Source organism: Alistipes intestinihominis, assembly GCF_040095975.1.
Taxonomy (GTDB): Bacteria; Bacteroidota; Bacteroidia; order Bacteroidales; family Rikenellaceae; genus Alistipes; species Alistipes senegalensis.
Genome location: NZ_JBBMFL010000001.1, coordinates 1 through 230,686, shown reverse-complemented (window position 1 = coordinate 230,686; position 230,686 = coordinate 1). Strand labels below are relative to the sequence as shown.

At 60.9% G+C, this 230,686-nt stretch carries 200 protein-coding genes, 3 tRNA genes and 1 other RNA gene (1 of these 204 cut by a window edge); 114 read left to right on the top strand and 90 right to left on the bottom strand.

Annotated elements, in window-relative coordinates; translation table 11 throughout:
* The 4 genes from WMO46_RS01020 to WMO46_RS01005 all read left to right on the top strand — a co-directional run.
* Positions 1 to 3,052: the 3' portion of a translocation/assembly module TamB domain-containing protein gene (locus WMO46_RS01020; protein WP_349093602.1), read on the top strand. Its footprint begins 1,664 nt before the window's first position; only the last 3,052 of its 4,716 coding nucleotides appear in the window; its start codon lies off the left edge, out of view; the stop codon is at positions 3,050 to 3,052.
* Positions 3,027 to 5,339, top strand: coding sequence for a translocation and assembly module lipoprotein TamL (tamL, locus tag WMO46_RS01015; RefSeq protein WP_302588117.1), 2,313 nt, complete (start codon positions 3,027 to 3,029; stop codon positions 5,337 to 5,339). The genes WMO46_RS01020 and tamL overlap by 26 nt, the downstream gene beginning before the upstream one ends.
* 355 nt (positions 5,340 to 5,694) lie before the next feature.
* Positions 5,695 to 6,069: a hypothetical protein gene (locus WMO46_RS01010; protein WP_129650835.1), complete on the top strand. Its 375-nt coding sequence runs from the start codon at positions 5,695 to 5,697 to the stop codon at positions 6,067 to 6,069.
* Between the two features lie 132 nt (positions 6,070 to 6,201).
* Positions 6,202 to 6,289, top strand: a tRNA-Ser gene (locus WMO46_RS01005).
* 286 nt (positions 6,290 to 6,575) lie between these two features.
* On the opposite strand, the gene WMO46_RS01000 is transcribed toward WMO46_RS01005, so the two are convergent.
* The 6 genes from WMO46_RS01000 to WMO46_RS00975 all read right to left on the bottom strand — a co-directional run bounded on the left by WMO46_RS01000 (position 6,576) and on the right by WMO46_RS00975 (position 10,569).
* Positions 6,576 to 7,190: a flavodoxin family protein gene (locus tag WMO46_RS01000; protein WP_276715747.1), complete on the bottom strand. Its 615-nt coding sequence runs from the start codon at positions 7,188 to 7,190 to the stop codon at positions 6,576 to 6,578.
* Between the two features lie 120 nt (positions 7,191 to 7,310).
* A complete protein-coding gene (locus WMO46_RS00995; RefSeq protein WP_026076800.1) occupies positions 7,311 to 7,541 on the bottom strand; it encodes a hypothetical protein in 231 nt (76 codons plus the stop codon).
* A gap of 103 nt (positions 7,542 to 7,644) precedes the next feature.
* Entirely contained in the window at positions 7,645 to 8,109 is a 465-nt protein-coding gene (locus WMO46_RS00990) for a hypothetical protein (protein WP_129652220.1), read from the bottom strand.
* Positions 8,109 to 8,615, bottom strand: a complete 507-nt coding sequence (locus WMO46_RS00985) for a hypothetical protein (RefSeq protein WP_129650838.1) — start codon at positions 8,613 to 8,615, stop codon at positions 8,109 to 8,111. Before WMO46_RS00985 ends, WMO46_RS00990 begins: the two co-directional genes overlap by 1 nt.
* Positions 8,612 to 9,328 carry a bifunctional demethylmenaquinone methyltransferase/2-methoxy-6-polyprenyl-1,4-benzoquinol methylase UbiE gene (gene ubiE / locus WMO46_RS00980; protein WP_129650839.1) on the bottom strand — a complete coding sequence of 239 codons (717 nt, stop codon included), beginning with the start codon at positions 9,326 to 9,328 and terminating at the stop codon, positions 8,612 to 8,614. The genes WMO46_RS00985 and ubiE overlap by 4 nt, the downstream gene beginning before the upstream one ends.
* Positions 9,325 to 10,569 (bottom strand): ABC transporter permease, encoded by a 1,245-nt coding sequence (locus WMO46_RS00975; RefSeq protein ID WP_019152166.1) that lies wholly within the window; start codon positions 10,567 to 10,569, stop codon positions 9,325 to 9,327. Before WMO46_RS00975 ends, ubiE begins: the two co-directional genes overlap by 4 nt.
* Positions 10,570 to 10,784: 215 nt before the next feature.
* Between WMO46_RS00975 and WMO46_RS00970 the strand changes: the two genes are divergently transcribed.
* The 5 genes from WMO46_RS00970 to WMO46_RS00950 are packed head-to-tail and all read left to right on the top strand — an operon-like array spanning position 10,785 to position 16,070.
* Entirely contained in the window at positions 10,785 to 11,534 is a 750-nt protein-coding gene (locus tag WMO46_RS00970; protein WP_349093601.1) for an SDR family NAD(P)-dependent oxidoreductase, read from the top strand.
* Between the two features lie 20 nt (positions 11,535 to 11,554).
* The gene (locus WMO46_RS00965) at positions 11,555 to 12,304 is read left to right on the top strand and encodes a zinc metallopeptidase (RefSeq protein WP_278817764.1); all 750 of its coding nucleotides are present in this window, start codon (positions 11,555 to 11,557) and stop codon (positions 12,302 to 12,304) included.
* Between the two features lie 7 nt (positions 12,305 to 12,311).
* On the top strand, positions 12,312 to 13,913 hold the full coding sequence (locus tag WMO46_RS00960) for an SGNH/GDSL hydrolase family protein (RefSeq protein ID WP_349093600.1): 1,602 nt from the start codon (positions 12,312 to 12,314) through the stop codon (positions 13,911 to 13,913).
* A complete protein-coding gene (locus WMO46_RS00955; protein WP_195497033.1) occupies positions 13,910 to 15,415 on the top strand; it encodes an MBOAT family O-acyltransferase in 1,506 nt (501 codons plus the stop codon). Before WMO46_RS00960 ends, WMO46_RS00955 begins: the two co-directional genes overlap by 4 nt.
* Before the next feature lie 7 nt (positions 15,416 to 15,422).
* The gene (locus WMO46_RS00950; protein ID WP_278965293.1) at positions 15,423 to 16,070 is read left to right on the top strand and encodes a phosphatase PAP2 family protein; all 648 of its coding nucleotides are present in this window, start codon (positions 15,423 to 15,425) and stop codon (positions 16,068 to 16,070) included.
* Positions 16,071 to 16,095: 25 nt separating this feature from the next.
* On the opposite strand, the gene WMO46_RS00945 is transcribed toward WMO46_RS00950, so the two are convergent.
* Positions 16,096 to 17,658: a DNA/RNA non-specific endonuclease gene (locus tag WMO46_RS00945; protein ID WP_349093599.1), complete on the bottom strand. Its 1,563-nt coding sequence runs from the start codon at positions 17,656 to 17,658 to the stop codon at positions 16,096 to 16,098.
* Between the two features lie 241 nt (positions 17,659 to 17,899).
* Between WMO46_RS00945 and lysS the strand changes: the two genes are divergently transcribed.
* The 4 genes from lysS to WMO46_RS00925 all read left to right on the top strand — a co-directional run bounded on the left by lysS (position 17,900) and on the right by WMO46_RS00925 (position 21,776).
* Positions 17,900 to 19,621 (top strand): lysine--tRNA ligase, encoded by a 1,722-nt coding sequence (lysS, locus tag WMO46_RS00940; RefSeq protein ID WP_129650845.1) that lies wholly within the window; start codon positions 17,900 to 17,902, stop codon positions 19,619 to 19,621.
* Positions 19,622 to 19,650: 29 nt separating this feature from the next.
* A complete protein-coding gene (gene tpiA, locus WMO46_RS00935) occupies positions 19,651 to 20,409 on the top strand; it encodes a triose-phosphate isomerase (RefSeq protein ID WP_129650846.1) in 759 nt (252 codons plus the stop codon).
* Between the two features lie 271 nt (positions 20,410 to 20,680).
* Positions 20,681 to 21,214 (top strand): hypothetical protein, encoded by a 534-nt coding sequence (locus WMO46_RS00930; protein WP_227901007.1) that lies wholly within the window; start codon positions 20,681 to 20,683, stop codon positions 21,212 to 21,214.
* Positions 21,186 to 21,776 carry a PepSY-associated TM helix domain-containing protein gene (locus tag WMO46_RS00925; protein ID WP_129650847.1) on the top strand — a complete coding sequence of 197 codons (591 nt, stop codon included), beginning with the start codon at positions 21,186 to 21,188 and terminating at the stop codon, positions 21,774 to 21,776. The genes WMO46_RS00930 and WMO46_RS00925 overlap by 29 nt, the downstream gene beginning before the upstream one ends.
* A gap of 74 nt (positions 21,777 to 21,850) precedes the next feature.
* Here WMO46_RS00925 and WMO46_RS00920 read toward each other — a convergent pair whose 3' ends face one another.
* The 39 genes from WMO46_RS00920 to rpsL form a co-directional block, all read right to left on the bottom strand.
* On the bottom strand, positions 21,851 to 22,912 hold the full coding sequence (locus WMO46_RS00920) for a BACON domain-containing protein (RefSeq protein ID WP_349093598.1): 1,062 nt from the start codon (positions 22,910 to 22,912) through the stop codon (positions 21,851 to 21,853).
* Between the two features lie 24 nt (positions 22,913 to 22,936).
* Positions 22,937 to 25,543 carry a zinc-dependent metalloprotease gene (locus tag WMO46_RS00915; protein WP_196016931.1) on the bottom strand — a complete coding sequence of 869 codons (2,607 nt, stop codon included), beginning with the start codon at positions 25,541 to 25,543 and terminating at the stop codon, positions 22,937 to 22,939.
* 15 nt (positions 25,544 to 25,558) lie between these two features.
* Positions 25,559 to 27,088 carry a PKD-like family lipoprotein gene (locus WMO46_RS00910; RefSeq protein WP_019152153.1) on the bottom strand — a complete coding sequence of 510 codons (1,530 nt, stop codon included), beginning with the start codon at positions 27,086 to 27,088 and terminating at the stop codon, positions 25,559 to 25,561.
* 13 nt (positions 27,089 to 27,101) lie between these two features.
* Entirely contained in the window at positions 27,102 to 27,908 is an 807-nt protein-coding gene (locus tag WMO46_RS00905; RefSeq protein WP_019152152.1) for a DUF4843 domain-containing protein, read from the bottom strand.
* A gap of 8 nt (positions 27,909 to 27,916) precedes the next feature.
* Positions 27,917 to 29,374, bottom strand: coding sequence for a RagB/SusD family nutrient uptake outer membrane protein (locus tag WMO46_RS00900; protein ID WP_019152151.1), 1,458 nt, complete (start codon positions 29,372 to 29,374; stop codon positions 27,917 to 27,919).
* 18 nt (positions 29,375 to 29,392) lie between these two features.
* Positions 29,393 to 32,404: a SusC/RagA family TonB-linked outer membrane protein gene (locus tag WMO46_RS00895; RefSeq protein ID WP_349093597.1), complete on the bottom strand. Its 3,012-nt coding sequence runs from the start codon at positions 32,402 to 32,404 to the stop codon at positions 29,393 to 29,395.
* Positions 32,405 to 32,749: 345 nt separating this feature from the next.
* The gene (rplQ, locus tag WMO46_RS00890; protein WP_019152149.1) at positions 32,750 to 33,361 is read right to left on the bottom strand and encodes a 50S ribosomal protein L17; all 612 of its coding nucleotides are present in this window, start codon (positions 33,359 to 33,361) and stop codon (positions 32,750 to 32,752) included.
* 4 nt (positions 33,362 to 33,365) lie between these two features.
* Positions 33,366 to 34,358, bottom strand: coding sequence for a DNA-directed RNA polymerase subunit alpha (locus WMO46_RS00885; RefSeq protein ID WP_196016936.1), 993 nt, complete (start codon positions 34,356 to 34,358; stop codon positions 33,366 to 33,368).
* Positions 34,359 to 34,379: 21 nt separating this feature from the next.
* Positions 34,380 to 34,988, bottom strand: a complete 609-nt coding sequence (rpsD, locus tag WMO46_RS00880; protein WP_019152147.1) for a 30S ribosomal protein S4 — start codon at positions 34,986 to 34,988, stop codon at positions 34,380 to 34,382.
* 51 nt (positions 34,989 to 35,039) lie between these two features.
* Entirely contained in the window at positions 35,040 to 35,429 is a 390-nt protein-coding gene (gene rpsK, locus WMO46_RS00875) for a 30S ribosomal protein S11 (RefSeq protein WP_019152146.1), read from the bottom strand.
* A gap of 13 nt (positions 35,430 to 35,442) precedes the next feature.
* Complete coding sequence (gene rpsM, locus WMO46_RS00870) at positions 35,443 to 35,823, bottom strand: 30S ribosomal protein S13 (RefSeq protein ID WP_019152145.1); 381 nt, start codon at positions 35,821 to 35,823, stop codon at positions 35,443 to 35,445.
* Positions 35,824 to 35,860: 37 nt separating this feature from the next.
* Positions 35,861 to 35,977 carry a type B 50S ribosomal protein L36 gene (ykgO, locus tag WMO46_RS00865; protein ID WP_010262443.1) on the bottom strand — a complete coding sequence of 39 codons (117 nt, stop codon included), beginning with the start codon at positions 35,975 to 35,977 and terminating at the stop codon, positions 35,861 to 35,863.
* 18 nt (positions 35,978 to 35,995) lie between these two features.
* Positions 35,996 to 36,214 carry a translation initiation factor IF-1 gene (gene infA / locus WMO46_RS00860; RefSeq protein ID WP_009597667.1) on the bottom strand — a complete coding sequence of 73 codons (219 nt, stop codon included), beginning with the start codon at positions 36,212 to 36,214 and terminating at the stop codon, positions 35,996 to 35,998.
* A gap of 6 nt (positions 36,215 to 36,220) precedes the next feature.
* The gene (map, locus tag WMO46_RS00855) at positions 36,221 to 36,997 is read right to left on the bottom strand and encodes a type I methionyl aminopeptidase (protein ID WP_196016937.1); all 777 of its coding nucleotides are present in this window, start codon (positions 36,995 to 36,997) and stop codon (positions 36,221 to 36,223) included.
* A gap of 31 nt (positions 36,998 to 37,028) precedes the next feature.
* On the bottom strand, positions 37,029 to 38,405 hold the full coding sequence (gene secY / locus WMO46_RS00850; RefSeq protein WP_044118788.1) for a preprotein translocase subunit SecY: 1,377 nt from the start codon (positions 38,403 to 38,405) through the stop codon (positions 37,029 to 37,031).
* Between the two features lie 22 nt (positions 38,406 to 38,427).
* Positions 38,428 to 38,874 carry a 50S ribosomal protein L15 gene (rplO, locus tag WMO46_RS00845; protein ID WP_019152142.1) on the bottom strand — a complete coding sequence of 149 codons (447 nt, stop codon included), beginning with the start codon at positions 38,872 to 38,874 and terminating at the stop codon, positions 38,428 to 38,430.
* 28 nt (positions 38,875 to 38,902) lie between these two features.
* Positions 38,903 to 39,157, bottom strand: a complete 255-nt coding sequence (gene rpmD, locus WMO46_RS00840; RefSeq protein ID WP_026076794.1) for a 50S ribosomal protein L30 — start codon at positions 39,155 to 39,157, stop codon at positions 38,903 to 38,905.
* 11 nt (positions 39,158 to 39,168) lie between these two features.
* Positions 39,169 to 39,687 (bottom strand): 30S ribosomal protein S5, encoded by a 519-nt coding sequence (rpsE, locus tag WMO46_RS00835; RefSeq protein WP_019152140.1) that lies wholly within the window; start codon positions 39,685 to 39,687, stop codon positions 39,169 to 39,171.
* Positions 39,688 to 39,693: 6 nt separating this feature from the next.
* Positions 39,694 to 40,056: a 50S ribosomal protein L18 gene (gene rplR / locus WMO46_RS00830; protein WP_026020723.1), complete on the bottom strand. Its 363-nt coding sequence runs from the start codon at positions 40,054 to 40,056 to the stop codon at positions 39,694 to 39,696.
* Between the two features lie 16 nt (positions 40,057 to 40,072).
* Positions 40,073 to 40,660, bottom strand: coding sequence for a 50S ribosomal protein L6 (gene rplF / locus WMO46_RS00825; RefSeq protein ID WP_026076793.1), 588 nt, complete (start codon positions 40,658 to 40,660; stop codon positions 40,073 to 40,075).
* Positions 40,661 to 40,685: 25 nt separating this feature from the next.
* The gene (gene rpsH, locus WMO46_RS00820; protein WP_026076792.1) at positions 40,686 to 41,084 is read right to left on the bottom strand and encodes a 30S ribosomal protein S8; all 399 of its coding nucleotides are present in this window, start codon (positions 41,082 to 41,084) and stop codon (positions 40,686 to 40,688) included.
* Between the two features lie 643 nt (positions 41,085 to 41,727).
* Positions 41,728 to 42,024, bottom strand: coding sequence for a 30S ribosomal protein S14 (gene rpsN / locus WMO46_RS00815; RefSeq protein WP_010262412.1), 297 nt, complete (start codon positions 42,022 to 42,024; stop codon positions 41,728 to 41,730).
* A gap of 3 nt (positions 42,025 to 42,027) precedes the next feature.
* Positions 42,028 to 42,588: a 50S ribosomal protein L5 gene (gene rplE, locus WMO46_RS00810; protein ID WP_129650854.1), complete on the bottom strand. Its 561-nt coding sequence runs from the start codon at positions 42,586 to 42,588 to the stop codon at positions 42,028 to 42,030.
* The gene (rplX, locus tag WMO46_RS00805) at positions 42,588 to 42,911 is read right to left on the bottom strand and encodes a 50S ribosomal protein L24 (RefSeq protein WP_010262408.1); all 324 of its coding nucleotides are present in this window, start codon (positions 42,909 to 42,911) and stop codon (positions 42,588 to 42,590) included. Before rplX ends, rplE begins: the two co-directional genes overlap by 1 nt.
* 20 nt (positions 42,912 to 42,931) lie before the next feature.
* Positions 42,932 to 43,297, bottom strand: a complete 366-nt coding sequence (rplN, locus tag WMO46_RS00800) for a 50S ribosomal protein L14 (RefSeq protein WP_018696462.1) — start codon at positions 43,295 to 43,297, stop codon at positions 42,932 to 42,934.
* A 2-nt stretch (positions 43,298 to 43,299) separates the two neighbouring features.
* Positions 43,300 to 43,554, bottom strand: a complete 255-nt coding sequence (gene rpsQ, locus WMO46_RS00795; protein WP_009597655.1) for a 30S ribosomal protein S17 — start codon at positions 43,552 to 43,554, stop codon at positions 43,300 to 43,302.
* A 9-nt stretch (positions 43,555 to 43,563) separates the two neighbouring features.
* A complete protein-coding gene (gene rpmC / locus WMO46_RS00790) occupies positions 43,564 to 43,755 on the bottom strand; it encodes a 50S ribosomal protein L29 (RefSeq protein WP_010262400.1) in 192 nt (63 codons plus the stop codon).
* 11 nt (positions 43,756 to 43,766) lie between these two features.
* Positions 43,767 to 44,195, bottom strand: a complete 429-nt coding sequence (gene rplP / locus WMO46_RS00785) for a 50S ribosomal protein L16 (protein WP_019152134.1) — start codon at positions 44,193 to 44,195, stop codon at positions 43,767 to 43,769.
* Positions 44,196 to 44,225: 30 nt separating this feature from the next.
* Complete coding sequence (gene rpsC, locus WMO46_RS00780) at positions 44,226 to 45,023, bottom strand: 30S ribosomal protein S3 (RefSeq protein WP_195497046.1); 798 nt, start codon at positions 45,021 to 45,023, stop codon at positions 44,226 to 44,228.
* Between the two features lie 4 nt (positions 45,024 to 45,027).
* Positions 45,028 to 45,438, bottom strand: coding sequence for a 50S ribosomal protein L22 (gene rplV / locus WMO46_RS00775; RefSeq protein ID WP_026076791.1), 411 nt, complete (start codon positions 45,436 to 45,438; stop codon positions 45,028 to 45,030).
* A 7-nt stretch (positions 45,439 to 45,445) separates the two neighbouring features.
* Positions 45,446 to 45,715, bottom strand: coding sequence for a 30S ribosomal protein S19 (gene rpsS, locus WMO46_RS00770; protein WP_010262388.1), 270 nt, complete (start codon positions 45,713 to 45,715; stop codon positions 45,446 to 45,448).
* 17 nt (positions 45,716 to 45,732) lie between these two features.
* A complete protein-coding gene (gene rplB, locus WMO46_RS00765) occupies positions 45,733 to 46,557 on the bottom strand; it encodes a 50S ribosomal protein L2 (RefSeq protein WP_129650856.1) in 825 nt (274 codons plus the stop codon).
* Between the two features lie 5 nt (positions 46,558 to 46,562).
* Complete coding sequence (gene rplW, locus WMO46_RS00760; protein ID WP_019152130.1) at positions 46,563 to 46,853, bottom strand: 50S ribosomal protein L23; 291 nt, start codon at positions 46,851 to 46,853, stop codon at positions 46,563 to 46,565.
* A 14-nt stretch (positions 46,854 to 46,867) separates the two neighbouring features.
* Positions 46,868 to 47,494 (bottom strand): 50S ribosomal protein L4, encoded by a 627-nt coding sequence (rplD, locus tag WMO46_RS00755; protein WP_026076790.1) that lies wholly within the window; start codon positions 47,492 to 47,494, stop codon positions 46,868 to 46,870.
* A gap of 1 nt (position 47,495) precedes the next feature.
* Positions 47,496 to 48,110: a 50S ribosomal protein L3 gene (gene rplC / locus WMO46_RS00750; RefSeq protein ID WP_026076789.1), complete on the bottom strand. Its 615-nt coding sequence runs from the start codon at positions 48,108 to 48,110 to the stop codon at positions 47,496 to 47,498.
* A gap of 120 nt (positions 48,111 to 48,230) precedes the next feature.
* On the bottom strand, positions 48,231 to 48,536 hold the full coding sequence (rpsJ, locus tag WMO46_RS00745) for a 30S ribosomal protein S10 (RefSeq protein WP_004329464.1): 306 nt from the start codon (positions 48,534 to 48,536) through the stop codon (positions 48,231 to 48,233).
* Between the two features lie 9 nt (positions 48,537 to 48,545).
* A complete protein-coding gene (gene fusA / locus WMO46_RS00740; protein WP_019152126.1) occupies positions 48,546 to 50,660 on the bottom strand; it encodes an elongation factor G in 2,115 nt (704 codons plus the stop codon).
* A 16-nt stretch (positions 50,661 to 50,676) separates the two neighbouring features.
* On the bottom strand, positions 50,677 to 51,153 hold the full coding sequence (gene rpsG / locus WMO46_RS00735; RefSeq protein WP_019152125.1) for a 30S ribosomal protein S7: 477 nt from the start codon (positions 51,151 to 51,153) through the stop codon (positions 50,677 to 50,679).
* 38 nt (positions 51,154 to 51,191) lie between these two features.
* Positions 51,192 to 51,572 carry a 30S ribosomal protein S12 gene (gene rpsL / locus WMO46_RS00730; RefSeq protein ID WP_019152124.1) on the bottom strand — a complete coding sequence of 127 codons (381 nt, stop codon included), beginning with the start codon at positions 51,570 to 51,572 and terminating at the stop codon, positions 51,192 to 51,194.
* Positions 51,573 to 51,945: 373 nt separating this feature from the next.
* On the opposite strand from rpsL, the gene WMO46_RS00725 reads away from it, so the two are divergent.
* From WMO46_RS00725 to WMO46_RS00670, 12 genes are all read left to right on the top strand, one after another.
* Positions 51,946 to 52,611: a leucine-rich repeat domain-containing protein gene (locus WMO46_RS00725; RefSeq protein ID WP_349093596.1), complete on the top strand. Its 666-nt coding sequence runs from the start codon at positions 51,946 to 51,948 to the stop codon at positions 52,609 to 52,611.
* 134 nt (positions 52,612 to 52,745) lie between these two features.
* The gene (locus WMO46_RS00720) at positions 52,746 to 53,798 is read left to right on the top strand and encodes a hypothetical protein (protein ID WP_278817808.1); all 1,053 of its coding nucleotides are present in this window, start codon (positions 52,746 to 52,748) and stop codon (positions 53,796 to 53,798) included.
* 193 nt (positions 53,799 to 53,991) lie between these two features.
* Positions 53,992 to 56,748, top strand: a complete 2,757-nt coding sequence (leuS, locus tag WMO46_RS00715; RefSeq protein WP_129650858.1) for a leucine--tRNA ligase — start codon at positions 53,992 to 53,994, stop codon at positions 56,746 to 56,748.
* A gap of 134 nt (positions 56,749 to 56,882) precedes the next feature.
* Complete coding sequence (locus tag WMO46_RS00710) at positions 56,883 to 57,752, top strand: alpha/beta hydrolase (protein ID WP_052308462.1); 870 nt, start codon at positions 56,883 to 56,885, stop codon at positions 57,750 to 57,752.
* A gap of 12 nt (positions 57,753 to 57,764) precedes the next feature.
* Positions 57,765 to 58,637, top strand: a complete 873-nt coding sequence (locus tag WMO46_RS00705) for an alpha/beta hydrolase (RefSeq protein ID WP_019152119.1) — start codon at positions 57,765 to 57,767, stop codon at positions 58,635 to 58,637.
* 170 nt (positions 58,638 to 58,807) lie between these two features.
* A complete protein-coding gene (gene prfA / locus WMO46_RS00700) occupies positions 58,808 to 59,893 on the top strand; it encodes a peptide chain release factor 1 (protein WP_019152118.1) in 1,086 nt (361 codons plus the stop codon).
* Positions 59,893 to 60,189 carry an MGMT family protein gene (locus WMO46_RS00695; RefSeq protein WP_349093595.1) on the top strand — a complete coding sequence of 99 codons (297 nt, stop codon included), beginning with the start codon at positions 59,893 to 59,895 and terminating at the stop codon, positions 60,187 to 60,189. Before prfA ends, WMO46_RS00695 begins: the two co-directional genes overlap by 1 nt.
* 244 nt (positions 60,190 to 60,433) lie before the next feature.
* Positions 60,434 to 60,982 (top strand): energy transducer TonB, encoded by a 549-nt coding sequence (locus WMO46_RS00690; protein ID WP_026076788.1) that lies wholly within the window; start codon positions 60,434 to 60,436, stop codon positions 60,980 to 60,982.
* 31 nt (positions 60,983 to 61,013) lie between these two features.
* Entirely contained in the window at positions 61,014 to 61,925 is a 912-nt protein-coding gene (menA, locus tag WMO46_RS00685) for a 1,4-dihydroxy-2-naphthoate octaprenyltransferase (protein WP_129650860.1), read from the top strand.
* Positions 61,925 to 63,184, top strand: a complete 1,260-nt coding sequence (xseA, locus tag WMO46_RS00680; protein ID WP_349093594.1) for an exodeoxyribonuclease VII large subunit — start codon at positions 61,925 to 61,927, stop codon at positions 63,182 to 63,184. Before menA ends, xseA begins: the two co-directional genes overlap by 1 nt.
* The gene (gene xseB / locus WMO46_RS00675; protein ID WP_019152113.1) at positions 63,166 to 63,354 is read left to right on the top strand and encodes an exodeoxyribonuclease VII small subunit; all 189 of its coding nucleotides are present in this window, start codon (positions 63,166 to 63,168) and stop codon (positions 63,352 to 63,354) included. Before xseA ends, xseB begins: the two co-directional genes overlap by 19 nt.
* A 1-nt stretch (position 63,355) precedes the next feature.
* Positions 63,356 to 64,129, top strand: a complete 774-nt coding sequence (locus WMO46_RS00670) for a class I SAM-dependent methyltransferase (RefSeq protein ID WP_195497052.1) — start codon at positions 63,356 to 63,358, stop codon at positions 64,127 to 64,129.
* Here the strand turns inward: WMO46_RS00670 and WMO46_RS00665 are convergent.
* Positions 64,082 to 64,984, bottom strand: a complete 903-nt coding sequence (locus WMO46_RS00665; protein WP_278964872.1) for a PHP domain-containing protein — start codon at positions 64,982 to 64,984, stop codon at positions 64,082 to 64,084. The genes WMO46_RS00670 and WMO46_RS00665 overlap by 48 nt on opposite strands.
* 1 nt (position 64,985) lies before the next feature.
* Positions 64,986 to 65,642, bottom strand: a complete 657-nt coding sequence (gene trhA / locus WMO46_RS00660) for a PAQR family membrane homeostasis protein TrhA (protein ID WP_278964874.1) — start codon at positions 65,640 to 65,642, stop codon at positions 64,986 to 64,988.
* A gap of 81 nt (positions 65,643 to 65,723) precedes the next feature.
* Between trhA and WMO46_RS00655 the strand changes: the two genes are divergently transcribed.
* The 10 genes from WMO46_RS00655 to WMO46_RS00610 all read left to right on the top strand — a co-directional run bounded on the left by WMO46_RS00655 (position 65,724) and on the right by WMO46_RS00610 (position 78,052).
* The gene (locus WMO46_RS00655; RefSeq protein ID WP_349093593.1) at positions 65,724 to 67,925 is read left to right on the top strand and encodes a RelA/SpoT family protein; all 2,202 of its coding nucleotides are present in this window, start codon (positions 65,724 to 65,726) and stop codon (positions 67,923 to 67,925) included.
* 34 nt (positions 67,926 to 67,959) lie between these two features.
* A complete protein-coding gene (locus WMO46_RS00650; protein WP_019152108.1) occupies positions 67,960 to 68,580 on the top strand; it encodes a GNAT family N-acetyltransferase in 621 nt (206 codons plus the stop codon).
* Between the two features lie 16 nt (positions 68,581 to 68,596).
* Entirely contained in the window at positions 68,597 to 69,799 is a 1,203-nt protein-coding gene (gene argG / locus WMO46_RS00645) for an argininosuccinate synthase (RefSeq protein WP_129650867.1), read from the top strand.
* Positions 69,796 to 70,758 (top strand): N-acetyl-gamma-glutamyl-phosphate reductase, encoded by a 963-nt coding sequence (argC, locus tag WMO46_RS00640; RefSeq protein WP_129650868.1) that lies wholly within the window; start codon positions 69,796 to 69,798, stop codon positions 70,756 to 70,758. The genes argG and argC overlap by 4 nt, the downstream gene beginning before the upstream one ends.
* Before the next feature lies 1 nt (position 70,759).
* Complete coding sequence (locus tag WMO46_RS00635; protein ID WP_349093592.1) at positions 70,760 to 71,884, top strand: aspartate aminotransferase family protein; 1,125 nt, start codon at positions 70,760 to 70,762, stop codon at positions 71,882 to 71,884.
* Between the two features lie 133 nt (positions 71,885 to 72,017).
* Positions 72,018 to 72,974, top strand: a complete 957-nt coding sequence (locus WMO46_RS00630) for a Rossmann-fold NAD(P)-binding domain-containing protein (protein WP_019152104.1) — start codon at positions 72,018 to 72,020, stop codon at positions 72,972 to 72,974.
* On the top strand, positions 72,974 to 73,747 hold the full coding sequence (gene argB, locus WMO46_RS00625; RefSeq protein ID WP_349093591.1) for an acetylglutamate kinase: 774 nt from the start codon (positions 72,974 to 72,976) through the stop codon (positions 73,745 to 73,747). The genes WMO46_RS00630 and argB overlap by 1 nt, the downstream gene beginning before the upstream one ends.
* Positions 73,748 to 73,768: 21 nt before the next feature.
* A complete protein-coding gene (locus WMO46_RS00620) occupies positions 73,769 to 74,845 on the top strand; it encodes a M20 family metallo-hydrolase (protein WP_349093590.1) in 1,077 nt (358 codons plus the stop codon).
* Positions 74,826 to 76,121 (top strand): argininosuccinate lyase, encoded by a 1,296-nt coding sequence (gene argH, locus WMO46_RS00615; RefSeq protein ID WP_019152101.1) that lies wholly within the window; start codon positions 74,826 to 74,828, stop codon positions 76,119 to 76,121. Before WMO46_RS00620 ends, argH begins: the two co-directional genes overlap by 20 nt.
* Positions 76,122 to 76,144: 23 nt before the next feature.
* Complete coding sequence (locus WMO46_RS00610) at positions 76,145 to 78,052, top strand: DUF4139 domain-containing protein (protein ID WP_349093589.1); 1,908 nt, start codon at positions 76,145 to 76,147, stop codon at positions 78,050 to 78,052.
* Positions 78,053 to 78,118: 66 nt separating this feature from the next.
* Here WMO46_RS00610 and efp read toward each other — a convergent pair whose 3' ends face one another.
* A complete protein-coding gene (gene efp / locus WMO46_RS00605) occupies positions 78,119 to 78,706 on the bottom strand; it encodes an elongation factor P (RefSeq protein ID WP_019152099.1) in 588 nt (195 codons plus the stop codon).
* A 181-nt stretch (positions 78,707 to 78,887) separates the two neighbouring features.
* Positions 78,888 to 79,460, bottom strand: coding sequence for a polysaccharide deacetylase family protein (locus WMO46_RS00600; RefSeq protein ID WP_044118858.1), 573 nt, complete (start codon positions 79,458 to 79,460; stop codon positions 78,888 to 78,890).
* A gap of 118 nt (positions 79,461 to 79,578) precedes the next feature.
* Here WMO46_RS00600 and WMO46_RS00595 point away from each other — a divergent pair, with 118 nt between their 5' ends.
* Positions 79,579 to 80,589 (top strand): DUF4837 family protein, encoded by a 1,011-nt coding sequence (locus WMO46_RS00595; RefSeq protein ID WP_129650874.1) that lies wholly within the window; start codon positions 79,579 to 79,581, stop codon positions 80,587 to 80,589.
* A 49-nt stretch (positions 80,590 to 80,638) separates the two neighbouring features.
* Positions 80,639 to 82,054, top strand: coding sequence for a cardiolipin synthase (cls, locus tag WMO46_RS00590; protein ID WP_019152096.1), 1,416 nt, complete (start codon positions 80,639 to 80,641; stop codon positions 82,052 to 82,054).
* 135 nt (positions 82,055 to 82,189) lie between these two features.
* Here cls and WMO46_RS00585 read toward each other — a convergent pair whose 3' ends face one another.
* The 3 genes from WMO46_RS00585 to surE form a co-directional block, all read right to left on the bottom strand.
* Complete coding sequence (locus WMO46_RS00585; protein WP_019152095.1) at positions 82,190 to 82,825, bottom strand: response regulator; 636 nt, start codon at positions 82,823 to 82,825, stop codon at positions 82,190 to 82,192.
* 1 nt (position 82,826) lies between these two features.
* Positions 82,827 to 83,804: a sensor histidine kinase gene (locus WMO46_RS00580; RefSeq protein WP_019152094.1), complete on the bottom strand. Its 978-nt coding sequence runs from the start codon at positions 83,802 to 83,804 to the stop codon at positions 82,827 to 82,829.
* 105 nt (positions 83,805 to 83,909) lie between these two features.
* Positions 83,910 to 84,680, bottom strand: a complete 771-nt coding sequence (surE, locus tag WMO46_RS00575; protein ID WP_349093588.1) for a 5'/3'-nucleotidase SurE — start codon at positions 84,678 to 84,680, stop codon at positions 83,910 to 83,912.
* Positions 84,681 to 85,026: 346 nt separating this feature from the next.
* On the opposite strand from surE, the gene rplS reads away from it, so the two are divergent.
* Positions 85,027 to 85,404: a 50S ribosomal protein L19 gene (gene rplS / locus WMO46_RS00570; RefSeq protein ID WP_019152092.1), complete on the top strand. Its 378-nt coding sequence runs from the start codon at positions 85,027 to 85,029 to the stop codon at positions 85,402 to 85,404.
* Positions 85,405 to 85,536: 132 nt separating this feature from the next.
* Here rplS and WMO46_RS00565 read toward each other — a convergent pair whose 3' ends face one another.
* Positions 85,537 to 86,841 (bottom strand): MFS transporter, encoded by a 1,305-nt coding sequence (locus WMO46_RS00565; RefSeq protein WP_019152091.1) that lies wholly within the window; start codon positions 86,839 to 86,841, stop codon positions 85,537 to 85,539.
* Positions 86,842 to 86,874: 33 nt separating this feature from the next.
* The gene (locus WMO46_RS00560; protein ID WP_129650876.1) at positions 86,875 to 87,864 is read right to left on the bottom strand and encodes a polyprenyl synthetase family protein; all 990 of its coding nucleotides are present in this window, start codon (positions 87,862 to 87,864) and stop codon (positions 86,875 to 86,877) included.
* A gap of 187 nt (positions 87,865 to 88,051) precedes the next feature.
* Between WMO46_RS00560 and WMO46_RS00555 the strand changes: the two genes are divergently transcribed.
* The 10 genes from WMO46_RS00555 (at position 88,052) to WMO46_RS00510 (ending at position 100,521) form a co-directional block, all read left to right on the top strand.
* On the top strand, positions 88,052 to 90,535 hold the full coding sequence (locus WMO46_RS00555; protein WP_349093587.1) for a YfhO family protein: 2,484 nt from the start codon (positions 88,052 to 88,054) through the stop codon (positions 90,533 to 90,535).
* Positions 90,536 to 90,539: 4 nt separating this feature from the next.
* The gene (locus WMO46_RS00550) at positions 90,540 to 91,421 is read left to right on the top strand and encodes a cell division protein FtsX (RefSeq protein WP_349093586.1); all 882 of its coding nucleotides are present in this window, start codon (positions 90,540 to 90,542) and stop codon (positions 91,419 to 91,421) included.
* On the top strand, positions 91,422 to 91,679 hold the full coding sequence (locus tag WMO46_RS00545) for a DUF3098 domain-containing protein (RefSeq protein ID WP_129650879.1): 258 nt from the start codon (positions 91,422 to 91,424) through the stop codon (positions 91,677 to 91,679).
* A gap of 3 nt (positions 91,680 to 91,682) precedes the next feature.
* The gene (locus WMO46_RS00540) at positions 91,683 to 92,468 is read left to right on the top strand and encodes an undecaprenyl-diphosphate phosphatase (RefSeq protein ID WP_019152086.1); all 786 of its coding nucleotides are present in this window, start codon (positions 91,683 to 91,685) and stop codon (positions 92,466 to 92,468) included.
* Between the two features lie 7 nt (positions 92,469 to 92,475).
* Positions 92,476 to 93,201, top strand: a complete 726-nt coding sequence (gene truB, locus WMO46_RS00535) for a tRNA pseudouridine(55) synthase TruB (RefSeq protein WP_349093585.1) — start codon at positions 92,476 to 92,478, stop codon at positions 93,199 to 93,201.
* A gap of 60 nt (positions 93,202 to 93,261) precedes the next feature.
* Positions 93,262 to 94,311 (top strand): tRNA preQ1(34) S-adenosylmethionine ribosyltransferase-isomerase QueA, encoded by a 1,050-nt coding sequence (queA, locus tag WMO46_RS00530; RefSeq protein ID WP_019152084.1) that lies wholly within the window; start codon positions 93,262 to 93,264, stop codon positions 94,309 to 94,311.
* 130 nt (positions 94,312 to 94,441) lie between these two features.
* Positions 94,442 to 95,248: a glycogen/starch synthase gene (locus WMO46_RS00525; protein ID WP_019152083.1), complete on the top strand. Its 807-nt coding sequence runs from the start codon at positions 94,442 to 94,444 to the stop codon at positions 95,246 to 95,248.
* Positions 95,232 to 96,908, top strand: coding sequence for a DUF4270 family protein (locus WMO46_RS00520; RefSeq protein ID WP_349093584.1), 1,677 nt, complete (start codon positions 95,232 to 95,234; stop codon positions 96,906 to 96,908). Before WMO46_RS00525 ends, WMO46_RS00520 begins: the two co-directional genes overlap by 17 nt.
* A gap of 80 nt (positions 96,909 to 96,988) precedes the next feature.
* On the top strand, positions 96,989 to 99,286 hold the full coding sequence (topA, locus tag WMO46_RS00515) for a type I DNA topoisomerase (RefSeq protein WP_349093583.1): 2,298 nt from the start codon (positions 96,989 to 96,991) through the stop codon (positions 99,284 to 99,286).
* 23 nt (positions 99,287 to 99,309) lie between these two features.
* Positions 99,310 to 100,521, top strand: coding sequence for a C1 family peptidase (locus WMO46_RS00510; protein WP_019152080.1), 1,212 nt, complete (start codon positions 99,310 to 99,312; stop codon positions 100,519 to 100,521).
* Positions 100,522 to 100,594: 73 nt separating this feature from the next.
* Here WMO46_RS00510 and WMO46_RS00505 read toward each other — a convergent pair whose 3' ends face one another.
* Positions 100,595 to 101,236, bottom strand: a complete 642-nt coding sequence (locus tag WMO46_RS00505; protein WP_278963746.1) for a pentapeptide repeat-containing protein — start codon at positions 101,234 to 101,236, stop codon at positions 100,595 to 100,597.
* A 136-nt stretch (positions 101,237 to 101,372) separates the two neighbouring features.
* Here WMO46_RS00505 and WMO46_RS00500 point away from each other — a divergent pair, with 136 nt between their 5' ends.
* Positions 101,373 to 102,794: a BamA/TamA family outer membrane protein gene (locus WMO46_RS00500; RefSeq protein WP_349093582.1), complete on the top strand. Its 1,422-nt coding sequence runs from the start codon at positions 101,373 to 101,375 to the stop codon at positions 102,792 to 102,794.
* On the opposite strand, the gene WMO46_RS00495 is transcribed toward WMO46_RS00500, so the two are convergent.
* From WMO46_RS00495 to WMO46_RS00395, 21 genes are all read right to left on the bottom strand, one after another.
* Positions 102,791 to 103,357, bottom strand: coding sequence for a 4'-phosphopantetheinyl transferase family protein (locus WMO46_RS00495; protein WP_349093581.1), 567 nt, complete (start codon positions 103,355 to 103,357; stop codon positions 102,791 to 102,793). The genes WMO46_RS00500 and WMO46_RS00495 overlap by 4 nt on opposite strands.
* A complete protein-coding gene (gene gldE / locus WMO46_RS00490) occupies positions 103,354 to 104,634 on the bottom strand; it encodes a gliding motility-associated protein GldE (RefSeq protein ID WP_195497823.1) in 1,281 nt (426 codons plus the stop codon). Before gldE ends, WMO46_RS00495 begins: the two co-directional genes overlap by 4 nt.
* Before the next feature lie 16 nt (positions 104,635 to 104,650).
* A complete protein-coding gene (gene ftsZ, locus WMO46_RS00485) occupies positions 104,651 to 105,976 on the bottom strand; it encodes a cell division protein FtsZ (RefSeq protein WP_349093580.1) in 1,326 nt (441 codons plus the stop codon).
* 224 nt (positions 105,977 to 106,200) lie between these two features.
* Entirely contained in the window at positions 106,201 to 107,661 is a 1,461-nt protein-coding gene (ftsA, locus tag WMO46_RS00480) for a cell division protein FtsA (RefSeq protein WP_278818828.1), read from the bottom strand.
* A gap of 12 nt (positions 107,662 to 107,673) precedes the next feature.
* Positions 107,674 to 108,774, bottom strand: coding sequence for a hypothetical protein (locus tag WMO46_RS00475; RefSeq protein ID WP_129650890.1), 1,101 nt, complete (start codon positions 108,772 to 108,774; stop codon positions 107,674 to 107,676).
* Between the two features lie 3 nt (positions 108,775 to 108,777).
* Positions 108,778 to 110,226 (bottom strand): UDP-N-acetylmuramate--L-alanine ligase, encoded by a 1,449-nt coding sequence (locus WMO46_RS00470; protein ID WP_349093579.1) that lies wholly within the window; start codon positions 110,224 to 110,226, stop codon positions 108,778 to 108,780.
* The gene (gene murG / locus WMO46_RS00465; protein ID WP_129650893.1) at positions 110,226 to 111,326 is read right to left on the bottom strand and encodes an undecaprenyldiphospho-muramoylpentapeptide beta-N-acetylglucosaminyltransferase; all 1,101 of its coding nucleotides are present in this window, start codon (positions 111,324 to 111,326) and stop codon (positions 110,226 to 110,228) included. The genes WMO46_RS00470 and murG overlap by 1 nt, the downstream gene beginning before the upstream one ends.
* A gap of 64 nt (positions 111,327 to 111,390) precedes the next feature.
* Positions 111,391 to 112,932, bottom strand: a complete 1,542-nt coding sequence (locus tag WMO46_RS00460) for a YifB family Mg chelatase-like AAA ATPase (protein ID WP_349093578.1) — start codon at positions 112,930 to 112,932, stop codon at positions 111,391 to 111,393.
* 156 nt (positions 112,933 to 113,088) lie between these two features.
* On the bottom strand, positions 113,089 to 114,642 hold the full coding sequence (gene dnaB / locus WMO46_RS00455) for a replicative DNA helicase (RefSeq protein ID WP_019152068.1): 1,554 nt from the start codon (positions 114,640 to 114,642) through the stop codon (positions 113,089 to 113,091).
* Positions 114,643 to 114,816: 174 nt separating this feature from the next.
* A complete protein-coding gene (locus WMO46_RS00450; RefSeq protein ID WP_019152067.1) occupies positions 114,817 to 115,539 on the bottom strand; it encodes a ComF family protein in 723 nt (240 codons plus the stop codon).
* Positions 115,523 to 117,781 (bottom strand): replication restart helicase PriA, encoded by a 2,259-nt coding sequence (priA, locus tag WMO46_RS00445; RefSeq protein WP_349093577.1) that lies wholly within the window; start codon positions 117,779 to 117,781, stop codon positions 115,523 to 115,525. Before priA ends, WMO46_RS00450 begins: the two co-directional genes overlap by 17 nt.
* Entirely contained in the window at positions 117,781 to 118,674 is an 894-nt protein-coding gene (locus WMO46_RS00440; protein ID WP_019152065.1) for a YitT family protein, read from the bottom strand. Before WMO46_RS00440 ends, priA begins: the two co-directional genes overlap by 1 nt.
* Positions 118,675 to 118,686: 12 nt before the next feature.
* Positions 118,687 to 119,652 (bottom strand): TIGR01212 family radical SAM protein, encoded by a 966-nt coding sequence (locus tag WMO46_RS00435; protein ID WP_276759987.1) that lies wholly within the window; start codon positions 119,650 to 119,652, stop codon positions 118,687 to 118,689.
* A gap of 2 nt (positions 119,653 to 119,654) precedes the next feature.
* Positions 119,655 to 120,902 carry a DNA/RNA non-specific endonuclease gene (locus WMO46_RS00430; protein ID WP_349093576.1) on the bottom strand — a complete coding sequence of 416 codons (1,248 nt, stop codon included), beginning with the start codon at positions 120,900 to 120,902 and terminating at the stop codon, positions 119,655 to 119,657.
* Between the two features lie 11 nt (positions 120,903 to 120,913).
* The gene (dtd, locus tag WMO46_RS00425) at positions 120,914 to 121,366 is read right to left on the bottom strand and encodes a D-aminoacyl-tRNA deacylase (RefSeq protein WP_019152062.1); all 453 of its coding nucleotides are present in this window, start codon (positions 121,364 to 121,366) and stop codon (positions 120,914 to 120,916) included.
* A gap of 12 nt (positions 121,367 to 121,378) precedes the next feature.
* On the bottom strand, positions 121,379 to 122,065 hold the full coding sequence (locus WMO46_RS00420; protein ID WP_026076785.1) for an RluA family pseudouridine synthase: 687 nt from the start codon (positions 122,063 to 122,065) through the stop codon (positions 121,379 to 121,381).
* Between the two features lie 8 nt (positions 122,066 to 122,073).
* Complete coding sequence (locus WMO46_RS00415; protein WP_129650907.1) at positions 122,074 to 122,529, bottom strand: cytidine deaminase; 456 nt, start codon at positions 122,527 to 122,529, stop codon at positions 122,074 to 122,076.
* A 366-nt stretch (positions 122,530 to 122,895) separates the two neighbouring features.
* Positions 122,896 to 123,585 carry an SIMPL domain-containing protein gene (locus WMO46_RS00410; RefSeq protein WP_019152059.1) on the bottom strand — a complete coding sequence of 230 codons (690 nt, stop codon included), beginning with the start codon at positions 123,583 to 123,585 and terminating at the stop codon, positions 122,896 to 122,898.
* 68 nt (positions 123,586 to 123,653) lie between these two features.
* Positions 123,654 to 125,063, bottom strand: coding sequence for a 23S rRNA (uracil(1939)-C(5))-methyltransferase RlmD (gene rlmD, locus WMO46_RS00405; RefSeq protein ID WP_349093575.1), 1,410 nt, complete (start codon positions 125,061 to 125,063; stop codon positions 123,654 to 123,656).
* A gap of 111 nt (positions 125,064 to 125,174) precedes the next feature.
* On the bottom strand, positions 125,175 to 126,323 hold the full coding sequence (locus WMO46_RS00400; protein WP_129650911.1) for a hypothetical protein: 1,149 nt from the start codon (positions 126,321 to 126,323) through the stop codon (positions 125,175 to 125,177).
* Between the two features lie 29 nt (positions 126,324 to 126,352).
* A complete protein-coding gene (locus WMO46_RS00395) occupies positions 126,353 to 127,177 on the bottom strand; it encodes an alpha/beta hydrolase (RefSeq protein ID WP_278964962.1) in 825 nt (274 codons plus the stop codon).
* A 91-nt stretch (positions 127,178 to 127,268) separates the two neighbouring features.
* Between WMO46_RS00395 and WMO46_RS00390 the strand changes: the two genes are divergently transcribed.
* From WMO46_RS00390 to WMO46_RS00315, 16 genes are all read left to right on the top strand, one after another.
* A complete protein-coding gene (locus WMO46_RS00390; RefSeq protein ID WP_129650915.1) occupies positions 127,269 to 127,940 on the top strand; it encodes an MBL fold metallo-hydrolase in 672 nt (223 codons plus the stop codon).
* On the top strand, positions 127,937 to 128,668 hold the full coding sequence (locus tag WMO46_RS00385; RefSeq protein ID WP_349093574.1) for an FkbM family methyltransferase: 732 nt from the start codon (positions 127,937 to 127,939) through the stop codon (positions 128,666 to 128,668). Before WMO46_RS00390 ends, WMO46_RS00385 begins: the two co-directional genes overlap by 4 nt.
* 33 nt (positions 128,669 to 128,701) lie before the next feature.
* Complete coding sequence (gene trmD, locus WMO46_RS00380; protein ID WP_019152053.1) at positions 128,702 to 129,379, top strand: tRNA (guanosine(37)-N1)-methyltransferase TrmD; 678 nt, start codon at positions 128,702 to 128,704, stop codon at positions 129,377 to 129,379.
* 3 nt (positions 129,380 to 129,382) lie between these two features.
* Positions 129,383 to 130,012 (top strand): hypothetical protein, encoded by a 630-nt coding sequence (locus WMO46_RS00375; RefSeq protein WP_349093573.1) that lies wholly within the window; start codon positions 129,383 to 129,385, stop codon positions 130,010 to 130,012.
* The gene (gene lpxB / locus WMO46_RS00370; protein ID WP_349093572.1) at positions 130,009 to 131,145 is read left to right on the top strand and encodes a lipid-A-disaccharide synthase; all 1,137 of its coding nucleotides are present in this window, start codon (positions 130,009 to 130,011) and stop codon (positions 131,143 to 131,145) included. The genes WMO46_RS00375 and lpxB overlap by 4 nt, the downstream gene beginning before the upstream one ends.
* A complete protein-coding gene (locus WMO46_RS00365; protein ID WP_349093571.1) occupies positions 131,142 to 131,777 on the top strand; it encodes a fumarylacetoacetate hydrolase family protein in 636 nt (211 codons plus the stop codon). Before lpxB ends, WMO46_RS00365 begins: the two co-directional genes overlap by 4 nt.
* Position 131,778: 1 nt before the next feature.
* A complete protein-coding gene (locus WMO46_RS00360; RefSeq protein ID WP_349093570.1) occupies positions 131,779 to 132,375 on the top strand; it encodes a Maf family nucleotide pyrophosphatase in 597 nt (198 codons plus the stop codon).
* Entirely contained in the window at positions 132,372 to 134,351 is a 1,980-nt protein-coding gene (locus WMO46_RS00355) for a S46 family peptidase (protein WP_196017826.1), read from the top strand. The genes WMO46_RS00360 and WMO46_RS00355 overlap by 4 nt, the downstream gene beginning before the upstream one ends.
* Positions 134,352 to 134,491: 140 nt before the next feature.
* A tRNA-Leu gene (locus WMO46_RS00350) sits at positions 134,492 to 134,577 on the top strand.
* Between the two features lie 574 nt (positions 134,578 to 135,151).
* Positions 135,152 to 136,120 carry a BACON domain-containing protein gene (locus tag WMO46_RS00345; RefSeq protein WP_349093569.1) on the top strand — a complete coding sequence of 323 codons (969 nt, stop codon included), beginning with the start codon at positions 135,152 to 135,154 and terminating at the stop codon, positions 136,118 to 136,120.
* A 28-nt stretch (positions 136,121 to 136,148) separates the two neighbouring features.
* Positions 136,149 to 137,690: a BACON domain-containing protein gene (locus tag WMO46_RS00340; RefSeq protein WP_349093568.1), complete on the top strand. Its 1,542-nt coding sequence runs from the start codon at positions 136,149 to 136,151 to the stop codon at positions 137,688 to 137,690.
* A gap of 39 nt (positions 137,691 to 137,729) precedes the next feature.
* Positions 137,730 to 140,717 carry a SusC/RagA family TonB-linked outer membrane protein gene (locus WMO46_RS00335; RefSeq protein WP_349093567.1) on the top strand — a complete coding sequence of 996 codons (2,988 nt, stop codon included), beginning with the start codon at positions 137,730 to 137,732 and terminating at the stop codon, positions 140,715 to 140,717.
* 12 nt (positions 140,718 to 140,729) lie between these two features.
* Positions 140,730 to 142,439 (top strand): RagB/SusD family nutrient uptake outer membrane protein, encoded by a 1,710-nt coding sequence (locus WMO46_RS00330; RefSeq protein ID WP_410520071.1) that lies wholly within the window; start codon positions 140,730 to 140,732, stop codon positions 142,437 to 142,439.
* Between the two features lie 80 nt (positions 142,440 to 142,519).
* On the top strand, positions 142,520 to 144,025 hold the full coding sequence (locus WMO46_RS00325; protein ID WP_019152022.1) for a calcineurin-like phosphoesterase C-terminal domain-containing protein: 1,506 nt from the start codon (positions 142,520 to 142,522) through the stop codon (positions 144,023 to 144,025).
* 81 nt (positions 144,026 to 144,106) lie between these two features.
* Positions 144,107 to 146,347 carry a glycoside hydrolase family 31 protein gene (locus WMO46_RS00320; RefSeq protein ID WP_278964809.1) on the top strand — a complete coding sequence of 747 codons (2,241 nt, stop codon included), beginning with the start codon at positions 144,107 to 144,109 and terminating at the stop codon, positions 146,345 to 146,347.
* A 94-nt stretch (positions 146,348 to 146,441) separates the two neighbouring features.
* The gene (locus WMO46_RS00315) at positions 146,442 to 148,064 is read left to right on the top strand and encodes a DUF6377 domain-containing protein (RefSeq protein WP_288660380.1); all 1,623 of its coding nucleotides are present in this window, start codon (positions 146,442 to 146,444) and stop codon (positions 148,062 to 148,064) included.
* 211 nt (positions 148,065 to 148,275) lie between these two features.
* On the opposite strand, the gene WMO46_RS00310 is transcribed toward WMO46_RS00315, so the two are convergent.
* The gene (locus WMO46_RS00310; protein ID WP_276759938.1) at positions 148,276 to 152,361 is read right to left on the bottom strand and encodes a hybrid sensor histidine kinase/response regulator transcription factor; all 4,086 of its coding nucleotides are present in this window, start codon (positions 152,359 to 152,361) and stop codon (positions 148,276 to 148,278) included.
* A gap of 240 nt (positions 152,362 to 152,601) precedes the next feature.
* Between WMO46_RS00310 and WMO46_RS00305 the strand changes: the two genes are divergently transcribed.
* The 9 genes from WMO46_RS00305 to WMO46_RS00265 all read left to right on the top strand — a co-directional run bounded on the left by WMO46_RS00305 (position 152,602) and on the right by WMO46_RS00265 (position 169,400).
* Positions 152,602 to 155,880: a SusC/RagA family TonB-linked outer membrane protein gene (locus WMO46_RS00305; RefSeq protein ID WP_288660384.1), complete on the top strand. Its 3,279-nt coding sequence runs from the start codon at positions 152,602 to 152,604 to the stop codon at positions 155,878 to 155,880.
* A 28-nt stretch (positions 155,881 to 155,908) separates the two neighbouring features.
* Complete coding sequence (locus WMO46_RS00300) at positions 155,909 to 157,765, top strand: RagB/SusD family nutrient uptake outer membrane protein (protein WP_349093565.1); 1,857 nt, start codon at positions 155,909 to 155,911, stop codon at positions 157,763 to 157,765.
* A 26-nt stretch (positions 157,766 to 157,791) separates the two neighbouring features.
* Positions 157,792 to 159,498 (top strand): hypothetical protein, encoded by a 1,707-nt coding sequence (locus WMO46_RS00295; RefSeq protein WP_349093564.1) that lies wholly within the window; start codon positions 157,792 to 157,794, stop codon positions 159,496 to 159,498.
* A 51-nt stretch (positions 159,499 to 159,549) separates the two neighbouring features.
* Positions 159,550 to 160,998, top strand: a complete 1,449-nt coding sequence (locus WMO46_RS00290) for a right-handed parallel beta-helix repeat-containing protein (RefSeq protein ID WP_349093562.1) — start codon at positions 159,550 to 159,552, stop codon at positions 160,996 to 160,998.
* Between the two features lie 8 nt (positions 160,999 to 161,006).
* Positions 161,007 to 162,374, top strand: a complete 1,368-nt coding sequence (locus WMO46_RS00285; RefSeq protein ID WP_276759926.1) for a glycoside hydrolase family 88/105 protein — start codon at positions 161,007 to 161,009, stop codon at positions 162,372 to 162,374.
* Between the two features lie 12 nt (positions 162,375 to 162,386).
* Positions 162,387 to 164,408, top strand: coding sequence for a glycoside hydrolase family 97 protein (locus WMO46_RS00280; RefSeq protein WP_349093560.1), 2,022 nt, complete (start codon positions 162,387 to 162,389; stop codon positions 164,406 to 164,408).
* Positions 164,396 to 167,389: a glycoside hydrolase family 2 protein gene (locus WMO46_RS00275; RefSeq protein ID WP_349093558.1), complete on the top strand. Its 2,994-nt coding sequence runs from the start codon at positions 164,396 to 164,398 to the stop codon at positions 167,387 to 167,389. Before WMO46_RS00280 ends, WMO46_RS00275 begins: the two co-directional genes overlap by 13 nt.
* On the top strand, positions 167,386 to 168,717 hold the full coding sequence (locus WMO46_RS00270) for a hypothetical protein (RefSeq protein ID WP_349093557.1): 1,332 nt from the start codon (positions 167,386 to 167,388) through the stop codon (positions 168,715 to 168,717). The genes WMO46_RS00275 and WMO46_RS00270 overlap by 4 nt, the downstream gene beginning before the upstream one ends.
* Positions 168,718 to 168,833: 116 nt before the next feature.
* Positions 168,834 to 169,400, top strand: coding sequence for a GNAT family N-acetyltransferase (locus tag WMO46_RS00265; RefSeq protein ID WP_019152009.1), 567 nt, complete (start codon positions 168,834 to 168,836; stop codon positions 169,398 to 169,400).
* A gap of 8 nt (positions 169,401 to 169,408) precedes the next feature.
* Here the strand turns inward: WMO46_RS00265 and WMO46_RS00260 are convergent, their stop codons facing one another.
* The 7 genes from WMO46_RS00260 to WMO46_RS00230 form a co-directional block, all read right to left on the bottom strand.
* A complete protein-coding gene (locus WMO46_RS00260; RefSeq protein ID WP_019152008.1) occupies positions 169,409 to 170,479 on the bottom strand; it encodes a YeiH family protein in 1,071 nt (356 codons plus the stop codon).
* A gap of 129 nt (positions 170,480 to 170,608) precedes the next feature.
* Positions 170,609 to 171,496 carry a LysR substrate-binding domain-containing protein gene (locus WMO46_RS00255; RefSeq protein WP_349093555.1) on the bottom strand — a complete coding sequence of 296 codons (888 nt, stop codon included), beginning with the start codon at positions 171,494 to 171,496 and terminating at the stop codon, positions 170,609 to 170,611.
* Positions 171,497 to 171,500: 4 nt separating this feature from the next.
* Positions 171,501 to 172,532 (bottom strand): DHH family phosphoesterase, encoded by a 1,032-nt coding sequence (locus tag WMO46_RS00250; protein WP_129650963.1) that lies wholly within the window; start codon positions 172,530 to 172,532, stop codon positions 171,501 to 171,503.
* 229 nt (positions 172,533 to 172,761) lie between these two features.
* Positions 172,762 to 173,538 carry a DUF4886 domain-containing protein gene (locus WMO46_RS00245; protein WP_019152005.1) on the bottom strand — a complete coding sequence of 259 codons (777 nt, stop codon included), beginning with the start codon at positions 173,536 to 173,538 and terminating at the stop codon, positions 172,762 to 172,764.
* Positions 173,535 to 174,197: an endonuclease III gene (gene nth, locus WMO46_RS00240; protein ID WP_019152004.1), complete on the bottom strand. Its 663-nt coding sequence runs from the start codon at positions 174,195 to 174,197 to the stop codon at positions 173,535 to 173,537. Before nth ends, WMO46_RS00245 begins: the two co-directional genes overlap by 4 nt.
* Entirely contained in the window at positions 174,194 to 175,126 is a 933-nt protein-coding gene (locus WMO46_RS00235) for a glycosyltransferase family 2 protein (RefSeq protein WP_288660413.1), read from the bottom strand. Before WMO46_RS00235 ends, nth begins: the two co-directional genes overlap by 4 nt.
* A gap of 4 nt (positions 175,127 to 175,130) precedes the next feature.
* Positions 175,131 to 177,683: an ATP-dependent helicase gene (locus WMO46_RS00230; RefSeq protein WP_349093552.1), complete on the bottom strand. Its 2,553-nt coding sequence runs from the start codon at positions 177,681 to 177,683 to the stop codon at positions 175,131 to 175,133.
* Between the two features lie 109 nt (positions 177,684 to 177,792).
* Here WMO46_RS00230 and WMO46_RS00225 point away from each other — a divergent pair, with 109 nt between their 5' ends.
* The 8 genes from WMO46_RS00225 (at position 177,793) to rnpB (ending at position 184,341) form a co-directional block, all read left to right on the top strand.
* Positions 177,793 to 178,791, top strand: coding sequence for an AAA family ATPase (locus WMO46_RS00225; RefSeq protein WP_129650969.1), 999 nt, complete (start codon positions 177,793 to 177,795; stop codon positions 178,789 to 178,791).
* 2 nt (positions 178,792 to 178,793) lie between these two features.
* Positions 178,794 to 179,678 (top strand): DUF58 domain-containing protein, encoded by an 885-nt coding sequence (locus WMO46_RS00220; protein ID WP_349093551.1) that lies wholly within the window; start codon positions 178,794 to 178,796, stop codon positions 179,676 to 179,678.
* Positions 179,675 to 180,652: a hypothetical protein gene (locus WMO46_RS00215; protein ID WP_349093549.1), complete on the top strand. Its 978-nt coding sequence runs from the start codon at positions 179,675 to 179,677 to the stop codon at positions 180,650 to 180,652. The genes WMO46_RS00220 and WMO46_RS00215 overlap by 4 nt, the downstream gene beginning before the upstream one ends.
* 10 nt (positions 180,653 to 180,662) lie before the next feature.
* Positions 180,663 to 181,451 carry a tetratricopeptide repeat protein gene (locus WMO46_RS00210; RefSeq protein ID WP_349093548.1) on the top strand — a complete coding sequence of 263 codons (789 nt, stop codon included), beginning with the start codon at positions 180,663 to 180,665 and terminating at the stop codon, positions 181,449 to 181,451.
* Positions 181,452 to 181,490: 39 nt separating this feature from the next.
* Complete coding sequence (locus tag WMO46_RS00205; protein ID WP_349093546.1) at positions 181,491 to 181,847, top strand: four helix bundle protein; 357 nt, start codon at positions 181,491 to 181,493, stop codon at positions 181,845 to 181,847.
* Positions 181,848 to 181,883: 36 nt separating this feature from the next.
* Positions 181,884 to 182,870 carry a vWA domain-containing protein gene (locus WMO46_RS00200; protein ID WP_026076776.1) on the top strand — a complete coding sequence of 329 codons (987 nt, stop codon included), beginning with the start codon at positions 181,884 to 181,886 and terminating at the stop codon, positions 182,868 to 182,870.
* 13 nt (positions 182,871 to 182,883) lie between these two features.
* Positions 182,884 to 183,909: a VWA domain-containing protein gene (locus WMO46_RS00195; RefSeq protein ID WP_129650977.1), complete on the top strand. Its 1,026-nt coding sequence runs from the start codon at positions 182,884 to 182,886 to the stop codon at positions 183,907 to 183,909.
* Between the two features lie 66 nt (positions 183,910 to 183,975).
* Positions 183,976 to 184,341: RNase P RNA component class A (gene rnpB / locus WMO46_RS00190), an RNA gene on the top strand.
* 45 nt (positions 184,342 to 184,386) lie between these two features.
* On the opposite strand, the gene WMO46_RS00185 is transcribed toward rnpB, so the two are convergent.
* Positions 184,387 to 185,649, bottom strand: coding sequence for an anaerobic sulfatase-maturation protein (locus tag WMO46_RS00185; protein WP_129650979.1), 1,263 nt, complete (start codon positions 185,647 to 185,649; stop codon positions 184,387 to 184,389).
* A gap of 240 nt (positions 185,650 to 185,889) precedes the next feature.
* On the opposite strand from WMO46_RS00185, the gene WMO46_RS00180 reads away from it, so the two are divergent.
* The 12 genes from WMO46_RS00180 to WMO46_RS00125 all read left to right on the top strand — a co-directional run bounded on the left by WMO46_RS00180 (position 185,890) and on the right by WMO46_RS00125 (position 205,160).
* Positions 185,890 to 188,724: an outer membrane beta-barrel protein gene (locus WMO46_RS00180; protein WP_349093545.1), complete on the top strand. Its 2,835-nt coding sequence runs from the start codon at positions 185,890 to 185,892 to the stop codon at positions 188,722 to 188,724.
* A gap of 114 nt (positions 188,725 to 188,838) precedes the next feature.
* Positions 188,839 to 191,559: a hypothetical protein gene (locus WMO46_RS00175; protein ID WP_349093543.1), complete on the top strand. Its 2,721-nt coding sequence runs from the start codon at positions 188,839 to 188,841 to the stop codon at positions 191,557 to 191,559.
* Between the two features lie 101 nt (positions 191,560 to 191,660).
* Positions 191,661 to 193,862, top strand: coding sequence for an alpha-galactosidase (locus WMO46_RS00170; protein ID WP_410520070.1), 2,202 nt, complete (start codon positions 191,661 to 191,663; stop codon positions 193,860 to 193,862).
* Positions 193,863 to 193,869: 7 nt separating this feature from the next.
* Positions 193,870 to 195,480 carry a DUF6377 domain-containing protein gene (locus WMO46_RS00165; RefSeq protein ID WP_019151991.1) on the top strand — a complete coding sequence of 537 codons (1,611 nt, stop codon included), beginning with the start codon at positions 193,870 to 193,872 and terminating at the stop codon, positions 195,478 to 195,480.
* 202 nt (positions 195,481 to 195,682) lie between these two features.
* The gene (locus tag WMO46_RS00160; protein ID WP_019151990.1) at positions 195,683 to 196,756 is read left to right on the top strand and encodes a Gfo/Idh/MocA family protein; all 1,074 of its coding nucleotides are present in this window, start codon (positions 195,683 to 195,685) and stop codon (positions 196,754 to 196,756) included.
* A 46-nt stretch (positions 196,757 to 196,802) separates the two neighbouring features.
* Complete coding sequence (locus WMO46_RS00155) at positions 196,803 to 197,012, top strand: Sec-independent protein translocase subunit TatA/TatB (RefSeq protein WP_019151989.1); 210 nt, start codon at positions 196,803 to 196,805, stop codon at positions 197,010 to 197,012.
* 24 nt (positions 197,013 to 197,036) lie between these two features.
* A complete protein-coding gene (locus WMO46_RS00150; protein WP_026076774.1) occupies positions 197,037 to 198,509 on the top strand; it encodes a Gfo/Idh/MocA family protein in 1,473 nt (490 codons plus the stop codon).
* 34 nt (positions 198,510 to 198,543) lie between these two features.
* Entirely contained in the window at positions 198,544 to 199,425 is an 882-nt protein-coding gene (locus WMO46_RS00145) for a 3-keto-disaccharide hydrolase (protein ID WP_019151987.1), read from the top strand.
* Positions 199,426 to 199,437: 12 nt separating this feature from the next.
* Positions 199,438 to 200,343, top strand: a complete 906-nt coding sequence (locus WMO46_RS00140) for a sugar phosphate isomerase/epimerase family protein (RefSeq protein WP_349093538.1) — start codon at positions 199,438 to 199,440, stop codon at positions 200,341 to 200,343.
* Positions 200,344 to 200,355: 12 nt separating this feature from the next.
* Entirely contained in the window at positions 200,356 to 201,138 is a 783-nt protein-coding gene (gene tatC, locus WMO46_RS00135; protein WP_019151985.1) for a twin-arginine translocase subunit TatC, read from the top strand.
* A gap of 231 nt (positions 201,139 to 201,369) precedes the next feature.
* Entirely contained in the window at positions 201,370 to 203,487 is a 2,118-nt protein-coding gene (locus WMO46_RS00130) for a Tex family protein (protein ID WP_129650988.1), read from the top strand.
* 131 nt (positions 203,488 to 203,618) lie between these two features.
* Positions 203,619 to 205,160 carry a sulfatase family protein gene (locus tag WMO46_RS00125; RefSeq protein ID WP_129650990.1) on the top strand — a complete coding sequence of 514 codons (1,542 nt, stop codon included), beginning with the start codon at positions 203,619 to 203,621 and terminating at the stop codon, positions 205,158 to 205,160.
* Here WMO46_RS00125 and WMO46_RS00120 read toward each other — a convergent pair.
* Positions 205,120 to 205,509 carry a nucleotidyltransferase family protein gene (locus tag WMO46_RS00120; RefSeq protein ID WP_242493135.1) on the bottom strand — a complete coding sequence of 130 codons (390 nt, stop codon included), beginning with the start codon at positions 205,507 to 205,509 and terminating at the stop codon, positions 205,120 to 205,122. The two genes, WMO46_RS00125 and WMO46_RS00120, sit on opposite strands and share 41 nt — an antisense overlap.
* Before the next feature lie 364 nt (positions 205,510 to 205,873).
* Positions 205,874 to 205,944: transfer RNA gene (locus WMO46_RS00115), tRNA-Cys, on the bottom strand.
* Positions 205,945 to 206,164: 220 nt separating this feature from the next.
* Between WMO46_RS00115 and dprA the strand changes: the two genes are divergently transcribed.
* The 7 genes from dprA (at position 206,165) to WMO46_RS00080 (ending at position 211,752) form a co-directional block, all read left to right on the top strand.
* On the top strand, positions 206,165 to 207,265 hold the full coding sequence (gene dprA, locus WMO46_RS00110) for a DNA-processing protein DprA (RefSeq protein WP_349093536.1): 1,101 nt from the start codon (positions 206,165 to 206,167) through the stop codon (positions 207,263 to 207,265).
* Positions 207,262 to 208,056, top strand: coding sequence for a TatD family hydrolase (locus WMO46_RS00105; RefSeq protein ID WP_349093535.1), 795 nt, complete (start codon positions 207,262 to 207,264; stop codon positions 208,054 to 208,056). The genes dprA and WMO46_RS00105 overlap by 4 nt, the downstream gene beginning before the upstream one ends.
* Before the next feature lie 6 nt (positions 208,057 to 208,062).
* The gene (locus tag WMO46_RS00100; RefSeq protein WP_129650996.1) at positions 208,063 to 209,091 is read left to right on the top strand and encodes an asparaginase; all 1,029 of its coding nucleotides are present in this window, start codon (positions 208,063 to 208,065) and stop codon (positions 209,089 to 209,091) included.
* 359 nt (positions 209,092 to 209,450) lie between these two features.
* Entirely contained in the window at positions 209,451 to 210,203 is a 753-nt protein-coding gene (locus tag WMO46_RS00095) for a MotA/TolQ/ExbB proton channel family protein (protein WP_129650998.1), read from the top strand.
* 36 nt (positions 210,204 to 210,239) lie between these two features.
* Positions 210,240 to 210,659, top strand: a complete 420-nt coding sequence (locus WMO46_RS00090) for a hypothetical protein (protein WP_026076772.1) — start codon at positions 210,240 to 210,242, stop codon at positions 210,657 to 210,659.
* A 13-nt stretch (positions 210,660 to 210,672) separates the two neighbouring features.
* A complete protein-coding gene (locus WMO46_RS00085) occupies positions 210,673 to 211,278 on the top strand; it encodes an ExbD/TolR family protein (RefSeq protein ID WP_019151975.1) in 606 nt (201 codons plus the stop codon).
* A gap of 3 nt (positions 211,279 to 211,281) precedes the next feature.
* Positions 211,282 to 211,752 (top strand): ExbD/TolR family protein, encoded by a 471-nt coding sequence (locus WMO46_RS00080; RefSeq protein ID WP_026076771.1) that lies wholly within the window; start codon positions 211,282 to 211,284, stop codon positions 211,750 to 211,752.
* Between the two features lie 51 nt (positions 211,753 to 211,803).
* On the opposite strand, the gene WMO46_RS00075 is transcribed toward WMO46_RS00080, so the two are convergent.
* Positions 211,804 to 212,403 carry a ribonuclease HII gene (locus tag WMO46_RS00075; protein WP_019151973.1) on the bottom strand — a complete coding sequence of 200 codons (600 nt, stop codon included), beginning with the start codon at positions 212,401 to 212,403 and terminating at the stop codon, positions 211,804 to 211,806.
* A gap of 64 nt (positions 212,404 to 212,467) precedes the next feature.
* Between WMO46_RS00075 and WMO46_RS00070 the strand changes: the two genes are divergently transcribed.
* The 5 genes from WMO46_RS00070 to recJ all read left to right on the top strand — a co-directional run bounded on the left by WMO46_RS00070 (position 212,468) and on the right by recJ (position 218,498).
* Positions 212,468 to 213,481: a hypothetical protein gene (locus WMO46_RS00070; protein ID WP_349093532.1), complete on the top strand. Its 1,014-nt coding sequence runs from the start codon at positions 212,468 to 212,470 to the stop codon at positions 213,479 to 213,481.
* Between the two features lie 148 nt (positions 213,482 to 213,629).
* Positions 213,630 to 214,556, top strand: a complete 927-nt coding sequence (locus WMO46_RS00065; RefSeq protein ID WP_026076770.1) for an AraC family transcriptional regulator — start codon at positions 213,630 to 213,632, stop codon at positions 214,554 to 214,556.
* A gap of 417 nt (positions 214,557 to 214,973) precedes the next feature.
* Positions 214,974 to 215,855, top strand: coding sequence for a lipoyl synthase (lipA, locus tag WMO46_RS00060; protein ID WP_019151970.1), 882 nt, complete (start codon positions 214,974 to 214,976; stop codon positions 215,853 to 215,855).
* A gap of 2 nt (positions 215,856 to 215,857) precedes the next feature.
* Positions 215,858 to 216,568 (top strand): lipoyl(octanoyl) transferase LipB, encoded by a 711-nt coding sequence (lipB, locus tag WMO46_RS00055; RefSeq protein WP_349093529.1) that lies wholly within the window; start codon positions 215,858 to 215,860, stop codon positions 216,566 to 216,568.
* Positions 216,569 to 216,731: 163 nt separating this feature from the next.
* Positions 216,732 to 218,498 (top strand): single-stranded-DNA-specific exonuclease RecJ, encoded by a 1,767-nt coding sequence (gene recJ, locus WMO46_RS00050; RefSeq protein ID WP_195498164.1) that lies wholly within the window; start codon positions 216,732 to 216,734, stop codon positions 218,496 to 218,498.
* A gap of 63 nt (positions 218,499 to 218,561) precedes the next feature.
* Here recJ and WMO46_RS00045 read toward each other — a convergent pair whose 3' ends face one another.
* Positions 218,562 to 219,113: an RNA polymerase sigma-70 factor gene (locus WMO46_RS00045; RefSeq protein WP_019151960.1), complete on the bottom strand. Its 552-nt coding sequence runs from the start codon at positions 219,111 to 219,113 to the stop codon at positions 218,562 to 218,564.
* A gap of 187 nt (positions 219,114 to 219,300) precedes the next feature.
* Here WMO46_RS00045 and WMO46_RS00040 point away from each other — a divergent pair, with 187 nt between their 5' ends.
* From WMO46_RS00040 to WMO46_RS00005, 8 genes are all read left to right on the top strand, one after another.
* Positions 219,301 to 219,648, top strand: coding sequence for a BACON domain-containing protein (locus tag WMO46_RS00040; protein ID WP_019151959.1), 348 nt, complete (start codon positions 219,301 to 219,303; stop codon positions 219,646 to 219,648).
* Between the two features lie 28 nt (positions 219,649 to 219,676).
* Positions 219,677 to 220,654 (top strand): FecR family protein, encoded by a 978-nt coding sequence (locus WMO46_RS00035; RefSeq protein ID WP_019151958.1) that lies wholly within the window; start codon positions 219,677 to 219,679, stop codon positions 220,652 to 220,654.
* A gap of 101 nt (positions 220,655 to 220,755) precedes the next feature.
* A complete protein-coding gene (locus WMO46_RS00030; protein ID WP_349093526.1) occupies positions 220,756 to 224,175 on the top strand; it encodes a SusC/RagA family TonB-linked outer membrane protein in 3,420 nt (1,139 codons plus the stop codon).
* Between the two features lie 18 nt (positions 224,176 to 224,193).
* Positions 224,194 to 225,582: a RagB/SusD family nutrient uptake outer membrane protein gene (locus tag WMO46_RS00025; protein ID WP_242493136.1), complete on the top strand. Its 1,389-nt coding sequence runs from the start codon at positions 224,194 to 224,196 to the stop codon at positions 225,580 to 225,582.
* 24 nt (positions 225,583 to 225,606) lie between these two features.
* The gene (locus tag WMO46_RS00020) at positions 225,607 to 227,628 is read left to right on the top strand and encodes an outer membrane protein assembly factor BamB family protein (protein WP_349093524.1); all 2,022 of its coding nucleotides are present in this window, start codon (positions 225,607 to 225,609) and stop codon (positions 227,626 to 227,628) included.
* A 9-nt stretch (positions 227,629 to 227,637) separates the two neighbouring features.
* Positions 227,638 to 228,534 (top strand): sugar phosphate isomerase/epimerase family protein, encoded by an 897-nt coding sequence (locus tag WMO46_RS00015; RefSeq protein WP_019151953.1) that lies wholly within the window; start codon positions 227,638 to 227,640, stop codon positions 228,532 to 228,534.
* Positions 228,527 to 230,215, top strand: coding sequence for a DUF6528 family protein (locus WMO46_RS00010; RefSeq protein ID WP_349093522.1), 1,689 nt, complete (start codon positions 228,527 to 228,529; stop codon positions 230,213 to 230,215). The genes WMO46_RS00015 and WMO46_RS00010 overlap by 8 nt, the downstream gene beginning before the upstream one ends.
* A gap of 97 nt (positions 230,216 to 230,312) precedes the next feature.
* Positions 230,313 to 230,686: glycerophosphodiester phosphodiesterase family protein (locus tag WMO46_RS00005; RefSeq protein WP_349093520.1), on the top strand; the 374-nt coding region annotated here is incomplete at its 3' end.

Here is a 230,686-nt window from a genome sequence, read left to right as displayed (position 1 = left end):
ATTCGACCCGTTCGAAGCCCGGACCCGGGCGAGCCTCCGGGCGCAGATCGACCATGCGGAGTACCGCGGTCACGACTTCGGCGGTATCGGGCTGGAGGCGGATTTGGAAGACCACCGTCTTTCGGGCGCCCTCTCCGACCGGGATTCGACCCTGCGGATGTCGCTGACGCTCTCCGGTGCGCTGACCGAGGAGCGGCAGGAGGTGCGCCTCGCAGGCAGAATCGCCGATTTCGACCTCGCACAGATGGGCTTTGCCCCGGAGCGGCTCGGCGGTTCGTTCCTGCTCGACGCCGAGGCATCGGCGACCCGCTCCGGCAGCTATGCCGCCCGCGTGGGGCTGGACAGCATCGTGATCCGAAGCGGCTACCGCACCGACCGCATCCGCGCCACCAGCCTCTCGTTCGCAGCCGACACGGCCTCGACGCGGGTCGAGGCGTCGTCCGGCGACCTGTCGCTGCGGTTCTCGTCGCGCAGTCCGCTGGACTCGCTGATCGCGGCCCTGACCCGGAGCGCCGACACGCTGGCGCGCCAAATCCGCCTCCAGAAGGTCGATATGGAGCAGCTGCAACCCGTGCTTCCCGACTTCGACCTGCAAGCCGCAGCCGGACGGAACAATATCCTGAACAACCTGCTGAAAACCCGGAAAGCCTCGTTCAAAGCGCTGGAAATCCGGGGCGGCAACCACGATTCGCAGCCCGTCTCGCTCCGGATGCGCGTCGAAGGACTCGCCTCGGGAGGCATCGTGCTGGACACCGTGAAGCTCGGCATCGCGCAGGAGGCGGAACGGCTGGCCTACTACCTCCGCGCGGCGAACACCCCCGGCAATCTCGACCATGTGGCGCAAGCCGCCCTGTACGGCAGTCTGGCGGGCAACACCGGCACGGTGAACCTCTGGCAGAAAAACTGTGCGGGCCGCGAAGGGTTCCGCTTCGGGTTCGACGTGGCGTGGACCGACAGCCTGATCCGCGCGAGCGTCACGCCCCGCAACCCGCTCTTCGGCTTCGAACCCTGGGAGGTCAATCCCGGCAACTACCTCGTCTACCGCTTCGACAAACGGCTGGAAGCCGACCTCGACCTGACCCACGGCACCCAGCGGTTCGCACTGCGGAGCGTCTCCGCCCCCGGCGCGCCCGACGGCATCCGGCTCGACATCGCCGGACTGAACATCGGCTCGATGCTGGAACTGCTCCCCTCGGCGCCGCCCATCGACGGCGTGCTGGGCGCCGACGTGACGCTGCACCTCGCGCCGGACAGCCTGTGCCTCCGGGGCGACGTGTCGGTGTCGGAGCTCTCCTACGCAAAACAGCGTTTCGGGAATCTCGATTTCGGGCTCTTCTACGGTCAGGGCCGGGGACACCGGGCCGATGCACGGCTTCTGCTGGACGGCGCCGAGGCGCTGACCGTCGCGGGCGACTACCGCCCCGACCGCGAAAGCCCGCTCGACCTGACGGTCTCGGTTCCGGGGCTTCCCCTGCGTCCGGTCAACATCTTTCTGCCCGAAGATCTGCTCCGCCTCTCGGGCGACCTCGGGGCGAAAGTGCACGTGCGGGGCACCTCCGACCGGCTGACACTCGACGGCGGCGTGCGGTTCGCGCAGACCGAAGTCCGCGTGCCGATGATCGGCACCTCGTTCCGGCTCTCGTCCGACACCATCCGCATCGCCGACAGCCGCGTGCGGTTCGACGACTACGCGATCACGGCCCCGAACAAAAATCCGCTGACGATCCGGGGCAGCGTCGATCTCTCGGACTTCGCCCGGATGAAGGCCGACCTCGCGCTGCGTGCCTCCGACTTCCAATTCGTGAACGTCGCCCGCAAGGAGGGAGCCCCGGTCTACGGAAAAGCCTACCTCGATCTCGACGCCACGGCCCGGGGGCCGCTCGACGAACTCGTCGTCCGCGGCAGCCTCGCCCTGCTGGGCGGCACGGACATCAGCTACGTCATGCAGGACTCGCCGATGGAGGTGAAAGAGCGGCCGCAGAACGTCGTGTCGTTCGTGTCGTTCCGCGACCTCGACGCGCAGGAGCCCTCCGAAGCGGCCCCGGCGGTCCGGATCGGCGGTATGGACGTGCTGCTGAACGTCGATATCAACAGCGACGTGAAGGCCGGCGTGGACCTCTCGGCCAGCGGCGATAACCGCATCGACCTCCAGGGCGGCGGCAACCTGACCTACACGATGAATCCGCTGGGCGACGTGAGCCTCTCGGGCAAATACGTCCTCTCGGGCGGCACCGTGCGCTACAACCCGCCGGTCATCTCGCAAAAGATCTTCAAGATCACCCCCGACGGCTACGTCGAGTGGGTGGGGAACATCGCCGACCCGGCCTTCAACATCACGGCCGTCGAGACCGTCCGGACCAACGTCTCCTCGAACGACCAGGATGCGCGCCCGGTGAACTTCGACATCTCGATCAACATCCGCAACACGCTCAACGACCTCGCGGTGAGCTTCGACCTCGCGGCCCCCGAGGACCTCACGCTGCAAAACGAACTGAACTCGCTCACGGCCGAACAGCGCGCCACGCAGGCGATGAACCTCCTGATATACAACACCTACACGGGTCCCGGATCGACGGGCAAAGCCTCCTCGGAGAACCCGCTCAACTCGTTCATCCAGAAGGAGCTCAACCAGTGGGCGCAGAACAATCTGAAAGGCGTCGATCTCTCGTTCGGCATCAACTCCTACGGCGAGGACGACCCCAACGGCCAGCGCACCGACTACTCCTACCGCCTTTCGAAGAGCCTGTTCAGCAACCGCGTGCGGGCGGTCATCGGAGGCAAGATCAGCACCGACGCCGATCCGTCGCAGAACCTCAAGGAGAACCTGATCGACGACATCTCGCTGGAATACATGCTCACCAAACGGGACAACATGTACCTGCGCCTGTTCCGCCACACGGGCTACGAGAGCATCCTCGAAGGCGAGATCACCGAGACGGGCGTGGGCTTCGTCATCCGCAAGAAACTGCTGCGCCTGGGCGACCTGTTCCGGCTGACGAAGCGCAGCACCGAAAAACGACAACGCAATGAGTCCGAAGAGCTTCCGAAATAGCGTCCTCCTGCTTGCGGCCGCCGCGCTGCTCGCAGCCTGCTCCACCACCCGGCGTCTGGGGGCGGGCGAGGTTCTGTACACGGGCGTGAAGAAAATCCGCATCGAACCCGACTCGGGCGTCGTGCTCTCCTCGGCCGCCGAATCGGCCGTGAAGGAGCCCCTCTCCGTGGCCCCGAACAACCCGCTTTACAGCCCCTATCTGCGCACGCCGCTGCCGATCGGCCTCTGGGCGTGGAACTATTTCTACACGCCGAAAGAAAAGGGATTCAAATACTGGTTCTACAAGCGGCTGGCCAAACAGCCCGTGCTGATCTCCAAGGTGCAGCCCGAACTGCGCACCCGGGTCGCCGAGCTGGTTCTCGAAAACTACGGCTATTTCGGCTCCCGGGCCTCGGACTCCCTGCTCCACCGCAAGCACGGCCGCAAGGCCAAGGTGAACTATACGCTCCGGATCGCGCCGCCGTTCCGCTACTCGGAGATCACCTACCCGGCGGTCGAAGGCGGGCTGAAACCCCTGATCGACAGTCTGCACGCCACCTCGCTGCTCCGCACGGGCGCGCAATACAACCTCGACACCCTCACGCTCGAACGGCAGCGCATCGCGCGGCTCCTGCGCAACCGGGGCTACTACTATTTCCGTCCGGAGTATCTGGAATACCTCGCCGACACAACGATCTCGCCGCAACGGGTCGCCGTGCGGCTGAACCTCAAACCGAACACCCCCGAGGTGGCCCTCAAACCCTATCGCGTGGGCGACATCACCGTCCGTCTGACCAACATCCGCCCCGGTCCGGCCGACACCCTCCGGCTGCGCAACGCCACGGTCATCGCCCAGCGTCCGATGAAGATACGGCCCGGAGTCCTCGCCCGGGCGCTCGCCCTCGAACCCGGCCAGCTCTTCACCGTCGATGCCCAGAGCCGCACGCAAACCAGCCTCAACAAACTGGGGATTTTCCGCTCGGTCAACCTGGGCGTCACGCCGCTCGACTCCCTGCGGGGCGCCGACACGCTCGACGTCACGCTCGACGCGCAGTTCGACTACCCGCTCGAAGCGGCCCTCGAAACCGACGTGACCACCAAGTCGAACAGCTTCATCGGCCCGGGCATCACCTTCAAGGTCAGCAACAACAACCTCTTCCGGGGCGGCGAGGTCCTCGCCCTGAAACTCAACGGCTCCTACGAATGGCAGACGGGCAACCGGAACTCCGGAGGCCGCTCCTCGCGGCTGAACTCCTACGAACTGGGGCTGAACGCCAATCTCAACATCCCGCGACTGCTGCTGCCGCACTCCATGACGCGGCGCATGCGCTATCCGGGAAGCACCTCGTTCCAGCTGGGCGTGGACCTGATGAACCGTCCCAGCTTCTTCCGGCTGATCGCCTTCAGCGGCTCGGCGGGCTACAATTTCCAGACCTCGCCTTACAGCCGCCACGCGCTGACGGTCTTCAAGCTCACCTATAACAAACTGCTGCACACGACCGAATCCTTCGATCAGACGATGGACGAGAACCCGGCCATCGCCATGAGCTTCCGCAACCAGTTCGTGCCGTCGATCGGCTATACCTACACCTTCGACAAGAGCTACGGCGCCACGGGCAACCGCCGTCTCTATTGGCAGAACAGCGTCACTTCGGCGGGCAATCTCCTCTCGGGCATTCTGCGGGCCTTCGGCGAACGCCAGCGCCAGCACCTCTTCGGCAACCGATTCTCGCAGTTCGCCAAGGAGGTGAGCGAATTGAAGTTCTACCACCGCATCGGCCGCCGCAACAACTGGCTGGCAACGCGCCTGCTCGTCGGCGTGGGCTACGCCTACGGCAACTCGGAGGTGATGCCTTACAGCGAACAGTTCTACATCGGCGGCGCCAACAGCATCCGGGCCTTCACGGTGCGTTCGCTGGGCCCCGGCAGCTACCGCCCGCCCCGCGACGACCGCAACGGATACCTCGACCAGACGGGCGATTTCAAACTGGAAGCCAACGTCGAATACCGCTTCGGGCTCCTCGGGAAGCTCGGCGGAGCCGTATTCCTCGACGCCGGCAACATCTGGCTGCTGAAGAACGACCCCAAACGCCCCGGCGCGGAGCTGAAATGGAAGGGCTTCCTGAACGAGATCGCCTTGGGCACGGGCTTCGGACTGCGTTATGACATCAGCGTTCTGGTCATCCGCGCCGACCTCGGCATCGGCCTGCACACGCCCTATCCGAATCCGGACAAAAAGGGTTATTACAACATCTCCAGCTTCAAGGACGGCCTGGGCTTCCACCTGGCCATCGGCTATCCTTTCTGACCCGCCCCCGCCCCGCCCAAGGCCGGGATTCCACCCGGACCGGACGCCCGCCAGCGCCCGGTCCGGGCTCTTTTTCACAGGGCCGGAGCATCGCATTTTGCAATATTCCATCTCAATTTACAATTAAATTTTATAAATTAATACCAAGCCTTGGGATTAGAATTGCCCATACAGTATCTAAACCGGATTTTTGTTTTATGAACATGAACACAACAGGACCAGCACAACCACGGCATCCGTCGGGGGCTCCGACCGTGCCGATCCGAACCTAACCGACCCATAGTCGCTGCCGCCCTCTTCGTACATACGTGGTTTTTGCCGGCCAAGAATTTCAAACCCTAAAAAACGGAGAACCATGTACGTACCCGATCACCTGAAACTGCGCATCGCACTCGCACGACAGCTCAAAGCCTTCTATTACGAAGACGGAAACTCCAGCCGCAACCGCAAACGGATTTACAGGGCATACGGCAAATACCTCGGAACGACCTACGACACCTTTCTCAACTACCTCAAGGAAGGGAAATACGACCTTTCGGGGATAAAACTCGCACCGCATATCGTGGCGACGACGGCGCTGCTCGAACCGATCAGGACGGCCTGCGAACGGCTCTACGCCCGACGCCCGAACGCCTTATGGACGCTTCCCGAGATCGCCGCCGAGGTTCTCGCCGTCCTGCACAAGGAGGCCGAAGAGGGGAAGCCGGTCCGGAAGCTCCGCATCTACTGATCCCGACAGGCCGACGGCCGCTCCGCCCCTGCCCGTTCCGATGCAAAACCGGTCCGGCACAGGGCTTTCCGCAGAAAATCGGGTCTCCATTTGCAGAATCAGGAAATATTGCGTATTTTTGGGGCACCTTTCGGAAAGATGCAGGAGTGGTTGAACTGGCCCGCCTGGAAAGCGAGTAAACCCCTAAAGGGTTTCAGGGGTTCGAATCCCCTTCTTTCCGCAAAATTGATTTCCAAACAAAAGGTTGCATAAAGTGCAACCTTTTTTGTTTTAGGAGCGGCGCAAATTCATTTGCAGACGTGTCCAAAAACAAAAAAAGAACCTCCCCAAAAGGGAGGCTTTCGTTTGGAAATCAGTTTTGCAGGGACGCCTCCGGCAGGACCGGGGAGAGGCGAAGCGGCACGCAGCGCCAGCGGAGTGAAGCGAGCCAATCCCCCGACCACCAATCAGCAGAACCAAAGATCGACGAGCGCAGCAAAGTCAATTTCCCAAGACTTCGCTCTTTCCTACCGGATAAAACTCGTCGCCACCCGCTCTTCGGGCTCCGGACGCCCCTCCCCGGCCAGCAGCCCCGCGCGAAGCACGCGCGCCATGTTGCGCGCCAGCACCCGCATCGTCTGCAATCCTTCGGCATCCTGCGCCGCCTCGCCGGGCAGCCGTCCGTGGACGCTGTTCCAATACTGCGACGAGACGACAAGCATGTTCGAGATCGTGAAATACTTGTTCAGCCGGTCGAACGTCGCACTCGCCCCGCCCCGGCGGCAGACGGCGACCGCAGCCGCAGGCTTGTAGGCCAGCAGGCTCCCGCAGGAGTAAAACAGCCGGTCGAGCAGCGCGCACAGCGATCCGTTCGGCCCGGCGTAGTAGACCGGCGACCCGACCACGAGGGCGTCGGCCCCGGCGAGTTTTTCACGCACTTCGTTATAAAGCGCGTCGTTGAAGACGCAGCGGCCCAGCTCCGTGCATTTCCCGCAGGCGATGCACCCCTGCACGGCCCGCGTGCCGATCGACACGATCTCGGCCCCGATGCCCTCGTCGCGGAGCGTGCGGGCCACTTCCGAAAGCGCGATGAAGGTGTTCCCCTCGCGCCGGGGGCTTCCGTTAATAAGCAGTACTTTCATGACAGCTATTTTTAATAAAGACACTCCCTGCACTTACCGCGCCGGAGACACGGCATTTCATCTATTAATGAAAAAGGGGGATTCTTTCGAACCTCCCTCACTCTCAAACCTAACCGGAAATTACTCGGCCTTCTCGCAGCAGGGTTTCTCGGCGCAGGTTTTCGTCGAATCGCACTTCTCGGCGCAGCAAGCCTTCGTCGAGTCGCATTTCTCGGCGCAGCAGGCAGCAGCTTCGGTCGTGGCGGCAGCCTCGGCGGCGGCATTGTCAGCGGCCTTCTTGTTCGAATTGCCACAGCAGCTTACCATAGCGACGGCAGCCATGACGACAACAAAAGAGAAAATCTTTTTCATAGCGCTAAATGTTTAGAAATTAGTTGTTCTGTAACGCCGCAAAGATAGATATTCGCCCGAAATAAGCAAAGAAAAAACGCATATTTTTCAAAAACGGGCTTTTTCAGTCCAAAAGGTTCGAAATCGGGAACTCCTCGTTTTTCAGGAACGCCTTCGGAAAAGTCCCCGTCACGCGGCCTTTCAGGATCACGGCCTCCTCGTTGCTCAGGCAGTCCCCGACCGAAACGACGAAATAGGGGATCTTGTAATCCATGTAGACCTTCACGCCCGGATAGGTCTCTTCGAAGAGTTTCTGGGCGGCGAAAGCCCCGTTGCGGGCCTCGGGTCCGTTGTCCGAGAAGATGCAGACGCGGAAGCCGCGCACCCGCAGCTGCTGTCCGGCGCGCACGGCCTCGGCCACGGCGCGCGCGGCGTCGCCGTGCTCCGCGACGGTCACCTGCGCCCGGCCGAAAAAGGCGGTGCCGGCGACGGGTTCGGCCAGACGCTGTTTGAAAGCGTCGAGCGACTGCGCGCGGAGCGAAACGGCCGCACACAGGAGCATCAGGATAAGGATCGACAATCTGCGCATCACTTCAATTTGTTTTTAACGTCCTGCAACGTCAGGCCAAAGGTATTCAAAAAATCCGACAACGGCATCCTGTCGCGCGAAATTTTTACGGGCGCCGGGCCTCCGCGCCCCTCCAGGGCATAGGCGATGCCGACCTGCGAAAGGTCTCCCGCCTCGACTTTCCGGAGCAGCACGTAGAGCGCCAGCGGATCGGAGATTTTCACCCGCCACAGCGTCCGGAAGCTGCCCGTCGTGCGCCGGGGCACCTCGACCGGCTCGCGCAGCACGACCGTCCCCACACGCCCGTCGGCGTAGTAAACATCGATTTCGGCCGTTTCGAGCTGCAACTTGTAGCCCGTGTTGTTCATCACCCGCACGACGATCTCGGCGCCGGTCAGCCCCTGGCGTTCGATCTTCTCGATCCCCTCGAAGCGGATGTTGCGCTGCGCCTTCTCGACGGCCTTGCGGCACGAAGCCGCCGACACAGCAACAGCCAGCAGCAACAGGTATAACAGAAACTTTCTCATCGCTCTCCTATATATATCTGCGCAATCCCGCAACTCTGGCTCTTCGCCCGGCAGTTCCGGAACCCCGCCTTTTCCATCATCCCCAGAAACTCCGCCGGAGCGGGGAACTCCCCCACCGAAGCCGGCAGATACTCGTAGGCCCTTTTGTCGCGCGACACCAGTCCGCCGATGCGGGGCAGTATCTTGTAGGAGTAGAACTCGTACAGCGCCCGGAACACCCGGTTGCGGGGCCGCGAGAACTCCAGGATAACGACTTTGCCCCCGGGCCTTATCGTGCGGGCCAGTTCACGGAGCCCGGCCGCGAGGTCGCCGAAATTGCGCACCCCGAATGCGACGGTCGCCGCATCGACCGAGGCGTCGGCCACCTCCAGATGTTCGGCATCGCCCCGTTCGAGGACGATGCGGCTGTCCAGCCCCCGGGCCTCGACCTTGCGGCGCGCCACGGCGAGCATCTCCTCCGAAAGGTCCACGCCCATCACCTGCACGTCGCGGATGCGCCGCGCCAGGGCGATCGCCAGGTCGCCCGTGCCGGTCGCCACGTCGAGTATGCGGCGGGGATTCGCACGCCGCACCTCGTTCACCGCACGGCGGCGCCAGATGCGGTCGATGTTCACCGAAAGCGTATGGTTCAGCAGGTCGTACCGCGGCGCGATGTTGTCGAACATCTCGCGGACCTCCTCCTTCTTGGTCTGATCTGTGTTGTAGGGTTTCATTCGTATCTTATCGTTTCTTCGGGTTTCACGCCGGACACCACGGCCGTCGGGATCACCAGCAGGGCGACGATCGCGGCGACGAACCCGGCGTTCAGCGCCAGCCACCATCCCCATCCCAGCGACACGGGCACCTCCGAGAGCAAGTAGCCCTCCGAACTGAGTTTTATCAAATGGGTCCACTTCTGCACCAGACACAGCCCCAGCCCGACGGCGTTGCCCCACGCCAGTCCCCGCAGCGTGACGAAGCCCGCCCGCCAGAGGAAGATGCGCCGCAGTTCGCCGCTGCGCATCCCGAGAGCCTTCAGCAGACCGATCATGCGCGTGCGTTCGAGCACCAGAATCAGCAGCGCCGAGGCCATGTTGAAGAAGGCCACGACCAGCATGATGACGATGATCACCGCGGCGTTCACGTCGTGGGCTTTCAGCCAGTCGAAGATATTGGCGTAACGCTCCGTGACGCTCGTCACCGCGAGGTTCTCCGTTCCCTCCGCCTCGTCGTAGAGCAGCGTGCGGCCCAACGTGCGGGCGAAGGCGCCGGCGTCGCGCAGGTCGCGGGTCCGGATCTCGTAACCGGAGATCTCGTCCGGCCCCCAGTCCGAAAGCCGCTGCACGTTGCGGATGTCCGTGACGACCACCATGCCGTCCATCTCCTCCATCCCCGAGGCGTAGACGCCCGCCACCTTGAACCGGTCGCGGCGGGGCATCTCGCCCGGCTCGACGAAGAGCATCTCGACCTTGTCGCCCACCCCTAACAGCAGCCTGTCGGCCAGCGAACGCGACAGCAGGATGTCTTTCGTGCGCACCGAATCGCCCACGCGGGGCAGCTCGCCTTCGACGAGCCACTCGCGGAAATAAGACCAGTCGTAATCCCCCTCGACGCCTTTGAGCATCACCTCGCCCACGGCGTCGGCCGTGCGCACGATGCCGCCCTTCACGGCGTAGGGGGCCATCGCCTCGAACCCTTCGGTCGCGCGGATCAGCTCCTCGAGGTGTGCGCTGCGGTGCACGGGTTCCGAATCGAGGGCGTTGACACCCCGCACGTCGGTCACCGAGACGTGGGCGGCGAAGCCCGTCATCTTGTGCGCCACCTCGCGTTTGAACCCCATGATGACGGCCATCGCAAGGATCATCACAGCCGCGCCCACAGCCACCGACACCACGGCGATACGCTCCATCACCCCGGGTTTGTTCTCCGGGGAGGGCTTCGCCATGCGGCGTGCGATGAAAAAAGCGAGATTCATGGCAGCGGTTTTGCAGAAAATTTATGCAAAGAAACACATAAATTTCGTATTTCGGGTGTCGTAACGACACTTTTGTTTTACAAAGCCCCCGCAATCCGGTTTTGGAACAGCCCGGCTTTTTTGTACCGATTAACATCGTAACGACACTTATCATCCGGGAAGTATTTCGAAACCGCTCGTTTTTTCCTATCTTTGCGGCAAACAAAGGGTTCGATATGAAAAAGGAAGCTCTTATTACGGGTGCGACATCGGGCATCGGACGCGCCACGGCGCTGCGGCTTGCGAAAGAGGGGTATGCCGTCACGGCCACCGGACGGCGTGCCGAACGCCTCGCGGCGCTGAAAGCCGAGATCGAAGCCGCGGGAGGCCGCTGCACGACGCTCGCGTTCGACGTGCGCTCCGAAGAGGAGGTGCGCCGGAATCTCGAACCGCTCGAGAGGGTCGATCTGCTGGTCAACAACGCGGGACTGGCCGCCGGGCTGGAACACATCGACCTGGGAGACACCAGCGACTGGGACGCCATGATCGACACCAATGTCAAGGGGCTGCTCTACGTCACGCGCGTCATCGCCCCGAAGATGGTCGCCGCGGGCGGCGGCCACATCTTCAACATCGGCTCGATCGCCGGAACCGAAGCCTACGAGAACGGTGCGGTCTACTGCGCCTCGAAGCACGCCGTGCACGCCATTTCGCAGTCGATGCGCGCCGACCTGCTGTCGGCCGGGATCAAGGTTACGGAGATCCGCCCGGGGATGGTCGAGACGGAGTTTTCCGAAGTCCGCTTCCACGGCGACAAGGAGCGCGCCGATGCGGTCTACGCGGGCGTCGAACCCCTCACCGGCGACGACATCGCCGAAGCGATCGCATGGGCCGCACAATTACCCGCGCATATGAACGTTAATGATATGGTACTGATGCCCGCCCGACAGGCCGGAGCCTATTACACGTACCGCAAAACAAAATAGAGAACGCTATGACATTTCCTATGATTACACTGCTCCAGGCAGGTTATTACGCAGAGCCCCACGCCGCGCGCTACGACGCCGCGACGATGGGCATGTTCGTGCTGATCATCGCCATCGGCATCGTCGGCTTCATCGTGCAGGCGCGCCTGCAATCGGTGTTCAAGAAATATTCGAAGGTGCAGTTCCCGGGCGGCCTGACCGGCGCCGAGGTCGCCGAAAAGATGCTGCGCGACAACAACATCCACAACGTGAAAGTGACGCACGTGAGCGGCCACCTCACCGACCATTTCAATCCGCAGACGATGACCGTCAACCTGAGCGACTCGGTCTACTCTTCGACGAGCGTCGCAGCGGCGGCCGTCGCAGCCCACGAGTGCGGCCACGCCGTGCAGCACGCGCAGGGCTATGCGCCGCTGGTGCTGCGTTCGCAGCTGGTTCCCGTCGTGCAGTTCGCCTCGTCGGCCGCCACGTGGGTCATCATCCTGGGCCTCGTGATCCTGGCCTCGACGCAGAACGAACTCCTCTGCTGGATCGGCGTGGGCATGATCGCCATGTCGGCGGTCTTCTCGCTCGTCACGCTGCCCGTGGAGTACAACGCCTCGGCCCGCGCCCTGGAGTGGCTCCAGGTCAGCCGCACGATGCAGGGCGCACAGCTCGCACAGGCCAAGGAGGCCCTCTCGTGGGCGGCCCGCACCTACCTCGTGGCAGCGCTGAGCGCCATCGCCTCGGTCCTCTACTACGTCTTCCTGATCCTCGGACGGCGCGACTGACCCGGCGATGAACTCCCCCGAAAAAGACTTCACCCACCGCAGCTGGCTGGCGACCGCGGCGCTTATCGCAGTGCTCGCAGCCGTCAGCTTCATTCCCCCGCAGAGCATCGGGAGCGTCAAACTGCGCCGCGCCAACATCCTCTCGGATGTCCTCGTCTTCAACGATGCAGCGGCGGCCGAACCCGCCGCCGAACCCGTACTCTTCGACGAGGAGGATTTCCACATCGACCTCGAAGCCGTCGCCGAACGCATCGAGGCCGACACCGCCCCGCGTGAAACGCAGGCCACCTATCGGTGGATCATCCCGCGGGACAGCCTCCGCGGCCCGCGGCCCGAACCCGACCCGGCGCGCCTCACCGCGACGCCCGTTCCGATCGAGGATTACAGCGACAGCGGCCGCATCCGCGCCTTCTGCGACACGCTGCTCAACGCCCGGCGTCCGGTGCGCATCGCCTTCCTCGGCGACTCGTTCGTCGAGGGCGACATCCTCACCGCGGACCTGCGCGAACAACTCCAGACGGCCTTCGGGGAGCGGCCCGGCGGCGGTGCGGGATTCGCCCCGATGGCCTCGCCGCTGACGGCCTTCCGGCGCACGATCAAAACCCAGTCGAAAGGCTGGACGACCTACAACATCATGCAGCGCAAAGCCGCCCCGGAGAACCTGCGCAACCATTTCTACATCTCGGGATGGGTCAGCCAGCCCGCGGCGGGGGCATCGACCCGCTGGGAGAACACCGACTACCGCAAACTGCTCGACTCGTGCGACGGAGCGCGCATCTTCTTCCTCTCGCCCCACGACAGCCGCGTCGAGGTGACGCTCAACGACACCCTGCGCCGCGCGTTCGACATCACGGGCGACGCCGCCGTGCGTCAGATCGAGGTTTCGGCCCCGCACGTCCGCTCGCTCGCCTTCAAGGTGCTCTCCGGCACGGAGGGCTTCATCGGCTACGGCGCGATCTTCGAAGGCGGCGGCGTGGTGGTCGATAACTACTCGGTGCGCAGCAACAACGGTCAGGCGATGTTCTGGACCAACCCCTCGGTCAACGCCCGGATCAACGCCCTCACGGGCTACGATCTGGTGATCCTCCAATACGGGCTCAACATCATGCAGTCGGGCGTGAAGAGCTACACCAACTACGCGGCGCAGATCGAGAAGATGGTGGCCTTCGTCCGGAGCTGTTTCCCCCGCGCCGCGGTGCTGGTGCTGGGCGTCAGCGACCGTTCGACGAAGACCGACGCGGGCTTCGAACCGATGGACGCCATCCCCTACATGCTCGACGTTCAGCGCCAGGCGGCCCGGAACACGGGCGCGGCCTTCTGGCCCACGTGCGACGCCATGCGCGCACAAGGGGGCATGGAGCAGTTCGTGAAGAACGGCTGGGCCGGCAAGGACTACACCCATATCAACTACGCCGGCGGACGCCGCGTGGCGTGGGCACTGTTCGACGCCCTCAACGCCGAAGCCTGCGCGCTCCATGCCGAACAACGGGCCGCCGAACTGCGCCGGCAGACCGAAGCCGCCGTGCTCGACTCCCTGCAAAAGGCGCGCATCGAACGCAGCCTGCTGCCCGCCGCAGCCCCCGAACCGCTTAAACCGCCGATACGATGACGCTTCCCGCGACAGACGGATTCTGGGACAAAGTGCTGGCTCTGCTGACCTACGACGCCTCGTCGCCGCTGATCTTCAGCAGCGGGCTGTTTCTCTTCCTATTCGCGGGGTTCCTGCTCGTTTACAGCGCCTTCCGCCGCGCACCGATGGCCCGCATCGTCTATGTCATCGCCTTCTCGCTCTACTTCTACTACAAGTCGAGCGGCATCTATTTCCTGCTGCTGGTCTTCGCCGCGGCGAGCGATTTCCTGATCGCGCGCGGCATCTTCCGCACCCGCTCCAAAAGTCTGAAACGCTGGCTGATGGTGCTGAGCGTAGCCGTCAACCTCGGCATGCTCGGCTACTTCAAGTACACCAACTTCTTCATCGACATCTCCAACCAGCTGTTCGGGCAGGGATTCCTGCAATTCCGGAACATCTTCCTGCCGGTCGGCATCTCGTTCTTCGTCTTCCAGTCGATGAGCTACACCATAGACATCTACCGCGGCCAGCTGAAACCCCTGTCGAACTGGCTCGACTATCTCTTCTATCTGTCGTTCTTTCCGCAGTTAGTGGCCGGCCCGATCGTCCGGGCCCGGGACTTCATTCCCCAGATCCGGCAGAATCCGATCGTCGTCACCCGCGAGATGTTCGGCACGGGCGTCTTTCTGATCCTCACGGGTCTGTTCAAGAAGGCGATCATCTCGGACTACATCTCGCTCAATTTCGTTGACCGCATCTTCGACGAACCCCTGCTCTACTCCGGATTCGAGTGCCTGATGGGCATTTACGGCTACGCGCTGCAAATCTACTGCGACTTCTCGGGCTATTCGGACATGGCCATCGGCATCGCCCTGCTGCTGGGATTCCGCTTCCCGAAGAATTTCGACGCCCCCTACAAGTCGGCGACGATCACCGAATTCTGGCGGCGGTGGCACATCTCGCTCTCGTCGTGGCTGCGCGACTACCTCTACATCTCGCTGGGCGGCAACCGCAAGGGCCGCATCCGGACCTACGGCAACCTGCTGCTGACGATGCTGTTAGGCGGACTGTGGCACGGCGCGGCCGTGCGCTTCATCCTCTGGGGCGGGCTTCACGGCGCGGCGCTGGCCCTGCACAAACTGTGGATGTCGGTCGTTCCGGGCGCCAAGGCCACCGGGGCCCAGATGCACTGGTGGAGCCGTGCGGCGGGCATCTTCCTCACGTTCAACATCGTCTGCTTCGGGTGGCTGATGTTCCGCGCCGAGTCGATGCAGACCGTTCAGCTGATGCTGCACCAGATTTTCGAGAACTTCAACGCCCCGATGATTCCGCAGGTGCTGGCGGGCTATGCCGCCGTCTTCGCGCTGATCGCCGCTGGCTACGTCCTCCACCTGCTTCCGGGCCGGGTGGACGCCCTGGCGCAGCGGATCGTGGTCCACGCGCCGCTGGTGCTGCAAGTGGTGATGGCCGCGGCGATGATCTGGTGCGTCATGCAGATCAAATCCAGCGACATACAGCCGTTTATCTATTTCCAATTCTAAGTGACCGATGTACGACTTCGACCATCAACTGTTTCTCGACCTGAATTTCGACGGCGGCCCCTGCATGGACCACCTGATGCTGACCGTCTCGGGTACGGCGATGTGGCTTCCGCTCTATGCGCTGATTCTGTGGCTCGTCTGGCGGCGCAGCGGATGGCGCGGCGTCATCGTCTTCACGGTGCTGATGATCGCGGCGCTGGCCCTCGCGGACATGGTTTCGGGCATGTTCAAGAGCAACGGAGTGCTGGGCGGCCTGCTGCCGGGCTTCGAGCCGCGCTGGCGGCCGATGTTCACCCCCTCGCTCGAAGGGCTGGAGATCGCTCCCGACTCGCTGCGGGCGCTGCGCATGGCCGGCACGCCCGGCGACTGGACGGTCCACGTTCCGGTCGAAGCCGTGAGCGGCCGCTACGGAACAGTCTCGGCCCATGCGGCGACGATCGTCGCGCTGACCGTGCTGTCGGCGGCGGCGATTCGCCGGCGGTGGTTCACGGCGCTGATGCTCTTCTGCACCGTACTGATCTGCTATTCGCGCATCTACCTGGGCAAACACTTCCCGATGGACCTCGTGTGGGGCACGCTCGTCGGGGCGGCACTCGGATGGGCCGCATACCTGGCCTACCGGACACTGTCCTGCCCAAAAAAGGAGCTGCGATAGCAGCTCCTTTCCGTTTCCGCCGGGATCAGAATCCCCAATCGGCAGGAACCGGCGTCCGGCTCTTCACTTCGTCCGGAACGTCCGGGAAGAACTTCATGTCCATCTTCTCCTCGATAAAGGAGACCGGAACGGCAATCGCCCGCAGCTGCGCTTTCGTACCCGCTCCCGTTTCGGAATCGGCCAAATCGCTGTGCGTAAAGGTCTCGACCCAGAAACCCACGGCCTGCAATTCGTCGGCCGTGCAGTCGGCGATCCGCTTTTTCGTGTTGCCGGCCTTCGTGCGCAGCATGATCTTCCACTGATGCGTCGGCATGATGCACTCTTTCTGCTTCGGATCGGTCGTCGCCTCGCTGTAATTCGAAGAGTCGAAATCCTTCCAGTTGTCGTGCTCATAATAACATCCCGCCACCACGAAGAGCGTATCGGCCACGCGGTTGATATTCGTCGAGTTATCATCGGCTGTGATGTCGTTATTCCGATTGCTGCTGCCCGAAATCACGGCCTCGATACAGCTCCAAACCGTTCCGAAGGTCGATGCCGTTTTATTGGGCTGCGGGGCGATATTGGTCGGATAGAAGGTCTGCCTGTTGATTTCGGAGTCCCTGCCTCCGCGCTCGCGCGACATGCAGAGATGGCCTTTCGTCCAACTGCCGCTCAGACCGAGCGTCGTCCGGATGGTATTGTTCGACCAATACTGATACGGGTCCGTCCCGCCCGCTCCGTCGCTCTGGTAGATTTTCGACTGATACGCCGCATCGAGCCGGGGATCGGGAGCCCAGGGATCGGGGGTCGTCCGTCCGTAACCGCCCTCGCCGTAGCAGTCGGCCAGCGGATAGGCCACCCAAATCGGATTGTGGCGCCGCGTGTCGTAACAATAGGAGTAGTTGCGCACGGTTTTGCGCGAACTGACCGTCGTGGTCCAATGCGTATAGAACGCATAGTCGCCCGAAACGGCCGCCGCGTCCTTCGAAGGCTGCACCCAGTTGGAGGCCAACTCCGGGAAACGGTAGGCCGTGTAGAGTATCTCCACGCTCTGCGTCTTGGCCCCGGGGCCTTCGCCGGCCGTGACGGTCAGCGTGCAGCGCACCCCTTCGGGAGCGGCCGTAACGGTGATCGTGCCGTCGCCCGTACCCGAAGCGGGCGAAAACACGAGCGCCGGATCGGAACATGACGCGCTCCACGAAGCGTTGGAGGTCACCGTGATGCGGTTGGTGCCCGCAGGGTCGAAGCGCAGGTCGGCGGGAGCGAGCGAAAGCGTCACTTCGGCAGAAGCCGCGGCGCGGGTCACGGTGATGGTTTTGCCGGAGGCCTTGCCCGCAGCGGTGCGCACCCCGACTTCGACGGACGTTCCCCGGGGCATGTCCAGCACCCGGAAGGTCCCGTTGCCGACGCCCGCCGAAGGATCGACCGTCACGGCCGCCGAGGCAGGCTCCCAATAGACCTGCCACGCGCCGTTGGCCATCACGCGGACGGCATTGTTGGCGGCGTCGGTTTCGTCGAAGGTGAAAGATTCGGATTCGACGGCGGCATAGGAGTCGTCCGAAGAGTCGTCACCGCCGCAGGAGGCGAAAAACAGCAGACAGCCCAAAAGAATCCCTATAACCCGCGGGGGGGGGTAATTCAGCCGATTGCGAAAAAAGGAGTCGAGTTGTTTCATAGACTGGCATTTAATTAGACACAACGGACAAATTTAATCATTCCGGGAAAATAAACAAACAAAAAAACGGTTTCGGGACAGGGAGGGCAGAGGAATGGCGAAACAGTTGCTATTTTGCCCATTTTTCACTAATTTTGCGGGGTTGCACGAGAAAACATCAAAAACATACGATATGGCACTCGAACTCAGCGAACAGGAACAGCTTCGCAGACAGTCGCTCACGGCGCTCCGTGAATTGGGCATCGAGCCCTACCCCGCCGCCCGCTACGAGGTGACGGCCACGGCGCGCGAGATCGCCGACAACTACGACGACACCGAAAAGAATTTCCAGGAGGTGCGCATCGCCGGCCGCATCATGTCGCGCCGCATCATGGGCAGCGCCTCGTTCTTCGAACTGCAAGACCACACGGGCCGCATTCAGGTCTACATCCGCCGCGACGACGTATGCCCCGAAGGCGATCCGACGCTCTACAACACGGTCTTCAAGAAACTGCTCGACATCGGCGACTTCGTGGGCATCGAGGGCTTCGCGTTCCGCACCAACACCGGCGAACTGTCGGTGCACTGCCGCCGGTTCACCGTGCTGTCGAAGTCGATCCGCCCGCTGCCCGTCGTCAAGGAGAAGGACGGCAAGACGTTCGACGCCTTCACCGACCCGGAGGTGCGCTACCGCCAGCGGTATCTGGACCTGATCGTCAACCCGCAGGTGAAGGAAACCTTCGTCCGCCGCGCCAAGATCATGGCCACGATGCGCGAATTCTTCAATTCGAAGGGCTACATCGAAGTCGAGACCCCGATCCTGCAACCCATTCCGGGCGGCGCATCGGCGCGTCCGTTCATCACGCACCACAACTCGCTCGACATAGACCTCTACCTGCGCATCGCCACGGAGCTCTACCTCAAAAAGCTGATCGTCGGCGGATTCGACGGCGTGTACGAGTTCGGCAAGAACTTCCGTAACGAGGGCATGGACCGCACGCACAACCCCGAGTTCACGTGCATGGAGATCTACGTGGCCTACAAGGACTACCTCTGGATGATGGAGTTCACCGAGCAGATGCTCGAACGGGTGGCCGTGGCCGTGAACGGCACCACGGAGCTGACGATCGACGGCAAGGCGATCTCGTTCAAGGCCCCGTTCCGCCGCCTGACGATGACCGACGCCATCCGCGAAAAGACCGGCTACGACATCACGGGCCGCACGGAAGAGGAGCTGCGCGAAGCCTGCAAGCGACTCAACGTCGAGGTGGACGAAACCTACGGCAAAGGCAAGCTGATCGACGCCATCTTCGGACAGTACTGCGAGGAGGAGCTCATCCAGCCCACCTTCATCACGGACTATCCGCGCGAGATGTCGCCGCTGTGCAAGCGCCACCGCTCGAATCCCGACCTGACGGAGCGTTTCGAACTGTTCGTCAACGGCAAGGAGCTCTGCAACGCCTACTCCGAGCTGAACGACCCGATCGACCAGCTGGAGCGTTTCCAGGAGCAGCTGCGGCTCTCGGAGAAGGGCGACGACGAAGCCATGTTCATCGACATGGATTTCGTGCGCGCGCTGGAATACGGCATGCCGACCTGCTCGGGAATGGGCATCGGCATCGACCGTCTGACGATGTTCATGACGAACCAGCCGTCGATTCAGGACGTGCTGTTCTTCCCCCAGATGCGCCCCGAAAAGAAGGTCGTGAGCGATCCCGCAGAGGCTTACACCGCCGTCGGAGTGCCTGAAGAGTGGATTCCGGTGATTCAGAAGATGGGTTACCTCACCGTCGAGTCGCTGAAAAAACTCGCCCCCGGGAAGTTCTTCAACGACCTGTGCGGATTCAACAAGAAGAACAAACTCGGGCTGAAAGCCCCCTCGATCGACGAGGTCAAGAAATGGTGCGCGGAATAGAACTGATTCACTATAAAACATTTAGGAAAATGAGAAAGAAAATTGTTGCCGGCAACTGGAAGATGAACACGCTTCCCGCCGAAGGTGTCGAACTGGCCAAAGGCGTCGCAGCAGGCCGCGGAGAGGTTTGCTCGTGCGTGAATTTCATCGTATGCCCGCCGTTCACCCACCTGTCGATGGTCGCCGAAGCCCTGAAGGGTTCGGATATCGCTCTCGGAGCGCAGAACTGCGCCGCGGAGGCCAAAGGCGCCTATACGGGCGAAGTCGCCGCGTCGATGATCGCCGCGCTGGGCTGCAAGTACGTGATCCTCGGCCACTCGGAGCGCCGCCAGTACTACGGCGAGACCTCCGAGACGCTCAACAAGAAGATGGCGCAGGCTTATGCCAACGGACTGGTTCCCATCTACTGCGTAGGCGAGAACCTCGAAGAGCGCGAGGCCGGCAAGCACTTCGACGTGGTGAAAGCCCAGATCGAGGAGGTGGTTTACAACCTCACCGCAGAGCAGTACAAGGAGCTGGTGATCGCTTACGAGCCCGTGTGGGCCATCGGCACCGGCAAGACCGCAACGGCCGAGCAGGCACAGGAGATCCACGCCTACATCCGCGAGGTACTGGCTACCAAATTCGGCGCCGCAGCCCAGGAGACGGCGATTCTTTACGGCGGTTCGTGCAAGCCTTCGAACGCAGCCGAGATCTTCGCCAAAGAGGATGTTGACGGCGGTCTGATCGGCGGCGCAGCCCTCAAAGCCGAGGATTTCCTCGCCATCGGCAAGGGATTCTCGAAGTAATCCGCACGCCCTGCAAGGCAAATCCCCGATCCTTTTCGGATTGGGGATTTTTCATGGCGCCCGTCCCGAAGCGGATGCGGCGAGACAGCCCCACGGTTCCGACGCCGCGCACAGAAAGCCGACGCCCCGGGCACAGATGTTCAGCCACGGCACCGGAGAACTGCGTTTCCGGCTTGTGCATTCGGCCGCAAATCGCTATCTTTGTATCATAAACCCGCGCTCGGGCAGACGGTCTCCGGACCCCGGACCTGCCCGGCCGAAAACCGATTCCATGAAAATGAAACACATCTTCATCCTCCTGCTGGCCGCGATCTCCATAACGGCCTGCAACCGCACCGCCAACGCCGGCGGCGAAACCCTGACGGTCGATGAACTGCTCGCAGACGCCGACGCTCTGGTGGGCGACACCGTACGTGTGGAAGGGCTCTGCGTCAGCACCTGCGGCCACGGCAGCACCCACATCACCCTTATGGGCAGCGACACGACGCAAGTGATCGAAGCGCTGGCCGACGAACGCATGCAGTCATTCGATCCGCTGATCTCCAACCGCACGGTAGCCGTCGAAGGTGTTGTGGCGGAACAGCGTGTCGAACTGCCGTTCCTCGACGACTGGGAGATGCGCCTCGACGCCAGCATCGAGGGCGGTAAAGGCAATCCCGAAGCCGTAGCGGTGCTCAAAGGGCAGATCCGCGAACTCCGCGACTCGATCGCCGCCCGCCGTGCACGCGAAGGCAAGGAGTATTGGAGCATTTACCGCATCGAAACGTTCGCCTGCCATGCAATCGACGACGAAGCCGGGCGCTAAACGAGGCTCGCAGATTCGCCGGTGGGCGCGGATCATCCACCGCGACCTTTCCTACTTTTTCGCAGGCGTGGTGGTGGTTTACGCCGTATCGGGCATCGTGCTGAACCACAAACGCGACTTCAACAGCAACTATTCGGTCCGCCGCACGGAATTGCAGATGCCGGGCACCTATCCCTCCCCGGCCGAAACCAGCCGAGAGCAGGCCGAAGAGCTGCTCCGCGCAGCCGATCCCGAAGCGCGCTACGTGAAGCACTACGCCAGCGGCGAACAGCGGGTAAAGGTTTTCGTCGCAGGGGGCTCCGTACTCGAAGTGGACATGCAGAACGGCCGGGCGGTCTACGAAAAGCTGACCAAAAGGCCCGTCATCAGTTCGATGAACCGTCTGCACTACAACCCCAACCGGTGGTGGACCCGTTTTTCCGACATTTTCGCCGCATCGCTGCTCGTCATCACGCTCACGGGGCTGGTGATGGTTCCGGGGCGCAACGGACTGCGGGGCCGGGGAGGCATCGAACTCGCGGCGGGCATCGCCGTGCCGATCCTCTTCCTGCTCTTCCTGTAAAGCACGCCGGGACAAGACACGAAACGGGGCGGTCGTTCGATACGACCGCCCCGCTGTTTTCAGGACCGAACCGCTTACGCTCCGGCCTGCGTTACTTTCATGCGGAAAAGTTCGACACCCTCCGCACCCGTCACGATGATGTCCAGCTTACGCTCGGCACCTGTTTCGTTCTTATCCGCAGAGATCGGCCAGTTGGCGCCTGATTCCGTGCCGTGCAACCAGCTCGTCTCGGGATTGGCAATTTCCGTCATAGTGCCGGGTTCGACGATCTTCAGATCGAACTTACCCTCGGCTTTGATATAAAAAACCTCGCGCGATGCCATGCCGCCGGCCGCTGCCAGATTGACTGCATAAGGCGATTCGACAGGAATAGGTTCCCAATCGGAACTCTCATCACCCTCACGGCTGACAACGACGCTCGTAGCATAATCCTTGCTCTCAGGAACCTGCTGCATGACATAAATCTGAACAGGATCGGCATTACCGGCCGTGAGTTCGATCACCCACCCCGACTGCATTTCACCCATAGTATTGGGATAAAACGTAATGGTCAGTTCCTCGCCACTCTTGCCCTCCTCGGGAAAAATGCCGAAATAAGTACAATAAGCCTCGTCGTCTCCCATCATGGAGGTCAGCGTTGCAGTCCACTTCTCGGCCGTCGTGGTCACCGGAATCTGAATCTGTTCGAAATCGCCCGATCCCATCACACCCATAGCGTACTCTTCGGGAATCGACAATTTATCCTGTTCAGGGACGTTAGCCTCTTGAGTCACGGTGAACTCCACGGGAGTTACCGTTCCGGCCGAAATACGGTATTTGGCCGTACGCTCCTCGGTGGTCAGGTTGCTTGCAGGAGCCACCTTGATCTGAGTGGCGCTCTGGACCGTCACCACGCACCACTCGGCTTTCTCCTCGCCTTCGGCCAACACCTGCTCGACCGTGACCGCCGAAGCATCGGTGTCGAGCGCAATGACCTGCGCCTCGGGAGAGGTCGCCACGAACGTCAGCGCAGCCTGCGCCGGATCGGCCAGCGCGAGTTTGGTCACGACGGGCTGATCGTCGCCGTCGTCGGAACACCCGGCGAATGTCAACGCAACCAAAGCGAACGCCGGAATCAGAAATTTCATCTTTTTCATAACCTAACGAATATTAAAATTGGACTATAATTTTGCATTCTTGAACGCCGATTCGATCTTCAGGATCTGGAATTCGTAGAAATCCCGCGTGCGGGCGTCGCCCGAACCCCGGCGCTGTTTGTAGAGGCTCAGCACCCGGCGAAGCGTCGCCGCGTAGAGCGGCTGTCCCACCTGCGCCGAAAGCGACGGACCTTTCATGTCGTGACGATAGTAGGAGATCTCCCCGGCCGAGGCGTGGTCGTGGCGGCATTCGGGATGGTTGCAGACGAACGGAGGCAGCGCCTCGTCGGCCAGCTGCGCCAGCAGGGCGCTTCCGTCGTCGGCCAGTCCCTTGCCCAGTTGGAGCGCCGTACCCGAAGGGCCTGTCAATCCGCTGTTTTTGAGCAGCGCGGCCACGGCGGCACCTTGCAAATTCATCTCCTCGACAGTCAGCGAACCGCCCCTGACGGCCGAAGCGAAGACCGTATTGTAGGCGTCGTTCAGATAGGTGTCCACGCGGTAGATCCCCTTCTGGCCCGAACGCTCGCCCTGATAGATGCTGCCCAGGGTCGCAGGGCTGAAAATCTTGCCGGCGACACCCGAAGCCGCGTTGTCGAGGATCGTGGAGGGCTGGCCCAGTTTGTCCATCAGCTCCTGGGGCAGCAGCCACGCACGCGCCGTAAGCACCTGATCGACCAGCCATTTCATAGCCTGCTTCTGCCGTTCGGCGGGAATGTAGCTCAGGGCGCGCAGCGGGCGTCCGTCCTGCACGAGATCCTTGTACTCCACACCGCCCAGATAGGGCATCACGTGCATCAGATAACGCGTGTACTGGCCGATCACGGCGGCATACATCGACTGGATATTCTTATAGTCGCGGTTCTCCTCGGCGAACCAGTCGCAGAGGTTGGCGATCATGTACTTGCAGTTCTCGATACCGTAATTGCCCGCCTTGATATGGTCGTTGCCCAGGTCCTCCGACTGGTCGGTGGGATCGAGCGTCAGGAAAATCTGCTGTGCGCCGAACTCGTACATGGGGTCGTCGCGCTTGGCGGCCAGCAGCTCGTTGAGCAGCGGCAGCTCCTCTTCGGCGTCGCGCGTCTTCTCGAAGATGCGGTATCCCCAGTTGATGGCGTGGATGTCGTAGACGCCGACCAGGGGCGGCACCATCCGCACGCCGCGCTCGAAATCGCCGCGCTGGGCGATATAGTTGTTGCGCGCGTAATCCATGATCGAAGGAGTCGTACCGTATTTCTGCGTGAACGACGGACTGCGCAGCGAATCCACCGGGAAGGAGTAGCTCGCACCCATGTTGTGCATCAGTCCCAGCGTGTGGCCCACCTCGTGAGCGGCCACGTAGCGCAGCGACTCGCGCATCACGTCGTCGTCGAAGACCTGCTTGCGCACGCGCGGATCGACGGCTCCCGTCTGGGCGAAACGCCAGTTGTGCACCAGCGAAATGACATTGTGGTACCAGATGACGTCGGCCACCAGAATCTCGCCCGTGCGGGGGTCGGTGTAGCTCGGGCCCATGGCGTTGGCCACGTCGGTAACGGCGTAGCGGATGCAGTTGTAGCGGATGTCGTCGGGGTCGAACGACGGATCGTCGGGATAGTCGCGGGCCTCCATCACGTTCTTGAAACCGGCGGCCTCGAAAGCCTTGTTCCAGTCCTCGATGCCCAGCTTCACCACCTCGCGCCACTTGTCGGGGAAAGCGTCGTCAACGTAGAAGACAATTTTGCGCTCGGGCTCGACCAGTTCGCCGCGGAAGTATTTCTCCCATTCGCCCTCCTTCGGCTCGATGCGCCAGCGGTGGATCATCTCATGCGTCAGCAGCTTGTCCTTCGACGAGGTGTAGGTGTAATATTTCGAGCTGAAATAACCCACGCGGTTGTCCTGCCAGCGGACCTTCATCGGCTCCTCGGGCAGTTCGAGAATCGACCGCCGCACGGTCACCGTGTAGCCGTCCGGTTCGGAGTTGTAATTGAGGATGCTGGTGATTTCGAGGTTCTTTTCGAAGACCTTGACCTCCTTGAGCTTCGATCCGGCGGCATCGTACGTCGCACTCATCTCGCCCGGAACCAGCGGGCTCTGGCGGATCGGCGTGAGCAGCTTGTCGTTCGACACGAAGAACGAGGTCACGTCGATCAGCAGCGTGTCGTTGCGCGAAGCCTTGATCTTGAAGGTCCGGGTGATGGGGTCCTGCACGTTGCGGCGGAACGACTTCTCGATGGGGTCGTTCGGCGCCACGCGCTCCCAATGGTTGACCTTGTGGAGATAGACGTTGGAGGTATCGGCCGAGAAGCGGATCATGAACGGATCGCCCAGCATCTGCCCGGCCACGAAATTGGAATTCTGGCTGATCTCCGAAATCCGGTTGGCCAGCAGATAGCTGGCTTTGAGGTTGCGGGGCGTGACGGCCAGCAGCAGTTCACCCGTCTTCGTCAGATAGTAGTCGAACAGGCCGCTGCCTTTCCGGGCGCCCTTGACGGCCTTGTCGAATTTGTCCTCTTTCTTCACGGAGTCCGTCTTCTCGACCTTCGCGGCCTTCTTTTTCTTACTGGAGAAGGGCCACATCTGCTCCGCGTGCAACGGGCTGCAAGCCAAGAGCACGGCGGTTGCAGCCAGAATCAGTTGTTTATTCATATTCATCGGATGTTGTGTGTGTTACAGTTCCTTGAACCACAGCGAACGGATGCGCTGGAATCCCGTCCAATCGGTATTTTCGTCGGCCTGGAGTTCGATCCGGTCGGCGGTGTCCGCCACCGCATACTTGCGGATGCGGCCGCTGTCCGGAGTACCCGCCTCGTAGGTGCAGACATAAACGCAATCGCTGTTGCCTTCGGCCACGGTGTGGATGTCGCCGTGGATCTGCGTGATCTCCGCGGGCGAGAAATCCAGCAGCTGCACGGGCTTCCGGCCATTGCGGAAATCGTAGCCGTAGAGCACGCCGCCCACCGAGTAGAGCATATAGCCGTGCTGCGAGGTCATGCACCAGTTCGCGGCCTCCGCCACGGGAACCGAAGCGTCGATCTCGTAACGCGCCCCCTTACTGGGACCCGACCGCAGGCAGGCGTAGGTGTAGATCCAGTATTTCCCCGCCGGGGCGTCGTGCAGGATCGTAGCCGACTGCCCCGAAAGGAAGCGCGAATTGACGGTCGTCACATAATCCAGCCCCGTCCGCCAGGGAAACAGGGCAAGGTCCGATTCGGTGTCGGCGGCATTCCGCAGGGTTTCGTCGTTGCGCATCAGGTAGCAGAAGCGCTTGTCGTCGTCGTTGTAGAGCATGACGGTGGTGATGGACCCGGCGCCGCTTCCGCCGCTTAGGTTGTAGGCGATCCTGTCGCCGATGCGCACGTAGTCGTAGCTCTCGGCATAACGGTTGACCGGATTGCCGAAATAGCCCGTGTTGACCGAAGAAATGCTGTATACGTACGCGTAGCCGTCCACCAGAAAGATGCGGAACTTGTCGTCGATCTGGATCATGTCCGAAGCGGCGGTCTCCGTCAGGTACTGCGGATTGGCGAAGTAGTTGCGCATGACGGTATAGTCGTCCGTTCCGAAAGATTCGCGGTCGTAGAGGAAACTCCCCTCTCCGGTCGAAAGGTAGATGCGCCCGTGCACCAGCGAAGTGTACTCGTTGTTGTCGCACCAGATGCGCAGGGGATTGCGGTGGCGGGTGTCGTCCCTGACCACGTCGCGTTGAAGCAGCGTATCGCGGCTGATCGACACCATGTCCACGACGGCGGCGCCCTCCTCGTCCTCGGCGGCGACCAGCCAGCCGCGCGTATAGGCCGTGCTGACCGAGATCGTGGTGCTGCGGCTGAACATCAGTCCCGTCGCGGGGTCGGTGATGCGCAGCAGCAGCGAATAGTCGTCGCTGGGCAGGTTCACGGCGTAGTCCAGATCGCGCGTCCGGGCGATCGTGGTGCGCTCGCCCGGATTGCGGACCTGACCGACGACCACCCATTCGTATTCGTAACTCCCGGTCAGCCCGGGGTCCTGCGACGCGGTGATGTAGGGGCTGATTTTCAGTTCGTCGATGCCCGAACGCAATTTGTATTCCACGCCCTCGAAGCCCCGGGCCCCGATGACGATTTCATTGATCTCGCGGTAATCGTAATTCCCCTTGTCGCCGTAGCAGCCGCCCAGCAGCAGAAGGAGTGCGGAAACCGCGAACAAACAGCTCTTTTTCATAGGCTCTGAATCATTATTCGGCCGAATCCGGTCCGGATTCCATTTTGACGGGATTGCCCTCCCCGTCGAGATAGTCCTCATAGACGGTCCGCCCGGCGCGCTCCTCCCCGTCGAGGTAGCGGCGGAAATTCTGTCCCAGCACCTTGCGTTCGACGTACGACAGGGCGTCCGGCTGGAAATCGGCGAGCGTCAGGTCGAAGACGCTGCACATGAGTTTGATCTTCTTGTCCGAATAGGGTCCGTAGAACTGGTCCGACCACCCGTCGAGCCGCACGTACTTGTCGCTCACCGTGACGGTGTGGCGCAGCACGTCCGTACCCACGGTCTCGGTCCCGTTCACCGGGAGCCAGGCGCTCAGCGGCAGGTCGAACTGCTCGTTGGGAAGCAGTTCGAGCGTGAGCGTCAGCTCCTTCCCGTCGAGCGAGGCCCGGCGGAAAAACCGGATCGGAATGTAACCGTAAACCTCGCCCGCCGCGACGACGCAGTCGCCCTCGGGCAGTTCGTAGTCGTGTCCCTCCTGCGCCGTGGTCCGGTCGGCGACGGTGCGGAAGGCAAAGGCGCGCGGATAGTCGGCCACCGAACCGATGACCTTGACCCGCAGTTGCAGGGTCTGTTCGTCGGTTCCGCTGGGCAGCAGCGCGAACGGGAGGCTCGAATCGGCGGTGTAGCGCGGGTTCTCCTCGTCGCTGCCCGATTGCAGCATGGCGAAATAGATTCCCGTCTGCCCGTCGTAGGTCCGGATGGATTCGTTGCAGGCCCCCAACGCGAGGGCCGCGGCAGCGAGCGCCGGAATCAGTCCGTATCGGTTGTAATTTTTCATGTCGAACGCTATTTATGGTGCTCCTGTTCCTTCTCGGGCAGCGCGAAGAGGTAATTCGCCGGGTCGAACTCCAAATAGCCGCCGTTGTTGCTGTACACTTTCCGGATCGAGGTCTTGCGCAGACGCTTGTAGTACCAGAAGAGCTGCCCCTCGCCGACGAATTCGCGGATGTACTCCTCCGTGAGATCGTTGCTCAGCGTTCCCGTCGCGGGCAGCGAGGTCGCCTTGCGGGCCGAGCGCAGCGCGTTGAGCCACCCGTAGGCCGTCGCCTTGGAGTCCTCGCACTCGGCGGCGATCAGGTACATCTCCGCCATCCGGACGACGGGGACCATCGAGGCGTAACCCAGGTCCATGTCCTGCACCTGCCCGTATTTGACGAAGAAACGCTGGTCCACGCCCTCGGTATTCTTGAGCGTCTGCCACTGGTAGGTGCGCAGGTCGCTTTCCGAATCGTAGAGGTTGTGCACGGCCAGTTCACCCATCGTGAGCAGGTTGACCTGTTCGAGTTTGTTGGAAAAGAATTTGTCGTGGATGTCGCTCGTGCGTTTCGAGTTGACCGCCGAGAAGAGCGCCTCCGACGAGAAGATGCGGTCTTCGGAGTTCTGCGTGGCCACGCCGACGGCGGTCTGCCCGGTCACATCCTCGCGCGACGCGAAGGGAAAGAACGGCCCGGCCTCGTCGATCACCTCCCCGGCCAGCCGCCCTGCCAGCGTCCGGTCGCCGGTATAGATGGCCAGCCGCGCCTGCAACGCTTTCACCGCAAAGTAATTGAGCCGCAGGTGACGGCTCCGGTAACGCACCGAACCGGTCGTTTCGCCGTTCAACCGCCCCTCGGTGCGCACGGGGTCCCACTCAGCGAGTTCGGAGAGCGCGTCGGTGAAGTCCCCGGCGATCTTTTCGGCCACCTCGTTCGCGGGCAGCAGCGGCGTGACGGTCAGTTCGCTGCTCGTGCGGTAGGGAATCGAAACCCGGGCGGGAGCCTCCGCGAAGACGGGCCCGAAGATGCGCAGCATCTCGAAGTGCAGCAACGCCCGCATGCCCAGCATCTCGCCGCGGATGATGTGGTAGGCGCGGTCGGAGAGCACATCGCGGTCGCTCTCGCAATGTTCGAGAATCTTGTTGACGTTGGCGATGACGAAATAGGCTTTGTCCCACGTATCGGCGACGGCCGTCTTGCGGGCCTCCGCGGAGTAGGCGCCCAGCGTGTTGAAGGTATGGGTCGAAGGCTGCGTGGTATCGAAATACTGGGCCTGCACATCGAACGTGACGGCCGCGAGCGACTTGCCGTATAAGCTCGCCTGCGGCAACTCGGCATAGACGCCGTTGAGCGCCGTGAAGAACCCCTCCTCGGTCTCGAACAGGGTGTTCTCCATGATACGGTCCGACGAGTCGATCGTCAGCCAGCCCTTGCAGCCGCCCGACAACAGCGCCAGCGCCATCAGGAAATATAGTTTGATGATTTTCATAAGCATACGGTTTTCGGATCAGAAACGCAGGCTGATCGACAGCGAGAAACTTTTCGAAAAAGGATAGTCCGTACCGCGCTCCTCCTTGAAGGATGCCAGGCGGAAGATGTCGTTCATATAGAAGCGGAACGAAGCGCCCTGGACGCCGACGACATGCAGCCAGCGGGCCGAGGTTTCGTAACCGACGGAGATCGACTCCCCGGCGATGTAGTTCTCCCGGAGCACGAAGCGCGAGGACATGGGCGTAGTGTCGTCGATGCTGATGGCCTTGAAACGAGCCTTGTCGCCGGGTTTCTGCCAGCGGTCGTGCAGCGCGCGCCGGTCGAGGTTGTAGTAGAGCGCCGTTTCGGAGATGTTCTCCACCTTGTTGTAGAGCGCCGAAGCGAATACGTCGGCCCCGAAGCTGTAACGCAGGTTGACGCTGGCCGAAAAGCCCTTGTAGAAGATCGAGGTTCCGATGATGCCCTCCAGAGCGGGAGCCGAGGAGCCCACCACCACCTCGTCGTTGGCGTCGTACTTGAACGTATAGCTGCCGTCCTTGCGGATGAAGACCTCGCGTCCCGAGGAGGGGTCGATGCCGTGCGACCGCACGGCCCAGATGTCGTCGGGGCTGGCTCCGTCGTAATAACGCTTGAAGGTCGTGGCGCTGCCCTTCTGGTTCATGAAGTCGAGTTTGTCGCCGATGTTGCGGTACTCCGAGTTGTTCTGGCTGAAAGAGGCGTTCACGCTCCAGCGCAGGTACTGCCGTTTCATGACCACCACGTTGAGACTGCCCGAAAAGCCCTTCGATATCTGACCGCCGAAATTGGTGTAGATGCGCGTCGTGCCCAGCGACGGGGGCACGGGAATCTGGGCCAGCAGCGGGTCGGTGTTCTTGTGGTAGAAATCCACCGAGAACTTCACGCGGTCGAAGATGTCGATGTCGAGACCGAGGTTCTTGTCGATGGTTTTCTGCCATTTGAGATTCGGGTTGCCGAACTTTTCGAGGATTGCGCTGGTCCCGAAAAGATTCTGGTAGGTGGAGTTGTAGATGTAGGTTCCCGAAGCCGTGTAGGCGTCGAAATTCTGGTTTCCGGGGTTACCGATCGAGAAGCGCAGCTTCAGCAGATCGAGCCATTCGGCCTTGCACCACGCCTCGTTGTGGATGTTCCATCCCACGCCCACGGCCCACGTCGTCGTGAAGAGGTTCTCCGAACCGAAAACCGACGATCCGTCCATACGCAGGCTGGCGTCGAACAGATAACGGTTGCGGTAGGAGTAGTTGCCGTTGAGATAGAAGCTCGTGCTGCGGCTGATCCGGTCCGTGTAGCTCGGCTTGTCGCCCTGCTGGAAACCTTCGGAGAACGAGGGATTCTGGTGCAGGTCGCTCGTGAATCCGAAGATCTCGTAGCCGGTGTTCTTCTGCGTGCGCGAACTGAAATTCCAGCCGCCGACGGCATTGATCTGATGATGGCCGAAAAGCCGGCCGTAGGTGACGGTGACATCGCCGTTGTAGCTCATCAGGTCGGTCTTTTCCGTCGTGTAGGAGCCCTTGGAGGTCGAACCGTTGAAATCGGAGTGCGCGGGCGACTTGAACGCCTCGCGCTCGGAGATGCTCTTATTCAGGGCGAGACGCCCGCGGACCTGCAACGAGGTCACGGGACGCCAGATGACCGTGAAATTGTTGCGCAGTCCGAGGTCCTTCGTCACGTCGGTGTTGACCACGCGGCGGAGCTGGTAGAGCGGGTTGTAAATGAACTCCTGCGCCACGGAATAAGGCTCCAGAAACTCCGGAATCTCCCCGTCCTCGCTGTATTTGCGGTAATAGGGATTGGCCTGGGCGAAAGTCGAGAAGGAGACCGGCTCGCGCTCGCTCTTCACGGAATCGAAACTGAAATCGTTCGAAAAGATCAGCTTGTCGGTGCGGTAGACGAGGTTGATATTACCGCCCGTAATCCCCTTTTCGGAGCCCTTCATGATGCCCTTCTGATTGCTGTAATTCAACCCCACGCCGTAGAGCATGGCCTCGCTGCCGCCGTCGATATAAACGCTGTGCGTGTGGTTCAGCACCGAACGCAGGGGAACCGACAACCAATAGGTGTCCACGCCGCGCATCACCTCGGCCAGCCGCGAATTGTAGAGCGCATCCAACTGATCCTGATCCTCGCCGACATAGCGTCCGGCCAGCACCTCGTAGCGGAGCTTCTCTTCGGCATTCATCAGGTTGTAGTCGGAGAGGTCGGGGAACTCGAACCGCAGGTCGGCCGAATAGGAGACCCTCAGCTGCCCCGGCTCGGGCTTGACCGTCTCGACGACGATCACACCGTTGGAAGCCTTCGAACCATAGATGGCCGCCGAAGCGGCATCTTTGAGCACCGTGACGCTGGCGATACGGTCCATGCTCAGGTTCTGAATCTGGGCGATCTCCACCTCGATGCCGTCGAGGATGAAGAGCGGCTGATTGGCCGTATTGTCGTATTCGGTGGTGAGGTCGCCCACCAAACTGGTCTTGCCGCGAATCTCCAGATCGGGCAGCCGGTTGGGGTCGGAACCGAAAGCGCGGTTCTCGACGAGCGTCAAGGCCGGTTCGAGCGTTTTGAGACTCTGAAAGACGTTCTTCGTGCCGATGGCCCGCAACTCCTTGCCCGTGTAGGTCGTCGCCGAACCGGCGAAGCTGTTCTTGTCGCGGCTGTAAATACCCGTCACCACCACCTCGTTGACCTGCGTGGCGTCCTCTTTGAGCACGACTTCCAGATCGCGCTGGTTGGCATACTCCACCTCGAAGGGGACCATGCCTATGAAGGTGAAAACGATGGTCTGCTTGCCCGACGGAATGCCTTGCAGGCGGAATTCGCCCTTGGCGTCGGTCGCGGTGCCGATACGGGGCGTCGATTTCACATAAACCGAGGCACCGACAATGAATTCGCCTTTCTCGTTTTTGACATTGCCGGTTATCGTCCGGCTGGGTTTGGAAGCGCTACTCTGTGCATGAACGAGCAGGGGGGGGGAGATCAATGCAGACAACAGAAGCAGCAGAAATCGCAGTTTCATAGATTCGGAGTATTTCCGCCTGCCGGAAAAAGCGACTCCGGCCGATCGGAATTCATTTGACTTTTCGCACGCTCCGGGGGCAGATCATCCGACACCGGAGAGATTTTGCAAAGGTATAATATTAATTCGGAATAGCAAAACAGGACGCATCCCTAAAAAAGGGGATTTTTTCATTTCGCCGTTGCCGTCCGGAAAGCGGAAAGAACGGCAAGGACGGGCGAAAGCCCCCTGCGAAACAGCGAAGCGATCTTCCGGCCATGATACAATCCGAAAAATCCGCGAATGGGGCGTCAGTCCCATCCGCGGATTTCAACGGAAACGGTGCAAATGCACCGCTGTCACGAATTACATTTTCTTGCCCACGTTGGTCTTCTTGGCAACCTTCGGAGCGGCAGCCTTGGCCGAAGCGGCCTTCGGGGCTGCGGGCTTCTTCGGGGCGGCAGCCTTCTTGGGTGCTGCGGCCTTCTTGGCCTCGCCGCCCTCGACGACGGTGGCCTCCTCCACGGCGTCGGTCTTCTTCGCTGCGGGCTTGCGCGAACGGCGCGTCTTGGGTTTCGCCTCCGAAGCGGCAGCCGGAGCGATGCCCAGCGTGTAAGCCTCGTTGAAATCGACGAACTCGATGATGCACATGTCGGCAGCGTCGCCCAGACGGAAACCGGTCTTCAGAATGCGGGTGTAACCGCCCGGACGCTCGGCGATCTTCGGAGCGATCGTGCGGAACAGTTCCGTGACGGCCTCCTTCTGTTTCAGGTACGAGAATACTACACGGCGCGAGTGGGTCGTGTCCTCCTTCGACTTGGTTACCAGGGGCTCCACGAACTGCCGTACGGCCTTTGCCTTCGCAACGGTGGTCTCGATGCGCTTGTGCATGATCAGCGACGATGCCATGTTCGAAAGCATCGCCTTGCGGTGTCCCGCCTGACGGCCGAGGTGGTTGAAATTCTTATTGTGTCTCATTTAATTAATCTTTGTCAAGTTTGTAGATTGATACGTCCATACCGAACTTCAAGTTGAGCGAGGTCAGCAGCTCGTCGAGCTCCGTCAGCGACTTCTTGCCGAAGTTGCGGAACTTCAGCAGGTCGTTGCGGTTCAGCTTCACGAGATCCCCCACGGTATCCACGTCGGCGGCTTTCAGACAGTTCAGGGCGCGGACCGAAAGATCCTGGTCCGAGAGCTTCGTCTTCAACAGCTGACGCATGTGGAGAACATCCTCATCGAACTCCTCGGCACCGTTCGTATCTTCCATGTTGACGGTGATCTTCTCGTCGGAGAAGAGCATGAAGTGCTGGATGAGAATCTTGGCGGCCTCTTTCAGAGCCTCTTTGGGGTGAATCGACCCGTCGGTAGTAATTTCCAAATTCAACTTCTCGTAGTCGGTCCTCTGCTCGACGCGGTAGTCCTCGATCGAGTACTTCACGTTCTTGATGGGCGTGAAGATCGAGTCGATCGGAAGCGTTCCGAACTCGCTTTCGGCGGGGGTGTTCTCCTCCGCGGGCACGTAGCCGCGGCCCTTGCCGATCGTGAGCGTCATCTGCATCTTGGTGCCCGGGGCCAGGTGGCAGATCACCAGGTCGGGGTTGAGCACCTTGAAGAACGACAGGTAATTCGAGATATATCCGGCAGTCAGCTCCGTCACACCCGCAACGTTAATGGATACTTTTTCTGCATCCTGATTATCGACTGTGCGGATAAAACGAACCTGCTTCAGATTGAGGATGATGTTCAACATATCCTCCATCACACCGGGGATAGCGGCAAACTCGTGATCGACACCGGCTACCTTGACAGTCGTGATCGCATAACCCTCGAGCGAGGAGAGCAGAATACGACGTAAAGCGTTACCGACAGTCCGGCCGAATCCGGGCTCCAACGGCCGGAACTCGAACTTTCCGAACGATGAAGTGGATTCAAGCATAATAACCTTCTCAGGTTTCTGGAATGCTAATATTGCCATAATAGTGAATTTGTTTGATTACTACTTCGAGTACAACTCGACGATGAGCTGCTCCTTGATGTTCTCGGGAATCTCCTCACGCTCCGGGCGCTGGAGGAACTTTCCGCTCATCGAAGCGTTGTCCCACTCCAACCAGGCGTAGCGGCTCTTCGACGAGCCGGACAGAGATACCGTGATCACTTCCAGGCTCTTCGACTTCTCGCGAACCGACACCACGTCACCCGCACGCAGCGAGTACGAGGGAATGTTCACGACGTTGCCGTTCACACAGATATGGCAGTGCGAAACGAGCTGGCGGGCAGCGGCACGCGTCGGGGCGATACCCAAGCGGTAAACGACGTTGTCCAGACGGCATTCCAGCAGCTTCAACAGGTTCTCGCCCGTGATGCCGCCCATGCGGGCAGCCTGCTCGTAGGTGCGCGAGAACTGCTTCTCCAGCAGACCGTAGGTATATTTGGCCTTCTGCTTCTCGCTCAACTGCGTGCCGTACTCCGACACCTTTTTGCGCTTGCGCGCCAGACCGTGCTGTCCGGGAGGATAATTGCGCTTTTCGAGCACCTTATCCGCACCATAGATAGCTTCGCCGAACTTGCGGGCGATTTTCGATTTAGGTCCTATGTATTTTCCCATTGTCTTAACTTATTAAAAAAACGTTGAATATTCCTTACCTCGCACCGAAAATTAGACGCGGCGGCGGTTAGGAGCACGGCAACCGTTGTGCGGCAGCGGAGTAACGTCGATGATCTCCATCACCTCGATACCTGCGCCGTGGATGGTGCGCACCGCCGACTCGCGGCCGGCGCCCGGACCCTTGACATAGACTTTCACCTTGCGCAGGCCCATGTCGTAAGCCACCTTCGCGCAATCCTGCGAAGCGGTCTGTGCTGCATACGGAGTATTCTTCTTCGAACCACGGAAACCCATCTTACCGGCCGACGACCAGCTGATAACGTCACCCACCTCGTTGGTGATGGTGATGATCACGTTGTTGAAAGTGGAGTGCACATAAGCGTTACCCACGGCTCCGACCTTGACAACCTTTTTCTTAACTGTTCCAGTTTTCTTTGCCATAATTCTCTAAAGATTACTTCGTTGCCTTTTTCTTGTTTGCGACGGTCTTCTTGCGGCCCTTGCGGGTGCGCGCATTGTTCTTGGTTGACTGACCGCGGACCGGAAGACCCAGACGGTGACGGATGCCGCGGTAGCAGCCGATATCCATCAGGCGCTTGATGTTCATCTGGACCATCGAGCGGCATTCGCCCTCGACCTTGATGCCCATGTCGGCGATCGTCGAACGGATCGCTCCGACCTGGTCGTCCGACCAGTCCTGTACTTTGAGATCGTAGCTGATGCCAGCCGTCTCGAGAATTTTGCGAGCCGTCGAGCGACCGATGCCGTAGATATAGGTCAGGCCGATCTCGCCTCTTTTGTTTTTCGGTAAATCTACACCGACTATACGTGCCATATAAATACTTTTTCTTTTTTGACTTGTCTAAAAAACATTAACCCTGGCGCATTTTGAACTTGGGATTCTTCTTGCAAATGACGTAAAGTTTGCCTTTGCGCTTCACAATCTTGCAATCCTCGCTTCTCTTCTTGATGGATGCTTTTACTTTCATGATTTTCAAGCAATCTAATTATTTGTACCGGAAAGATATACGTCCCTTCGTAAGATCGTAGGGCGTCATCTCCACTTTTACTTTATCTCCGGGAAGGATCTTGATGTAGTGCATACGCATCTTCCCCGAGATATGGGCCGTGAGCACGTGGCCGTTGTCCAGCTCGACGCGGAACATCGCGTTGGACAGTGCCTCGATGATCGTCCCGTCCCGTTCGATAGCAGCTTGTTTTGCCATAGAGTCTCAGTTGTTTATTGCCTGTTCGATGATACTGAAATCCGTCAATACGTCGGGACCCGATTTGCGAACCGCAACGGCGAACTCATAGTGCGCCGCCGGTTTGCGGTCCCGCGTGCGGACCGTCCAGCCATCCTGTTCGAAAACCACCGCTTTGGTCCCCATGTTGATCATGGGTTCGATGCAGATGACCATGCCCTCCCTGAGCAATGGTCCCCTGCCGCGTGCGCCGTAATTGGGAACGCCGGGGTCTTCGTGCATTCTGCGACCCAATCCGTGTCCCTCCAATTCGCGCACCACGCCGTAGCCGAAGCTCTCGGCGTGTTCCTGCACGGCCGCCGACACGTCGCCTACGCGGTTGCCGGCCTTGGCCTGCGCCGTACCTTTATAAAGAGCCTCTTTGGTGACCTCCATCAGCTGCCTTACTTCCGCGGCAACCTCTCCCACGGCAAACGTATATGCCGAATCACCAACAAACCCCTTCATAAACGTACCGCAATCGACCGAAACGATGTCGCCCTCTTTGAGGACGCATTTCGAAGATGGGATACCGTGAACTACCTGTTCGTTTACCGATATGCACAACGAAGCGGGAAATCCCTGATACCCGAGGAAGGCAGGAACTGCTCCGTGCGCGCGGATGAAATCCTCGGCAATCGAATCCAACTCCTTGGTGGTGACACCCGGACGGATGTGGCGACCCACCTCCGCCAGTGTCTTCGACACCAGGATGTTGTTCTCGCGGAGCAGCTCTATCTCCTCGTCTGTCTTCAGATATATCATTCTCTTCGCTTAAAACTCTTCGGAAAAACTCCTAATGACGACCTTGGATACGTCCGGTCTTCATCAGACCGTCATAATGGCGCATCAGCAGGTAGCTCTCGATCTGCTTCAGAGTGTCGAGCACCACGCCGACCATGATCAGCAGCGACGTACCTCCGTAGAAGTAGGCGAACGCCTGCTGAATGCCCAGGAACTTCATCGCCAGCGCGGGCAGAATCGCCACGATCGCCAGGAAGATCGAACCCGGAAGCGTGATGCGCGTCATGATGGTGTCGATGTAGTTCACGGTCTGCTTACCCGGTTTCACTCCCGGGATGAAGCCGCCGTTTCGCTTCATGTCATCGGCCATCATTTGAGGATTGATGATAATCGCCGTGTAGAAGTAGGTGAAAGCGATTACCAGCACTGCAAGCGTGAAGTTGTACCAGAAACCGGTCATCGAGCTGAAGGCAGCCGCGAAGGCCGTTCCGGAGAACAACGCCGGAATGAACATCAGAGCCTGCGCGAAGATGATGGGCATCACATTCGCGGCATTCATCTTCAACGGGATGTACTGACGCACGCCCCCGTACTGTTTGTTTCCGACGATACGCTTTGCATACTGCACAGGCACCTTGCGGACTGCCTGTACCAGGGCGATCGTTGCCATGAAGACAAGGAACAGCAGGATCAGCTCGAGGATCAGCATGATGGCGCTGCCGGTGGCCGTCTGGAAACGGGCGTTGACCTCGGCCAACAGCGCGTGGGGAAGACGTGCCACGATACCGATCATGATGATCAGCGAGATACCGTTACCGATACCCTTGTCGGTGATCTTCTCGCCCAGCCACATGATGAACATGGTGCCGGCGATCAGAATCGTCGTCGCATAGGCAATGAAGCCGAACGAATTGCCGTAGACGAAAGCGGAAGGCACCTGATGGTACAGGTTGGCCATGTACGCCGGGCCCTGCAGGAGCAGGACGCCGATCGTCAGGAACCGCGTCCACTGATTCATCTTGCGGCGGCCGCTCTCACCCTCCTTCTGCATTTTCTGGAAATACGGAATCATCATACCCATCAGCTGGATGATGATCGAGGCGGTGATATACGGCATGACTCCGAGCGCCAGGATCGAGGCGTTGCCGAAGGCGCCGCCCGAGAAGACGTTCAACAGACCCAGAAGTCCGTTGCCCTCCAGCTGGCTGGCATACGCCGACCCCTCGCCCAGGGCGTTGGGGTTGATGCCCGGAATCACGACGAAACTGCCCAAGCGGAAGACCAGCAGCAGCCCGATCGTGTAGATCACACGTTTGCGCAACTCCTCGATCTTGTAGATGTTCTTGAGCGTTTCTACCAATTTCTTGTTGGTCGCCAAAAGAGCGATTACCACCAAAAAGACGATACCAACAACGAGATACTGATTCATAATTTTTGGGTTCTAAGGTTGCTTACAGTTTTTCGACGCTGCCGCCGGCTGCCGTGATGGCCGCCTCGGCGCTCTTCGAGAACGCGTGAGCCTTGACAGCGAGCGCCTTCGAGATCGTGCCGTTGCCCAGAATCTTCACCTTGTCGTTCGACGAGATGAAACCTGCGGCCACGAGCGTATCCACCGTAACCTCCGTGAGCGACTTCTTGGCGGCCAGCTCCTCGAGCGTCGAGAGGTTGATCGCCTTGAATTCCACTCGCTTCAAGTTGGTGAACCCGAACTTGGGAACGCGACGCTGCAACGGCATCTGGCCACCCTCGAAGCCGAGCTTGCGCGAGTAACCCGAACGCGACTGTGCACCCTTGTGTCCACGGGTGGCGGTGCCACCGTGACCCGAACCTGCACCGCGGCCGATTCGTTTGTCGTGGTGCGTTGAACCCTTTGCGGGTTTGAGATTATTGAGTTCCATGCTTAAAATAATCCGTTAGCAGTTAAACTTATTCTGCGGGCTGAGCGGCCTCCTCCTTCACCTCGGCCTTCTTGGCCTTGGGGGCTGCCTTCTTCGCGGGCGCAGCGACCTCCTCGACCTTGACGAGGTGTTTCACGCGCTCGATCATACCCTTGATGATAGCCGAGTCGTCGTGCTCGACGCTCGCATTGATCCGCTTCAAACCCAGCGCATCGAGATTCCGGCACTGGCGCGTCGTGGAGCCGATGCGGCTTTTGACCTGGGTGATTTTCAATCTTGCCATGTTCTTCTGAATTAACCGTTAAACACCTTGTCCATCGAGATGCCGCGCAGGCGGGCGACGCTGTGGGCGTCGCGCAGCTCGCAAAGCGCCTTGATGGTCGCCTTCACCAGGTTGTGGGGGTTCGACGAACCCTTGCTCTTGGCAAGCACGTTCTTCACGCCCACCGACTCCAGCACGGCACGCATGGCGCCGCCGGCGATGACGCCCGTACCGGGAGCGGCCGGACGAATCATCACGAGCGAACCGCTGAAACGCGACTCCTGCTTGTGGGGGATCGTGCCGTTGATCACCGGGATCTTGACAAGGTTCTTCTTGGCATCCTCCACGCCCTTGGCGATGGCCGACTGCACCTCCGAAGCCTTGCCCAGGCCGTAGCCTACCACGCCGTCCTCGTTACCTACGACGACGATGGCCGAAAAACTGAACGTGCGACCACCCTTCGTAACCTTGGTAACACGCTGGATGCTGACGAGACGGTCCTTGAGTTCGAGGTCGCTCGTGCGTACTTTCTTTATGTTGGTATTTGACATAATCGCTTAGAATTTAAGTCCGCCTTCGCGTGCTGCTTCGGCCAGCTGTTTAACTCTTCCGTGATACAGGTAACCGTTACGGTCGAAAGCGACGGCCGAGATGCCTTTGGCGACGGCGCGCTCGGCGGCCAGCTTGCCCACCAGGGCGGCTACTTCGCACTTGTTCTTTCCGGCGGCGGCTTCGGCGACCTCCTTGTCCAGCGAGGAAGCCGTAGCGAGGGTTACACCGGCGAGATCATCAATGAACTGCACGTAGATCTGCTTGTTGCTACGATATACAGTCATGCGAGGCTGTGCGGGCGTTCCGCTCACGATCTTGCGGATACGCATCTTGATCCTCTCTCTTCTTTCTATCTTGTTCAGTGACATAACTTCAGACTATTTACTATTTAGCACCTGCCGATTTACCGGCCTTGCGACGGATCTGCTCGCCTACGAACTTGATACCCTTGCCCTTGTACGGCTCCGGCTTGCGCAGCGAACGGAGCTTGGCGGCGACCTGGCCGATAAGCTGCTTGTCGATCGACTTGAACGTTACGATGGGGTTGCCCTTCTTCTCGGTAACGGCCGTAGCGGTCACCTCCTTGGGCAGCAGGAAATGCGTATCGTGCGAATAGCCGAGGCTCATCTCGAGCACCTGGCCTTTGACTTCGGCCTTGAAGCCGACGCCCACGAGCTCCTGTTTGATCTCATAACCCTTCGACACGCCGATGACCATGTTGTTGATCAGCGCACGGTACAGACCGTGCATCGAGCGGTGGCGGGGCTGGTTGGTGGGACGGCTCACCAGAACGGCGGGGATCTCCTTGCCCGTGTGAACGTCCGTGTGCGTGCCGACCTCTACCTTGATGTCCGAGTCAACTTTCTGGCTCAGCGTCCCGAGTGGCCCTTTCACGCTTACCGTATTGTCGGCCGATACCTCTACGGTAACGCCGGCAGGCAGGTTTACAGGTAATTTACCAATTCTTGACATTGTGTTGTTCTTTAATGATTTGCGATTAGTAGATGTAGCACAGCACCTCGCCGCCCACGTTCTCCTTGCGGGCCTGGGCGTCGGTCATGATGCCTTTCGAGGTCGAAACGATGGCGATACCCAGACCGTTCAGCACGCGGGGCATGTCCGAAACCGACGCATAGCGGCGCAGACCCGGGCGGCTGACGCGCTTGAGGTCCTTGATGGCGTTGGTCTTGGTGGCGGCATCCCACTTCAGAGCGATTTTGATCGACGGGTGTCCCTTCTCGTCCTTGTCGAATTTGTAAGCGAGAATGTAACCCTGCTCGTAGAGGATCTTGGTTATCTCCTGCTTAATTTTTGAACCGGGAGCTTCAACCACTTTGTGGTTGGCTTTCACCGCGTTTCTAATTCTGGTCAGAAAGTCCGCAATAGGATCAGTCATAACGAATAGAAATTAAAAATTAAAAAATTGGTTAAACTAATATTCTGGCTTTCAGCCGGTTGACTATTGTCCGCCGCTTTACAGCCCCTTATCTTCCGCCCCCGCTCGCATACGCACGCGAGGGCCCAAAGCGCGCAAATATACGCATTATTTCCCAAACGGCCAAGATTACCGCCTGATTTTTAGCGATTTTACCGCTGCTCCCGGAATACGGACAATGTTAGCACCCACTATGTTGCTAACATATATCCGCACAAAACTCCCGTTCAGCAACCGGCAGCGCCTCCGGAAATCACCCGGACGCCCCGCTTCCGCAGTTCGCCCCGGTCACCTCCTCCGGCCCCTCGGTCCGAGAAATTCGTAACCAAATGTCCAACCCCTCGCTACGCCCCACATATCGGGAAGTTACCGCTTGCAGCGGCACTTTCCCCGATACTGTGACGTATCTACACGGGCTGCACACCCCTATCTGCCTCAGTTCCTTCGGCAATGAAAAATGAAAAATTCAGCATTAAAAATTTCACTTTACTGCCACGAGCTATGCACTCTCGGACGCAGAGACCTCTCTGAAGAATGGAAAATAATTCTTAATTCTCCATTCCCGGTTTTTAATTGATTTTCCGGGGATAAACTCCCCGGAAAATTACCAGCTGGCCTTCGTAACGCCCGGGATCAGTCCCTTCGAGGCCATCTCGCGGAACTGGATACGGCTGATGCCGAACAGGCGGATGTAGCCTTTGGGACGGCCGGTGATCTTGCAGCGGTTGTGCTGACGGATCGGATTCGAGTTGCGGGGCAGCTTCGACAGTGCCTGCCATGCCTCCTCGTGGTCCATCTCACCGCTCTTCACCTTGGCAGCGATCTCCTCGCGTTTGTGAGCATAGCGGTTTGCAAGTTTCGCACGCTTCACCTCGCGGGCCTTCATAGATTCTTTTGCCATAGCTTAGTTGTTCTTTTTAGCGTTTTTGAAAGGAAGGCCGAACTCGCGGAGCAGGGCATAAGCCTCTTCGTCGGTCTTGGCCGTCGTTACGAACGTGATCTCCATGCCGAAGATCTTGGTGATCTTGTCGATGTCGATCTCCGGGAAGATGATCTGCTCGGTGATGCCCAGGGTGTAGTTGCCCTGGCCGTCGAACTTCTCGTTGATTCCCTTGAAGTCGCGGATTCGGGGAAGCGCCACGGCGATCAGACGCTCCAGGAACTCGTACATCTTCGTATCGCGCAGCGTCACGCGCACGCCGATAGGCATACCCTTGCGCAGCTTGAAGTTGGAGATGTCCTTGCGCGAACGGGTCTGAACGGCCTTCTGGCCGGTGATCGTCGTCAGTTCGGCTTCGGCCACGTCGATCAGTTTCTTGTCGGCGACAGCCTGGCCCATACCCTGGTTGATGACGATCTTTTCGAGCTTCGGGCACTGCATTACGCTCGAGTATCCGAACTCCTTCATAAGGGCAGGCTTGATCTGCTCCTTATAGCGTGTTTTGAGTGTAGGTACGTATCCCATTATTTGATCTCCTCCCCTGACTTTTTAGCGAAACGAACTAATTTACCTTTTGCATTGAGCTTGCGGCCGACCTTGGTGGGTTTTCCCGACTTGGGGTCGATGAGCATCAGGTTCGAGACGTGGATCGGAGCCTCTTTCTCGATGATGCCGCCCTGGGGGTTCTGAGCATTGGGCTTGGTGGCCTTCTTGCAGAGGTTCACGCCCTCGACGATGGCACGCTGCTTCGAAACCTCGACCTTCAGGACTTTGCCCGTCTGGCCCTTGCCGTCGCCGGCGATGACCTGAACCTGGTCCCCTTTCTTAATATGTAATTTCACTGACATATCCGAAATCGTTTTTATGATTACAATACTTCGGGTGCGAGGGAGATAATCTTCATATACTGGTCGCGCAGCTCGCGAGCTACGGGGCCGAATATACGAGTACCGCGCATTTCACCCTGGTTGTTAAGCAGCACCACGGCGTTGTCGTCGAAACGAATGTACGAACCGTTTGCACGCCTGATTTCCTTCGTGGTTCTCACGACGACCGCCTTCGATACGGCGCCCTTCTTGACATCGCCCGAGGGGGTCGCGCTCTTCACGGCCACCACGATCTTGTCGCCGATGGATGCGTAGCGACGCTTCGTGCCGCCGAGCACCCGGATGCAGAGGACCTCCTTAGCACCGCTGTTATCAGCTACTACGAGTCTACTTTCCTGTTGTATCATAACTACTTAGCTCTTTCAATGATTTGTACTAATCTCCAACGCTTGGTCTTGCTCAGCGGGCGGGTTTCCATGATGCGCACGGTATCGCCCTCCTTGCAGGTCTCGTCGAGCGACTCGGCGACGAATTTCGTCGTCTTGTTCACGAACTTGCCGTAGATAGGATGCTTCACCTTACGTGCTACTGCAACCACAATGGTCTTCTCCATCTTGTTGCTGACAACCACACCGATACGCTCTTTTCTAAGATTTCTTTCCATAGTTGTTGCTTATTTGGCGTTTTTTTGACGCAGAATGGTCAGCATGCGAGCTATATCTCTGCGGTTCTTCTTGATGATCGACGGGTTCTCGACAGGGGACACTGCGTGCTGCACCTTCAACTTCCCGAGCTGGGCCTTTTCGGTCTCGATGCGTTCCTGCAGGTCCTTGATCGAAATATCCTTGATTTCTGCACTTTTCATTTTGCGTTCCCTTAAATTGTGGTTTCGACGTAGTCACGTCTTACGATAAACTTGGTGGTGATGGGCAGCTTCTGGGCTCCCAGGCGCAGCGCCTCCTGAGCCACTTCCAGGGGCACGCCTTCGGCCTCGAAGAGAATGCGTCCGGGGGTAACGGGCGCCACGAAGCCTTCGGGATTACCCTTACCCTTACCCATACGCACCTCGGCGGGCTTCTTCGTGATGGGTTTGTCGGGGAAGATGCGGATCCACAGCTGACCTTCACGCTTCATGTAACGCGTAATGGCCTGACGGGCCGCCTCTATCTGACGACCCGTGATCCAGGTCGATTCAAGTGCCTTGATTGCGAACGATCCGTATGCAAGCTGGTTTCCTCTCTGAGCGATACCTTTCATACGGCCTTTCTGCATTCTTCTAAATTTGGTCTTTTTCGGCTGTAACATGTTAGTTCTGCTATAAAAAGGTCCTACTTACTACTGATTGTTGTTGCGACGGTCTCCGCGTCCTCCGCGACGGTCGCCACGATCGCCGCGTCCCCCGCGACGGTCGCCACGGTCACCGCGTCCTCCGCGACGGTCTCCGCGCTCACCGCGGTCGCCCGAAGGAGCCTGTGCCGAAGCGCCTGCGATTTCGAACAGATCGCGCTGGCCGTAGACGATACCCTGGCAGATCCAGACCTTCACGCCCAGGATGCCCACCTTGGTAAGCGCCTCCGTCAGGCAGTAGTCGATGTCTGCGCGGAACGTATGCAGCGGAATGCGTCCTTCCTTGACCGTTTCGGTGCGGGCCATCTCGGCGCCGCCCACACGGCCGGCGACCTGGATCTTGATACCCTCGGCGCCCATGCGCATGGTCGAAGCCACGGCGGTCTTCACCGCACGGCGGAACGACACGCGGCCTTCCAGCTGACGGGCGATGTTCTGACCGACGATCACGGCATCCACCTCGGGACGCTTCACCTCGAAGATATTGATCTGGATCTCCTTGCCGGTGAGCTTCTTCAGCTCCTCTTTCAGCTTATCGACCTCCTGGCCGCCCTTGCCGATGATGATGCCCGGACGGGCCGTCGAAATCGTAACGGTCACGAGTTTCAGCGTGCGCTCGATGATGATCTTCGAGATGCTCGCCTTGGCCAGACGGACATTCAGATACTTGCGGATCTTGGCGTCCTCGACGAGTTTGTCGGAGAAATCCTTGCCGCCGAACCAGTTGGAGTCCCAACCGCGGATGATGCCAAGACGATTTGCTATCGGATTAACTTTCTGTCCCATCTGATTACTTGTTTTCTACGGTTACCATTTTGTCAACTACGATCGTTACGTGGTTCGAACGCTTGCGGATACGGTGTGCGCGGCCCTGGGGCGCAGCCTGAATACGCTTCAGCATGCGGCCGCAGTCTACGAACACCTCTTTCACGCAGAGCTTCGTGTCTTCCAGACGCTCCGATTCGTTCTTGGCCTCCCAGTTGGCGATCGCCGATTTGAGGAGCTTCTCCATACGGATCGACGCCTCCTTCTTCGAGTAACGGAGGATGCCCAGTGCCTTGTTGATCTCCACGCCGCGGATGATGTCGGCCACCAGGCGCATCTTGCGGGGAGAGGTCGGGCAATCACGCATGATGGCGATTGCCTTCTGCTTCTTTTCGGCCTTCATCTTCTCGGCCATATTTGCTTTTCTTGCACCCATTTTCTACCTATTTTTTCTTGTTACCTGCGTGACCGCGGAAGTTGCGGGTAGGGGCGAACTCGCCGAGTTTGTGTCCTACCATGTTCTCAGTTACGTACACCGGAATGAATTTGTTTCCGTTGTGTACGGCGACCGTCTGACCTACGAAGTCAGGCGAGATCATACTTGCACGCGACCATGTTTTGATTACCGACTTTTTATTCCCTTCGGCCTGGGCGATGACTTTCGCTTCGAGCTTGGGGTCGATAAACGGTCCTTTTTTTAATGAACGGCTCATTATGTACTCTTATTTAATTATTTTTTCTTCTTGGAAATAATAAACTTCGAGGTCGTCTTCTTCGGGTTGCGAGTCTTATAACCCTTGGCAAGCAGACCCTTGCGCGAACGCGGGTGACCACCCGACGCACGTCCTTCGCCACCACCCATCGGGTGATCCACCGGGTTCATGACGACACCGCGGTTGCGGGGACGACGGCCGAGCCAGCGCTCGCGTCCTGCCTTGCCGGACTGTTCGAGGCTGTGGTCGATGTTCGACACGACGCCCACCGTAGCGCGGCAAGTTACGAGTACCATACGAGTCTCGCCCGAAGGCAGCTTGATGATGGCGAATTTGCCCTCACGAGCCAGCAGCTGGGCGTAGGAACCGGCCGAACGTGCCATGGCGGCACCCTGACCGGGGTAGAGTTCAATGTTGTGCACGACCGTACCCAGGGGGATTTCGCTCAGGAAGAGCGTGTTTCCGACCTCGGGAGCGACGCCTGCGCCGCTCATGACGGTCTGGCCGACCTGGAGTCCGTTGGGTGCGATGATGTAGCTCTTCTCACCGTCGGCGTAAACCAGCAGTGCGATGCGGGCGGTACGATTGGGGTCGTACTCGATCGTTTTTACGGTTGCAGCGATGCCGTCTTTCGTACGTTTGAAATCGACATTACGATACATCTGCTTGTGACCGCCGCCGATATAGCGAACCGTCATCTTACCGGCGTTGTTGCGGCCGCCCGAGCTCTTCTTGGGGCTCAGCAACGACTTCTCCGGCTTGTTCGTCGTGATCTCGTCGAACGTGCCGATAATCTTATGTCTCGTACCTGCGGTTACAGGCTTAAATTTTCTTACTGCCATCTTCGTTAGATATTACTGTAAAAATCGATCTTGTCTCCATCCTTCAAGGTGACGATAGCCTTCTTGAAGTTATTGGCGCGACCCTCCAAAAGACCCGCTTTGGTGTAGCGGCTTTTGAGTTTGCCCATGTAGTTCACGGTGTTCACGTCCGTAACGACGACGTTGTACATCTGCTCTACGGCATTGCGAATTTGCAGCTTGTTAGCCCTTACGTCAACGATAAAACCGTAGCGATTCAACTTATCGCCCTGAATCGTCATTTTCTCGGTCAAAACCGGCTTAATAATAATGTTCATTGTAACTTGCGTTTTTAAGCTAACATCGTATTCAATACATTCTCGGCGCCCTCCACCATCACGATGGCCGATGCGTTCATCACGTCGTAGGTGCAGACGTTCTGAGCCAGCACGGGCTTCACGTAGGTGAGGTTGCGGCACGACAACTGCAGGTTCACGTTCGATTCCGGAAGAACGAGCAGGACCTTCTTGTCATCGACTTTCAGCGCCTCGGCCAGAGCCGCAACCGACTTGGTCTTGGGAGCCTCCATCGAGATGGCCTCGACGATGCTGATGGCACCGGCCTGAGCCTTGTAGGTCAGGGCGCTGCGGCGGGCCAGCTGCTTGAGCTTCTTGTTGAGCTTGAAACTGTAATCGCGGGGCTGGGGACCGAATACGCGGCCGCCGCCCGGGAACAGGGGCGACTTGATGCTGCCCGCACGTGCACCTCCGGTGCCTTTCTGACGTTTGAGCTTGCGGGTCGAGCCGGCGACTTCGTTGCGCTGCTTCGACTTGTGCGTGCCCTGACGCTGGTCGGCGAGGTACTGCTTCACGTCGAGGTAGATAGCGTGGTCATTAGCCTCTACTCCGAAAACGGCATCCGAAAGGACTACCTTGCGACCCGTCTCTTTTCCTTGTGTGTTCAATACAGCTAATTCCATACTACTTTTCAATCGTTAAATAAGCACCTTTGGCTCCCGGAATCGAACCCTTCACGAGGATGAGGTTGTTCTCGGGAATTACTTTCAATACACGCAGGTTCAGAACCTTGACCTGCTCGCCGCCCATCCGGCCGGGCAGACGCTTGCCCTTGAAGACGCGCGAGGGATAGGACGACGCACCCAGCGAACCCGGCTTGCGCGCACGGTTGTGCTGGCCGTGGGTCTGGCCGCCTACGCCGCCGAAGCCGTGGCGTTTCACGACGCCCTGGAAGCCTTTTCCTTTCGAGATCCCGGTCACGTCAACCCAGTCCTCCTCCGAGAAGAGCTCTACGGTCAGCGTGTCGCCGAGTGCCACTTCGGGCATCCCCTTGAACTCCGCCATCTTGCGTTTGGGGGTGGTGCCGGCTTTCTTGAAGTGACCTAACAAGCTGCTGCTGGTGTGCTTTTCACTTTTTTCGTCATAGGCAACCTGAACCGCCTCGTAAGCATCCTTCTCGACGGTTTTGATTTGCGTAACAACGCACGGACCAGCCTCAATGACAGTGCATGGTATGTTCTTACCCTCGGCACTGTAAACGGAAGTCATTCCGATTTTCTTTCCAATAAGTCCTGACATTTGTTGTCAATTGTTCGTTATAAAATAGTGTAAAGTGATGTTGCGTTCATCTCCCGCCGGTTCCCGGTCCGAAACGCCGTAAACGGCATTTCGGGAGCCGGCGGAACGTCGTTCGGTCTATCACACCTTGATCTCGACCTCGACTCCCGAAGGAAGTTCGAGCTTCATCAGCGCGTCGATCGTCTTGGGCGTCGATGAGTAGATGTCGAGGATGCGCTTGAAGGTGCAGAGCTGGAACTGCTCGCGGGCTTTCTTGTTGACGAAAGTCGAGCGGTTGACCGTAAAAATCTGCTTGTGCGTGGGAAGGGGCACCGGGCCGCTCACGACGGCGCCCGTGCTCTTCACGGTCTTCACAATCTTCTCGGCCGACTTGTCCACGAGATTGTGATCGAATGACTTTAACTTGATTCTAATCTTCTGGTTCATATTGTTTGCTTATTCTATTTCCTTACGTTTACCACTCGACTTCTCGATGATCTCCTTGGCCAGGTTGGCAGGAACCTCCTCGAAGTGCGAGAACTCCATGGACGAAGTGGCGCGGCCCGACGAGATCGTACGCAGCACGGTCACATAACCGAACATCTCCGACAGGGGGACCTTGGCCTTCACCACGCGGGCGGTGCCTTTCGTCTCCATGCCGGTGATCTGGCCGCGGCGCTTGTTCAGGTCGCCGATGATGTCGCCCATGTTCTCCTCGGGGGTAACGACCTCCACGGACATCACGGGCTCCAGGATCACCGAACCGGCCTTGGGAGCGGCATTGCGGTAACCGTTGCGGGCTGCGATCTCGAACGACAGCTGGTCGGAGTCCACCGGGTGGAACGAACCGTCGATCAGCGTGATCTTCATCGAGTCCATCGGATAACCGGCCAGCGCACCGTTGGCCATAGCCGACTCGAAGCCCTTCTGAACCGAAGGAATGAACTCCTTGGGAATGTTGCCGCCCTTCACCTGATCGACGAACGTAAGGCCCATCTTGCCGTCCTCGGCGGGACCGATCTCGAAGATGATGTCGGCGAACTTACCGCGGCCGCCGGTCTGCTTCTTGAAGACCTCGCGGTGCTGAACCGTCTTGGTGAGCGACTCCTTGTAGTTCACCTGCGGGGCACCCTGGTTGATCTCCACGCCGAACTCGCGGCGCAGACGGTCTACGATGATGTCGAGGTGGAGCTCACCCATACCGCTGATGACCGTCTGACCCGAATCCTCGTCGGTGTGAACCGTGAAGGTGGGGTCCTCCTCAGCCAGCTTGCCCAGGGCGATGCCGAGCTTGTCGAGGTCCTTCTGGGTCTTGGGCTCTACGGCCAGACCGATCACCGGCTCGGGGAAGGTCATCTGCTCCAGCATGATAGGTGCGTTCTCGGCGCAGAGCGTGTCGCCCGTGCGGATCTCCTTGAAACCTACAGCTGCGCAGATGTCGCCGGCGCCGACGGTCTCCATCGGGTTCTGCTTGTTGGCGTGCATCTGGTAGATACGGCTGATACGCTCGCGTTTGCCGCTGCGCGAATCGAGGACGTAGGAACCTGCATCGAGTTTGCCCGAGTAGACGCGCACGAAAGCCAGACGGCCTACGAACGGGTCGGTAGCGATCTTGAAGGCCAGTCCGCAGAAGGGCTCGTCCTCCGAAGCGTGGCGCACCTCTTCCTGCTCGGTCTTGGGGTTCAGGCCCTTGACGGGGGGCAGATCCAGCGGCGAGGGGAGAAATGCCATCACGTAGTCGAGCAGTTTCTGCACGCCCTTGTTGTGGAAGGACGAACCGCAGAGCATCGGCACGATCTGCATCGAGATCGTGGCCTTGCGGATTGCGGCGAGCAGCTCGTCGGCCGTGATCGAATCGGGGTCCTCGAAGAACTTCTCCATCAGCGCATCGTCGGTGGAGGCCACCTCCTCGATGAGCTTGGCGCGCCATTCGGCAGCCTCGGCCTTCATCGACTCGGGAATCTCCTTCAACTCGAAGTTGTCGCGGACGGTCTTGTCGTCGTAGTAATAGATAGCATTATTATATATAAGGTCTACCAGACCTTCGAACTTGTCCTCGGCACCGATGGGCAGGACTACCGGCAGAGCCGTAGCCCCGAAGTGCTCCTTGATCTGTGCGCACACCGACAGGAAGTCGGCGCCCGTGCGGTCCATCTTGTTGACGTAACCGAGGCGGGGAACGTTGTATTTGTCGGCCTGACGCCATACCGTCTCCGACTGGGGCTCGACGCCGCCCACGGCGCAGAACGTGGCGATAGCGCCGTCCAGCACGCGCAGCGAACGCTCCACCTCGACCGTGAAGTCAACGTGTCCCGGGGTGTCGATCAGGTTGATCTGGTACTGGTTGCCCTTGTAGTTCCAGAATGCGGTCGTAGCGGCCGAGGTGATCGTGATGCCGCGCTCCTGCTCCTGAACCATCCAGTCCATCGTGGCGCCGCCGTCGTGCACCTCGCCGATCTTGTGGGTCTTGCCCGTGTAGAAAAGGATTCGCTCGGATGTAGTGGTCTTACCGGCGTCGATGTGGGCCATGATGCCGATGTTGCGAGTATACTTTAAGTCTCTGGTTGCCATCTGTCAATCCTCTCTTTTAGAATCTGAAGTGTGCGAATGCCTTGTTTGCCTCGGCCATGCGGTGCATCTCCTCCTTGCGTTTGAAGGCGGCACCCTGCTGGTTGAAGGCATCCAGTATCTCTGCCGAAAGCTTGTCTGCCATCGTCTTGCCGGCGCGCTTGCGGGAATAGAGGACAAGGTTTTTCATGGAAATAGAAATCTTGCGCTCCGGACGAACCTCCATAGGAACCTGGAACGTCGCACCGCCGATACGCTTCGATTTCACTTCGACTTGGGGTGTGATGTTCTCCAGGGCCTGTTTCCAGATTTCCAGGGGAGATTTATCAGCATCCTTCATCTTCTTGCCGACGATATCCAACGCATCGTAGAAAATCGTGTAGGCAATACTCTTCTTACCATCCAGCATAAGGTTGTTCACGAAACGGGTCACAGCCACGTCTCCGAACTTCGGATCCGGAAGTAGAATTCGCTTCTTTGGCTTAGCTTTTCTCATTGCTATTAAAAATGTTCTTCGTTAAAAATTTCTCTTGACTACTTGCCTGCCTTGGGGCGTTTGGCACCGTACTTCGAACGACGCTGACGACGCCCATCGACGCCTGCCGAGTCGAGCGCACCGCGCACCAGGTGATAACGTACACCGGGGAGGTCCTTCACACGACCGCCGCGGACGAGCACGATGGAGTGCTCCTGCAAGTTGTGGCCTTCTCCGGGGATGTAGGCGTTGACCTCCTTGCCGTTGGTCAATCTCACACGCGCCACCTTACGCATGGCCGAGTTCGGCTTTTTCGGGGTCGTGGTGTACACACGCGTACATACGCCCCGGCGCTGCGGACACGCGGCCAGTGCGGGAGACTTCGACTTGTCCTCCAGCGTCACGCGGCCGTTTCTCACTAACTGTTGAATAGTTGGCATTGCTTAAACTGTCCTTTAATTGTTAAAAAAATCTATCTCCATTGTCCAAAATGGATTGCAAAGGTACGCATTTTTTCGGAAATACAATATATAAGGGCATCTTTTTTCGTGATTTTACGGGATTTCGCGCCGTTTTTCATTCTTTTTACTTATAGTTTTTGCAGCGATATATCATATCATTTATATATAAAATTACAAACCGCTGCCTTTCATGGTCTTATGCGAACTTTTCGGAAGGCTTGAAATTCGCGAAAAAATCACTAAATTTGTCTGTGCATTCCGGGGCAACCTCCTGAATGACAAAAATCAATCATCAAAAATTTTCAGACCATGAACAAATTTCTTTTTTCGACTGCATGCCTGACCCTGCTGGTTGCGTGCAACGACAACGAGGGGGGGGAATTCCACGCCCGTAACCTTTGACGACCCAACGTTCGCAACCTACAGCCTCGCGCATTTCGATGCCAACGGCGACGGCATCCTAACCGAAAGCGAAGCCCAAAAAGTCAAAAAGCTGACACTCGACGCCAATACCGATGCTTCGCTCGCCGGAATCGAATCGCTCGCCGGAATCGAGTATTTCACCGAGTTGGAAGAGCTTGCCTGCACCAAATGCAATTTCGCGTCGGTGGACCTGAGCCGCAACCGGAAACTGAAATCGTTGGCACTGATGTACGGAAAACTCACGGCGTTAGACCTCGGAGCCCTTTCCGAACTGGAAACCCTGAACTGCAACTCCAACGCGCTGACGGCACTCGACCTAACGAAAAATCCGAAACTCAAATACCTCTACGTGCAGGCCAACAAGCTCACCGCGCTCGATGTCAGCCGCAATCCGGAGCTGGAACATCTCTATGTGAGCATTATGAGCTTCATGTCGAATCAGATCGAAACGCTCGACATCACCCAATGCCCGAAAATCACACAGTTGTATGCCGTTGACATGACCTCGCTCAAACAGCTCCGTATGCTGCGAGCCCACAAGGAAGCGAATATCCTGATGAGCGTCCCCGCCACTACCGAAATCATCTACGAATAGGCCATTTTTCGGCGGCAGGCAGACAGGCAGGTAGGCGCGGCACGGACTTTGCCCCCGGAACGGCGGTACGGGCCGCCGGAGCGCCGAACGCCCCGGCGACGAACGAACCCGCACCGAAAACAACGCATACCGCCATGAAACAACTCTTACACAACCTCTTCCTGCCGCTGTTCGCAGCGGCCCTCTGCTCGGGAGCATGCAGCGACGACGACAACGACAGCCGGCCGAAACCCTCGGGCTACGACATCTACACGGCCGGCTACAAAACCCCGTCCGGAAAGTCCGTGGCGACGGTCTGGAAAAACGGCAGCGAGCTCTACGCCCTGACCGACGGCACGAACGACGCCTGGGCCTACTCCGTCTTCGTGGACAACGGCACGGTCTACGCCGCGGGCTACGAGCAGCAGGGCGACGCGATCGTCGGCAAAATCTGGGTGAACGGCGCCTTGAAATACACCGTCGCACCGGCTTCGGGCAGCGCCTATCTCTATTCGATTTCGGCCGCGGACGGCAGTCTCTACGTCGCCGGCAGCGAGGACGTGAACGGCGCCCTGACGGCCAAAATCTGGAAGGACGGCGCGGAGGCTTACGCCTATTCGGTGAGCCCCGCCGTGTCGCAGGCCAAAGCCGTGGCCGTCTCGGGGAGCGATGTTTACGCCGCAGGCAGCCTTCGAAGCGGACTCGGGAAGCAGCTCGCCGTGGTCTGGAAGAACGACAAGGCGCACTTCACGCTCTCCGACGGACAGACCGACGCCGGCGCGACGGCCCTCTGCCTCGACGGCCGCACGCTCTACACGGCGGGCTACGCCGGCACACAGGCCGTCGTCTGGAAGGACGGCAGCGTGCTCTACACGCTGACCGACGGCAGCTCCTCGGCCCAGGCCACCGCCGTCTGCCGCTCCGGGAGCGCGCTCTACGCCGCGGGATACGTCATCGACGGCTTCGAGAACGAGGGTGTCGTCTGGAAGAACGGCCGGGAGCTTTACGACCTTTCGGACGGTTCGGGCGAAGGCTCGATGCCCTATGCCATAGCCGTTTACGGCGACGACGTTTTCAGCGCCGGGACCCTCTTCGGAACGTCGCGCACCGCCGCGGTGTGGCACGGCGAGAAGATCCTCCACACGCTCACCGACGGCACGGGACACGGCGAGGTCTACTCGATGTTCGTCGTACCGCTCTACGACTGACGCGCCGCATCGGAAACGGAAAGGGACACGGTCTTTCGGGGCCGTGTCCCTTTTTATGCGCCATTCCGCGACCCGAAGAATGACAAATCGGAAAACTTTTGTTATTTTTGCAAGCCCGCCCAAGAGCCGGGTTTAGAAAGAGACAGAACCAAAAACGGTCAAACAACGACAAAACAAAATCCTTAGAGGAGATATGGAGTACAATTTCAAGGAGATCGAGGCCAAATGGCAAAGCCGCTGGCGGACGGACAAGACCTACAAGGTGGAAACGGACCCCTCGCGGCCCAAATTCTATGTGCTGGACATGTTCCCCTATCCGTCGGGAGCGGGCCTGCACGTCGGGCACCCGCTGGGCTACATCGCCTCGGACATCTACTCGCGCTACAAGCGGCTCAAGGGCTTCAACGTCCTGCACCCGATGGGATACGACGCCTTCGGCCTGCCCGCCGAGCAATACGCCATCCAGACGGGCCAGCACCCGGCCGTGACGACCGAGCAAAACATCGCCCGCTACCGCGAGCAGCTGGACAAGATCGGCTTCTCGTTCGACTGGGACCGCGAGGTGCGCACGTGCGACCCCGGCTACTACAAGTGGACGCAGTGGGCGTTCCTCGAAATGTTCTCCCATTGGTACGACCGTTCGAAGCAGCAGGCGCGACCCGTCGCGGAGCTCGTCGCGGCGTTCGAGAAGAGCGGCACCGAGGGCGTCGATGCGGCCTGCACGACCGAAATGCGCTTCACGGCCGCCGAATGGAAGGCCAAGAGCGAACCCGAAAAGGAGCAGATTCTCCAAAACTACCGGCTGGCGTTCCGCGCCGACACGATGGTCAACTGGTGTCCGAAGCTGGGGACCGTGCTGGCCAACGACGAAGTGCACGACGGACTTTCGGTCCGCGGCGGCTATCCGGTCGAGCAGAAGCGCATGAAGCAGTGGCTCCTGCGCGTGACGGCCTACGCCCAGCGGATGCTCGACGGACTGGACAAACTCGAATGGAGCGACTCGCTCAAGGAGATCCAGCGCAACTGGATCGGACGTTCCGAGGGCGCTCAGGTCTTCTTCGACATCGAGGGTTCGGCGAAGAAACTCGAAATCTTTACCACCCGTCCCGACACGATCTTCGGCGTGACGTTCATGGTCATCGCCCCCGAACACGAGTGGGTCGGCGAGCTGACGACGCCCGAGAACAAGGCCGCCGTCGAGGAGTACATCCGCCAGACCCGGAAGCGTTCGGAACGCGAGCGCATCGCCGACACGAAGCGCGTAAGCGGCGTGGCGACAGGCTCGTACGCCATCAATCCCTTCACGAAAAAAGCCATTCCGATCTATATCTCCGACTACGTGCTGGCGGGCTACGGAACGGGCGCCATCATGGCCGTTCCGGCGCACGACTCGCGCGACTGGGCCTTTGCCCGCCACTTCGGGCTGGAGGTCGTTCCGGTGGTCGAGGGCGGCGACATCGAGAAGGAGTCGTACGACGCCAAGTCGGGCAAACTGATCAACTCGGATTTCCTCGACGGGATGGATGTAAAGGAGGCGATTCGGGTGATGTTCGCCGAAGTCGAGCGGCGCGGACTGGGCAAGAAGCTCGTCAACTACCGCCTGCGCGACGCCATCTTCTCGCGCCAGCGCTACTGGGGCGAGCCCTTCCCAATCTACTACAAGGACGACACGGCTTACCCGCTGTCGGAAGACAAACTGCCGCTGGAGCTGCCGCCGATCGAGAATTTCGGCCCCACGGAACAGGGCGAACCGCCGCTGGCCCGCGTGAAAGGCTGGGCGACGCCCGAGGGGTATCCCTACGAATACTCGACGATGCCCGGATTCGCCGGCTCGTCGGCCTACTACCTCCGCTACATGGACCCGCACAACGACAAGGCGCTCGTGAGCCGCGAAGCCGACGAGTACTGGCGCAACGTGGACCTCTACGTGGGCGGCATCGAACACGCCACGGGACACCTGATGTACTCGCGCTTCTGGAATATGTTCCTTTACGATCTGGGAGTCGTGTGCGAGGAGGAGCCCTTCAAGAAACTCGTCAACCAGGGCATGATCCAGGGCCGTTCGAACTTCGTCTACCGCATCGTCGGTACGAACAAGTTCGTGTCGCTGGGCCTCAAGGAGCAATACGACACGCAGGCGCTCTACGTCGATGTGAACATCGTCCGCAACGACATCCTCGACCTCGACGCCTTCCGCGCGTGGAGGCCCGAGTACAACGATGCGGAGTTCATCCTCGAAGACGGCAAATACGTCTGCGGCTGGGCCATCGAGAAGATGTCCAAGTCGTTCTACAACGTCGTGAACCCCGACTACATCGTCGATAACTACGGCGCCGACACGCTGCGCATGTACGAGATGTTCCTCGGCCCGCTGGAGCAGTCGAAGCCCTGGGACACGAACGGCATCGACGGCGTGCACAAGTTCCTGCGCCGCTTCTGGCGGCTCTTCTTCGACCGTGACGGCCAGTTGTGCGTCACCGACGAGAAAGCCACCGAAAAGGAGCTCCGCACCCTGCACAAGACCATCAAAAAGGTCTCGGAGGACATCGAGAACTTCTCGTTCAACACCTCCGTGGCGGCTTTCATGATCTGCCTCAACGAGCTGGGCGAGTGTTCGAAGCGCGAAGTGCTCGAACCGCTGACCGTGCTGCTCGCCCCCTTCGCCCCGCACATCGCCGAGGAGCTGTGGGCCGCGCTCGGACACGCCGAATCGGTCTGCACGGCCGCTTACCCGACCTTCGACGAGAAGCACCTCGCGCTCGACGCCTTCGAATACCCCGTGTCGGTCAACGGCAAGCTCCGCTTCAAGAAGGAGTACGCCATGTCGATGACGCCCGCCGAGATCCAGGCCGCAGTCGTCGGGGAACCCGAAGCGCAAAAGTGGCTCGACGGCAAGACCCCGAAAAAGATCATCGTCGTGCCGGGCAAGATCATCAACATCGTAATCTGAGCGCCGGCCGGCTAAGAGCCGGGATTTAGGGGGGGGGCACGGCGCCGGGTCTCGTCCGGTTCCGTGCCTCCACCTCTGAAAAACGGTTTCTCAAACGTCCCCCTCAGTGGGCGCTTACAAACATACAATCCAAAATGAAACGAACCTTCCGACTTTTACTGGCACTTTTGCTTATGAGCGCATCCGCTTCCGCCAAAGACTACGGACAGGCCCTGACGGTCCGCATCTGGGACAACGCCTCGGCACCCCACAGCAACGGCATCGACACCCCCGAACAGGAGCCCGAACCCAACCGGCTGGCCAACACCTCCGACGCCGAACTCTACATCTTCCCGGCCGACACGTCGAAAGCCACCGGACAAGCCGTCGTGATCTGTCCCGGAGGCGGTTACGGACGGCTGGCCATCGACCACGAAGGCTACGAGGTGGCGCAATGGCTCGCCGCGAACGGCATCACCGGCGCGGTGCTGAAATACCGCATGCCCAACCACCACCCCGAAGTGCCGCTGGAAGATGCCGAACAGGCCCTGCGCATCATGCGCGGCGACGCGCCGGGCGCCGAAGGCTTCACCTGCCCGAAGGTCGGCATCGCCGGATTCTCGGCCGGAGGCCATCTCGCGGCGATGGCCTCGACGATCGGCAGCGTCCGTCCGGATTTCTCGATCCTCTTTTACCCGGTCATCTCGGCCGTGCGGGGCAAGCGCCATCAGGGGTCGTTCATCAACCTGCTGAGCGCGGAGCGCACCCCCGAACAGGATGCGGCCTATTCGCTGGAGAGCCGCGTGACCGAAGCCACGCCCCCGGCGCTGCTGCTGCTCTCGGACGACGACAAGACGGTGCCGCCGGTCAACAGCACCTGCTATTACACGGCCCTGAAGGAGCACGGCATCGAAGCCTCGATGCACATCTATCCCACGGGCGGCCACGGCTGGGGCATCCGCGAATCGTTCCGCTACAAGGCAGCCTGGCAGGACGCCGTGCTGGACTGGCTCCGCAAACGTTAAACCGCAACCGCAATGAAACTGAAAACGACGCTCGCGGCCGCAGCCGCGATCCTCACGGCGTTCGCCGCAACGGCACAGAAGCCCGTGGCGACGCTGAAAATCTGGGACAACGCGACCGCGCCCCACAGCAACGGCATCGTCCCCGTCCCCGGAGAGGACGACCCGGCCCGCACGACCCGCACGACCGAAACCGAACTCTATATCTACCCGGCCGACACGGCCCGAGCCACGGGACAGGCCGTGGTGATCTGCCCCGGAGGCAGTTACCTGGGGCTGGCCATCGGTCACGAGGGGCACGACGTGGCCCGCTGGCTGTCGCAGAACGGCGTCACGGCCGCGGTGCTGAAATACCGCATGCCCAACGGGCATCCCGAAGTTCCGCTGGAGGATGTTCAGCAAGCACTGCGCATCATGGCGGGCCTCGAAGCGGGCGCCACGGGATTCTCCGCCGACAAGGTGGGCGTCATGGGCTTCTCGGCCGGCGGCCATCTGGCAGCCACGGCCTCGACGATCGGGGCGTTCAAACCCGCCTTCTCGATCCTCTTCTATCCGGTCATCACGGCCGAACCCGGAAAGGGGCACCAGCTGTCGTTCGACAGCCTGCTGGGAACGGACCGCACGGCCGAACAGTCGGAATACTACTCGCTCCAAAACCGCGTGACGGAGGCCACGCCCCCGACCCTGCTGCTCCATTCGGACGACGACACGGGCGTACCCGCGGTCAACAGCGCGCTCTACTACGAAGCGCTCAAAGCCCACGGCGTGAAGGCTTCGATGCACATTTACCCGACGGGCGAGCACGGCTGGGGCTTCCACACGAACTTCCCCTACCACGAAGTCTGGAAAGCCGCCGTGCTGGAGTGGCTGCGGGAGGTCAACCGATAACGAGAGGGGCGCATGCTCCTCTTTCGTTTTTTCGGGAGGCGCATTGCCGTTTGCCGATTATTAGTGTCGTAACGACACTTTTATGAGTCAGAAAGTTTTACCGAATCTCCTGCGATTCGGTTTTGAACTCCTCCGCCTTTTTCGTATCTTTGCACCCAAAATAAACACTTATGGCAGACAACAGCATACTGAACCGTCTGGACGGTCTGAAACTCAAATACGAGGAGACGGGGCAGAAACTCACCGACCCCGAAGTCATCGCCGATGTCAAGCAGTTCATCCAGCTCACCAAGGAGTACAAGGAGCTGGAACCGATCATCGAGACCTCGGAGCGCTACCGCACGGCCATCGCCAACCTCGCCGAAGCCAAGGACACGCTGGCCACGGACAAGGACGAGGAGATGCGCGAAATGGCCCGCGAGATGATCGCCGAACTGGAACCCCAGCTGGAGCAGATGGAGGAGGAGATCAAGCTGCTGCTGATTCCCAAGGACCCGCAGGACTCGAAGAACGCCATCATGGAGATCCGCGGCGGCACGGGCGGCGACGAAGCGGCGATCTTCGCCGGCGATCTGCTGCGCATGTACACCAAATACATCGAGTCGAAAGGCTGGCGTTACGAAATCACCTCGTCGTCGGAGGGCGCCGCGGGCGGCTTCAAGGAAGTGGTGCTGAAAGTCACGGGCCAGAACGTCTACGGAACGCTCAAATACGAATCGGGCGTGCACCGCGTGCAGCGTGTGCCGCAGACCGAAACGCAGGGCCGCGTGCACACCTCGGCGGCGTCGGTGGCGGTGCTTCCCGAAGCCGAGGAGTTCGACGTGGAGATCTCGATGAACGACATCCGCAAGGACATCTTCTGCGCCAGCGGCCCCGGCGGCCAGTCGGTCAACACGACCTATTCGGCCATCCGCCTGACGCACATCCCGACGGGCATCGTCGTGCAATGCCAGGATCAGAAATCGCAGCTGAAGAACTTCGACAAGGCGTTCGAGGAGCTGCGCACGCGCGTCTTCAACCTCGAATACTCGAAATACCTCGACGAAATCGCCTCGAAGCGCAAGACGATGGTCTCGACGGGCGACCGCTCGGCCAAGATCCGCACCTACAACTACCCGCAGGGGCGCATCACGGACCACCGCATCAACTATACGATCTACAACCTCGCGGCCTTCATGGACGGCGACATCCAGGACTGCATCGACCACCTGATCGTGGCCGAGAACGCCGAACGTCTGAAAGAAAGCGAGCTCTGATGCACCTTCCCGCCGACTTCGACGCCGAGATTTACGACATCGTCGCGCAGATTCCCGCGGGACGGGTCGTAACTTACGGACAGCTGGCCCGGCTGGCAGGCATGCCCGGTTACGCGCGCCGCGTGGGACGGGCGATGGCCGCGGCTCCGGCGGGGATTCCCAGCCACCGGGTCGTCAGCGCCGCAGGCCGCACGGTCCCCGGATGGACCGCCCAGCGGGAGCTGCTCGAAGCGGAGGGCATCCGTTTCCGGCGCAACGGGTGTGTGGACCTCGCCCACCTAAGAGATGAGTTCTAAGGGGCGGCGGCAGGCCGCAGCGCTCTTCATTCCTATCACGCCCCGGCTGCAAACGGGTTTCGGCGGACAATATCCGGCCCCCGGCGACCGTTTTGCCAATAAACAATGCGCCGACAGTCCGAAAAGCACGCCATCTCCCTCCCTGAGGGAGGGAAGGGGTGGGGCGAATTTGCAACTGACGCCGCAGGCGGCAAAAACGGGGGTCGGGAACTACATTATATCGAAAAACAGGAATCGTTCAGCTATGAAAAGATACGTCATACTTCTCTTTCTCCTGAGTTTCGCCGCAACCGTCCGGGCCGCGTCGCCGAAACCTACGCCGATGTATATCGTCAACGGCAAGGAGACGACGGAAATCCGCTCGATACCGCCCGAGGACATCGAGAACGTCGAGATGCTCCCCGCCGACGAAGAGACCATCGCCCGCTACGGCCAGCGCGCCGTGCACGGCGTCATGCTCATCACCCTGCGCTACGACCAGCCCGCGACTTTCCCCGCCGACTCCACGTTCGGCCACTATATCGCCAGCCGGGTGCGGTGGGACGCGAGCGAACCCGCCGCCCGCGTGGTGCTGCGCTACAAGGTCACGCCCGAAGGCGACACCGTCGTCCATCAGGAGCTCGAATCGACCGACAAACGCCTCAAACGGCGCGTGCTGAAAGCCGTGGCCGAGGCCCCGCGCTGGACCCCGGCCCAAAAGAACGGCCGCCCGATCGAGAGCGAAGGCGTGCTGCGCATCCAGCTCCCCGAGGGCAAGCGCATGCCGCGTCCCGTGGAGCTCGTCATCCGCTGAAAACCATCCCCGCAGAAATGAATCCCCGTCTATGAAAACCAACTCCCTTTCCGCCTGGATACTGGCCGTGAGGCCGTATAGTCTGGGCAACTCCGTGATCCTCGTCCTCGTCGGCTCGGCTCTGGCCCGCACCGACGGCTCGTTCCACTGGCTGCCGGCCCTGCTGTGCCTGCTGTTCGCCGTGCTGATGCAGTGCACGGCCAATCTGGTGAACGACCTCTGGGACTTTATGAAAGGAGCCGACAAACCCGACCGGCTGGGACCCGACCGCGCCTTCGCCAAGGGCTACATCACCCTTCCGGCCATGAAGGCCGGCATCGTTGCGTTCACCCTCGCGGCCTGCGCCGCGGGAATCGGACTGCTCGTCTGGGCCCTGCATGCCGGCGTTCTCCGCTACGGCGGCTGGGAGCTCGTCGCCGTGGGCGCCGCCTGCGTCGTCTTCGCCTGGTTCTACACCGCCGGCCCGTGGCCGCTGGCCTATCACGGCATGGGGGACATAGCGGTCATCCTCTTCTTCGGACTGATCCCCGTGGGATTCACCTACTACATCCAGACCGGAGCGTGGACCTGGGAAGTCTCGGTCGCAGCGCTGGCCTGCGGACTGGTGATCGACACGATGCTGATGGTCAACAATTTCCGCGACCGCGACGAGGACGCGCGCTGCGACAAGCGCACGGTCGTCGTCTGCCTCGGGGCCGGAGTCGGCCGCTGGGGCTATTTCGCCCTCGGGGCCGCCGCCGTCGCGCTCTGTCTCACGCTGCTGGCCGGAGGCCGCCCGTGGGCCGCGCTGCTGCCCCTCGCCTACCTCGCGGCGCACACCGCCACGTGGCGCAAGATGGTGCGCATCGACCACGGCGAAGAACTGAACGTCTGTCTGGGCGAAACGGCCCGCAACATCCTGCTGTTCGGAGCCCTGTTCACCGCCGGAATCCTGCTGGGCTGATGGCTGAGACGCAACATATCACCCTGCGCGAATTGCAGCGCCGCGTGAAAGCGGCGCTCGAGGGGCAGTTCGCCCTGCCCGTGTGGGTGAGCGCCGAAATTTCCGAAATAAAGGTCAACTACTCGGGTCACTGCTACCTCGAACTGGTCGAGAAGGGCGGCGACAACGGCGTGCCGACGGCGCAGGCCCGGGCCGTCGTATGGCGTTCGCACTACCCGCGCATCTCGGGTTACTTCGAGGCCGAAACGGGGCAGCCGCTGGCCGCGGGCATCAAGATACTGGCCAAGGTGCTGGTCTCCTACCACGAACTCTACGGCTTCTCGCTGCAAATCACCGACATCGACCCTTCGTACACGCTGGGCGACATGGAGCGGCAGCGGCAGCAGACCATCGCGCAGTTGCAGCAGGACGGAGTCTGGGAGATGAACCGCGAGGCGCCGATGCCGGCCGTCGTGCAGCGCATAGCCATCGTGTCGAGCGTCAACGCCGCGGGCTATCAGGACTTCTGTAAAGAGCTGGACAAAAGCCCCTACCGGTTTCATCTGACGCTGTTCGACGCCTTCATGCAGGGCGAAGCGGCCGAGGAATCCATCGTCGAAGCCTTGTGCGCCGTGGCCGACCGTGCGGAGGATTTCGACGCCGTGGTGCTGATCCGCGGCGGCGGGTCGAGGAGCGACCTCAACTGTTTCAACGCCTACCGCCTCTGCGCCCACGTGGCGCAGTTCCCGCTGCCCATTCTGACGGGCATCGGGCACGACAAGGACACCAGCGTCGCCGACATGGTGGCTCACACGGCGCTCAAAACTCCGACGGCGGTGGCCGGATGGCTCGTCGAACGGATGGCCGGAATCGAAGGATGGCTCGACAGCGCCGCCCTGCAACTCCACGACACGACGGCGGCGGCGATGCACGCCTCGGAGGTGCGTCTCGAACGCCTTTCGGGCGAGCTGCGACGGCTGAGCGGCGAACTTCTCACCCGGCAGTCGCTGCGGCTGGAACACCTCGCAGGGGTGCTTCCCGAAGCGGCGCGGAATTTCCTCGCGCGGCAGACGACGCGGCTGGAAAACGCTGCGGAACTGATCGCCGGGCGTTCGCCCGAACGCATCCTCCGGCTGGGATTCGCCGTGGTGCGGAGCGGCGGCAGGGCGGTGACCTCGGTCCGGGCGGTCGCGGCGGGCGAACCCATCGAGGTCGAAGTCGCCGACGGCAAGATAAGTGCAACCGTAAACGCTGAAAAGATATGGCAAAAAAAGAGCTGACCTACGCCGAGGCGATGGCCGAGATCGAAAAGATTCTCGGACGCCTGCGCAGCGAGGAGATGAACGTGGACGGCCTCGCGGCGGAGGTGAAACGCGCCACGGAGCTGATAGCCTCGTGCAAGGCGCGCCTGCGCAAGGCCGAAGCCGACGTGAACAAAGTGCTGGAATAGGATGAAAAAGCTGATCCGCTGGTCGCTGAACCACATTCCGCGCCCCGTACTGCAACGCATCGCCGGATGGGCCGTGCCCGCGGCGGGACTCCTCTACAAGGGCCGCGGGGTCGAATGCCCCGTATGCGGCGCGAAATACCGGAAATTCATGCCCTACGGCTATGTGCAGTCGCGGCCCAACGCGCTGTGCCCCAAGTGTCTGTCGCTGGAGCGCCACCGTCTGCTGTGGCTCTACCTGACGCGCGAGACCGACCTCCTGACCGCCTTTCCGCGCACGCTGCACATCGCCCCCGAGGTCTGCATCATGCGCCACCTCAAACCCCACTTCCGCCCGCATCCGGGACAATACGTCACGGCCGACCTCGAAAGCCCGCTGGCGGACATCCATTTCGACGTGCAGCAAATCCCGCTGGCCGACGATTCGGTGGACGTGGTGATCTGCAATCACATTCTGGAACACGTCGCCGACGACCGGAAGGCGCTGCGCGAACTGCACCGCATCCTCAAACCCGGCGGCTGGGGCATCGTCCTCTCGCCCGTGGACCGGGATTACGAACGGACCTACGAGGACGATTCGATCACCGACCCCGACGAGCGCACGCGCATCTTCGGGCAGTACGACCACCGGCGCATCTACGGCGCCGATTATGCCGACCGCCTGCGCGAAGCGGGCTTCGAGGCCGCGGACATCGACTACGCCGCGACCTTCACCGACGAGGAGCGCAGGCTATACGCCCTGCCCGCCGATCACATCTACGTGGTTTACAAAGTCTGACAGACGGCCGTCGAAACGGCTGTCCGACGGGAAGCGTCCGACGGCGATGCGGGGTTTGGTCTTGCCGTGGAAATCGCTCCCGCAGGTCATCAGGGCCCCTTCGGACCGGACCAGCGAGGCGAAATAAGCGGCCTGTTCGGGAGTGTGGTAGTTGTTGAAGACCTCCAGTCCCGCGGCCCCGCGGCCCAAAAGCTGTTCGGCGATCTCCTCGCGGCCCCGGAAATTCAGCCCCGGATGGGCCACGACCGGCACCCCGCCGTTGTCGCGGACCAGTTCGACGGCCCGGCGGAAATCCATATACTCCACGGGCACGAACGCCGGACGCCCCTGGGCGAAATAATCGAGATAAAAGTTGATGTAAGGCATATCGCTCCGTGCGCCGCCCTCCATATAGGGCCGCAGCGGGGGCGTATGGTATTTCGCGTCGGAAAGCATCACCTCGGCGATCAGTTCGCCCGTCGGGAGTCCTCCTCCGGCGGCCGCCAGCACCGCTTCGGCATCCACGGAGAAACCCAGTTTCAGCAGGTTATCGACCATGCCGCCGAACGACGCCATGACCTTGGCGGCGATCTCCTCCTCCAAACGCGCGAAATCCGCCGACCGCCAGTCGATGCCGTACCCCAGCAGGTGGAGGTCCGTACCCCGGTAGTTGCAGTCAATCTCGATGCCCGGAACGAATCCGATGCCCCGTTCGCAGGCCAGCCGGGCGGCTTCGCCGACGCCCCGCACCGAATTGTGATCCGTCAGCGAAAAGAGCGTCAGCTGCGCCCCGAGGCACTTGCCGACGAGTTCGGCGACGGAAAATTCCCCGTCGCTGCTGTATTCGGAATGGATGTGCAAATCGAAAGCGGCCATATCAGCAGAGGTAAAAGACGATCCCGACGAAGTGCGCCGCGACCGCGAGGTTTATCAGCAAGTGCCAGACCATGTGGTGATAGCGGAATCCCTTTTTGGCGTAGAACCAGGCCCCGAGGGTGTAGAGCAGGCCGCCCAGCGCGATCAGCACCAGCAGCGGCGTCGAGGCCCGGCGCACGAACAGCGGCAGGAAGAAGACGATCGTCCAGCCCATGACCAGATAGATGGTCAGGCTGACGGCCGGTATCGACTTGCGGGACAGCGATTTGTAGAAGATGCCGAAAAGGACCATCGCCCATTGGAGGACGGTGATGAAAACGCCCTGCCAGCCGCCGATGACCACCAGCGCGATGGGTGTGTAGCTGCCCGCGATGGCGACGTAGATGAAGATATGGTCGAGGATGTGGAAAACGTCCTTGTGCTTCGACTGCGGATTCATCGAGTGGTAGAGCGTCGAGGCGAGGAACATCAGAAAAATCGAGATCACGAAAACCGACACCGAGGCCGCCGCCAGAACCCCGTCGGGATCATGCACATAGGCCCACACGGCGGCAAAAGGAAGCACCGCGAGCGCCAAAAACGACATCACGCCGTGGGACACGGCATTGGCGACCTCCTCGCCGACGGTCGGCACGTAAATCTCCTTTTTCTTTGCCATAGCAGAACGTATCGGTTCAATGTTACAAATTTATAATTTTTTTTCATATCTTTGCGAGCATAGGCATTCGGTCAGGTAAAAATGGACTTTTCACGGTACGAAAAACTCCGCACGCTCGTTCGCGCGAACTTCTCGGAGCAAACTCAGCGCCTCGTTGACGAAGCGTTGGAGTATGCCGACGGGAAACTCGCCGGGCTGGTGCGCTACGACGGCTCGCCCCTGCTGGACCACGCCGTCGCGGTGGCTTCGATCGTGATCTCGGAAGTGGGCCTCGGCCGCAACTCCTCCGTGGCGTCCATCTTGCACGACGTTGTGCGTCTGGCCCACAAGCAGCTTCCGGCCGAGGAGTTCCTCGCCCTGAACGCCGACATCCGCAAGCGTTTCGGCGATCAGGTCATGGGCATCACCCTCGGGCTGGCCAACATCTCGGAGCTCAAACTCAAAGTGGCCAAGGAGCAGGCCGACAACTTCCGCGACCTGATCGTCAGCTACTCCGAAGACCCGCGCGTGATCCTCATCAAACTGGCCGACCGCCTCGAAGTGATGCGCTCGCTGGAGATGTTCCCGCGCGAAAAGTGGCGCAAGAAGAGCTGGGAGTCGATGAACCTCTATGCCCAGATCGCCCACAAACTGGGCCTCTACTCGATCAAGAGCGAGCTGGAAGACATCGCCCTGAAATACCTCGAACCGAAGGATTACGAACACATCGTCACGAAGCTCGAAGAGAGCGCCGAAGAGCGCCGTGCGTTCATCGCCCGCTTTCTCGTGCCGATCGAACAGCGGTTGCACCGCCTCGGCATCAAATACCATGTCAAAAGCCGCACCAAGTCGATCTTTTCGATCTGGAGCAAGATGCACAAACAGCACGTCCCGTTCGAAGGTGTCTACGACATCTTCGCCATCCGCATCATCATCGACTGCGACAAGGAGGCCGAAAAACAGCTGTGCTGGACGGCCTATTCGGTGGTGACGGACTTCTACACCCCCAATCCCAACCGCATGCGCGACTGGATCTCGATCCCCAAGTCGAACGGCTACGAGTCGCTGCACACCACCGTGTCGGCCGAAGGGCGCTGGGTCGAGGTGCAGATCCGCACCGAACGCATGGACGCCGTGGCCGAGCGCGGCATCGCAGCGCACTGGCGCTACAAGGGGGTCAACCAGGGGGCGCAGACCAGCGAAATGTGGCTGGGACACCTGCGCGAACTGATCGAGGATACGACGCACGCGCTGGCGCAGCGTTTCGACGCCAAACCCGCCTCGGGCGAAATCTTCGTCTTCACGCCCAACGGCGACCTGCGGAAACTCCCCGAGGGAGCCACGGTGCTGGATTTCGCCTTCGACATCCACACCTCGCTGGGCTCGACGTGCGTGGGCGGCAAGGTCAACAACCGTTCGGTGCCGATCCGCGAGCAGCTGCGCAACGGCGACATCGTCGAGATCCTCACCCAGAAGAACCAGACTCCGAAGTCGGACTGGCAGACCTTCGTGGTGACCTCGAAGGCCCGCAACAAGATCAAATCCTACCTCCGCGAGGAGCAGGCCAAGCATACGCGCATGGGGCGCGAGGAGCTGGAACGCAAGCTCAAGAACTGGAAATTCGCCATCACGATCGACGAGGCGGTGGCCTACCTGGCCAAATATTTCAAGCTGCGCCTCGGGACGGAGGTCTACGCCCTGATCGCCACCCAGAAGCTCGATTTCGGGTCGATCAAGGAGATTCTGGCCCGCCACCTCTCGGGGGAGGCCGAGGAGGAGCGCCGCGCGGCGGCCGCCGAGGTCGAACGCCAGAAGGCCGCGCTGCACAGCGCGCGGGAGAGCACCGCGCCGCAGGATGCGCTGGTGATCGACGACGACATTTCGAAAATACAATATAAACTGGCCAAGTGCTGCAACCCGATCAAGGGCGACGACGTGTTCGGATTCGTGACGATCAATGCGGGCATCACGATCCACCGCTGCGACTGTCCCAATGCCAAGCGCATGCGCGAAAACTATCCCTACCGGGTGATCGACGCCCGCTGGCGGCAGAACGCCGAGGGGGCTTTCCGCGTGACGATCCGCATCGTGGCGGCGGACACGACGGGCATGGCCAACCACATCACCGAGGTCATCGTCCGCGACCTCAAACTGGGCATCCGCTCGATGAACTTCGCCCCGGCCGGCAACGGCTGTCTGGCGGGAGAAGTCGCGGTCGAGGTGCCCGGCGCGGGCGTCGTGGATACGCTGATCCATCAGATCATGCGCATCAAGGGCGTGCAGAGGGCCTACCGCATCAACTAATCCGTACACAACTTTTTACCCACATAAACGATAAATGAATAACAACACAATCAGCGTCGTATTCGCCGACTCGTCACACGCACACTACGCACCGCGTATCTGCGAACTGATCTATGAGTCGGCCCTGCAGCGGGGCACGGGCATCGCCAAGCGTTCGCCCGAGTACATCGCAGCGAAAATGACCGGTGGCAAGGCCGTCGTGGCGCTGGACGGTGAAAAACTGGTCGGGTTCAGCTACATCGAGTGCTGGGGTCACGGCGACTTCGTCGCCACCTCGGGACTGATCGTCGATCCGGAGTACCGGCACATGGGACTCGCGGAACAGATCAAACGACGAACGTTCGAGCTTGCCCGACGACGATTCCCGTTTGCCAAGTTATTCAGTATCACCACGTCGCTGCCCGTCATGAAGCTCAATTCGCGGATGGGCTACGTTCCCGTGACCTTCTCGGAACTCACCGAGGACGAGGAGTTCTGGCGCGGCTGCGAAGGCTGCTGCAACTACGACATCCTGCAACGCAACAACCGCCGCATGTGTCTCTGCACGGGAATGCTCTACGACCCGGCCAAGGAGCCGCCCGCGAAGCAGTCGCGCCTGGCGCCCTACCGGATGTTCCTGAGGAACAAAGTAAAGAAGTTGTTTCACCTGAAATAGTAAAAACCGAAATAAAATGGAAAAGAAGAAAGTGGTTCTGGCGTTCAGCGGAGGTCTGGACACCTCGTTTTGCGTAAAATACCTCTCCGAGGAGAAGGGGTACGACGTTTACACGGCGATCGCCAACACGGGCGGATTCTCGAAGCCCGAACTCGAAAAGATCGAACGGCGCGCCGTGGAGCTCGGCGCCGCGGCCCACGCCACGCTCGACATCGAACAGGAGTACTACGAGAAGAGCATCCGCTACATGGTCTTCGGCAACATCCTGCGCAACGGAACCTATCCCATTTCGGTGAGCTCGGAGCGAATCTTCCAGGCCATCGCCATCATCGAATACGCCAAGAAGATCGGCGCCGACGCCGTTGCCCACGGTTCGACGGGCGCGGGCAACGACCAGGTGCGCTTCGACCTGACGTTCCAGATCCTCGCCCCCGAGATCGAGATCATCACCCCGACGCGCGACATGACCCTGACGCGCGAATACGAGATCGACTACCTGCGCAAGCACGGCATCACGGCCGACTACAAGAAGATGGAGTACTCGATCAACAAGGGGCTGTGGGGCACCTCGATCGGCGGCAAGGAGACCCTCCACTCGGAGCAGACGCTTCCCGAAGAGGCTTATCCCAGCCAGATCACGGCCGAGGGCGAAGAGCGGCTGAAACTCACCTTCGAACAGGGCGAGCTGGCGGCGGTCAACGGCAAACCCTATGCGGATAAAGTCGAGGCCATCCGCGCCGTGGAGGCCATCGGTTCGAAATTCGGCATCGGCCGCGACATGCACATCGGCGACACGATCATCGGCATCAAGGGCCGCGTAGGGTTCGAAGCCGCAGCGCCGATGCTCATCATCGCCGCACACAAGATGCTCGAAAAACATACGCTGACCAAGTGGCAGATCTACTGGAAAGAGCAGGTGGCGACGTGGTACGGCATGTTCCTCCACGAGGCGCAGTACCTCGAACCCGTGATGCGCGACATCGAGGCGATGCTCCTTTCGTCGCAGCGCAACGTGACGGGCACCGTGGAACTGATCCTGCGTCCGCGCAACTACACGCTGGTGGGCGTCGATTCGACGTACGACCTGATGAAGACCGATTTCGGCGAATACGGCGAGGTCAACAAGGCGTGGACGGCCGACGACGTGAAGGGATTCACGAAGATCCTCGGCAACCAGATCAAAATCTTCTATAACGTCCAGAAACGCAACGGGAAATGATCCGGGCCGGCATCATCGGGGGCGCCGGGTACACCGCCGGCGAACTGATCCGCCTGCTGACGAACCATCCGCAGACGGAGATCGTATTCGTCCACAGCACGTCGAACGCAGGCAACCGCCTCGCGGACGTACACGGAGGACTGGAGGGCGACACCGACATGCGGTTCTGCGACTCGTACGACCTGGCGGCGGCCGATGTCGTGTTCCTCTGCTCGGCGCACGGGCAGAGCAAGGTATGGATGGCGGAGAATGCCGTTCCGGCAGGCGTGAAGATCATCGACCTGGCGCAGGATTTCCGCGACGAATCGGAAGGGTTCGTCTACGGACTTCCGGAACTGAACCGCGAACGCATCCGCCGCGCGGAGCGCGTGGCCAACCCGGGCTGTTTCGCCACGGCGATCCAGCTGGCGCTGCTGCCGCTGGCCGCAGCGGGACTGTTGCAGGACGAGGTGCACGTGACGGCGGTCACCGGATCGACGGGCGCGGGCGTAAAGCCCTCGGCCACGACCCATTTCAGCTGGCGGGCGTCGAACATTTCGGTCTACAAGGCTTTCACGCACCAGCACCTGATCGAGATCGGGCGCAACCTGCGGCTGCTGGAGCCGTCGTTCGACCGCGCGGTGAACTTCGTGCCGATGCGCGGGGACTTCACGCGGGGCATTCTGGCGAGCGTCTACACGGCGTGTCCGCTCGACGGCGAGGCCGTACGGAAGCTCTACGCCGGTTTCTACGCCCCGGCGGCGTTCACTCGTGTCACGGACTGCGGCGTGGACCTGAAACAGGTGGTGAACACCAACAAGGCGTTGCTGCACACGGCCGTCTACGACGGTAAAGTGCACGTCGTCTCGGCGATCGACAACCTGCTGAAAGGTGCCTCGGGGCAGGCCGTGCAGAACATGAACCTGATGTTCGGGCTCGACGAGAAGGAGGGCCTGCGACTCAAAGCAAGTGCATTTTAAGATGGAATTATTCAACGTATATTCGCTATATCCGATCGAACCCGTCCGGGGCCGGGGCTGCTTCGTCTACGACGAGGCGGGCACCGAGTACCTCGACCTCTACGGCGGCCACGCCGTGATCTCGATCGGGCATGCGCAGCCCGACTACGTACGGGCCGTGCAGGAGCAGGTCGCACGCCTCGGGTTCTATTCGAACTCGGTGGAGAACACGCTCCAACGGACACTCGCCGAAAAACTCGGGCGCATCTCGGGTTACGACGACTACCGCCTCTTCCTCTGCAACTCGGGGGCCGAGACCAATGAAAACGCCCTGAAACTGGCGTCGTTCCACACGGGCCGCAGCAAGGTGCTGGCCATCTCGAAGGCTTTCCACGGCCGCACGTCGGGAGCCGTCGCCGTGACGGACAACCCCGCGATTCAGTCGCCCTTCAACCGCACCCCCAACGTGGAGTTCACGCCGCTGAACGACCTCGAAGCCGCCCGGCAGAAACTTGCGACGCGGGAGTTCGCGGCGGTGATCGTCGAGGGCATCCAGGGCGTGTCGGGCATCCACTGCCCCACGGACGAATTTCTACGCGGGCTGCGCGAAGCGGCCACCGAAACCGGGACGCAGCTGGTGCTGGACGAAATCCAGTCGGGATACGGCCGCACGGGGCGGTTCTTCGCCCATCAGGCGGCGGGCATCCGTCCCGACCTCATCACCACGGCCAAAGGCATGGCCAACGGATTCCCGATCGGCGGCGTGCTGATCGCGCCCCATTTCGAGGCGCGTCCGGGACTGCTGGGAACCACCTTCGGAGGCAGCCACCTGGCCTGCGCGGCGGCAATCGCCGTGCTGGAGGTGATCGAACGCGACGGACTCGTGAAGAACGCCGCCGAAGTCGGCGAACACCTGCTGTCCGAACTGCACAAGATCGACGGGCTGAAAGAGGTGCGCGGACGCGGCCTGATGATCGGCATCGAGATCGACGGTTCGGGTTCGGAGCTCCGCAAGCGGCTGCTCTTCGAAAAACACATCTTCACCGGCGGGGCGGGAGCCTCGACCGTGCGGCTGCTGCCGGCGCTGTGCCTCACGCACGAAATGGCGGAGCGCTTTTTGGCGGCATTCAAAGAGGTACTCGCATAGGCGACAGCCGAAAGCCCCCGCCGAGGCGGGGATTTGGGGGTGGGTCAGATTTGCGAACGCGGCTGCAAGCCGCGACAACGACCGACCGGAACGAGACCCGGACAGAAAAACAAATTGAAACGACCGTATTATTATGGATAAATTTACCTGCGTACAAGACATAGGCGACCTGCGTCAGGCCGTCGCCGAAGCGGAGGAGATCAAGCGCGACCGCTTCCAGTTCACGGGGCTGGGGCGCAACAAGACGCTGCTGATGCTCTTCTTCAATTCGAGCCTCCGCACGCGGCTCTCGACCCAGAAGGCCGCCATGAACCTCGGGATGAACGTCATGGTCCTCGATGTCAACCAGGGGGCCTGGAAGCTCGAGACCGAACGGGGCGTGGTGATGGACGGCGACAAAGCCGAACACCTGCTGGAGGCGATTCCCGTGATGGGGTCCTACTGCGACGTGATCGGCGTGCGCTCGTTCGCGCGCTTCGCGGACAAGGCCGAGGATTACGAAGAACGCGTGCTGGAGCAGTTCATCCGCTACTCGGGACGCCCGGTCTTCTCGATGGAGGCCGCGACGCGCCATCCGCTGCAAAGTTTCGCCGACCTGATCACCATCGAGGAATACAAGACCGTGGAGCGCCCGAAGGTCGTAATGACCTGGGCCCCGCACCCCAACGCCCTGCCGCAGGCCGTGCCCAACTCGTTCGCCGAGTGGATGAACGCCGCGGACTACGATTTCGTCATCACCCACCCCGAGGGGTACGAGCTCGACCCGAAATTCGTCGGCACGGCCCGGGTGGAATACGACCAGCGCAAGGCCCTCGAAGGCGCCGACTTCGTCTATGCGAAGAACTGGGCCGCCTATGCGGACCCCAACTACGGCAAGGTGCTGTCGCGCGACCGGGCGTGGACGGTGGACACCGAGAAAATGGCGCTCACGAACAACGCTTACTTCATGCACTGCCTGCCCGTCCGGCGCAACATGATCGTCACGGACGAGGTGATCGAATCGCCCCGTTCGCTGGTGATTCCCGAGGCCGCGAACCGCGAAATATCGGCCCAAGTGGTGCTCAAACGACTGTTGGAGGGGCTGAAATGATGGAACGGATCACGGTCGTAAAGATCGGCGGCAACGTCATCGACAACCCCGCGGCGCTGAAACGCTTTCTGAAAGAGTTCGCCGCGCTGGAAGGTCCGAAAATCCTGGTCCACGGCGGCGGGAAGCTGGCCACGCGGCTGGCCGAACGGCTGGAACTGAAAGTGCAGATGGTTGACGGACGCCGCATCACCGACAAAGGAACGCTGGATGTGGTGACGATGGTCTACGCGGGGCTTATCAACAAGCAGGTCGTCGCGGGGCTTCAGGCCGCAGGATGCAACGCCCTCGGACTGTCGGGAGCCGACGGAAACGCCGTCACGGCCCACCGCCGCAATCCGCATCCGGTGGACTACGGATTCGTGGGCGACATCGAGCGGGTGGATTCGGAACTGCTGCGCCGGCTGCTGGAAGGAGGCATCACGCCCGTCTTCTCGGCCATCATGCACGACGGGAAAGGGACGCTGCTCAACTGCAACGCCGACAGCGTGGCTTCGGCCGTGGCGCTGGGAGCGGCGCAGATCGCCCCGACGGACTTGGTATTCTGCTTCGAGAAAGCCGGGGTCCTGCGCGACCCGGAGGACGACACGACGCTGATCCGCGAAATCACGGCAGCGACGTACGCCCCGCTCAAGGAGGACGGAACGGTGAGCAAGGGGATGATCCCCAAGATCGAAAACGCCCTGAAAGCCATCGAGAAAGGCGTGCGGAGCGTCACGATCAAGCATTCGGACAATTTACTGAACGATACGGGAACGGTGATCCGGAATTCATAATTCAAAATTCACAATTCAGAATTGGATAAAGCTGTCACAGATGCCGTCGAGCTGCTGAAAAGGCTGATCGCAACGCCCTCGCTCTCGCGCGACGAAGCACGCACCGCGGAGCTGATCGCGGGATACCTCACGGAACACGGCGCCGTGCCCGAACGGCTTGCGAACAACGTCTGGGTGCGTTCGGAGGGATTCGATCCGGCGCGTCCGACGCTGCTTCTGAACTCGCACCACGACACGGTACGTCCGGCGGCTTCGTACACCCGCGATCCGTTCGTGCCGACGGTCGAGGGCGACCGCCTCTACGGCCTCGGAAGCAACGACGCGGGGGCTTCGGCGGTATGTCTGATACAGACGTTCCTGACCTTCCGGAAGAGGAAGCTGCCCTTCAACCTCGTGCTGGCCGTCTCGGCCGAGGAGGAGTGCATGGGCGAGCACGGCATGCGGGCCCTGCTGCCCGCGCTGGGCAGGATCGACATGGCGCTGGTCGGCGAACCGACCGGCATGCAGGCCGCCGCAGGAGAACGGGGGCTGGTGGTGCTGGACTGCACGGCGCACGGCAAAAGCGGCCATGCGGCCCGCGGCGAGGGGGTCAACGCCCTCTACATCGCGCTGGAAGACATCGCGCGGCTGCGTTCGTTCCGCTTCGAGCGGGAATCGGAGTTGCTGGGTCCGGTCGGAATCGCGGTAACGCAGATCGAGGCCGGGACGCAGCACAATGTGGTGCCCGACACCTGCCGTTTCGTCGCGGACATCCGCACGACGGACGCCTACACCAACGAGGAGACGGTCGAAATCCTGCGGGCGGCCATCCGGTCGGACGCCGTGCCCCGTTCGACGCGCATCCGGGCCTCGGCGCTCGGAGCGGAACATCCGCTGATGCGGGCGGCCCGGGCCGCAGGGCGCACCTCCTACGTGTCGCCCACGACATCGGACATGGCGCTGATGCCCTTTCCGTCGCTCAAAATGGGCCCCGGACAGTCGTCGCGCTCGCACACGGCGGACGAATTCGTGCTTCTGACGGAGATCGCGGAGGGAATCGCCGTCTACGAAAACTACATCGAAAAATTAGCTTTGGAATATGGCAAAACTTTGGGATAAGGGGTTCGAACCCGACAAGATGATCGAGGAATACACCGTGGGCGACGACCGCGAACTGGACATGCGGCTGGCGCGATACGACGTAGAAGGGTCGCTGGCCCATATCGCCATGCTGGAGAAGATCGGCCTGCTGACCGCCGAAGAGCTTTCGACGCTGACGGCGGGGCTCCGGGAGATCGCCGCGGAGATCGAAGCCGGGCGCTTCGAGATCGAACCCGGCACGGAGGACGTGCATTCGCAGGTCGAACTGATGCTCACCCGCCGGCTGGGCGACGCGGGCAAGAAGATCCATTCGGGCCGTTCGCGCAACGATCAGGTGCTGGTGGACCTCAAACTGTTCCTGCGCGACGAGCTGCGGCAGACGGCCGACGCCGTGAAGGTAGTCTTCGACCGGCTGCAAGAGCTCAGCGAACGCTACAAAGCGGTGCTGATGCCGGGCTACACCCACCTGCAAATCGCCATGCCCTCGTCGTTCGGACTGTGGTTCGGGGCCTATGCCGAGACGCTCATCGACGACATGCGCCTGTTGGCCGCGGCGTGGCACATCGCCAATCAGAACCCGCTGGGATCGGCCGCCGGATACGGCTCGTCGTTCCCGCTCGACCGCACGATGACCACCCGCCTGCTGGGATTCGAGGCCCTGCACTACAACGTCGTGGCGGCGCAGATGAGCCGCGGCAAGAGCGAACGCGCCGCAGCGGCCGCCATCGCCGCCGTAGCCGCGACGATCGGCCGGCTGGCGATGGACGCCTGCCTGTTCATGAGCCAGAACTTCGGTTTCATCTCGCTGCCCGACGAGCTGACCACCGGGTCGAGCATCATGCCCCACAAGAAGAATCCCGACGTTTTCGAGATCATGCGCGGACGCTGCAACCGCCTGCAATCGGTGCCCAACGAAATCGCGCTGCTGACGACCAACCTCCCGGTGGGCTACCACCGCGATCTGCAACTGATGAAGGACATCCTCTTCCCGGCGACGACCGAGATCAAACGGACGCTCCGGATGTGCGACTTCATGCTGGCGCACCTGCGCGTCAACGAGCACATCCTCGACGACCGGAAATACGACTACCTCTTCACGGTGGAGGATGTCAACCGGCTGGTGTTGCAGGGCACGCCCTTCCGCGAAGCCTACAAGGAGGTGGGCATGGCCGTGCAAAAGGGCGCATACACCCCCACCCGCGAGGTGCACCACACCCACGAAGGCAGCATCGGCAACCTCTGCACCGCCGAAATCCGGCAGAAGATGGAACGCGTGCTGGAAGAATTCGTCTGAAACCAATCCAAACGGACCATGTTATGACACGTCTGAATTGCATCGCATGGCTGCTGCTGAGCATCTGCGCGGCGGCCGTCGCTCCGGCATCGGGGCAGACGAAGGTGAAGACCTCCGTCGAAAAGGTCACCCTCTTCATCGACGGGGCGCAGGTGACGCGCACCAAGCAGATCGACCTGCCGGCCGGCAACTCGACGCTCGTATTCACGGGGCTCTCGCCCTACCTCGACGACAAGAGCATGCAGGTCGCCGCCAAGGGGCGATTCACCGTGACGGCCGTCAACCGGCTCTTCAACCATACGGACAGCCTCGAACGCTCGGCCCGGCAAAAGGCGTTGGAGCAGGAACTCGGCCGAATCCGGTTCGAACAGCAGCAGCAGAAAGCCGCACGCGAGGTGATCGACGCCGAAACCGATCTGCTGAAGGTCAACTGTTCGGTGGGCAACCGCAATGCGGCGACGCCGCTGGCGGCCATCAAGGAGCTCAACGAATATTACGCCTCCCGGATGCAGGAGCTCAAACGCCGGACGCTCGAACTGGACGGGCGGACGAAAGCGCTGGGCGAACGCGAACGGCAGGTGCTCGCCGATCTGGCCCAGCTGGGCGGCAGACAGTCGGCGCCGATGAGCGAGGTGGAGGTGCGGATCGAGGCTCCAGCGGCCTGCAAGGGAGCCTTCACGCTGACCTACTATGTCCGCAACGCCGGGTGGTTCCCCTCCTACGACATCCGCTCGGGCGGATTGTCGGAGCCCGTGGAGATCTCCTACAAGGCCAATATTTTCCAGAACACCCGGGAGGAGTGGAAGAACGTCGTGCTGACGCTCTCTTCGTCGAACCCCACGACGGGAAACATCGCCCCGCAGCTGAAAACCTGGTGGCTCGACTACGGAACGACGCCGCCCCGCTACGACTCCGATCTGACGGGCAACACCGTGTCGGGAACGGTATTCGACGAACAGCGCGAACCGCTCATAGGCGCCAGCGTCCTCGTTCCGGGCACCACCGTCGGGACCTCGACCGACGCGCAGGGACGTTATTCGGTCACCGTGCCCGACGGAGCTTCGAGCCTGCAATTCAACTACATCGGCTACAAGTCCCAGACCCGCGCCATCGCGGGCAGCACGATGAACGTCGTGATGCAGGAAGATAACGCACGGTTGGACGAAGTCGTCGTCACGGCATACGGAAGCGCGCCGTCCGCGGCTCTCAGCGGTAGGGCGGCAGGAGTGCGGGTGCGCGGCAAAGCGGCCCCGGCGATGGAAGCGGAGTTCATAGAGCTCGCCGAAGAGAGCGAAGCGATGGAGGTGGAGCAGACCCAGACTCAGCTGGGCTACGAATTCGAGATCAGACAGCCCTACACCATCCCCTCCGACGGCAAGAGCGTGGCGGCCGAGATCGGACGCTACCGGCTCCCGGCGACATACACCTACCGATCGACGCCGAAGATCGACAAGGACGCCTTCCTCGTAGCGGAGGCCACCGACTGGGCGAAAATCAACCTGCTGGAGGGCGAGGCCAATGTCTATTTCGAGAACACGTTCGTGGGCAAGAGCATCCTCAGCCCCCGGGAGGCCGGCGACACGCTCCGCTTCTCGATGGGCCGCGACCGGGGCATCCGCATCGAGCGCACGAAGGAGAGCGACTACTCGGCGCGCCGGGCCATCGGATCGAACCAGACTCAGAGCATGGGGTGGAAACTCGCCGTCCGCAACACCCGCACGGAGCCCGTGACGCTGATACTCACGGACCAGCTGCCCGTGTCGCGCAACAGCTCGATCACCGTCGCCGAAGAGGAGTTGAGCGGCGGAACGCCGGACAAAAACACCGGAACGGTCACCTGGCGGCTGGAGCTGAAACCCGGCGAACAGCGCGAACTGCGGCTGCGCTACGCGGTGAAATACCCCAAGGGCCGGAGCCTGACGATCGAATGACCCGGAGAGAGGGAAACGAAAAGGGAGGACTGCACAGTCCTCCCTTTTTTCGAAGCCGCGATTCGCTTATTTGATGCGCTCGTAATACTCGCGGGTGCGGGTGTCAACGCGGATCTTGTCGCCCGTGTTGATGAACAGCGGCACGCGGATCGTGGCGCCGTCCTTCGCCGTCGCGGAATTCACCGTCGCGGGTTTCAGCGAGTTGGTCGAAGCCGTGTCGCCCTTGATGCCCGGCTCGGTGTAGATCACCTCCATATCGACGATCGGAGGAAGCTCGGCCGAAAGAACGGCCTCCTTCTCGGTGTGGAACATCACCTCGACGATCTGTCCGTCGGTGATCAGGTCGTAGTTGTTGATCAGGTTCCGGTCGATGTTGATCTCCTCGAAGGTTTCGGTGTGCATGAAATGAGCGCCCAGGTCGTCCTCGTAGGTGAACTGATAGGGACGGCGCTCGACGCGCACCTGCTCGATCTTCTGGCTCACCGACGAAAAGGTGTTTTCCAGCACGCGGCCGTTTTCCAGGTTTTTGAGTTTCGAACGGACGAAGGCAGGGCCCTTGCCCGGTTTGCAGTGCTGGAAATCGACCACAAGGAACGTCTTGCCGTCCATTTCGATACACATGCCGATCTTGATGTCAGCTGCTGTAATTGTCATAGGAAATATGGTTTATAATTGTTCATTTTCATGCACCATTTCTCGCCTCGGCAATTCGTGCAAGCCCGATTGCCCCCGGCTTATCGAAATCGTTGCTTTTCCGCGGCGCGAAGTTACGAAAAAAATCCGGAAATTCCTATTCCCGGGGCCACGGCCCGACGCAAACGCCCGCAGAACGTGTTCAAAGCTCTATCGCCTTGCATTTGAGGCCCATCTGCCGGATCTTCTCCAGCGTGCGGGGCAGCGCGTAGCGCATGTTGCGGAAAGCCTTTTCGCTGTCGTGGAACACCACGATGGCGCCCGGCGCGAGGTACTTCGTGACGTTCTTCAAACAGGTGCGGGGCGAAAGGCGGCGGTTGTAGTCGCGCGAGATGATGTCCCACATCACCAGCTTGTAGCGCTGGCCCAGAAAACGCGCCTGCGCCGGCGTGATGCGCGCATAGGGCGGGCGGAACAGCTCGCTGTGGATCAGATCGTTGGCGAAATCCACATCTTCCGTATAGCGTTCGAGGCTCATGCCCCAGCCCTTCTGGTGCGAGTAGGTGTGGTTGCCCACCTTGTGCCCGGCGTCGAGGATGCGCTTGTAGAGGTCGGGGTACATCTCGACGTTCTTGCCCAGCACGAAGAAGGTAGCTTTGGCACCGTACTTGTCCAGCGTGGAGAGTATCCACTCGGTGACGCCCGGCGTGGGGCCGTCGTCGAAGGTGAGGAACACCCCGTCTTCATCGTCGATCTCCCAGATCAGGTCCGGCATCAGGCGCCGGATTATTTTCGGTGGTTTGAAACGCATGCCGGCGCAAAAATAGTGAAAATCCGGGCCATTTGGAAAAAATATATCTATATTTGTAGTAGATTCAATTTCAGACCGCAGCATGAAAACTATCCTCCGTATCGCATTGGTTGCCGCCGTCATCGTCTCGGTGACGGGCTGCGACGCCTTCAAGACCCTGAACAAATCGAAAAAAAGCGCGCAGGGAAAGCCCTACGAACTGATCGTGGTATGCCCCCAAGCCGAGTGGACGGGCGAGGTAGGAGATTCGCTGCGCGCGATCTTCACGGCCCCGGTGCCCTACCTGAACCAGACCGAACCGCTCTTCGACGTGCTGCGCGTCACCGAACGCGGTTTCACGGGCATGGTCGCCGACCACCGCAACATCCTCAAAGTGATCGTCGATCCCTCGCTGCAAGCGGCCTCGACGGCCGTGCAATACGATGTCACCGCCGACCCGCAGATCGTGCTGACGCTTCAGGGACCCGACGACAAGGCCGTGGTGGATTACCTCTCGCAGCACCGCGGGGAACTCGTCCACGTCCTCGAACAGGCCGAGCGCGACCGCGCCGTCAAGGCCAACGAAACCTACAACAACCCCGGTATCGAAGCGGCCGTCCGCAAGACGTTCGGCGTCGAAATGCGCGTTCCGAAGGGATACCTGCTGGCCGCCGAGAAGGAGAACTTCGTCTGGGCCCGCAACGAATACCCCACCGCCAGCCAGGGATTCTTCGTCTACTCCTATCCCTACGAAGGTCCGGAGTCGCTCTCGGCCGAGGCCCTGACCGCCGCGCGCAACAAGTTCGCGGCGCTGATTCCCGGTCCGTCGGAGGGCTCCTACATGACCACTTCGGACGCCTTCGAACCCGACTACCGCATGTTCCGCCTCGAAGGACGCCTGTGGTGCGAGCTGCGCGGGTTCTGGGACGTGCACGGCGACTTCATGGGCGGTCCGTTCGTGAGCTACTCGACCGTGGACACGGCCACCAACCGCGTCTTCACGCTCGACTGCTACGTCTACGCCCCCGACCTGAACAAGCCCCGCAAACGCAACTACATGCGCGGCGTCGAACACCTGCTCTACTCGGTGCGCTTCCCCAAGCAGGCGGAGTGATCCGGGAGTCCGCGGCGCACGCGCCGCATGAAACGAAGAAACCGAAAATATGCAGCAGATCCTGACATATACGTTCCTCGTTTTCTATACGGTCACGATCCTCAGCATCGTCCTGGTCATCATCACCGACAACCGGAATCCGCTGAAGACCCTGCCGTGGATCATCGTACTCGTATTCGCCCCCGTCGTGGGGCTGGTGTTCTATTTCTTCTTCGGGCAGAACCTCTCCAAACGGCGCATCATCTCGCGCCGCACGCGCAGACGCATCACCATGCAGCTCGAAGAGGCCCGCGACACCGGGCGGCCCGAAATTCCGGAGGAGCACCGCCGGCTGGCCGCGCTGCTGTACAGCACGACCCATTCCGTCGCGCTCTACGGCAGCCGCATCACCCCCTACACCGACGGCCGCTCGAAGATGGAAGCCCTGCTGGCGGAGATCGCCCGGGCGAAACACCACATCCACATCCAATACTACATCTTCTGCGACGATGAAACGGGACGTCGCCTGCGCGACGCGCTGGTGGAGAAGGTCCGGCAGGGGGTCGAGGTGCGCATCCTCTACGACGACGTGGGGTGCAGCGGCGTGAAAAAGGACTTTTTCGAGGGGATGCGCCGCGAAGGAATCGAGGTGTTCTCATTCCTGCACGTCAAATTCCCGCTCTTCACCAGCAAGGTCAACTACCGCAACCACCGCAAGATCGCCGTCATCGACGGCCGCGTGGGATTCATCGGCGGCATGAACGTCGCCGACCGCTATGTCCGCGGCACGGGGTGGGGTTCGTGGCGCGACACCCATTTCCGGATCGAGGGCAGCGGCGCGGCGGGACTCCAGGTGTCGTTCCTGAGCGACTGGTCGGCGACCACCAAACAGCACATAACGGGCGCGGCCTATTTCCCCCAGTCGGAACGCCATGCGGAGAACATCCTCCAAATCGTTCCCAGCGGCCCCTTCGGCCAATGGCGGGCGCTGTTGCAGGCCGACAGCTATGCCGTTTCGAACGCCCGGCGGCGAATCTGGATACAAACCCCCTACTACCTCCCCTCGGACGTGCTGAACACGGCGCTGCAAGTGGCGGCGCTGGCCGGCGTGGACGTGCGGCTGATGCTCCCGGCCCGCTCCGACTCGAAGATCGTGGACCTGGCGTCGCACTCCTACCTCGACGACATGATGAAAGCCGGCGTGAAGATTCTCTTCTACAAACCCGGATTCCTGCACTCCAAACTGCTGATTATCGACGACACGCTGACCGTGATCGGCTCGGCGAACATGGATTTCCGCAGCTTCGAACACAACTTCGAGATCAACGCCTTCGTCTACGACACGGAATTCACGGCCCGGATGGACGCCGTGTTCCGCGACGACGCCACGCGCTGCCACGCCCTGACACCCGGAGAATGGTTCAACCGTCCGCGGCCGCGCCGCTGGGCGGAGTCGCTCATGCGGGTCTTCTCCCCGCTGCTGTAACCCGCCTGAGAGGCGGGGTTTTGATTGTCACGGCGCAGGTTTCGGGCTTCGTGAAGCGGGCAGGAGCATAACCGAAGCATGCGGCTGCCCCGGCCCCGCAAGAGATGTGCAAAAAATGCCCGTGAGAATCGAAATCTAAATATCGACGATGCCGTTGCGGATGGCGTAGACCACCAGCGAAGCGGTATTCTTACAGCCGGTCTTTTCGAGGATATTGGCGCGGTGCTTGTCCACCGTGCGCTTCGAGATGAAGAGTTCGTCGGCGATCTCCTGATTCGACAGCCCCCGGCAGACCGCCACCAGAATCTCGCGCTCGCGCGACGAAAGCTGTTCGTCGGCGGCATCCTCGCGCGTGCGCATGCGCCCCGTCAGCGAAGTCAGCAACTGCGGCGAAAAGTAACTGCCGCCGCCCGTCACCGTCTCGATGGCGTCGATCACGTCGCCGATGTCGGAATCCTTCAGCAGGAACCCCCGGGCCCCGGCCTCGACCATCCGCGAATAGTAACTCTCCTCGCCGAACATCGAAAGGGTGATGATCCGCAGGTCGGGACGCCGCGCCAGCGCCCGTTCGGTCGTCTGCGCGCCGTCGAGCCCCGGCATGGAGAAATCCATGAATACGATGTCGGCGTCGATGTCGTCCAGCATGGCCAGAAACTCCTCGCCGCTGGCGGCCTCGCCCACCACGCGGCACTCCGCACAGCGTTCGAGCAGTCCCCGCAGTCCGTTGCGGAACAGCGAGTGGTCGTCTACGAGTATGATTCGGCGTTCCATGTTACCGGCGGCGGCGTTTGCGGTGTTTGGCAGGCGCGGGGTCCTGCTGCGTATTGACGCGGATGGCGGCGCGCATGCCTTTGCCCTTGGACGAGGAGATGTCGAAGGTCCCGCCCAGCGAATTGATGCGCGAAGCGATGTTCGAAAGCCCCATGCCGCAGTCCATCATCGCCTGCGGATTGAATCCCCGGCCGTTGTCCGTGTAGTCGAGCGTCAGCTCGGAGCCGTTCTGCGCCAGCGAGAGGTTGACGGCCGTGCAGGCGGCGTGTTTGAGCGAGTTGTTGATCAGCTCGCAGATCACGCGGTAGAGGATGACCTCGATGTCGGTGTCGTAACGCTCCGAACGCAGGTTGGTCGTGAAGCGGATCTTCACGTCGTGCATCGCCACGCTCTTGTCGATGAAGTTCTGCACGCCGCGCGCCAGTCCGAAATCGTTGAGCACGTGCGGCGAAAGGTTGTTCGAGATTTCGCGCAACGAGCGGATCGCCTCGTCGATCACATAGGTCGTGTTGTCGATGATTTCGCGCTGGTCGGCATCGTGCTCTTCACGCGAAAGGGCCGTGAGCGACATCCGGGCCGACGAAAGCAGCGGCCCGAGGCCGTCGTGGAGCTCCTTCGAGAAACGCGACCGGGCCTTCTCCTCGGTGCGGAGCACGGCCGTCAGGATGCGCTTGTTGAGCAGCGACCGCTGACGGTTGAGCCGGTCGATGTATTTGAAGAGCTTGTGGGCGTACATCACGCCGATCGACAGGCAGATCGAGATCACGATGCCCAGGTAGCCGAACCACCAGCGCGGAATGACCTCGAACCCGGAGGCGAGGAGCAGCTGCACGAGGCGTTCGACCGAGAGCAGCGAGAAACCTACGATGAAAAGAATCCACACCGAATTGTATTTGGTGGTGCGCACCAGCCGCAGGGCGTAGCCCGTGGCGACGCATTGGATGACGATGGCGATGACGAGCAGGATCTTGATCAACATAGGCGGCTATTTTTCACAAAAATAATGAAAAATTAAGAATTATAAATTAAAAATGCTCCGGTGACCGGATGTCCCGACGAACTTTTCGAAAAAAGACCGCTTCGGTCACTTCAAGACATTCCGGAGGCCCGACAATTGCCGGTAATCGGTCAGGTCCGTCTGCACGGGGACCACCGCCACGTAGTTGTTCGCCAGGGCCCATTCGTCGGTGTCCTCGGCGCCGGGCTCGCCGTTGACGAACTCGCCCGTGAGCCAGAAATACTCGCGGCCCCGGGGGTCTTCGTGGCGGTAGAACTCCTCGCGCCAGAAGCCGCGGTTCTGGCGGCAGAGTTTTATCCCCTTTATCGTCTCGGGGCGTCCGACCGGGACATTCACATTGAGGCACAGAGGCAATTCGATCTTCGCGGCGAGGATGTCGCCGACGATCCGTTTGCCATAGGCCGACGCCGCGTCGAAATCGGCGTCGCCGCGGTGGTCGTCGAGCGACAGCCCGACCGAAGGGCAGCCGTAGAAACTGCCCTCGATGGCCGCACCCATCGTTCCGGAATAGAGCACGTTGACGGCCGAGTTGGAGCCGTGGTTAATGCCCGAGATCACCAGATCGACGCGCTCGTCGCGCAGCAGGTAGTCGAAGGCCATCTTCACGCAATCGACCGGAGTTCCCGAAAAGGCGTATATTTCGAGCCCCTCCTCCTCGCGGACGCGCCGCAGGTAGAGGGGATTGTACATCGTGATCGCCTGGCTCATGCCGCTCTGCGTCGTCTCGGGAGCCACGACCACCACACGGCCGAAGCTCCGGGCCACCTCGACGGCGGCGGCCAGGCCCTTGGAATCGTAGCCGTCGTCGTTGGTGACAAGTATCAGTCTTTCGTTCATCTTTTTCAAATCGTTTCCCTGCAAAGATACAAAAAAGCCGGGCGGATTCAAAACCAGATCGCGTGCGGTCCGGTAAAGCCTCCCGACAAACAAAAGGGTCGTTACGACACCGAAGATACGAATAATCCCGCGCTTTTTTCATGCAATAGTTGCACCGTTCCGAAAATTCTTCCTATATTTGCACTCCCTATCGGGCGTATATCGACCTCTTTCATTGGGCGGTACGGCGGATGCGGGCGCGGCCGGCGACGGACGCGGCTCCCGCGGGATTACGGGCAAAGGGCCCGTATGGTAGCCGGAACGCAGCGGGAACGTCGAATGCGAAACACAAAAATTCGTTGCAACAATGAACAAAGACGCAATCATCAAGCTCGTCAACGAGCAGATGTGGCCGAAGACGGACGCCGACGTGCCGTCGTTCAAGGCCGGTGACACGATCACCGTCTCCTACAAGATCGTCGAGGGTAACAAGGAGCGTATCCAGAGTTTCCGCGGCGTAGTGATCCAGATCAAGGGCTCGGGCAAGACCAAGATGTTCACTATCCGCAAGATTTCGGGCGGCGTGGGTGTCGAGCGCATCTTCCCCCTCTACTCGCCCCACATCGAGAAGATCGAGGTCAACAAGGTCGGTGTCGTACGCCGTGCACGTATCTACTACCTGCGCGACCTGACCGGCAAGAAGGCCCGCATCAAGGAGAAGCGTGTCGCCCGCACGGACAAATAGTCCGCAGCGGTTGCAGAAAAACAGGACGGTCCGTAGAGGACCGTCCTGTTTTTTTGCACCGGCATGAAAAAATCCGGTCCGGAGGGATTCTCCTCCGGGCCGGACGAAGCCGAGCAAGACGCCCGCTGAAAATTATTCCGTTACGGGGATGTCCTTGTTGACGTTCTTCGAGCCCACGAGTGCGTAGTAGAGCAGGTAGGCCAGAGCGATCACGATCACCCAGTAGCTGGTCAGATAGCCCATGCCGCCGTCGGTAACGTCAACGATCGCATTCTGGAGCAGGGGCAGGATACCGCCGCCGCAAACCAGCGCCATGAAGATACCCGAAGCCTTCTCGGTGTATTTGCCCAGCCCTTCGACGGCGAGGTTGAAGATGCCGCCCCACATGACCGAAGTGCAGAGACCGATCAGCACCAGCAGCGCCGCGTTGACGGGAACGTTCACCAGTCCGAAGCCTGCGGAACCGTTGAAGACGGGCAGGTTGACAGCCACCTCGGGGGCGAACATCGCACCCAGCGTAAGCAACAGACCTACGGAGGAAACGACCGTCAGCATACTCTTGGCGGACACCTTGCTGCCGATGGCGGCGCCCAGCAGACGGCCGATCAGCATCAGGAACCAGTAGGTCGCGGCAACCGATCCGGCGACGGCCTCGGCATTCACGCCGCTGCCCAGCACGTTCAGGTCGGGATTCTGCAACCACTTCTGCAACACGTTGGGGATACCCACCTCGATACCTACGTACACGAAGATGGCGATTGCGCCCAGCATGAAGTGACGGAACGACAGCGGGCCGTATTTCGAAGCCTCGGCCGTCTTCACGCCGGCCTCCTTGTTGGTTTCCGGAATCTTCGTCAGGCTGATCACGATGAACGCGAACGCGAAGATGGCCAGCGCGGCGTACATCAGCGGGAACACATTGCTGATCTGCGCGTTCTTGATGCCCTCCGGAATCAGCAGGCCCGTCAGGATGATCACGGCCGTACCGCACAGCGAGTTGAACGAACCGCCGGCCTGGATCAGCTGGTTGCCCTTGTTGCCGCCGCCGCCGAGCTTGTTCAGCATGGGGTTGACGACCGTGTTGAGCAGACACATGGAGAAACCTGCGATGAATGCGCCCAGCAGGTAGACGCCGAAGCTCTGGGCGCTGCCGGACAACGTCTGAATGCCGACACCGATGAAACCGACGGCGATGGCGACCAGCGCGGTCTTCTTGTAGCCGTACTTCTGAAGCATGTTGCCGGCGGGATAACCCATGATGGCATAGGCGATGAAGTTGGCAAATACGCCCAGCGTACCCATCCAGTTCGGGACGTTGAACTGATACTTCAGAATGTCACCCATCGGCGAAGCCAGATTCGTCACGAACGAAATCATACCGAAGAGGAAGATCATCACGACGATCGGCAAAACATAGTTTTGTTTTTTTGTCTCCATTTTTATCAATTTAGGTTAATAAGTTTCATCGTATCAGCGGTCCCGTTCGGCGATGTAGGCGCAGAGGTTGACCAGCGCCGAGCGGTATTCGGAATCCTCGTAGTCGGCGAGCATCTCCACGGCCCGCGTGATGTAGCCCTGCATCACCTCGGCGGCGAAAGTCAAGCCGCCTTCGTTCTCGACCGTCGAGCGCAGGTATTCCACCGCCTCGTCGTCCTCGTGGCAGCGCGCCAGCCGGGCCAGCAGGTCGGCGCGGCGCTCCTCCGAAGCCCGGTCGAGCACCGAGAGCAGCGGCAAGGTGATCTTGCCTTCGCGCAGGTCGTTGTTGGCGGGTTTGCCCGTATGCGCAGAGGGGGTGTAGTCGAGAATGTCGTCCTGAATCTGGAAAGCCATGCCCACGGCCTCGCCGAAACGGCGCATCGTGGCGACCTTGTCGCGCGTGGTCCCCACGGCCAACGCTCCGGCCGAGGCGCTGACGCCCAACAGGCTGGCGGTCTTCTTATATATGATGTCGAGATAAGCCTGACGGGTCATCGTGCGGTTCCGGGCGCAGTCGTCCTGCAAAACCTCGCCTTCGCACAGCGCCGCCATCGAGCCGCAGACGTGGGTCACCAGATCGAACTGGCCGCTCTGCAAGCCGATGTTCATGTTCTTGGCGAGGATGTAGTCGCCCAGGATCACGGCCTTGTGCGACTGCCAACGGGCGTTGGCCGAGGGTTTCCCGCGGCGCATGTCGGATTCGTCGATCACATCGTCGTGGATCAGCGACGCCACATGGATCATTTCGACCAGCATGGCGGCCAGACAGGCCCGGCGTCCCATCGAAGCCCCTTTCACCGGTGCATTCATCGCCGCCGAAAGCATTACCAGCATGGGGCGGATGCCTTTTCCGCGCGTGGAAAGGGCGTAGCGCAGCATATCGGAAAGCAACTCCCCCTCGGCCGTGAACTGGCGTTCGACGAAATCGTCGAAGGCTTCCAGCTCGGCAGTCACGGGTTTGTGAATGTCTTCGAGTGTAATCATATCCGCAAAGATAGTGATTTTTCGGAATCCCGGCTCGGGGAGTAACTATTTTTTCGTACCTTTGAGGCCGGTGCCATAACGGCACTTTCAGAAAAAGAGCGGAAAATTTCGTCGAGCCATACGCGATCCGGCTTTGGCCCCATTCGATATTTTCGTACTCTTTGTTAATTGGTTAAGACTGGCTGAAATGGAACTTTCGAACCCGATACGCTCAAAACTGCTGCCGGCAGCGACGGCCCTCGTGCTCTTCCTCGCGGTGAGCACCCTCTATTTCGCGCCGCAGTTCCGCGGCGAAGTGCTCCCCCAACACGATGTCATCCAGTACGAAGGCATGGCCAAGGACATCACCGACATGCGTATCGCAACGGGCGAAGACCCCCAATGGACGGGCGGCATGTTCGGCGGAATGCCCGCATACCTGATCAACGTCGCCTACCCGGCCCAGCTCGTGAAGCGCACCGTCGGGCAGGTCGTGAAGATCATGGACACCCCGGCGGCGTTCCTCTTCTTCGCCATGATCTCGATGTGGCTGATGCTGATGATCGTCGGCGTCGATCCCTGGGTGGGGATCGTCGCGGCGCTGGCCTACGGGCTCTCGACCTACTTCCTGCTGATCATCGGCGCGGGACACATCACGAAGATGTGGGCGCTGGTCTACGCCCCGCTGATGATGGGCGGCGCGTGGATGACGCTGAGGGGCAACATTTGGTGCGGCGCGGCGCTCACGGCGCTCACGGCGTCGCTCGAAATCGGTGCCAATCACCCGCAGATCACCTACTACTTCCTCGTGGCGATGGCCGCCTTCTGGATCAGCGAAGGCATCGTCTCCTTCCGGGAAAAACGGATGAAAAACTTCGCCCTGCGCACGGCGGCGCTGGCCGCGGCGGGCCTGCTGGCCGTGGCGTCGAACTTCTCGCCCCTGTGGTACACGGCCAAACACTCGAAAGAGACCATCCGCGGCGGCTCGGAGCTCGCAACGACGGCCGAGACCTCGGCGGGCGGCCTCGCACTCGACTACGCTACGGCGTGGAGCTACGGCAAGGCGGAGACCTTCAACCTGCTGATCCCCGATTTCATGGGCCGCGAATCGGCCACGACTTTCCCGGCGGACGGAGAGACGGCCGCCGTGCTGAACGGATACGGACTGCGCGGCGCGGCGCAGCAGCTGCCCGCCTACTGGGGCACGCAGCCCTACACGGGCGGTCCGACCTACCTCGGAGCGGCGGCGGTGTTCCTCGCGGCGCTGGGCATCGCGCTGGCCCGGGGGCGCAACAAGTGGTGGATCGTCGCCGCATGCGTCGTGATGATCCTGCTGGCCTGGGGCCGCAACCTGATGGGATTCACCGAATTCGCCTTCAAATACCTCCCCGGCTACAACAAGTTCCGCACGGTGTCGATGACGCTCGTCGTCGTCCAATGGGCCGTGCCGCTGCTGGGCGCGCTGGCCCTGATGCGGCTCTGGAAGGAGGAGATCCCGCGGGAACGGCTGATGAAGGCGCTGGCCTGGGCCGCGGGCGTCACGGGCGGACTGTGCCTGCTGTTCGCCGTGGCCGGAGAAGCCCTCTTCGACTTCGGACGCGGGGAGAGCGCCGCGATGATGACCGACACGTTCCGCCGCATCTTCGAGAACAACGACATGCAGTCGTACATCGACCGCGGCCTGGATGTCGAGTGGGCCGAAGCGACGGCCGACGCCATGACCGCCGACCGCGCGGCGATGATGCGGGCCGATGCATGGCGTTCGCTGCTGATGATCCTGCTGGCGGCGGGCGGCGTGGCGCTGTTCGCCCTGCGGAAGATCGGCAAATACGTGCTGACGGGACTGCTGGCGGGCGTGATGCTGCTGGACCTCGTGCCGGTGGACCTGCGGTTCCTCGGGCACGACAAATTCGAATCGGCACGCCGCCGGCAGGTGGTGCCCACGGCGGCCGACAAGGCGATCATGCAGGACAAAGATCCGGGCTACCGGGTGCTGAACCTCACGGTGAGTCCGTTCAACGACGCCACGACCAGCTATTTCCACCGCTCGGTGGGCGGGTATCACGGCGCCAAGCTGGCCCGCTATCAGGATTTGATCGACCGCTATCTATCGAACGTCGATGACGGGGTGCTGGACATGCTCAACACGCGCTACCTGATCGTTCCGGGCGCCGACGGACAACCCGAACCGCGCCTGCGGACGACGGCCAACGGTGCGGCGTGGTTCGTGGACAGCGTCGTCTACGCCTCCACGGCCCGGGAGGAGATCGACCTGCTGGGCACGACCGACCTCAAAACGACGGCGGTGGTGGCGGCGCAAGACCCGGTGGAAATCGTACCTCGACCGATGCCCCTCGGCATCTATGCCTCGGCCCGGATCGACCTCACGGAATACCGCCCGAACTACCTCAAATACGAATACACGACGCCCGAAGAGGCCGTGGCGGTCTTCTCGGAGATCTTCTACGACCACGGCTGGAAAGCCTATGTGGACGGCGAGGAGATGCCCTACTTCCGGGCCGACTACGTTCTGCGGGCGATGAAGCTCCCCGCCGGGAAGCACACCGTCGAATGGCGGTTCCGCGCGCCGGGCTGGACGGCGGTCGAAGGGGTGACGCTCGCGGCGTCGCTCGCAATCCTGCTGGGAGCCGTCGCGGCGCTGATCTATTGTTTCAGGAAGAAAAAAGCGTAAGGTTATGAAAGATGACAAGCGGTTGAAACGAAAGGTCCGCAACTCCTACATCGTATCGACGGTGAGCATCACGCTCGTACTGTTCCTGCTGGGGTCGGTGGGCTACCTGATGGTGGCGGCGCTGAAAGTCGCCGACACGTTGCAGGAGAGCATCGCCATCTCCGTGGAGCTGAAAAACGGGCTCTCCGACGAACAGCGGGAGGCGATCGAAAAACGGCTGACGGACGAAGAGATGGTTGCGACGATCGCCTACTCGTCCAAGGAGGAGAAGATCGACGATCAGGAGTTCCGCAAAATGTTCAACAGCTCGTTCGAGGAGATCTTGCAGGAAAATCCCCTGCTGGATTCATTCGAACTCACGCTGACCTCGGCGTCGGCGGACAAGGAGCTGCTCGACTCGTTCATCGCCGCCGTCGGACGCATCGACGGGGTCGATCGGGTGTCGTACCCCGCGCAGATGGCCGAGCGGCTGCACGCCACGGTGAACAAGATCCGCCTCGTGCTGCTGATGTTCGGCGGGGCGCTGCTGGTCATCTCGCTGATCCTGCTGAGCAACACCATCCGGCTGGCGATCTTCTCGAAACGCTACCTCATCAACACGATGAAGCTCGTCGGGGCCACCAAGTGGTTCATCATGAAGCCCTTCCTCGGGAGCAGCATCACGCAGGGCATACTGGCCGGCGTGGCGGCCTCGGTGCTGTTCGTCCTCGCGGTCTACGGGCTCAACGAAGCCGTGCCCGAACTGATGACCATCGCCGAAGCAGGCAAGATCGCCATCATCCTCGGGTCGATGGTTGTCGGCGGCATCGTCATATCGGGGCTCTTCACCTTCGCGGCCCTCAACAAATTCGTCAACATGAAGTCGAACAAGATATACCTATATTAAATGAAAAAGGAGCAGAAAAAAACGCAGGACCCCGCGCAGGAGGATACCCGCATGCCGCTGACCCGGCGCAACTACGTCCTGCTGGCAATCGGATTCGCCGTCATCCTCCTGGGATTCGTCCTGATGGCCGGCGGCGGCAGCGATTCGCCCGATGAATTCAACTATGCGATGTTCTCGTGGCGCCGCATCACGCTGGCCCCGATTCTGGTGATCGGCGGATTCGTCGTCGAGATCTATGCCATCATGAAGCGGTACTGATACATGGACACACTGCAAGCCATCCTGCTCGGCATCGTGCAGGGCATCACCGAATTTCTCCCCGTATCGAGCAGCGGACACCTCCAGATCGCCAAGGAAGTGCTGGGCGTCGAGCTGGAGAACAACATCACCTTCGATGTCATGCTGCACGCCGCCACGGTGCTCAGCACCGTCGTCGTGCTGTGGCGCGAACTGCTGCAACTGTTGCAGGGGCTCTTTTCGAGGCATTTCAACGAACAGCAGGCTTACATCCTCAAAATCGTCGTCTCGATGATCCCGGCCGGCGTCGTCGGCGTGCTCTTCGCCGAACAGATCGAGGCGTTCTTCGCGTCGCTGACCTTCGTGGGCGCCATGCTGATGCTCACGGCGCAGCTGCTGACCTTCGCCTATTTCGCCAAGCCCCGCGCGAAAAAGGGAATCACCTACGGCAACGCCTTCGTCATCGGCCTCGCGCAGGCCGCGGCCACGCTCCCCGGCCTTTCGCGGTCGGGATCGACTATCGCCGCGGGACTGCTGCTCGGCAAAAGCAAGGAGGAGGTCGCCAACTTCTCGTTCATCATGGTCATCCCGGTCATCCTGGGCAAGATGCTGCTGGACATCTGTTCGGGCGAGGTCACGGCCCTCGACATCCCGGCGGGAGCCCTCGCCGGCGGATTCCTCGCGGCTTTCGTCTCGGGAACGCTGGCCTGCAAATTCATGATCGAAGTGGTCAAGCGCGGCAAGCTGATCTGGTTCGCCCTCTACTGCTGTTTCGCAGGACTCGTCTCGATCCTCTTCTCCATCTTCTGACACGCATATGCCCATGACCCGAGAACCGCTGGATTTCCGCGGCATCAACTTCGAAGACGGCTACATCGCCGTTCTGGACAAGCCCCTCCGCTGGACCTCGACCGACGTGGTCCGCAAAGTCAAATTCACCCTGCGCAAGCTCGGCTACCGCAAGATCAAGGTCGGACACGCCGGGACGCTCGACCCGCTGGCGACGGGCATCCTCGTGGTCTGCATCGGCCGCGCCACGAAGCTGGTGGACGCCCTGCAAGCCGAGGAGAAAGAGTACATAGCCGACGTGATGCTGGGCGCCACGACCCCGAGCTACGACCTCGAACACGAGATCGACCGGACCTATCCCTACGAACACATCACGCGCGAAGCGGTCGAAGAGGCGCTCGCCTCGCTCACCGGCGAACGGCTGCAAACCCCGCCCGTCTACTCGGCCAAGAAGATCGACGGGACGCGCGCCTATGAACTGGCCCGAGCCGGCGAGGAGGTCGCCGTACGCCAGGCGCTGATCAACATCTACGAGATGGAGATCGTGGAATACGACCTTCCGCGGGTGCGCATCCGCGTCCGTTGCAGCAAGGGCACCTACATCCGGTCGCTGGCCCACGAGATCGGGCAGGCGTTGCACAGCGGAGCCCATCTCTCGTCGCTGCGCCGCACGCGCAGCGGCGGATTCACGCTCGAAAAAGCGTACGAACTGGATGATTTTCTGGAAAATTTGCAAAAACTCGAAACAAAATAGCCTTTTTTGCGTATAGAAAATAATCTGTGTTATTTTTCGACGTAAAAAAAGCGTTTATCTATGAAGTTATCGCAATACGGGTACGACTTTTCGCCCGAAATGCTGGCCAAATACCCGGCCGACAACCGCGACGAATCCCGGCTGATGGTCATCGACCGCGCCAAAGGGACCATCGAACACCGCATTTTCAAGGACATCATCGAGTACTTCGACGAAAAGGATCTGTTCGTCTTCAACGATACCAAGGTCTTCCCGGCGCGCCTCTACGGCAACAAGGAGAAGACCGGCGCCGAGATCGAGATCTTCCTGCTGCGCGAACTGAACCGCGAACTGCGGCTGTGGGACGTGCTGGTGGACCCGGCGCGCAAGATCCGCATCGGCAACAAACTCTATTTCGGCGACGACGACCTGCTGGTGGCCGAGGTGATCGACAACACCACCTCGCGCGGCCGCACGCTGCGCTTCCTGTTCGACGGCTCCTACGAGGAGTTCAAGCAGACGCTCTTCGCGCTGGGCGAAACGCCCCTGCCGAAATGGGTGCGCGAGAAGGTCGAACCCGAGGACGCCGAACGCTACCAGACGATCTTCGCCGAGAAGGAGGGCGCCGTGGCGGCCCCGACGGCCGGCATGCACTTCTCGAAGCACCTGATGAAGCGCATGGAGATCAAGGGCGTCGATCGGGCTTTCGTGACGCTCCACGTGGGGCTGGGCAACTTCCGCACGGTGGATGTCGAGGACCTCTCGAAGCACAAGATGGATTCCGAGCAGTTCTTCGTCACCGACGAAGCCGCCGAGGCGGTCAACGCCGCCAAAACCTCCGGCCACAAGGTCGTGGCCATCGGCACGACGGTCATGCGCACGATCGAAACCGCCGTCTCGACCAACGGCCTGATCAAACCCATGGAGGGGTGGACCAACAAGTTCATCTTCGCACCCTACGAGTTCACGGTGGCCGACGCCATGGTGACCAATCTCCACCTGCCCTACTCCACGCAGCTGATGATGGTGGCGGCGTTCGGCGGGTACGAAACCGTGATGAACGCTTACAAGATAGCCAAGGAAGAAGGGTACCGCTTCGGCACGTACGGCGACGCGATGCTGATTCTTTGAAAAATTTTCACTACCTTTACGGAGCGAAAGCGACCCCGTGAAGATAGGACGCACCTCGGCGGAATCCAAATAAATTTGGTTCTGCGCTCGGTTTTCACTATCTTTGTCAAGCATAAACCCCCTTTCAAACATGGCAAGCAAGATTCTGTACGTCTGTCAGGAAATCACCCCCTATCTTCCCGAAACGGAGGGTTCCCGGCTTTGCCGTGCGCTGACGCAGGCAATGCAGGAACACGGAAACGAAATCCGCACCTTCATGCCCCGCTACGGCTGCATCAACGAGCGCAGGCACCAGCTGCACGAGGTCATCCGCCTCTCGGGCATGAACCTCATCATCGACGACAACGACCACCAGCTGATTATCAAGGTGGCCTCGATCCCGGCAGCCCGCGTACAGATCTACTTCATCGACAACGACGACTATTTCTCGCGCAAGGCCGTGCTGGCCGACGCCGAGGGCAATTATTTCCCGGACAACGACGAACGGGCCATCTTCTTCGCCCGCGGCGTGCTGGAGACGGTCAAGAAACTGCGCTGGACCCCCACCGTCGTGCATTGCCACGGATGGTTCTCGGCCGTGGTCCCCGTCTATCTGAAGCGGGTCTTCGCCGACGACCCGATCTTCCGCGATGTCAAGGTCGTGGTGTCGCTCTACGGCGACGGATTCCCCGGGGAGCTCCATCCGGAATTCGGCGCGAAGATCGCCGGCGAGGGAGTCAAAGATAAAAATCTCTCGATTCTCGACACCCCGTCATACGAAAATCTCTGCCGCTTCGTTATGGAATATGCCGACGGCGTGGTGGCGGCCTCTGCGGATGTCGCCCCCGAGGTGCTCGAAATGGCCCGCACGAGCGGAAAACCGATGCTCGAATACCAGTCGCCCGAGGCGGAGGACTTTTTCGATAATTACAACCGATTCTATGAAGCCATTCAATAATTTCCGCCGCAGGCTGCTCCCGGCCGCAGCAATGGCCGCCGCAATCGCAGCGGCTTTCGCGGGCTGCACCAAGGTAGACGACACGCTGGGCGGAAACCTCATTCCGGAAAATCAGCAGATGAAAGCCGGATACGTCGAAATCAAGGGGCTGAATCCCCGGAAATACGTCGAAACGCGGCTGTTCCAGAGCGATTCGCTGATCGGTTCGAACATCTCCTACGGTTATTTCGGCACCTGCATCAACGACACGCTCGGCGAGCGCAAGGCCGGATTCCTCTCGCAGATGATCAACTACTACAAGGTCGATGAGGGGTATTTCGGATATATGCCGATCTTCGACTCGGCGCAAATCATGCTCAAAATCGCCAGCATAGGCCGCGACAGTCTGACCAAGCAAAAATTCGCCGTGTACGAAATCCTCAGCAACGACTACATCGACAAAAAGCCGATTGCCGCCGGCAAGTCGCAGGCCGACACGACGTTCTACATCAATTTCGACCCGCAGAACCCCAACGGAGACGGTTCCGCAGCGCCGGTCTATAATCCCGAAAAGCCGCTCTTTTGGTTCTATTTGGGCGGCAAGGGCACGACCCCTTCGACGGCCACGAACATCACGCTGGAGCCTACCGAGGAGGGAAAGAATTACATCAAGCGGCTGATGCTGCAAGAGGGCAAATACAAGGACAAATACTCGATTTACAGTCCCGACAGTCTGGAATACTGGGTCGAGGAGTTCAAGGGGCTCTATATCTGCCCCGATCCGAATGAGCCCGTCCAGAAGAACGGCATCAAGGAGACCGGCACGATCTTCTCCACGTCGCTCGACTATTCGGGTCTGGCGGTCTTCGGCCGTAACCGGGTGGAGGGCGACCCGACGCTGATCAAGGACACGATCGGCATGGTCTACTATTTCTACGAATCCGGCACCGAGTTCGGCAATGTCTCGGTGAACTCCATCCGCCACAACTACGATGCGGCCACTTCGGACGCCAAGATCGACATCTCCCAGGCCCGCGAGGTCAATCCCGACGGAACCATCAATGAAAACCGGGGGCTGAATTCCCGCGTCTATGCCGAAGGCATGGGCGGCGTGGTGACCGAGATGACCTTTACGCCGGAGTTTTTCGCCCGGATGGAAGAGGAGATCGCCGAAGCGAACGAAAAGGACGGCAAGGATTTCAAGACGCTGGCGTTCGGCCAGACGAAAATGTCGGTCTATTTCACCGACAGCAAATACGACTGGGAGGAGCTGACCTTCGGCAGCAAGCTGATCGACGAAATGAACGCCTTCCCGAGCCGTCTGGGCATGTACACCAATTTCAAGGCGCTGACGCCGATTTCGGACTACGCCTATTCCTACGAGCAGAACTACAACACGTCGCTCGCTTACGGAGGCTACATCAACCGCAGCCGCGGGTGTTACGTGATGGACATCACGGGCTACATGCAGCAGCTGTGGAACAGCTATATCAAGGCCAAAGAGGCGGCGGGCGGCGTAATCGGCGACATCGACTGGGACAAGGTCGCAAACCGCACGGTCTACATCGGCCCCGATGCGTACAGCCTTTATTCCACGTCGTTCGGCGTATTGCAGGGCATGGCCGCCGACGGCAACGAAGCCCCGATCCGTTTCGAGATATTTTATAACCTGATCAAATAAACGCCAGAGAAACCCTCATGCGGAACCTAAGTGTAATGCTTAGGTTTTCGCATTTCTGAAAAAGCCATCAAAAAAACGCAATGCAGGAAAACTTAGTTATCGTCGAGTCCCCCGCCAAGGCCAAGACCATCGAGAAATTCCTCGGCAAGGACTTCATCGTCAAATCGAGCTTCGGCCATATCCGGGACCTTGCGAAAAAGGACCTCGGCATCAATATCACGGAGGGATTCAAACCGGTCTACGAAATCCCGAGCGACAAGAAGAAGGTGGTGGACGAACTGACCAAGCTGGCCAAAACGAAAACCGTCTGGCTGGCGTCCGATGAAGACCGCGAAGGAGAAGCCATCGCATGGCACCTCACCGAAGTGTTGGGGCTCCCCGTAGACCGGACCAAGCGCATCGTCTTCCACGAGATCACCAAGCGGGCGATTCTGGAAGCCATCGAGAAACCGCGCACGGTCAATATGGACCTGGTAAACGCCCAGCAGGCGCGCCGCATCCTCGACCGGCTGGTCGGTTTCGAGCTCTCGCCCGTGCTGTGGAAAAAGGTGCGTCCGTCGCTCTCGGCAGGGCGCGTGCAGTCGGTGGCCGTGAGGCTGATCGTCGAGCGCGAGCGTGAGATCATCGCTTTCCGCTCGGCCGCCTATTTCCGCGTCGTGGCGCAGTTCCACGCCGCCGGCGACCCCGAAAAGGCGCTCTTCAAGGCCGAACTCGGATCGCGTTTCGAAACCGCGGCGCAGGCCGAGGAGTTTTTGAAAAGCTGCATCGGCGCGACCTTCACGGTGGCGAAGTCCGAAGAGAAACCCGCCCAGCGCTACCCCGCACCGCCGTTCACCACCTCGACGCTCCAGCAGGAGGCCGGGCGCAAACTGGGCATGTCCGTATCGCAGACGATGTCCGTGGCGCAGCACCTCTACGAGCAGGGTCTTATCACCTACATGCGTACCGACTCGGTGAACCTCTCGCAACAGGCGCTGGCCCAGTGCAAGGAGGAGATCACGAAGCTCTTCGGCGAGAAATACTCCCGCTGGTTCAACTACAAGACCAAGACCAAAGGCGCCCAAGAGGCTCACGAGGCCATCCGCCCGTCGTACATCGACCGGCAGTCGATCGAGGGCACGCCCGCCGAGAAGAAGCTCTACGACCTGATCTGGAAGCGCACGGTCGCTTCGCAGATGGTCTGCGCGGAGCTGGACCGCACGACGATCACGATCGACATGTCGGGTTCGTCGAATCAGTTCGTGGCGCAGGGCGAGGTGGTCCGTTTCGACGGCTTCCTGCGCCTCTACTCCGAATCCACGGACGACGACCAGGCCGCCGAGAGCGGCGAAGGGCTGCTGCCGAAGCTGACGGCCGGCGACCGGGTGCTCCCGGTACAGATCACCGCCACGGAGCGTTTCACGTCGGCCCCGGCGCGTTACAACGAGGCGTCGCTCGTGAAGCGGCTGGAGGAGCTGGGCATCGGACGGCCTTCGACCTACGCCCCGACCATCACCACGATCATCAACCGCGGCTACGTCGTCAAGCAGAACAAAGACGGCCAGAAGCGCAACTACGTGCAATTCACACTCACCGGCGACAAGATCGCCGAAAAGAGCCTTTCGGAGAACTACGGCAAGGAGAAGAACCGCCTCTCGCCGACCGACATCGGTATGGTGGTGAACGACTATCTGGAGGAGCAGTTCGGACCGATCATCGACTACAACTTCACGGCCAACGTCGAAAAGGAGTTCGACCGCATCGCCGAGGGCGACATCACGTGGGAGAAGATGATCGACGGTTTCTACGGCCCCTTCCACAAGATGGTCGATTCGGCCATCGCCACGCAGAATCCCAAGACGCGCGAGGTGCGCATCCTGGGCAACGATCCCAAGACGGGTCACGTCGTGAAGGCCCGCATCGGCCGCTACGGACCGATGGTCGAGATCGAGGGGAACGAAGGCGAAAAGAGCCGCTTCGCGTCGCTCAAAAAGGGCCAGCTGATCGAATCCATCACGCTGGAAGAGGCGCTGGAGCTCTTCGCGCTGCCCCGCGGCCTGGGACAGCTGGACGGCGAGGAGCTGACCGTCGGCATCGGCAAATACGGCCCCTACGTCCGCTACGGCAAGTCGTTCGCCTCGCTGGCGAAGACCGACGACCCCTACACGATCACCTACGACCGGGCCGTGGAGATCGTGCACGCGCACAAGGCGGCCGCTGCGGCGGCCAATACGCCGCTCAAGAGCTTCCCCGAAGACCCCGACATGCTGGTCAAGAACGGCCGTTACGGCGCCTACATCGCCTACAAAGGCAAGAACTACCGCCTGCCGAAGGGCGCCAAACCCGAAGAGCTGACCCTCGACGAATGTCTGAAGATCGTCGCCGGATCGAAGAAATAACGACAACGAAAACCCGTCATACCATGAAAAACCTCATTTTCGCCGCATTCGCACTCTGTCTCGCAGGAGGAGCCGCGGCACAAACGCCCGAAACGGCCGCTCCGGAGGGCTACCGTTTCACCGACGTTAAGATCATGCCCGTCACCTCCGTGAAGGACCAGAGCCGCAGCGGCACCTGCTGGTGCTACTCGACCCTGTCGTTCCTCGAAAGCGAGATCCTCCGCGCCGGAGGTCCCGAACTGGACCTCTCGGAGATGTGGATCGTGCGCAACATCTACTTCGAAAAAGCGGTGAAATACGTCCGGCTGCACGGTTCGCTGAACCTCGCCGTCGGCGGCCAGGCCCACGACGTGACCGGCGGCATCCAACGCTACGGCATCGTCCCCGAGGAGGTCTATCCGGGACTGAACTACGGCTACGACAAACCCAACTTCGACGAGATCGACGCCGTGATCAAAGCCTATGCCGACGCGGTGATCGCCGCCGCCTCGAAACGCCGCGACGGAAGCAAACTCACGACCGCCTGGCAGGCCGGGCTGAACGGCATCCTCGACGCCTATTTCGGCGCCATGCCCGAGAAATTCACCTATGAGGGCAAGGAGTACACCCCCGCATCGTTCGCCGCGTCGCTGCCGATCGACATGAACGACTACATCGAATTCTCGTCGTTCACCCACCACCCCTTCTACACGGAGTTCGCTATGGAGGTTCCCGACAACTGGAACTGGGACAAGGTGTGGAACGTGCCTCTGGACGAGTTCATGCGGATCATCGACAGCTCGCTGGAAAAGGGCTACACCATCGCCTGGGGCACCGATGTCAGCGAAAAGGGATTCAGCCGCACCAAGGGGCTGGGCATCATCCCCGAGGCCGACCTCGAAGGCATGGAGGGCACCGAAGCCGAGAAGTGGGGCAAGCTCACCCAGAAGGAGAAGGAAGCCGCGCTCTACAACTTCGAAAAGCCCGGCAAGGAGCGCACCATCACGCAGGAACTCCGTCAGGAGGGATACGACAACTACGAGACCACCGACGACCACGGCATGCAGATCGTGGGCACGGCCGTCGATCAGAACGGCACGCCCTACTACAAGGTCAAGAACTCGTGGGCTCAGGTCGGCCCCTACGACGGCTACTGGTATTTCTCGCGTCCGTTCGTCGCCTACAAGACGATGACGGTGCTGGTCAACAAGAACGGCGTGCCCAAGGAGATCCTCAAAAAGATCGGCCTCAAATAAGCGCACGCGCCGCACGAAACGACAGCCCGGGCTTCCATCGAAGTCCGGGCTGCGCATTTTGCGGAACTGCGGTTCACTCCTCGATCTCGACGCCCAGCAGACGGGCCAGTTCGGCGGCTTGCAGAACGTTTATCTTCACGCCTTTCAGTTCGAAGGAGTCGATCTCGCGGACCCGTATCCCGCGGATGTCCGAATCGGCGAACGACACGCCCCGCAGGCGGGTTCCGAAAAACTCGGCCGCCGCCAGTTCGCACTGCGCGAACTCCACGCGCTCGAAACGGCAGTCGCCGAACGCCGCGCTGCGCATCCGGCACCCGGCGAAGCGCACCGTGCGCAGCCTCGAAAAGGCGAAATTGGCGAATTCGCCCTTGCAGCGGTCGAACAGCAGATGGTTCAGGGTCGTCTCGGCGAGGCCAGTCCCCGTCAGCTTGCAGTCGGCGAACTCCACGCGGTGAAAGCTGCACCCTTGCAGATCGGCGTTCGAGAAATCGCAGTTGCGGAAGAGGACATCCGAGAACTGCGAGTGCCCGAGCACGCTCCCGGCGAAGCTACAACCGGTAAAGCGGCACCCCTGCACAGAGAGGTGCTCGCGGACGAGGGCGCCGAACCCGACACCGCGGAAAGCAGCGCCGACAACCTCCTCGTCGAGGAGCATCCGGGCCGGATCGGCAGAGGTTTCGGATTCGGGCGGCAGCTGCGGGCGGGCGATTTCCATAAACGAATATTGTTTGAATTGCTACAAAGGTAGGAATTTTTCCGGGATCGGTCGCCTCCCGCAGGGGTTCCGATTGTTCATTTTGCACAACCGGAAAATAAGGGTTATCTTTGCATTCGACCCCACCCCACACGCTATGAAAAAGACCATTGCACTCCTTCTTTCCGCCGCTCTCCTGCTGACGGCCGCACGCCCGGCATCCGCTCAGAGCACGGAGCCCTCGAAAGAGAATTTTCCCTCGACCGAAACGACGCTCTCGCAGATCGGTCAGGCCGAGGCGCATCCGAACGCCAAACACTCCCGGACGGCCGACACCTCGGCCCTCGCCGCCCCGGTGAAACGCCCCGGGCTCGTCCGCCGCATCATCGACTATTACAGCCGCTCGAACGTCGATCGGACCTTCGAAAAGAAGATCGACTGGAGCATCGCTCCCGGCCCCAACTACTCGTCGGACGTGGGATTCGGCATCGGATTCCTGCTGGCGGGCCTCTACCGGCTCGACCGCACCGACTCGGTCACCGCCCCGTCGAACATCTCGATCTACGGCAACTTCACGACCAAGAAATTCGTCTTGCTGCGCTTCTCGGGCGACAACATCTACAACAAGAACAAACAGCGGCTGAGCTACTCGGGAGCGTTCGTCTACTTCCCCGGAGCCTTCTACGGCGTGGGCTACCAAGCCGGCAAGGAGGGTTACGCGCAGGACCTCACCACGACGATGGGCATCTTCCGCATCTCCTACTGCACGTCGCTCGTGGGGCGCTTCTATGTCGGCGTCAGCGGCGGCATCGACTACACCGGGGCCAAATACAAGAACTCCGGCATGGTGGAATACATGCAAAAGATCGACAACAACGAGATAGCGAAACCGGGCGGACAGATCGGCGAGATGTACGACCTCTGGAAAGACGGCAAACGCTACGACCCCGAGAAGCAGGACCCCTTCTCGAACTTCATCGCCGCGACGGGCGACAAACCCAACGCCTTCAACACCAATATCGGACTCTTCGCCCAGTACGACACGCGCGACGTGACGTTCAACGCCTCGAAAGGCGTCTTCGTCAAGTTCGAAGCCAAGTGGTATCCCGAATGGCTGGGCAACACCCGCCGCACGTTCGGACGCTTCACGCTGACCCTGGATTACTACCTGAAACTCTGGAAAGGAGCCGTGCTGGCCTACGACCTCTACGCCGACGCCACGGCCGGCACGCCCTCGTGGCACATGTATGCCAAGATGGGCGGCATGGAGCGCATGCGCGGCTACTACGAGGGCCGCTACCGCGACAAACGACTTATCGAGACGCAGTTCGAACTGCGGCAGAAGATCTACCGCCGCCACGGCATCGTGGGATGGATCGGCGGCGGGCAGGTCTGGGGCACGGACCGATTCCGCTGGGGCAACACGCTGTGCAGCTTCGGATGCGGCTACCGCTTCGAGTTCAAGAACAAAATGAATATCCGCCTCGACTACGGATGGGGCAATTTCGGCAACCGGAACCTGCCGTGGGACCGCAAACGCTCCTCGGCATTCCTGTTCACCGCCTCGGAGGCGTTCTAAAGAATACAGACAAGGATAAAGCCGTCTTCACGGCGCACGGAGAGCTCCACGGGCTCTCCGTTTTCGATCCGCCCGGTCAGCCTGCCCGCCGCGAGGTCCGCGCTCCCGATGCGGAGATCCTTCCGGAAATCCAGCTCCCGGCGTCCGGAGTACTTATAGAGCGCCTCCTTGGCGCACCAGACGATTCCCGGCCACAGCGGGTCGTCGGAAAGAGCCCGTTCGGAAGGGGTCGTATAGCGGCTTTCGGCCCGGCTGAAATCGCGCGACGCCGGTTCGATGTCCACGGCGCAGCGCTTCGGAGAGATGCAGACGGCGATGCGGTCCGCACAATGCGCGACCGAGATGCAGCAGTCCGAACCCGTCAGCACGGGAGCCCCCGCAGCGTCGTAGCCGATCCGCACCTGCATCCCCAGTTCGCGCCGCACGATGGCCCGCCAACCGAGGAACTCCGCACGGCGGCGCTCCGAGCCGAATGCCGCCGCCTCGGCGCGCTCCCCGGGCGTCGTCCACCGGGCCGCCTCATCGGCCCCCATCGGCGGCTCGACCAGTAGTCTCGGGATCATGGGATGTCCACGCGGATTTTGTCGATACGGTGCCCGTCCATCTCCTGCACCGTGAAACGGATGTCGTGCGCCGTGAAGGCGTCGCCTTTGCGCGGAAAGTCGCGTTTGAGTTCGAGCATCAGCCCCGCGAGGGTCTCGGCCTCGCCCTGCACGTCGGCGAAGGTGTCCTCGTCGATGCCGAGGATGCGTTCGAAATCCCCGAGGTGGGTCTTGCCCTCGAAGAGATAGCACTTGGGACCGAGGCACGTATAGAACGACTCGTCGTTGTCGCTCTCGTCGGAGATCTCGCCCACGATCTCCTCGATGATGTCCTCCAGCGAAACCAGCCCCAGCGTCGAACCGTACTCATCGACGACGATGGCCATGTGGACCTTGTTCGACTGGAAATCAGCCAGCAGGTCGTTGATCTTCTTGTGCTCGGGCACGAAGTAGGGTTTGCGGACCAGCTGCTGCCAGGCGAAATCGCTGCCGTTGTTGATGTAGGGCAGCAGGTCCTTGACGTAGAGCGTGCCGCGGATGTTGTCGATATCCTCCTCGTAGACCGGGATGCGCGAGAATCCCGATTCGATGATCGTCTTCTTGACCGTTTCGTAGTCGTCCGTGGCATCGAGCGCCGTGATGTCCACGCGGGGTTTCATGATCTCCTGCACCTCGGTATTGACGAAGTTGACGATCCCCGACAGCATCACGTGCTCCTCGGGGCTCGTGCTTTGGGTCATGTCCACAGCGTCGGCCAGTTCGTCCAACGATATTTCGCTCCTGTGGGCGGCCTTTTCGCTGATGCGGCTGCTCGTGCGGACGAGGATGTACGACAGCGGGTAGAAAATCCACCGCAGCAGCACGAGGGGCCGGGCCACCATCGAGGCGAACCTCACGGGGATGGTCTGCGCCAGCACCTTGGGCAGAATCTCGCCGAAGAGCAGCAGCAGGAAGGTCACCAACACGGTCTTGAACAGGAATTCGAAACGCAGGAACGTGAAAAGCGAGTCGATGATATTGGCCGTGAGAATGACGATGCAGATATTCACCAGATTGTTGACCACCAGGATCGTGGCCAACAGCAGATCGACATCGGTCAGCAGGCGCAGCACGGCAGCGGCCGACATGCTCTTGCTGTTCTGCAAACGGCGGACATCGTTGTGCGAAAGGGAGAAAAACGAAGTCTCGGCACCCGATACGAGCGCCGAAACACACAGCAGACAGAACGTCACCGCGCACAGCACGGCGATCTGGGGCGAAAACCCGTTGTAAGCGATCCAGGGATGAGCTTCTTCCAAACCGACAGTCAATTTGTTAATCGAACAGCGAGCCGCCCTGCGTCCCCTCTTTCGGAGCCGACGCCTCCGCCGTATCGTCTTTCAGTACCTCTTTGCGGCCGCCGGGCATCTGCACGACGAACTTCGAGTTGCGCGACTGGTAGGCGGGCTTGGCCAGCAGGCTCTCGATATTGCTGTAACGGGTCGGCTTGGCCCCGAGCATCACTTGCTCGGGCTGGCGCTGCGCGACCTTGGGCGTCAGGGGCTTGATCGGCTCCAGCACGGGGGCCGCGGCCGACTCCTTGGCGACCGGCTCGACGATGTGGGGCGCAGGGATGATCGGCCTCATCGCACCGGGCTGGGACTCGCCCTCGAAGCCCGTGGCGACCACCACCAGTTCGATGGAATTGCCCAGCTGCGGCTTTTCGCTCGTACCCCAGATGATGTTGGCATTGTGGATCACGCCGTGGTCGTCCTGCACGCTGGCGTGGGCCTGGATATACTCCAGAATCTGCACCACCTCCTCGTACATCAGAGCGTCGGCGTCCGACACCGAGATGTTCAGCAGGATATTCTTGGCCCCCGAAATGAGGTTATGGTCCAGCAGCGGCGAGCGCAGCGACGCTTCGGCGACCGCTTCGGCGCGGTTGTCGCCCTCGGCCGTGGCCACGGCCATGTGGGCCCGGCCGCTGTCGCGCATCACCTTCGACACATCGGCGAAATCGACGTTCACCAAGTCGCTTTCGACGGTGATGATCTCGGCGATGCCCTTGGCCGCCGAGGCCAGAATGTCGTCGGCCTTTCCGAAAGCCTGCTTGAGCGAGAGGCGACCGTAAATCTCCAAAATGTTCTCGTTGTTGATGATCAGCAGCGAATCGGCGTTCTGACGCAGCTCCTCGATTCCCCGGAACGCCTGTTCGTAACGGATCTTTCCCTCGACGGCCAGCGGCGAAGTGACGATGGCCACCGTCAGCAATCCCATCTCGCGGGCCAGCTTGGCGATGACGGGCGAAGCGCCCGTACCGGTTCCGCCGCCCATGCCGGCCGTGATAAAGATCATCTTCGTGCCGGACTCTTCGAGCGTCTGCCGGATTTCGGGCAGCGACTCGACAGCCGCACGACGCCCGTTCTCGGGATCGTTGCCGGCTCCGAGCCCCTCGGCTCCGAGGCGTATCTTCAACTCGACAGGGCTCTTGTCGAGCGCCTGCTGGTCGGTATTGCAGACCATGAACGTAACCCCCCGGATACCGAGATTCCACATGTGGTTCACGGCATTGCCCCCGGCGCCGCCGACGCCTACGACCGTAATGATCGAGCCGCTCATGCGCGGAGCCTTGATTTCCGACATCAATTCGTCTGTCATATCGTTAACTCTCCTTATTATCCAAGTAACATAAATTATCCACCTTCCGCCGGGGAATGTCCGTCATTCGCGGCCTCTGCCCGCGGGGTCATGTACTTTTTGACCGCAAAAAGTACCAAAAACTCTCCGACGGATGTCTCCGCCTGCGACGGCATCGGGTCGGGAATCCTTATTCCACTCTATAGTCCCCTTCCCGGCAAACCTAAAATCACCTTTCAGCTTCCCTAAATCTCTTCGTCTTCGGCGGCCGAGAAGCCTTTGTTAATCTTGTCGATGGCGCTCATGACGATCGACCCGAAACCGCGCTTGCGCTTGGGCTCGACAACCGGCGGCCGCTCGTCCTCCCGCGGCGCGTCCTGCTCTTCGGCAGGCTCGGCCTCCGGCTGCGGAACGGGCTGCGGAACAGGTTTCGCAGGCGCAGCATAGGGCTGGGCGACACGGGGCTGAGGCGCTTTATAACCTCCGACCGGAGGCTGCGGCGCAGGCTGACGCATCTCGGGCCGCGGAGCCGCAGGCCGTTCGACGACGGCGCATCCGCCCTGCTCGGCGCCTTTCAGCAGGATGCCCACGGCCGTCGAATAGGCCGGATCGGCGATCTTCTCCTTCGACTCCTCGGTGATGCCCGCCTCGGGAACGGCGACGCGCACGTCCATGCCCGTCACCCGGCGGAACAGTTCGTCGAGATCCTTCAGTTTCGCCGAACCGCCCGTCAGCACGATGCCGTAGGCCAATTTCCCGGCGAAGCCCGAATCCTTGATCTCCTGCTGCACGAACTCGGCGATGTCCGTGGCCCGGGCCTCGATCACCGTCGCCAGATTGCGCAGCAAAATATCCTTCGCCTCGCGGGCCGTGCGGCCGTTGACGCGGATCAACTTGTCCTCGGGGGCCAGTTCGGCAACCGCCGAGCCGTATTTCTGTTTGAGGCTCTCGACGTGTTTCTCGGGAACGCTCATCGTGCGGATGTCGCGGTTGATGGCCGAAGCCCCGATCGGAATCGAGGCGATGTAGCGCACCACGTTGCGGTAATAGACCGTCACGTCGGTGACGCCGCCGCCGACATCGACCACGGCCACGCCCTCCTCCTTCTCGTCGGGCAGCAACACCGACTCGGGCGCCGCCAGCGCGTCGGACACGACGCCCAACATCTTGATCCCGAGGCGTTTCAACGCCATGTCGAGGCGCTGCATAGGGGTTTTGAGGCAGAGGATGAAATTGAACGTCGATGAAAGTTTCTTACCGAACGAACCCACCGGATTGCGGACCTCCTGGCTGTCATCGACCATATAGTTCTGGGGCACGCGCTCCATGATGGTTTCGTCGTCGGGAGCCTGCACGTTGCGCATGCGGTCGAACAGCGCATCGACATCCTTCTGGTTGACGCCGTTCTGGGGATCGTAGACGAAGACATGGTCGGTGTGGCGCGCGCAGCGCACGAAATCGCCCGAAATACCGGCATAAGCCTCCGTAATGCGGATTCCGAGCTGCTCCTCGGCTTCCGACACGGCTTCGCGGATGGCATGGCTCACCAACTCGATGTTCTCGATCCGGCCCGCATTGACCCCCTCGACGGGTTTCGAGACGATGCAAGCAACGTCAACGGCGCCTTCGGGCGTCTTTTCGCCGACGGCCACCACGACCGACGAGCAGCCCAGATCGACGGCAACGGTATAATTCTTTCTTTCCACGGTATAATCCTTTTACTTCTTGCAGACCACCTGGTCGTTATATCTGATGTCAATAGTGCGGTATTCGTTCCAGCCGATCGACGGAAGTCCGCGGCGGTAGAAGCGCTCCAACTTCCCGAACTTGCGTTCGACCTCCTCCAACCGGCCGAAAAGGATCGTAAAACGGCCGCTGCGGGGCGTCAGCTCCACTTCCAATGCTCCGCTGGGGGTCGTGTGCGCTGCGATCTGCACCACTTCCGACCTCCAAAAATCGTCGTTTTCGACACTCTCCACAAAGGTAAGGAGTTTCATGAAATCTTCGTAGCTTTTCTCCAACTTTTTTTGTTTCGCCCGCTCGGCCTCCTGCCGCCCGTCGATCCGTTCGATCTCCTCGCGGATCACGCGCGCCCGATAGCGGTAGGTCCGGCGCAGCGCGGCCTTCTTTTCGCGCAGCGCATCGACCCGCTCGTCGAACTCCCTGGAGCCCTCCAGACGCCACCACTGCCGCTTGATGCGCATGCGGCGCAGGGCCGAGACATTGCGGTCGTTCTCCAACTCGCGGCGGTAGAGGGGATACTTCTCCCGTTCGAGTTCGGCGATCCGGTTTTCGATCTCCTGCGAACGCCGATCGACATGCTCCCGGACACTCCCCGCATACGACGCCGGAAAAGGCGGCCGGTACGAACCCGTGACCACCGGAACGTAGAGCGACGAGGCGCGCGGAGCGGCGAAAACATACCCTTCGGGCGTCACATAGGCGTTCAGTCCGTCGGTCAGCAGCCGCAAAAGGGGCTTGCGCTGGCTGATGGCGACATGCAGAACCCCGTCGTAGGAGACGTAGGCGGCCACTTCGTCCACGAAACCGTTGCGGGCGATCAGGCGTTCGATCCCCGTAAGATCCACCGCATCAACAGCCGTGCCGATCGTCTCGATTCCGCTTTGGGAAATCCATCCGCGGACCATCGCCGCCGAGACCAGATGCCCCTGCGAGGAGCTGTCCACGACTTCGATCTCCAAGCCTCCGACCCGCTTCGCCATGCGCACACGGCGCGCCGAAGCCCCCGCCCAGATGACATAGGCGGCGACGGCGGCCCACATGAGGCCCAGAAGCGCGGATCGGAGATAACGGTTCATCGTCTAACTTTTCGCACGGAGTTTTTCGGCGATGGCTTCGCAACAGGCGTCGATATTGCCCGCCCCGAAGCTGATCACCACGTCCGTATCCATCGCGGCGACCTCGTCGGCCAGCCGTTCGCGCCCGACGATCCGGCAGGGGACCGTCACCCGGTCGGCGATGATCTCCGACGCGACGCCCGGGATCGGCTCCTCGCGCGCCGGGTAGATCGGCAGCAACACCACCTCGTCGGCGTGCGACAGCGCCTCGGCGAACTCCGCACAGAGGTCGCGGGTGCGGGTGTAGAGGTGGGGCTGGAAGAGCGCCGTGATCCGCCGTCCGGGGAACATCCCGCGCACGGAGGTCAGCGTCGCTGCCAATTCGCGCGGATGGTGGGCGTAGTCGTCCATATAGACCTGTTTCGGGGTGTTCACATAGAACTCGAAACGCCGCTTGACGCCCGAGAACGACGCCAGAGCCTCGCGCAGCCTCTCCGCATCCGGTTCCGTCCCCTCGGCCCGCGCGGCGCACCACACCGCGGCCACCGCGGCCACCGAATTTTCGATATTGATCCACCCCGGGATGCCGAGCGTACACCCTTCGATCACGCCGCCGGGCGTCACGATGTCGTAGCGGTAATGTCCGCCTTCGAGCAGCTGCACGTTGCGGGCGTAGAAGTCGCACGGCGTGTCGTAGGCATACCGGTAGACGGTGATCTCCGGATTGTCGATCACGATGTCGAGCCCCTGCTTGATGATAAGGTATCCGTCGGGGCGGATCTGCCGCACGAACTGCGCGAAAGCCTCCTTCACCGCTTCGTGCGTGCCGTAGATGTCGAGGTGGTCGGCATCGGCCGAGGTCACCACCGCCACGTCGGGATAGAGCCGCAGGAACGAACGGTCGAACTCGTCGGCCTCGACGGCCAGCCGCCCGCCCAAAGGACGGGAGCCGGAGACATCCGAAACCCCTCCCGCGGCCGAACGGATCTCCTGCACCCCTTTGCCGTCCAGCACGAGGTTGCCGCCGAAATTCTTGGAGATGCCGCCCAAAAACGCCGAACCGCCGTCCGTCAGAGCGCGGTTGAGCCACGCCACCAGCGTCGAAGTGGTGGTCTTGCCGTGGGTGCCCGCCACGGCCATCACGTATTTACCCTCGGCCAGGTGTCCCAGCATCTGCGACCGCTTTTCGATCCGGAATCCGTGCTCCGCGAAGTAGCGGTACTCGCTGTGGTCCTGCGGCACAGCGGGGGTGTAGACCACCATCGTCCGCTCCGGATCGAGAAACTCTTCGGGAATCAGCCGCACGTCGTCCTCGTAATGGACCGCAGCGCCCTCGGCTTCGAGTTCTCCGGTGAGGTGCGAGCGGGTGCGGTCGTATCCGGCGACCCGGCGGCCTTCGTGCAGAAAATAACGGGCCAGGGCGCTCATGCCGATACCGCCGATACCCAGAAAATAGACGTTCTTGTATTCCATCACTTCATCACCTTTACAATCTCATTCACAATATCTTCCGCGGCGTTCGGCCGGGCCAGCGCCTCAAGATTGCGGCTCATCGCCGCCAGCGCCTCCCGGTCGGCCAGCAGCTCCAGGGCCCGCGGCATCGCCTTCGTGCGGCTCTCGGCGTCGGCGACCACCACCGCGGCGCCCTTCGTCTCCAACGCCCGGGCGTTCTTGGTCTGATGGTCCTCGGCCACGTTGGGCGAAGGCACGAACAGCACCGGTTTCGCCACGAGGCACAACTCCGAGACCGTCCCGGCGCCGCTGCGCGACACGACCAGGTCGGCCGCGGCGTAGGCGTAATCCATGCGGTCGATGAAAGCCCCCTGCCAGACGTGCCGGGCCGGATGTGCGGCCAGAAAAGCCTGCATCTCGCGCTCGTAGTACTTACCCGTCTGCCAAATCACCTGCACGGGGGCTTCGCCGCCCGTTTCGACGATCCACGCCTTCATCATCTCGTTCAGCGACCGCGTGCCCAGCGACCCGCCGACCACCAGAATCACCGGCAGGTCGGGCGTCAGGCCGTAGTATTTCAGCGCCTCGGCGCGGTCGGCGCCCTCCTTCGAGAAGCGGCCCCGCAGGGGATTGCCCGTCAGCACGATCTTGGCCGCCGGGAAGAAGCGCTCCATCCCCTCGTAGGCCGTGCAGATGCGCTTCGCACCCTTCGACAGGATTTTGTTCGTGACCCCCGCATAGGAGTTCTGCTCCTGAATGACCGTCGGCACGCCCATCCGCTGCGCGGCCCACAGCACCGGGGCGCTGGCATAACCGCCGAACCCGACGACCGCATCGGCCCCGAACTCGCGGATGATCCGCTTCGCCATCCGGATGCTCTTCACCGCCTTGAACGGCACGGCGAGGTTGTGCCAGTCCAGCCGCCGCTGCAATCCCGCGATCGGCAGCCCCGCGATGCGGTAGCCCAGCGCGGGAACTTTTTCCATCTCCATCTTGCCCTCGGCGCCGACGAAGAGAATCTCCACCTCGTCGCCGAAACGCCGTTTCAGGGCCTCGGCGACAGCCACGGCCGGATAGATATGGCCTCCGGTTCCACCTCCGGAAAGAATGATGCGTTTCATGGTATAATTTTTTTAATTCTTAGTTCTTCATTTTTCATTGAGTTTACGGCCGACAACCGCAAACTCATCGCCCCCAGTTGCCCCGGTCCAGCGACCGGTAGTTGATCGCCTCGGCGATGTCCGCCTGAACGATGTCGGCGCGTCCCGCCAGGTCGGCGATCGTGCGCGCCACTTTCAGAATGCGGTCGTAAGCCCGCGCCGAAAGCGACAGCCGCTCCATCGCCCGCTCCAGCAAGGCCGCCGAAGCCGCATCGAGGCGGCAGTATTCGCGCAGCGCAGCGCTGTTCATCATCGAGTTCGTATGCACGCCCTCCGTATTGCGGAACCGCTCCGCCTGCACCTCCCGCGCCCGGACGACCCGTTCCCGGATCGCCGCGCTCGGCTCGCCCGGAGCCATCGCCGAAAGCTCCTGCGGAGCCACGGGCGTCACCTCGACATGCAGGTCGATACGGTCCATCAGCGGGCCCGAAATGCGGCCCATGTAGCGGTGCACCGACCCCGGCGAGCAGGTGCACTCGCGCGTCGGATGGTTGTAGTAACCGCACGGACACGGGTTCATCGCCGCGACGAGCGTGAAATTCGCCGGATATTCGACGCTGTATTTGGCCCGCGACACCACCACCCGCTTCTCCTCCAACGGCTGCCGCAGCACTTCGAGCACGCTGCGTCCGAATTCGGGCAGTTCGTCGAGAAACAGCACCCCGTTGTGCGCCAGCGACACCTCGCCCGGACGCGGCGACTGCCCGCCGCCGATCAGGGCGACCTGCGAAGCGAGGTGGTGCGGAGCCCGGAACGGCCGCCGGGTCATCAGTCCTCCCGCCAGCCCCGTGCCGCCCGCCACGGAGTGTATCTTGGTCGTCTCCAGCGCCTCTTCACGCGTCAGCGGCGGCAGGATGGTCGGCAGACGCCGCGCCAGCATCGTCTTGCCCGAGCCCGGGGAGCCGATCATAATGACGTTGTGTCCGCCCGCCGCGGCGATCTCCAGCGCCCGTTTCACGTGCGCCTGCCCTTTCACGTCGGCGAAGTCCTCGGCATACCGCAGCGCCTCTGCGCCGAACGACTCTCCGGCGGCCGGCTTCGCCGGAACGATCTCCGCCTCGCCGTTCAGGCAGGCGACGACCTCCCGGAGCGTCGTGACGCCGATCGCGTCGATCCCCTCCACGACCGCTGCCTCGGCGGCATTCCCGGCCGGCAGCACCAGCCGCCGCAACCCTTCGGCACGCGCCCGGACCGCCAGGGGCAGCACGCCCCGCACGGGTTTCACCGATCCGTCGAGCGACAGTTCGCCGATGAACATCGTGCCGTCCACCGCCTCGGCGTCGATGCGGCCCATCGCCGCAAGAATGCCCACGGCGATCGGCAGGTCGAAGCCCGAACCCTCCTTGCGGAGGTCGGCGGGAGCCAGATTGACGACCACTTTTTTGCCCGACATCCGTTCGCCGGAGTTCTCGAACGCCGCGCGGATGCGCTGTTCGCTCTCTTTCACGGCGTTGTCCGGCAGTCCCACGAGGTACAGCCCCAGCCCGCCGCCCGTGATGTTGACCTCGACGGTCACCGCCACGGCGTCGATCCCGGCAAGGGCGCCTGCATAAGTGCGAACGAACATAAACGTATCTATTAAATATCACGCGGCTGCGCAGACCCGGACCCGTTGAATCACGACCTGCCGCCGCCCATAAATCCCGCTTCCCAGGCGGGCGCAAAATCCGGACATGATCCGTTCTGCTCTGCCCTCGCCCACAAATCCCGCTTCTTAAGCGGGTCAGAAGGGCGCTTCGTCGTTGAGGTTCGCCGAGCGGTTCACGTCGAACTCGCCGCCCATCGCCGCACCCAGCCCGGCCGCGGGCATGCCGTTCGAACCGCTGGCATAGTCGTCGTAAGCCTGCTGGCTGTCCGCCGCCTGCGCGGGCGGCAGCATCGAATCCTCCATGTCGGCGAAACGCGCCTGCTCCTTGAGAAAGCGCAGGTTCACGTCGCACACGGCGCCGTTACGGTGCTTGGCAAGGATGATCTCGGCCATGCCCGCCGTGGGCATGCCGTTCTCGTCCTGATTGATGCCGTAGTACTCCGGGCGGTGGATGAAGGCCACGATGTCGGCGTCCTGCTCGATGGCGCCCGACTCGCGGAGGTCCGAGAGCTGGGGACGCTTCGAGCCGCCGCGCATCTCCGTGGCACGGCTCAGCTGCGAAAGGGCGATCACCGGCACGTTCAGCTCCTTGGCGATCGCCTTCAGCGTACGCGAGATGAAGGCCACCTCCTGCTCGCGGTTGCCTTTCGTATCCTGGTTGCCGGTCATCAGCTGGAGGTAGTCGATGATGATGATCTTGATGTCGTTGTGTATCTTCAGGCGCCGGGCCTTCGAACGGAACTCGAAGACCGAAAGGGCCGGAGTGTCGTCGATGAACAGCGGGGCCGAGCCCAGCGGCTTGGTCGCCGATTCGAGATGGCGCCACTGTTCGGGCGTCAGGCGGCCCGACTTGACATCGTTGCCCGAAAGTCCCGTCTCGGCGATGATCAGACGCATCATCAGCTGCACGGAGGACATTTCGAGCGAGAAGAACGCCACGCCCTGTTCGTGATCGACGGCCATGTTGCGGGCCATCGAAAGCACGAAGGCCGTCTTACCCATCGAAGGACGCGCGGCGACGATGATGAGGTCGGACAACTGCCAGCCCAGCGTCACGCGGTCCAGCGCCATGAATCCCGACGGCACGCCGCTGAAGGCGCTGGTGTTCTTCGAAGCCTCCTCGATCTGCATCAGCGCACGGGCCAGGATGTCCTTCGACGACTGCACCGAACGCTTGACGTGCCCCTCGGCGACCTTGAAGATCTCGCCCTCGGCGTAGCCGATCAGCTCCGTAACGTCGGTCGATTCGTCGTAGGATCGTTTCTGAATCTCCGTGGCCGAACGGATCAGCTCGCGCTGGACGTATTTCTGGGCGATGATCTTGGCGTGGAACTCGACGTTGGCCGCCGAACCGACCTTCTGGGTCAGCTGCGCGAGATACGAGGCGCCGCCCACCTTCTTGAGCTCCTTCTTGACCTTCAGCCGCTCGGTCACGGTGTAGAGGTCGATGGGTTTGAGCTCCATCGACAGTTCGTTGATCGCCTTGTAGATCAGGCGGTGTTCCTCGGTGTAGAACGCTTCGGGGGTCACGTACTCCTGTACGGAGATGATGCTGTCCTTTTCGAGCATCAGCGCGCCGAGCACGGCCTCCTCCAGTTCGACCGCCTGCGGGGGTACGTTGCCGACGGTGTCGGTCATCGCTTCGAACGCCTCCCGGTTGCGGGAGGAGGGGGTAAAATCTTTCGCCATTTAGTATCGGAATCTTTCAGACTCCAAAAGTAGCGATTCGGCCGGAGAAAACAAAACGGCCGCGGCAAAGTTATTGTCGAAAACCGTGTCGATAACACGGTTCATCCGCAAACAACTCCCGCTGCATCCGAAAAACGGTCTGTTGAAAAAGATTTTCTAATTTTTCATTTTCAATTACTCCTTCACGCCCATTTCACGCCGGGAGACGGCGAAAGCGGCGATGCTGACGCGGCAGCCGGGCGCGGCGCGGAGAATCTCGGCGGCGCAGGCGAGCAGCGTGTTGCCCGTGGTCATCACGTCATCGACCAGCAGGACATGCCGTCCGGCGAGCCGCTCGGGATGCCGGACCGCAAAGGCGCCTTCGACGTTGCGGGCCCGGTCGCGGCGGGATCGGAGGGTCTGGCTGGGCGTATTGCGCCTGCGGCGGACGCTGCGGCGGTCAACCCCGACACCCAGCTGCGAGGCGATTCCCTCGGCGAGGTACTCCGACTGGTTGTAGCCCCTCCGGCACCTCCGGAAAGGGTGCAGGGGCAGCGGGACCACGACTTCCACATCGTCGTAAAGCCCGCTCTCCCGGAGATGCCGCCCGTACCACGCGCCCATCTCCCGGGCCGTGCGCCACGCCCCGCGGTACTTGAAGCCGTGGATCAGCCGCCGCCAGCCGCTTCCGTGGACGAAGAAAAGGAATCCCGAGGCCCGTTCGACGGGCACCAGCCCCCAGCATTTGCGCGCGACGGGATTGTCGGCCTCGTTCCAGTAGCCGGTCAGGGGCGCCGTGGCGCGGCAGAAGGTGCAGACCGTCCGTTCGCCGCGTGCGAGCGGCTCCCCGCAGACCGCGCAGCGGGCCGGGAACAGCAGCGACGCAACGTCGCGCAAAAGGTCACTGAGGATCGACATTGACGATGACGGCGATGGCTTTGAAAGCCGGATTTTCGGAGAAGGTTTTCAGTTCGGCGGCGAGCAGTTCGCGGGCCCGGGCCGACGAGGCGCCGCTCTCAATCTTCAGGAGCAGCCCCGCGAGGTACTCGCCGCGGATGCGATCGACGGGCGGGGTCATGGGTCCCAGCACGCGGCGGCCGAAGCGGACGCGCAGGCGTGCGGCCAGCTCCATGATCCCCTGACGCAGCACCGCGGGATCGCGGTGGCGCAGCGTGAGCGACGTGAGCCGCGCATAGGGCGGATAGAAGAAGGCTTCGCGTTCGGCGAGCTGGGCGCGGGCCATCGCCCCGAAATCGCCCGCCACGACCTGCCGGATGACGGGATGCCCCGGCTCGGAGGTCTGGATCACCACCTCGCCCCCTTCGGCACGGCGTCCGGCGCGTCCCGCCACCTGCATCATCAGCTGGAAGGCCCGCTCGGCGGCCCGGAAGTCGGGATTGTTCACCAGATTGTCGGCGTTGAGGATGCCCACCAGCGAGACGCCCCCGAAATCGAACCCCTTGGTGATCATCTGCGTTCCGACCAGAATGTCGGTCTTGCGCGCCTCGAAATCGGCAATGATGGCGTTGAAAGCCTTTTCGGAAGTCACGCTGTCGCGGTCCAGACGGGCCACCCGCGCTTCGGGGAAAATCCGGGAAATCTCCTCCTCGACCTTCTCCGTCCCGAAGCCCATCGGAATCACGTCCGTAACCTTGCACGAGGGGCATTTCGCCGGGACCTCAGCCGTGTAGCCGCAATAGTGGCAGACGAGTTTCCGCCCGCTCTTATGGTAGGTCAGCGTGACGTTGCAGTGGGGACAGCGGGCCGTCCAGCCGCACTCGGAGCACTCGACATAGGGCGAGAAACCGCGGCGGTTCTGGAACAGCATCACCTGCTCGCCCCGGTCGAGGGCCTCGCCGATCCTGTCCAGCAGGAGTTTGTTGAAATGGGCCTTGCGCTCGCCGCGCTTGGCGGCCCGCAGGGTGTCGGAAACGAGGATCTCGGGCGGCCGGGCATCGCCGTAACGCTCCGTGAGCTCGGCCCGGCCGTATTTGCCCGACGCGGCGTTGAGCCACGTTTCGAGCGACGGCGTGGCGCTCCCCAGCAGCGTGCGGCCCCCCGTGAAACGGGCCATCACCACGGCGCAGTCGCGGGCGTTGTAGCGCGGCGCAGGCTCCGTCTGCTTGTAGCTGGCGTCGTGCTCCTCGTCAACGACGATCAGCTGCAACCGTTTCAGCGGCAGAAAGATCGACGAACGGACCCCGACGACGAACTCGCCCCCCTCGGAGCGGTTCAGCCGCAGATAGGTTTCCGTGCGGCGGCGATTGGTGAGTTTCGAATGGTAGGGCGTGACTCGGCTGCCGAAAATGCGCTCCATGCGCGCGATGAGCTGCGCCGTGAGGGCGATTTCGGGGACCAGCAGCAGCACGTCGCCGCCGCGTGCCAGCACCTCGGCGATCAGGTGGATGTAAATTTCGGTCTTGCCCGAACCGGTGATCCCTTGCAGCAGGGCCGTACTCTTTCCGGCGGCGAACTGCCCGCGCAGCTCGTCCAGCGCCTTCTGTTGGTGCGGGGTCAGCTCCGGAAGCCGGAATGCCGAGCCGCCGCGCTCGACGGTACGCTCCCGCTCGGTGCAGACGATCAGTTTCTTACGTTCCAGAGCGTGCAGCACGGCGTAGTCGGCCCGGAGCAGACGGCGGGCCACCTCGCCCGTCGAAATGCGCGTCTCGTCGCCGGCCGTGGCCAGCTCCAGCAACGCTTCGTACTGCTTCGGGGCGCGCCGTTCGAGTTTTTCGCACGCTTCGTGGAAGGCCGTCTCGTCGTGGAGCTCCCGCGCCAAAGCGACGTAACACTCCGTCCGGGGCCGGAACTCGTCGTCGGAAAACTCCTCCTCCGTGTCGCCCGAAGGCTTCATCAGCGCCGGCAGCGCCACGCGCATCACCTCGCCCACCGAACACATGTAGTACGAGGCGACCCACTCCCAAAGCGCCATCTGCTGCGCCGAGAGCAGGGGTGCGTCGTAGAGGACGCGGTGAATGGATTTGATCCGCTTGAAATCGGGCTTCCGGTCGTGGACCCGCCACACGATGCCCGTATAGAACTTGCGGGGTCCGAACTGCACCGCCACGGCCTGTCCCGCCGCGACCTCCGTCCCCTCGGGAACGGCGAACGTATAGGCGGGCTGCGCCAGCGGCAGGACTATGTCGGCATAGCGGAGCATCAGCCCTTGCCGATTGCCTGGAATCCCTTGCCGTAGACGCCCATGACCGAACCGACGGTCATGAAGGCGTCGGGGTCGATGGTCTTGACGAATTTGAGGATCATCGAGGTCTCGCGCTTGCGGCAGACCACCATGACGATCTTGGACTCCTTTTTCGAATACCACCCTTGCGAGTCGATGAGCGTGACCCCGCGGTGGACGTTATCGACGATCGCCTGGGCCATCTTCTCGTAGTCGTGCGTGACGATGAAGACCTGGCTCGACTGCTGGCTCCCGGCCATGATCATATCGACCGTATAGCCCACGACCGCCGTCATCACGTAGCCGTAGATCACGGCGCTGATGCCCATGCCCACCAGCATGGCCGAGGCGATGATGACGAAATCGGAGTAGATGAGTATCTTGCCGTAGCTGACCGTGCGGTATTTGTTGATGATCATGGCCACGATGTCCGTGCCGCCCGTCGATCCGCCCTGCGAGAAGCAGAGCGCGATGCCGGCACCGGCCAAAATGCCGCCCATGACGATCGCCAGCAGGTTATCGACGCCGAGGAAATTGCCCTCGGGAAGCACCTCCTGCCAGAAGTTCATGCCGAGGGAGATGACCACCACGCAATAGATGGTCTTGACGCCGAAGTTCCACCCCACGATAAATCCGGCGACGAGCAGCAGGACGGCGTTGATGATGAAGACCATCGTACCGATCTGGAAATTCAGCCCCAGCACCGAAAGGGCGTTGCACAGCACGAGCGACAGACCGGCCGCACCGCCGCCGACACCGCCCGCCGGGAGGATGCAGCCGATCCAGCCGAAAGAATACATCAGCATGCCGACAGCCATCAGGATATACTCCTTGACGGGTTTCAGCACGATATCCGGGGAAATGGATTTCATAGCGACGGATTTTTATTCAACGTTATTTTCGGCGAAGATAGTAAAAAATTCGCCTTGGTATGCATTGCGTTCCTCCAATCTTTTTTCGAGCCGGGCGAGCAGCTGTTCGTTGCGTATCAGCCCCCAGTTTCGGCCGTAATGATAACGCGGGGGAGCCTCCGAGGCGAAACGCTCGACGACCAGATCGGGACGCAGGCGGCGGAGGATCTCGACGAACAGGTCGATGTACTCGTCCGCCTCCCAGAAGCGGAAGCGTCCGGGATCGGCGTCGTACTCGGCGGCCATCGGCGTCGAGCGGAAGACCTGCAACTGATGGAATTTCACGGTCGTGAGCGGCAGGGCGTTGATCCGCTCCGTCTGCGCCAGCAGCATTTCGTCCGTCTCGCCCGGAAGCCCCAGGATGAAATGCGCCCCGACGGGCAACCCCCTCCCGGCCGTCATCTCCACGGCCCGGCGGGCGCAGTCGAAATCGTGGCCGCGGTTGACGGCCCGCAGCGAGGCGTCGTAAGTCGATTCGATGCCGTATTCGAGGGCCACATAGCGGTCGCGGGCCAGTTCGGCGAACCAGTCGAGTTTCTCCTCGTCCACGCAGTCGGGGCGCGTGCCGACGACGATGCCCGCCACGTCGGGATGCGCCAGCGCCTCGCCGTAGAGCTCCTTCAGACGTTCCAGCGGAGCGTAGGTGTTGGAAAACGACTGGAAATAGACCAGATACCGACGCGCCGTGCGGTAGCGGTTGCGGTGGAATTCGATGCCCTCGTCGATCTGCTGCCGGATGCTCTTCGACGGCATGCAGTAAGAGGGTGTAAACGCTCCGTTGTCACAGAACGTACACCCTCCTTTTCCAATGGTTCCGTCGCGGTTGGGGCAGGAAAAGCCCGCATCGACCGAGAGTTTCTGAACCCGGCCGCCGAACAGCCGGCGGAAATAGCCCGCATAGGAGTTGAACCGCCGCTCGTCGCCCCAGGGATAGGTCATCGCTATATCTTATTCCAGAAAGCAACGTCGAGTTTCTCCTTCGGCGCATTGGGAACGTTGGTAAAGAACGACTGCTTCGTCTGCTCCTCGATCCATGCCACCGACTTGATGAACTGCGACGGGCTCGCTCCCGAATAGGCTTTATGCTCGAACCAATAACCCGCGCATTCGATCTGATCGGCCGGAAGTTCCCAGAGCGGCTTGCCCGTATTGCCGCTCTTCGAACGAATCAGCACCTTATAGAAATGCGTCGGCACGATGACCTTATTCTGGGGGTTGGCATTGTCCAGACAGGTCGTGTTTTCATTGGCGAAATAGGCGCCCGTCACCATATAGAGCGTATCGGAGCAGATCATGTTGTGACACTTCTGTTCGAACGTCGCCCAGATGCCGCCATTGAATCCGGTCTGAATCTGCGGCGACATGTTCGTATAGTAGAATGTCTGTCTGTTGGTCGCCTTGTCCGACTGCCGGTCATTCGACGCGAGCATATGGCCGCGCGAGAAACTATTGCTGGGCTTGTATGAAGAACTCAGATCGGGCTGAACAAAAGACGGAATGACGGGATCGAATTTCCAATCCTTATTCTGCCCGTCGGCAGTACCCTTCGTATAGCTCTCATGCATCGGATAGGCCACCCAAATCGGACCGCGCATATCCTTACTGTAACAGACCGAATAGTTGCGGCCGCCCGGCGCACCGTCGCAGTAATGGGCGGCATAGTAATAGTCGTCCGGACGGTCCTGGATGGCAGGAAGTTCGGCCCATCCCGTATATCTCTTCAACCCGGAATCCGGATCGGGGTCCGGGTCAGGGTCAGGATCAGGATCAGGATCAGGATCAGGATCGGGGTCGGGATCGGGATCGCTTTCCTCGCCGGTCACGAACGCAGCCGAAGCACTCCGGATACGTCCGGTCGGCAGCTCGGCAAAGGCGTAGAAAATATAGGTCGTCCGGGGCCGGAGACCGCTCACCCGGGCCGACAGGCGGCTGCCATCGACCGCGATGTCCTTGTAATCGACGAATTCGCCGAGCGATCCGCCGGTCAGCTCCGCGCAGGCGAATCCCGCGCCGAGCTCCTCCAGCACCCCGTCGCCGAAGCGCGTGAGGCAAGTCAGCTCGACGGTCGTGCCGTCGGCCGAAGCGGCGGGCGTCAGGAACCAGTCGTTCCCGTTATCCGTCTTTTCATCCCCGCAGGCGAAGAAGGCCACGGAAAGGGCCGCAAACAGAAGCGCAAAAATCTTTTTCATCAACGTTGCGTTTATTCTTTGTGTTTCGAATCCATCCAGATCGTCACCGGGCCGTCGTTGAGCAGCTCGACCTGCATGTCGGCCCCGAACTGGCCCGTGGCGACCTCCCGTCCCAGCAGCTCCGCGACACGGGCCGCAAAACGCTCATAAAGAGGGCGCGAAACGGCTTCGGGAGCCGCATGGATATAACTCGGGCGGTTGCCCTTGCGCGTAGAAGCCTGAAGCGTGAACTGGCTCACGACGAGCACCTCGCCGCCGGTCTGCACCACGTCGAGATTCATCACCCCGGCCTCGTCGTCGAAGATGCGCAGCCGGACGAGCTTTCCCGCGAGGTATTCGATGTCCTCCGCGCCGTCGTCGTTCCCGACGCCGACCAGCGCCAGCAGTCCGGCGCCGATCCGGGAGCGGACCTTGCCGTCGATGGTGACGGATGCGTGTTTCACACGCTGGATCAGCAGTCGCATGGCACGGTCGGTTTACAGGTTTTCGAAATAGGCCCACAAGTTGTCGCCCGCGGGCACGGGAGCCGTGACCGAAAGGGGTTCGCGGCGCACGGGATGCTCGAACTCGACGCGGCGCGAATGGAGCGAAATGCCGCCTCCGGGCAGGGAGCGCCGGGCTCCGTATTTCAGATCGCCGCGGATCGGGCACCCGATCTTCGAGAGCTGGGCCCGGATCTGGTGGTGGCGGCCCGTCAGCAGTTCGACCTCCACGAGCGTATAGTTCGTACCCGCCCCGAGCGTCGCATAGCGCAGGCGCGCCTGCTTGGCGTCGCCCTTCGGAGCGTCACAGGCCCGCGAACGGTTGGTCTTGCCGTCGCGCAGGATGTAGTGGCACAGCTCGCCGCTCTCGGGGTCGGGCGTGGCCTCGGTCAGCGCCCAGTAGACCTTGTGGATGCGGCCTTCGCGGATCATCTCGTTGAGCCGCGCGAGAGCTTTCGACGTTTTGGCGAAAATGACGGCCCCGCTCACCGGGCGGTCGATACGGTGCACCACGCCGAGGAACACCTCGCCGGGCTTGGCGTCGCGTTTTTTGATGAAGCCCTTGATCTGGTCCTCCAATGCGCTCTCGCCCGAAGGGTCGGGCTGCACCAGGTCGCCGCAGCGTTTGTTGACGATCAGCAAATGGTTGTCTTCGTAGAGAATATCGTCGGGAGTGAACATCGCACGCATTACAGAATAAAGGTGAAAGGCAGCAGCCGCGCCGCCGAATCGAGCACCGTAGCCGTGCCGCGGCCGCTCATGATGACCCGCATCGGGGAGCCCTGGCGGCGTTCGACATCGACCATCACCTGCCGGCACTGGCCGCAGGGATAGCACTCGCGCTCCGAGGGGTTCGACGCGATGGCCAGCGTCTCGATCGGGTCGTCGGCATAGTTGGCCTGAGCGTAAAACAGCAGCGTCCGTTCGGCGCAGAGGCCCGCGGGATAGACTTCGCTTTCGAAATTGCTGCCGTAGAGAATCTTCCCGCTGCGCAGCCGTGCGGCGGCCCCCACGCGGAATTTCGAGTAGGGCGCATGCGCATTGGCGGTGGCCCGCTCGGCCTCGGCGACCAGTTTGCGGTCGGCTTCGGGAAGTTCCGCGAGCGCCGCATAGTGTTCATAGTCGAAACAAAACTGCTTTTCCATAAACTCCTCCTTTTTTACAGGGGTGAATTACAAAGATACGAATAAGCGAGGGCAAAAGCAAGTTTACTTGCATTTTGCCGAGCGAAAGTATCTTCGGCGAAGCCAAAGTACGAATAAGCCGAGAGAAAATGCAAGCTCGCTTGCATTTTTTCCGAGGCAGAGTATCTTCGGCAGAGCCAAAGATAATGAAAGTCCGCGGTTTTCGCCGCTTCCGTTTCGGTTTATTAACCGTTTTTTCCGTCGCAGTCCGCAACTCAGGCAGGCGGGTTCCGTACATCGTGAAACACGGGCCGGACGGGACATACCGGAGTATTTCCCGTTCGACCCGAATAAGGCGCGATGAAAGGCACCCGTGAGAATCGAAACTTATTCGAGAACGAATTTCGCCTGCACGCTGTACTGCAACTTGATGGTCTTGAAATCGAGCGGCTCCTCCTCGGCGGCGGCCTCGGCGGCATCGAATGCCTTGGCGCTGCGCATCACGGCCATATTGTTGTAGAAAACGGGCATCACGTCGTTGTTCGAATCGTAGACGTAGAAACACTTGCCGATGGTCTGTCCGATGGCCTCGGCCAGCGTCGCAGCGTTCTGCTTGGCGTTCCGCATCGCCTCGACGCGCACCTCGGACTTATAGCGTTCGAGCTGCGAGTGCGACACTTTCAGGATCGAGACGTTCGAAATGCCCAGTCCGTCCAGCGCCTGCCACACCTTGCCCACTTCGGCCGACGAACCCAGCTGCAACTGATACTTGGCCGTAGCCACCGAGGTGTTCTTCTTGAAGAACTCGCTCGACAGATTGGCCACTTTGAGCTGTTTCTCGACGTTGACGCCCAGCCGCTTCAGCGCCGCGATCATGTCGCGCTGCTGGCTCTCGACCGAGACCTTGCCTTTCGAGTCGCGTTCGTTGATGACGATCTGGAGATAAAATTCGTCGGGCGCGATCTCCCGCTCGGCACGTCCGTTGACCTGGATGTAGCTGGGGAACGCCTCCTGAACCTGAGCTGCCGCGGGGAGGGCCAGAAGCGCGACCGCCGCCGCCAAAATGAATCGTTTCATAATTTTCCTTTTTAAGGTTGTCCTTTGCAAATAAAACGCCGGAAATCGAAAATACTGCACGGGGAGGGTCATCGCCGCACGAGTTTCACGACGTTTTCCACGTGGTGCGTGTGGGGGAACATATCGACGGGCTGCACCGCTTCGACGCGGTAGTCGGCATCGAGCAGCGCCAGGTCGCGGGCCTGCGTGGCGGGGTTGCAGCTCACGTAGACGATCCGCCGGGGCGCGGCGCGCAGGAGGACTTCGATCACCGGTTCATCGACGCCCGCACGCGGCGGATCGAGAATCACGACATCGGGACGGCCGTTCGCGGCGACGAACGCATCGTCGAGCACCGCCTTCATGTCCCCGGCGTAGAAGCGCGTATTGCCGATGCCGTTCAGCTCGGAGTTGATCTTCGCATCGGCGATGGCCTCGGGGACATACTCGATGCCCACCACCCGGTCGCAGCGCGCGGCGCAGAAGTTGGCGATGGTGCCCGTGCCGGTGTAGAGGTCGTAGAGCACGTCGCCGGGTTTCAGGTCCGCGAAATCGCGGGCCACCTTGTAGAGTTCGTAAGCCTGCGCGGAATTGGTCTGATAGAACGACTTGGGCCCGACTTTGAAGCGCAGCCCCTCCATCTCCTCGATGATATGGTCCTTGCCGCGGTAGCAGACCGGATCGAGATCGCCGACCGAGTCGTTGAATTTGGTGTTGACTATATAGAATAACGACGTGATTTCGGGAAACGCCGCCGCCAGATGGTCCATGAGAGCCGTGATCCGGGGCCGGTCGTCGCTGTTGAAGACCACGATCACCATCACCTCGCCCGTCGAGGCCGTGCGGACGATCATGTTGCGCATCAGCCCCTCGTGCGAACGGGCGTTGTGGAACGTGTAGCCGTTCTCGATGCAGAAGCGCCGGGCCTCGTTGCGGATGCCGTTCGACGGATCGGGCTGCAACCAGCACTTGCGGATGTCCAGCACCTTGTCGAACATCGAGGGAATATGGAATCCCACGGCCGGGGCGTCGCCGATGTCGCCCGCCGATGCGATCTCCTCGCGCGTCAGCCAGCGGCGGTCGGCGAAGGTGAATTCGAGCTTGTTGCGGTAGAACTGCGTCTGCGCAGAGCCGAGGCAGGGCGCGATTTCGGGCAGTTCGACCTTGCCGATGCGCGTCAACTGGTCGCGGACCTGTTCGGTCTTGAAGCGCAGCTGCTCGTCGTAGGGGAGATTCTGCCACTTGCAGCCTCCGCAGACGCCGAAATGCTCGCAGAACGGCTCCGAGCGCAGCGGCGATTTTTTGACATAGTTGACCACGAAGCCCTCCATGAAGCGGCGGCGCTTGGAGCGGATCTGCACATCGACCACGTCGCCCGGCACGGTCATCGGGACGAAGACCACCACGTCGTTCCAGAGCCCCATAGCCTTGCCCTCGGCCGCGAGCGTCGTTATTTCGAGCCCCTCGACGAGGGGATAATTCGCTTTTTTCCTTGCCATCGGTTTCTAACTTTGCCCGCAAAGTTAGAAACAATTAAAAATTAAAAATGAAAAATGAAGAATTATTTTCCCGCAAAACGCATCGGAACCATAATACGGAATAGTCAACTCTTAATTCTTCATTTTTAACTCTTCATCTTTAATTCGGGACTTCGCCCGCTGGCGCACGCCTCCGAGCCAGAATCCCAGCGCGAAAGGCCCTCCGATCAGCACCGCGAGAGCCAGAACCAGATAGAGCAGGACCTTGCCGACGAGCCCCGGCACGGCGTCGAGCGTCGTCCTCACCAGGTCGTCGCCCGTCTGCCGCAGTTGTTCGACAAGGGCTTCGCGTTCCCGGGTGACGTATCGCTGCAACTCGTCGCGCTGGCGGTCGAACCCGGCGAAGGCGTTGTCTATCGAGGCGTTCATCGTTCCGATCAGCTGCGTGACCTGTCGGTTCAGCTCCTCCAGCACCCGGTCCGAAATCTCGGGCACATGCTCGGCGACCACGACGATGCGGTTGAAACTGCGTTCGAGCGAATCCAGCTGCGCCCCGACCTGCAAGCGCAGGCTGTCCTGTTCGAGGCGCATCTCGAAGATGTCCTTCGACCACCCGATGCTGTTCGACATCTGCCGGGTCTGGCCGCTCAGACGGTCGTTGACGTCAGCCAGCACCTCGGCGATCGACCCCGTGGCGTAGGCGTGCTCCACGCCGTTGTCCCGGAGGTATTCCAGCCACGCGAGGGTCGTATTGTCGGTCTCGTCGCCCTCCGAAGCGGGATTCTTCCGGACATACTCCTCGACGAAAGAGGCCATCAGGTCGTAGCGGTCGGCCGGAAGCACCTGCCGGGCCAGCCTCCCGGCCCGAAGATCGAGCCGCCGCACGGCGTCGCGGGCGATACCGCTCCGGGGACCGAACAGCAACGAATCGGGCGCCGCGGAAAAGGCGTCGTTCATGCGACGGCACAGAATCCACATGTCGGCCAGCGCCACGTCGGGAATGCCCTGCATCGCGGCGTTCACCCCGGCGCGCGTGGCGCGGATCTTCCACCGCACGGCGGCCACCCGCGTATTCACGTCCGGCGACAGCGACGCGATCGAATCGGCCGCCCGGGCCACCTCGCCCGCCATGTCGTAGTAAAAACCGCGCGTCATGGTCCGCACGTTCATCTCCTCCTTCGACAGGGGGTCGCCCGTGGCCACGGCCACCTTCAGCAGCGAACATCCCGTCAGCGACGCCGCGGCGAAAAACGCTGCGGCCAGTTTCATCCATCCGTTCATACGATTCCGTTTATCTTTCCGGCACGCAATTACCTTTCCAGTTTTTTCACCCTGTCGCGGATGTAGCGCACCGCGACGTAATGTCCCGCCTGGGGCATGTTCCCGTGGTCGAAGCCGTCGAATTCGCAAATCCGCACGTCGGGGTGCCCCGCCACGCGCATCATGCGCCAGAAATAGGCGTTCTCCTCGTAGCGCCCCAGCATCTCCAGCTCGCGGTCGCCCGAGAGAATCAGTACGGGCGGACAGTCGGGCCGCACGTGGTTCAGCGGCGCCATGTCGTCCACGACCACCTGCGTGTCGGGAACGCCCATCTCGCGGCGGCGCGCGAAGTGGGTCACGACCTGCCCGCTGTAAGGGATCAGCGCCGCGAAAGCCGTGTCGGGGTCGATGCCGTAGGGCGCCATCCAGCGTTTGTCCATGCCGATCATCGAGGTCAGGTAGCCGCCCGCCGAATGGCCGGCGATGAAGATCAGCCCCGGATCGCCGCCGTAGGAGGCGATGTTCCGCACCACCCACGCAGCCGCGGCCGCGGCGTCTTCCACGCAATCGGCGACCTTCACGCGCGGGGCGAGGCGGTAATCCACGCCCACGACGGCGAAACCTTTGTCGCACAAGGCCTTCGGGATTTCACGACGGCCTCCCGTCAGGCCGCCGCCGTGGAACCACACGACGGTCGGAAACCCTTTCGCGTCCGTCGGGTAACAGATGTCGAGCCGGCAGAGCGAATCGGCATAGCCGTCGCCCGCGGCGTCGCGGTAGGCGATATTCCGGTCGGTCCGGTAAGCGGCCGTCTGGGCCGAAAGCCCCGCACAGAACAGCGTCAAGGCAAAGACAAGCGTAAAAAATCGTTTCATAAGAGATCGCGGTTTCGGGTCATAAAGGTAGGTAAAATCCCGCAAAAACACTATCTTTGCGAAACAGACTGCACCAAAACAGCCGTAAATTATGAAAATAGCCTGCCTGCAATTCAACCCGATACAGGAAAACACCTACGTCGTCTGGGACGACACGAAAGAGTGCGCCGTCATCGACGCCGGGAACAGCAACCCCCGCGAGGACGCCGCGCTGGACAACTTCATCGCCGAACACGGCCTGAAACCCGTCCTGGCGGTCAACACTCACGGCCATTTCGACCACACGCTGGGCGTCGAACACCTCAAACAGCGTTACGGCATCCCGTTCGCGCTGTCGTCGAAGGACCGGTTCCTGCTGGACAACGCCGCGACGAGCGGTTCGGTGTTCGGGGTGAAGGTCGGACAGATGCCGGCGGCGGAGATCGACCTCGACACGCTCTCCGAAGTCCGCTTCGGGAAAACCTCGCTGCGCGTGATCCGCACCCCGGGCCACACCCCGGGCCATGTGGCGCTCTACGAACCCGCGTCGAAATCGCTCTTCACGGGCGACACGCTCTTCCGTGAGTCGATCGGCCGCACCGACCTGCCGGGCGGCGACTACTCGTGGATCATGCGCTCGATCCTCGACGAACTGGTCCCGCTGGGCGACGAGGTCCACGTCTACCCCGGCCACGGCCCCGAATCGACGATCGGCCACGAGACGCTCTACAACCCCTTCATCGTCGAGGTGCTGAACGAGGAAGTGAACTACAAGGAGCGATGAAGGCCCTGATTCATAAGATTCTCTACCGGACGCTTCCGCTCGAAGGCTACCTGCGGGTCGTGAGCCGGATGTTCTTTCTCTGGCAGCGGCTCGGCATCGGACGCTACGCCCCGGCCACGGAGTACGTCTACCACCTGCCGCAGCTGGTGCGCCCGGGCGACACCGCCATCGACATCGGCGCCAACCTGGGCTACTACACCCGCACGATCTCGCGGCTGGCGGGCCCTGCGGGGTGCGTCTATGCCGTGGAGCCCGTGGCTCCGATCCGCAAGGTCCTGAGCCGCAACCTCCGCCGCTGCGCGAACGCCGAGATAGTCCCCTATGCCCTCGGGACCGAGAACAAACCGATCACGATGGCCAACGACTCGGCGCGCGAAACGGGCTACTTCGGCACGGGACAGAATTTCGTCAACGACGGCGGCCAAAAAGCCGCCGCGGAGTTCACGGCGCAGATGCGCCGCGGCAGCGAGCTGTTCGGCAAACTGGAACGCCTCGATTTCGTGAAGTGCGACATCGAGGGGTACGAGGTGGTGGTGATGAACGAGATGCGGCCGCTGCTCGAAAAGTTCCGCCCCACGGTGCTGATCGAAACGGGCGGCGCGAACCGTCCGCAGATCGTCGCGCTCTTCACGGAGTTAGGCTACCGGGGCTGCACGCTCGACCGGGGGCAGGAGGTCCCCCTGACGGAAGATTCCACGAAAGACATTATTTTCCGGATCGGAGAATAATTGTGAATTATGAATTGTGAATTTTGAATTGCCATGCGCATTGACATCCTGACGGTCGTCCCCGAACTGCTGACCTCGCCGCTTCACGAATCCATCCTGAAACGGGCGCAGGAAAAAGGACTGGTGGAGATCGTCGTACACAACCTGCACGACTACGCCCACGACAAACGCAAGACCACCGACGACTATCCGTTCGGCGGCGAGGCGGGCATGGTCATGAAGTGCGAACCGGTGTTCGAGCTGGTCGAGAAGCTCCAGGCGGAGCGGCCGTACGACGAGATCATCTACACCTCGCCGGACGGCATCCGGTACGACCAGCACGAAGCCAACCGGCTGTCAACGCTCGAAAACATCATCATCCTCTGCGGCCACTACAAAGGCATCGACCACCGCATCCGCGAACACCTCGTGACGCGCGAGATCTCGATCGGCGACTACGTGCTGACGGGCGGCGAGCTGGCGGCCTGCATCATCGCCGACTCGGTCGTGCGGATCATCCCCGGGGCCATCGGCGACGAGGCGTCGGCCCTCACGGACTCGTTCCAGGACAACCTGCTGGCGCCCCCGGTCTACACGCGGCCCGCGGAGTTCCGCGGCTGGCGGGTTCCCGACGTGCTGCTGTCGGGGAATTTCGCCGAGATCGAAAAATGGCAGGACGAACAAGCCTACGAACGCACCCGGCGCCTGCGCCCCGATTTACTCGATGAATAGCCTATGAGAACACACTCCATCCTGCTGGTTGCGCTCGGCATCTGCCGCATCCGGACCGCGGCCGCACAAGGGCCCGTCACAGTCACCTTTTCCAATCCGGTGCAGCAAGAGAGCACATTCATACAGGCTTCGGCCGACTTGCAGGGAATCTGCGCCCTCAAAACCCTCGTCACCGGAAAAATCGCCGGAAAACACTACCGGCTCGACCTCGTTCACGTCGCCGACGGCAAGGAACTTCTCCGCACACCGATGAACGAATCGGTATGCGCATCCGATACGCTGGAATTTTTCCTCGCAGCGCGTTCCGTCGGCACCGACTCGGTCCATATCGCTTTCCGCTCCCCGGTCACGCGGCTCTGCGCCCTGGGAGTCAGCGGCACCGACCGCTGCATGCTGATGGAAACCTTTCCGGAACAAACGCCGACCACGGACGACGCCATTCCCGTGGCGGCATTCTGCCAGGGCGAACCCATCGAAGTTCCGCTGCCTGACGGAAGCGTATTCCGGGGATTGCACTATTGCAGCGTGCGCGACGGGCATCTCCACCCCTCGAAATGGCACGAACGGTTCCGCCTGAAAGACTATCTCTATTTCGAAATCAAATTCACGAACCCCTCAACGACCGAAAGATGAAGTATTACCTCCTCGCCGGGGAGCCGTCGGGCGACCTGCACGGCGCGAACCTGATCAAAGGACTGCTGAAAGCCGATCCCGAAGCGGAATTCCGTTTCTGGGGCGGAGACCTTATGGCGGCCGCAGGAGGCAGGGACAACCTGCGGAAGCACTACCGCGAAACCTCGTTCTTCGGCATCGTGCAGGTGCTGAAAAACCTCGGGACCATCCGGCGGCAGATGCGGGAGTGTCAGGCCGACGTGGCGGAATTCGCCCCCGACGTGCTGATCCTGGTGGACTACCCCGGCTTCAACATGAAGATGGCCCGCTGGGCCAAAGAACACGGCATCCGCACCTTCTACTACATCGCCCCGAAAGTCTGGGCGTGGCGCGAATGGCGGGTGAAGGCGATCCGCAGATACGTCGATCGGCTCTTCATCATCTTCCCCTTCGAGCGCACCTATTTCCCGAAGCACGGCATCGAACCCGTTTTCGAGGGCAACCCGCTGGCGGACGCCATCGAAGCCCGCCGCGCATCGCTTCCGACGCCCGACGAGTTCCGCCGCCGGAACGGACTGGACGAACGTCCGATCATCGCCCTGCTGGCTGGCAGCCGCCGGGGCGAAATCCGCGCGAACCTGCCGCTGATGGCCCTGTTGTCGAAACGCTTCCCCGAACACCAGTTCGTGGTGGCGGGCGTGGCGTGGATCGACCGCGCGCTGTACGAACAACATATGGCCGGCAGCGACATCCGCTACGTCTGCGACCAGACCTACGAAACGCTGGCGGCGGCCGAAGCGGCCGTGGTGACATCGGGCACGGCGACGCTCGAAACGGCTCTGCTGGGGATTCCCGAGGCGGTCGTCTACCGCACGGTGTGGTGGCAGGTGTGGCTGCGCCCCTATGTGCTGAAGGTGCCGTGGGTGTCGCTGGTGAATCTCAACCTCGGGCGCGAGTGCGTGGCCGAACTGATCCAGTCGGACCTCTCGGTGGAGCGCGCCGAACAGGAGCTGCGGGCGATCGTCGCAGGAGGATCGAAACGCGAGAAGATGCTTGCCGATTTCGACGAACTGCGCACCGTCATCGGCGGCCCCGGCGCCAGCGACCGCTTCGCAGAGCGCATGGTGGAGGAGTTAAAGAAGGAAAACCGATGAAAATCATCTGCATAGGCCGCAACTACGTCGAACACGCGGCGGAACTGCACGAACAGCTGAACGACAGCGGGAAGCTCCCCGAAGAACCGATGTTCTTCCTAAAACCCGACACGGCGCTGCTCCGAAACAACGACCCGTTCTACATCCCGTCGTTCTCGCAGGAGGTGCATTACGAATGCGAACTGGTCGTGCGGATCAACCGCGTGGGCAAAGCCATCTCCGAGCGGTTCGCACACCGCTACTACGACGAAGTGGGACTGGGCATCGACTTCACGGCCCGCGACCTCCAGCGGCGGGCCATCGCCGAGGGACTTCCGTGGGAGAGCTGCAAGGCTTTCGACCGTTCGGCGGCGATCTCTCCGGCATTCGTGCCGCTCGCGGAGCTGGGCGGAGACGTGCAGCGGCTGCATTTCACGCTCGACGTGAACGGCCAACGCCGCCAGACGGGCGACACGGCGGAGATGCTCTTCACGGTGGACCGGATCATCGCCTCGGTGTCGCGGTACGTAACGCTGCGTATGGGCGATCTGCTCTACACGGGAACGCCCGCAGGCGTGGGACCCGTCGTGCCCGGCGACAACCTGCGCGCGGCGCTCGAAGGACGCGAACTGTTGAATTTCGACATACGGTAACATGCTGCTCAACGACAAACTCAAACCCTACCGCCTGCTGCTGGCGTCGCAGTCGCCGCGGAGGCGGGAACTGATGACCGGATGCGGGCTTCCCTACGAACTCGCCCCGAAATACGACTGCGAGGAGGTCTACCCCGCCGACCTCCCGGCCGAAGAGGTGCCGCTCTACCTCTCGCAGCTCAAAAGCCGGGCCTGGCCCGGGCCGCTCGCGCCGGACGTGATCCTGCTGACCGCCGACACGGTGGTGGTGCTCGACGGCGAGGTCCTCGGCAAACCCCGCGGACGCGACGAGGCCGTCAGGATGCTCGGGCGGCTGTCGGGACGCCGCCACACGGTGGTTTCGGGCGTCACGCTGCGCACGGCGGAGCGGATGCACAGCTTCGGGGCGCGGACGAACGTCTGGTTCCGCACGCTCACGGCCGAGGAGACCGAACACTACATCGACACCTGCCGCCCGTTCGACAAGGCGGGGTCGTACGGCATTCAGGAGTGGATCGGCTACGCCGCCATCGAACGCATCGAAGGCTCGTTCTACAACGTCATGGGCCTTCCCATTCAGAAAGTATATGTAGAACTGGATAAATTCTTAGACCGATGAAACGAACCCTGCTGACCCTGCTGACCGCCCTCTTCATGCTGCCTGCGCTGGCCGACGAGGGCATGTGGCTCCCGAGCCTGATCTCCTCGCGCATCGACGACATGCGTGCCAAGGGATTCCGGCTCACCGCCGAAGACATCTATTCCGTCAACCAAGCCTCGATGAAAGACGCCGTGGTGCTGTTCAACGGCGGCTGCACGGGCGAACTGATCTCGCCCGAAGGACTGCTGCTGACCAACCACCACTGCGGCTACGGCGCCATCCAACGGCACTCGACCGTCGAACACGACTACCTCACCGACGGATTCTGGGCCATGTCGCGCGCCGAGGAGCTGCCCAACGAAAAACTCTGGGTGCGCTTCCTCGTCCGGATGGAGGAGGTGACCGACCGCATCGCCGCGGGAGAGACCGCGGACGAGATCGTCAAGAAGGCCGAGGCCGAAGCCCCCGGCTACAAGGCCGCCGTGGAGCAGATGTACTACGGCAACCAACAGTTCCTGTTCGTCTACGAGCAGTTCGACGACGTGCGTCTGGTAGCCGCGCCGCCCTCGTCGATCGGCAAGTTCGGCGGCGACACCGACAACTGGATATGGCCCCGCCACACGGGCGACTTCTCGATGTTCCGCGTCTACGCCTCGAAGGAGAACAAGCCGGCGCCCTACTCGCCCCAGAACGTCCCCTACCGCCCCAAGAAGCACTTCACCATCTCGACGAAAGGCGTGAAAGAGGGGGATTTCACGATGATCTACGGCTTCCCGGGCAACACCCAGGAGTATATCCTCTCGGACGCCGTGGCCTACATCGCCGAGCGTTCCGACCCGGCGAAGATCGCCGTCCGCACGGGCCGTCTCGACATCATCTCCAAGGCGCAGGAGTCCGATCCCGCGCTGCGCATCTTCTACGCCGCCCGCCACGCCTCGATCGCCAACGCCTGGAAGAAGTGGCAGGGCGAGGTGCTGGGCATCGAACGCCGCGGCACCGTAGCCTCGAAACGCGCCTATGAAGAGGCGTTCGACGCCTGGGCGCAGGACAAACCCGAATACCGCAACGTCGTGGCGCAGCTCAAAGCCGAGTACGCCCGCATCGCAGACCCCTATTTCGCCCGCGAGATCACGCTCGAAACGCTCGGCGCACTTCCGATCAGATACTCCGCCAAAGAGCGCGCCGAAGCGGTCTTCGCCCGCCGCGAAGCGACCGAACGCGCCCTGTACGATCTGCAATTCGGGGAGTACGCCCGCCGCTGTCCGGCGCAGTATCAGATTCCGGAATTCCTCGACGGCGTGGCCCGCTGCGGCTCGCCCGAAGCCTTTGCCGAGGAGGTTTTCACGCAGGTCTGGAACGAGGGCGACACCACGGCGGCGACCGCCCTGCGTTCGGGAACAAAGCGCATGCTCGACCACATCGCATGGCTCACGGGCACCAAATCGCTGCGCAACCTCAACAGCAAACGGCTCAACGAACTCTACACCTCTTATATTAAAGGGCTGCGCGAATGGGACGCCCGGCGCGCCTTCTACCCCGACGCCAACCTCACGCTCCGCGTGGCCTACGGCACGGTGGCCGGATACGAGTATGCCGACGGCGAGTACCACAAGCCGCAGACGACCCTCGACGGCATCATCGCCAAGGACAATCCCGAAATCTACGACTACGACATCCCGCAGGCCCTGCGCGACCTCTACGCTTCGAAAGAGTACGGCCGCTGGGCGACGACGATCGACGGCCGCAAGACCGTGCCGGTGTGCTTCCTGGCCACGAACCACACCACGGGCGGCAACTCCGGATCGCCGGTGCTGAACGCTTCGGGCGAACTGGTCGGCATCAATTTCGACCGTACGTGGCGTTCGACGATGAGCGACGTGGCGTTCGACCCCTCGATCTGCCGCAATATCGCCGTGGACATCCGCTACGTGTTGTTCGTCGTGGACCGCATCGGCGGCGCGGGCTACCTGCTCAAAGAGATGAAACTCAAATAAAGGGGGGGGGCGTTCCGGAGGCCGTGCAGGAGCGCCGCCGCAGGCGTTTCGTAAATTTTGACGTTTTTCGCGCAAAAATTTTGCGAATCGCAAAATAGTGTCTATATTTGCACTCCCGAAAGTTGCTTCGGGGATGCAATGCCCAGGTGGTGAAATTGGTAGACACGCTACTTTGAGGGGGTAGTGAACAATTACGTTCGTGCAAGTTCGAGTCTTGTCCTGGGCACACGGAAATAAAATCGCAGCTGATTGATAATCGGCTGCGATTTTTCATTTGCCATTGTGCTGCGACAGCATCGCCCTCCCCTATGGCAGGCAAGCGAGTATCCGCATGCGACCGCAACAAGCGCATTCGACAAATTTGTCGAAGGAGGGGGGGGGTATATGCGGTCGCCCGCGACCGTTTTCAAATCCGTGCGCATACGTGCCGCCCCTTGTTCAGTTGTCGTCCGCCCGATACGCGAACGATCCGCAAGCCGGAAAACGCCCTGTCATTCGAACCCCGAATATTTCGATGCGAAATCCATAAAACCCGAAAAATTCCGGAGAACCGGAAAATTCCGGGTCTGCAAAAACCAGGGAAAAGGTATTTTCCAGCCGTCCGAAGGCCCTGAGAATCTATATAACATCCGGAACTGTTCATATACAAAATATTTATTATCAAATATTTGTAAATAACTCGGCTCTATATTTTCGGAACAGGGTATTTCCCCCCCCCAAGGAAATAGGTAATTTTGTCTCATCCCCATACGGAGATTTCGATTCGTAATTTTTTTAATATATACCTAAACCCTATTCCTATGAAGAGAACCTTTTTACACCTGCTGCTCCTATCGGGCTGCGTGTGTCTGCTTCCCTCCTGCATCGAGGACAAAGCGGAAGACGCCGCACACCGGCTCGTCGTAAGCAAGGTCGATGTGGAGTTGATTCAGACCGGAATGCTGAACACCGGTTCGAAAGCCTCGCTCGACGTACTTGCAAACCGGGGGTATGTCATCACGTCCGACGCCGAATGGCTCGATGTCGATAAACCGACCGGAAAAGGACGCGTTTCCGTAACGCTCGAAGCGAAGCCCAATGAAACCGACAGCGAACGCACCGGGCATCTCACCGTCACGAGCGGAAAACTCTCCGAGCGGGTCACCGTCACGCAGACGCTCGATCCCGATCCCGACGACGGAAATCCCGTGGGATACACCTATTATTCGGAGAATTTCGACTGGATTGCCGTGTATGGCGGCGCCGACTGCGTAGGGCTCGGTTCGCAGGACGGTGCGAAAAACATTTATAGCACCGGCGACGCGCTGCAAAAATTCGGCGAAGCCGGACTCCAAGATTACAACCCCGTGGGCAAAACGATGTACGCCTGCGCCGGATACTTCAAAATGGGAGCGACCGACAAACAGACCGGAATCATTCTGCCGGCCCTGAAAATCGGCCGCAAGAAAGCCTCCAACGTCGAACTCACGTTCGAGACCTGCCCGAATATCGGCGGCTCCGGCAAAGCCGACGCGGTGACCGTCACGGTCGAGATCGTCGAGGGGCCGGGCACGGTCAACGGCAATTCCGACCGCGAAAGCGAGGCCATGAAACCCGACCAGACCTGGAAATGGACGCCGATGAGCGTGAAACTCTACGGCGTGACCGCTGCGACCCGTATCGCCATCCGCTCGACGCAGCAGGGAAATCCCGGCATGACCGCCGGCGAAAAAGGCTATTTCCGCTGGTATCTCGACAACGTGAAGATCGTGAAAGCTCCGCGCAACTAACCGCAATCAACTCAAAATCAGAATGACAATGGATTTCAAATACATGATAATCCGGGCGTCGTCCGCCCTGTTGCTGCTGTCGGGCCCCCTCTTCACGGCCTGCGACGACGACGATCCCGATGCGTTCATCACGGTTTCCAAACAGGAGATCGAAGTGGAATACAACGGTTTGACGGCCAACGGCGAAACGGTCAATTTCGACCTCGGGTCGAACCATGCGTGGCAGGCGACCTACGTCGAGGAGTGGATACATCCGACCCACACGGAGGGAGACCGCGGCCGTACGCGCATCTTCCTTGCGATCGACGAAAACGACACGGGCAAAGACCGCGAAGGCTATGTCATATTCGAGGGCGGCGGTTCGCGGCGAACGGTCGCTGTCACCCAGAAACTCAAAATCGACGCCCTGATGGTCTCCCCGGGCAAACTCACCGTCGTCAGGTCCGGCCTGCTGGAAACGGGCGAGAAAGCCTCGGTCTATATCTCCGCGAACAGCGACTGGACGATCGAGCCCTCCGGGGACAGCGGTTGGATCACTCCCTCGAAAACCTCGGGCAAAGCCGGCGAAGAGGACGTAGAGCTGACGATCGCCCCGAATACGACCGGCGCCGTGCGTACCGGAGCTTTCGTCGTGACCGCCGGGTCGAAGAAGGCGACCGTCACCGTGACCCAGAACCTCGAAGGGCTGAAAGTCTCCGCCGCCTCGTTCAAGGTCAACAAGTTCGGCTTCGCCGACGAGGATCGCACGCCGCTGACCTTCACGATTACCGCCGCCGAAGCATGGACCTCGACGGCCGACGGCTGGCTGACGCTCAGCCCCGCTTCGGGCGACGCGGGCGAAACCGAGGTGACGCTCACCGTCGGCGAGAACGCCACAGGCGCTCCCCGCAGCGGCGAAGTGAAGATCGTCACCGCGCTGACCGGACTCGAAGAGACCGTACATGTCAGCCAGAACGCCAAGGACAATCTGTTCGAGGACGACGGAAAGGAGATCGGGCATGTCTATTACGATGAAACGTTCGAATGGTGCAAGCCGTTCAACAAGGACGACCAGGTAGGCAGCGACGGAGCCAAAACCAGCACCCTGCCCATCTACGGCACGGCCGAGGATCAGAGAGAGGGCAACGTTGCGTTCGTGAAATCGGGACTTAAGGATTATAATCCGGATGGAGAATGTATGTACCTGGCCTCCGATTACCTGAAAATGGGAAAGAAAAACAACCAGACCGGAGTGATCCTGCCGCCTCTCGATGCCGTGGCAGAGGGCTATTGCACAGACGTGGAACTTACGTTCGAAATTTGTCCCAATATCGGTGGCAGCAAGATACCCGATGAAGTCACCGTTTCCGTCGAGATCGTTTCGGGTCCGGGCACCATCGGTGAAGGCGAAGCGAAACTGAGCGACCCGATAACTCCCGAAGGCCGGTATGTGTGGACGCCCGTGAGCATGAAACTTTACCGCATTACGGGCGAAACCCGGATTGCCATCCGCTCCACCCAGCAGAAAGTATCCGGCTACTTCCGCTGGTTCCTCGACGACATCAAAATGACGAAGATCGCAGCCGAATGACCCTGCGGAGACTAATCAATGAAAAACAAGAACACAGATATGAAAAACAGATTTGCAGACAGGGGAAAATCCCATGCAGGGTATTTCTTGCGTTTCGTATTCTGCCTGGTGCTGACGGCGGCCGCGTCGCTGGCGCAGGCCCAGAACCGCAATCAGGTGAGCGGCAAGGTGACCGATAAGGCCGGAGAACCGCTCATCGGCGCCACGGTCGTGGTGGTCGGCACGACGACAGGTGCGACGACGGGGGCCGACGGTCGTTTCACGATCGGGGTTCCCGCCGGAGGCGAACTGAAAATCTCCTACATCGGCTATGTGGAGCAGACCGTCAAGGTCGGCGCGCAGTCGGTGCTCGACATCGTTCTGGAGGAAGACAGCCAGATGCTGAAAGATGTCGTCGTGATCGGCTACGGCACGATGGAGAAGAAGTCGGTGACTTCGTCCATCTCCTCGATCAAGGGCGACGATCTGGTGGCCGGCATGGGCGGCTCGACCATCGCCACGGCGCTTCAGGGCAAGATTCCCGGCCTGACCATTTCGGGCAGCGCCAGCCCCAACAGCAGCAACGACTTCCAGCTGCGCGGCGTGGCTTCGGTCAACGCCAGCAAAGGTCCGCTCGTGATCATCGACGGCATCCCCGGCGGCGACATGCGCGCGCTCAATCAGGAGGACATCGAGTCGGTAGACGTGCTCAAAGACGCCTCGGCAGGCGCCATCTACGGCACGCGCGCCGCCGGCGGTGTGATCCTCGTCACGACCAAACAGGCCCGGCAGGGCCGCGTAACGGCGCGTTATACGGGCGAATTCTCGGTCGAGGCCATCCGCAAGACCCCCGACCTGCTCTCATCAAGCGAGTACGTCGAGTACGGACTCGGCGAGGACTACGGCCACGACACCGACTGGTACAAGGAGCTTACCAACGAGCTTCCGTTTTCGCAGCGCCATTCGGTGAGCATTTCGGGCGGATCGAACGTGGCGCAGGTCTACACCTCCTTCATGGCGCAGAACCAGAAAGGCATCGTCATCGGCGACAACCGCAAGGACTACTCGGGCCGCGTCAACGCCAAGTTCAACCTTTTCGACGGAGTGGTCGAGATCCGCACCAACGCCCAGTTCCGCGAGGCCGAGCGCGACAACCGCAACTCGTCGGACATCTTCAAGATGGCTTTCGGGCTCAACCCGACCATTCCGCTCCACGACCCCGCCAATCCGTCGAACTACAACATCGTCGGCAACGGCATCTCGGGAACGAGCTTCAACCCCGTGGCCGACATCATGCTGCGCACGAACAACGGCAAGGACCAGTGGCTGCTGGCCGATGCGACCGTGAAAATCAACCTGATGAAAGGTCTTTCGTTGCAGGGTACCGTGGGTATCGACAAACGCCAGTACCAGCAGTACACCTACGTTTCGCACGACCACAAGGAGTCGATCGACAACAGCCGCCGCGGCGAAGCGTCGCATAAGTTCAGTAAGGACAACCGGGTCTCGATCGAAGCCTATGCCAACTACCACAAGGTTTTCCGCGAGGACCATACGCTCGACGCGGTTGCCGGTTACAGCTTCTGGCAGGCCGGCGGCGAGGATTTCAGCATGTCGAACTACGACTTCCCGGTCGATGGCGTCGGTCCGTGGGATATGGGCGTGGGTTCGTACCTCTCGGAAGGGCGCGCCTCGATGGACTCGGGCAAAGACCCGCGCGAACGGCTGCTCTCGCTGTTCGGCCGCGCCAACTATTCGTACAGGGACCGCTACATGGTGAGCGCGAGCTTCCGCCGCGAGGGTTCCTCGAAATTCGGCGCGAACAACCGCTGGGGCAACTTCTGGGCCCTTTCCGGAGGCTGGCGCATCTCGAACGAAGCGTTCCTGCGCGACGTGAGGTGGGTCAACGACCTCAAAGTCCGCCTGGGCTACGGCGTCACGGGCAACAACGGCTTCGGAAACGGTTACACGACCCGCATGTACAAGGCCAACGACATGTGGCCGACCAACGGCATCTGGCAGCCCGGCTACGGTTCGGTCCGCAACGTCAACCCCGACCTCAAATGGGAGGAGAAATCGGAGCTGAACTTCGGTCTGGACTTCTCGCTGTTCGACGACCGGCTGTGGGGCAAGTTCGACATCTACCACCGCAAGGTCGATGACATGCTCTACGAAGTCAACGCCCCGATGCCCCCGATGGTGCACGATACGGTGATGAAGAACATCGGCAGTCTGGAAAACAAGGGCTGGGAATTCGAATTGGGCGGCGACATCGTCCGCAGCAAGAATTTCCGCTATACGTCCAGCCTGCGCCTGTCGCATAACAAGAGCAAAATCAAGCGTCTGGGCGACGACGGCTACTTCCTCGACCAGGTGACCTTCCCCTCGCCGGGCAACCCGGGCACGGCCGTGCGCCTGCAAAACGGCGTCGAGATCGGCCAGTTCTTCGTCTACAAGTATGCCGGGCTCGACGAGGACGGCAAGTGGATGATCTACGACAAGAACAACGAGATCGTGCCTGCCGTGGACGGCACCAAGTCGAATCTCGTCGCCGAAAACAAGCACTTCGTGGGCAACGCCATTCCGAAAGTGATCCTTTCGTGGGACCACACGTTCCGCTACAAGAGCTGGGACCTGTCGGTCTTCCTGCGCAGCTGGCTCGACTACGACGTGTTCAGCCAGGTCAACATGTACTACGGACTGGCCAACGATTCGCAGCTCAACGTCCTCAAGTCGGCCTATACGCGCAACCGCAACATCAAGGACGAAAAGATCCTCTGCGACTACTGGATCGACGACGCCTCCTTCCTCAAAATCGACGCCATCAACCTCGGCTACACGCTCGACCTGAAAAGGTGGACGCGCTACATCCAGTCGGCCAAAATCTACCTGACGATCCGCGACGTGGCCGTATTCACCGATTACAACGGCATCAACCCCGAGGTAGACATCAACGGCCTGAACCCCGGTTTCGAGTATGTGAAAAACACGGCGTCGATGTATCCGCAGACGACCCGTTTCACGCTCGGCGTGCAATTAACGTTCTAAACAAAATCAGAGATGAATATGAAATTCAAACATATAGCAGCCGTATTGGCCGGAGCGGCCGCACTCTCCGCGCCTTCCTGCGATCTCAACGAGAAGTTCTATTCGGAGGTGACCCCCGACACGTTCTTCACCTCGCCCGAGAGCACCTATGCCGTGCTGTGCCGCCCCTTCACCCATTGGAAGTGGTACATCGGCGCCGACCGCTGGTACCTCCAGGAACTGACGACCGACGAAATGACCTGTCCCAAACGCGGCGCGGACTGGTACAACGGCGGAGAGTACTACCGCCTGCACTACCACACCTGGTCGCCCGACGACCGTTTCGTCGTGAACACCTACGACGGCACGACGGGCGGCATTTCGCGGGCTCTGGAGGCCAAAGCCGATCTGGAAGGCGTCGATTACAACGCCATCGGGCTCAGCGACGCCGTCAAGGCCGACCACATCAACCAGCTGAACGCCATCACGGCCTATTTTTACATGAAAGGGCTCGACTATTTCGGAGGAATGCCGATTTACCATTCGGTGAACGACGGCCTGCGTCCCCGCAATACGGCGCTCGAAACCTTCCGGCACGTCGAAACGCTGCTCAAAAACGCCATTCCCTCCCTGGCGAAGAAATCTTCGCTCGGAGCCTCGGAGGACGGTTACATCAAGCAGGCTGCCGCTGCGGCGATGCTGGCCCAGCTCTATTTTAACGCCGAAGCGTACATCGGAGAAAAGCATTTCGACGAATGCGCGCAGATCTGCCGCGACATCATCGGCGGTCTTTACGGCGTTTACGAACTGGACGATACGTGGTACGGCCCCCACACCTTCGACAACGACTCTTCGCGCGAGGCGATCTGGAACGTTCCGTCGGAGAACTCGAAGGTCGAGTGGAACTGGTATTTCAAGTATTTCTACCACTATTCGTCCTATGTCTATTTCGACATCGAAACCGCCGGTTACAACGGATTCATCCTGGCGCCTTCGCTCAATCCGCAGGGGAGCTACTATACCCAGTGGAAACTGGGCAGCCCCTACCGCAAGTTCAACGACAAGGACTTGCGCAAGAAGCCTTACCGCTATCTCGGCAACAAGCAATACGAGGGTATGTTTCTCGTCGGCAAGCAGGTCAATTTCGACGATCCGACCAAGGAGTGCCTGGGGCAGAAAGAGTACAGCGGCAAAGTTATCAATATGGTGGATCAGGTAGCCCGCTTCTCGGAGGTGGGCAGCAAATACGGCTCGGTGGCCGAATTGCCTTCGACGATGGCCGACGGCGAGGAGAACTCGGGCATCCGTCTGGTGAAATCCCCGCAGCCCAACCTTGCGGACAAGCAGCTGCGCTGGAATCCCGACTGCCCGGTCATCCGCCTTTCGGAGATTTATTACATGCTGGCCGAATGCGAATTGCGCGCCGGACACAAGAAGGAGGCCGCCGAACTGATCAATCAGGTGCGTGCGCGTAACTTCGAGAACCGCAACGATCCCGATCCCGTGACCGTGGACAACCTCGACGAATACCGCATGCTCGACGAATGGATGATCGAGTTCCTCGGAGAGGGACGCCGCCGCACCGATCTGATCCGCTGGGGCGCGTTCACCTCCGAGTCGTGGTGGGACCACACCCCCTCGAATGACAAGAACATGAACCGCTTCCCGATTCCCAACTCGGCCATATCAGCCAACAACCTGATCAAGCAGAATCCGGGATACGGAGGTACGACCGAAGAGTAGAACGCCGCTTTTCCCCGGATGCCCGAGGGTGTCCGGGGAGAAATCCGGCCTTTTCATAAACCAAACAAAAAAACCGAACAATGATCAAACACCTGTTCAAATACCTGCTGATAGTCCTGCTCGCCGGAGGGTTCACGGCCTGCTCCGAAGACGAAGGCGCCCAAATACTCGGCGGCCTTTACGAAAAGGTTGACATCGCCCCCGAACCCGGCATGAACCTCGTGGGCCGCGTGACCGACGGCAAGAATCCGATCGAAGGCGCGGTCGTGAGCGACGGCTTCACCGTAACGACCACCGATGCGCAGGGGGTCTACCAGATGCGCGTGAAGAAGAGCACTCCGTTCGTGTTCGTCTCGGTGCCCGCCGACTGCGAGATCCCGGTGGAGAACGGCATGCCGAAGATCTATAAGAAGATCGCCTTGGGCGACAACGACGTTGTGCAGCGCAGTTTCACGCTCGAACGCACCGGCAAAAAGGAGCGGTTCACCCTGCTGGCGCTGGCCGACGTGCAGATCGGCCGCGACGACGAGGTCGTGATGCTCGAAAAAGAGGTGCTGCCCCTGCTGGTGCCCTACGTACAGCAGCTGGACAAACCGGTCTACGGCATTTCGCTGGGCGACCTGGTGTGGGACAACATGCCCTTCCACAGCGTCTACAAGGAGCAGATCCGGAAGATCGGCGTACCCGTCTTCCAGGTGATCGGCAACCACGACCACGACAAGGCCATCGGCATGGACACGGAGGCCGACCACAGTTTCCGTGCGGCGTTCGGCCCCACCTATTATTCGTACAACATCGGCGACTGCCACTTCGTCGTGCTCGACGACGTGCTCTACACCGGCTCTTCCAACTACACCGCCGAAATCACCGAGGCGCAGATGGCATGGCTGGAACAGGACCTGAAACACGTGCCCAAAGACAAACTCATCATCATAGGAGTGCATATCGCCACCTCGCGCCGCAACCGCCCCACGAGCCACATCGCCAACTACCGGGAGCTCTACGCCCTGCTCGACGGATACAATGTCCGCATCCTTTCGGGACACTCGCACAACAACTACACCACGACGATCTCCGAAACCATCGAGGAGAACACGCTCGGCGCCGTGATGGGCGCCTACTGGAACGGCGAGGAGCTGTGCAACGACGGCAGCCCCCGCGGCTATGCGGTCTACGAGATCGAGGGCAACCGGATCGCAAACTGGTATTATAAGGGTACGGCCTATCCCAAGGAGTACCAGATGTACCTCTACGGTCCCGGGCAGGCGGTGTCCGAGCAATACCGCGGCGGGCTGATCTTCAACATCTTTAACTGGCACTCCACCTGGACGGTCGAGGTCCGGGAGGACGATGCCGCCTGGACGACCCTGCCCTCCGGATCGAACCTGAAATACGAGATGGACCGCCGGGCCTACGACTTCATGTACGGCGACACCAAACCCGAGCACCGCCCGACGGCCGAACCGGAGACGAACAACGATCACATGTTCTATTACGAACCGTCGTCCGCGACGTGGAGCGAAGTCACGGTAAAGGCGTCCGACCCCTACGGAAACGTCTATACCGAGAGTATCCGGAACGAATAGAACCCATTACGAAGAATCGAATTCCCTCTCCGCATCGTCGGAATGAACGGTGCGGAGAATTTTTCAACTGTTTTTCAATCCATGAAAAAATTTTTCCCGACACTTCTGCTCTTGCTGTGCTGCGGACTTTCGGCCGTTGCACAGCCATCAGGGAATCCGCTCGTCTTCGGAGAGAACCGCCTGACGCTCATCACGCCGACGCTCTTCCGCTTGGAATTCGCCCGCGACGGTAAATTCATCGACGATCCCACGATCTTCGCCTACGACCGTTCGAACCTGCTTCCCGCGGACCGGTTCGAGGTGCGGGCGCTGGGCGGCGACCGCTACGAGATCACGACCGAGGCCCTGCGTATCGTCTACGAGCACGACGGCTTCCCGTTCGGACTGCACAACTTCGCGGCCTACTACAAGCTCAACGGCAAGGAAAAGAAGTTCACCAACCGCTGCATCTTCCGCAACAACCTCGGCGGCCCGGTCGAAACCCTCGACCGCGTCACCGGTGAAATCCCCATGCAGGACGGGTTGCTGAGCCGCGACGGCTGGTACGTGATCGACGACGAGCGCTCCGACCTGCTGGTCGATGGATGGCTCCGGCCGCGCGACACCCGCAGCCATGTGCAGGACCAGTACTGCTTCGTCTACGGCAACGACTACAAGGCCGCGCTGGCCGACCTGGGAGCCATCGGCGGACGGGTTCCGATGACCCGCAAATACATCCACGGCGTCTGGTACTGCCGCTACTGGGACTACACCTCCGAGGAGTTCCTCTCGATCATCGACGGCTACGAGCAGAACGACTTTCCGCTCGACAACCTCGTCTTCGACATGGGCTGGCACACCTACACGGCCCGAACCGGCACCGGTCATGCCGGCAGCCGCAGCTGGACGGGCTATACCTGGGAGCGCGAACGCATTCCCGATCCCGAAGCGCTGATCGCCGAGGTGCACCGCCGCGGCGTGACCGTATCGCTCAACGACCATCCGCACGACGGCATCCGTCCCCACGAGGAGATGTACGGCGCCTTTATGAAGGATATGGGGGCCGATCCGGCCAAACCGCTCCTTTTCGACCTGGGCGACCGCAAATACATGGAGACCTTCTTCAAACACGCCCATCACACTACCGAGGATATGGGCGTTGATTTCTGGTGGCTCGACTGGCAGCAGAACTACCTCTATCCCGAGGTGCGGGGATACCGTTCCACCTCGTTGCAGTGGATCAACGAACTTTACTACCGCGAAACGGAGCGGAAAGGGCTGCGCGGCGCGGGTTACAGCCGTTGGGCCGGGTGGGGCGACCACCGCCATCCCATCCAGTTCTCGGGCGACGCGCAGGCCAACTGGGAGATGCTGGCTTTCGAGGTCAAGCTCACGGCCGCCAGCGGCAATGCAGGCTGCTACTACTGGGCGCACGACATCGGCGGATTCCGCGGCGACCCCAATCCCGAACTTACCGTGCGCTGGACGCAGTTCGGAGCCTTGTCGGCCGCCCTGCGCGTGCACTCGACCAAGGATGCGCGGCTCGACCGCCGTCCGTGGATCAGCGGCGAACGCGAAACCGCCGCCATGCGCCGCATGTACCACATGCGCTCGGAGCTGATGCCCTACGTTTACAGCAGCGTCTGGCAGACCCATTCGACGATGGTGCCGCTGAACCGCCCGATGTATATCGAATACGGCGGCGACGAACGCGCATACTGCAACGAGCAGGAGTTCCTTTTCGGGGACCTGCTGCTCGCCGCCCCCATCGCCTCGCCCGGCACGGGCCCCGACAAGGTCGCGTCGCAGCGGGTGTGGTTCCCCGGAGAGGATGTCTGGTACGACTTCTTCACCCACGAACGCTTCGACGGCGGCCGGGAGTGCGAAATATCCAAGCCGCTCGAAGAGTTTCCGCTCTACGTCCGGGGAGGCTGGGTACTGCCCATGCAGCCCTATACGCCGCGGCCGGCCTCGACGCCGCTCACGACGCTCGTCATGCGCGTCTACCCCTCGGCCGGCGATGCCGACAACACCTATACGCTCTACGAGGACGACGGAGTGACCCGCGATTACGAACGGGGTGCGTATGCGACCACGCAGCTCAATTACCGCCGGACGGGGCGGGTGACGACCGTAACGGTCCGTCCCACCGCAGGCTCTTACGAAGGTCAGGTCGTCAAACGCGCCTACCGGCTTCAGCTCCCCGCCGCCGGGAAGATCGAAAAAGCGAAGGTCGGGGGCCGCAGCGTGAAGCCCGTGTTCGATGAAAAGCTGAAATGCCGTGTGATAGAGGTCCCCGCGACCGACATCCGCCGGGAGGTGAAGATCGAAATCATCGTTTGATCCGACCCCGGAGAGCGAAACGTGCGACGAATCTCCGCCGGGAAACGGTGCGGGATTCGTCTTTTTTTATAAATTTGTCTATAAACCCGAACCGATGAAGACTTTTCCGCCATATATCGCCTGCGCTCTCTGCCTTGCCGGACTCGTCGCCTGCCGCCAGAGCGAAACGGAATTGTTGCTGGCCGAACTGGACCGTACCATCGAAAACAAGGCCGTTTACACCGAGCGTTTCAACCTCCGCGCCGATTCGCTGCGCCGGGCGCTGCGGGACGCCGGCGACGACACGCGGCGCTGGCAGACCGCGAACCGGCTTTTCGACGCCTACATCACCTACAATATCGACACGGCCGCCCGTTACGTCGCCCTGATGTACGACCTTGCCGAGCACACGGGCCGCCGGGACATGAAGTTTCTGTCCACCACCTGCGACATATCCGTCCTGATCGGCCGCAACAACATCGAAGACGCCTACGACCGGATTCGGTCGCTCGACACCGCAGGCATCACCAAGCGGATGCGTGCGAGCTACTACACTCAGCAGATGGTCGTCTACGGGCGTCTCGCCTCGCAGAACACCTCCGAATCCCGCAGCAGGGCCTATGCCGACACGCTCGCCCGGATACGGCGCGTGCGCATCGGCTTCGACGGACACTCGTACGTCACACGCCAACGGCTGCGGGCCATCGACCTGCTGTCGCAGCAGCGTTGCGACGAGGCGCTCGATGTGCTGCTGCCGCTTTACAATCCCCGGCAGAGTTCGCGGACACTGGCCCGCGTGGCGTACAACATAGCCAACGTATACGAAACCCTCGGCGACCGCGAGCAGCGCAAATACTGGCTCGCCCGCGCCGCGGTAAACGACCTGCGAACCCCCGTCAGGGAGTACCTCTCCCTGTACGAACTGGCGCTGATGATGTTCGAGGAGAAGGACATGGAGCGTGCGGCCCGCTATATTCAGTGCACGGTCGCCGATATGCTTTCGTGCAACTACAACACGCGCATCTTCCATTCGAGCCAGGCCGAGATGATCATCAATCAGGCCGTGGTTTACAGCATCAACTCCCGCAGCCGCATCCTGACGGTCATGGTCAGCGTTTTCCTGCTTCTGCTGGTGATCATAGCCCTGCTGCTGTTCCACACGCAGCGCCAGCACCTGCGGCTGAGGCGCAACACCTCCCTGATTTACGAAGTCAACAGGCGGCTTCACGAACGCAACGAACAGTTCCGGATCGTGAACGACCGTCTGCGCGACGCCAACAAGATCAAGGACAGTTATGTGTTCCGCTACATGCAGCTCGCCTCGCATTACATCGGCCGGGTTGACGAATACCGGATGGAATTGCGAAAAACCGCCAAAACCGACGGTACGGAGGCCCTGATGCGCAAACTGCGGTCGCCTTCGGATGTGGACCGCAATTACCGCGACTTCTACCGCATCTTCGACGAAACGTTCCTCGGCATCTTCCCCGACTTCGTAGAGCGGGTCAACGAGCTGCTCGAAGAGCCGGCACGTTTTCCGGTGCGTTCGGACGGGGCTCTTTCGACCGAACTGCGCATCCTGGCCGTCATGCGGCTGGGGATCACCGACAGCGGTTGCATCGCCAGTTTTCTGAACTGCGCTTCTGCAACGGTTTATACTTATCGCACCAAACTCCGCAATTCGGCGCTCGGCTCGCGCAGCGATTTCGAAAGGAAGATCCAGCATATCGGCCTCTGACGGAATATATTCGGCGGAATGGCCGGCGATTCACCGACAGCCAGCTACGGAGGCGACGAATCACCCGAAAGCGGGCCATGCACCGCCCCTGTCACCCGACAATGCGGCACTCTCCGGGAATCCCGAGAACCCCAAAGTCCCGAATCGGTCGGCCGGAATCTTTCGCCTCCGGCTTCTTCACGACACGCCCCGGGTCCATCTGCCCCGCCGGTCAGGACTTCTGCTGCGGAGCATGCAGCTGGCTGTATTCCTTCGGGGTCATGCCGTAAGCCTCCTGAAAATACTTTGTGAACCGGTACTGGTTATTCATCCCCACCTCGACCATCACTTCGCTGACACGCATGCCTCCCGAAGCAAGCAGCTGGGCCGCACGCTTGATGCGGATGTCGCGGATGATCTCCGAGACGGTGCGCCCGCCCGCAATGCGCTGCATACGGCGGTAAAGCTGCATACGGCTCATATGCAGTTCGCCCGCCAGATACTCGATGTCGAAAAGCGGGTTCTGAATATTGGCCTCCACTACGGCGCTCAGACGGCGCAGCAGCTGTTCGTCGTCCGAAGGCAGTTCGACGGCCGTGGGCTCGGTAATGGTCTCGGTTCTGAGCTTACGGGCGAAGTGTTCGCGCGAACTGAGCAGATTGCGGATGCGGAAAATCAGGTTCTCGGCTTCGAACGGCTTGATGATATACTCCTGAGCCCCGGCGGTCAGGGCTTCGCGGATCGACTGCTGATCCTCCTTGACGCTGTGGACGATGATCGGGATGAAATTGGTGCGGGGATTCTCCTTCATCCGGCGGGTGAACTCGATGCCGTCCATCACGGGCATCATCAGGTCGCTGATGACCACGTCGGGTTTCAGTTTCTGCGCCAGCGCCAGCCCCGCCCCGCCGTCGGGAGCCACGGCTATCCGGAAATGCTCTTTCAGGCAGCTCTCGATGTAAGCGCTCATGTCGGCATTGTCTTCGACGATCAGCACCAGATATTTCCTCCCATCAGTCCCGGATTCCGCCGGCTCCTCTCCGGTCCGGGACTGCGGAGATTCGCCGAGCTCGGAAACCTGTTCATCAGAATAACAACTGCGGTCGATGGGAAAGCGAACCGTGAAAACAGAGCCCTTGCCCTCCTCGCTGCCGACCGTGATCTCGCCCGCATGGAGTTCGATCAGCGCCTTTGAAAACGACAGTCCCACGCCGCTGCTCACACCGTTCAGAGGCGTCCCGTGAAAAAAAAGGTCGAAGATCCGGTGCATGTCCGCAGCCGGAATGCCGACCCCGGAATCCTGTACCGCAATCACGGCATAATGAACCCGGTCGTGCTGCTCGACAGCCAGCCGGACATGGATATCGCCCTGCTCGGGTGTGAATTTATAGGCGTTGGAGATCAGATTCTGAAGCACCTTTTCTATCTTATCGCGGTCGAACCACGCATCCGGAATTTCCTTGGGCGCCTCAAAGTGCATCATGATCCCGGTCTGTTCGCTCATGCTCCCGAACGAGTGCACCACCTCACGGACAGTGTAGGCCAGATCGTAGCGCGACACTTTCAGCGGCAGGTTCTGGGCCGAAACCTTGCGGATTTCAAGCAGCTGGTTGATCAGTTTCAGCAGTTTGTTGACGTTCCGGCGAATCAGCCCCAGCCGGAAACCGACGTATTCGCCGAGGTCCGTACGCTCCTCCAGGTCTTTGAGCGGTGCAGTGATGAGCGCCAGCGGCGTGCGGAGTTCGTGGGTGATATTCGTGTAGAAGCTGAGCTTCATTTCGGAAAGTTCACGGGTCTTCTCCTGCTCGATCTGCTGCATGAAGAGTTTGCGGCGCCAGCGCTGACGCGACACCAGATAGAATATCCCGGCAAAAACCACCGCAGCCGCAGCAAAGACATAGAGCAGATAGGCCCACCAGGTCGCCCAAGGCGCCGGATGCACGACGATCTCCAACGAACGCTCCCGGTCGCTCCAAACCTCGTCGCTGTTCGACGAGGCGAGCCGGAAGCGGTAATGTCCCGCCGGAAGCCGTGTGTAGGCAGCGAAACGCTGCCCGGCCCCGACCACCGTCCAATCGGGGTCGTATCCTTCCAGCCGATAACGGAAGAGGTTCTTGGCAGGATTGACATACTGGTCGGAGGTGAATTCGAGCGTGAAGTTACTCTGCCGATACCCCAGTTCCAGCCTCCGGGTCCGGTTCAGGGGTTCCCGGAGCAGGACGCGTCCGTCGTACTCCCCGCCGGGTACGACCCGCTGCCCGAACACCTTCAATCCGGTGAACATCGGTTCCCCGGGATAGGGATCGGTCCGGAAATCGGACGGATTGAAATAGTTGATGCCGTTGATGCCGCCCACGAACAGCCAGCCGTTGTCCGACACGGCAGCCCCCTCGGTCCAGGTATTGCTTTGCAAACCGTCATCGCTCACATAACGCTTTACGCGCCCCGTAGCGGGCTGGTAGCGATAGAGCCCCTGACTGCCGTTGAGCCACAGGTCGCCGGCGAGGTCTTCCGTGATGGCCAGTATCTTGGCGTCTTCGAGCTCCGGCGAGTGGATATGCTCCACCGCACGGATCTCTCCGCCGTCCACCGTCATCCGGTTCAGTCCGGCGTCGGTTCCCACCCAAAGCGTTCCGTCACGGGTCATACGCAGACACCAGACATGGTTGTCGCTCAGGGCGAACGGCGCGGAATCCTGCCGCACGACCTCGACCTCGATACCGGAGCCGGAGTCCGTATAGCGAATTTTCGAAAGTCCGCTTTCCGCGGACCCGGCCCAGACCAGTCCGTTTTTCGCATCGGCCAGCAGCGAATAGACGGAATTCGATGCCAGCCCGTGCGCAGCCGTATAGGTAACGGTGCGCCCGCTGCGGACATCGTAACGAATCAGTCCGTCCATCGTGGCGATCCAGATGTCGCCGCAACCGTCCTCGCACAGATCGAGGAAATAACGATAACGGCGGGAAACGTCTTCGGGAATTCCCGGCAAGTGCAGCAGACGTTTCCGGAAACCGCCTCCGGGCAGTTCATCCAACCGATAGACCCCCTCCTGGGCGGCTACCCAGAGAGTTCCTCCGGCAGTTTGCAGAATGCGCGACACGGAATTGCGCGTGACCGCCGCGGCAAGATCCTCCAAACGGCCCGTACGGAAATCGTAACGGTAGGTCGAACCTTTGAAAGTATTGGCCCACAGCCGTCCCCGGTCATCAATGAACAGCGTGTTGACATGACTCCCGTCATACCCCAGTTCGGTGTAGCGGCGCCCGACGAGCGGTTTGAAAGTATAGAACTCCGGGGCTGCGGTCGGCGCATAGTTCACCCCGCGGCGCGTCCCGACCCAAAGCACCCCCGAACGGTCGATGCAGAGGCAGGAAACATCGTTATCGCTGATGCGCCCGAAAAAATCGGACTTGGCATAGTGTTCCGCCGAAACCACCCGATACTGGGCATCGAACCCGAGGGAGTAAACGCCCTCCGTATCGCAGCCCACCCAAAGATGATCCTCCCGGTCGCGGACGGTGCAGACCGCCTGGAAACGGACGCCCGACGGCAGCCGGAGGTCGGTGAAGCGTTCACCGTCCGTACTCACCGAAATACCCCGGTCATGGCTCACCCAAAGCACGCCCCACCGGTCGCACTCCACGAAACGCACCGCACCGCCCGGAATACCGCCGATCAGCCGCACCGCCCGGCTTTTGCGACCGTCGCGGCCGCAAAGGTACAATCCCTGCGAGGTGCCGATCCAGACGTTTCCCCGGCCGTCTTCGGTGATGTCGCTGACATCGAGAGCCTCCAGTCCGCCAGCCGCCACAAAAGAGTAATCGCCTTTTCCGTCGGGGCTTGCGACGACCACCCCTTTCTCATGGCCGATCCAGACATCGCCCGCCGAATCTTCGCAGATGGCACGGACCTTCCGCAAATCGACGCCCCGGAGCCTTTCCGCATAATCGGTATAGCTGTCGGTGCCGGGATCGTAACGCATCACACCTCCGTCGAGCCCGATCCAGATCGTGCTGTCGGCAGCTTCGCTGAGACATACGATACGGTTGTTGGCCAACCCTCCGCGGCGTTTGGCCGAATGGCGCACGGGCCGGATGGCGTAGCCGTCGAAAAAGTTGAGCCCGTCGTAAGTGCCGATGAGCATCCGTCCGTCGGAGGACTGCAAAATCGAGGTCACAGAGTTCTGCGACAGACCGTCGTTCACGCTCAGGTACTTGAACGCGAGCCGGGTGTCGGTATCGGGAGCCAGCTCGCCGGCTGCGAGCGGCGCGGAAGTCAGAAAGGCCGCAAAAAGGGCCGCGAAGAAGATGTTTTTCATATTTACAGGCGAGGCTTACAAGACAAAAATAACAAACATATCGGGAAAACGACTATCTTTATTTCGAAGAAAACAGCTCCGACCCCGGCCGGGATTCGTCCTGCGGCGGCGATGCAACAAAAGAACAGTTTAATGTTACAATTTGAATAAATTTCCCCGACAGGGTCCGCTACCTTTGCATTACGGGTCCGAACCGCCCGTGCAAAACGCAACCGAACCAAACATTAAACCCGCTAACCTATGCAAAGAAACTTTACCCAGCATGTCCGCCGGATACTGCGAAGCCTGGCGCTGACGCTCCTTCTTTCGGCAGGTGTCCATGCGCAGGCCGCAGCGCCGCAGCGCGACATCACCGGAAGCGTGAAATCCGTGTCCGGGGAGGCGATGGCCGGCGTCACCGTCATGGTCAAGGGAACGACCACCGGCACCACCACGGGCGCCAACGGCGTCTTCAATCTGAAAATCCCGGCCGACGCCAAGGCACTGAGCGTCTCCTTCATCGGATACGCTCCGCGTGAAGTGCCCCTTTCGGAGAAAAAAACCGTCTACACCATCATCCTCGAAGAGGATGTCGTTTCGATGGATGAGGTCGTGGTCATCGGCTACGGCTCGGTGGCCAAACGCGATCTCACGGGCGCCGTAGCCTCCGTTTCGGGCCGGGTCCTCGCGGATTCTCCCGTTTCGAACATGGCCCAGGCCCTCACCGGACGCATGCCCGGCGTACAGATCACCACGACCGACGGATCGCCCGACGCAGATGTAAAAATACGCGTGCGCGGAGGAGGGTCCATCACGCAGGACAATTCGCCGCTCTATATCGTCGATGGATTCCCCGTGGAGCGCATCTCCGACATTTCGGTCAACGACATCCAATCGATCGACGTGTTGAAGGACGCCTCCTCGGCAGCCATCTACGGCGCACGCGGCGCCAACGGCGTCATCATCATCACCACCAAATCGGCCAAAGCCGGCAAAACGACGGTCTCCTACAATGCCTTCGCGCAGATGAAATACGTGCCGAAGATGATCGACGTTATGAAACCCTATGAATTCGTACAGATGCAGTACGAGCTGACCTCGCTCAAAGGCGGCCAGGACGCCGAGTCCTTCGCCAGCCACTTCGGCACACCGGCCGATTTCGACATCTACCGCCGGATGCCCGGCCGCGACACCCAGTCGGAGATGTACGGCCGTACGGCCTGGGGACAATCGCATAACCTCTCGATAGCGGGCGGCACGAACAAGACCCGTTTCACGCTGAGCGCCACGCACCTCGACGAGGACGGCGTGCTGCTCGAATCGGGTTACCGGCGCACGAACCTCAACTTCAAGATGAACCACGATCTGTTCAAGAACGTGCGGCTCGACCTGTCGGCCTACTATACCAATACGGTGATCGACGGAGCCGGCACGACGGTCAACTCCTCGACCGAGATCAAGAACGCCGTGAGCTACCGCCCGACCATCGGCAAAGCCGAACGCGGACACGGCGCCTCGGATCAGGACATTTCGTGGGTGGACGAGAACATCGAGGCCCAGAGCCAGCTCTACGACCCCGTGGAGCTCATCAAGCAGGACTACAAACGGCAGCGGCGCAACGAACTGAACGTCAACGGTGCCGTCACATGGAAATTCGCCAAGCACTTCACCTGGCGCTCCGATTTCGGCATGCTGACGCGCGACTACGAAACCAAGCGTTACTACGGCCCGCTGACCTACACCTCGCGGCAGGCCGGATCGCAGCCCGTGGCCCAGATCACCACGCAGAACATGCCCCGCTGGCGCACGTCGCACACGCTGACCTACGACATCAAGAACTACCGCAAAAAGCACAACATCAACGTCATGGCCGGATTCGAGGCCATGCGCGAGACTTCGACGCTGCGCGAGATGAAATCCTACCAGCTGCCTGCGGACATGGCCATCGACGATATTTTCGCCAACATGGCCTTCGGGTCGCAGGAGTATCCTTACACTTTCGAAGATACCCCCGTGGCCATGGCGTCGTTCTTCGGCCGCGTGAACTACTCCTACCGCAACAAATACCTCGTCACGGCGACCGTGCGCATCGACGGATCGTCGAAATTCGCACCCGGCAACCAATGGGGTTGTTTCCCCTCGGCGGCTTTCGCCTGGCGCATCTCCGAAGAGCCGTTCCTCAAACAGGCCGAATGGATAGACGACCTGAAACTGCGCGTCAGCTACGGCGAAGCGGGCAACAACCGCATCGCCAACGACATGTGGCGCCGCACGTTCAAGGGGATGTTCACCGGACAGCAGAACATGGTGGCCGGCATCGGCGGCAAACCCAACATCTACCTCACCAACTCCTCGTCGGTGCTCATCAACGAAGATCTGGTGTGGGAAACCACCGCGACCCGCAACCTCGGCGTCGATTTCGGAGTGTTGAAAAACCGGCTCTCGGGTAGTGTCGAACTCTATTGGAACACGACGCGCGACCTGCTCATCAAAAACAAGATTCCCCTCCACACGGGTTACAACGAACAGCAGGTCAACGTCGGACAGACCTCGAACCGCGGTCTGGAAATCTCGCTTACGGGCGTGATCGTCGATAAACGCGACTTCCAGCTCTCGGCCTCGTTCAACATCGCCTTCAACCGCAACAAGGTGGACAAGCTCTACGGTGCAGAGCAGAAATTCTACGACAGCGGCTGGAACAACAACAACCTGCGCGACTACCTGCTCAAAGAGGGCGAACCCGTGGGTCTGATGTACGGCTACGTCACCGACGGATATTATACCGTAGACGATTATGAGGACGGTCCCGGCTGGGTGCTCAAACCCGGAGTGGCCAACAGCCAGAACATCACCGGTTCGAACGGCAATCCGGGCGACTATCCGCGCGTGGGTTCGCTCAAACTCAAAAAGACCACCCCATACGACCCGAACGACCCCGAGTCGTGCATCGTGACCGAAGCCGACCGCACGGTGATCGGCAACGCCAACCCCAAGCACACCGGAGGTTTCAGCCTGACGGCCGCATTCAAAGGCTTCGACCTCTCGGCGATGTTCAACTGGGTCTACGGCAACAGCATCTACAACGCCCAGAAGCTCTTCAACACATCGACGGGCAAATATCAGTGGCACAACCTCCGCTCGGAGATGGATTCACGACACCGTTTCCGCGTCTTCGACGACGCCGGCAACGACCTGCGCAACGACAAGGAGGCTCTGCGGGCGCTGAATGTCAACGCCTCGATTTGGAGCCCGGTCTACCAGTACCCGATTCTCCACTCGTGGGCCATCGAGGACGGCTCGTTCCTGCGTCTGAGCAACCTCACGCTGGGCTACACCCTGCCGCAGCGCATCACCAAGAAGGTCTGGCTCTCGAAATGCCGCATCTACGTCACCGCCACGAACCTCTTCTGCTGGACGGCCTACACGGGCTTCGATCCCGAGGTCGATACGCGCCGCAGTTCGCCCCTCACCCCGGGCGTGGACTACTCGGCCTACCCCCGCACACGGTCGTTCGCCTTCGGCGTCAACCTCACCTTCTGATTTCCGGCAACGCTAAAATACCATAACCATGAAACGAACCATCCGACATATCACCGCCCTCGGGCTCCTGTTCACCGTCTGCTCCTGCGCGGACTTCCTCTCCACGGAGTCCCCTTCGACCATGCCCGACACGAAGGTATTCAGCACCGAAGGCGACACCTACCGCGCCGTGATGAACATCTACGCCGTTCTGGCGCGCAACTCGCTTTACAGCCAAAGGGTAAGCCTCTTCGCCCCCTACAACAACGACATCGAGTACGCCAAAACCAACGCCACGGCCGAGGACAGCCGCCGAGGCTTGTGGGACTATACGCTCACCTCGGCCAATACCGAAACGCTCCCGATGTGGGCCGACCTCTACATGGGCATCAACAGCGCCAACGAGTGCATCGCGGGCATCGAGAACGGTCCGCTGCTCGGCGCAACCTCGCCCGAAACGCCCTCGGCCATCCGCCAGCTCTACGGCGAAGCCAAGGCCCTGCGCGCGCTGCTCTATCTGGAACTGGTCCGCAACTGGGGCGACGTGCCTTTCCTGACGCGCGAAACCCGCTACAACGACGATTTCTACATCGCCCCCACCGACCGTGACGAGATACTCGCCTACCTGATCGACGATCTGATCGACGCCGAACCGGGCATGTTCTACGCCTCGGAGATCGCCGAAGCCTGCGAACGCATGAACCGCGGCGCCGTGCAGGCGCTCATCGCCCGCTTGTCGCTCACGCGCGGCGGCTGGGCGCTGCGTCCCAACGCCGACGACGTTTCGGACCCCGGACGAATGGTCCGCCCGGACGACTACGAAAAATACTACCGCATAGCCAACACCTATGCCCGCAAACTCTACGAATCGGGCAAGCACTCGCTGGGACTCTCCTACAAACAGGTGTTCGTCAACGAAGCCCAGAAGGTCTTCCCGTCGAACGACGACATGCTCTACGAAGTGGCGATGGCCATGAGCTATTCGAGCTACGTGGGCCACTACATCGGCCAGCGCATCGACAACAGCCCAAGCATCATCTATGGATACAGCAACCCCTGGTTCATGGTGACGATGCCCTATTTCCACTCTTTCGACAGTGCCGACCTGCGCCGCAGCGTCAACTGCACACCTTACACGTGGGTCTGGAACAACACGAAGGGCCGCATCGAGCAAAAGATCTCCGACTGGAAGAACATCTACATCGGCAAATGGTCGAAGCTCGACATGAAGACCCCGCAGGGCGCAGGCGCCACGATCAACACCGGAATCAACTTCCCGGTCCTGCGCTACACCGATGCCCTGCTGATGCTGGCCGAGACCGAGAACGAACTCAACGACGGCCCCACCGATCTGGCCCGCGAGGCGCTGAAAACGGTCCGCCGCCGTGCCTTCGCCTCCGGACTCCATGCGGAGAAGGTCGATAACTACGTCGCGGCCCTCACGGGACATGACGACTTCTTCGAAGCCGTCGCACAGGAGCGCGCCTGGGAGTTCTGCGGCGAAGGTATCCGCAAATACGACCTCATCCGTTGGAACCGCCTCCGCCAAAGCCTCATCGACCTGCGGCAAAAACACATCGACATGGCCGTAGGCGCCCGCACCGGCACCGGCAAATACAAGGACATCCCGGCCAACATCTATTGGAAACTGCTCGACGACGGCACGCTCGACATCGTGGGCCTCGACCAGAACATGTCCTCGGCACCCGCGGGTTACTCCACGAGGGGCTGGGCCAAAGAGATGGTCAGCCAGTCCGGCAGCGAATACATCGTCAACGATGCGGTCGATCAGTGGTGGCGACCCGAAATCTACAACCGCGACCCGATGGTCTACATCTATCCCTACCCGAAAGATGTCGTGGCCGAAAGCAAAGGCATGATCGTCAACCGCTACGGCAAACGATAGACATTTAACCCAACCCGAAGAAAGACATGAAAGCAACATACCGAAAACTGCTGACGCTGGCCGCAGCGCTGCTGACGGCCGCAGGCTTCATCGCCTGTCAGGACGACCAGTCGCAGGAGTGGAACGATCCGCGGCTGTTCCTGCCCACCGATCTCGTAAATTTCAAACAGGACAACGGGCTCGTCGTCCGCTGGGGCATCTCCTACGGCGCCGCGGGATACCGCGTCGATCTCTCCGAAGATGCCGAATTCGCCGAAATCGCCGCCACGCAGGACATTCCCGCGTCCGACGGAAAGAATTACGAAGCCGTATTCACGGGTCTCGAAGAAGAGACTCTCTATTACATCCGCCTCTGTGCGCTGGCCGACAACGAAGCTCTCAACTCGAAATACCTCTATTCGGAAGGTACGACGGGACTGATGCGCTCGGTCTTCAACGAGGTGGGCTATGCCGACATGACCTACACTTCGGCCGCACTTTCGTGGACCGAAGACCTCGGAGCCCGTGAAATCCTCCTCACAGCCACCGGAGAGGCGGACATTCACCGCGTGCTGAGCGACGAAGAGATCCGGGAGATGCAGGCCGTGGTCACGGACCTCAAAGCAGGCGTAAAATACAAGGCGTCGTTCTATGTCAACGGCGAACTGGCCAGCTATGTCTGGTTCACGATGCCCCAGCTGCCCGAGGGCGCGATCCTCGTCACGAACGAAGATGACCTGAAAACCGTCATCGAAGAGGCTCCCGAAGGCGCCATCGTCCTGCTGACCGCGGGCCAGACCTACGATTATTCGTCGGAAACCATCGACCTGACGAAAGCCGTCACCGTCAAAGCCGCTCCCGGAGGCGCCAAACCGAGGCTCTACCTCAAAAGTTTCATCCTCGGCGGCACCACCGAAACATCGTCGTCGATGCCGCTCGTGCGGATCGAGGGGCTGGAAGTATCGGGACTCATCCCCTCAGGCGGACAGGAGGACCTCTCCGTGCAGCCCAACGACGCGATGTTCTCGTTCGACGTGAAGAACACCGCCCGCGACATCGCCGTCGGCCGACTGGAAATCGCCGACTGCATCATCCGCAACTACGCCAAGGGCTGCCTCGCATCGATCGACTACGGCTTCCACGCCGATGCCCGCATCCGCTTCGACTCCATCCTGGCCGACAATCTGCTGGTCTATGACCTCGGGCGCGACGTGGACAATGTCAACTCGTTCCTCCACCTCTGCGGGCGCACCGACGCCAACGACATCTACTGCGCGAACTTCATCATCCGCAACTCGACCTTCCACCACCTCTATCACGGACTGATTGAAGCCCGCTGCTGGACGGGCATCAAGGATCAGGTCGCCGCCCCCACCGCCGAGGTCACGAACTGCACGTTCGACTACATGGGCCTCATGGCCGACGGCGTATGGACAGGGACCAAGAAAGGCGGACAGCGCTACCTGTTCGAATTCCTCGGCTATGCCGACAAGGCGGAGATCACGCTTTCGCACACGATCGTGGGCGAGGTGCGGACCAACAACAGCAACATTCGCCCCACGGCGTTCAACAACGCCACGCTGACCTGCACAGCGACCTTCAAATCAACCGACACGGCTTTCGACAGCAAGTTCACCGCAACGGCCACGAACCTCTCGTCGGGACAGACCTTCCCGAAACGTGCGGAATACGATTTCACGCCTACGACGGACTACGCCAACTTCTTCGGAAACGGCGATCCGCGCTGGCAATAAACAACCCGGTGCGAGGGCTTTCGGGCCCTCGCACCTCAACCGAAACCTGCCATGAAACGATTTACCGGCATACAAACCCAAGCCCTTGCAGCGGCGGTCCTGAGCTTATTTTTCGCCTGCGCCGGCACTCCCGCGACCGAGAGCGGCAACGGAGATCCGACGCCGGCCCCGGGCAAAGTCATCTTCGCAGCCCCCGACGCCAAGACCTCCGGCGACGGCTCGATCGAACGTCCCTGCACGGTCCATCAGGCTGTGGAGAAGGCTGCGAAAGGGTGGACCATCTACCTGCGCGGCGGAGAATACACGCTCGTCAAACGACTGGAGCTCAATGCCATAGGCACCGAGGCGAAACCGATCCGCATGCTGGCCTACAACGGGGAAAAGCCCGTGTTCGAATGCTCGGGGCTGACCGAAGCGGTCTGGTCGCGGCAAGGCATCGTCCTGCGCGAAGGCTGCTACTGGTATCTGCAAGGCATCGAGGTCACCGGAGCCTACAACGAAGGATTCCGGATCGTCAACGGCTCGCACAACACTTTCGACCGCTGCGTGGCGCACCACAACGGCGGTTCGGGCTTCTCGATGAGTTTCGGCCACGAGAAACCGGGCGAACCGCTTCCGAACCCCGACGGGGAGAAAGCCGCCTGGAACACCTTCGTCAACTGCGATTCGTACAACAATTTCGACTGGTGGACCGTCAACGGGGGCGTCCCAGCCGCCGGAACCAATGCCGACGGATTCGCCGTCAAACAGGGCAGCGGCCGGGGCAACCGTTTCATCGGCTGCCGCGCCTGGAACAACTCCGACGATGCGTGGGACCTCTACGAATGCGGTCACGCCGTGGAGATGACCGACTGCTGGGCATGGCACACGGGGCATCGTGAAGACCACGTTGACATGTACGCCGACCGCACGGGCGGAAGCCTGACCGAAGAGGTCTGGGCCGGCGACGGCAACGGCTTCAAGATGGGCGGCGGGTGTCTGGATATCAGCGGCCGCGAATGCCGGGCCTACTCCAAAGGCACGCACCTGCTGCGCAACTGCATTTCGTTCGACAACGCCAAGAAGGGATTCGATCAGAACAACCACCCGATGGGAGCGTGGATCGAGAACTGCCTCTCGTTCGGCAACGGGATCAATTTCCAGTTCTGGAAGGAGAATACCGAAGGCACGGGCTGGGTATTGCGCAACAACATTTCGATGAACGGCGCCCGCAAGGACCAATTCAAGGGGCTGACCCTTCTGGCCGACGATCACAACTCGTGGAACCTCGGCATCAAGGGCAAACCCGCCGATTTCGTATCGCTTTCGGCCGCAGACGCCGCAGCTCCGCGCGGGGCCGACGGATCGTTGCCGGAACATTTCGGACGCCTCGCGGCCGGCAGCGCCTTCATCGACCGGGGTGCCCCCACCGAAACCGTCCGGGGCGACGGATTCGCCCGCGAACCGATCCCTTACAACGGCTCCGCCCCCGACCTGGGAGCTTACGAATACAACCAATAAGACCAACGATGAAAAAACTCCTGTTTCTGATTCTTTGCACCGCGGCAGGCAGCGTTTCGGCACAGCCCTGGCCGCGCCAGGAGCGGTTCACGCTCGACAATACCAAGCGCATGACCGATGCCAGCGTCTCGCTGTTCAACGTGCACTCGGACTACGACTTTCCCTACGTGATCCCGGCCCGGGAGGATGTGACCGAAAAACTGGTGCGCATTCTCGACTACCTGGAAGGTGCGACGGCCGACGGCATCGCCGACGCCGCGACGGGCGAACGGGTTACCGACATGCGGCGCATCCCCGCGCGTTTCGTCTTCACGCAAGGCGATTTCCGGCCCTACTCCTACGAATGGGGAGTGACCTATTCGGGAATGCTCCAGGCCGCCCGGGCAACCGGAAACGGGGCATTCGCGGATTACGTCGCACGGCGTATGGAACTGCTCGCACAGCTGCTGCCCGTTGCCGATGCCCGGCTGCGCAAGGACGCCGCCTGGGAGTCGCCCGTGAACGAGATCGTCCGCCCCCGGGTGCTCGACCATTGCGGCGCATTGTGTGCCGCGATGATGCGCAGCGGACAGAGCGAAACGCTGAAACCCTACACCGACCGCATCCTGCATTTCATCACCGACGAACTCTACCGTCTGCCGGATGGCACCGTGGCCCGCAACCAGCCCTATGAGAACATCCTCTGGCTCGACGACCTCTACATGAGCGTCCCGGCATTGTGCGAAGCCTACCGGACGACCGGCGATGAGAAATACGCCGACGATGCCGTGCGGCAGATCGTGCAGTTCGCCCGCCGCATGCAACTCGCCGGACCGGGACTTTTCATGCACAGTTGGGTGGAGTCGATGACCCCGCATCCGGCACTCTGCTGGGGCCGTGCGAACGGATGGGCGACGCTGGCAATGTGCGACCTGCTGGATGTACTGCCCGAAGAACATCCGGGACGCAGGGAAGTGCTGGAAATCTTCCGCGCCCATTGTGCAGGGCTTCTCGCCTGCCAGTCGGGCGAAGGGCTCTGGCACCAGCTGCTCGACCGCAACGACTCCTACCTCGAATCGTCGGCAACGGCGATGTTCGTCTACGGCTTCGCCCGCGGCATCAACCGGGGATGGCTCGACGCCAAAGCCTACGGCCCCGCAGCGCTGTTGGGATGGAACGCGCTGGGAACGCAGATCAACAACATCGGGCAGATCGAGAACGTCTGCGTGGGTACGGGAGTCAGCTACGAACCGGCCTACTACTACAACCGCCACGTGCATCCCTACACCGCCCACGGCTACGGCCCCGTCCTGATGGCGGGCAGCGAAATGCTCGCCCTGCTCGACGGTTTCGATATCCGCCAATCGACGGCCATCTACTTCTACGACCGCAAATAACCTGCAAACCCGATGATCCGAAAACTATTCCTATCCATTGCGCTGCTACCTCTGACGGTTTCGGCGGCCGATTACCGCCTCACCTCGCCCGACGGCGGCATCGTCCTCGAGGTGGTGTGCGGCGACAGCCTCACCTACCGCGTCGAAGCCGCCGGAGAGATCGTCTTCACCCCTTCGCCGCTGGCGATGACTTTCACCGACGGCACCGTATGGGGCGTGCAGCCGAAGGTCGTGAAAAAAAACTACTCGGAATCCGATTCGCAGATTCCGAGCCCGCTCTACCGCAAAAGCTCCGTCCGGGACCGTTACAAACAGCTGACGCTGACCTTCCGAGGCGGTTACGGCGTCGATTTCCGGGCCTATGACGACGGCGTCGCCTACCGCTTCTTCTCGCTCGACGACACGCCGCGGACGGTGACCGACGAACTCGTCCGGTTCAACTTCGCCGCCGACCACGAAGCCGTCGTCCCCTATGTGCTCGACCGCGAGGGAACCAAAAAAACTTTCGCACAACAGTTCAACAACTCGTTCGAGAATGTCTACACCCACGCCGCGCTTTCGGAACTGGACCCGCAGCGGCTGATGTTCCTGCCGCTGGCGGTACGCCTCCCCTCGGGACGCGCTGTCTGCATCACCGAAGCCGATCTGGAAAGCTATCCGGGCATGTACCTCAACCACGACGGCCGGGGTACGTCGCTGCGGGGCGTCTTCCCGCCCTGTCCCAAAGCCACCCGAACCGGCGGACACAACAACATCCAGCGCCTCGTGACCGAAACCGAACCCTACATCGCCCGCATCGGGGGTGCGCGAACCTTTCCGTGGCGTGCGGCAGCCATCGTCGCAGAGGATGCCGGACTGCTCGACTGCGATCTGGTCTACCGCCTCGGAGCCCCCTGCCGTCTGAACGACACCGCATGGATTCGCCCCGGACAGACCGCCTGGGAGTGGTGGAACGACTGGGGCGTCTACGGCGTCGATTTCAAAAGCGGCATCAACACCGAAACCTACAAACACTATATCGACTTCGCGGCCGAATACGGGCTGGAATACGTTCTGCTCGACGAAGGGTGGTCGCGCATCGGCACGGGCGACCTCTATCAGGTCGTTCCGGAACTCGACCTGCCGGAGGTCGTGGCCTATGCCAACGAAAAGGGCGTCGGCGTACTACTCTGGGCGGGATATGCCGCCATCGACCGGGATTTCGAGGGAATTTGCCGCCACTACGCCGCAATGGGTGTCAAAGGCTTCAAGATCGACTTCTTCGACCGCGACGATCAGGAACTCGTCGAGTTCGTCTACCACGCCGCGGAGACTGCCGCCCGGTACCGGCTCGTGCTCAACCTACACGGCATGTACAAACCCACGGGACTGCAACGCACCTATCCGAACCTGATCAATTTCGAGGGTGTCTTCGGATTGGAACGGGTCAAATGGACTTCCCCCGAAGAGGCCGATCCGGTCCTTTACGACGTAACCGTGCCGTTCATCCGTCAGTTCGCCGGTCCGATGGACTACACGCAGGGGGCGATGCTCAACGCGAACCGGAAAAACTTCCGGGCCCGCACCGAGGAACCGATGAGCCTTGGCACGCGCTGCCGCCAGCTCGCCGAATACATCGTCTTCGAATCGCCGCTGGCAATGCTCTGCGACAGCCCCGCGAAATACCGCGACGCCGAAGAGTGCGCCCGGTTCATCGCCTCCGTACCGACCGTCTGGGACCAGACCCGCCCGCTGGCGGGACGCATCGGCGAATACGTCGCCACGGCACGCCGCAAAGGCCGTACGTGGTACCTCGGCGGGATCACCGACTGGAACGCCCGGACGCTGACGCTCGACCTGGGGATGCTCGGCGAGGGCGACCATGCCGTGACGCTGTTCCGCGACGGCGTGAATGCCGACCGCTATGCCCAAGACTACAAGTGCGAAACATTCCGCCTCGGGACATCCCGGCAGCTGACCGTGGAGATGGCCCCCGGAGGGGGTTTCGCCGCCATCATCACTCCCATAAACCGACAGACGCCATGCGACGACTGACCCTATCGCTCTTACTGCTCTGCGGCATTCTGCCGCTCGACGCACAGACTCCGCCCGTCAGCCTCAACGGCCGCTGGGAGGCGGGCGACGACCGCCGCTACGACCGCACCGCCGAGGTGCCGGGAATCGCCGCGGACCCCACGCGGAAAAACGACGGCCGCCTTTGGTACCGCCGCGAAGTGACGCTGCCCGAAGGCCGCTGGACGGCTGCAACGCTGGAACTCTGCGGCGCCCGGTTCCGGCCCGAGGTCTTCGTCAACGGTGTCAGCGTTTCACGCGCCGAGGGCGGCATGGCCCCGACCCTGCATCCGCTGACGAGCCGCGACGTGCGGCCCGGACGCAGGATCGTGCTCGAAATCGCCCTGGAATCGCTTGCCGACGTGCCGCAGGAGGATGCCTCCTACATCCCCGTCGCCGACCAATGGAGATCGAACAACTCCTCGGGACTGTGGGACGACGTCAATCTCCATTTCCATTACGACGCAACAATCGGCGGCATCGTGCTTTTCCCCGACATCCGGGCAAAGACGCTCCGCATCGGCTGCCGCCTCGATCCCCTTCCCGGCAGGAAACTCCGCGAAGGGCGCGGAACGCTGACGATAACCGACCGGAACGGACATAAAATGCTCGAACAACCGTTCGAATACCGTCCCGGAGAGAACTCGATCGACATCGCCTACGGCGGCATTCTCGGCGAATGGTCGCCCGAACATCCGAACCTCTATGTCATGGAACTGCGGCTCGACACCCGCGACAGCCGCACGATGCCGTTCGGCATCAAGGAGTTCCGCACCGAGAACAAACAGTTCCGTCTCAACGACCGTCCCTGTCCGCTGCGCGGCAGCACGGTGGTCTGGCACCGCTGGGTCCGCACGGAAGAGGGTGCCCGGCTCGGATACGACACCACGTGGTTCCGCGACAATGTCGTGCTGCGGCTCAAAGAACACGGCGCCAACCTGCTGCGGTTCCACCTGGGAGTGCCGCCGCGCCGCCTGCTGGACCTCTGCGACCGATACGGACTGGCCGTACAGTACGAATGGTCCTTCTTCCACGGCATGCCGGCCAGCGAAGCGAGCTGCACCGAGCAGTACGGCCGCTGGCTGGAAGCCGCCGTCGCACACCCTTCGGTCTGCATCTATCATCCTTACAACGAAACCGAAGGCGACGAACTCGGGCGGGTCTGGAATGCCCTGAACAAACTCCTGCCGCATTATCCGCAGCTGGTGATCTCGGAACGCGACGTGCTGCACCTGCACAAATACTGGTGGAGCATCTTCGAAAACGTCGGCATGTTCTACGACAGCTACGACCAGTTCGACCTGCCGATCATGACCGACGAATTCGGCGGCAACTATCTCGACGGCGACGGCGAACCCGGAGGATACGTCACCATCCGCGAAACCCTGCTGCGCTTCCTCGGGCGCAACCACACCCCTGCGATGCGGCTCAAATTACAGGAGTATTCCCACGGCAGGATCGCCGAATATTGGCGCCGCATCGGCGCGGCAGGAGCCGCACCGTTCCCCGTGGCCAGCAGTTGGGAAGACGGCAACCACTGGTTCCTCGGCCCGCTGGCCGAAGGCCGCCCCAAGCCGGTCTGGAATTCCCTGACGGCGGCCTGGTCGCCCCGGTCGGTGAGCGCCGAGATCTGGGACCGCAACTTCACGCCCGGGCAAACCGTGAGCTTTCCGCTCTGGCTCTTCAACGATACGGACGAAAAGGCCGCGCTGACGGCGCGCATCACGGTAGAGGACGCCGACGGCAAGATCTACGACGAACACATCGTCAACCGGACTCTCGGACCTTACTCCCGTATATCGCAACCGCAAACAGTCTTGCTGCCGAACCGCACGGGCGACTATATCCTTCGTGCGGAACTGGTCCGCGGACGGACGGCGCAGGTGAAATATCCGGTCGTATCGAAGTGGGACATCCGCACGTTCCGGACCACGGTGCCCGCCGAGGTCGCCGCACAGCGGATCTATATTCCGGCGGACGAATCCGAACTGCTGGCTTTCGCCCGGGACAACGGACTGGCGCTTACGCAGGAATCCGCGCAAGCCGACCTGCTGCTCTTCGGCCGGAAAAGCTGGGAACATATCGCCGCAGGCGGCACCGCCGTGGGCGAAACGATCCGGCAGGCTCTCGAACGGGGCGCCTCGGCGGTTCTGCTCGACGCCGGGGATATCGCCCTGGGGCAAGGTTATCCCCGGAAAAACGGCGACGGCGTATGGGGCCCCCTGCAAGGCGTGGTCAAGATCGAGAATCCCGGCACGAAACGTTACGAACTGTTCAAGGGGCTGACGCTGCTCTTCACCGAGGCCGCAGAACCGGAAAGTTTCCAATTCCCGGCCCCGGACAACGACGTACTGTGGCAGAACATGCCCGCCGGCTATTCGGGCATGTGGAACGGCTACCGCGGCGGACTGACCGTTCCGGCCTACGACATGAGCATCGCAGGATTGAGCGCCCGCTCGTTCTTGGAGCAGTGGGCGGCACGCGGAGCCGACCGTGCACAGATCACCCAAGGAAGCAATTATTACGGCTACGAGTTGCAGGGCTTCTATGCCTTCTCGGACAAAGCCGACGACGCGGCCGTCGAGGCGGCGCTGAAAGAGCGTGTGCGGTTTCTGATCGAAGACGCCCCGGCATTGGCCGTCGTGATGAACGCCGATGCTCCGATCACCGTCACGGACCTTGCGGGCGGGTACGAGGCCGCCAAAACGGGTCTCGTCGAAAACCTTGAAATTCTTGCCAATGCAGGAAAGGACCTCACGAAGAGTCCGGTCGTGGCGATCGGGTTCGGCGAAGGACGCGGCCGCCTGCTGGTCTCGCAACTGCTCACCGAAGGGCGTCTGAGCCCCGGATTCGGCAGCGACGGGCTTTACGGCGTGCGCTACGACGCAACGGCGGTGCAAACGGTCGTGAACCTGCTCGCAGCGGCAGCCGATACGAAAAAAACTAAAACCTACGATCCATGAAGAGTAAAAACATTCTTTTACCGCTCCTTGCAGCCGCCCTGATCTGTTGCAAGGCCCCGGATGCCGCGGCTCAGCTACCGGCCCCGGCATCGGAGAAAACTTTCGCCGCACTGATCGGGGAAGCGGCCTATCTTGCCGGAGGCACAGAACGTTACACGCCTTTCGGCGACGGCGATTTCCGGATCATCCGCGTCACGAACCTCGACAAAGAGGGCGAAGGATCGCTCGCATGGGCCATCCGGCAAAAAGGCCCCCGCATCGTAGTCTTCGAAACGGGCGGAGTGATCGATCTGGAGGGAGCGACCCTGAAACTCCAGGAGCCCTATCTCTACATCGCGGGCCAGACGGCTCCGGCTCCGGGAATCACGCTGATAAAAGGCGAAGTGAGCATCCAGAGCCACGACATCCTCATCCGTCACATCAGCGTCCGCCCCGGCGACCGAGGCATGATGAAAGGCTCGGGCTGGGAGGCCGACGGCATGAGCACCTGGAAAGCCTGGAACGTCGTGGTAGACCACTGTTCGCTGACCTGGGCCACGGACGAACTGCTCTCGGCATCGGGTCCCCGCCACGAAGGACGGGACAAGACCTCGCACGACATCACTTTCAGCAACAACATCATCGCTGAATGCCTGAGCAATTCGACCCACTCCAAAGGCGAACACTCGAAAGGCACGCTCATCCACGACTACTGTTCGCGCATCGCCGTCGTAGGCAACCTCTACGCCTCCAACCTCGAACGGAATCCGCTACTGAAACCCAATGCCCGGGCATACATCGCCAACAACGTGATATACAATCCCAAGCGGCGCGCCATTCACGCTTCGTGGCCCGAAGATGAATACAGAGAATATCCCGACAGCCTGCGCCCGGCCAAGATCGCCGCAGTGGGCAACGTGCTGATTCCCGGTCCCGACACACCGTCCGATTTCTGGATGATCTTCGGCAAGATAGAAGCCTACCATCAGGACAACATGATCACTCCGAACGCCGGCGACACCAAAGGCGAACGCAAACGGCGCATCGTCAACAATCAGGTCACGGTCCTCGCCGAAAACCCCGTATCCGCACCCGTCTACCGACCTATTCCGTCGGCCGAGACGGCTGCCGCAGTGCTGGCGAATGCCGGAGCGCGCCCCGCGCAGCGCGACGCCATCGACCGCCGGCTGACGGACGAAACGAAAGCCGGAACAGGCCGGGTGATCGACAGTCAGGACGACGCGGAGGGGTACCCCTCCTGCCAACCGGTACGCCGCCCGCTCGACATCCCGGATTCGGGAATCGAGGAGTGGCTCGAAAAACTGGCCGTGGCCCTGCTGAATCCATAAAAAGAACGGATACCGGTTGACCGGTATCCGTTTTTCTTACCCGCAGACGGAAGCCGCATCTCTTCCGGGCTGGATTTTGTGCGAAATTTGCCGTATCTTGCCGAAAATTCGAGATTATGACCGAACGACTGCAATTCATACCTTTCAAATCCCGCGCCGACAAAGGCTGGGACGAAGCATGGGCCCTCTATGAAATCTCCTTCCCAGACTGCGAACGCTGGAACGCCGCCGGCTACGACCGTGCGTTCGGCGATCCGCATTTCGAAGCCGACGGCATCTGGCGCGGCGAAGAGTTCATCGGCATCCTCTTCCATTGGAAAGCCGGGGATTTCCACTATGTCGAGCATCTGGCCGTATCGCCCCGTCTGCGCGGGCAGAACATGGGTTCGAAAGCCCTCGCGGCATTCGCGGAGGGCCGGCGCGTCATTCTGGAAATCGACCCTCCGGAGGACGAAATATCCGTCCGGCGCCTGCATTTCTACCAACGGCTCGGATTCGTCGAAAATCCCCAGGAGTATATCCATCCCTCGTTCCGGAAGCCGTTCCACGCCCACCGGCTCGTGCTGATGAGCCGTCCCGGGCCCCTCACGAACGAAGAAGCCCGCGATTTCGCGGACTTCGTGCGGGAACGGGTGCTGCGCTATTCGGAGCATGAAGCCCCGACGCTGCCCCGGCTGCCGTAAAACTGCCGTTACAACACTCCGACCAGGTATTTCGTGACGTAATAACCGCCCACGAGCAGCCAGACGTACAACAGCCCCGCCAGCACGAAAGGCTTGGCCCCGGCCTGCTTGAACTTGGCGAGGTTCGTCTCGGTGCCCAGCGCCGTCATGGCCATCGTCAGCATGAAGGTATCGGCGTATTCGATGGCGCCGTTCAGCGGAATTTCCCGGACGCTCTCCACGCCGAAAAGGTATTGCAGCAGCGAATTGAGGCAAATGACCCCGATGAATCCGAACGCGAACCACGGCACGGCGATCTTGTTCTTTTCCTTCCTGCCCCCGGCGCTCTTCCGGCGGCCCGCCAGCACGAACCCCATGACCACCAGCACGGGAGCCAGCAGCATGACGCGGATCATCTTGGTGATGGTGGCCGTTCCGGCGATTCCCAGCGCATCGGTCGGGTCCATCGCGTTGCCCGCCCCGGCCACATGGGCCACCTCGTGGAGCGTGCTGCCCGTATAGACGGCCACGCCGGTATCGGTCAGTCCGTCGAGCATGCCCGTGCGGTACATGACAGGGTAGAGGAACATCGAGAGGGTTCCGAAGATGACGACCGTGGAGACGGCGATGGCGGTTTTGTAGCCCTCGCACCTGACGACCGGCTCGGCGCCCAGCACGGCGGCGGCTCCGCAGATGGCGCTGCCCGTCGAGGTCATCAGCGCCGTATCGCGGTCCATCTTCAGCAGGCGGCCCAGCAGGACGCCGCCCAGAATGGTGACCACGACGACGATCAGATCGACGGCGACGGCCGGAATGCCGACTGCCGCCACCTCGGTCAGCGTCAAGCGGAATCCGTAGAGGATGATGCCCCAGCGGAGCACCTGTTTCGTGCAGAACCGGATGCCCGGGACCCATGTTTCGGGCAGTTTGTTGCGCAGGCTGTTGGCATAGAGCATGCCCAGCACGATGCCGACGATCAGCGGACTGAACGAAAGCCGTCTGACGACGGGGAGTTCGGCGATGTAGAACGCCGCGAACGAGAACAGCGCGATCAGAAGAATTCCGTGGAGCGTATTCGCCCGGTTGCCTTTTTCCAACATATCCTTTATTCTATAATGCGTGATACGATAACTTTTTTTTTGCCGACAGGGCAAAGATCGCATCTTTTACCGGGATATGAAACAAAAAATCGTTATCCGGAATAACCCGAGGTTATAACATGCCGCGAATCAGCGGTTCGCCCGGGCGAAATCGACGAACTGCCGGACCAGCCGCGCGGGTTCGGCCTCGGCGTGCACGAAGTTGAAATCGCGGGAGAGGGTCAGCCCCTCGATGTCGATGATCCGCAGCGCACCGCTGCGCAGTTCGTCCACCACCGAGGTCACCGACACGATGGCCAGCACGTCGCTGTTGCGAACGAAACCCTTGATGCCCTCGGTCGTGCCGAGGCGCATCACCACGTCGAGCTGCGAAAGGCGGATGCCCTTGGCGGCGAGCGCCGCGGAGATCACTTCGAGGGTTCCCGAACCGTTCTCGCGCAGCACGAGGGGCGTCGAAAGCAACTGTTCGCAGGTCAGCGATTCGGTGCGGGCATACCTGCCGCCCGTGCGGGTCACCAGCACCAGTTCGTCGGGCGCGAAGAAGGTATAGTGCAACCCCTGCCGACGGCTGACGCTCTCGACCATCCCCAGATCGACGGCGTGTTCCCCGAGCGCCTGCTCGACCTCGGAGCTGTTGCCCGAGAGCAGCGAAACCCGCACACCGGGAAACCGCATCGTAAAGCGCGCGAGGATGGGCGGCAGGAGATACTGGGCAATGGTCGTGCTGGCCCCCAGCCGCAGTTCGCCTTCGGTGAGGCTTGCGCAGAGGCTCATTTCGTACTCCAGACGGCGGTAGTCGTCGGCCAGCCGTTCGGCGGCTTCGAGCATCGTGCGCCCGACGTCGGTCAGCTCCAGACGGCTGCCGCGGCGGGCGAAAAGCTGCACCTTGTAACGGGATTCCAGCTCGCCGATGTGCTTGCTGACGGCGGGCTGCGAGATATAGAGCTGTTCGGCGGTCCGGGTGAAACTCAGCGTCCGGGCCGCGGTGATGAAGACTTTGAGCCGGAAATCGTCCATGACATCAGCCGAGATGCCCCTCCGCGGCGAACTCTTTCACCGAGCGGATGTAGTGGTCGATGGTCTCCTGCATCGAAACGAACGACTTGCCGCCCGCGGCATTCCTGTGGCCGCCGCCGCCGAAGTATTTCCGGGCGAAGAGGTTGACATCGACGCCGCCCCGCGAACGCAGCGAAACGCGGATGAACTTGCGGTGCGCCAGAAACATGGCCGACATCTTGACCTTCTTGATCGTGAGGGCGTAGTTGACGAATCCCTCGCTGTCGCCCTGCTGGAACTGGAAGCGGCGCATCTCGTTCTCCATAAGCGACATATAAGCCACCGTGCCGTCCTGGATCACCTCCATCTTGCGGTTGATGGCATAGCCGAACAGCCGTGCACGCCCCTCGGTATAGGCGTTGTAGACGTTGTTGTGGATGTCGGGGATCGAAATGCCCTTCTCGACCAGCACGGCCACGGCGCGGAACAGCTCGGGGGTGAGGAACGAGAAGGCGAAATTGCCCGTGTCGGTCATCATGCCCACGTAAAGCGTCTCGGCCATGCTGCGCGTGATGGCGTCGGTGCCGAACATCGCCTCGACGATGCTGTACACCAGAAAGCACGTGCTCGACGAATCGGGATGCGAGAACGAGAGGTCGAACCCTTCGTCGGGCGAAAGGTGATGGTCGATCAGCACGCGGCGGGCCGTGGTGTTGGCCTCGATGGTGTCGCTGAGGATCTCCAGCCGCGAAACGGCGTTGAAATCGAGGCAGAAAATCAGGTCCGCTCCGGCGATCGCCCTCTTCGCACGCCCCTCGGTGTCGGTCTTGAAGACCACGACCTCGTCGATGCCGGGCATCCAGTCGAGGAAATAGGGAAACTTGTTGGGAACGACGCACGTCACCTCGTGGCCCATCGTGCGCAGGATCTCGGCCCAGGCGAGCGACGACCCCACGGCGTCGCCGTCGGGATTGGTGTGGGAGACGATGACGATCCGCTGTCCGGCGCGCGCGAGCATCTCCCGCAGGCGTTCGATATGTTCTTTCGATAGTTTCATTCGTTTTCCTCCGCTTTGGTGGATTCGGCAAAGATACGAATAAGCGAGGGCAATGTCAAATTTTTATTTGAACATTGCCGAGCGGGAGTATCTAAGGCGTAGCCAAAGATACGAAAAAGCCGGGACGTTTCCAAAACCGGACCGTCTTGCGGTCCGGCAAAACGTACCGGCTAATACAAGCGTCGTTACGGCACCCGAGATACAAAAGCCGCGGGATGCACCGACAGTCCTACCGAATATTCAGCAGCACGAGGTTGTCGAGGACGCTCCGCTGGGCCGTCTGCTGGAGATACTCGGCCTGCTCGGCCGGAAGATCCGCGGTGAAGGCCGTCTGGTAGGGACGCTGGAAAATCGTCGTGAAAATGACGTTGGCCGCCAGATAGCTGCCCGGAACTTCGGGGTGATAGCAGTCCGGTCGGTAGAGGATGCAGTCGGGACGCTCGCGGCGCACCGTCCGCCACGCCATACCCACCGGAGCGCACCATGCACCGTTGTCGTAGGCCATTTCGAGGTAGCTGGTCTTCAGCCGCTCCTGCATCCCCTCGTATCCGTTCGAAAGCGGGTATTCGGCCACGGGCTTGCGGTTGCCGTACTTGTGTCCCCAGGTCATGTAGAAGATCACCCGGGCGTCGGGCGACGCGGCATGCACCAGACTGTCGAGCGTCCGGGCCGCGGGATAGACCTCGCGGGCAACCTGCCCGGTCGGCATCGCGGGGGCCGAGCTCTGCTCCTGCAAGACGACGTAGTCCCAGCCGCCGTCGGCAAGGGCTTGCAGCAGCTTCTTGTTTTGCAGATGTCCCGAGAAACGTTCGCCGCCTTTGAGGAAGCGCGTGCAGGAGATCTTCATCTTCTGGGTCGAAGCGATCTGCTGCACCATCGCGGGCAGATCGTTGAAATAGGTGAAACTGTTGCCGACCCACAGCACCCGCAGGGAGTCCTGCTGGGTCCGGGCCATGCCGCCCAGGGGCAGCAGAATCAGCAAAAGGCGAAAAACGTACTTGATCATATTTTTGGAGTTTTGGGTTGACGATGGTCGGCGGCGTATTTGCGGCACCAGGTCGCAATGCCGCATTCGCCGCACTTCGGGGCCCGCGCAATGCAGACGTAGCGGCCGTGGAGAATCAGCCAGTGGTGGGCGAGCGGCAGCAGGTGGCCGGGGATGTTCTTTTCGAGGGCCAGCTCCGTCTGGAGGGGCGTTTTCGAACGGGTCGTGAGTCCGATGCGCTCCGAGACGCGGAAGACGTGCGTATCGACCGGCATCACCTCTTTCTGCCACAGCACCGCCCCCAGCACGTTGGCCGTCTTGCGGCCCACGCCGGGCAGGCGCTGCATCTGCTCCAGGTCGGAAGGCACCTCCCCGCCGAACTCCGAACAGAGCATCCGGGCCATTCCCGCGAGGTTCTTGGCCTTGTTGTTCGGATAGGAGATACTCTTTATATAGGGATAAATCTCCTCGGCCGTGGCGCGGGCCATGTGGTGCGGCGTGGGAAAAGCCTCGAACAGCGCCGGAGTGGTCATGTTGACCCGCTTGTCGGTGCACTGCGCCGAGAGGATCACCGCCACCAGCAGTTGATAGGGATCGGTGTAGTGGAGTTCGCTCTCGGCCACGGGCATATGCTCCGAGAACCAGGCGATAATGCCGTCGTAACGCTCTTTCGTTGTCATATCCGTTGTTTTTTACGTCTGAACAGAATCTTTTTCACCAGCAGTCCGGGGCCCTCGGGGCAGAGCAGCAGCCGCGGGCAGCCGCAAACGTCGCGCCGCCAGCGGGCCAGATACTCCCGCACGGACCCCTCCCACGAAAGCACCCACAGGGCCACGGAACTCCGCCGCCGGAGGATGCGGAAACGGTTGGCGCCCGTGCCGTAGTGCGCCTCGAACCACAAGCTGATGTCCATCAGCGAGTCGCAGAAGGCGATCCGCTTGCGATAGGCCGTACTGTGGCTCACGCTGTCGGGCAGGCGCCGGTGGACGGCGGTGATGTCGGGCAGATAGCTTATGCGGCTGCACACCGAGAACCAGAGCCACATCGGGGCGTCGTCAGTCTTCCACCCGGGATGCTCTTCGGGGCGCACCTCGTCGTAATAGCGCGCGATCAGTTCGCGGCGGGCCAGCGTCGCGCAGTTGGCGATGGTCAGGCTGCACAGCAGGCGGGCGAAATCGGTGTAGTGGTCCGGATGGTCGGGCTCCGTGCGGCCGGTGGCCTGCCAGTAGTTCGAAGCGCGCGTATAGCACATGCCGCACTCCGGGTCGGCCTCCATCAGGTCGGCCTGTTTCTGCAACTTCAGCGGATCGCACCACCAGTCGTCGCCGTCGAGGTAGGCGACGTATTTCCCGCGGCAAGCCTCGAACGTCCGGCGGTAGTTGGCGCGCCAGCCCACGTTCTCCGGCGAAGTCACCAGCCGGATGCGGTCCGGGTATTTCGCCGCATATTCGCGGCAAATCTCCGCCGTGCGGTCCGTGCTGCAATCCTCGCCCACGACCAGCTCCACACCGAACGAAGTCCGCTGGGCCAGCACGCTTTCGATGGCTTGGGCGAGCCAAGCCTCGTGGTTGTAGGTGGTCATGCAGACCGATACGAGCGGCGTCTCCATCGGGTCAGAGTTTGGTCAGTTTGGCGAATTTGGCCAGCAGGGTCTTTTCGCCCGCATTGTCGAAGGCCACCACTAATTTATGGTCCGTGGCGAGGGTCTCGATGCGCTGCACGATGCCCACGCCGAATATCGGATGCTCGACGCGCTGGCCCACGGCATACTCGCCGCTCACGGGAGCCGCATTTCCGGCGGAGAGCCCGCCGTCCATCGCCTGCCGCACCCCGATGCGGCGCATGCCGTCGGTCGAAGGCCGCGGGGTCTGCACGAGGGCCGGATCGGGCACTCCGGAGCGCCGGGGCTGTGCGGCCCGCGCGAAGTGCCGCGCAGGACCCGACTCGCCGTCGGCGGGACGGCCGAAAACGCCGCTGCGACCGCCGGAACCGCCACTGTAAGAGCCGCCGCGGCTTCCGGAGCCCCCGCTACCGCCGCCGAAGCGGCCGCCGCCCTGCTGCTTCTGCTGATAGCGGTAGTCATAACGCCGGCGCAGCTCGTCGAGAGCCGAAGGGCCCTCTCCGTCGTCGTCCCGGCGGCGCGGACGCACCTCCGCGAAATCGGCGTCGGACTCGACGTATCGGGGGTCGATCTCCCGCAGGAAACAACTCGGACGCGAAAACTCCATGTTGCCCCACTTGAAACGCATCTCGGCGTAGGAGATCGTCGCCGAAACCTTGGCGCGGGTCAGAGCCACGTAGAACAACCGCCGTTCCTCCTCGATGCCGTCGGGCGACTCGGCCGCGCGCTGCGAGGGGAAGAGGTTCTCCTCCAGTCCCACGATGTACACGTATTTATATTCGAGGCCCTTGGCCGAATGGACCGTCATCAACGTCACCTTGTTGTTGTCGTCGGGGTTGTCCTTGTCCATGTCGGTCATCAGCATCGCGTTCTGCAACCACTCCTCGATGGTCGCCGTCTCCTCCTCGGGACGTTCGCCGTTGCGGATCTCGGCGTCGCACCGCTCCTTGAACTCCTGCAACGAGTTCAACAGCTCCTCGATATTGTCCAGCGCGGAGGCAGCCTCGGGGGTGTTCTCGGCCCGGTAGGCGGCGATGATGCCCGACCGCGAAGCGATCTCCAGACCGAAATCGTAGAGTCCCTTGTCGTTGCGTGCGAGCGACAGCGCGCGGATCATGGCGACGAAATCCGCCACCTTGCGGGCGATGGTCCGCTGCACGGGGTCGGCGGCGGGTTCGGCGACCAGCGCATCGACCGCCTCCCACATCGACTGCCCCCGCTCGGCGGCCAGCTGCGCGATGCGCTGCACGGTGGTGTCGCCGATGCCGCGGGCCGGATAGTTGACGATGCGTTTGAACGCCTCGTCGTCGCGGGGATTGATGACCAGCCGGATGTAGGCCATCAGGTCCTTGATCTCCTTGTGGTCGTAGAACGACGAGCCCTTGTAGATGCGGTAGGGGATGCCGCGGCGGCGGAGATTGTCCTCCAGCACGGCCGACTGGTTGTTGGTGCGGTAGAGAATCACCGCCTCCGACCAGTCGTCGTCCGCGGCGCGGACCTTGTCGCGCAGGTCCGTGACGACCATCTCAGCCTCCTCGCGGTCGGTGTAGGCTTTCAGGATGCGGATCTTCTCGCCCACGTCGCCGTCCGAGAAGCAGTGCTTCTCCATGCGCTTCGAGTTGCGGGCGATCACCGAATTGGCCGCATCGACGATCGTGCGCGTCGAACGGTAGTTCTGCTCCAGTTTGAAGACCATCGCCGAGGGGTAGTCCTTCTTGAACGAAAGGATGTTCTCGATCTTGGCCCCGCGGAACGAGTAGATCGACTGCGCGTCGTCGCCCACGACGCAGACCTTCGAATGGGTCTGCGAAAGGCGGCGGATGATCGTGTACTGCGCATAGTTGGTGTCCTGATACTCGTCCACCAGAATATAGCGGAACTGCTCCTGGTAGCGGGCCAGCACGTCGGGGCAGTCGCGCAGCAGGATATTGGTTTGCAAAAGCAAATCATCGAAGTCCATCGCGCCGTTGCGCTTGCAGCGCTGGCAGTAGATGTTGTAGATGTTGCCGAATTCGGGAATCTGCGCCTGCCGGTCCTCGGTGGCGTAGACCGAGTTGGCGAGGTAGGCGCCGGGCGTCACGAGGCAGTTCTTGGCGTAGGAGATGCGCGAAGCCAGCACGTTGGGCTTGTACTTCTCGTCCGGAAGGTTCAGCTCGCGGACGATGGTCTTGATGAGGTTCTTGGAGTCCGAGGGTTCGTAGATCGTGAACGAATCGGTGAAGCCGATCCGTTCGGCGTTCTCCCGCAGGATGCGCGAAAAGACCGAGTGGAACGTGCCCATGCGGATATAGCGGCTGCGGTTGTCGGGCAGCATCTGCGCGATGCGTTCACGCATCGACTCGGCGGCCTTGTTCGTGAAGGTCAGGGCCAGGATGTTGAACGGCGCCACGCCCTGCTCGATCATGTAGGCGATGCGCGAGGTGAGCACGCGGGTCTTGCCCGAACCGGCTCCCGCGATGATGAGCGAGGGAGCGTCGTAGTTCACGACGGCATCGTACTGGGCGGGGTTCAGACCCCGTAATATGGGTGATTCGTTGGATTCCATGCCCGCAAAGTTAATAAGAAATGAGCAAGAATTTTCCAAAGAAAATAATATCTTTGCATTGCGAACGTTAAAAGGTTAACTCCGACAATACTACAACAAGCATAAAACAATGAGCGAAGTCATCAACATCAAAGAACTCAACGAGCGCATCGAACGCGAAAGCGTCTTCGTCGATACGCTCCGTACCGAAATGGGCAAGGTCATCGTGGGACAGAGCCATCTGGTGGACACCCTGCTGATCGGTCTGCTGTCCAACGGCCACATTCTGCTCGAAGGCGTGCCGGGACTGGCCAAGACGCTGGCCATCACCACGCTCGCCAAAGCCGTCGATGCCGGATTCTCGCGCATCCAGTTCACCCCCGACCTGCTGCCCGCCGACCTGATCGGTACGCTGATCTACTCGCAGAAGAACGAGGATTTCGTCGTCCGCAAAGGCCCCATCTTCGCCAACTTCGTTCTCGCGGACGAAATCAACCGCTCCCCGGCCAAGGTGCAGTCGGCGCTGCTCGAAGCCATGCAGGAGCGTCAGGTGACCATCGGCGACAACACCTACCCGCTGCCCCAGCCCTTTCTCGTGCTGGCCACGCAGAACCCCCTGGAGCAGGAGGGAACCTACCCGCTGCCCGAGGCGCAGGTGGACCGTTTCATGCTCAAGGCCAAAATCTCCTATCCCAAGAAGCAGGAGGAGCGCGACATCGTGCGCATGAACCTCTCGGGAGCCGGCATGCCCCAGGTGGGCAAGGTCATCACGCCCGACGACATCGTCAAGGCCCGCAAGGTGGTCGAGGACGTTTACATGGACGAGAAAATCGAGAAATACATCATCGACATCATCTTCGCCACGCGCGAACCCGCGGAGTACAACCTCCAGAAGCTCCAGAACCTGATCGCCTACGGCGGTTCGCCCCGTGCGTCGATCTCGCTGGCCAAGGCCGCCCGCGCCTACGCCTTCATCCGCCGCCGCGGCTACGTCATCCCCGAGGACGTGCGCGCCGTCTGCCACGACGTGCTGCGCCACCGCATCGGCCTGACGTACGAAGCCGAGGCCGAGAACATCACCACCGAAGAGATCATCACCGACATCCTCAACAACGTAATCGTACCCTAACGATGCAGGAGACCGAGAACGATATTCTCAGACGCGTCCGCAAGATCGAGATCAAGACCCGCGGTCTTTCGAACGAGATCTTCGCCGGAAAGTACCACACGGCTTTCCGCGGGCGGGGCATGTCGTTTTCCGAAGTGCGGGAGTACCGGGCCGGCGACGACGTGCGCGACATCGACTGGAACGTCACGGCCCGTTCGCGCAAACCCCACATCAAGGTCTACGAGGAGGAACGCGAGCTGACGATGATGCTGCTGGTCGATGTGTCGGCCTCGCGCATGTTCGGATCGACCGACCGTCTGAAAAAGAACATCATCACCGAGATCGCCGCCGTGCTGGCCTTCTCCGCCTCGCAGAACAACGACAAGGTCGGCTGCATCTTCTTCTCGGACCGGGTCGAGAAGTTCATCCCCCCGAAGAAGGGCCGCAGCCACATCCTCATGATAATCCGCGAACTGATCGGATTTCAGCCCGAATCGGCGGGCACGAAGCTCTCCGAGCCGGTGCGTTTCCTGACCAACGTCAACAAGAAACGCTGCACGACCTTCATCCTCTCGGATTTCATGGATTCGTCCGGCGACGAATCGGCGCTGGACGACGCCCTGAAAATCGCCGGGAGCAAACACGATCTGGTGGGCATCCGCGTCTACGATCCCCGCGAAACGGAGCTTCCGAACGTGGGCATCGTCGAACTGCGCGACGCCGAGAGCGGCCGCAAGGTATGGGTGGACACCGCCTCGCGGGCCGTGCGCGACCACTACGCCACCTCGTGGCAGGAACGCAGCGAACGCATCGGCGCAACGCTCAAGCACAACCGCATCGACACGGCCGTGATCTCGACCGACGGCGACTATGTGGCCGAACTAATGAAACTGTTCAAACAGCGATGAAACGACTCTTTGCAATAGCGCTTCTTTTCACGGCCCTCGCCGCCCGGGCGCAGAACACGCCCACCGTCACGGCGCGCGTCGAGCCCGACAGCATCCTGATCGGCGACCGCTTCGACTACATCATCGACGTGGAAAAAGACCTGGTGCAGGTGGTGGAGTTCCCCGAGTTCGACCCCCGCGACGGCAAGATCGAACTGGTCGAAAACTGCCCCGTGGACACGCTCGAACGCGACGGACGCCGGCTGAAACTGCGCAAGCGCTACCGGCTGGCGGCCTTCGACGAAGGCAAGTACAACCTCGGCGCGGCGCAGGTGCTCTATGCCGACAAGAACATCCTCGACACGCTCCGCAGCCGCGATTCGGTCTATCTGGAGGTGGCGACGTTCCAGATCGACTCCACGTCGCAGTCGATCTACGACCTCAAACCGCAGAAGACCCTGCCGTTCCGCTTCCGCGAGATCAAGGGCTACGTGACGTGGGGCATCCTGATCCTGCTGATTCTGCTGGCCGGAGTCTATGCGCTCCAACGCTGGCTCGCCAGCCGCGGCAAGGGCTTCGGGGATCTCTTCAAACCCGCTCCGCCGCTGCCTCCGCACGTGGCGGCCATTCAGGCGCTCGAAGCGCTCCACCACCAGAAACTGTGGCAGAACAACCGTCACAAACAGTATTATTCGGGGCTAACGGACATCCTGCGCACCTACATCGCCGCCCGCTGGGGCTTCGGCGCCATGGAGATGACCTCCGACGAGATCATCGAAACCATGCGGCGGGAGGAGCTGCCCGACAAGGCGCGGATGGACCTCACGGCCATTCTGCGGGACGCCGATCTGGTGAAGTTCGCCAAGGCGACGCCCGAGGCCGAGCAGAACGAAGCCGACTACCTGAAAGCCTACTATTTCGTCGAGGAGACGAAAGTAGCCGAAGAATCTCCGGCCGAGACCGAAGATTCCCCGGCAATTAAAAATGAAAAATGAAAAATTAAAAATGCATAGGCTTCTATACATTTTCCTGTTTCTCCTTACATCTGCCGGGGCTCAAGCCCAACAGATGCCCGAGCGTTCGCTGGTGCGCAAAGGCACCCGGCAGTACAACAAGGGCAACTACGAGCAGGCGATAAGCCGCTACGAGCAAGCCTTGCAGGCCGTTGCAGGACAGTTCGAGGCGACTTACGACCTCGGGAACGCTCTCTACAAGGCCGAGCGGTTCGACCGCGCCGAGCAGACCATGCAGCAGGCCGCGGCCGACTCGCTGCGCACGGACACGGAACGCGCCGAAGCGTTCTACAACCTCGGAAACGCCCAGTTCAAACAGCAGAAGTACAAGGAGGCGCTCGAAAGCTACAAGCAGTCGCTGCGTCTGAACCCCTCGGACATGGAGGCCAAATACAACTACGCCTACACAAAGCGTCTGCTCGACGAGAACAAGGACGGCGGCGGAGGCGGCAACGACGACAAGGATCAGAACAAAGATCAGAACAAGGACCAGAACCAGCAGAACAAAGATCGGAATCAGCAAAACCAGGATCAGCAGAATAAAGATCAGCAGAACAAGGATCAGAAAGGCGATCCGAAAGACCGGCAGGACGACGGGAAACAGGACCCGCAGGATAACAAGGGCGACAAGGGCGACCAGCAGGGTCAGCCGACGCCTTCGGGCATTTCGCCGCAGGAGCAGCAACAGATGCTCGACGCCATCCAGGCCCAGGAGGACAAGACCCAGGAGAAGCTGAAGGAGAAACAGGGCGTGGTGGTACGAGGAAAGAAAAACTGGTAGTTTTGTCTTAATTAAAAATGAAAAATTAAGAATTAAAAATTGAAGCCGGACAACATCATAAAAAACAAAAGTCTCGATTTTGCAATCCGCATCGTGCGGCTGTATAAGCATATTTCCGAAACGAGCCGCGAATACGTACTTTCAAAACAACTGCTCAAAAGCGGAACGAGTATCGGAGCAAACGTCCGGGAAGCGATCGGAAGACAATCCAAAGAGGATTTCATTGCAAAAATGCACATAGCGCTGAAAGAAGTGTATGAAACCGAATATTGGCTGGAATTGTTATACAATACCGATTACCTGACGGAGAAAGAGTTTGAAAGTATTTTCACCGATTGCCGGGAACTGACGAATATCCTTGCCAGCATCTTGAAAACAATGAAAGAAACGAAATAATTTTTAATTTTTCATTCTTAATTTTTAATTGCATTTATGCATTTTGCTTCGCCATATTACCTCTGGTTGCTGACGCTCCTCGTACCGATGATCGGCTACTACGTCTGGCGCACGCTCCAGGGCGGGGCCGCGATCCGCATTTCGAGCGTCGCCGGCGTCGTGCGCGCCCCCAAAACCGTGCGCTACTACCTGCGCCACCTGCCGTTCGCGCTGCGTGCGGCGGCTTTCGCGCTGCTCGTAGTGGCGCTGGCGCGTCCGCAGGATGTCGAACAGAACGTCCGCACCAACACCGAGGGTATCGACATCATGCTGGCCATCGACGTGTCGGGGTCGATGCTGGCCCGCGACTTCAAACCCGACCGCATCACGGCCGCCAAGGAGGTGGCCGGGTCGTTCATCGCCGACCGCTACGGCGACCGCATCGGTCTGGTGGCGTTCGCCGGCGAAGCCTTCACGCAAAGCCCCCTGACCACCGACCAAAGCACCCTCCAGACCCTGCTGGCCCGCATCCGCAGCGGACTGATCGAGGACGGCACGGCCATCGGAAACGGACTGGCCACGGCGATCAACCGCCTGCGGGAGAGCGAAGCCAAATCGAAGGTCATCATCCTGCTGACCGACGGTGTGAACAACCGGGGCGAGATCGCGCCGCTCACGGCCGCGGAGATCGCCAAGGCGCAGGGCATCCGGGTCTACACGATCGGCGTGGGCACCGAAGGCATGGCCCCCTACCCGGCCATCGACATGTTCGGCAACATCACCTTCGTCAACCAGAAGGTCGAGATCGACGAAAAGACGCTGACGGCGATCTCCGACATGACCGGAGGCAAGTATTTCCGCGCCACGGACAAAGCCAAGCTGAAGGCCATTTACGACGAGATCAACCAGCTCGAAAAGAGCAAGGTCGAGGTGACCGAGCACGTTTCCTACCACGAACTGTACCTCGCATGGGTGCTGGCGGCCCTGGGGCTGCTGCTGGCCGAATTCCTGCTGGCGAACCTCGTCCTGAAACGAATACCGTAAAAGATCATTTCCCATGTTCCGTTTCGCAAATCCGCAATATCTCTGGCTGCTGCTGGCCGTTCCGGCGCTCGTCGCGCTGTACGCGCTCGCCGCGCGCAGCCGCCGCAAACGGCTCGCACGCTTCGGAAATCCCGCCATCCTCGAAGAGCTGATGCCCGAGGTCTCGACCGGGCGCACGGCTTTCAAGTTCATCCTCTTCTGCACCGCCGTCGCGCTGCTCGTGCTGGCCGCGGCGCGCCCGCAGTTCGGCTCGAAACTCCGCGAGGAGAAGGCGCAGGGAATCGAGATGATGCTCACCATCGACGTATCGAACTCGATGCTGGCCGAGGATTTCCAGCCCAACCGCCTCGAAAGGACCAAATACGCCATCGGCAAACTCTTCGAAGGGTTGCAGCAGGACCGCGTGGGACTGGTGGTCTTCGCAGGCGAACCGAAAGTCCAGCTGCCGATCACCTCCGACTACCGCATGGCCCGGGCCTTCGCCCGGCGGATCGACCCTTCGCTGGTGTCGGTACAGGGAACGGCCATCGGCAAGGCGCTGGAACAGGCCCTGCTGTCGTTCTCGGGCGACACGGAGGAGAGCCACGGACGGGTCATCATCCTTATCACCGACGGCGAGAACCACGATGACGACGCCATCGCCGTCGCCGAGCGCGCCGCACAGATGGGCGTCAAGATCTTCACCATCGGCATCGGCACCCCCGAAGGCGCCCCGATCCAGATCGGCGGGGAGTTCATCAAGGACGAGACGGGCGAAATGGTCGTCTCGAAGCTCAACGAAGAGATGCTGGCCCGAATCGCCGACATCACGGGCGGCGCCTACGTGCGTTCGTCGAAACAGTCGATCGGCCTCGACGAGATCGTCAAGGCGATCAACGAGATGGAGCAGACCGAATTGTCGATGGTCCGCTTCGAGGAGTTCAACGAGCAGTACCAATACCTGCTGATCGCGGCCCTGGCGCTGCTGTTGCTGGAATTCGCCGTGCTCGACCGCCGCAACCCGCTGCTGGCGCACCTGAACATCTTCCGCGAAAAATAACCCCGCGAAATGCGGAACGCACGCCGGATGAAGCGGATATTGCGAAATTTTTGCTTACCTTTGTCGCGGCAGGTCCGCTCTGTCGCTGCCGGCCGCAGGCCGGGAGAGGAAAGTCCGGGCAACGCAGAGCGCCACGCAGGCTAACGGCCTGACAGCCGTGAGGTTGTGGGAGCGTAACAGAGAACGACCGCCCGCAGGCGACTGCGGGTAAGGGTGAAAAGGCGGGGTAAGAGCCCACCGCGGGGGCAGCGATGTCGCCCGGCCGTACGTCCCGTGGGTTGCAAGACCGTGTATACCGGCAGTCAAGGGTTGCTCGCCCGATGCCGGGGGGTAGGTTGCTCGAGGCGGCAGGAGACTGCCGTCCCAGATAAATGACAGGGGCCCGGGGTTCGCCCCGGGAACAGAACCCGGCTTACAGGGCCTGCACGCACAAAGGCGCCGCACGATGCGGCGCCTTTTCGTTTCGGCGCAGGGGAATCACATCAGCCCCATGCGCTTGCGGGCGAAGGGCACGACCCACGCCGGGGCCTGCTGCTTCGACAACAGGTCGCGCATGTAGTCCATATAGGGCTCCGCATGGCGGAAATAACGGTACAAGCCCTCGCAGAGCGAATTCTTGCGGCAGCCGTCGGACCCCGTCTCGAAGCGGTGCTTCGGACACTCGCCCCGGCAGGCGAAGTAATATTTGCACCGCAGGCACTCGGCGGGCAGCGCATTGCGCTTGGCAAGGCCGAAATCCACCCGCTTGCGCGAACGGTAGATCTCCGACAACGGAGTTTCGCGGATATTGCCCAGTTTGTATTCGGGGTAGACGAAGTGGTCGCACGAATAAACGTCGCCGTTGTGCTCCACGACCAGCGCGTCGCCGCACGTCTCGCCCATCGAACAGACGCCCGGCTGCACGCCGCACCACTGGGCCAGCGTGGCGTCGAACATCTGCACGTAACAGCGCCCCACGTCGCTCACGACCCATTCGTCGAAGATGTCGCACAGGAACTGACCGTAACCCGCGGGCGTGACGGACCATTCGGCCAACCGAGCCCCCTCGCGGTCGGGCGACACGATCAACGGACGGTGGAAGTCCGGTTTGTCGATGACATGCTCCACGGCGGGCAGGAACTGCATGTATTTGCTATGCACCGTGTCGCGGAAGAAGCGGTAGATCTCCCCGCCGCGCCCCTCGCACAACCGGTTCACCACGCTCAGCGTGTTGTACTCCACGCCGCTGCGCTGGAACATTCCGATCGTCTGCATCACCCGCTCGAAGGTGGGTTTGCCGCCCTTCGTCAGGCGGAAGGCGTCGTGAATGTCCTGCGGACCGTCGAGCGAAATGCCCACCAGAAAATTGTTCCCGGCGAAAAGGTCGCACCAAGCCTCATCGACCAACGTGCCGTTGGTCTGGAGGATGTTCTCGATCCGCTTGCCGTCGGCGTATTTTTGCTGGAAGTCCATCGCCCGGCGGTAGAAATCCACCCCCAGCAGCAGCGGCTCGCCGCCGTGCCAGCAGAACTGCACCGTATCGACATCGTTGGCCTCGATATACTGCCGGACGTAAAGTTCCAGCAGCTCGTCGCTCATCACGGCCTGTTTGCCGCCGTACTGCACGGCCTTGTCCAGATAGTAACAGTAATGGCAGTCGAGGTTGCACGCCGAACCGGCAGGCTTGAGCATCGTCGAAAAGGCGACCGGACCCGCCTGTTTCTCAGCGTCGCGGAAGGTGAAAATGTCCTTGTTTTTCATGTCAAGGTTCCGAAATTTACGAATGAAACGGACCGGGGTCCGCAATTATTTCGACAAATATAGCGATTTGCAGAACCGCATCCTAATTTTCCATAAAAATACGGAAACGGCAGGACAATCGGGACCATTTTATGGTCAAAATTCATCGAACGGCGTCCCAATATGCCATAAACATCCGAAAAAAGAGGGACCGAAAGATCTAAATCGCTATCTTTGGCAACCGAACCCCTCCTTAATCCGATGAACCCGGGAAAGACACTGCCGCTCTTGCTGTTCTGCCTGCTCTGCGCCGCGACCGCCGCGGCACAGTCCGTCGCCGTGCGCTTCCGGGTCGCCGACCGCGCGACGCGCGACGCCGTGGTGGGCGCCGTCGCCGAACTGCGAAGCCGCACGGACACCGCGGCCGCAGCCCTCTACACCACCTCGGACATCGACGGCCGGGGACTCTTCCCCCGTGTGCCGCGAGGCGAATACCGCCTGACCGTCACTTCGCTGGGCTACGACTCGCTGCGCACCGACCTGCGGGTCGAAACGACCGCCGTGACGCTCGATTCGCTGTGGCTCGCACCCCGCGCCGAGGCCATCGACGACGTGGTGGTCGAGGTTCCGGCGCTCCGGTCGTCGGTTCGCGGCGACACGCTCTCCTACCGCGCCTCGGCCTACAAGGTGGCGTTCGGGTCGGACGCCGGCTCGCTGATCTCGAAAATGCCCGGACTGGAGATCGCCGACGGGGCGATCGAGGCACAGGGCCGCAACGTGCAGCGCGTCTATGTCGATGGACGCGAATTTTTCGGCAACGACGTGATGTCGGCCGTGCGCAACATCCCGGCCGACATGATCGAGAGCATCGACATCTACAACACGCAGAGCGACCAGTCGGAATTCACGGGCGTGGACACCGGCGAAGGGGTCACGGCGCTGAACATCGTGACGCTTCCCGACAAGCGGCGGGGCGCTTTCGGCCGCGTGTTCGGGGCCTACGGCATCCCGGACAAATACATCGGCGGAGGCAACGTCAACATCTTCAACAACGACCGCCGGATCTCGGTGATCGGTCTGGTGAACAACGTCAGCCGCCAGAACTTCTCGTTCGAGGACATCCTCGGAACCACCGAGGAGTCGGGTTCCCGGACCTCGAACAAGAACTTCATGGTGCGCCCGCTGGACGGCATCTCGACCGTGCAGGCCATCGGAATCAATTACAGCGACGACTGGGGCAAGAAAGGCAAGGTCACGGCCAGCTACTTCTTCAACCGCACCGACAACCGCAACACCAGCCGGAGCGACAAGCAGACCTTCACCGCATCGGACAAGCTGGTGCTCTACACCGACGAGAACCGTTCGAAGGCGCTCAACCTCAACCACCGTTTCAATTCGCGCATCGACTACCGGTTTTCGGAGCGCCATTCGATGATGATGCGCACGTCGTTCAGCTTGCAGGACAACGACTCGCGCAACGAACTCCTGAGCCGCACGGACAACAAGTTCTCCGACGACGACATCCGCTTCGTCAACCGCCGCCGCAACTTCGGACTGAGCGACAGCAAGGGATTCAACGTTTCGAACTCGCTGATCTACCGCTACCGCCTGCCGGACAAAAAGTCGCACAACCTCACGTTCGGCCTCGGGGGCGCCTACCGCTCCTACGAGCAGTTCAGCTTCCCGCGGCAGTACACCTTCCGCGACCCCGACGACATCGAGTGCGACACCGCGGACTACTCCTCGCGCAACGTCACGCGCACCGACCGCGACCAGCCGGGCTACGACGTGAGCGGCAGCGCGAGCTACACCCGGGCGCTCTCGAAGCGGTCGCGCCTGAGCCTCGAATACCGCATCAACTACACCGACAACAGCGTGGACCGCAGCACGTTCGTGCTCACCAAGGAGAACGTGTTTCCGGACGAACGCAGCCCGAAGCAGTCCACGGAGTACGACTATGCGTTCCTGACCCACCGCGTCGGCAGCACCTACCAGTACTATTTCAAGAAGACGAAAGTCGCGGCGACGCTCTACTACCAGCACGCCGAATTCGACAGCGACTACGCCTTTCCCTACCGCCAGAAGACCGGCGCGTCGTTCGACAACCTGACCTACAACGTGGTGTCGAACATCAGCATTTCGCGCAACAACACCCTGAAATTCACGGCCGTGGGCCGCACGTCGAATCCCCGCGCCACCGACCTGCAAGGCATCGTCAACACCACCAACCGCCAGAACGTCTTCGCCGGAAACCCCCGTCTCGACCCAGTCTACACCCACCGGCTGACGGGGCAGTACATCCGCACCAGCCCCAAACGGGGCCGCACGTTCACCGTCTCGGCCGAGGCGGCGATCAGCCCCAACACCATCACCGACTCGCTGGTGATCGACACGCCGGATTTCGTCATCGACGACGAAGGGACGCTGCTGGGCGAGGGCAACCAGTTCACCAAGCCGGTGAACCTCCCGGGATACTGGAGCCTGCGCGCCAGCGTCAACTACGGCATGCCGGTGCGGTGGCTGCGTTCGAACCTCAATTTCCGGGCGGGGGTCTCGACGGGGCGCATCCCGAGCATCATCAACGGCGAGCGCAACGAACTGTCGAACAGCTCCTACAACGCCGGGCTGGTGCTGGGCAGCAACATCTCGGAAAGCGTCGATTTCCGCGTCAGCTACACGGGGCGCTACAACGTGAGCAAGAGCACGTCGCACGTCCGCACGCTGGACAACACCTATTTCAGCCAGACCGCCCGGGCCGAAGCCACGTTCGTGGCGTGGAAACGCCTCGTCGTGCGCGCCAACGCCGACTACAACTACTACAAGGGCATCACGGACACGTTCCTCGAAGAGCGGCTGATCTGCAACGCCCTGCTGGGCGTGAAACTCTTCCGCAACCGGCTGGGCGAGGTGAGCGTCGGGGTGAACGACCTGCTGGACCAAAACGGCACGACCTTCCGCCGCACGGTGACGGGCACCACGCTGCGCAACGTGACGAACCTCGGCGTCGGCCGCTACGTCTCGTTCCAGTTCACCTACAACCTGCGCCTCTTCCGCCGCCAGAGCAACGCCGTAATGGATGCCCTGCAAGGCAAATAATCCGCAGTCAGGAGGCCGCGCCCCGGTGTCCGAATCCACTTTTTTGCGGACGGATTGTGCGATTGAAGCAGAAATTGCTATCTTGCATCGCATAACCGCTCTTTTCCGCCCGACTTGACACGCTTCATCCTGCTGCTTATCGCCATCGCCGGCCTCTCCGGCCCGATCTCCGCACGCACCGTGCGGAGCGGAACGCCGCAGGTATACCGCAGCTACCGCCCTGCACGGGTCACGATCGCCGTCGAGGACAAGGAGACGAAAGACCCGCTGATCGGAGCCACAATTGCGATCATGAGCGGCGCAGACACGCTGCGGGGCACCACCTCCAAAAAGGATTTCTACCGCACGCTGGCCGTCTACGAGTGCGACCGCATCTTCCGCGACTCGGTCGATCTGGAGGTCGCCTACCTCGGGTACAAACCATACAGGAAGCGGTTCGCCGCGACCGAGTTCCGGAGCCGCATCGAGGTCGGAATGGAGGTCGATGAACAGTCGATCGCCCAGGTCGTGGTCGTGGGCAAGCGGGTCGCCATGGTCTTCAAGGGCGACACCATGATCTACAATGCCGGAGCATTCAAAACGATGGCCGACGACCGCTTCGAGGAGCTGTTGAAACAGCTTCCGGGGGTCGAGGTCCGGGACAACAAGATCCTCGCCGGCGGCGAGGAGGTCAAACGGGTGCTGATCGACGGCAAAAACCTCTTCGGCAACAAATCCCAGTACGCGCTGACCGACCTCGAAGCCTCGGATGTCAAGAGCGTGCGGGTCTACGAAGAGCTGAGCCCCGAGGCCAAGCGGCTGGGCAACACCACGGCCCGGAAAGAGAAGGTGATGAACGTCGAGACCAAATCGAAACGCAGCGTCCTTCAGGGCGGCAGTCTGGAAGCCTCGGTCGGCGCGAGCCTCGAAAAGGACTACTCCGGGCGTCGTGAGATCCGCCATTCGGAGGCCGGAACTTACTACCGCAACAGCGAAAAAGGCAACTGGCGGATCGAAGCCTCCAACCTGAAAGACGACAACTCCCGGGCGGAGGGCGCTTCGTTCGATTCGAAACTCACGCCGACGAAGCAGACCGACGCCCAGGCGGAGTACACCTACCGCCGCGGCGACTCGACCTCGGTTTCGACCGCGGTCGGTTTCCAGCGCCGCCGCCAGAGCCGCATCTCCCGCTCGATGACGGAGTATTTCCCGACCGACGATTATGCCCTGCGCACCGAGGAAAACTCCGGGGAATCCCTCTCCAAAGCCCTCTCGGCGAATCTCTCCAACCTGACAAGCGTCCGGCGCGGAAAGAATTCTTTTTTCGCCATGACGGACTTCTCGTTCGACAACAATTCGTCGCTGAGCCGCAACTCCACCTCCCAGCGTATCGACGACGACGAGACCCGCACACTCCTCAACAATGACTCCGACAACCGGAATCTCAGTTTCAACATCCGACTCAACTATTACATTTCCCTCTCCGAAAAATCGTCGCTGTCGTTCTGGGTCAACGGCGATTACGGCACGCAGGACCAGGACGGCTGGCAGATCGACACGGCGGCCTCGGTGCAGGGCCTGCAAGTCAAACTGCGCAACAACGGCGACGGCCGCCGGTACGGTTTCGAAGCATCGGTCGATTACGGCTACAAGATCGGGGAGAATCTCCGGTTCTCGGCCGCCTACTCCTTCAAGCGCAGCTACGACCGCTCGAAGATGCTGTCCGTGGATTTTCTCGACGATCCGCAGGGAACGCTGGACCCCGTGAACTCCTACAACTACACGAACGACAGCTATTCGCACAGCCTGCAAGCCGGCCTGAATTACAGCCGCGACGGACTCTGGATCATAGGCACCCTCACGGGAGTGGTCTATCAGATCGCCCGCAGCGAACGCTTTCCGGAGAAGGAACGCTTCCCGAGGCAGTTCTACCAGCTGAATCCCTGGTTCAGCCTTATGGCCGGCCAATCCAAAAGGCGGTTCACCCTCAACATCAGCTCCTTTTCGCAGATGATCCCGACCGAATCGCTGCGCTCGACGATCGACGCCACGAACCCCCTCTCGCTGCGGGCCGGAAACCCCGGTCTCAAACTGCCGAACGACATGGCGTTGCTGGCAAGAATCTCTTTCAACAACGCACCGAAGGCGCGGACCTTCTCGATCGGGCTCAACGGCGGGTACACCTTCAACTACATCGCCTCGCAGCGCATCCTGTTCCTCGAAGAGACCTACCTCCCCCAGTACGACTACACGGCCCGGAAGGGTGCGCAGCTCTCGACGCAGACCAACGTCGGAGGGTGTTACAAACTCGGCGGTTCGGCCGATTTCTCCCAACAGATCGCCTCGCTGCGCTCGACGGTCAGCGCCACCATCGGCTACGATTTCCAACAGACCCCCTATTTCCTCGACGAGACGCTCTGCCACTCGGGCCGCCATGCGCTCTCGTTCCGCGCCGGCTTCGAATCGGGCTTTTCGAGCAAGGTCAAAATCGCCGTCTCCTCCGTGACCTCGATGAGCTCCTACTCCACGCAGAACAGCACCACGCAGGACCTGCGCGAAACGGTCCGCACCCGGCTGGACCTGCGCTTCGGAAAGTATTTCGCCTCCGTGGCGAACGCCTACGAATTCTACTGCAACAGCAATTCGCATACGCTCACGCGCCACAACGTGATCCTCAACGCCGCGGCGGGCCGCAAGTTCGGCAAGGAGAACCGGCTGGGGCTCTCGGTGGGCGTCATCGACATCCTCAACCGTCCGGACTATGCTTCGACGGTGTTCGAAACCGACTACATGCGCACCTCCTCGATCTCCTACCTGGGCCGTTACGGCTATCTGCGCATCGCGTACACATTCTGAACGAAACGGAACCGAAATGCGAACGAGTTTCGGATTATTTCGGGTATTTTCACATATTTTTGTAACTTTGGAGTCGTAACGACATTTATAGACCCCAACCCATGATGAAACGACTGCTAACCATCCTCTCCGCCGCGCTGACCGCAGGCGCGGTGTCCGCCGCTGCCCCGCAGCAGCTCATCGACATCCGCACCGACGACGTATCGATCGTGCTCGCCGCCCGTCCGGACGGAGAGGTTCATTTCCGCCACTTCGGAAGCCGCATCGACGACCCCTCCCCGCTGGCCGGCTACAAGAGCTCCCGCCGTGCCGACCACGGAACCGACGACCTGGCCTGCCCCGCGATGGGCGGGCGGAATTTCCGCGAACCGGCCCTGCGCATCACCCACGCCGACGGGGATATGAACACCGATTTGCGCTACGTGTCGCACTCGTCACGGCAGCTGGCCGATCCCAACGTCACCGAGACGGTCGTGAAGATGACCGACTGCTGTCAGGCGCTGGATGTCGAACTGGTCTTCACGGCCTACGCCCGGGAGAACGTCATCACCACGCACACGGTGATCCGCAACCGCGAGGAGGGTCCCGTCACGCTCCACAGCTTCTATTCCTCGGCCGTGACGCTGAAATCCGACAAATACCTGCTGACGCACCTCTACGGCGCCTGGGCGCGCGAAGCGCAGGTCGATCACACGCTGCTGACCCACGGGTCGAAAAGCATCGAGTCGATGCGCGAGGTGCGCACCACCCACACCGAAAATCCCGCCTTCATGCTCACGCTGGGCAGCGGATCGTTCAGCGAGAACTGCGGCGAGGTCATCGCCGGGGCGCTGGCGTGGAGCGGGAATTTCCGGCTCAACTTCGAGGTGGACGAATACGACGTGCTGACCGTGCTGGCCGGGGCCAACCCCAACGGCTCGGAATACCGGCTGCGCCCGGGCGAATCGTTCACCACGCCGGAGATGATCTACACCCACTCGCTGCGCGGCGCAGGAGGCGCCTCGCGCAACCTCCACGACTGGGGGCGCAACTACGGCGTCTACCACGCCGAACGGGTGGTCCCGACGCTGCTCAACAGCTGGGAGGGGGCCTATTTCGACTTCGACGCCAAGGTGCTGAAACAGATGATCGACGACGCAGCCTCGATGGGGCTCGAAATGTTCGTGCTCGACGACGGATGGTTCGGCAACAAATATCCGCGCAACGCCGCCAACGCCGGACTGGGCGACTGGCAGGTCAACCGGAAGAAACTCCCGGCAGGCATCGACGACATCGCCTCGTACGCACACCGCAAAGGGCTGAAATTCGGCATCTGGATCGAACCCGAGATGGTCAACCCCAAGAGCGAACTGGCCGAGAAGCATCCCGACTGGATCGTGCGGCCGCCGAAGCGCGAAGCGCCCGAAACCCGCAAACAATGGCTGCTGGACCTCTCGAACCCCGCGGTGCAGGACTTCGTCTTCGAGGTCTTCGACAACACGATGAAGCTCTCGGACAAGATCGACTACATCAAATGGGACGCCAACCGCAACGCCAACAACGTGGGTTCGGCCTATCTGCCCGCCGACGAGCAGTCGCGCTTCTGGATCGACTATGCGCAGGGATTCTACCGCGTGATGGAGCGCATCCGGGCCAAATACCCCGACGTGCTGATCCAGGCCTGCGCCTCGGGCGGCGGCCGCGTGGAATACGGGGCGCTCAAATATTTCGACGAGTTCTGGACCAGCGACAACACCGAAGCGCTTTCAAGGGCCCGCATCCAATACGGCACAAGCCTCTTCTACCCGGCCGTGGCCATGGGCTCGCACGTCTCGGCCGTGCCCAACCACCAAACGGGCAACGTCACGCCGATCAAATTCCGCTTCGACATGGCCTGCGCCGGACGCCTCGGCATGGAGCTCCAGCCCAAGCAGATGACCGACGCCGAGAAGGAGTTCGCGCGCCGTGCCATCGCCAGCTACAAGGAGTACCGCGACATCGTGATGCAAGGCGACCTCTACCGCATCGGCACGCCCTACGACGAGAGCGGATGCTACGGCGTGCTGTACGTCGCCAAGGACAAGCGGCAGGCCGTGCTGTTCGCTTACAGCCTGCGTTACCAGGGGCGTTCGCTGATCCCGAAATTCCGCCTCGACGGACTCGACCCCAAGACGGGATACACCGTGCGGGAGCTGAACGTCGATAAACCCCGCTTCTGGTTCGACGGAAAGACCCTCAGCGGAGAACTGCTCATGAACGCCGGCATCAATCCCCATCTGTCGAAGATATACGACAGCGCCGTATTCATCCTGAAAGCCAAGTGACGGGTCCATGAAACTGCGGAAGCCCATATTCCTGCTCCGAAGCCTGCTGTTGTCCGGCATGGCCGTGCTGACCGCCTGCGGCCGGAACGACACCGCCACGCTCGAAGGAGAATTGGACTATATGATCAGGAACAAGCGGCTTTTCGACGAAAAGAAGGAGGAGCGCATCGACGGATTCCGGCGGATGCTGTGTATGACCAGACTGACCCCGGAACAGGAGTACGCGATCAACGACAGTCTCAGCGAAGTTTTCTACAAATACCGGCTCGACTCCGCCATCCGCTACGGAGAACGCAATCTGGAACTCGCCCGCCGGCTCGGCGACCGGGAGCGCTGCGCCTCCGCCGCAATCCGGCTCGCGCGATTCTACTCCTCCCGCGGCGCCTGCATCGAGGCCCGGCAGCTGCTCGACTCGATCCGCAGGGAGCTGCCTCCCGGCTTTCTCGAACTCTATTACCGGACCTACATCTTCTTCTACGACTGCTACGGGGTCTTCTCCGGCTCCAGCCGGCCGACGAACAACCGGGCGGTTTACCGGGATTCGCTCCGGCGGCATCTCGGAATCCCGGCCAATACGTCCGAAACCAGGGAGCAGGCCGAACAACGGCTGCTGAACCAACTCACGCAGATACCGCCCGGAACCCCCGATTATGCCATGATCGCCAACTCCCTGGGCAGCCACTACCGGGCGAACGGCGACGACTGGCTGGCGAAAAAATATTACACCCTCTCGGCGATCGCCGACATTCAGAACGCCACGAAGGAGAACGACGCGATACTCTCCCTGGCGAAAGTCTACTTCGATCACAAGGATTATTCGCGGGCCTACAAATACACCCAGTCGGCCCTCGAAGACGCCCTTTGCAGCAACATGCAGTTCCGGATCGTGCGGATGACGGAACTCGCCTCGATCATCATCGCCTCGCACCAGGACAAAGAGGCCAAAACCAAGGTCAAACTGCAACACTATCTGATCCTGATCAGCGTCCTTTCGGCGGTGCTCATCCTGCTGTTCGTATTCGTCTACAAGCAGGTGAGGAAGCTCTCGCGGGTGCGGAAAGAGCTCTCGGGGACCAATGCCGAACTCGCCCGGCTCAACATCGAGCTGAACGAGATCAACGAACAGCTCTCCGACGCCAACGCCGTCAAGGTGCAGTACATCGCCCGCTTCTTCGACCTCTGCTCGATGTACATCGACAAGATGGACAACTACCGCAAGTCGCTGAAAAAACTGGCGCAGGAGCGGCAGCCCGACGAACTCTACCGCCGGCTGAAATCGACCTCCATGCTCGAAAACGAGCAGGAGGAGCTTTTCCGGAATTTCGACGAAATCTTCCTGAACCTCTACCCGACCTTCATCGAGGAGTTCAACGAACTGCTGGTCGAGAGCGAGCGGATCACGCCGAAATCCGGGGATCTGCTGAACAAGGAGCTGCGCATCTACGCCCTGATCCGGCTGGGCATCACCGACAGCGTAAGGATCGCATCGTTTCTGCGCTGTTCGCTGAGCACGGTCTATAATTACCGGACCCGGATGAGAAACCGGGCCGCCGCCTCGCGGGAGGATTTCGAAAAAAAGGTCATGAAAATCGGAGGCATACACAGAAACGACGCGTGAAAAGTTACAGAATCACTACATTTTTTCGGCCCTTCCGAAACATCAAACGGCTGAAAAATAGCACTATGAATAAAAACAGACACTACATTTTCAGGTATAGTTTTCCGAACCGATATTTATAAAGGCTATTTTTGTAAAGCAGACCGCCGATCTCGGGATTCGGGGGATTCTGCCGAGTTAATCAACCTTTACCAAACTACAAATGAACCCCATCAGAATCGGTTTGATCGGCCTCGGCCGAATGGGAGGATTTTTCCTCGAAGAACTCCGGAAGAGCGAAAAATGGGAGGTCGCCAGCATCTGCGACATATCGCCCGAATCGCGCGCCCGGGCCCGGGAACTCGCCCCGGAGGCGAAAGTGATCGCCGACGAACAGGAAATCTTCGACGACCCCACCATACAGGCCGTGGGACTGTTCGCCCTGGCCGACTCGCGGAAATCGCAGATCGAAAAGGCTTTCGCCAGCGGAAAACACGTCATTGCCGAAAAACCCATCTCCGACAACGTCGAAAACGAATGGAAAGCCGTGGAACTGGCTGAAAACACGCCGCTCTTCTCCACGGTCAACCTCTATCTGCGCAACTCCTGGTATCACAATACGATCAAGGATTTCATCGCCCAGGGCGAGATCGGCGAACTGGCCATCATCCGGGTCTGCCACATGACCCCGGGACTGGCCCCCGGCGAAGGGCACGAGTTCGAAGGCCCGGCATTCCACGACTGCGGCATGCACTACGTGGACATCGCGCGCTGGTACGCCGGTTCGGAGTTCAAGACCTGGAACGCCCAGGCCGTGCGGATGTGGAACTACAAGGAGCCGTGGTGGCTCCAATGCCACGGCACGTTCGAGAACGGCGTGGTGTTCGACATCACCCAGGGGCACGTCTACGGACAGCTGGCCAAGGACCAGACGCACAACTCCTACATAGACATCATCGGCACGAAGGGCATCGCCCGCATGACCCACGACTTCAAGACCGCGATCGTCGAACTCCACGGCGTGACGCAGACCCACCGGCTCATACAGCCCTACGGCGGCAAAAACATCGACGTGCTGTGCAAACTCTTCGCCGAGTCGATCGAAACGGGCCGCCGCAGCGCGTCGCTCCCCACGTTCCGCGATGCGGCGAAGGCTTCGGAATACGCCTGGCGGTTCCTGCAGGACGCCCGCAAACACGACCTGCCGGCCATCGGCGAGCTGGAAACGCTCCGGCAGATCCACGAACGCCGCCGCACGATGAAAAACGGATACGGCCTGCTCCGCAAACATGCCTGAACGACAAACGACAAGATCTGATTAAACCTCTAAAAAACTATCGACCATGAACAATCCACTATTTTTCGGCAACCTGGGTGCCGGCGAGATCATCGTCATCGCGCTCATCGTCCTGCTGCTTTTCGGCGGTAAAAAGATCCCCGAGCTCATGAAGGGAATCGGAAAGGGCGTCCGGAGCTTCAAGGAGGGGATGAACAATATCGAAAAGGATATCGAAAATCCCGACCCGGACCCCAAAGACAAGACCAATCACTAATCCAACCTTAAAATCTCTGAAACGATGTCAAACGAAATGTCGAGAAGAAAGTTCCTGAAAACAGGAGCTGCCGCCGCACTCGGTCTGGCGGTCGTGCCCAGCACGGTGTTAGGTAAAAAATTCGGCCACACCGCCCCCAGCGACAAGCTCAACATCCTGGGCGTGGGTATCGGAGGCCGCGGCGCCTCGGTGCTGAAAGGGCTCGAAAGCCAGAACATCATCGGTCTGTGCGACGTGGACTGGAAATACGCCGACCACGTGTTCAAGCGCTACCCGGCAGCCAAGAAGTACAACGACTACCGCAAGATGTACGACGAACTGCTCAAATCGGCCGACGCCGTGATGGTCGCCACGGCCGACCACACGCACGCCATCATCGCCGCCGACGCCATCACGGCCGGCAAGCACGTCTACGTCGAGAAGCCGCTGACCCACACCGTCTACGAATCGCGCCTGCTGACCAAACTGGCCGACAAGCACAAGGTAGCCACCCAGATGGGCAACCAGGGAGCTTCGGGCGAGGGCGTCCGCAAGGTCTGCGAATGGATCTGGAACGGCGAGATCGGCGAGGTGCGCAAGGTGGAGACCTTCACCGACCGTCCGATTTGGCCGCAGGGACTGGCCCGTCCCGAGAACGACGAGCGCATTCCGAAGACGATGAACTGGGACGCCTTCATCGGTCCGGCCCCCTACCGGCCCTACAACTCGATCTATACGCCGTGGAACTTCCGCGGATGGTGGGACTTCGGCACCGGCGCCCTGGGCGACATGGCCTGCCACATCCTGCATCCGGTGTTCAAGGCCCTGAAGCTGGGCTCCCCGACCAAGGTTCAGGGCAGCTCGACGCTGCTTCTGAACGAATCCGCCCCCATGGCGCAGCGGGTGAAGTTCGTCTTCCCGGCCCGCGACAACATGCCGAAGGTGGCCATGCCGGAGGTCGAAGTGCACTGGTACGACGGCGGTCTGATGCCGGAGCGTCCCGAAGGGCTGCCCGCAGGCAAGGACCTGAACATGAGCGGCGGCGGCGCGATCTTCTACGGCACGAAGGATACGCTGATCTGCGGATGCTACGGCAAGGACCCCTACCTGGTTTCGGGCCGCGTGCCCGAGGCTCCGAAGGTACTGCGCGAGATCACCGAATCGCACCAGATGGACTGGGTGCGCGCCTGCAAGGAGGACCCCGAATACCGCACGCCGAGCGCCTCGGACTTCAGCGAGGCCGGACCGTTCAACGAGATGGTCGTCATGGGCGTGCTGGCCGTGCGTCTGCAAAGCCTCAACCGGGAACTCGAATGGGACGGTGAAAACATGCGTTTCACGAACATTCCCGACGACGCCATGATCAAGACGGTCATCAAGGACGGTTTCCACATCAAGGACGGACACCCGACCTTCGACAAGACCTGGACCGATCCGGTCAACGCGCAGCAGTTCGCGCAGGAACTCATCAAACACACCTACCGCGACGGTTGGAAACTGCCCGACATGCCGCGCTGAACAAATTCGTAAAACCTAAAAAAACAGAAAGAATATGAAAAAGACCCTTTTATTCTCGGCTTGCGTGGCGCTGACCGCGTCACTCGTATCGTGCGGAGGCCCCGGCGGCAAAGCGAAGACGGCCGGCGACGCTTCGGCCAAGGCGGAAAGCGAAACGCCCGCAGTTCCCGAATACACCGTCGTGGACAACGCGCAGGTGGACCTCGCGTCGTTCCCGCAGGACAAGGACGGCTACTACGTGATCTTCGACGGCAAGACGCTCAACGGCTGGCGCGGCTACGGCAAGGAGAACGTTCCTTCGCGCTGGACGATCGACGACGGCGCCATCAAGTTCAACGGCTCGGGCGGCGGCGAAGCCCAGACGGGCGAGGGCGGCGACCTGATCTTCGCCAAGAAGTTCAAGAACTTCGAACTGGAGATGGAGTGGAAGGTCTCGAAGGGCGGCAACTCGGGCATCTTCTACCTGGCCCAGGAGGTTACGACCCAGAAGGACGGCAAGACCAAATACGAGCCGATCTACATCTCGTGCCCCGAGTACCAGGTGCTCGACAATGCGAACCACCCCGACGCCAAACTGGGCGTTGACGGCAACCGCCAGTCGGCATCGCTCTACGACATGATCCCGGCCGTTCCGCAGAACCAGAAGCCCTTCGGCGAATGGAACAAGGCCAAGATCATGGTTTACAAAGGCACGGTCGTACACGGACAGAACGATCAGAACGTCGTGGAGTACCACCTCTGGACGCCCCAGTGGACCGAGATGCTGGAGAACAGCAAGTTCAGCCCGAAGAAGTGGCCGCTGGCGTTCGAACTGCTCAACAACTGCGGCGGCGAGAACCACGAAGGCTACATCGGTCTCCAGGACCACGGCGACGACGTTTGGTTCCGCAACATCCGCATCAAGATCCTCGACTAATCTCCCGCGACCGTGAAGACCCGTTTTCTGACAACGGTTTGCGCACTTCTCACCCTGGCGGTGCTCCTCGGCGGATGCTCCGCCGGGGCGGAGAAGACGCCGAAAAAGGAGGTCGGCATCCAGCTCTACTCCGTGCGGAGCCTGATCGGAGCCTTCGGCAACAATCAGGAGGACTACAAACCCGTGCTGAAACAGCTCGCCGACATGGGCTACACCTCGGTGGAGGCGGCCAGCTACAAGGATGGCAAAATCTACGGACAGACCCCCGAACAGTTCCGCAAGGACGTGGAGGAGGCCGGCATGAAGGTGCTCTCCACACACTGCACGATCAATCTTTCGGACGAGGAGCTGGCCGCAGGCGACTTCTCGAAGGCCCTCGCATGGTGGGACGAGTGCATCGCGGCGCACAAGGCCGCCGGTGCGGAATACATCGTCGTCCCGTCGATGCGGAAGGTCTCGACGCTCGAAGAGCTGGCGACCTACTGCCGCTATTTCAACGAAGTCGGCGCCCGCTGCAAGGCCGCCGGGCTGAAATTCGGCTACCACAACCACTCGCGCGAATTCGAGAAGATCGAGGACCGGGTGATGCTCGACTACATGATCGAGAACACCGATCCCGACAAGGTGCTGTTCGAAATGGATGTCTACTGGGCCGTGATGGGAAAGGCCAGCCCGGTGGACTATTTCAAGAAGTACCCGGGGCGGTTCAAGCTGCTGCACATCAAGGACCGCCGTGAGATCGGCCAAAGCGGGATGGTGGGATTCGACGCCATCTTCGCCAACGCGGAGACCGCCGGCGTCGAGAACATCATCGTCGAGATCGAGGGATCGAGCTACGACGACATCGTCCGCAGCGTCCGCGAGTGCATCGACTACCTGCTCGAAGCGCCCTTCGTCGAAGCCTCTTACGGGAAATAAACCGCGGCTGTCATGGAAGAAAAACAAATGACGTTCTGGGCGCACCTGGAAGACCTCCGCTGGAGCCTGATCCGCGTGGTGGCCGTGCTGCTCGTATTCGTGATAGTTTGTTTTTGCGCCATGCCCTATCTGTTCGACCACTTCGTGCTGGCACCGACCACCTCGGACTTTCCGCTCTACCGGTGGCTGTCGCAGATCAGCGGCTCGAACAACCCGCTGCTCCCGGATTTCAGCAACGACAACTACTCCGTGGAGATCATCAACATCAACGTCGCGTCGCAGTTCCTGACCCACATCAGCACGTCGTTCTGGTTCGCGCTGGTGCTGATGTTCCCCTACCTGATCTTCGAGATCTGGCGGTTCGTGCAGCCCGCGCTGTTCCGCGAAGAGCGCCGGAGCGTCGGACTGGCGTTCATCGGAGGCACGTTCATGTTCTTCCTCGGGTGCGCCGTGGGCTACATGCTCGTGTTCCCGTTCACGTTCCGCTTCCTCACGGAGTACCAGCTGAGCACGTCGATCGTCAACCAGATCTCGCTGACCTCCTACATGGGGAATTTCCTGATGCTGATATTCGTCATGGGGATCGTCTTCGAACTGCCGCTGCTGGCGTGGCTGCTCTCGAAAATGGGGCTGGTGACCAAGTCCTTCTTCCGGCAATACCGCAAGCACGCCGTGGTCATCCTGCTGGTGCTGTCGGCGCTCATCACCCCCTCGGGCGACCCGTTCACGCTGATGGTCGTCTTCCTGCCGATCTACCTGCTCTACGAGCTCGGCATCAAATTTTCGAGGGACTGACCCCGACATCCGTTCTGCCGAAACCGGGATTTCCGCCGTGGAAATCCCGGTTTTTCATCTCTCCGGCAACGCCCGGACAGGCTGCGCCCGGCAAAATGCAGGCAAGATTGCGTTTGCTCCCGGCTTGCACTACTTTGGCTGCGCCTTAGACAGGCGGCGCCTCGGCAAAATGCAAGCAAGCTTGCGTTTGCTCTCGGCTTGCACTATCTTTGCATCCAAAGACTTCCGAACATGATCGAACAAATCATCTCCCGACGACTCCGAATCGCCCTGCCGCAGGTGCAGGGCACCGTGCGCCTGCTGCGCGACGGTGCGACGATCCCCTTCATCAGCCGCTACCGCAAGGAGGCGACCGGCTCGCTCGACGAAGTGCAGGTGGGCGCCGTCAAGGAGCAGCTGGAACGCCTCACCGAACTCGAATCCCGCCGCCAAACCATACTCACGACCATCGAAGAGCAGGGGAAACTGACTCCGGAGCTCCGCCGGCGCATCGAGGAGTGCTGGGACCCGGTGGAGCTGGAGGACCTCTACCTGCCCTACAAGCCCAAACGCCGCACCCGCGCCACCGTGGCCCGCGAACGGGGGCTGGAACCGCTCGCCGACCTCGTCATGGCACAGCGGGCCCGCGACGCGGCACAGCAGGCCCGGCGTTACGTCTCGGCCGAAGTACCGACCCCCGAAGACGCCCTCGCCGGGGCGTGCGACATCATCGCCGAACGCATCTCGGAGAACGAACAGGCCCGCAACGGCCTGCGCCGCACCTTCGCCCGCGAGGGCGTCGTGCACACGAAGGTCGTGAAGGGCAAGGAGGCCGAAGGAGCCAAATATTCCGACTATTTCGACGCCGCGACGCCGCTGCGCAGCATCTCGTCGCACCGGTTTCTGGCCATGCGCCGCGGAGCCGACGAAGGCGTGCTGAAGATCACGATCGACATCGACGCCGACCGCTGCATCGAGGGGCTTTGCCGCCAGTTCATCCGCCCCGGCTCGGCGACGCGCACGTGGATGGAGGCCGCAGCCGCGGATTCGTTCAAACGCCTCATGCGCCCCTCGATCGAAACCGAACAGCTGGCGGCGGCCAAGGAAAAGGCCGACGACGAAGCCATCCGGGTCTTCGCCGAGAACCTGCGGCAACTGCTGCTTTCGCCGCCGCTGGGACAGAAGCGCGTGATCGCCCTCGACCCCGGGTTCCGCACGGGCTGCAAGGTCGTGGTGCTCGATTCGCAGGGCGGCCTGCTCCACAACACGACCGTCTATCCCCATGCGCCGCAGAACCGCTATGCCGAGGCCGCCGAAACCCTGAAAACGCTGGCCGCGAAGTACAAGACCGAAGCGTTCGCCGTCGGGGACGGCACGGCGGGCCGCGAAACCGAACAACTGGTCCGCGGACTGGGGCTTGCAGGCGTCGAGATCTTCATGGTGAGCGAGGACGGCGCGTCGGTCTACTCGGCATCGGCCGCGGCCCGCGAGGAGTTTCCCGACCACGACGTGACGGTGCGCGGGGCCGTGAGCATCGGACGCCGCCTGATCGACCCCCTTTCGGAGCTGGTCAAGATCGACCCCAAGTCGATCGGCGTCGGGCAGTATCAGCACAGCGTCGATCAGGGGAAACTGAAATCCCGGCTCGTCACGGTCGTGGAGAGCTGCGTCAACCGTGTCGGCGTGAACATCAATACCGCCTCGAAACATATTCTGACCTACATTTCGGGACTCGGCCCGGCGCTGGCGGAGAACATCGTGGCCTACCGCGCCGCGAACGGGGATTTCAAAAGCCGCCGGGAGCTGCTCAAAGTGCCGCGGCTGGGAGCCAGGGCTTTCGAACAGGCGGCCGGATTCCTGCGGGTCGTGGGCGGCACGAATCCGCTGGACAACAGCGCCGTGCACCCCGAATCGTACCACATCGCCGGGCGCATGGCCGCCGATGCGGGCGTCACCGTGGAGCAGCTGCTCGCGGACAAGGCCCTGCGCAAATCCATACGGCCCGAACGATACGTGGACGGCGACGTGGGGCTGCCGACTGTAACGGACATCCTCGAAGCGCTCGACAAGCAGGGCCTCGACCCGCGGGAGCAGTTGCAGGTCTTCGCGTTCGATCCCAACGTGCACACGATCGACGACCTGCGCCCGGGGATGCAGCTGCCGGGCATCGTGACGAACATCACGGCGTTCGGGGCTTTCGTGGACATCGGCGTCAAGCAGGACGGACTGGTCCACATCTCGCAGCTGGCCGACCGCTACGTCGCCTCCCCGGCCGACGTGGTGCACCTGGGACAGCACGTCGAAGTGCGGGTGACAGGCATCGACACCGTCCGCGGACGCATCGCGCTCTCGATGCGCCGCGAAGCATAAAAGACCGGACCAAGCGAGGCCCCGCAACGGCTATCCTGGTCGAAAAATGGCCTCTTAAGGTCGAATATTGTCCGCCGGTCCGTAAAACATCGCCTACCTTTGGGTATTCAAACCATTAACCCATTTGTCCGATGAGAAAAAACAACCTGTTCATTACCTCGTCGTGCCTGCTGGGGGCACTGGCCTCGTGCTACGGGGCCTTCGGAAAGAACCCGCGGCCCAACGTCATCCTGATCCTTGCCGACGACATGGGAATCGGGGACGTGAGAGGGCTTAATCCCGATTCACAGATCGACACCCCCTGGCTCGACGAAATGTGCAACCGCGGCATCGCGTTCACCGATGCGCACGCTTCGTCCGCACTCTCCACGCCCTCGCGCTACTCGATCCTCACCGGCCGCTACAACTGGCGTTCGACGAAAAAAGGCGGTGTGCTCGGCGTCATGTCGCCCCCGATGATCGCGACGGGCCGCAACACCATCGCCGACATGTTCCGAGCCTGCGACTACACGACGGCGGCCATCGGCAAATGGCATCTGGGATGGGACTGGACATACAAGGAAGGCAAAGCGAAAACCGTTGACAACATCGACTTTACGAAGCGCGTGGCCAACGGTCCCACCGATCGGGGATTCGACTATTTCTACGGGCTGACCTCTCCGTCCGGGCCTCCGCACCTCTACATGGTCAACGACATGGCGGAGAAACAGCCGAACACGAGATTCGAAGAATCCGGCGGCGGTCTGTACAAAATCAAGGGCGGCATCGGCCACAGCGACTGGAGCGCCGACGGCATGCAGCCCCATCTGGCGGACAAGATGCTCGACTACCTCGACGAAAACAAGGATTCCGACAAACCGTTCTTCCTCTACATGGCACTGACGGCTCCCCACATCCCGCTTTTCCCGAGCAAGGAGTTCAAGGGCAAATCCAAGATCGGCGACTACGGCGACCTGGTGATGATGATAGACGACATCGTCGGCAGGGTCAATCGAAAGCTGAAGGAGATCGGCAAATACGACAACACGATCGTCATGTTCGCCGCCGACAACGGCTGCGCCGGTTACATCAACATGGACAGGATAAACCGGAAAGGACACTATCCGTCCTATATTTACCGGGGCTACAAGTCGCACGGCTGGGAAGGCGGCCACCGCATTCCCTTCATCCTGTCGTGGGGCGATCGGTACGGACGCGTGACCGATAATTCGCTCGTCTCGCTGACCGATCTGTACGCCACATTCGCCGACATGCTCGGCTACCGGATAGCCGACGACGAGGCCGAAGACAGTTTCAGTTTCTGGCCGATACTCGACGGCTCGGGCAACTCCGGCCGGACCGATCTGATCGCCACGTCGGGAGCCGGCTATTTCACCTACCGGACGCCACAGTACAAGCTGATATTCAACGCGGGAAACAGTTCCGGCGAAGAGTACAGGATCGACGGACAGCCCCCGCTGCAATTCTACGACATGGTCAACGATCCCGAAGAGAAGGTCAACCAGATAAACAATCCGGAATACGCCGGCCGGATCAGGGAGATGGCCGCCCGGGTGAAGAAGTACATCGAGGATGGCCGATCGACGCCCGGAGCCAAAGCGGCCAACGACGGCGGCAATTCCTGGAAACAGATCACCGACATAATGAGCGGCCTGTACGCCGGGAACCGGTAAGGAAGAAACTGCGCCGAAGGATGCCAGAACCGCCGTTCGATTCGACGCAGTTCAACGGCAGGATGTAAAGATCAATGTAGGCGATTTTTGCAGGCGGGGCGGCATTTTGCAGCGCAGAATACCGCCTCGCCTGAATCCAGTCGTATTCCGGCGTATCGCGCACCACGACGAGCAGGTCGTAGGCCGCGGCATCGCTGTGCGGCGTGCCGCCGACCAGTTTCCCGAACAGCAGGATATATTCGGGATTGAAATAGCCGTCGGTGAGGATGCGGACGATCTGCGCGGCTTCGGCGGGATCGTAAAGTCGTTCGGCAGGCTGTTCCTGCACGGAGTTTTGATTCGTTTCCATGTGATTGATTGTTGAAAATTGGACATAATGAGGGCTGTCCTTATCGTGCGGCATCGCACGACAAAGAAAATAACAGTTTGATCAGCAATCAGTTGCTAATCGGGCGGATGGAAACGAAAACGAATCGGGAGGTTGCACGGCGGAAACCGCCTGCGGCTGGCCTTGCGGCGTGTCGGTACCGGAGTACGAACGAAAGCCCCAACGGTTCTGCGCAAATGGTTAAGTGCCATACTGCCCAAGAGCGTATAGAAACGTAGTGTTTATATTTATGATGTTCGCAGGAGCAACGATAGAAATGTTTGAATAGCCTGCAAATAAAAAAGAAAAAGGGGACCGCCGTCAATCGGCAGTCCCTAAAAATCAGAGGTCTGAAGCGGATTCGAACCGCTGTACAAGGTTTTGCAGACCTTTGCCTAGCCACTCGGCCATCAGACCATTATTTCCCGCATATGCCCCCTTCCTCGGCCAATCTCGAAATCCGGCCCGGAAAACGCTAACGCCCAATTCCGGACGCATCGGGAGTGCAAATATACAAACATTTCTAATTTCTGCAAAACTTCCGCCCAACTTTGCGTTATTTCCCGGAGAAATTCTCGTTATTTCCCAAAATTCGTTACTTTTACCCATCGAAAAAAACGTCATTCCATTCGCGTCCATGACCATCGAGGATATTGCCCTTCAAATGACTCCGGGCATCGGTCCGAAAGGCGCCGTGCATCTGCTGGAGCAGTTCGGCGATGCGCGGAGCGTCTTCGCGGCCACCGCCGGCGAACTGACCGGCAAAGCGGAACTGCGGCCCGATCTGGTGCAGCAGATCGTCCGCCGGAAGGGCTTTTCCGCGGCTGAAAAGGAGCTCGCCTACTGCCGCCGCAACGGCATTGCAGCCATCGCCTCGACCGACCCGGAATATCCGCCGCTGCTGCGCGAAATCCCCGACTATCCCCACGTGATCTACGTCCGGGGCAGCGTCGAGGCCCTCTCGGCGCGGTGCGTTTCGGTCGTGGGGACCCGCGAGGCGACGCCCTACGGGCAAACGGCCTGCAACCGGATTGTCGAAGGGCTGGCGGAACGGGTTCCGGGGCTTTGCATCGTGAGCGGACTCGCTTTCGGCATCGACGTTGCGGCGCACCGGGCGGCCCTCGCGGCAGGCGTGCCGACCGTCGCGGTGCTGGCCAATCCGCTGCCCGGCGTAACGCCCGCACAGCATACGGATGTGGCGCGCGACATCCTCGCCCACGGAGGAGCGTTGGTCACGGAACTCCATTCGCAGTCGAAGCAAAACGGCAACTTCTATCTCGCCCGCAACCGCATCATCGCGGGGCTGAGCGCCGGATGTATCGTCGTCGAATCGCCGGACTCGGGCGGTTCGCTCTTCACGGCCCACTGCGCCGACGCTTACGACCGCACGGTGATGGCCGTACCGGGACGCATCACCGACCGGGCGTCGTCCGGCACGAATCACCTGATCCGCAACCGCAAGGCGCAGTTGGTGCTGACGGCCGACGACGTGGTGCGCGAACTGATGTGGGACCTCGGCGAAAACCCCTCCCGGCTGCGTCCGAAGCCCGCAACCCCGGAACTCACACCCGACGAAGCCGGACTGCTGGGGTGTTTCCGCACCGACGATCCGCTTTCGGTCGAGGCCCTCGGAGAGCTCAGCGGGCTGAACCCCGGCGAACTGGCGACGCTGCTCGTAGGACTGGAGCTGGCCGGCGCCGTGCGGCAGCTGCCCGGAAACCGATACATGAAGCTATGAAACTGATCGACACCCATTCGCATCTCTACGACGAGGCGTTCGACCCCGACCGCGAAGAGGCTCTGGCACGCGCCGCGGCCGAAGGCGTCGAAACGCTGCTGCTGCCGGCCATCGACTCCGAAAGCCACGGGAGGCTCTTCGCACTCTGCCGCCGCCATCCGGAACGCTGCGTCCCGATGATGGGGCTGCACCCCACGTCGGTCAACGACAACCCCCGCTGGCGCGAGGAGCTGGCGTCGGTCGAACAATACCTGCAAACCCCGCCCGAAGGCATTCCGTCCTTCTGCGCCGTGGGCGAAATCGGGCTGGATTTCTATTGGAGCCGCGATTTCCGCGAGGAGCAGACCGAAGCCTTCCGACGCCAGATCGAACTGGCCCTGCAATACGGACTGCCGATCGCCGTGCATACGCGCGATGCATGGCCTGAGACCGTCGCCCTCGTACGCGAATTCCGCGGCCAGGGGCTTCGGGGCGTCTTCCACGCCTATTCGGACGGCATCGAAACCTGCCGGGAACTCCGGGAGCTGGGCGATTTCGTCTTCGGAATCGGGGGCGTGGTGACCTTCAAAAAGAGCCGGCTGGCCGAGGTCGTGCGCGACATGGAGCTGCGGGAGATCGTCCTCGAAACCGACTGCCCCTACCTGACGCCCGCACCCCACCGGGGCGAACGCAACGAATCGGCCTACGTGCGCTACGCGTGCGAAAAAGTCGCCGAAATCAAGGGGCTGACGCCCGCGGAAGTGGCCGCCGCGACGGCCGAAAATGCAAAACGAATCTTCAAAGGAATCTGACCCTATATGCGTTCATCCATCCTGATCATCTACACGGGCGGAACCATCGGCATGAAGACCGACGCCGTCACCGGGGCGCTGGTGCCCTTCGATTTCAGCGCCATCTACGACGAATTTCCCTCGCTGAAACGCCTCAACGTAGACATCGACGTGCACACCGTGTCGCCCGTGATCGACTCGTCGAACGTCGAACCGGCCCACTGGATCGCCCTGGCCGAACTCATCCGCGACAACTACGCCCGTTACGACGGTTTCGTGGTGCTGCACGGCACCGACACCATGTCCTACACGGCCTCGGCGCTGAGTTTCATGCTCGAAAACCTCAGCAAACCGGTGGTTTTCACCGGGAGCCAGATCCCGATCGGCGTGTTGCGCACCGACGGGCGCGAGAACCTCATCACGGCCATCGAAATCGCCGGAGCGCATCTCGACGGCCGGCCCGTGGTTCCCGAAGTGTCGCTCTATTTCCAAAACCGGCTCTTCCGCGCCAACCGCACCACCAAGCGCAGCGCCGAGGCCCTGAGCGCCTTCCGGTCGTACAACTACCCGCCGCTGGCCGAAGTCGGGGTCAACATCGCCTACAACCTGCCGGCGATCCTGCGCCCCGCGGAGTTTTCGCAGGAGCTGCGCATCGCCACGAAGCTCTCCGGAGGCATCGAGCTCATCAAACTCTTCCCGGGAATGGGCGGGGAGATGCTGCGGGCCATGCTCTCGGCCCCCGGACTGCGGGCCGTGGTGCTCGAAACCTACGGCGCAGGCAACGCCCCCACCTCCGAATGGTTCATCCGCATCGTGCAGGAGGCCGTCGATCGCGGGATCATCATCCTCAACATCACGCAGTGCGGCGGCGGCCGGGTTTCGATGGAGCTCTACGAAACCGGACTGAAACTCCAGAAAACCGGAGTCCTGTGCGGCTACGACATGACCACCGAAGCCGCCGTCACCAAATTGATGTACGTGCTCGGGCTGGGACTCTCCGACGACGAAACGCGCGCAATGCTCCGCAAACCCCTGCGCGGAGAATTTACGGCGTGAGACGTTGCACGAAACGATTTTTTTTTCTATATTTCGCACTGCTAATGTATCCCTTCCGCAACGAAACACCAGCGGCAGCGGAGGCAGAAAGCGAGGCAAACGATTGAACTGCAAACGATTGAGCGAATTCGGGATGAATTGTCCGGGATTCGGTCGCACGTGCGGAAACGGTCCGCAGGAGGCGTTCCGAATTACGAAAGGCCCCCGCAGGAGTCGTAAAAGACAAAAAAAATGATTTTTTTACAAAAAAATAAGCAACAGTAAGAACCGATCGAATCGCGGAACGGCCGCGAGGGGAAGAAACCAAAACTCAACAAATAAAAATTCAACTAATCAAATTTATTTTATCTAACACAACTATGAAAAAACTTTTTTTGATTCCGTCGGCTGCCCTGTCCGTACTGGGTACCGTTAGTGCGTTCGCACAGGATGCTGCTGTCGCAACCGAAACGGTTGTCGCCGAAACCCAGATGGCCGGCGACAGCCTGCACCACGTCATGATGCAGAAGTTCCTCGAAGGCGGCTGGGAGTGGATGCTTCCGGTGCTCCTCTGCTTGGTGATCGGTTTGGCCGTAGCCATCGAGCGTATCCTCTACCTGTCGCTCTCGACGATCAACTCGAAGAAACTCATCGCCAAGGTCGAAGAGGCTCTCCAGAACGGCGGCGTCGAGGCTGCCAAGGAGGTTTGCCGCAACACCCGCGGCCCGATCGCCTCGATCTACTATCAGGGTCTGGACCGCTACGACCAGGGTCTGGACGCCGTTGAGAAGGCTGTCGTTTCCTACGGTTCGGTTCAGACCGGCCAGATGGAATCGGGTCTGTCGTGGATCGGCCTGTTCATCGCCCTCAGCCCGATGCTCGGATTCATGGGTACCGTCGTCGGTATGATCGCGGCGTTCGACGCCATCCAGGCTGCCGGCGATATCAGCCCGACGCTCGTTGCAGGCGGTATCAAAGTCGCCCTTCTGACGACCCTCATGGGTCTTATCGCTGCGGTTATTCTTCAGCTGTTCTACAACTATATCGTTTCGAAGATCGACTCGCTCGTGAACGATATGGAGGATTCGTCCATCACGCTGATGGATATCCTGACGGCTTACAACAAGAAATAATCCACCGCGGATAAGATTAAAAAGTCAAAAGCAATTATGAAAAAGATATTGAACGTATTGCTGGGTGTTCTGATGGCAATCACCGTGGTCCTTCTGGTCTACGCGATCGCCACCGGCGGCTCGGAGGCTGCGATCAGCGTGAACCTGATGTGGGGTTATTTCCTCCTCGTGTTCGCGGTTGCGGCAGCCATCTTCTGCGCCGTCTTCGGAATGATCCAGAACCCGGCAGGCATCAAGGGAACCATCCTGTCGCTGGGGTTGATCATCGTAATCGTGGGCGTGTCGTATTTCATCTCGGCAGGCCACACGGTGAACATCGTCGATCTCCAGAACAACGGGTTCTTCGGCCACACTGAAACCGTAATCACCGAAACGAGCATCCTCGTTACCTACGTCGCATTCGTCGCCGCTTTCGTGACGGCCGTAGCGACCGAGATCTGGGGCGCTTTCAAATAATTGAGGAAAGATAATGGCAGTAGATAAAAGAAAAGTACAGGAGATCAATGCCGGTTCGATGGCCGACATCGCCTTCCTGCTGCTCATTTTCTTCCTGGTCGCCACTACCATGAACACGGACACGGGTTTGGTGCGTATGCTCCCGCCGATGCCCCCTGAGGATCAGAAACAGGAGGACATCAAGGTCAAGGAACGCAACCTCTTCCTGGTGTTCATCAACGGCAGGGGCGACATCATGGCAGGAGCTTCGGGCAAGCAGGAACCGATCGATCTGCATCAGCTGACGGAGAGGACCAAGGAGTTCATCGTAAACCCGATGGACGACGAGAACCTTCCCGAAAAGGTGAACAGGGACATCGATCTCCCCGACGGCAGCAAATGGGTCTATCCCGTGAGCGAAGGCGTCGTTTCGCTGCAAACGACCCGCGATACGGGCTATCAGTCCTATATCATGGTGCAGAACGAACTCACGCGCGCTTTCAACGAGGTGCGTGACGAAGTGGCACAGCGTAAATTCGGCGCCAAATTCTCGGACCTTCCCGAGGAGCAGCGCAATGTGATATCGAAGGCAGTGCCTCTGAAAATCTCGGAGGCGGAACCGCGTAACATAAAGAAGTAAGTCATGGCAGTAATGAAAAAGAAGGGCAACAAAGGTCTGCCCCCTATCTCGACCGCATCGCTTCCTGACGTGATCTTCATGATCCTCTTCTTCTTCATGGTCTCGACGACCATGCGCGATCAGGAACTGCTGGTGAGATACAAACTTCCGGAGGCCACCGAGGTGCAGAAGCTCGAGAAGAAATCGCTCGTCAGCTTCATCCACATCGGCCCCCCGTCGATGACGATGCAGGCAAAGTTCGGTACCGCGCCGCGCATCCAGTTGAACGACTCCTACAAATCGACCCGGGATATTCTGGACTTCGTCGCCGCAGAGCGCGATAAGCTCAGCGAAGCCGACCGTGCCTCGATGACCATCTGCCTGAAGGCCGACCAGGCCACGAAGATGGGTATCGTGACCGACGTGAAGCAGGAGCTTCGCCGGGCCAACGCCCTGAAAATATCCTATGCGGCCTCCAAGTCGCTGGGATACTGATCCGGGGAATTCATTTGAAAAAGAGCAGGCTTCGGGCCTGCTCTTTTCGTTTCAGAAGGGGAATTCCAGCTGGTCGATCTCGTGGTTGAACGTCAGCCGGTGATGGGGCGTAAGGCCGTATTCGCGGATCGCCAGCCGGTGTTCGCGCGTCGGGTAGCCCTTGTTCTTCATCCAGCCGTATTGGGGGAACTCCTCCGCCAGACGCATCATATACTCGTCGCGGTGGGTCTTGGCAAGAACCGACGCGGCGGCGATGTCGGCATATTTGCCGTCGCCCTTGACAATGCAGCGGTAAGGGATTTCGAGCCGCGTGCGGAACCGGTTGCCGTCGATAGCCAGGAATTCCGGCCCGGGATCGAGCCGCGCCGCGGCCAGCGACATCCCCTCGAACGAGGCGTTCAGAATGTTGATCTCGTCGATCCGGGCCGCTGAAACCGCCTCGACGGCCCATGCCACGGCCTCGCGCTCGATGATCGCCCGCAGCTTGTCGCGGTTACGCTCGGTCATCTGCTTCGAATCGTTGAGCAGCGGATCGTGAAAATCCGGCGGAAGGATCACCGCCGCCGCAAACACCGGCCCGGCCAGACACCCCCGCCCGGCCTCGTCGCACCCCGCCTCCCGGAGCTCGTATTGATACTGGTTTTCCAACATAGAAGCAAAGTTAGAAAATATTCCGGCTTTTTTCGCTAATTTTGCAGCGAGGAAAATTCCCGTTATGAAATTCGACATCGCCCGGCAGCCGCTCGTTCCGGCTTTTCTGACTCTCGCCGCACTCGCCTACGCCGCGATGCGGGGAGCGGCGGAATACGGCCTCGACCCGGCGCTGCTGAACGGCGCCGCGGCGATTCATCCCGCAACCGCGGTGTCCCCCGAAGCTGCGCTGCTCCAATTCCAGGCGTCGCATCCCGTATGGGCACGCTGGATCGCGGGCCTGCTGATCCTCTTCACGGGCATGTGCGCCGGCCGGATGACCATTCGCTACAACCTCTATTCGGTCGGCACCTGCCTCGCCATCCCGCTCTACGGCGCCATCGTCTGCGGGCTCGCCGTCGGGAGCGACTACCTGCCGGCGTTCACTGCCGCGGCCCTGCTGGCGCTCTCGGTCAAGAATTTCGCCCGTTCGTTCTGCAACGGATACGGCTTCGACGCCATCTTCCGGGCGTCGCTCTACCTCGGACTGCTGCCATTCGTCAGCACCGCCGCACTGCCGCTGCTACTGATACTGCCGCCGGCCGTCCTGCTCTTCCGGCGCACGCTGCGCGAAGCCGTCGTCGCCATCGCGGGAGTGCTCCTCCCGGCCTTTACGATCTGCTACATCAACTGGGGCGCCGGAGGAGAGTTCCTGGCCCCGCTCATGGCCCTGGGCGACCCGTTCATCACCGGAAAGCCCTTCGCGCTCCTCTCGGCAGTACCTCTCCGGAATCTCGTCCTGCTGGGCGGCATTTTCGTCCTCGATCTGTTGGCACTGCTCTTTTTTCTCTCGGACATCTACGCCGTCGGGACCAAATCCCGGACGATACTTATATATAATATAAGCGTCCTCGTCCTGACCGCCGCCGTGCTGTGCGGACCCGCCGCAACCCCGGGTGCCGCGGCCTTCGCAGCCCTGCCGTCAGCCGTGCTGTTACCCTTCATGTTCGTACGAATCCACCGGGGTATCGCCCTGCTTCTATACCTGCTATTGCTCGCCTCTGCCGTAGCCGAAGCCGTCTTGCGATATTCTATTTAGTTTAGAACATAACACAAAACGTCCTATTTGGGTATTTATGCCCAAATGTGCTATTTTATATAGTAGATTAAAAAGTATTAATTGTATATTTGAGAACGAACATGAGTGACGCAACGCTTTGTTCAGAAAAACTTAAATTACAATTAGTATGAAGAATTCATTGACTTCATCGGTACAACAGCCGATGATCGTGAAGTACGTAGAGACGCTTCACAACGGAATCCAATCGCAAGTCCTTTCGCGTTATGCCATCGGGTACATCCTCCGCGGCACGAAGTACATCTATGACGGCGATAAGCGCCAGACACTTTCGCGCGGCGACGTGTTTTACCTGGGCATCGGACACCACTACATCGAGAACTTCCCCGAAGGAGGCCAGCCGTTCGAGCAGGTGCTCTTTTATTACACGCCGGCCGACCTGCAACGCATCCTCATGCACCTGAACATCACCTACGGACTGAACATTTCGAACGAACATTCGTGCGAAAACTGCCGCAACCGGTCGCATGTGGCCATGCCCGCCTGGAACTCGCTGCGCAACTTTTTCATCAACACCAACAACTATCTGCGCGACGAGGACTTCCGCCACGACGAGACGGCCGAGAACATCAAGATGACCGAATTGATCTACCTGCTCGCCTCGCACGAGGATTGCTGCATCAAGAGCAAGCTGCTCAGCAACGTCGATTCCGCCAAGGAGAACTTCGAGCAGATCATTTACGACCATATCTTCAAGGACATCTCGATCGAAGAGCTCTCGAAGCTCACCAACCGTTCGCTGACATCGTTCAAGAAGGAATTCCGCCGCCATTTCCAGATGCCGCCTCACAAGTGGTACATCCGCCAGCGGCTCATGCACTCGCGTCTGCTGCTCATCTCCACGTCGAAATCCATCTCGGAAATCGGCAACGAATGCACCTTCCCCAACACCTCGCATTTCATCAAACTCTTCAAGAAGGAGTACCAGATGACGCCCGCCACGTACCGCCACCGCCATATTTCGTCGCTGACATCCGAGCCGCAGCCGGCGTTGCAGGAGGCTCCGGAGGCCGTGGAAATGCGCGAGGCGCTTTAATCAAAAACTTATGAATTCGGAGGTATCTTAAAAATTTTAATTATAAACTATAAACAAAAGGAGGTCAGGTTTTAGAAAAATGTTACAAAACATTTGGTTTTTCGTAAATTTCGATTTACCTTTGTGTAACAAACGTGGGATTCTCCCACTCTCATTAACCTAACTAACCTAACCAGAGAGGTCCGATACCGGCAGGTGTCCGACCTCTTTTCTGTTTGGTGGAAGGGGATAGGTACAAAAAACGCCTCTCAGACGGCAGGCGCAGAACCGGATGGGCAGCGACGAAACATTACTTCCGCACCCTAAAACCCGGCTTTTAGCCGGGCGGGCGCAGATCCGGAACAATAATTGGCATCATCACGGGGTTTTTCAATTATTTTTCTTATTTTTGCATCAATTGGAAAATAATGATCTTAAATGCCGAAGTTTTATGACAAGGTAGACGTACTGAAAAAACCCGGATGGTTGAAGATCCGTCTCCACCGCACCCCCGAATGGTCCGAGGTGCGGCACATCGTCGAGAAGCACAATCTGCACACGATTTGCAGCAGCGGCATGTGCCCCAATCAGGCCGAGTGCTGGAGCCGGAGAACCGCGACCTTCATGATTCTGGGAGACATCTGTACCCGGGGCTGCCGCTTCTGCGCGACCAAAACCGGACATCCCCTTGCTCCCGACGCCGAAGAGCCCCGAAAGGTGGCCGAAAGCGTCGCCCTGATGAAACTGAGGTATGTCGTCGTAACCTCCGTGACGCGCGACGACCTCCCCGACGGCGGAGCCCGGCATTGGGCCGCAACCGTGGAGGCCATCCGGTCGCAGAACAGCGACGCCGTAATTGAGCTCCTTATTCCCGATTTGGACGCACGGCCCGACCTTTTGGACGTGGTCATCGCGTCGAAGCCCGGTATCATCGGGCACAACATCGAAACCGTCGAGCGACTGACCCCCGTGGTGCGCTCCAGAGCCAAGTACCGTACGAGCCTGGAGACCCTGCGGTACCTGAGCGATCAGGGCGTCGTGACGAAGAGCGGACTGATGGTCGGACTTGGCGAGAGCGATGATGAAGTTTTACAAACCCTGCACGACCTGCGCGACGCGGGCGTGCGGATCGTGACACTCGGTCAGTACCTCCGTCCCACTCTGGAGCATTACCCCGTTGCGGCGTATATCACTCCCGAAAAATTCGAATGGTACAGACTCCGGGCGCTGGAAATGGGTTTCAGCTACTGCGCGAGCGCGCCGCTGGTCCGCTCGTCGTACATGGCTGAAGAGGCCCTGCAAAGCGTAAAAAGTTTGTAGCGATGGAAGTCTCCTGCCGGGACCTCGGAACGATGGACTACAAGGAGTGCTGGGATTTGCAGCAGTCTTTGTTCGACGCGTCGGTCGCCCGGAAAAGTGCGGGTTCGAGCCCTGTTCCGGGCATCGGAAACAACCCGGACGATGCGGGCACGATCCTGCTGGTGGAGCATCCGCCGGTCTACACGCTGGGCAAAAGCGGGCACGCCGAAAACCTGCTCGTGGCCCGCGAAGCGCTCGAAGCGATGGGCGCACGGTTCTTTCACATCGACCGCGGCGGCGACATCACCTTCCACGGCCCCGGGCAGCTGGTCTGCTATCCGATCCTCGATCTGGAGCGCATCGGCATCGGGCTGAGGGAGTACATCGACACGCTGGAGGAGGCGGTGATCCGCACGGTGGCCGAATACGGCATCGCGGCGGGACGCATCGCAGGGGCTTCGGGGGTCTGGATCGACCCCGAGGGCAGGCGTCCGCGCAAGATCTGCGCAATAGGCGTGCGTTCTTCGCGTTTTATTACCATGCACGGGTTCGCGCTGAACGTCTCGACCGACCTCGAATGGTTCACGCGCATCAACCCCTGCGGGTTTACCGACCGGGGCGTCACGTCGATTGCATCGGAAACGGGATTGCGACCGTCGATGCAGGAGGTGAAGCACACGGTTGTCAGGAAACTGGCCGCGGCATTGCGCTGCAAAATTGCGGCGGACTTCTGAGCCGCGCAACCGGGCATCGCCTCCAAAAGCCGGCTTTTAGCCGGTCAACATTTGCAAACGCTGCCGAAGGCAGCGACAACAGCGGCAGAGAGTGCCGAAACGATATAAAGACGTAATAACGGTAATTAGAAAGTAATGTTAAAATATATAAATAATAATTCGTATGCCTATAGAAAAACGCTGGGTAGTAAAGCCGCAAGGCGACCCCGCGACGGTAGCCATGTTGGCTGCCGCTCTGCGGATCTCGCCCGTGCTGGCCAACCTGCTCGTACAAAGAGGCATAGACAATGTAGAAAAGGCGGAGAAGTTCTTTAAGCCGAGCCTCGCCGACCTGCACGATCCTTTCCTGATGAAGGACATGGACCGGGCGGTCGAGCGGGTCGAACGGGCCGTTGCGAACAATGAGAAGATCATGGTTTACGGCGACTACGACGTGGACGGCTGCACGGCCGTCGCGCTGGTTTACAAGTTCCTGCGCCAGATCGGGCACAAAAACCTGATGTTCTACATCCCCGACCGTTATACCGAAGGTTACGGTATTTCGATCAAAGGCATCGACCTCGCAGCCCGCAAGGGCGTGGGGCTCATCATCGCCCTGGACTGCGGCATCAAAGCCACGGAAAAGATTGTCTATGCGAAAACGAAAGGCGTGGATTTCATCATCTGCGACCATCACCTCCCGGCCGAGGAGATTCCCAAGGCCGTAGCCGTTCTGGACCCCAAGCGGGTCGATTGCTCCTACCCGTTCGACGAACTGTCGGGCTGCGGCGTGGGATTCAAGCTCGTGCAAGCCTATGCGCAGAAAAACGCCATCCCCTTCGAGCAGATCGTGCCGCTGCTGGACCTGCTGGTCGTGTCGATCGCCTCGGACATCGTGCCGCTGGTGGGCGAGAACCGTATTCTGGCCTATTTCGGGCTGAAATACCTCAACCGCGAGCCGTCGAAAGGGCTGCTGTCGATCATCAAGATCTGCGGACTGGACAAGCACAGCATCACCATCGACGACATCGTCTTCAAGATCGGGCCGCGCATCAACGCCGCCGGCCGGATGCGGATGGACGAGAACGACGAGAACGCCTCGCCCTCGGGCGGACACGCCGCCGTGGAGCTGTTGATCGAGGGCAACGAGTCGATCGCCGAGGAGTTCGGCAGCGTGATCGACGCCTACAACCAGGACCGCAAGTCGATCGACCGCTCCGTCACGCAGGAGGCGCACGATTTCATCGAGCGCAACCCCGCCATGAAGGCTCTGAAAAGCACGGTGATCTACAACCCGCGCTGGATGAAGGGCATCGTGGGGATCGTGGCGTCGCGCCTGATCGAGACCTACTACCGCCCGACGGTGGTGCTGACGATGAGCAACGGCTATGTGACCGGCTCGGCGCGTTCGGTGCCGGGATTCGACCTCTATCAGGCCGTCGAGTCGTGCTCGGACCTGCTGGAGAACTTCGGCGGACACATGTACGCCGCAGGGCTCACGATGCGTCCGGAAAACGTCGGGGAGTTCACCCGGCGGTTCAACGCCTTTGTCGAGGAGAACATCGACCCGCAGATGCTCGTTCCGCAGGTGGACATCGACAGCGAGCTGCTCTTCTCGGACATCACGCCGGCGTTCCGCAAGGACCTGAACCGCTTCCAGCCCTTCGGGCCGGGCAACACGGCGCCGGTATTCGCCACGTACGGGGTCAGCAACCACGGCGACGCGAAGCTCGTCGGCATGGAGTGCGAACACCTGCGCATGGATCTGATGCAGCGTCAGAAGCCCAACACGAAGATTCAGGCCATCGCCTTCCAGCAGCCCACGCACTACGAATGGGTGCGCTCGGGGCGTCCGATCGACGTTTGCTACCAAATCGTCGAGAACCACTACCGGGGCACGGTGACCACCCAGCTCCGCGTCAAGGACATCAAACCGGTCCTGAACCGGTAATTCGCGCCGGAAACGAAAAAAAGGCGGACCCTTACGAGGGTCCGCCCTTTCCGTTTCGGCAGGCTATATGAAAAACGCCATCGCCGAGAGCAGTTTGCGCAACTCGGCCAGCGCACCCGAAATGTGATACTGCACGGTCTTGGGGCTGATGTTGAGCGCCTCGGCAATATCGTTGTAGGACATGTTCTCGTAACGGCTCATGCAGAAAACCCGCCGCCGCTGCTCGGGCATGTTGCGGACGGCCAGGTCGATCATCTCCAACAGATCGGCCGTTGACACGCGGTCGTCGGTCTGAGGCGCGGCGGGACTCTCCGCAGCCCCGGCCTCAGCCTGGTATTTATACTCCACCTGCCGGTGCTTGTAGGCATTGAAAACGGCGTTGCGCGTCATGCGGAACAGATAGCCGCGGAACGACAGGATGTTCCCGAGCCCCCGGCGCTGCTCCCAGATTTTCAGGAAAATATCATGCGTGACATCTTCGGCGTCGGTCCGGTCCTTGAGCAGCCGGAAGGCGAAATCGCGGACCTTGGAGGCATAACGCAGGTAAAGGATGTCCAGCGCTTCGGAATCCCCGTCACGGAGTTTTTTCAGGATGATATGTTCGTCGCAATCCATAATCGGTCAGTGCAAATATAGATTTTAAGCGAACAAATTAAAAATCTTTCGCCCTTTTTTCACGACTTTTTAACAGACCGGCGGAAATATAAAAAAAATTGTACGAACTGACTGGCCATCGCTGCCGGTAAGTTGTCTTATCTATGGAACCGGCTCCTAAAACAACCTTTTAACCTGAAAAACTAAAATGAAAAAACAGCTACTATTCATTGCGGTCCTGTTATGCGCATGTCTGGCGGGCGGTTGCAAGGACGACGATCCGTCGGCCCCCGACAGTCTCTACATGCACAGCACGTCGGGCACGGTGGAAGCCGCTGCCGGCACGCAGTCCGTGACGATCTACACCACCTGCGGCTGGAAGGCCACAGGCGACGACTGGATCACGGTCGAACCCCTTTCGGGAGGCGAGAAGGGCATTTTCGCCGTCCACCTCGGCTTCGGAGCCAACGACACGGGCGCACCGCGCACCGGCCGGGTCGTCTTCGAGGCCGGAACCTATTCGGAAACCTACACCCTGACGCAGAAAGCGCAATAAACCGCAGCCCTCCAAAAACCGGCACACGATGAACAAAACGGAACGCAAGCGAATCATCGACTACATATTCCGTCATCCAGAGACCCCGGAAGAGATCCGGCAGCAGTTCGAGCGCTGGATGCTGGCCCGGGAACACGACTCCGGCATCGACGAAATCCTGTGGGACATCTGGGAAAACCATGCGGCGCCCGTCTCGGAAGAGGAGGACCGCAGGGGACTCGAACGGCTCCGGGCGTCGATCCGCGCAAGCCGGGTCCGCACGCTTCCGCGCCGCGTCCTGCGCTACGCAGGTATGGCCGCCGCCGTCGTGCTGGTATTCCTCGGGGGCTATTTCGCCGCCACGCAGACGCTCGCACCCGAGAAGGAGGTCACGCTGCTGACCGCCAAGGGACATGTCGGGGAGTTCACCCTGCCCGACGGGACGAAGGTGTGGCTCAACGGCGAAAGCCGGTTGAAATACAATGCGGATTTCTCGGGCAGGACCCGCGACGTGGCCCTGACGGGCGAAGCGTTCTTCGAAGTGCGTAAAGACACGCTGCGGCCGTTCCGCGTCAGCATGAACGACTTGCAGGTCGAGGTGCTGGGCACCTCGTTCGACGCCATGAACTATGCGTTCGGATCGAGCGAGGAGGTGGTGCTCAAAAGCGGCTCGGTGAAGATCTCCGGAGAGCATCTCCGGAGGCCCGTGACGCTGCGTCCCGACGAGCGGTTCTCGCTCGACCGGCTTTCGAAGCGCGCCTGCGTCGAGAAGGTCGATGCCCGGAATTACAGCCAGTGGTTCTCGCCGCGTCTGATCTTCGACAACACGCCGCTGAAAGACATCGTCATCAACCTCGAACGGAGATACAACATCGAAATCTCCCTCTCGTCGAACATCTCTCCCGAAAAACGACTGTCGCTGGTCGTCTGCCACGAACCGCTGGAAGACCTCATGGAGGTGATGTCCTCGCTGATGTCGATCCGCTACCGCATAGACGGCAACCGCGTTCTGATCACCCAGAGATAAAGCCTGTAACATAGACGGTCTGTTCCGAAACCTCCTGCAACGAGAGGCTCCGGCATACCTTTCCATTTGAAAAATCGAACCAAACACAAACCGAAACTATCATGAATGAACTCAACGTTTTGAAAAGGATCTGCCGGCATCTGTGGCTGGCGCTCCTCCTCTGCGCGGTGTCGGCCGCCACGGCTTCGGCCCAGGTCCCGACCGTCACCGTCGATGCGAAGAACGTTACCATCAAGGAGCTGTTGCAGCGCATCGAAGCCAACAGCCAGTACACGTTCGCCTACATCGACGCCGACATCAACCCCGACAAACGGGTGTCGGTGAAGGCCGTCAACCGCAGCATCGCCTCGATCGTCGCCGAGGTGCTTCCCAATGTGAATATGGAAGTTAAGGGATTGAAAATCGTCCTCACAGCCAAACGGGGGGGGGAATCGCAGACCCGCCCGGCCGCTGACGCCGGACGCACGGTGAAGGGCCGCGTGACCGACGAAAGCGGCGCGCCGGTGATCGGCGCCACCGTCATCCTGAAAGGCACCACGACGGGCACGGCGACCAATGCCGCCGGCGAATACGCCATCGACATCCGGCAGGCCGACGCCGTGCTGGTCTACTCGCTCATCGGCTACAACAAGGTCGAAGTGGCGCTCTCCGAGGGCCAGACGCAGGCCGACGTTACGCTGAAAAGCGAGGCGATCGCCATGGACAACGTGGTGGTCGTGGGCTACGGCGTGCAGAACAAGCGCGACGTGACGACGGCCATCTCGTCGATCAAGGCCGAGGATTTCGCCGACATGCCGACGGCCGACTTCCGCGACGCCATGGCCGCCAAGATGCCGGGCGTGCAGGTGCTCACGCTGGGCGGCCAGCCCGACGGCAACGTCTCGATCCGCATCCGCGGCATCCAGTCGGCCACGTCGGGCAACGACCCGCTCTACGTCATCGACGGCGTTCCGTGCGACGCCCGGGCCTTCTCGAACCTCGAAAGCAGCGACATCGAGAGCCTCGAAGTGCTCAAGGACGCCTCGGCGGCGGCGATCTACGGTTCGCGCGGCTCGTGCGGCGTCATCCTCATCACGACCAAGCGCGGCACGGGCGAACGCCCCGTCGTGAGCTACGACGGCCAGTTCAGCGTCTCGAACGTCTCGAAGACGATCGACATGCTCGACGCTTACGAATTCGCAACGATTTTCAAGGAGGCCCGCGACGGCGCCTATCTGTTCAACGTCCCGACGGGTTCGATCGACGACCCCTACGAGGACCGTCCCCAGACCTACCACCGCGTCGATCCGCTCATCACGGCCTACCTCCAGGACAAGACCGGCACGATGACCGACACCGACTGGCAGGACGCCATCTTCCGCACGGCCTACTCGACCAAGCACTCCGTGTCGGTTTCGGGCCGCACCAAGACGCTGGGCTACTACGTCGGCGCCAACTACCTCTACCGCGAAGGTACGATCATCGGCTCGGATTTCGAACGTTACAGCCTGCGGGCCAACATCGACGGCAAGCGCAACCGGCTGAAATACGGCGTCAGCTTCTCGCCCTCCTATTCGAAGACCAACTACATCTCCTCCGACACGCAGTACAACGGCGACGGCGTGATCGCCTCGGCGCTGATGGCGCCCCCGGTCTTCCCGGTCTACAACGCCGACGGCTCCTACAACTGGGACATGAACGGATTCCTGCGCGTCAACAGCTGGGACACCCAGACCAACGAGGTGCTCAACCCCGTGGCGCTGGCGCTCGAAATCGACGACGTGCGCGAGAAGATCAACATCCTGGGCAACGCCTACGTCTCCTATGAGTTCGTCAAGGGACTGGAGTACAAGTTCACGGCCGGCGGCGACTACTACTCCTACATCCGCAACTACTACCGTCCGTCGTACATCCCCCTGCGCGGCCTCAAGTATCTCGACGCCCCGTCGGACCCCAAGGCGCAGAACAACATGCAGTCCTACTTCCACTGGACGATCTCCAACCAGCTCTCCTTCAACCGCACCTTCGGCGACCACTCGATCAACGCCGTGGCGGTCTACGAAGCCGAAAAAGAGAGCATCCAGACCTCGCAGATCGTCGGCACGGGGGTCAAGGGCGACGACAAGATCCGCACCACGAAGGGCAAGACCATCGACCTGACGGAGACCTACAACAACAAGTACGCCTACACCTTCGCTTCGTGGCTCGTGCGTGCGCAGTACTCCTACAAGGGGCGTTACATGGTTTCGGCGTCGATCCGCGGCGACGGTTCGTCGCGCTTCGCCCCCAACACCCGGTGGGGTTATTTCCCGGCAGCCTCCGTGGGCTGGCGCGTGAGCGACGAGAGCTTCCTGCGCAACGTGAAATGGCTCGACGACCTGAAACTCCGCGCCAGCGTGGGTCAGACCGGAAACGCCCAGATCGGCAACTCGGAGTACCTGGCCCTCTACGGCATGACGAACATCGATCTCGGCAACGGACTCACCTCGCAGGTCTATCCCTCGCAGATCGCCAACAACGATCTGGGCTGGGAGAAGAACACGCAGTACAACATCGGTCTGGATGTCAGCCTGTGGCGCGGCACCCTCGGATTCACCGCCGACTACTACTACTCGAAGACCACCGACATGCTGTTCGACGTTCCGGTTTCGTCGGTGTCGGGCCTCACCTCGTCGAACGTCAACATCGGTTCGATGCAGAACCGGGGTATCGAGCTGGCGCTCACTTCGCGGCGCAGCTTCGGCGACTTCTCCTACGCCTTCGCCGCCAACTGGTCGCTCAACCGCAACAAGGTGCTGAGCCTCGGCGACGAGAACGCCGACATCATCAAGGAGTCCTCCTACGCCGGCGGCTACTACCTCACGCGCGTCGGCCAGCCCGTCGGCTGCTACTACCTGCTCGTGCAGGACGGCATCTTCCACAATCAGGAGGAGCTGGATTCCTATCCCCACTTCGACACCACGACTGTCGGCGACTTCCGCTTCGTCGATGCCAACGGCAACGGCATTCTCGAAAAGGACGCCGACCGCGTGATCGTGGGCAACTACATGCCCGATTTCTACTACGGCTTCTCGGTCAACCTCTCCTGGAAGGGCCTCGACCTGGCGGCCAACTTCCAGGGCGTCTACGGCAACGAGATCCTGAACCTCGAACGCCGCTACCTGCTCAACATGGAGGCTTCGTCGAACATGATGAAGGAGTCGCTGCAACGCTACCCCTACGGCGAGCTGAACCGCGCCACCCGTAAGTCGAGCGGCAACAACGGCGCCTGCACCTCGACGTTCCACCTCGAAGACGGCTCCTACCTGCGTCTGCAAAACCTCTCGCTGGGATACACCTTCCCCGACAAATGGACCCGCAAGGCCGGCATCTCGAAGCTGCGCATCTACGTGCAGGGCACGAACCTCTTCACGTGGACCGACTATACCGGCTACAACCCCGAGGTCAACAAACGCTCGACCGACGCCCTGCGTCCGGGCGAGGACTACTGCTCCTACCCGCTGTCGCGCACGTTCAGCGTCGGTGTGAACTTCAACCTGTAATCAAAAATGACGATGACCATGAAACCGAAACATATCCTTGCGCTGGGACTCCTCGCACTGGGCCTGGGCTCGTGCGGCGAAAGTTTCTTCGAACAGTACCCGAGCAACAACATCACCGAAGGCAACTTCTATAAGACCGACGACGATTTCAACCAAGGGGTGGCGGCCTGCTACTACAAGCTCAAGACGCAGATGAGCTTCCACCTCACGGAGATCGGCTACCGCAGCGACGAGAACATACTCGAGTCGATGGCCGTATCGACGCAGGACCGCTACGACATCGACAATTTCGCCGAAACGGCCAGCAACGGCATTCTGAACGACATCTGGGACGCCTGGTACAACGGCATCTACCGCTGCAACGACGTGCTCGACCACCTGGCCGGGGCCAAGATCGCCAACTACGACAAATACCGCGGCGAATGTCTGTTCCTGCGGTCGTGGTGGTATTTCAACCTCTACCGCGTTTTCGGCGTGGTGCCCATCGCCCGCACTGTCGTGGCCCCGGCGGCCGCCAAGCTCATCCCCCGCTGCACGGAGGAGGAGATGTACACCCTGCTGACCGAGGACCTCTCGGAGGCTGCGCGCCTGCTGCCGTCAACCCCCGGGTCGGAAAAGGCCCGCGTGGCGAACATCGCGGCCTACACGCTGCTGGCGAAGGTCTACCTCACGTTCGGCAAGCCCGCCGAGGCCAAGACCGTCCTCGAAGAGGCGATGAAGAACACCGCCTACGGGCTGGAGACGACGACGAAAAGGGTCTTCGACGTGAGCAACAAGATGAACAAGGAGATCATCTTCGCGCTCTACTACAACAAGACCAACGACAACGGCCACGGATACTGGTACAGCGCCAACACGGAGGTGCTGGCCGACATCCGCAACCCGACACCCGAATTCAAGGCGATCTACGACGGCGAGAAGGACAACCGCCTGCCGCTGATCAGCACCTACACCAAGATTTCGAGCAACCTCTTCGCCATGAACAAATGGTACGACACCTACGACGCGACCTACACGGATCAGGTGGGCAACGACTTCCCGCACCTGCGCTATGCCGACGTGGTGCTGATGTACGCCGAGGCGCTGGCCGAATCGGGCGGCAGTCTGGACGACGCGCTGGTGTGGCTCAACAAAACCCGCGTGCGGGCCGGACTCGACGAACTGACGACCGACGAGGTCAAAAGCCTGGCGGAGTTCCGCCGCGAGCTGGCCGACGAACGGGGCCGCGAATTCGCCCTCGAAGGCCACCGCTGGTTCGACCTCGTGCGGCTGGGGCTGGCCGTCGATTATTTCCGCGGACTGGGCTACTCGCTCGACGCGCACAACCTGATCTTCCCGATCCCGCAGAGCCAGATCGAAATCGTGAACAACCCGTCGATTCTGTGGCAGAATCCCGGTTTCAATTAACCAACCACTTAAGTCAGAACAAGCATGAAAAAGATAGTAATCGACCTTTTGCTGACATCGTTCATCGCCGCGGGCCTCACCGCATGCTGGAGTGAGGATATTCCCGAAGCCGGAGCGGCCCGCCGCCAGGTCACCGATCTCACCGCCACTCCGGGCGACGAGGAGGTGCAGCTCGCCTGGAGCCTGCCCGAAGGCTGGAATCCGACGGACTTCATCGTCTACTACACCAACACCGATTCGGAAACGGTCACCCTGCGCACGGACGGCGAGATGAACTGCACGATCGACGGACTCGTCAACGGCACGCAGTACACCTTCTACGTGCAGGCGGTCTACGGAAAACTCGTCTCGAACTACGTCGCCGTCGTCGGCCGGCCCGCCACGACGCGCTTCCCGGTCACCGACCTGACGGTCGATGCGGGCGATTCGTTCGTGAGCCTCGCGTGGACCAAGCCCGCGACGACGGTGCTCTCCTACACGCTCTCCTACTACAACGAGGACACGCCCGACAATGTCGAACAACAGACGCTCGACAAGGACGCGACGAGCGTGAAGCTCGAAGGGCTGACCAACGACAAGAACTACTACTTCTCGCTGGCGGCCAACTACGAAAAGGGCGCTTCGGAGCCGGCCACCGCCAAGGCGATGCCGACGCTGGCGATCCCCTACATCCTCGACCGCGACCAGGCGGCCAAGAACCAGCCGATCACCTTCACGTTCAACACCGAAGACTACCCGACGGCCACCGATGTCAAGTGGACCTTCCCGGGCGATGTCGTCAAGGAGGGAACCGTCGTGAAATACGGACTGGGCACGGTCGGCACGCAGACCGTGAAGCTGAGCGCCACGATCGACGGCAACGCCCGTTCGTGGACCCTCGAAGTCGAGATCCGCGAATACGTCATCTTCAACACCGACTGGGCGCAGGACGGCTCGAACTACAACGGATTCAAGGGCACCTGCCCGGTGTTCTCGCCCGACGGAAAGACCGTCTACATCGTCACCTTCAACAAACTCTCGGCCCTCTACGCCTTCGACATCGCAACGGGCAATGAGAAGTGGCGCTACGTGCCGTCGGCCAACACCGGCAGCTACAACATGCTCACCGTGAACCCCGTAACGGGCGACATCTACTACGGCACGCAAACCGCCGGACAGTTCTACGCCGTCACGCAGGAGGGCAAGCTGAAGTGGACCTTCGCCGAAGCCGGCTCGATGCAGAGCGCCGCCCCGGCCGTCAACGCCGCCGGAACGGCCGTCTATATCTGCGACAAGAGCGGCAACACGTTCGCCATCGACGCCGCATCGGGGCAGAAGATCTGGAGCTTCGCCGCGGGCGTCGCCGGAGGCGGCCTGCTGGTCAACGGCAACGAACTGCTGATCGGCGCCGAGAACAACGCCTTCTTCGTCGATACCGAAACCGGCGAGCAAATCGCCAAGGTGGCGCTGGGCTGCAAGATGTCCGACATCACCGGATTCGCCGTCAGCAGCGACAAGACGCTGGCCTATTTCGGAGCCGCAAGCGGTTACATCGGCGCGGTCGATCTGACGACGCACACGGCGAAAACCCCGCTGCTGGCCGGCACGACCAACCCCAACACCATCTACGAACCCGTCGTGGCCCCCAACGGCTCGGTCTTCGCGGGATCGAAGAACGGTTCGGTCTACAACGTCAAGGGCGATCTCTCGGCCGTCAACTGGGAACACGTCCACACCGGAACGCCCGTCAGCAACACCTACAACTACTCCCACCCGTGCGTAGACTCCGAGAACCGGTTCTACATCACGGCGGGACAGACGACCAACACGTCCTACATCTTCGATGCCGACGGCAGGGTCCTCGACTCGTGGAGCTATACGGGAGCCACCGCCGCGGCGCAGCGCCAGATGGGCGGCAACAACTACCTCGACGGCGTGTTCTACTCGGCATTCATCGGCAACGCCGACCAGAACGGCATGTTCGTCGGCAAATACGTCGGCGGCGAACGCGCATCGGGCTGGAGCACCCACGGCGGCGACATCTGCGGATCGTGCTGCGTAAAATAGGAGGAAGCGATGAAAAAACTACTGTTCATAATGGCAGCGCTCCTGCTGGCCGCCGGAGCCGCCCGGGCCGAATACCCCGTGGGCGTATCGCTCGGCATGGTGAAGGTCCCCGAGCCCGAAAAACTCGCGCAGATCAAAGCCGCGGGCATCGACCACGTGGAGGTCGTCTTCAACTACTTCTGGCGCAACGCCCCCGAGAACGAGTGCTACACCCGCGCCTACCGCGTCAAGGCGATGCTCGACGAGGCCGGGCTCACGGTCTGGTCGTGCCACCTGCCTTTCAGCCGCACGCTCGACATCTCGGTGCTCGATCCGCAGCGGCGCGAAGAAAACGTCCTGCTGATGGAGCGGATGATCCGCCTGGCGGAGATCTTCCACCCGCAGCGGCTGGTGCTGCATCCCAGTTCGGAGCCGATCTCCGACGAGGAGCGCGAAACCCGCCTGCAAAACTCCGCCAACTCCATCGGCCGCCTCGCGCTGGCCGCCAAAGGGATCGGCGCGGTGCTCTGCGTCGAGAACCTGCCCCGCACCTGTCTGGGCCGCAATTCGGACGAAATCATGCGGCTGATCGGCGACTTCCCCGAGGTGATGGTGTGCTTCGACTCGAACCACCTGCTCCAGGAGGAGCACGCCCGCTTCTTCGAGAACGTGGGCAGCCGCATCGGCACGATCCACGCCTCGGACTACGACCGCCGGGACGAACGCCACTGGCTGCCGGGCGAGGGCGTCATCGACTGGCCCGACTTCCTCCGCCGCCTGCGTGCGTCGGGCTACAAGGGGGTCTTCATGCACGAGGTCCGCGCCGGGGAGAACGCCACGCCCGCAAACGTCGTGAAAGCCTACAAGGAGGTCATCTGCGGCAAAACGAAAAAACAACCCACCCAAAATGCACAAAACCATGAATAAGATAAAAAACCGCCTGTTCCGGGTTCTGCTGCTCTGCGCCGGAACGGGACTCCTCGTCGCGGGCTGCTCGAACGACGACGATGCGCCCCGCGAAATCGCGTCGAAGACCACCCTGACGCTGACGAAATACTACAACGACAAGGGAGCGACGACGCTGCCCACCTGGAGCAAAAGCGACAAGGCCGGGATGTTCGTCGCGGACCGAAACGCCCCGGAGGCCGTCTATGCGGCGCCGATCCAGTCGGGATCGCAAAAATCGCTCTTCCTCTTCACGCTCGACGCGCCGCAGTATGCGGCCTCGACGGTCGTCGCTTTCTGGCCCTCGGACGCCGGCCTCCGCTGTGAGAACGGCACGCTGAAAACCGTCGTTCCCACGGAGCAGACGGGCGCAGTCGCCCCGATCCTCGCCGGCAAGGCCACGGCGCGGGTCAATGCCTACGAAGGTTGCAGCATGGAGCTGACGAACCTCTTCTGCACGATGTACGTCAGCGTGAAGAAGGGCAACTACTCGATCGGCAAGGCGGTCGTAAAGGCCAACGGCGGCGAGGGGATCGCCGGAGAGCTCACGATCGGCATCGACGACTGGTCGGCATCGGCATCGGCGCAGACGATCACCGTGACGCTGCCCGCACCCCTCGACTGTTCGAAAGAGACGCAGCTGATACCCGTAATGATCGCCCCCGTAACCCTGTCGCAGGGCTACACCGTGACCCTCACCGACACCGACGGCAATTCGTTCTCGGTCGGGAAGACGGAGCCCGTGACCCTGGAGGCCGGAGGCAAGCACGACACCGACGACGCCCGTTCGAGTTTCGTGACCGAACTGGTCTTCTGCGGCGACAACATGGTCTACATGATCGACGCCGGACTGGCCGACGAGACCACCTACAAGGATGCGGTCACGTGGAGCTGGGACGCGACCGAAGCTGCCTCCGTGCTCGGGCTGGACAAGAGCCGCTGCAACCATCTCGACGACTGCAAGCCGGTGGACAACGGCAAGAAACTCCTGTGCACCAGCTCCTACAACTGGTGCGTGCTGCTCGACATCGCCACGAAAGAGGTGCTGTTCCACACCACGGCGACGCCCAACGCCCACTCGGCGGAACTGCTGCCCGGCAACCGCATCGTCGTGGCCTGCTCGGACGGCAGCGGCGCGGGCAACAACTCGGTGCAGCTCTACGACATTTCGCAGCCCAACCTGATTCTCCACCAATCGACACTCGGTTCGGCGCACGGCGTCGTGTGGAACGAGACGACCCAGCGTCTCTATGCGATCGGCGGCCAGAGCCTCCAGATCTACAAACTCAAAGACTGGGAGACGGCAGCCCCGTCGCTCGAACTGGAAAAGACCGTACAGACGCCCCAGGGAGGTCTGCACGACATGAGCTACGTCAATTCGAACACGCTCTGCATCGGCGGACGCCGGGCCTATCTCTACGACATCGGCGCCAACCAGTTCACCGAAATGACGCTCTTCGCCGCATCGACGGCGATCAAGTCGATCAACTACAACGACGAAACGGGCGAACTGTGGTACACGGACTCCACCAACCCCGAGGGCTCGCAGTCGTGGTCAACGCAGACCATCCGCTACTCCACGGACAAGAACGCCTCGACGGAGACACGGACGATCAAGGTTCCCGACCTGGATATGTACAAGGTCCGCGTGATGAACTGGTAGCGCGGAACGGACTTCGGCAGAAAATCGTGTATGTCAACGCGAATACACGATTTTCTCATTACATTCACCGCATTATTGACTTCAAACCCAACGATCCATGAAAAAACTGCTCATTCTTCTCTCGGGGCTGTTGCTCCTGCAAACCTCCTGTTCCCGACCCGCTTCCGTCCCCGCCAGCCGGGCCGAAGGCATCGTGGCTGAGATCCACAACCCCTCCTCGCGGAAAGTCCTCGTCGCCTGCCACCGCGGCGACTGGCGCAACTATCCCGAAAACTCCCTGGCGGCCATCGGGTCGGTGATCGGCATGGGCGCCGACATCGTGGAGATCGACCTTGCGCTGACCTCCGACAGCGTGCTGGTGGTCTGCCACGACCGGACGCTGAACCGCACGACGACGGGCAAAGGTCTCATCGCCGAAATCCCCTATGACTCCGTCCAACGGTGTTTCCTCAAATCGGGCCACGGCGTAGC

Excerpts from the sequence above, each read along its gene's own strand:
- tamL (WP_302588117.1), top strand. The coding sequence starts at position 3,027 with ATGAGTCCGAAGAGCTTCCGAAATAGCGTCCTCCTGCTTGCGGCCGCC.
- WMO46_RS01010 (WP_129650835.1), top strand. The coding sequence starts at position 5,695 with ATGTACGTACCCGATCACCTGAAACTGCGCATCGCACTCGCACGACAG.
- WMO46_RS01000 (WP_276715747.1), bottom strand. The coding sequence starts at position 7,190 with ATGAAAGTACTGCTTATTAACGGAAGCCCCCGGCGCGAGGGGAACACC.
- WMO46_RS00995 (WP_026076800.1), bottom strand. The coding sequence starts at position 7,541 with ATGAAAAAGATTTTCTCTTTTGTTGTCGTCATGGCTGCCGTCGCTATG.
- WMO46_RS00990 (WP_129652220.1), bottom strand. The coding sequence starts at position 8,109 with ATGCGCAGATTGTCGATCCTTATCCTGATGCTCCTGTGTGCGGCCGTT.
- WMO46_RS00985 (WP_129650838.1), bottom strand. The coding sequence starts at position 8,615 with ATGAGAAAGTTTCTGTTATACCTGTTGCTGCTGGCTGTTGCTGTGTCG.
- ubiE (WP_129650839.1), bottom strand. The coding sequence starts at position 9,328 with ATGAAACCCTACAACACAGATCAGACCAAGAAGGAGGAGGTCCGCGAG.
- WMO46_RS00975 (WP_019152166.1), bottom strand. The coding sequence starts at position 10,569 with ATGAATCTCGCTTTTTTCATCGCACGCCGCATGGCGAAGCCCTCCCCG.
- WMO46_RS00970 (WP_349093601.1), top strand. The coding sequence starts at position 10,785 with ATGAAAAAGGAAGCTCTTATTACGGGTGCGACATCGGGCATCGGACGC.
- WMO46_RS00965 (WP_278817764.1), top strand. The coding sequence starts at position 11,555 with ATGATTACACTGCTCCAGGCAGGTTATTACGCAGAGCCCCACGCCGCG.
- WMO46_RS00960 (WP_349093600.1), top strand. The coding sequence starts at position 12,312 with ATGAACTCCCCCGAAAAAGACTTCACCCACCGCAGCTGGCTGGCGACC.
- WMO46_RS00955 (WP_195497033.1), top strand. The coding sequence starts at position 13,910 with ATGACGCTTCCCGCGACAGACGGATTCTGGGACAAAGTGCTGGCTCTG.
- WMO46_RS00950 (WP_278965293.1), top strand. The coding sequence starts at position 15,423 with ATGTACGACTTCGACCATCAACTGTTTCTCGACCTGAATTTCGACGGC.
- lysS (WP_129650845.1), top strand. The coding sequence starts at position 17,900 with ATGGCACTCGAACTCAGCGAACAGGAACAGCTTCGCAGACAGTCGCTC.
- tpiA (WP_129650846.1), top strand. The coding sequence starts at position 19,651 with ATGAGAAAGAAAATTGTTGCCGGCAACTGGAAGATGAACACGCTTCCC.
- WMO46_RS00930 (WP_227901007.1), top strand. The coding sequence starts at position 20,681 with ATGAAAATGAAACACATCTTCATCCTCCTGCTGGCCGCGATCTCCATA.
- WMO46_RS00925 (WP_129650847.1), top strand. The coding sequence starts at position 21,186 with ATGCAATCGACGACGAAGCCGGGCGCTAAACGAGGCTCGCAGATTCGC.
- WMO46_RS00920 (WP_349093598.1), bottom strand. The coding sequence starts at position 22,912 with ATGAAAAAGATGAAATTTCTGATTCCGGCGTTCGCTTTGGTTGCGTTG.
- WMO46_RS00915 (WP_196016931.1), bottom strand. The coding sequence starts at position 25,543 with ATGAATATGAATAAACAACTGATTCTGGCTGCAACCGCCGTGCTCTTG.
- WMO46_RS00910 (WP_019152153.1), bottom strand. The coding sequence starts at position 27,088 with ATGAAAAAGAGCTGTTTGTTCGCGGTTTCCGCACTCCTTCTGCTGCTG.
- WMO46_RS00905 (WP_019152152.1), bottom strand. The coding sequence starts at position 27,908 with ATGAAAAATTACAACCGATACGGACTGATTCCGGCGCTCGCTGCCGCG.
- WMO46_RS00900 (WP_019152151.1), bottom strand. The coding sequence starts at position 29,374 with ATGAAAATCATCAAACTATATTTCCTGATGGCGCTGGCGCTGTTGTCG.
- WMO46_RS00895 (WP_349093597.1), bottom strand. The coding sequence starts at position 32,404 with ATGAAACTGCGATTTCTGCTGCTTCTGTTGTCTGCATTGATCTCCCCC.
- rplQ (WP_019152149.1), bottom strand. The coding sequence starts at position 33,361 with ATGAGACACAATAAGAATTTCAACCACCTCGGCCGTCAGGCGGGACAC.
- WMO46_RS00885 (WP_196016936.1), bottom strand. The coding sequence starts at position 34,358 with ATGGCAATATTAGCATTCCAGAAACCTGAGAAGGTTATTATGCTTGAA.
- rpsD (WP_019152147.1), bottom strand. The coding sequence starts at position 34,988 with ATGGGAAAATACATAGGACCTAAATCGAAAATCGCCCGCAAGTTCGGC.
- rpsK (WP_019152146.1), bottom strand. The coding sequence starts at position 35,429 with ATGGCAAAGAAAACTGGAACAGTTAAGAAAAAGGTTGTCAAGGTCGGA.
- rpsM (WP_019152145.1), bottom strand. The coding sequence starts at position 35,823 with ATGGCACGTATAGTCGGTGTAGATTTACCGAAAAACAAAAGAGGCGAG.
- ykgO (WP_010262443.1), bottom strand. The coding sequence starts at position 35,977 with ATGAAAGTAAAAGCATCCATCAAGAAGAGAAGCGAGGATTGCAAGATT.
- infA (WP_009597667.1), bottom strand. The coding sequence starts at position 36,214 with ATGGCAAAACAAGCTGCTATCGAACGGGACGGGACGATCATCGAGGCA.
- map (WP_196016937.1), bottom strand. The coding sequence starts at position 36,997 with ATGATATATCTGAAGACAGACGAGGAGATAGAGCTGCTCCGCGAGAAC.
- secY (WP_044118788.1), bottom strand. The coding sequence starts at position 38,405 with ATGAATCAGTATCTCGTTGTTGGTATCGTCTTTTTGGTGGTAATCGCT.
- rplO (WP_019152142.1), bottom strand. The coding sequence starts at position 38,874 with ATGGAACTCAATAATCTCAAACCCGCAAAGGGTTCAACGCACCACGAC.
- rpmD (WP_026076794.1), bottom strand. The coding sequence starts at position 39,157 with ATGGCAAGATTGAAAATCACCCAGGTCAAAAGCCGCATCGGCTCCACG.
- rpsE (WP_019152140.1), bottom strand. The coding sequence starts at position 39,687 with ATGTCAAATACCAACATAAAGAAAGTACGCACGAGCGACCTCGAACTC.
- rplR (WP_026020723.1), bottom strand. The coding sequence starts at position 40,056 with ATGTCACTGAACAAGATAGAAAGAAGAGAGAGGATCAAGATGCGTATC.
- rplF (WP_026076793.1), bottom strand. The coding sequence starts at position 40,660 with ATGTCAAGAATTGGTAAATTACCTGTAAACCTGCCTGCCGGCGTTACC.
- rpsH (WP_026076792.1), bottom strand. The coding sequence starts at position 41,084 with ATGACTGATCCTATTGCGGACTTTCTGACCAGAATTAGAAACGCGGTG.
- rpsN (WP_010262412.1), bottom strand. The coding sequence starts at position 42,024 with ATGGCAAAAGAATCTATGAAGGCCCGCGAGGTGAAGCGTGCGAAACTT.
- rplE (WP_129650854.1), bottom strand. The coding sequence starts at position 42,588 with ATGGGATACGTACCTACACTCAAAACACGCTATAAGGAGCAGATCAAG.
- rplX (WP_010262408.1), bottom strand. The coding sequence starts at position 42,911 with ATGTCAGTGAAATTACATATTAAGAAAGGGGACCAGGTTCAGGTCATC.
- rplN (WP_018696462.1), bottom strand. The coding sequence starts at position 43,297 with ATGATACAACAGGAAAGTAGACTCGTAGTAGCTGATAACAGCGGTGCT.
- rpsQ (WP_009597655.1), bottom strand. The coding sequence starts at position 43,554 with ATGGAAAGAAATCTTAGAAAAGAGCGTATCGGTGTGGTTGTCAGCAAC.
- rpmC (WP_010262400.1), bottom strand. The coding sequence starts at position 43,755 with ATGAAAAGTGCAGAAATCAAGGATATTTCGATCAAGGACCTGCAGGAA.
- rplP (WP_019152134.1), bottom strand. The coding sequence starts at position 44,195 with ATGTTACAGCCGAAAAAGACCAAATTTAGAAGAATGCAGAAAGGCCGT.
- rpsC (WP_195497046.1), bottom strand. The coding sequence starts at position 45,023 with ATGGGACAGAAAGTTAATCCGATAGCAAATCGTCTTGGCATCATCCGC.
- rplV (WP_026076791.1), bottom strand. The coding sequence starts at position 45,438 with ATGGGTGCAAGAAAAGCAAATATGGCCGAGAAGATGAAGGCCGAAAAG.
- rpsS (WP_010262388.1), bottom strand. The coding sequence starts at position 45,715 with ATGAGCCGTTCATTAAAAAAAGGACCGTTTATCGACCCCAAGCTCGAA.
- rplB (WP_129650856.1), bottom strand. The coding sequence starts at position 46,557 with ATGGCAGTAAGAAAATTTAAGCCTGTAACCGCAGGTACGAGACATAAG.
- rplW (WP_019152130.1), bottom strand. The coding sequence starts at position 46,853 with ATGAACATTATTATTAAGCCGGTTTTGACCGAGAAAATGACGATTCAG.
- rplD (WP_026076790.1), bottom strand. The coding sequence starts at position 47,494 with ATGGAATTAGCTGTATTGAACACACAAGGAAAAGAGACGGGTCGCAAG.
- rplC (WP_026076789.1), bottom strand. The coding sequence starts at position 48,110 with ATGTCAGGACTTATTGGAAAGAAAATCGGAATGACTTCCGTTTACAGT.
- rpsJ (WP_004329464.1), bottom strand. The coding sequence starts at position 48,536 with ATGAACCAGAAGATTAGAATCAAGTTAAAGTCATTCGATCACAATCTC.
- fusA (WP_019152126.1), bottom strand. The coding sequence starts at position 50,660 with ATGGCAACCAGAGACTTAAAGTATACTCGCAACATCGGCATCATGGCC.
- rpsG (WP_019152125.1), bottom strand. The coding sequence starts at position 51,153 with ATGAGAAAAGCTAAGCCAAAGAAGCGAATTCTACTTCCGGATCCGAAG.
- rpsL (WP_019152124.1), bottom strand. The coding sequence starts at position 51,572 with ATGCCAACTATTCAACAGTTAGTGAGAAACGGCCGCGTGACGCTGGAG.
- WMO46_RS00720 (WP_278817808.1), top strand. The coding sequence starts at position 52,746 with ATGAAACAACTCTTACACAACCTCTTCCTGCCGCTGTTCGCAGCGGCC.
- leuS (WP_129650858.1), top strand. The coding sequence starts at position 53,992 with ATGGAGTACAATTTCAAGGAGATCGAGGCCAAATGGCAAAGCCGCTGG.
- WMO46_RS00710 (WP_052308462.1), top strand. The coding sequence starts at position 56,883 with ATGAAACGAACCTTCCGACTTTTACTGGCACTTTTGCTTATGAGCGCA.
- WMO46_RS00705 (WP_019152119.1), top strand. The coding sequence starts at position 57,765 with ATGAAACTGAAAACGACGCTCGCGGCCGCAGCCGCGATCCTCACGGCG.
- prfA (WP_019152118.1), top strand. The coding sequence starts at position 58,808 with ATGGCAGACAACAGCATACTGAACCGTCTGGACGGTCTGAAACTCAAA.
- WMO46_RS00695 (WP_349093595.1), top strand. The coding sequence starts at position 59,893 with ATGCACCTTCCCGCCGACTTCGACGCCGAGATTTACGACATCGTCGCG.
- WMO46_RS00690 (WP_026076788.1), top strand. The coding sequence starts at position 60,434 with ATGAAAAGATACGTCATACTTCTCTTTCTCCTGAGTTTCGCCGCAACC.
- menA (WP_129650860.1), top strand. The coding sequence starts at position 61,014 with ATGAAAACCAACTCCCTTTCCGCCTGGATACTGGCCGTGAGGCCGTAT.
- xseA (WP_349093594.1), top strand. The coding sequence starts at position 61,925 with ATGGCTGAGACGCAACATATCACCCTGCGCGAATTGCAGCGCCGCGTG.
- xseB (WP_019152113.1), top strand. The coding sequence starts at position 63,166 with ATGGCAAAAAAAGAGCTGACCTACGCCGAGGCGATGGCCGAGATCGAA.
- WMO46_RS00670 (WP_195497052.1), top strand. The coding sequence starts at position 63,356 with ATGAAAAAGCTGATCCGCTGGTCGCTGAACCACATTCCGCGCCCCGTA.
- WMO46_RS00665 (WP_278964872.1), bottom strand. The coding sequence starts at position 64,984 with ATGGCCGCTTTCGATTTGCACATCCATTCCGAATACAGCAGCGACGGG.
- trhA (WP_278964874.1), bottom strand. The coding sequence starts at position 65,642 with ATGGCAAAGAAAAAGGAGATTTACGTGCCGACCGTCGGCGAGGAGGTC.
- WMO46_RS00655 (WP_349093593.1), top strand. The coding sequence starts at position 65,724 with ATGGACTTTTCACGGTACGAAAAACTCCGCACGCTCGTTCGCGCGAAC.
- WMO46_RS00650 (WP_019152108.1), top strand. The coding sequence starts at position 67,960 with ATGAATAACAACACAATCAGCGTCGTATTCGCCGACTCGTCACACGCA.
- argG (WP_129650867.1), top strand. The coding sequence starts at position 68,597 with ATGGAAAAGAAGAAAGTGGTTCTGGCGTTCAGCGGAGGTCTGGACACC.
- argC (WP_129650868.1), top strand. The coding sequence starts at position 69,796 with ATGATCCGGGCCGGCATCATCGGGGGCGCCGGGTACACCGCCGGCGAA.
- WMO46_RS00635 (WP_349093592.1), top strand. The coding sequence starts at position 70,760 with ATGGAATTATTCAACGTATATTCGCTATATCCGATCGAACCCGTCCGG.
- WMO46_RS00630 (WP_019152104.1), top strand. The coding sequence starts at position 72,018 with ATGGATAAATTTACCTGCGTACAAGACATAGGCGACCTGCGTCAGGCC.
- argB (WP_349093591.1), top strand. The coding sequence starts at position 72,974 with ATGGAACGGATCACGGTCGTAAAGATCGGCGGCAACGTCATCGACAAC.
- argH (WP_019152101.1), top strand. The coding sequence starts at position 74,826 with ATGGCAAAACTTTGGGATAAGGGGTTCGAACCCGACAAGATGATCGAG.
- WMO46_RS00610 (WP_349093589.1), top strand. The coding sequence starts at position 76,145 with ATGACACGTCTGAATTGCATCGCATGGCTGCTGCTGAGCATCTGCGCG.
- efp (WP_019152099.1), bottom strand. The coding sequence starts at position 78,706 with ATGACAATTACAGCAGCTGACATCAAGATCGGCATGTGTATCGAAATG.
- WMO46_RS00600 (WP_044118858.1), bottom strand. The coding sequence starts at position 79,460 with ATGCCGGACCTGATCTGGGAGATCGACGATGAAGACGGGGTGTTCCTC.
- WMO46_RS00595 (WP_129650874.1), top strand. The coding sequence starts at position 79,579 with ATGAAAACTATCCTCCGTATCGCATTGGTTGCCGCCGTCATCGTCTCG.
- cls (WP_019152096.1), top strand. The coding sequence starts at position 80,639 with ATGCAGCAGATCCTGACATATACGTTCCTCGTTTTCTATACGGTCACG.
- WMO46_RS00585 (WP_019152095.1), bottom strand. The coding sequence starts at position 82,825 with ATGGAACGCCGAATCATACTCGTAGACGACCACTCGCTGTTCCGCAAC.
- WMO46_RS00580 (WP_019152094.1), bottom strand. The coding sequence starts at position 83,804 with ATGTTGATCAAGATCCTGCTCGTCATCGCCATCGTCATCCAATGCGTC.
- surE (WP_349093588.1), bottom strand. The coding sequence starts at position 84,680 with ATGAACGAAAGACTGATACTTGTCACCAACGACGACGGCTACGATTCC.
- rplS (WP_019152092.1), top strand. The coding sequence starts at position 85,027 with ATGAACAAAGACGCAATCATCAAGCTCGTCAACGAGCAGATGTGGCCG.
- WMO46_RS00565 (WP_019152091.1), bottom strand. The coding sequence starts at position 86,841 with ATGGAGACAAAAAAACAAAACTATGTTTTGCCGATCGTCGTGATGATC.
- WMO46_RS00560 (WP_129650876.1), bottom strand. The coding sequence starts at position 87,864 with ATGATTACACTCGAAGACATTCACAAACCCGTGACTGCCGAGCTGGAA.
- WMO46_RS00555 (WP_349093587.1), top strand. The coding sequence starts at position 88,052 with ATGGAACTTTCGAACCCGATACGCTCAAAACTGCTGCCGGCAGCGACG.
- WMO46_RS00550 (WP_349093586.1), top strand. The coding sequence starts at position 90,540 with ATGAAAGATGACAAGCGGTTGAAACGAAAGGTCCGCAACTCCTACATC.
- WMO46_RS00545 (WP_129650879.1), top strand. The coding sequence starts at position 91,422 with ATGAAAAAGGAGCAGAAAAAAACGCAGGACCCCGCGCAGGAGGATACC.
- WMO46_RS00540 (WP_019152086.1), top strand. The coding sequence starts at position 91,683 with ATGGACACACTGCAAGCCATCCTGCTCGGCATCGTGCAGGGCATCACC.
- truB (WP_349093585.1), top strand. The coding sequence starts at position 92,476 with ATGCCCATGACCCGAGAACCGCTGGATTTCCGCGGCATCAACTTCGAA.
- queA (WP_019152084.1), top strand. The coding sequence starts at position 93,262 with ATGAAGTTATCGCAATACGGGTACGACTTTTCGCCCGAAATGCTGGCC.
- WMO46_RS00525 (WP_019152083.1), top strand. The coding sequence starts at position 94,442 with ATGGCAAGCAAGATTCTGTACGTCTGTCAGGAAATCACCCCCTATCTT.
- WMO46_RS00520 (WP_349093584.1), top strand. The coding sequence starts at position 95,232 with ATGAAGCCATTCAATAATTTCCGCCGCAGGCTGCTCCCGGCCGCAGCA.
- topA (WP_349093583.1), top strand. The coding sequence starts at position 96,989 with ATGCAGGAAAACTTAGTTATCGTCGAGTCCCCCGCCAAGGCCAAGACC.
- WMO46_RS00510 (WP_019152080.1), top strand. The coding sequence starts at position 99,310 with ATGAAAAACCTCATTTTCGCCGCATTCGCACTCTGTCTCGCAGGAGGA.
- WMO46_RS00505 (WP_278963746.1), bottom strand. The coding sequence starts at position 101,236 with ATGGAAATCGCCCGCCCGCAGCTGCCGCCCGAATCCGAAACCTCTGCC.
- WMO46_RS00500 (WP_349093582.1), top strand. The coding sequence starts at position 101,373 with ATGAAAAAGACCATTGCACTCCTTCTTTCCGCCGCTCTCCTGCTGACG.
- WMO46_RS00495 (WP_349093581.1), bottom strand. The coding sequence starts at position 103,357 with ATGATCCCGAGACTACTGGTCGAGCCGCCGATGGGGGCCGATGAGGCG.
- ftsZ (WP_349093580.1), bottom strand. The coding sequence starts at position 105,976 with ATGACAGACGAATTGATGTCGGAAATCAAGGCTCCGCGCATGAGCGGC.
- WMO46_RS00475 (WP_129650890.1), bottom strand. The coding sequence starts at position 108,774 with ATGAACCGTTATCTCCGATCCGCGCTTCTGGGCCTCATGTGGGCCGCC.
- WMO46_RS00470 (WP_349093579.1), bottom strand. The coding sequence starts at position 110,226 with ATGGAATACAAGAACGTCTATTTTCTGGGTATCGGCGGTATCGGCATG.
- murG (WP_129650893.1), bottom strand. The coding sequence starts at position 111,326 with ATGAAACGCATCATTCTTTCCGGAGGTGGAACCGGAGGCCATATCTAT.
- WMO46_RS00460 (WP_349093578.1), bottom strand. The coding sequence starts at position 112,932 with ATGTTCGTTCGCACTTATGCAGGCGCCCTTGCCGGGATCGACGCCGTG.
- dnaB (WP_019152068.1), bottom strand. The coding sequence starts at position 114,642 with ATGGCGAAAGATTTTACCCCCTCCTCCCGCAACCGGGAGGCGTTCGAA.
- WMO46_RS00450 (WP_019152067.1), bottom strand. The coding sequence starts at position 115,539 with ATGTCGATCCTCAGTGACCTTTTGCGCGACGTTGCGTCGCTGCTGTTC.
- priA (WP_349093577.1), bottom strand. The coding sequence starts at position 117,781 with ATGCTCCGCTATGCCGACATAGTCCTGCCGCTGGCGCAGCCCGCCTAT.
- WMO46_RS00440 (WP_019152065.1), bottom strand. The coding sequence starts at position 118,674 with ATGAAATCCATTTCCCCGGATATCGTGCTGAAACCCGTCAAGGAGTAT.
- WMO46_RS00435 (WP_276759987.1), bottom strand. The coding sequence starts at position 119,652 with ATGACCTATCCCTGGGGCGACGAGCGGCGGTTCAACTCCTATGCGGGC.
- WMO46_RS00430 (WP_349093576.1), bottom strand. The coding sequence starts at position 120,902 with ATGAAAAAGATTTTTGCGCTTCTGTTTGCGGCCCTTTCCGTGGCCTTC.
- dtd (WP_019152062.1), bottom strand. The coding sequence starts at position 121,366 with ATGCGACTGCTGATCCAGCGTGTGAAACACGCATCCGTCACCATCGAC.
- WMO46_RS00420 (WP_026076785.1), bottom strand. The coding sequence starts at position 122,065 with ATGTTCACTCCCGACGATATTCTCTACGAAGACAACCATTTGCTGATC.
- WMO46_RS00415 (WP_129650907.1), bottom strand. The coding sequence starts at position 122,529 with ATGGAAAAGCAGTTTTGTTTCGACTATGAACACTATGCGGCGCTCGCG.
- WMO46_RS00410 (WP_019152059.1), bottom strand. The coding sequence starts at position 123,585 with ATGAAACGATTCATTTTGGCGGCGGCGGTCGCGCTTCTGGCCCTCCCC.
- rlmD (WP_349093575.1), bottom strand. The coding sequence starts at position 125,063 with ATGGCAAGGAAAAAAGCGAATTATCCCCTCGTCGAGGGGCTCGAAATA.
- WMO46_RS00400 (WP_129650911.1), bottom strand. The coding sequence starts at position 126,323 with ATGAACGGATGGATGAAACTGGCCGCAGCGTTTTTCGCCGCGGCGTCG.
- WMO46_RS00395 (WP_278964962.1), bottom strand. The coding sequence starts at position 127,177 with ATGAAACGATTTTTTACGCTTGTCTTTGCCTTGACGCTGTTCTGTGCG.
- WMO46_RS00390 (WP_129650915.1), top strand. The coding sequence starts at position 127,269 with ATGAAAATAGCCTGCCTGCAATTCAACCCGATACAGGAAAACACCTAC.
- WMO46_RS00385 (WP_349093574.1), top strand. The coding sequence starts at position 127,937 with ATGAAGGCCCTGATTCATAAGATTCTCTACCGGACGCTTCCGCTCGAA.
- trmD (WP_019152053.1), top strand. The coding sequence starts at position 128,702 with ATGCGCATTGACATCCTGACGGTCGTCCCCGAACTGCTGACCTCGCCG.
- WMO46_RS00375 (WP_349093573.1), top strand. The coding sequence starts at position 129,383 with ATGAGAACACACTCCATCCTGCTGGTTGCGCTCGGCATCTGCCGCATC.
- lpxB (WP_349093572.1), top strand. The coding sequence starts at position 130,009 with ATGAAGTATTACCTCCTCGCCGGGGAGCCGTCGGGCGACCTGCACGGC.
- WMO46_RS00365 (WP_349093571.1), top strand. The coding sequence starts at position 131,142 with ATGAAAATCATCTGCATAGGCCGCAACTACGTCGAACACGCGGCGGAA.
- WMO46_RS00360 (WP_349093570.1), top strand. The coding sequence starts at position 131,779 with ATGCTGCTCAACGACAAACTCAAACCCTACCGCCTGCTGCTGGCGTCG.
- WMO46_RS00355 (WP_196017826.1), top strand. The coding sequence starts at position 132,372 with ATGAAACGAACCCTGCTGACCCTGCTGACCGCCCTCTTCATGCTGCCT.
- WMO46_RS00345 (WP_349093569.1), top strand. The coding sequence starts at position 135,152 with ATGAAGAGAACCTTTTTACACCTGCTGCTCCTATCGGGCTGCGTGTGT.
- WMO46_RS00340 (WP_349093568.1), top strand. The coding sequence starts at position 136,149 with ATGGATTTCAAATACATGATAATCCGGGCGTCGTCCGCCCTGTTGCTG.
- WMO46_RS00335 (WP_349093567.1), top strand. The coding sequence starts at position 137,730 with ATGAAAAACAGATTTGCAGACAGGGGAAAATCCCATGCAGGGTATTTC.
- WMO46_RS00330 (WP_410520071.1), top strand. The coding sequence starts at position 140,730 with ATGAATATGAAATTCAAACATATAGCAGCCGTATTGGCCGGAGCGGCC.
- WMO46_RS00325 (WP_019152022.1), top strand. The coding sequence starts at position 142,520 with ATGATCAAACACCTGTTCAAATACCTGCTGATAGTCCTGCTCGCCGGA.
- WMO46_RS00320 (WP_278964809.1), top strand. The coding sequence starts at position 144,107 with ATGAAAAAATTTTTCCCGACACTTCTGCTCTTGCTGTGCTGCGGACTT.
- WMO46_RS00315 (WP_288660380.1), top strand. The coding sequence starts at position 146,442 with ATGAAGACTTTTCCGCCATATATCGCCTGCGCTCTCTGCCTTGCCGGA.
- WMO46_RS00310 (WP_276759938.1), bottom strand. The coding sequence starts at position 152,361 with ATGAAAAACATCTTCTTCGCGGCCCTTTTTGCGGCCTTTCTGACTTCC.
- WMO46_RS00305 (WP_288660384.1), top strand. The coding sequence starts at position 152,602 with ATGCAAAGAAACTTTACCCAGCATGTCCGCCGGATACTGCGAAGCCTG.
- WMO46_RS00300 (WP_349093565.1), top strand. The coding sequence starts at position 155,909 with ATGAAACGAACCATCCGACATATCACCGCCCTCGGGCTCCTGTTCACC.
- WMO46_RS00295 (WP_349093564.1), top strand. The coding sequence starts at position 157,792 with ATGAAAGCAACATACCGAAAACTGCTGACGCTGGCCGCAGCGCTGCTG.
- WMO46_RS00290 (WP_349093562.1), top strand. The coding sequence starts at position 159,550 with ATGAAACGATTTACCGGCATACAAACCCAAGCCCTTGCAGCGGCGGTC.
- WMO46_RS00285 (WP_276759926.1), top strand. The coding sequence starts at position 161,007 with ATGAAAAAACTCCTGTTTCTGATTCTTTGCACCGCGGCAGGCAGCGTT.
- WMO46_RS00280 (WP_349093560.1), top strand. The coding sequence starts at position 162,387 with ATGATCCGAAAACTATTCCTATCCATTGCGCTGCTACCTCTGACGGTT.
- WMO46_RS00275 (WP_349093558.1), top strand. The coding sequence starts at position 164,396 with ATGCGACGACTGACCCTATCGCTCTTACTGCTCTGCGGCATTCTGCCG.
- WMO46_RS00270 (WP_349093557.1), top strand. The coding sequence starts at position 167,386 with ATGAAGAGTAAAAACATTCTTTTACCGCTCCTTGCAGCCGCCCTGATC.
- WMO46_RS00265 (WP_019152009.1), top strand. The coding sequence starts at position 168,834 with ATGACCGAACGACTGCAATTCATACCTTTCAAATCCCGCGCCGACAAA.
- WMO46_RS00260 (WP_019152008.1), bottom strand. The coding sequence starts at position 170,479 with ATGTTGGAAAAAGGCAACCGGGCGAATACGCTCCACGGAATTCTTCTG.
- WMO46_RS00255 (WP_349093555.1), bottom strand. The coding sequence starts at position 171,496 with ATGGACGATTTCCGGCTCAAAGTCTTCATCACCGCGGCCCGGACGCTG.
- WMO46_RS00250 (WP_129650963.1), bottom strand. The coding sequence starts at position 172,532 with ATGAAACTATCGAAAGAACATATCGAACGCCTGCGGGAGATGCTCGCG.
- WMO46_RS00245 (WP_019152005.1), bottom strand. The coding sequence starts at position 173,538 with ATGATCAAGTACGTTTTTCGCCTTTTGCTGATTCTGCTGCCCCTGGGC.
- nth (WP_019152004.1), bottom strand. The coding sequence starts at position 174,197 with ATGACAACGAAAGAGCGTTACGACGGCATTATCGCCTGGTTCTCGGAG.
- WMO46_RS00235 (WP_288660413.1), bottom strand. The coding sequence starts at position 175,126 with ATGGAGACGCCGCTCGTATCGGTCTGCATGACCACCTACAACCACGAG.
- WMO46_RS00230 (WP_349093552.1), bottom strand. The coding sequence starts at position 177,683 with ATGGAATCCAACGAATCACCCATATTACGGGGTCTGAACCCCGCCCAG.
- WMO46_RS00225 (WP_129650969.1), top strand. The coding sequence starts at position 177,793 with ATGAGCGAAGTCATCAACATCAAAGAACTCAACGAGCGCATCGAACGC.
- WMO46_RS00220 (WP_349093551.1), top strand. The coding sequence starts at position 178,794 with ATGCAGGAGACCGAGAACGATATTCTCAGACGCGTCCGCAAGATCGAG.
- WMO46_RS00215 (WP_349093549.1), top strand. The coding sequence starts at position 179,675 with ATGAAACGACTCTTTGCAATAGCGCTTCTTTTCACGGCCCTCGCCGCC.
- WMO46_RS00210 (WP_349093548.1), top strand. The coding sequence starts at position 180,663 with ATGCATAGGCTTCTATACATTTTCCTGTTTCTCCTTACATCTGCCGGG.
- WMO46_RS00200 (WP_026076776.1), top strand. The coding sequence starts at position 181,884 with ATGCATTTTGCTTCGCCATATTACCTCTGGTTGCTGACGCTCCTCGTA.
- WMO46_RS00195 (WP_129650977.1), top strand. The coding sequence starts at position 182,884 with ATGTTCCGTTTCGCAAATCCGCAATATCTCTGGCTGCTGCTGGCCGTT.
- WMO46_RS00185 (WP_129650979.1), bottom strand. The coding sequence starts at position 185,649 with ATGAAAAACAAGGACATTTTCACCTTCCGCGACGCTGAGAAACAGGCG.
- WMO46_RS00180 (WP_349093545.1), top strand. The coding sequence starts at position 185,890 with ATGAACCCGGGAAAGACACTGCCGCTCTTGCTGTTCTGCCTGCTCTGC.
- WMO46_RS00170 (WP_410520070.1), top strand. The coding sequence starts at position 191,661 with ATGATGAAACGACTGCTAACCATCCTCTCCGCCGCGCTGACCGCAGGC.
- WMO46_RS00165 (WP_019151991.1), top strand. The coding sequence starts at position 193,870 with ATGAAACTGCGGAAGCCCATATTCCTGCTCCGAAGCCTGCTGTTGTCC.
- WMO46_RS00160 (WP_019151990.1), top strand. The coding sequence starts at position 195,683 with ATGAACCCCATCAGAATCGGTTTGATCGGCCTCGGCCGAATGGGAGGA.
- WMO46_RS00155 (WP_019151989.1), top strand. The coding sequence starts at position 196,803 with ATGAACAATCCACTATTTTTCGGCAACCTGGGTGCCGGCGAGATCATC.
- WMO46_RS00150 (WP_026076774.1), top strand. The coding sequence starts at position 197,037 with ATGTCAAACGAAATGTCGAGAAGAAAGTTCCTGAAAACAGGAGCTGCC.
- WMO46_RS00145 (WP_019151987.1), top strand. The coding sequence starts at position 198,544 with ATGAAAAAGACCCTTTTATTCTCGGCTTGCGTGGCGCTGACCGCGTCA.
- tatC (WP_019151985.1), top strand. The coding sequence starts at position 200,356 with ATGGAAGAAAAACAAATGACGTTCTGGGCGCACCTGGAAGACCTCCGC.
- WMO46_RS00130 (WP_129650988.1), top strand. The coding sequence starts at position 201,370 with ATGATCGAACAAATCATCTCCCGACGACTCCGAATCGCCCTGCCGCAG.
- WMO46_RS00125 (WP_129650990.1), top strand. The coding sequence starts at position 203,619 with ATGAGAAAAAACAACCTGTTCATTACCTCGTCGTGCCTGCTGGGGGCA.
- WMO46_RS00120 (WP_242493135.1), bottom strand. The coding sequence starts at position 205,509 with ATGGAAACGAATCAAAACTCCGTGCAGGAACAGCCTGCCGAACGACTT.
- dprA (WP_349093536.1), top strand. The coding sequence starts at position 206,165 with ATGACCATCGAGGATATTGCCCTTCAAATGACTCCGGGCATCGGTCCG.
- WMO46_RS00105 (WP_349093535.1), top strand. The coding sequence starts at position 207,262 with ATGAAACTGATCGACACCCATTCGCATCTCTACGACGAGGCGTTCGAC.
- WMO46_RS00100 (WP_129650996.1), top strand. The coding sequence starts at position 208,063 with ATGCGTTCATCCATCCTGATCATCTACACGGGCGGAACCATCGGCATG.
- WMO46_RS00095 (WP_129650998.1), top strand. The coding sequence starts at position 209,451 with ATGAAAAAACTTTTTTTGATTCCGTCGGCTGCCCTGTCCGTACTGGGT.
- WMO46_RS00090 (WP_026076772.1), top strand. The coding sequence starts at position 210,240 with ATGAAAAAGATATTGAACGTATTGCTGGGTGTTCTGATGGCAATCACC.
- WMO46_RS00085 (WP_019151975.1), top strand. The coding sequence starts at position 210,673 with ATGGCAGTAGATAAAAGAAAAGTACAGGAGATCAATGCCGGTTCGATG.
- WMO46_RS00080 (WP_026076771.1), top strand. The coding sequence starts at position 211,282 with ATGGCAGTAATGAAAAAGAAGGGCAACAAAGGTCTGCCCCCTATCTCG.
- WMO46_RS00075 (WP_019151973.1), bottom strand. The coding sequence starts at position 212,403 with ATGTTGGAAAACCAGTATCAATACGAGCTCCGGGAGGCGGGGTGCGAC.
- WMO46_RS00070 (WP_349093532.1), top strand. The coding sequence starts at position 212,468 with ATGAAATTCGACATCGCCCGGCAGCCGCTCGTTCCGGCTTTTCTGACT.
- WMO46_RS00065 (WP_026076770.1), top strand. The coding sequence starts at position 213,630 with ATGAAGAATTCATTGACTTCATCGGTACAACAGCCGATGATCGTGAAG.
- lipA (WP_019151970.1), top strand. The coding sequence starts at position 214,974 with ATGCCGAAGTTTTATGACAAGGTAGACGTACTGAAAAAACCCGGATGG.
- lipB (WP_349093529.1), top strand. The coding sequence starts at position 215,858 with ATGGAAGTCTCCTGCCGGGACCTCGGAACGATGGACTACAAGGAGTGC.
- recJ (WP_195498164.1), top strand. The coding sequence starts at position 216,732 with ATGCCTATAGAAAAACGCTGGGTAGTAAAGCCGCAAGGCGACCCCGCG.
- WMO46_RS00045 (WP_019151960.1), bottom strand. The coding sequence starts at position 219,113 with ATGGATTGCGACGAACATATCATCCTGAAAAAACTCCGTGACGGGGAT.
- WMO46_RS00040 (WP_019151959.1), top strand. The coding sequence starts at position 219,301 with ATGAAAAAACAGCTACTATTCATTGCGGTCCTGTTATGCGCATGTCTG.
- WMO46_RS00035 (WP_019151958.1), top strand. The coding sequence starts at position 219,677 with ATGAACAAAACGGAACGCAAGCGAATCATCGACTACATATTCCGTCAT.
- WMO46_RS00030 (WP_349093526.1), top strand. The coding sequence starts at position 220,756 with ATGAATGAACTCAACGTTTTGAAAAGGATCTGCCGGCATCTGTGGCTG.
- WMO46_RS00025 (WP_242493136.1), top strand. The coding sequence starts at position 224,194 with ATGAAACCGAAACATATCCTTGCGCTGGGACTCCTCGCACTGGGCCTG.
- WMO46_RS00020 (WP_349093524.1), top strand. The coding sequence starts at position 225,607 with ATGAAAAAGATAGTAATCGACCTTTTGCTGACATCGTTCATCGCCGCG.
- WMO46_RS00015 (WP_019151953.1), top strand. The coding sequence starts at position 227,638 with ATGAAAAAACTACTGTTCATAATGGCAGCGCTCCTGCTGGCCGCCGGA.
- WMO46_RS00010 (WP_349093522.1), top strand. The coding sequence starts at position 228,527 with ATGAATAAGATAAAAAACCGCCTGTTCCGGGTTCTGCTGCTCTGCGCC.